Raw genomic sequence first — 175,426 nt, 5'->3', positions numbered from 1 at the left:
CCCCGCACCCCCCACCACAAACACGCCCCGTCTCGCTAAACCCCCCCCCCCGCCGCGCGCTACGCGCGATCGACCCTCCCCCTCCAGGGGAGGGTGAAAGCGGAGAGATCAAAACATCAGATTATCCTTCACCAGCACCCAGGGGCCGTTCTTCACCTGCTGCACCTGGGTGACGGTGGTGGCGAGATGGTTGGTCTTCGAGAACACCGTCGGCGGCGAATTAAAGATATCCTGGAACTTGTCGCCGGACTCCAGCGCGTCGAGCATCTTCTGGCCAGTGAGATCCTTGCCAACCTTGTTGGCATAATGCGCGAACGTCATCACCGCATTGTAGCCGATGATCGCCTGGGTGTTGGCGTCGGCGTTGAACATCTTCTTGTAATTGACGAGCCAGTCCTTCACCTTTCCCTTCGCGGTGTCTTCGTAGGGAATTTCGAAGTTCGAGGCGGAGTACAAGCCTTCCACCACTTCCTTGCCGAGCGCCGGCACTTCGAGCACGTTAACGGGCGTGGCACCGAGGAAGGTGACGTCCCATCCGAGCTTCTTCGCTTCACCCATCGTGCCGATCGGCTCACGGAGGACCGCGCCGAGCACGACGAGGTCGCAGCCGTCAGACTTCATCTTGGCGACCTGCGCGCTGAAATCGGAGGCGCCGCGCTTGTAGCTCGTGATCGAGGCCGGCTGCAGCTTCATGGCGGTGAGCTGCTGGTTGAAGCCGTCGAGCACGTTTTTGCCGTACTCGTCGTCCTGATGCAGGATGCACGGCTTCTTGAAATTCTTTGCCTCTATCATGTATTTGAGCGCTGCGCGCGTGCTCTCGACATAGGGCAGGAGGTTGTTGAACTTCAGCCGCTCCTGCGGCTTGGCCGGATCGAACTTGAAGGTGAACTCGGCCGCCGTCAGCGGGAAGAGCTGAAGCACGCCGGCGTCGAGCAAGATATCCTGCGCAGCGAGCACGGTCGGCGATCCCATTGGTCCCACCATCGCGAAAATCTTGTCGCGCTCGATCAGCTTTTGCGAAGCCAGCACCGCTTTCTTCGGATCGTAGCCCGAGTCCTCGACGACCAGCTTGATCTTGCGACCCTGGACACCGCCCGCCGCGTTGATCTCCTCGACCGCCATCTTCATGCCGTTCGAGACCGGCACGCCCCAGCCCTTGATCGGCCCCGACAGGTCCTGATGGGTGCCGATGACGATCTCGGATGCCGAGATGCCATCGTTGGTGACCTTGGTTTGCGCCGCGGCCGGCAGACAGGTGAGCACCACGGCGCTCACAGCAAGGCCGAGCGTGCTGAACGATTTCGACATTGACGTCTCCTTTCCTTTGGGCCCGTATGGTGCGAAGGGCGGGGGCCACAGCTCCTTCGCTTTCTCGAACTGGCAGGCTCGTCACGCCACCGCGCGCTGGCGATACATCGCCTCGATCTCGGCAGCGTAACGCTTGTTCACGAAGCCGCGCTTCAGCTTCATGGTCGGCGTCAGCTCCTCGTCCTCCGGGGTCAGCTGGCGCTCGATCAGGTAAAATCTCTTGATGGTCTCGACGCGGGCGAAATTGCCGTTGACGCATTCGATCTCGCGCCAGATCAGGTCCTGGATCTCCGCTGCGCGGCACAGGCTCGCATAATTGGTGAAGGGGATGTCGTGGTCCTGGGCGAATTTCTCGACATTCTCCTGGTCGATCATCACGAGGCAGGTGAGATAAGGCCGCTTGTCGCCGATCACCACGGCATCCGAGATGTAGGGCGAGAATTTGAGCTGGTTCTCGATCTCGGACGGCGTGACGTTCTTTCCGCCGGAGGTGATGATGATGTCCTTCATCCGGTCGGTGACGCGGACAAAGCCTTCGTTATCGATGGTGCCGACGTCGCCGGTGTGCAGCCAGCCGCGATGGTCGATGGTCTCGGCGGTCTTCTCGGGCTGATTCAGATAGCCCATGAACAGGAAGTCGCCCTTGATCAGGATCTCGCCATCGGGCGACAGCGCGACCTCGCCCCAGGACACGGCGGTGCCGACCGAGCCGAACTTGATGCGCTCCGCCGGCATCATGGTCGCGACGCCGCAATTCTCGGTCTGGCCATAGACCTCGTGCATGTCGATGCCGAGCGCGAGATACCAGCGGATCAACTCCGGTGCGATCGGCGCAGCGCCGGTGAACGCGATGCGGCAGCGGTCGAGCCCGATCATGCGGCGGATGTTGCGGAACGCGAGCCGGTAGGCGATGCTGTTGGCGATGCGCAGCGAGAGCGGCGGCGCCCTGCCCTCGATCCGGCAATCGACCATGCGATGGCCGACCTTGATGGCGCGGCGATAGACCCATTGCTGCAGCGGCGTCGCGTCCTTCAGCGCGATGGTGATCGCGGAATAGAACTTCTCCCAGATGCGAGGCACCGCAAAGAAGACGGTCGGCTGCACCTCGCGCAGATTGTCCGGCACCGTCTCCGGGCTCTCGGCGAAATTCATCACCGAGCCGAGTGCGACCGAGATGTAGTAGCCGGCGACCCGCTCGGCGACGTGGCAGAGCGGAAGGAAGATCAGCCGGTCTTCGTCCTCCCGCGCCGAGATGAAATCGTTGGCATGCCGCATCTGGTGCGTGACGCTGCGGTTCGCGTGCATCGCGCCCTTGGGCGGGCCGGTGGTGCCCGAGGTGTAGACGAGGATGACAAGGTCGTCCGCGCTGCGGCTGTCGATCATCTCCTGCCACAGCGCCTCGCGGCCGACCATGTGGTTGCGGCCGAGCGCACGGAACTCGTCGAGCGACATCACCATGTCGTCGGAGAAGCCGCTGAGGCCCTCCATGTCGAACACGATGATCTTTTGCAGGGACGGACAGCGCGCGCGGCAGGCGAGCACCTTGTCGAGTTGCTCCTCGTCCTCGGCGAAGATCACCTTGGTCCGGGAATCGTTGACCAGGTATTCGACCTGGGAGGATGCATCGGTCGGATAGATTCCAGAGGAAACACCGCCGGCGCACAGAATGCCCATGTCGGCATGAACCCATTCCGGCACGGCATTGGCGATGACGGAGGCGACGTCGCCGGGCAGAAAGCCGGAGGCGCGAAGCGCGTAGGCGATCTCCTTCGAGATCTCCAGCCACTCGCGCCAGCTGGTCGGCTGCCAGATGCCGAATTTCTTCTCGCGAATAGCCGGCCTGTCGCCCCGCGTCTCGGCGGCGCGCAAGAAGCTCTTCGCGATCGTATCAGCGACCGTCAGCAGCGCCGGTCGGGCCATGCGCGTCTCCTCCTTGTCGCTCTCCCCTCCGCTGCCTGCCTTGCCGGCGGTCTGTCGTTGCGGATGGGCCAATCCATTTAACGCCTTCCCCTAGCGCCAAGTCTTCGGCGCCAAATCTTCAGCGCCAGGTCTTCTTCTTTTTCCAGCGCCGCTCGCCTCGCGCGCCCGCCTCCTTGGCGCCAAGGTAGAATTCCTGGATGTCCTGGGAATGCATCAAGCGGTCGCAGGTGTCGTTCATCACGACGCGGCCGATCTCCAGCACGTAGCCGTAATGCGCCGTCTCCAGCGCCACCTTGGCGTTCTGCTCGACCAGCAGGATCGACATGCCCTGCTCCTCGTTGACGCGGCGGATGATGGTGAAAATCTCCTTCACCAGCAGCGGCGACAGGCCGAGCGAGGGCTCGTCGAGCAACAGCAAGGTCGGCCGGTTCATCAGCGCGCGCCCGATCGCGAGCATCTGCTGCTCACCGCCGGAAAGCTGGCCGGCCGGCTGGTTGATGCGCTCCTTCAGACGCGGGAAATAGCCGTAGACGCGCTCCAGATCCTCCGCGACGCCATCACGATCCCGGCGCGGATACGCCCCCATCATCAGGTTCTCGCGCACCGAGAGGAACGGGAACACCTCGCGCCCCTCCGGCACATGACTGAGGCCGAGCCGCACGATCCGGTCCGCCTCCATGCGCTGGATCGACCTGCCCATGAATTCGATCGTGCCCTTCTGCGGATCCAGAATGCCCGAGATCGTCTTCAGCACCGTGGTCTTGCCGGCGCCGTTGGCGCCGAGCAGGGTGACGATGCGGCCGCGCGGCACCTCCAGCGAGATGCCGCGGATCGCCATGATCGGCCCGTAATAGCTCTCGATGTTGGAGAGTTTCAGGATAATGTCGGGCGTGACGGCGGCGTCCATGCGTCAGGCTCCCAGATACGCGGCGACGACATCGGGATGCTGCTGCACCTCGGCGGGCGAGCCCATCGCCAGCACCCGGCCGTAGTTCAGCGCGATGACGCGATCGGAGACGCGGTTGACCAGCGACATGTCGTGTTCGACCATCAGCACGGTGACGCCGAGCTCGTTCTTCATGTCGCGGATCCAGAAAGACATGTCGCCGGTCTCCTCGACATTCAGGCCGGAGGACGGCTCGTCGAGCAGGATCAGTTTCGGCTCCGAGCACAGCGCGCGCGCCAGCTCGATCACCTTGCGCACGCCGTAGGGCAGGCCGGAGATCAGCTTGTCGCGATAGGGTTCGAGATCGAGGAACTCGATCACCTGCTCGACCCTGCGGCGATGCACCTTCTCGTTCGCCCGCACGCTCGGCAGGAACAGCAGCTCCTGCCAGAGCTGGGTGGTCGAGTGACGGTGGCGGCCGACCAGGAGGTTGGAGAGCACGGTCGCGTTCTCGAACAGCTCGATGTTCTGGAAGGTGCGGGCGATGCCGAGCCTGGCGATGTCGTAGGGCGGCTGCTCCGTGATGTCCTGGTCTTCAAAGAAGATGCGGCCCGTGGTCGGCCGGTAGATCCGCGAGATCAGGTTGAAGATCGAGCTCTTGCCGGCACCGTTCGGCCCGATGATCGAGAGGATCTCGCCCTTCTCGACCGCGAAGGATACCGCATCGACCGCCTTCAGCCCCCCGAAATGCAGCGACAGGTTCTCCGCGCGAAAATAGCTCATCGGTTGCGCTCCGACTTCACGTAGATCTTCTGCCGCTTGAAGGTGGCGCGCTTGTAGAGCGGAAACAGCTGGAAGAAGAGCTTGATCTTGAGCCAGCGGCCGTAGAGCCCGAGCGGCTCGAACAGCACGAACAGCACGATGATGATGCCGTAGATCGCGCCCTTCAGCCCGTTGAGCGAGGCGAACGCCGCGACTTTCGACTGGATATTGCCCGCAGTCGCCGGGCCCGCCCCGAACGTCGCGGCAATGCCGGCGATGATGCCGGGCAAATCGTCCTTCAGATAGGTCAGGAACGGGTCGATCATCACGATGAAGATCGCGCCCAGCACCGCGCCGTGCAGGCTGAAGGTGCCGCCGATCAGGATCACGATGATGAACTCGATCGAGAGCTGGAGCGTGAACATCTCCGGCGAGATGAAGGAGAGCTTGTGCGCGAACAGCACGCCGGCAAAGCCGGTGATCGCCGCCGAGATCGCAAAGGACTTCACCTTGTACAGCGCGACGTTAACGCCCATGCTGCGCGCCGCGGTCTCGCTGTCGCGGATCGCGACGAAGGCGCGCCCTGTCGGCGAGCGCAGCAGATTGAGCGTGCCGACGATGGTCAAGACCAGCACGGCGAGGCAGAGGAAATAGAAGGTCGGGCTGTCGCGCGGGACCGTGACGCCGAGCAGCGACAGGGTCTTGACCCGCATGCCCTCGTTGCCGTTGGTGACGCTCTCCCAGCGCGCCAGGATCTCCTCGACGATCAGGGCAAAGGAGATGGTGGCGATGACGAGGTAGATGCCGGTCAGGCGCAGGGCGGGAAAGCCGACCATCGCGCCGATCAACCCGGTCAGGGCACCGGCAGCGAGGAAATAGACTGGGAACGGCACGTTGTATTTCTGCAAGTATGCCGCCGTGTAAGCGCCGATCGCGAGGAACGCGGCGTGGCCGAGCGAGGCTTGCCCGGTAAAACCGGTCAGGATCAGAAGGCCGACGCCGACCGTCGCGTAGATGCAGACGAAGACGAGCTGGCTCATCAGATAGCTGGAGAGCACATAGGGCGCGATCAGCAGCAGCGCGAGCAGGATGCCGTAGGAGACGACGTAGCCTGAATGCGGGAACAGCTTGATGTCGTCCTCATAGTCGGTCTTGAACAGGAAGCGCATGGTGTTCAGACCTTCTTGCGGACGTGGAGGCCGAACAGGCCTTCAGGCTTCAAGAGTAGTACGGCAAGCAGCACGAGGTAGGGCGCGACGTCCTTCCAGCCCTCCGCCAGATAGAAGCCGGCCATGCTCTCGATCACGCCGATCAGCACGCCGCCGACGACCGCGCCCGGGATCGAGCCGAAGCCGCCGAGGACTGCGGCGGGGAACGCATTGAGGCCGAGCACGAGGCCGACATTGGAATGGATGAAGGTGATCGGCGCCAGCAGCACGCCGGCGCAGGTCGCGACCGCCGCGCTGATCGCCCAGACCACCGACACCACGCGCTTGACCGGGATGCCCATGTAATAGGCCGCCAGCATGTTCTCGGAACTGGCGCGCATCGCGGTGCCGAGCGTGGTCTTGTTGAAGAACAGCCAGAGCAGCGCGCACAGGATCATTGTCGCGGCGATCACCGAGAGCTTGTCATAGGCCAGCACCAGCGAGCCGACGCGCAGCACGCCGTGGCTGAACGGCGTCTCGATCTTCAAATCGTCGGTGCCCCAGATCATCCCGGCGACCGAGCGTAGGAAGTAGCCGAGGCCAATGGTGGCCATGATGATGGAGAATTGCGGATAGCCGAGGATCGGCCGCACCACCACGCGCTCGGCCAGCATGCCGAACAGCGCCATGGCAGCCACCGCACCGGCAAAGCCGATCCAGTAGTTCAGTCCCATCATGCCGATGAAGGTGAAGGCGAAGAAGCCGCCCAGCATCATCAAATCGCCCTGGGCGAAATTGACGACCTCGGTGGCCTTGTAGACGAGCACGAAGCCGAGCGCGATCAGGCCGTAGACGCAGCCGAGCGCAACACCGCTGACCAGCTGCTGAACGAAATCCAGCATCGCCGCGCTTCCTCCCGATACAACCAGCGGCTCTTCGTGACCGCCTTGCTGCATCTTGTGTCCAGTCGCTACGCGGTCGTTTCGCCGCGTTAGCGCCATTTGTCCCGGCGGCAATTCAGCCTGAACCGTCCAGCGCTGTCAACAAACGGTGACTTGCCATTAGTAGCAACCGGATGGCGGAATTTGTGGGCCGTAGATTCACGGTGCCGAAACATCTTGGGATCATGGTCGCGAGCGATGCAAAACCGGATGGTATGGCCGTCATGAAGCCGGACAGATCGGCGCTGGAAGTCCTGGGGTTAACGAAGCGTTTTGACCGTCTGGCAGTCGACAGCCTCGATCTCACCATTCACGCCGGCGAATTCTATGCGCTGGTCGGCCCCAACGGCGCCGGCAAGACCACCACTTTGCGCATGGTCGCGGGCCTGTTGCGGCCCGACGCCGGCGCGGTCTCGATCTTCGGCATCGATGCGCTCGCAAATCCCGTCGCCGCCAAGCAGGTGATGGCGTGGGTCTCCGACGAGCCCATGATCTACGACAAGCTGACGCCGCTTGAGTACCTCGAATTCGTCGCCGGGCTCTGGGGCATCGCGCCGTCGGTCTCGGAACCGGTCGCGCAGGACCTCCTGACCTCGCTCGGGCTCGAGCCGCACCGGCACGAACGCTGCGAAGGCTTTTCCAAGGGCATGCGCCAGAAGGTCGCTCTCGCCGGCGCGCTGGTGCACGATCCCCGCCTCATCATCCTCGACGAACCGCTGACCGGCCTCGATGCGGTTTCCGCCCGCCATGTGAAGGGTCTGCTGAGCGAGCGCGTCCGCGCCGGCTGCACCGTCATCATGACCACGCATATTCTCGAGGTTGCCGAACGGATGGCCGATCGCATCGGTGTGATCGCCTCGGGCCGTCTGGTCGCCGAGGGCACGCTGACCGAGCTGCGCCAGCAGAACGGCCATGCCGACACCAGCCTGGAAGATCTCTTCATCGCGCTGGTGACGCTTCCGGAAGCCGCATGAGCTCGGCAACCGCACTGTCCTGGTTTGCCCGCCACGAGCTCCGGCTCGCCTGGCGCGAATGGTTCGCGATGATGACCGGCGGCCGGCGCAAGCGGACGCGCGCCGCGGTCATCGGCCTGCTGTTCTTCGCGGCGCTGCTGCACGTGCCGGCCTGGGCGGTGATCGGCCGCTTCGCCGACCTGCAGCTGCCGCTCGACAAATCCTCGCTGATCGTGATCTCGGCGACGATCTTTCTGGCCTGGACGCTGATGCTGTCGCAGGCGATCGAATCGGTGACGCGGGTGTTTTACGCCCGCGCCGATCTCGACCTGATCATGTCCTCGCCCGCGATGCTGGCCAATCTGTTCTCGGTGCGCATCGCCGCGATCGCACTGGCCGTCACCGTGATGGCGCTGCTGTTCTCGACGCCGTTCATCGACGTGCTGGTGATCGGCGGCGGCGCGCGCTGGCTTGCGGCGTTCGGCGTCGTCGTCGCCATGGGCCTCTCGGCCGCGGCGATCGCGATCGCCATCACCATCCTGCTGTTCCGCCTGATCGGCCCGGCGCGCACGCGCTTCGTCGCCCAGGTCCTCGCCGCGATGATCGGCGCCGGTTTCGTGATCGCGCTCCAGGTCGCCGCGATCATGTCCTATGGCACGCTGTCGCGCTTCACCATCCTGACCTCGGGCAGCTTCGCCGCTTACGCGCCCGACGCCGACAGCATCTGGTGGTGGCCGGCGCGGGCGGCCATGGGCGACAGCGAGGCGCTGCTGCTGCTCCTCGCGCTCGGGCTCGTGCTGCTCGGCAGCGTGATGGCGGTCTTCTCGCACCGCTTTGCCGATACCGCGATCGATGCCGCCGCTTTCGGCGCCTCCGGCAGCAAGGCCGCGAAGCAGCGCCCGTTCCGCGGCGGATCGCGGCAACAGGCGCTGCGGCGCAAGGAATTTTCGCTGCTCTGGCGCGATCCCTGGCTGATCTCGCAGACGCTGATGCAGCTGCTCTATTTGGTGCCGCCGGCGCTGCTGCTCTGGCGCAACTTTGCCGACAGCTCCGCAGCGCTGACGCTGATCACACCGGTCATCGTGATGGCGGCGGGACAGCTCGCGGGCGGGCTCGCCTGGCTGACGATCTCGGGCGAGGACGCCCCCGACCTGGTCGCGACCGCGCCGTTGACGCCGTCCAGCGTCACCCGCGCCAAGATCGAGGTGGTGCTGATCGCCATCGCCGCCATCTTCTGCCCGCTGGTCGCAGCACTCGCCTTCGCCTCGCCGTTCCAGGCCGCGGTCAGTGCCGGTGCTGTGATCATCAGCGCGGCATCCGCGACTGCGATCCAGCTCTGGTTCCGGGTGCAGGCCCGGCGCAGCCAATTCCGCCGCCGCCAGACCTCGTCGCGGCTCGCGACCTTCGCCGAAGCCTTCTCCTCGATCGGCTGGGCCGCCAGCGCAGCGCTGCTGCTCGCCCTTCCCATCGCCGGCCTCATCAGCGGCCTGATCACCGCGGGCCTCATCGCCATCACCTGGAAGTTCAGCCCAAGGCGCAACTAAAAGCCGGGAGTAAGGCTGCGACACTGACGCGCTGTTGATCGCGGCCTATTGGCCACGCGCTGCATGGCACGCTAGACTTCTTCCGAAGTCATCGGGGACGGATCCATGCGGCGACTGGTTTCAGCGGCTCTGGCGCTGTTCGGCGCATTCCTCTCTCCTGCTCTCGCTCAGCAGCCACCTCAGCGGAGCGAATGCCTGGCGATGGCAAACGCCATGCCCCGCGCAATGCCGGCCGCATTCCGGCAGGCCGCAGGCTCGGCTGAAGTCCAGATCACCTATGCCGGCCATTCCACCTATTTCATCGACACGCCCGGCGGCTTGCGCATCGCGACCGACTACAGCGGCGCCTACCAGGTCGGACGCCTGCCCGATGTCGTCACCATGAACCGGGCGCACAGCACCCACTACTCTTTATTTCCCGACAAGCGCATTCCCCATGTGCTGCACGGCTGGGGCGAGGACGGCAAGCCGGCCGTCGTGTCGGAGCGCATCGGCGACACCTTCATCCGCAACGTCACGACCGATATCCGCCGCTATTTCGGTGACGATTCCGGCACCGACATGATCCGCGACGGCAATTCGATCTTCATCTTCGAGGTCGCCGGCCTCTGCATCGGCCATCTCGGCCATCTCCACCACAAGCTCGACGAAACCCATTTCGCCCAGATCGGGCGGCTCGACATCGTAATGGTGCCGATCGACGGCACCTACACCATGTCGCTCGACGGCGTCTCCGAGATCACCAAGCGGCTGCGCGCCTCTGTGGTGCTGCCGATGCACCGCTTCGCCACCCCGCTCGACGAGTTCATGCACCTCATCGGCCGGCAGTTCGAGATCGACCGGCGCAGCGAGCGCTCCTTCCGGATGTCGCGGGACGCGCTGCCGACGACGCCGACGGTCATCATCCTCGACGGCGTCTGACGCGCAATTTTCTCCAAGTCGATTGCCGGTCGGTCGTGCTGATCTCCTCACGACAGGAGATCGACATGACCGACTTTGCCAGACTTTTGCACGCGGACGGACCGAACCCCGAGCACGCGGCGGCGCTCCAGCTCTACGGCCGCTTCGTCGGCGACTGGGATGCCGGGATCACCGCACATGGACCCGACGAAACCAAGCACACCGCGCCCGGCGAAATCCATTTCGGCTGGGTGCTGGAAGGCCGCGCCGTCCAGGATGTCTGGATCATCCCTCGCCCAGCGGACAGCCCGGCCTTTCCGATCGCGGGCAATTGGTACGGCACGACATTGCGCGTTTACGACCCCTCCATTTCCGCGTGGCGGATTTCCTGGTTCGATCCCGGTCGTAGCGTATTCCGCCGGCAGATCGGCCGCCCGCGCGGCGCGGACATCGTGCAGGAAGGCACGACCGATGCGGGCGACCTGACACGCTGGAGTTTCACAGAGATTACCGATGATTCCTTCCATTGGCTCGGCGAAGTGAAGCCGGCAGCAGCAGCCGATTGGCGGCTTGTGGTCGATGTGAGGGCGAAGCGGCGCAAGGGCTAACGACGGCGCCGCTGTGCTCGCGATGACGGGTGCGGTTGCGCAGCACGCGCAGCTGGATGCGAAGACGAGGTGCTAGGCTCCCCCCACAAAAAACAAAGGGAGCGAATGCCGATGGCTGCAAGCGGTGTGCCTGCCAACACGAGCGGGCTATTCGTCGAGCCGCGCGAGGACTGGCTCGCGCAATATCAGGAGGAGATCATCGATCCCTTGCGGCCGATCGTCGATCCTCATCACCATCTCTGGAATCGCGGACATCGCTATCTGATCGAGGAGATGGCGGCCGATATTGCCTCCGGGCACAACATCATCGCCACCGTCTATGTCGACTGCCGTTCGATGTATCGCGCGCACGGGCCCGAGGCATTCCGGCCGGTCGGCGAAGTCGAGTTCGCCAACGGCGTCGCCGCCATGAGCGCAAGCGGCGGCTACGGCACGGCCGCGATCTGCGCCGGCATCGTCAGCCACGTGAACCTGCTGCTGGGCGATGCCGCCAAGCCGGTGCTGGAGGCCGAGATCGCGGCGGGCAACGGCCGCTTCCGCGGCATCAGGCATTCCTCGGCCTGGGACGAAGACCCTGTCGTCGCCGGCATGTATGCCAACCGGCCGAAGGGGTTGTTGCGGGATCAGACTTTCCGCAAAGGCTTTGCCTGCCTCGCACCGCTGAACCTGAGCTTCGATGCCTGGCTGTTTCACCCGCAGATCGGCGAGCTGACCGAGCTCGCGCGCGCCTTTCCCGACACCAAAATCGTGCTCGACCATTGCGGCGGCCCGGCCGGCGTCGGTCGCTTTGCCGGGCGGCGCGAAGAGGTGTTTCCGCAATGGCGCGCCTCGATCCAGGAGATCGCGAAGTGCGGGAACGTCTCGGTGAAGCTCGGCGGGCTCGCGATGTGCCTGCTCGGCTATGACTTCCATCTGCGCGCGAAGCCCCCGTCATCGGAGGAGCTTGCCGCGGCCTGGCGGCCCTATGTCGAGACCTGCATCGAGGCGTTCGGCCCCAAGCGCGCGATGTTCGAGAGCAATTTCCCGCCGGACAAGGGCCAGTGCAGCTACCAGGTGATCTTCAACGCGTTCAAGCGTATCGCCGCGCCCCTGAGCGAGGCCGAGAAGACGGCGCTGTTCTCGCAGACGGCGACCGATGTCTACCGGCTCGAACTGCCGTCATAACGAGAAGAAGGGCCGGGATGTTGGTCCCGGCCCCTCTTCCGTCGTGGCCGCTGGGAAGCGTCCCTGGATATGCTTGAACTCTAGCCAGCCCCCAACAGCGAGGCAGGGCGGCGCTCGCCGGCGGAGACGAACATCCGCTTGAGCTTGTTGACGACGCGGATCAGGAATCCGATCATCACGGGATTGGTCTTGCGGCAGAAGGCGATCTTCTTGACGTGGCCTTCGACATGCCATTTGGCATGCGCGCCGTCGCGGAAGAAGATGACGTCGCCGGGCCCATAGCGCTTCGGCGGCATGCCGTCGCTTTCGAGCACGATCGATCCTTCCATGATCATGATCGTCTCGTCGATGTCGTAGTACCAGTTGAAGCGGCCTTCGGTGCACTGCCAGATGATGGTCGAGGCGGTACCGTCGGCGCTGGTGGACAGGATGTGCGAGCGCGACACCGGATTGCCTTCGATAATCCAGGATGGCTCGATCGGTCGCAGCTCGAGATCCACGTTGCAACTACTGATTTCAATCAATGACGGCGACATCTGCTTCCCCAGGGAATAAAATATGTATGGCCGGGTCTGGGCCCGGATTGTTTCCAAAGATGTTGGAACGCTAGTAGCCGGTTTTTAATTCTTTCTTACGCAGGCGCCGACAATCAGCCGCAAGTTGCAGTGCGAAGAGGTTAACGTCGGGATTTGCCTGCAAATTCGCGCACATGAACCCATTTTTTCCGGGGTGCGACAAAGTGCGCGAAAGTGACCAGCGAAGGAGCCCACACCGATGCCCCTCACCCCGGAGGTTCTGACAGCCCAAGGCGAGGTCGTCGCCTGGCTTGGCAGCCTCGATGTTTCCTTCGCAGCCGAAGAAGAGCCCTGGTTCACCATCGATGGCGTCGAAAACCCCCGGCAGATCGGCAGCGACGGCTCCGGCGGCACCTTCGTCCTGCTGCCATCGCGGAATGTGCTCTACGTCTCATCGGAGGGCCGCGCAGGAATCATCGCCGGCACGTTCGAAGCCTTCATCCAGCTCGTTGTCGCCCACCCCTACTGGCTGGACATCCTCAAATTCTCCGCCGGCGGCGATCTCGCAGAGATGCGGCGCGCGGCGGATGCGCTTGAGGCGACACTCGACCAGGACGATGACGTCAACGCGGCCCGCGAGGAAATTCGCGGCGGCCTCGACCTGCCCGAGGCGGACGATCCCATCGGTGCGCTTTACGAGGCGGTCGCCACGTCCGACGCCATCGTGCGGGCCACCGACGGCAGCCCGTTCACGACGCTGTTCAACCGCTTCAGCATCGACAACAACCGGATGCTGCGCAACGCGGCGGCGTGAAAGAACGTGACGCCAGCGCTGGGGCTTGAACCTTCCACCATCATCGTCATGGCCGGGCTTGTCCCGGCCATCCACGCCTAGCGGCACAAAGAACGTGGATGCCCGGGACAAGCCCGGGCATGACGAGCCGCAGCGGACTACTTCGCCCACTCACCCTTGCGGAACACCGGCACCTTGCTGCCGTCGGCGAGAATGCCGTCGATGTCGGTCTCGGCAGAGCCGATCATCCAGTCGATATGGATCAGGCTCTGGTTGCCGCCTTGCGCGGCGATCTGCTGCGGCGTCAGCTGCGCGCCGTTGACGAAGCATTTCGAATAGCACTGGCCGAGCGCGATGTGCGAGGCCGCGTTCTCGTCGAACAGCGTGTTGTAGAACAACAGCCCGCTCTGTGAGATCGGCGAGGAATGCGGCACCAGCGCCACCTCGCCGAGACGCCGCGCGCCTTCGTCGGTGTCGAGCACCTTGTTCAGCACCTCCGCGCCGCGCGAGGCCTTTGCGTCGACGATCCTGCCGTCCTCGAAGCGCACCGCGATGTTGTCGATCAGCGTGCCCTGGTAGGACAGCGGCTTCGAGCTCACGACATGGCCAAAGACGCGCCGGCAATGCGGCGTGGTGAAAACCTCTTCGGTCGGGATATTGGCGTTGCAACTGATGCCGTTCTTGGACAGCGAGGCGCCGCCCTCCCACTCATGTCCGTCGGCCAGCCCGATGGAGAGGTCGATGCCGGGACCTGAATATTGCAGCGCGCGAAAACGCTGGCCGTTGAGCCAGTTGGTACGCTCGCGCAGCACCGCATTGTGGCTCGCCCAATTGCCCATCGCATCCTCGCGGTCGACGCGGGAGGCCGCGAAGATCGCGTCTGCCAGCTTGCCGATCGCAACGTCCTCGGGATCATCAGGGAAGACCTGTTTGGCCCATGACGGGCTCGGATAGGCGATGATGTTCCAGTTGGTGTCGAAATTGACGATTTTTTCCAGCGCCGGCTGATAGGCTATCGAATTGGCCTTGCTGGCGCGCGCCACCTTGGAAGGATCTTCGCCGGACAGCAGCATCGGATTGTCGCCGACGATGGCGAGCCGCGCGGTGTTGTCGGAGAACGCCTTGGCCATACCCTCATAGAGCCAGTTGGCGGCACGATCGAAGCTGTTGTCCTGGCCGTGGCGGTAGCGCGCCAGCGTCATCTCCTCATCCGACAGGATCGGCGTCACGATACCGGCGCCGGCCTTGTAGGCGTGCACGGCGATCCGCCGCACCAGCGGCAGCGCGATCGCGGGCGCCGTCAAGAGCAGATCCTGTCCCGGCCGCAAGCCCAGGCCCACCTTCACCGCCACCTCGGCCAGCCGGTCGAGTTTCACGGGATCGATGGGAACGGCGGAATTGCGGTGATCAATCATGCGGGGTCCTCTGCCGAAGCTCTCTCGTTCAATCTAAGTCTAGCATCGCAAGGCGCAAGTGCGCGAGCGCCTTGCGACACGGAGAGATACGGAGTTTCGCGCATTTTGGTTTTCAACGCGTTGCCGATTTCAGCACCCGGTCGACCATGGCAGGCGCAAGGCCGAGGTAATTTTTCGGTGAAGTCAGCGCTTCGATCGTGGCACGGTCGATCCTGACGGAGACGCGGGCGTCGGACGAGAGCGCGTCCGCCAATGTCAGACCCTTCTCATTGGCGAGCCGGCAGGCATCATAGACCACGTCATGCGCCTCCTGCCGCCCGATCTGCGGCGCCAGCCCCATCATGACCGCTTCGGCCACGATCAGGCCGCGGCTGATGGCGAGATTGTCGTTCATCTTCCTTTCATCGACGATGAGGCCTGCTAGCGCAAACTTCGCCTGGTGCAGCGCGCCGGCGGTCAGCACGAAGCTTTCCGGGATCGCCATCCATTCGGCATGCCAGGGCCCGGTGGCGCGCTCGAAATCCTGCACCATCGCATCCAGCATCAGACCGGCATGCTGGCGCACCGCCTTGGACGCCGCGAGCATCAGCTCCGAGGAAATCGGGTTGCGCTTCTGCGGCATGGTCGAGGAGGCGCCGCGGCCCTTGACGAAGGGCTCGTAGACCTCGGCGAACTCGGTCGAGGCCATGATCATGATGTCGAGTGCGATCTTGCCGAGCGAGCCTGTGACGAGCGCGAGGAAATTCACGGCCTCGGCAAAGCCGTCGCGCGCGACGTGCCAGGTCGAGGCGGGAACGCCGAGCTCGAGCTCGGCGCAGAGCGCCTCCTGCACCTCGAACCCCTTGCCGCCGAGCGAGGCCAGCGTTCCGGCGGCGCCGGCGAACTGTCCGACCAGCACGCGCGGCTTCAATTGCACGAGCCGCTCGGCGTGGCGGTCGAACATCGCGAGCCAGATCGCGGTCTTGTAGCCGAACGTCACCGGCAGCGCCTGCTGGAGATGGGTGCGGCCGGCCATCGGCGTGTCGCGGTAGCGCTTCGAGAGGTCCGCGAGGATGTTTCGCAGCTCGGCGATGTCGCGCTCGACGATCCCGAGCGCGGCGCGCAATTGCAGCACCACCGCGGTATCCATGATGTCCTGCGTGGTCGCGCCCCAATGCACATAGCGGCCGGCCTCGCCGCACTGCTTCACCATCTGATGCACCAGCGGCAGGATCGGATAGCCGACGATGTCGGTCTCCTGTCGCAGCAGATCGAAATCGAATGCGGCGACGTCGGTCCGCGCCGCGATCTGGTCGGCGGCTTCCTGCGGGATCACGCCGCACTTCGCCTCCGCCTTCGCCAGCGCCACCTCGACCTCGGCATAGCGTCCGACCAGCGCGACATCGGAAAACACCTCGCGCATCTCGGGCGTGCCGAAGGCGTCGCGGAACAGCATGGAATCGAGCACGGTCGTCGAGGCGGGAAAAGCGGGCATGGGCGTTTCTTTATGGTTTGCGTTTGTGTGAGAGCAGCTTACGCGGGCCGCGCTGTTCGGCAATGGACATTCATGGCTCGCCACACATTCGATGCCGTACGACGACATTACGACGGCGCATCGCTCCATCACCCCGTCATCCTGAGATGCGAAGCGTGCGACGCGCAGCGGCGCACGAAGCGCCTCGAAGTGATGAGCGGCCGCGATGCAGCCGGGCCGTCGCCCTTCGAGGGCCGTGACAAGGCGGCCACTTCAGGGGGACGGGATAAATTGTGCGCGCGGCAAGATCGGGCTATGTGCGCAGCCCGCGACAGTCCACCAGACCCGCCACATTCTCATTCAAGTTGCATTCCTATCCGAAAACGGCATAGCAGCCATCACGCGATCGTGGTGAACCCGGCAGGCCGCTCAGCGGACTCACAGTCTTAGAGTCGAAATCCATTCTGATTTCATCATTGCCTGATGTCATTGCGAGGGTTGAGTTTTCGACGTGCAGTTTATGTTCCGGGACCACCTTCTCGACACCGACCGGCGCGAGCTGAGCCGCGAGCAGGTTCCCGTGGCCGTGGAGCCGCAGGTCTTCGACCTCGTCGTCCACCTCATGGAGAACCGCGACCGGGTGGTCAGCAAGGATGAGCTGATCGACAAGATCTGGCACGGGCGCAGCGTCTCCGAATCCACCCTGACCAGCCGGATCAACGCGGCGCGCAAGGCGATCGGCGACAGCGGAGCCAACCAGGCGCTGATCCGCACCATCGCGCGCAAGGGCTTTCGTTTCGTCGGCGCTGTCCAGACGCAGCGCGGCGCGGCCTTGCCGGAGCCGGGCCGTGTCGCCCAGGCGCCGCAGGCGGCGCTCGCGCTGCCCGACCGTCCCGCGATCGCCGTGCTGCCCTTCACCAATATGAGCGGCGACCGCGAGCAGGACTATTTCTCCGACGGCATCAGCGAGGACATCATCACGGCGCTGTCGAAGCTGCGCTGGTTCTTCGTCGTCGCCCGCAACTCTTCCTTCGTCTACAAGGGCCGCGCCGTTCACATGCACGAAGTCGCGCGCGAGCTCGGCGTACGCTATGTGCTCGAAGGCAGCGTGCGGCGCAGCGGCGATCGCCTGCGCATCTCGGCGCAGCTCAACGACGTCTCGACCGGCAGCCATCTCTGGGCCGAGCGTTACGACCGCGAGCTTGCCGACATCTTCGCCGTGCAGGACGAGATCACCGAGGCGATCGTCGCCGCGATCGAGCCGCAGCTCTATACCGCCGAAAGCTTTCGTGCCCAGCAGAAGCCACCGGGCAGCCTCGACGCCTGGGACCTCGTGATGCGTGCGCTGTCGCATTACTGGCGCATCACGCGCGAGGACAACGCCGCCGCGCAAGGACTGCTGGAACAGGCGACCGCGATCGATCCCGCCTATGGCAAGGCGCTGGGCCTGCTCGCGACCAGCCATATCTTCGGCGCGCATATGGGCTGGGCCGACATGGCCATGACCGTGCCGGTCGCCGAACGCGCGGCGCTCGCGGCGGTGGAAGCCGATCGCGAGGACGCCTGGGCCCATCACGGTCTGGCTTACACTTATTTGTTCCGCCGCCGCTTCGACGACGCGCTGGCTGAGTTCGAGCTGACGCTGCAACTCAATCCGAATTTTGCGATGGCGCACGCTTTCTACGGCGTGACGCTGTGCTACGCCGGGAGATGGCGAGACGGCGATGCCGCCGCACGCCGCGCGCTGCGGCTGAGCCCGCGCGATCCGCTCGCGGCGATCTATTGCGGCGTAGCCGCCTATGCCCAGTTCATCGGCCGCAACTATGAGGGCGCCGTGCAGATGGCGCGGGAATCGATGCGGCAGCGCGCCGATTTCGTCGGCGCCCATCGCGTGCTGACGGCCGCCGCCGGCATGTTGGGCGATCCTCAACTCGCGGCGTACGCGCTGCGGGGCCTGCAACGCACCCAGCCCGGCATCTCGCTGGCCTGGCTCACGCGCGAGCTGCCGATGCGGCGGGCAGAGGATCGCGAGCACTATCTGCAGGGGTTTCGGCGCGCGGGAATGAGGTGATGCTGTTTACCCTCCCCTGGAGCGGTCCGGGACGAGCGTAGCTCGCCCGTGGGTCGGCTCGTATCTGAGCGCAGCGAAGATGAGAGACGGGGTGGGGTGACGGTCTCTCCACAACGAAGACTGCCTGTGTGAGAGATCACCCCACCCCGCTCGCGCTTCGCGCGATCGACCCTCCCCCTCCAGGGGAGGGTAAGAGCACCTCTACTCCTGCATCATCTCGCCGCTGCCGCCGAACTCGGCCGGAAAGTCCTTCAGCTTCGGCAGGCCGTCGCGCATCGGCAGCACCGTCTCGGCGTAGTTGACGTGGACGCCGGGCGTGAATCCGAGCGTGGGGATGGTGGCGGTGAAGACGTCGATCAGGTCGAGCGGCGGGTGGTTGGTCATGAGATGACCGCCGCACTTCTTGCAATATTTGCGCTGGCTGAGCGGCGTCTTGGCGAAAGTCTCGACGTTCTGGGCGCCTTCGGTGATGCGCACGGCTTCCGGCTTCCACAGGCTGAAGGCGTTCACCGGTCCGCCCGACCACGAGCGGCAGGAGCGGCAATGACAATAGCCCATCGCCGCCGGCTCGCCCGTGACCTCGATCGTGACCGCGCCACAGAAGCAGTTTCCGACATGTTTCATTGGGTCGTCTCCGTTGGATGAAGGTTGAAATTCCTCTCCCCGCTCCGGCTCGCCGATAAACCGGCAAAGGCGGATGCGGGGAGAGGCGTCGGAGCGGAGGGAATCACCCCGAGGGACGTTGAGGGCTGGAGGCCGGCAACGTCCGTTACGCGCTTCGGTTCCGCCGCGCGTCCTCCTTTCGGTGGACGCGGCGGAAAGATGCTACGGCTATACCGATCTGCGCCAGGGAATAAGCATCGACACCCGTTGTTTGTACTGCCGGTATTCGTCGCCGAAGAGATCGACGAGGTCGTGCTCCTCCAGCGCGATGCCGACGAAGATGTAGAGCGTGGTCACGGCCGCGAACAGCAGATGGCCCGCCGTCATGACCGGCGCCGCCCAGAACGCGATGATGAAGCCGAGATAGATCGGATGACGAACGAACTTGTAGAACAACGGCGTCTTGAAGCGCGGCGGCGCCGCCTCATTGCCCACGAGATGGTTGGTCACCTGGTGCAACCCGAACAATTCGAAGTGATTGATGATGAAGGTCGAGGCGAACACCAGCACCCAGCCCGCGAGGGACAGCGTGACCAGCGTCACGGCGAGATCCGGGTTTCCGACATCCCATACGACTGCAGGCATCGGACGCCACTGCCAGAACAGGAGCAGCAATGACAGGCTCGCGAACAGCACGTAGGTCGAACGCTCGACCGGCTTGGGGACGAACTGCGTCCACCACGCCTTGAACTGCTTGCGCGCCATCACGCTGTGCTGAACGGCGAACAGCGTCATCAGCAGTAGATTGATGATGACGGCTTCGGCCGTCGGCGTGTCGGTTCCGGTGTCGATGGTCTTCGGCACCACCAGCCCCATGACGAAGCCGATGGCGTAGAGAATGGTGACGAAAAACACGAGATATGCCGCAATTCCGTACAGAAAGCCGATGAATTTGAAAATGCGTGAGCCCGCAACCTCCGGGCCGATGGAATGAAGCTGGTGATCAAGTTGGGTCATAGAACGCTCCGTTGTGCCGAGGCATCGGCACTGTTTAGTGTTCGCACCATGCCGGATCGGACACCCCCTGACTTTCACGGACGGTTGATTTTCGCCTGAGACCACTTTGATTTTTGCTTGAGACGACAGAAACGTGCGATTTCTCTTTGAAAACAACGTGCTCGACGGCGACCTGCGGGAACTGACGTGCAGCGGCGCAGCCGTGCCGCTGCAGCCGCAGGTGTTCGATCTGCTGCTCTATCTGGTCGCGCAACGCGCCCGTGTGGTCAGCAAGGATGACCTGATCAGCCAGATCTGGAGCGACCGGATCGTCTCGGATTCCGCCCTGAACAGCCGAATCAATGCCGCGCGCAAGGCGCTCGGCGACGACGGCGCGACGCAGCGGCTGATCAAGACGATCCCGCGCAAGGGCTTTCGCTTCGTCGGCGAAGTCCGGGAAGATGTGGCAGCGACGCTTGCGCCCGTGGAACCCGGCCCAGCCCCGGTGCGCGCCGTGACGGACCGCCCGGCGATCGCGGTGCTCGCCTTCGAGAACATGAGCGGCGATCCCGCGCAGGAATATTTCGGCGACGGGATCAGCGAGGACATTCTCACCGCGCTGTCGAAGCAGCGCTGGTTCATGGTGATCGCCCGCAATTCGTCCTTCACCTACAAGGGGCGCTCGGTTCATATCAGGCAGATCGCCGAGGAGCTCGGCGTCCGCTACATCGTCGAAGGCAGCGTGCGCAAGGTCGACAACCGTGTGCGCATCACCGCGCAGCTCAACGACGCCACCACCGGCAGCCATCTCTGGGCCGAGCGCTACGACCGCGAGCTTGTCGACGTCTTCGCCGTGCAGGACGACATCACTAATGCGATCGTCGCGGCGATCGAGCCGCAGATCCACGCGGCCGAGAATTTTCGCGCCGACCGCAAGCCGCCCGCGAGCCTCGATGCCTGGGACCTGCTGATGCGCGCGCTGTCGCATTACTGGCGGGTGACGCAGCAGGACCACAAGGCTGCGCAAGCGTTGCTCGAACGCGCCATTTCGATCGACTCGAACTACGGTCAGGCGCTGTCCGTGCTCGCGGCAAGCCACATGTTCGGCGTCCATCTCGGCTGGGCGGAGCTTGCCACGACGGTGCCGATCGCGGAGGCCGCCGCTCTCGCCGCGGTGCGTCATGACCACGAGGATGCCTGGGCGCATGCCGCGCTCGGCAGCGTCTTCTTCTCGACGCGCAGGCTTTCCGACGCGCTGTCCGAGTTCGAGCAGGCGCTCGCGCTCAACCCGAATTTCTCGCTGGCGCAGGGCTACTACGCCCTGGCGCTGTCCTACGCCGGCCGCTCCGGGGAATCGTTCGATGCGGCGCAGAGGGCGATCCGGCTCTCGCCGCGCGATCCGTCGCTGGCGATCTATTACGGCATTGCCGGCTATGCGCGCTTCACCGAACGGCATTACGACGAGGCGATCGCGCTGGCGCGCGAGGCGATCCGCCATCGCGGTGACCTCACCGGTGCCTACCGCGTGCTCGCGGTGTCCGCCGGCATGACCGGCGACGGCGCGCTGGCCGAGATGGCGCTGGGCGAACTCCGCCGTACCCAGCCCAACATCTCGCTGCACTGGATCGCGACGCAGCTGCCATGGGCCAGTGACGCCGATCGCGAGCACTATCTGGAGGGGTTCCGGCGCGCGGGGTTGGGGTAGAGAACTCCCTTCTCCCCGCAAATGCGCAAAGGGCGGATGCAGATACGACGCGTCGTCTCAGGCTCCTCCGCACGCGGTCAGTGGATCGTAGTCGGGCCGCATCAGCATCGCGTGGAGCTGGCGCCGCCGAATGCCCATGTTGCCACCGTCGAAGATCGGCAGCGCCAACGCGTCCTGCAACAAGCGGCCGAACGGCGCCGCGTGATCATAGCTGTCGATGCCGACCACGCGCATCAGGTCGGTGATGACCCGCACCGCGGCTTCGGAGCCGAAGATCTTGGCCTGGACCGCGAGCTCGTCGGCGCCCGGTGATTGCGTATCGAGCGCATGGCAGGCCCGCCAGCTCAGGTAGCGCGCGGCTTCGATAGTGGTCTTGGCATCGGCGAGTGCATAGCCGACCGCCTGATGCTCGATGATCGCCTGTACCCCGCCGCGTTTCTCGGTGCGGGCAAAATGCAATGCGAAGTCGAAGGCGGCCCGCATCAGGGCGACACCGAAGATGCCGACCAGCGCCGCCGTGCCGGTGAAGGCGGCGGACGCCAGCATCAAGCCGCCCCCCTCCTGCCCGAGCAGATTGCCGTGCGGCGCGGTGACGGCACGCAGGCTGAATTCCGGCACGAGGTGAGCGCGGTGGCCGATCGAATCAATGGCGCGTTCGAACACGATGCCATGCACCGGGCCTTCGACCGCAATGATGGAGACACCCTGCTCCGGTGGCGCGGCGGGATTGGTCCGGCACACCACGCACAACACGTCGGCGCCATTTCGATCCCACCCGGTGGCGGACGACACCCATTTCTTGCGGCCGTTGATGATCCAATTGCCGAGCTCGCGTTTTGCGGTGGTGCGCACGCCCTCGCCCGGCGGCGGTGCGGCAGCATTGGCGCTGCCGCCGGGTTCCGAGGAGCAGAAGCCCGCAAGCGGAGCGCCGCTCGTCTTCAGGAACGGTGCAAGCAGGCGGGCGCATTGCTCCGCGGTGCCACCAAGCAGAATTGGCAGCAGACCGAGCACCGTGCCGAGCATGGTCAGCGTCACGCTCGGATTCACGGCGTAGAATTCTTCCGCCAGGATCGCCATGTCGATGAGTCCGGCATTGTCGCCGCCCGCCGGCGCCGGAATGCATTTGCGCAGATAACCGGCAGCGATCATCGCCTCATAGGTCGGCTTCGTCGCGAGGAAGCGCTCTTCCGGCGTCGCCAGCAACTCCGCCTTGCCGGCGCCGGCCAAGACCTCCGCCGCGAATTTTCGCGATTGAAGCTGCAACGCGCGCTGCGCAGGTGAAAGCGTGAAATCAATCGCCATCGAACATCTCCCTCGCTCCGGCAGGTCACCAGGGTGAGCCGAGCGAGGGCGGAAAATCTTGGTCGGCAGCGACCTAATTCTTGGCTGGAGGTGAACTACTCGCCCTTCCCCTTCGTCCTGCGAAATTCGCGCGGGGCGAGGCCGTGGCTGCGCTTGAAGAGGCGGTTGAAGTGCGAGATGTCGGAAAAGCCGGCCTCATACGCGATCGTGGAGATGGTCTTGTGACGATGCTGCGCGTCGAGTAGGTCGCGGGCGCAGATCAGGATCCGCCGATCGCTGACATGCTCGCCGACGGAGCGGCCGGTCGCGACGAACAACCGGTGCACATAGCGCTCCGAGCAGCGGAACTTCCGGGCAAGCAATTCGGCATCGAGACCGGGATCGCCGCTGTGGCGGTCGATATGGTCGAGCATCATCGACAGCAGCACGGGCGCATTCACGCGTGCAACCGGCATTTCACCCAGCATCTCCGGTGCATGCGCGATCAGCTCGACCACATGCGTGCCGCTGCTTGCCGCAACGGCGGGTGCTGCCAGGCAAAGCTCGGCATAGCCCGCGAGCGTGCGCGACAACGCGCGGCCATTTTCCGTCCTCGACAACGCAAGCCGCGGAAAATCCGCAAAGCTCTTTGGCAGGTGCCGCCGCGGCACGGCAAAGCAAAAGAGGCGGAAGTCGCGGCCGTTGGCAATCTCGAACGGCTCGGTCGTATCGGCGACCGCGAGGTCGCCGGGCGCACAGACCTGCTCGTGTCCCCGCTGCGTCGTGCGGCCCAGACCCTCGAGCTGGAGATTGACGAAGCAGAGATCGTCCGTGCTTCGCGCAATATGGGGCCGCAGCCGGAGAACGCAGTGCCCTGTGGCTTTCACCAGCGAAATCTGGACCGACGCAGCGTCGGTACGCGCGATCGAACCTTCGAAGGGACGGTCGGCGATTTTACGCGGCTCGAGCCGGACAAAGGCTGCAGCGAGATCGTCGGCCCAACTGCCGAAGGGCTGATCGGCACGAGAGGGCTTGGCTGACCATTCCATAGGTGCGCCCCCGGAACGAGGAATTCGCGCGTGCAAATTCAGATTGGACGAACCAGCGGGACGGAAGGATAGCTTTTGGCGAACAACCGGTCAAATCTCGAAGGCGCGCAATATGCGACCGTCATCACGTCGTCGTTGCGAGCGCAGCCGTCGGCGCACCGGAAACCAAGTGAGTGGTTAGAGGAGCAATCCGCTACCTTGCTTTGGCCTGCATCGGCCTGGGTGCCGGCACGGCGGCCCATTCCTTGTCGGCGCGGGGGCCATTGAGATCGCCGGTGAGGCCGACGAGCTGGCCGGGCAGCACGTCGAGGGTCTGCTGCCAGGTCTGGGTCTGGCACAGGAACTTGATCAGGCAACCCCTGAGCTTGAGGCGATCGGCGGAGTCGCGCCACAGCGAGACCGAATAGGATTTGCCGTCCTCGGCATTGTAGATCTCGCCAGCAAACTGTCCCTCCGGCGTCGCCTGCAAACCCATGATGAGTTGATGGCCGAGCAGCGCGCGGGCGCGCTTGTCGGGATCGGGATTCTCCTTGTCGCGATAAGGCTGGCCGCGCTTGTCGGCCGGCTCCTTCATCCAGACGATGAAGCCGCAGATGCGGTCGCGCGACGGCCCGCAGCGCTCCAGCCTGATGCGCGCGCGGCCGTCCTGGACGAGCCAGGTGCCGCTGGGATCGGGCGGCGCCGCGGCGCCGGCGCGGCCGCCAAACACCATCATCAGGATCGTGATCGCAACGCGCAGCACGAAGCGAAGGACAATGTTCATCAGCGGCACCTTTCGTTGGATGGGTCGCGGCGTCAGTTCAGTTGCGCCATCAGCGCGTCGGCGCCCTTGTCGAGGCCGGCGGTGGCGGCGGCGAGCGCGCCGGCGGTGGCCTTGATGTCGTAGGCAGCCGGGTATTGCTTGGTTACGTAGGCGGAGAGCAGGCGCGCGGTGGCGGCATCGAAGATCTCGATGCCGTAGATGACCGAGCCGGTCATGGTGCCCTCGCCGTCGCGCGCGGCCTGCACGCCGTTGTAGACGGCGCCGGCGACGTCGAAGCGGGAGAGCGTGCCGAGCACCGGCGTGTTGGCGACGGCGCCGGTGAGTGTCAGCCTGATCCGCAGCGTCTCCGGCCCACGCTCGCGCACCAGCGCGAAGCGGCCGCGCAGACCCTCGGCGAAACGGGCCTGCATGTAGGCGGCAAGCGTCGCCTTGTCCTTGTCGGACATGTCGCCGAACTGGTGATCCCTGCCGCGATACACCACGACCGGTTCGAGGATGACTCTATTGTAAGCGCGCCAGTCGACCGGCGTGGAATAGCGGTAGGGCACGCGGCCGGAGGCGTCCGACTTGTCCGGAGCCATGTAGGCTGAGGACGCCATCCCCGAATACGGCACGGGCGCGACGGTGGCGCAGCCCGCGACGGCTGCGCCGAGCAGCAGCGTTCCCAGACCGCGCAGGGCGATCGAGCGATTCATTCCAGACTCCTCTAGCGGCTTGCTGCCAAGGCAATGGCGACCGCAGCCGCGTACGGGACCAGACGCGACTGCGGCGCTCACCGGTGCCAACCCGAGGCTTCGTCCGGGGCCATCTCGGAAGCCTTGGGTCGTCTCAGTGTGTCGATTTATAAAACCGACTAGACGGTTTGTAAAGTTCAAAAACGGGGGTCTGACACATTTGGCCGCAGGCGCGGCTTTGGGCAGTGATCGGCGGGAAATTGCTGACGATGAATCAGGCGCGCTTGCGCGGCGCTGCGGCTTTCGCCGCCGAGTGCCCGCCGGATTTGGCGGTGCGCTTGGCGGCCGGCCGCTCGAGGCCGGTCCACTGCGCGTCGTCGAGCAGACGCGCGAACAGCCGCTGGTGCTCGTCCTTGCTGAGCGGTGACATGCCGAACAACGAGCTCAGCAGCAGTCCCATCGCGCCGGCCCAGCGCAGCATCGCGAGATCAGGATCAGTGGCCTCTTCCCTGATCGCCGCCATCCTCTCCATTTCGCGCTCGCGCGGCAGCGCCATCAGGCTGGGATTCTCGACCATGGCCGCAACCAGCGCCAGCGCGGCAGAATTCGGCGAGGTGGCCGCTTCGCGCACGGTCGCGAGCTGGGTCGCCAGATTGGGATTCGCGGAGGTCGCGCTCACCTTTGCCATGGTGCTGGTGGCGAACTCCTCGAAATGCGCCATCTGCCGGTCGAGCAACGCCTTCAGCACCGCTTCCTTGGTGCGGAACTGATGCATCACGCCGCCCTTGCTGAGTCCGCTCTCGCGCGCGATCGCATCCAGCGTCAGCCGGCCCGGCCCGTCGCGCGCGATGATCGCGATGGCCGCTTCGAGTGCGGCGTTACGGGATCGTTCGGAGCGGCTGGCATTGTCCATGGCCGACTTGTCTCCGTGACAAGACAATGAATCAAGTGAAAACAGGACGCGCTGTACATTTTTTGTGCGAACACTGTCGAGACTTTCATCTTGCGGCCCCGAATGAGACTGTGTGAGCCTCGATATCGGATGGGGACTGGGACGGGCCGGCCGGAGCTTCGCGCGCCATGACGTGCGAAGCGTTTTCGGCCGGTCTCGCTTGAGAAAGATACGACATGCCAAAACGAGTGTTGCTTGGTGCCCTCCTGGCTTGCGGCCTCACGGCCTCGGCGCTGGCGCAAGAGCCGAGGACGGGGGGCGTGATCAACGCCGTGATCCAGCCCGAGCCGCCCGGCCTGATGCTTGCGCAGGTCCAGAACGGCCCGACTCAAATGGTCTCGGGCAACATCTTCGAGGGCCTGCTGCGCTACAGCCCCAAGCTCGAGCCGCTGCCGGAGCTTGCCGAAAGCTGGAGCGTCAGCGAGGACGCCAAGACCTACACCTTCAAGCTCAAGAAGGGCGTGACCTGGCATGACGGCAAGCCCTTCACCGCCGCCGACGTCCTGTTCTCGATGGAGATGCTGAAGCAGACGCATGCGCGTGCCCGCACCAATCTGGCGCAGGTCGACAAGATCGAGACGCCGGACGACTATACGGTGGTGTTCACGCTGAGGCAGCCGTTCGGACCGTTCCTCGGCATCTTCGAGGTCGGCTCGATGCCGATGGTGCCGAAGCATCTCTATGAAGGCACCGACTGGAAGACCAACCCCTACAACAACGCGCCGGTCGGCACCGGCCCCTTCATGTTCAAGGAGTGGCAGAAGGGCTCGTTCATCCGCCTGGTCAAGAACCCGAACTACCACGAAAAGGGCAAGCCCTATCTCGACGAGATCTACTGGCAGATCATTCCCGACGCCGCCGCGCGCTCGGTGGCGTACGAGACCGGCAAGGTCGACGTGCTGCCCGGCGGCTCGGTCGAGAATTTCGACGTGCCGCGGCTGTCCAAGCTGAAGGACACCTGCGTCACCGGCGCCGGCTGGGAGTTCTTCTCGCCGCTGGCCTGGCTGTGGCTCAACAACCGCCAGGGTCCGCTCGCCGACAAGCGGGTGCGGCAGGCGATCATGTTCGCGATCGACCGCGACTTCGCCAAGGACGTGATCTGGAACGGGCTCGGCAAGGTCGCGACCGGCCCGTCCGCCTCGACCATCAAGTACTACACCGACGACGTGCCGAAATACCCTTACGATCCTGCCAAGGCCAAGGCGCTGCTGAGGGAAGCTGGCTACAAGGGCGAGAAGATCCGCCTGCTGCCGCTCGCCTATGGCGAGACCTGGCAGCGCTGGGGTGAAGCCGTGAAGCAGAACCTCCAGGACGTCGGCATGAACATCGAGACGATCGCCACCGACGTTGCCGGCGGCAACCAGAAGATCGGCGACTGGGACTACGACATCGCCTTCACCTATCTCTACCAGTATGGCGATCCCGCGCTCGGCGTCGGCCGCAATTATATCTCCAGCAACATCGCCAAGGGGCAGGTCTTCAACAACGTCGAGGGCTACTCCAACCCGGAGATCGACAAGCTCTTCGCCGACGGCGCGACCGCGACGCCGGACTCGAAGCGCAAGGAGATCTACGAGAAGGCGCAAAAAATCTTGGTCGAGGACGTGCCGGTGGCCTGGATGCTGGAATTGCAATTCCCGACCATCACCCGCTGCAAGGTCAAGAATCTGATCACCACGGGCATCGGGGTCAATGACGGCTTCAAGGACGCATGGCTGGACAAGTGATGGCTGCCCTCTTCACCTCTCCCCGCTCGCGGGGAGAGGTCGAATGTGAGCATAGCGCACATTCGGGTGAGGGGGAGTCTCCGCGAGCCCAACTATCACCGTCCCCGCGGAGAGTCCCCCTCACCCCAACCCTCTCCCCGCATCCGCCTTCGCCGAGGCTTCGGCGGACAAGAGCGGGGCGAGGGAGCTCACTGTCTCCGTGGCTCCAGGTCACGCTACAAGAGATGACTCTCTAATATGCTCTCCTTCGTCGCTCAGCGTGTCCTGAAGGGCGTGATCGTCCTGCTCGCGATCGTCGTCCTCAATTTCTTCCTGATCCGGCTTGCGCCCGGCGACCCCGCGGTCGTGATGGCGGGCGAGGCCGGCGCCAGTGACCAGGTCTTCGTCAAGCAGCTCCGGGAAAAGTTCGGCCTCGACAAGCCGCTGCCCGAGCAGCTCTTCATCTACGTCAAGGGCGTCGTCACGCTCGACCTCGGCTTCTCCTTCCGCCAGCAGGCGCCGGTCGTGAAGCTGATCGGCGAGCGGCTGCCGGCGACGCTGCTGCTGACACTGACCGCATTCGCGATCTCGCTCATGCTCGGCGTTCTCTTCGGCACCTTCGCCGCGCGCTTTGCCGGAACCTTCCTCGACACGGCCATCACCGTGTTCGCGCTGATCTTCTACGCCATGCCGATCTTCTGGGTGGCGCTGATGGGAATCCTCCTGTTCTCGGTCACCATGGATTGGCTGCCGAGCTTCGGTTACGAGACGGTCGGCGCCAACCTCACCGGCCTTGCCCACGCAGTCGACGTCGCAAAGCATCTGATCATGCCGGCGATGACGCTCGGCCTGTTCTTCATGGCGACCTACACCCGCATGACCCGCGCGTCGATGCTGGAGGTGAAACGCCTCGACTTCGTCAAGACGGCGCGCGCAAAGGGCCTCTCCGATGCCGTGATCCAGCGCCGCCACGTGCTGCGCAACGCGCTGCTGCCGGTCGTGACGCTGGCCGGTGTGCATTCCGGCACGCTGATCGGCGGCGCCGTCATCACCGAGACCGTGTTCGCCTGGCCCGGCATCGGGCGTCTGATGTACGACGCGCTGCTCCAGCGCGACTACAACCTTCTGCTCGGCGTCTTCGTGATCTGCTCCGCTATGGTGCTGATCTTCAACCTCATCACCGACCTCGTCTACCGCCTGGTCGACCCGCGCATCGAATTCGCCTCATGAAACAGTTCTGGAAATCGATGCTGAAGAGCCCGAGCGGCGTCGTCGGGCTCGTCATCCTTGTCCTTGCGATCTCGATCGCGGTGTTCGGGCCGATGCTGTTCCCGAATTCACCCTGGCGCATGGTGCAGCGGCCGTTCCTGCCGCCCTTCACGCTCTCGACCGTGCCGCTCGGCACCGACGCGCTCGGCCGCGACGTGTTCGCCGGCATGATCTTTGGCGCTCGCGTCTCGCTGCTGGTGGGTCTCGTCTCCACGCTGGTCGCGCTGGTCGTCGGCGTTCCCATCGGCGCCATGGCCGGCTATTTCGGCGGCAAGGTCGACGACGCCCTGATGCGCTTCACCGAGTTCTTCCAGACCATTCCGAGCTTCGCGCTCGCGATCGTGCTGGTCGCGATCCTCCAGCCCTCGATCTACTCGATCGTGGCCTCGATCGCGGTGGTGAGCTGGCCGCCGGTCGCCCGCCTCGTGCGCGGCGAGGTGCTGTCGCTGCGCACGCGCGAATATGTCCAGGCCGCCGTCGTCACCGGCCAGAGCAACACCTGGATCATCCTGCGCGAGATCCTGCCGAACGCGCTGTCGCCGGTGATCGTGCTGGCCTCGCTGATGGTGGCGACCGCGATCCTGCTGGAATCCTCGCTGGCGTTCCTTGGACTCGGCGATCCCAATCTGATCTCCTGGGGCTACATGGTCGGCGCCGGCCGCACCGTGATCCGCCAGGCCTGGTGGATCACCGTGTTTCCCGGCGTCGCCATCCTGATCTCGGTGCTGGGGCTGAACCTGATCGGCGAAGGCCTCAACGACGCGCTCAATCCGCGCCTGTCGCGGGAGGGCCGCTGATGATGACCGCCCCGCCCGCCGTCTCCATCAAGAATCTGCGGATCGCGCTGCCCAAGGGCGCCGAGCGTCCGTTCGCGGTCGACGGCATCTCGCTGGATCTTCGGCCCGGCAAGATCGTCTGCGTCGTCGGCGAATCCGGTTCCGGCAAGTCGATGTGCGCACATGCGCTGATGGGCCTGTTGCCTGATACGGTCACCGTCACCTCCGGCGAGATCCAGTTCGAAGGCCGCGACCTGCTCAAGCTCGATGACGACGGCTGGCGCGATTTGCGCGGCCGCCGGCTCGCGATGATTTTTCAGGAGCCGATGACCGCGCTCAATCCGCTGATGCGGATCGGCGACCAAATGGCGGAGATGTTCGAGGCCCACGGCCTGCTGACGCCAAAGGAGCGGCGCGCGAAGGCGCTGTCGCTGGCGCGCGAGGTCGGCCTGCCCGACCCCGAGCGCATCGTCCGCGCCTATCCGCACCAGCTCTCCGGCGGCCAGCGCCAGCGCGCCATGATCGCGATGGCGCTCGCGCTCGAGCCTGCGGTGCTGGTCGCGGACGAGCCCACCACCGCGCTCGACGTCACCACGCAGGCGCAGATCCTAAAGCTGATCCGCAACCTCCAGCGCAACCGCAACATGGCGGTGATGTTCATCACCCATGATTTCGGCGTGGTCGCCGACATCGCCGACCAGGTCGTGGTGCTCAGGCATGGCAACGTCGTCGAGGAAGGCCCCGCTAGCTCGGTCTTCAACAATCCGCAGCATGACTACACCAAGGCGCTGCTCGCCGCCGTGCCGTCGATGGACCCGCCGGCGCGCGAGCCGCTCGATGACCAGGCCAGGGCCGTCGAGGTGATCGGGCTGGACAAGACCTACGTCACATCAGGCGGCTGGTTTCGCGACGACCGCCGCGTCGATGCCGCGCGCGAAGTCAACTTCAACATTCTCAAGGGCGAGACGCTCGGCCTCGTCGGCGAATCCGGCTCCGGCAAATCGTCGGTAGCGCGTCTGGTGATGCGACTGATCGAAGCCGACCGCGGCACGGTGCGGATCGGCGAGACCGATCTCACCTCGCTGTCGGGCAAGGCGCTCCGCGCTGAGCGCCATCGCATCCAGATGATCTTTCAGGATCCGTTCGCCTCGCTCAATCCGCGCCGCAAGGTCGGGCACATCATCGCCGACGGTCCGATCGCAGCCGGCATCGATCCGAAAGTGGCGTTCGACCGCGCCCGCGATCTCCTTAGGATGGTCGGACTGGACGCCGGCGCGCTCGACCGCTACCCGCATGAATTCTCCGGCGGCCAGCGTCAGCGCATCGGCATCGCGCGCGCGCTCGCGCTCGAGCCGGAGATCATCGTCGCCGACGAAGCCGTCTCCGCGCTCGACGTTTCCGTGCAAGCGCAGGTGCTGCGACTGCTCGAAGACCTCAAGGCGCGCCTTGGGCTCTCGATGCTGTTCATCACCCACGATTTGCGCGTCGCAGCGCAAATCTGCGACCGCATCGCGGTGATGCAGCGCGGCGCCATCGTCGAGTTGAAGCCGACCGCGCAACTGTTCGCCGCGCCGGAGCACGCCTATACGCGCGAGCTGCTGGCGGCGGTGCCTGGCCGCAAGGAGCGCGCGCCGGCGGCGTGAGCCAACCGATCGCAGCTTCTACCTGGCCGGAGGATTAGTATTCTTCCAGGTCGGGACTGAGTTGGTCACGCCGACCGATGGTTGATTAGACGTTCCGACCGACGGCGCCGTGACGGTCCCGACGGTCTGTCCGGAGCTTCCATAAGTTGTGCCTTGCGTTGCTGGCGCTCCGGAAAGACCGCCCGTGTTGCTTTGGGTGCCCGCCGCAGACGTCTGCGCGCCTGCAGCGAATGGCGATGCCGCAAATCCGACCGCGATAAGTACCGCAATCGAGCGTCTGGTTCTTGTCATGGCTAATCCTTTCGGGCGCGGTGTCTCAGTCGCGTCGGCCGTTCGCTCGTCGAACCACTCGTGCACTGAGCAATCTTACAACTCCACGCGCGCGAAAATGTGCCGCAACACGATCACACTGCAGGGCCTGACGCTCCATCACGATGGCGCGACGAGCAGCTCCAACCGAACCGGGGCGCACTCCCAGCCCCTTGGCTCGCCGCCGCACCGGAGGATGCTCGCATGTTGTGCCTTGCTTGCGGCGATCCCGGGACACGAGGAGCGCGCGCCGGCAACGTCAGGCCAGCTCATGGCTAAGGTATTCCGCTCCTCTTCGGGCGACGGAACAGTCACGGGCTTTTTATCCCTCGTGACCGTCCGCACAGATGCGAAACAGAGGCCGGCACCCCAGATTCGCATGGAATGATTTCCATCATCTGATGATGGATTTCCGATCCATTGGAGCCGACATGGGCCAGGTTATTCAGTTTATCTCGAAATCCGAGCGCGAGCGCGTTCGCCTCATTCAGGAGGCACGCGCGATCTACGACAGCATTTTTCCGCCGGCTGATCCGAGCGGCGAGCCGCAGGGCAAGGCGACGATCGGCCGCGCGGCCAACGGCGACGCAGGAAATCTGGCGTGATCAAGATCATCGCGGTGCTGTGCAGCCTCTCCTCTCCGGCAAATTGTCACGAGCAGATCGTCACCACCTCGGACTTCGCCAACGTCTCGATGCAGTCCTGCCTGATGGGCGCGCCGCAGCTCGCCGAATGGATGAACCAGCATCCGGCCGAACGCCTGGCTGGATGGCGCTGCGTGTTCGGTCAACAGACCGGCAGGGGCGCCTGAGGCCACAGGCCGTCTGGTCAAGGACGGCGCCATCCAGTTGAACCGTGACGAGCATGCATCGCCAGGCTAGAATGGCGACGCTGTTTGGCAGAGGGGGACGCCGGATGGAGGTCGCCAGCCTCGTTCTTCCCGTGTTCGCAATCATCGTCACCGGCTGGTTTGCCGGTGTATCAGGTTATCTCTCCCGCTCGCTTGCGGACGCGCTGGTGCATTTTGCCTACAATGTGGCAATGCCCGCGCTGCTGATCGTCACGATCGCCCAAGAGCCGGCGCGCAACCTGCTGGAATGGCGCTTCCTGCTCGCGTTCGGGGGCGGCTCCCTCCTCTGCTTCGCGCTGGTGTTCCTGGCCGTCCGCGCGGGTGGCAAGCACGACCTCGCCAGCAGCACGATCCATGGCATGGCGGCGGCCATGACCAATACCGGCTTCGTGGCGCTCCCGATCCTGCACGCGATCTACGGCCAGCCCGCCGTCTTGCCCGCCGCGGTGGCGACGGTGTTCGTCGCCGGCGTGATGTTTCCGCTCACGGTCATCCTGCTGGAAAGGGACGTGCGCGGCCCTGCGCATTCCACCGGGCTGGTGAAGCAGATCCTGCTCAATCCGATGGTGCTGTCGACGCTGATCGGTCTCGTCTGGGCGATCACGGGCTTGCCGATTCCGGCGCCCGTCGCGGCCTATCTGAACATCATTGCCGCCGCGCTCACGCCCTGCGCACTGTTTGCCATCGGGCTTGGCCTGTCGGTCGACGGCCTGCGATCCAACCTGAAAGCATCGTTCGCGCTCGCGACCGTGAAGCTGGTGGTGATGCCGCTGATCGTCTACGGACTTTGCGTGGTCACCGGCCTCAATCCGCTCTACACGGTCGCCGCCGTCATATGCGCGGCCGTGCCGACGGCGAAGACCGTCTATGTGCTGGCACACGAGCACAAGGTCGAGGAGAAACTGGTCGCGGCCACCGTCTCGGTCACGACGATGCTGTCGGTCGCGACATTGCTGGTCGCGCTCTACCTGCTCTCCGGCCTCGCGCCCGGCATGCGTTGACGGTCACCGGCGCGCCCTGGCGACGTGCCCTTTATCTCGTGGTGTTGCTCCAGGTCGGCACCGAATTGGTCACGCCGACCGACGGCCAATTGTACGAGCCGATCGAGGGCGCCGTGACCGTCCCGACCGTCTGTCCGGACGACCCGTAGGACGTCCTGGGCTGCGCGACCGGCAATGCGGCGGCGCCATAGGTCGGGGCCACCACGCCCGTACTGTAGTGATGCCGGCTCGGCCGGGCCTTCTTCGCTTCGGCTGCGAAGGGCGCGGCAAGCAGTCCGACAGTGATGAGTGCGGCAATGGCGGGTTTGATGCTTGTCATGGCGGTTCCCTTCATTGGCTGCGAGCCCAGTGTGCCATGTGTTCATTCAACGCAAGATTTCCATAGGCATCCGTTCATAACTTCGTGCACGCCCGAATGTGCCTGACCCAGACACCGCTGCCGTGGTCATCGTCGCTTCGGGCGACACGCGTTGCGGCCGTGTCGCTCCTTGACTGTCGCGACAGAGTGCATCAGCGCCTTGAAGGCGGCGATCGCCGGATCGTCAGCGAGCGTGTGGTCGGGCCGCGACTCCAGATGCTCGACCACGGCCAGCAGCGCGTCCGCGATCTGTCCGATCTGCTTGCCGTAACCGGCGACATCAGACAGCACGTCCTTCTCGACATCTGGCGCCGAGGATTGCCCCACCGTGATGTTGACGAGACCGAACTGGCCGCCGGTGGGACTGAAGAACGACGGATAAATGGACTGGACGACATCCCCCGACAGGGGCAGCTTGAACACAGGCATGCGATTTCGCCTCGCTGATGCTCGACCGGCACGGACACACTATCACGACCACCCGCCTTCGGATGGACCCGAATCAGCGCTAGTGCATTGCCTTCAGTGACTTCCCTGGACGCAAGCAGCATGACCGGCCCCGAACTGAAGCAGCTCCGCAACGACCTTTCCGATGCCCTCGAGCGCAAGCTCACCGCGGCCGACATGGCCAAGCTTTGCGGACTGCCGGAGAAGGGCGGCGCCGATACCATCCGGCGCTGGGAGGTCCGTGGCCCGACGCCGTCCGCGACCAAGGTGCTGCGCGTGCTCGCGATGGCGAGCGAGCGCTATCCGATCATGGAGAAGTTCGACGTCTTCGATCGCCACGACGTACGCGAGGAAGACCGGCCCGCAAGGCGCGCGGCCTTCCGCCAGCAGATGCGCGATGAGGTGCGGCGGCGGCTTGGTTAACGAGAGACGTGCGCAAGTTACCCGAGACGGGCGACGTTAAGCCTTCCTTCACCACTTCTTAAGCCGGCATTAAGCACGAAAATCATTTACAGCCCAATAAGTTAGGTTGGCTGTCGCTGTGCCACGGATGTGACAGCATTTTCGTCAAAAGCGAGCTATCTGCAAAACCAACGACGGCGCGGACAGCGCGCCTGCCGGGGACCAAAGTGCTGGAGTTCAAGACGATGAAGAAGATTTTGTTTGCGACCGTTGCGCTGCTCGTGGTGGGCGCTGCCGCGCCGGCCGTCGGCGCCGATCTCGGCAACCGCAACTACTACAAGGCGCCCGCGCCGGCCTATGCCGCGCCGATCTACAACTGGACGGGCTTCTATGTCGGCGGCCATGTCGGCGGCGCGTTCTCCAGCGACAACAATTTCAACGGCCTCTCCACCGGCAACAACGGCAACGGCCGTTTCCTCGGCGGCGTGCAGGTCGGTGCTGACTGGCAGTTCAACCCGAACTTCTTGGTCGGCGTCGAAGGCCAGTACTCCTGGCTCTCCGGCAGCGTCGGCGCGGCGTTCCCGGGCGGCGTCGCCTACAGCAACGACCAGCGTGGCCTCGGCTCCATCACCGGCCGCGTCGGCTACACCTGGGGTCCCGGCCTGCTCTACGTGAAGGGCGGCTACGCCTATTCGGACAACAACGAGAAGGTGACGATTGCCGGCGTGCCGACCGGCTTCATCATCGATGGCGATCACCGCAACGGCTACACCGTCGGCGCCGGCCTCGAATACATGTTCGCCCCGAACTGGTCGGCCAAGGCCGAGTACCAGTACTACAATTTCGGCGACGCCCACTTCACCGCGGGCCCGCTGGTGGGCACCGGCAACTTCACGACCGACGACCACACCTTCAAGGCGGGCGTCAACTACCGCTTCAACTGGGCCAACTCGACGGTCGCGCGCTACTGATCGCGCCTCAAAAATCTCCTCGCCAACAGGGGCCGGCAAATCTGCCGGCCCCTTCTTTTTTCGCTGTGCGGAACGAACGCAACCGATTGTGCAACTTGCGATTTTTTAACCCGACCCAGGGATACTCCGCGGCGAAAATATAAAGATCACGCGTGGGGGAATTTCGATGGCGATCCGTCTGGGTGCAGGCCGTGTCCTTGGCCGTCTCAAGCCTCGTTTCAAGATGCCAAGGTGGGGCGTGCGCGGCAGCCTGTTCGCCGCCTTCGCATTGATCGCGGGCATGGGCCTCGTGATCGCGGCCGGCGCCGGCTTCGTCTTCAATCACCTCGGCGCGACCATGATGGATCTGAGCGGCCGCGACATCCCGCGCCTCTCCGCCAGCCTGCAGCTTGCCTCGCAAAGCGCGACGCTCGCGGCGCAAGGCCCGGGCCTGCTGGCATCGCCCTCCGACGAGGCGCTGAAGGAACGCACCAAGAGCGTGAAGGACATCCAGCAGCTCGCCATGGCCAAACTCGGCGAGATCATCGAGCTCGGCGCCGACAAGCAGATCGCAACCGCGCTGCGCGACACCGCCAAGAGCATCGACGAGGCGACCCAGAGCCTGGTGTCGGCCGCGCGCGAGCGGCTCGAGACCGGCGCGCTGCATGACAAGCAGTATGAGGCGTTGCGCAAGGCCCAGCTCACCTTCGTCGGCGCGGCCGGTCCTGCGATGCTGGACGCACAGACGCGCTTGAACGCGATCCTCGGCGCGGCGGAAGTTTCCGCCGATGATGCGACTGAGGCTGCCCGCACCGTCTCCCAGGTCGCGACAATCTCCGCCAACGGCAATCTGATGGCCGCCGACATGATGGCGGCGCTGTCGGCCAACAACAGCGACACGCTGGAAGCGATCGAGAAGGAGTTCAAGGCGACGCGCGACCGCGTCAAGTCGAACCTCGAGGATCTCCCGAACATGCCCTCGATGCAGACGGTGCGCGACGCCGTGCAGAAGCTGTTCGCCTTCGGCGAGGGCAAGACCGGCGTGTTCAAGATCCGCCAGAAGGAGCTCGACGCCATCGACTACGGCCAGACCATTCTGGACGAGACCCGCAAGCTCAATGTCGGTCTCGGCATCAGCGTGCAGCAGCTCGTCGACGGCGTGCAGAAGGAGACCAACGCGTCGACCTTCCAGGCGCGCCAGGAGATCTCGCTCGCCACCACCGCGATGCTGGCGCTGGGCGCGCTGATGCTGGTCGGCTCGGCGCTGTTCGTCTGGCTCTATGTCGGCCGCAACATCCTGCGCCGGATCGGCGCGCTGCACCAGTCGATGCAGCTGCTCGCGAACGGCGACCTCGAGACCGAGATCTATCGCTCGAAGCACCACAATGACGAGATCTCGGTGATGGCGAACACGCTGCAGGTATTTCGCGAGAGCATGATCGATGCCCGCGCGATGTCGAGCGAGCAGGACAAGGACCGTGCCGCCAAGGCCGAGCGTGCCGCGCGCATGGAAGCGAAGATCGCCGAGTTCGAGGGCGCGGTACGCAACGCGCTCGACAATCTCGCGCAATCGGCCAATTCGATGCAGTCCACCGCGCAGAGCATGTCGAACACCGCCGACCAGTCCAACGCGCTGGTGAACGCGGTTGCCTCCGCCGCGGAGGAGACCTCGGTCAACGTGCAGACCGTGTCATCAGGCACCGAGCAGCTGTCGTCCTCGATCGAGGAGATCAGCAAGCAGGTCGTCACCTCGGCCGCGATCGCCAGGAAGGCGGTCGACGAGGCCGGCGCCACCGACACCACGGTGCAGAGCCTTGCCGACAGCGCGAGCCGCATCAGCGTCGTGGTCGATCTGATCCAGACGATTGCGTCTCAGACCAACCTGCTTGCGCTCAACGCCACCATCGAGGCGGCGCGCGCGGGCGAAGCCGGCCGCGGCTTCGCAGTGGTCGCCTCCGAGGTGAAGAGCCTCGCGAGCCAGACCGCCAAGGCGACGGAAGAGATCCGCACCCAGATCGCCAGCATGCAACAAGTCACCACCTCGGCGGTGGGCGCCATCCAGGGCATCGGCCGGATCATCGGCGAGATCAACGACGTGACGACGACGATCGCGGCCGCGGTCGAGGAACAGGGCGCGGCCACCCGCGAAATCGCCCGCAACATCCAGCATGCCGCCGGCGGCACCAGCGAGGTCTCCAGCAACATCATCGGCGTCTCCACGGCGTCCGCGGAAGCCGGCGCGGCGGCGAGCGAAGTGCTGGGCGCCTCCGACGCGCTCCGCCGCGAAGCCGACATGCTGCGCGGAGAGATCGACGCATTCCTCAACAACATGCGGGCGGCGTAAGCCGCCGGCCCGTAGCCCGGATGGAGCGCCGCGTAATCCGGGCTGCGGAAAACTGCAGGTATGACCGCCATGCGGAGACCACGGCCCGGCCTTTTTCGGCTGGCGCCCCGCGCCCGGCGGGTTTAAGCCGGTAGCATGAACCCGAAAACCGACACCGTGCAGTCCTCGGCCGAGGCCCTGCGCTATCCCTGGGAACAGCATCCCGGCCCCGAAGAGATCGTCGAGGTGCGTCCCGGCGTGTTGTGGGCGCGGCTGAAACTGCCGTTCCGCCTCAACCACGTGAACATCTACCTGCTCGCCGACGGCGACGGCTATGCCATGATCGATGCCGGCTTCGGCAACGAGGAGACGATCGAGGCCTGGACCAGACTGTTCGAGGGGCCGCTGAAGGGCGTCAACATCACGCGCCTGATCGTCACGCATTCGCACCCCGATCACGTCGGCCTCGCGGGCTGGATCGTCGAGCGGTTCAACTGCCCGCTGGTGATGACGCAGGTCGAATATCTGCAATCGGTCTACCACCAGAACCGCGGCACCGAGGAGCGACGCGAAGCCCAGCGGCTGTTCTTCCGCCGCCACGGCATGGACGAGTCGCTCACCGAAAAGCTGCTCGGCCGCGGCCAGGATTATCTCAAGCGCGTCTCGGTGCTGCCGCCGTCCTACCGCCGCATCTCGCATGGCGACGAGGTCGTGATCGGCACCCGCCGCTTCAAGGTGATCACCGGCGGCGGGCACGCGCTCGACCAGGTGATGCTGTATTGCGCCGACGACAAGCTGTTCCTCTCCGCCGACCAGGTGCTGAGCAAGATCTCGCCCAATGTCAGCGTCTGGGCGGTCGAACCCGACCAGAACTCGCTCGGCGAATATCTGGCCTCGCTCGCGAGCCTCACCACCACCCTGCCCTACGATCTGCTGGTGCTGCCCGGCCACGGCGTGCCGTTCTATGGTCTGAAGACCCGCATCAAGCAGCTCGCCGATCACCACGAGGAGCGCTGCCGCCTGATTGCGGAAGCCTGCAGCGAGGTGCCGCAGACCTCGCGCGCCCTGGTCCCCGTCGTGTTCAACAAGCACGTGCTGGACGAGCACCAGATGGGCTTTGCCGCCGGCGAACTCGTTGCCCACGTCAATTACATGATCGTCGAGGGCCGTCTGACGGCGGAGACGAAAGACGGCGTACTCCAGTTCCGGACGACGTGAGCCACGGCGTCATGGCCGGGCTTGTCCCGGCCATCCACGTTCTTTCAGGTCGAAACGAGTTCGTGGATGCCCGGGACAAGCCCGGGCATGACGAGTTTGTGGAAGCAGCTCACTTCATATTCGCGATCGCGTGCAGCGCCGCGACGTAGCCGAACGGGCCCAGCCCGCAGATCACACCGGTGGCCACGAACGAGATCTTGGAGTGGCGGTGATATTCGTCGCGGGCGTGGATGTTGGAGATGTGGACCTCCAGCACCGGGCCTTCGAATGTCTTGATCGCGTCCATGATCGAGACCGAGGTGAAGGAAAGACCGGCCGGATTGATGACGATCGCATCGGCATCCTGCCGCGCCGACTGGATCAGATCGACCAGCACGCCTTCATGGTTGGACTGGTGGAAGGCAAGCTTGAGCCCGAGCTTGGCGGCCGCTTCCTCGCAGCTCGCATTGACCTGATCGAGCGTCGTGGTGCCGTAGATGTGCGGCTCGCGGATGCCGAGCATGTTGAGGTTGGGACCGTTGAGGATCATCACGCGCTTCATGGACAGGTCCTTCCAAAAGTTAGCCACCGAACCATTTGGCCGGGCCGGTGACGAGAACGGGAAACAGCGTCAGCAAGGCTAGCACGACGAGCTGCGCGATCATGAAGGGCCAGACGCCGCGGATCAGATCATCCATCGAGACGCGGGCAACGCCACAGACGACGTTGAGCACGACGCCGACCGGCGGCGTGATCAGGCCGATCGCATTGTTGATGATGAAGAGCACGCCGAAATAGACGGGGTCGATGCCGGCCTGCTTGACGATCGGCATCAGGATCGGCGTCAGGATCAGGATCGTCGGCGTCATGTCCAGCGCGGTGCCGACGATGACGACGATGATCATCAGCACGAAGGTGAGGAGGGTCTTGTTGCCCGCGAACGGTTGCACGAGCGCCACGATCTGGTCGGAGATCTCGGCAACCGTGATCAGCCAGGACGATACCAGCGCCGCGGCGACGAGGAACATCACGACAGCCGTGGTCTGCGCGGTCGAGACCAGCAGTGCCGGCAGTTGTGCCGGCCTGAGCTCGCGATAGACGCCCATCGCCACCACCAGCGAGTAGACGGCGACGACGACGGCCGCTTCCGTGGGCGTGAAGATGCCGAAGCGCAGGCCGAAAATGATGATCATCGGCAGCATCAGGGCCCAGAAGCCGTCGATCAGCGCACGCCAGATCTCGGCGATGCTCTTGCGTGGCAGGCGCGCCGGGTTCTCCTTGCGCACCACCCACCACCAGGCAAAGCACAGGCCGACGCCGAGCAGCAGGCCCGGCACGATGCCGGCCAGAAACAGCTTCGAGATCGAGACATTGGCGGCGACGCCGAAGATGACGAAACCGATCGACGGAGGAATGACGGGCGCGATGATCCCGCCGGCAGCGACGAGGCCAGCCGCACTGGCGCGATTGTGGCCGGCGGCGGCCATCATCGGCACCAGGAGCGCACCGAGCGCCGCGGCGTCCGCGACCGCCGAGCCCGAGAGTGAGGCCAGAATGCATGACGTCAGGATCGCGACGTAGCCGAGCCCGCCGCGGAAATGGCCGACCAGCGCGATCGCGAAGTTGAGGATGCGGCGCGCCAGCCCGCCGGTGTTCATGACTTCGCCGGCGAGGATGAAGAACGGCACCGCCATCAGCGGGAAGGAATCGACGCCGTTGATAACGTTCTGCGCGATGATCTGGGAATCGAACATCGCCAGATAGGTCATCAGCGCGATGCCGCAGATGATCAGCGCAAACGCAATCGGCATCCCGATCGCCATGGCGCCGAGCAGCGAGAAGGTGAAGACGGCGACAGTCATGCCTGCTGCTTTCCGCTCGCGGCGCCAGGAGAATGCGGGAGCTCCTCGGACTCGCTGATGGCGATCAGATCGGCATCGGCGACCTGCCCGGTCACGAGCCGATAGAGCTCGTGCACGATGATCACGCAGGAGGAGGCGCCGAACACGATCCCGGCAGCGTAGAACAGGCCGACCGAGAGCCCCGAGGCGGGCGCCACCGTATCCCAGTTCAGCACCGTCTGCTTCCAGGAGCCCTCCGTCAGCAGCACGGAGGCATAGAGCATCAGCGCGTGGCTGAGGCCGTAGCAGACCTTGCGGCCGAACGGCGACAGCACCTTGACGAGGCTATCGACGCCGAGATGGGCATGCTCCTTCAGGCCGATGATCGCACCCAGAAACACCATCCACACGAACAGCCAGCGCGACAGCTCTTCCGAGATCGCAATCCCGGAATTGAAGCCGTAGCGCAGCACGACGTTGCCGAACACCAGCACCACCATGGCGGCGAGCAGCACCGCGATCACCGCGCGGAGCAGCCAGAAATAGGCGTCGACCATCGTTTTCATCATGTCCGTCCTGCTGCGCGTCGGCTTACGGCTTCAGCGCGTGCACGCGGTCGAGTTCACTGTTGAACAGCTTGACGATGGCGGGGTCGTAGTCGGCCGAGAATTTTTCCGCGATCGGCTTGGTCTTCTCGCGCATGCGATCGAGCTCGGCGGGTGCGATCTCGTTGACGGCCATGCCCTTGGCCTTGAGCTCGTCGATCGCGGCAGCGGCCTGCTCGCGGCTGACCTTGCGCTGGTAGTCGCGTGCCTCGATCGCCGCGTCCTGCAAAATCTTCTGCTCGTCGGGCGAAAGACCGTCCCAGAATTTCTTGCTGATCAGGATGATGTTGGTCGAGTAGGTATGATTGGTGACGCTGAGATATTTCTGCACCTCGAAGAACTTGTTCGACAGGATCACGGAGAACGGGTTCTCCTGGCCGTCGACGGTGCCCGTCTCCAGCGCGCTGTAGAGCTCCGAGAAACTCATCGGCACCGGGTTGGCGTTGAAGGCCTTGAAGGTCTCCAGATAGACCGGGTTCGGGATCACACGGATCTTGATGCCGCCGAGGTCCTCGCCCTTGGTGATGGCACGCTTGCTGTTGGTGACGTTGCGGAAGCCGAGATCCCAATAAGCGAGACCAACCAGCCCCTTCTCGGGCAGCTTTGCCAGCAGCGCTGCGCCGAGCGGACCATCGAGCAGGGCGTCGGCCTGCTGCGGCGTCGAGACGATGAAGGGGAAATCGATCAGGCCGTAATCCTTGACGATGCCGACCAGCGACGTCGTCGCCGGCGACTGCATCTCCTGGGTGCCGGCGCGCAGCGCCGATTGCTGCTGCATCTCGCTCCCCAGCTGGTTGGCCGGATATTCGCGCACCCTGAGCTTGCCGCCGCTCTTGGCCGCGACGATCTCGGCGAATTTCTGCACGCCTTTGCTGACGGGATGGTCGGTGTTGTTGAGGTGTCCCCAGCGGATGGTGCGCTCCTGAATGGCCTGCGCCGAGGCCGGCCCCATCGTGCCCAAGGCGACCGCGCCGATCGCCGCCACCAAAGCCAGACCTTTGAACCGAACGGGCATCGCCCCCTCCCCTGTTGATCTCGTTCTTAGGGGCGGGAACGTCTTATATGACGAATTATAAATCAACCTATATTTTTGATTTTGTCTGATATTATATGAAACGCTTGATAAAGTTACGAAATTTGGCAAAACGCACGTCCAAAGCGCTAGGATGAGGCATGGACACCCTTCCCGACACGACAGCCGAGACGGTGGGCGACAGCGCCTATCGCCGCATCCGCACCGACCTGATCTTCGGCAAGCTGACGCCGGGGCAGAAGCTGAAGCTCGAGCGGATGAGCGGCGCCTACGGCACCAGCATCTCGACGCTGCGCGAGACGCTGAACCGGCTGTGCTCGGAAGGTTTTGTCGTCGCCGAAGGCCAGCGCGGCTTCGAGGTCGCGCCGATCTCGGCGACCGAATTCCAGGAGATCGCGGAGCTGCGCGAGCTGCTCGAGAGCCACATGATCGAGAAGTCGTTCGCGGCCGGCGATCTCGACTGGGAAGCGCACATCGTCTCGGCGCATCACAAGCTCGCGGCGATGGAGCGCATGCTGCTGTCAGGCGAGCGATCCGATGCGGAAAGCTGGAAGCAGTGCGATTTCCAGTTTCACCGCGCGCTCGTCGCGGCCTGCGGCTCCAAGGTGCTGCTCGATGCGCATGCCGCGGTCTATGACCGCTATCTGCGCTACCAGATGATCGCCGTGGTGTTCCGCGGCGAGATGGCGGCGGCCGAGCATCGCGAGCTGAAAGAGCTGGCGCTGAAGCGCGACGCCAAGGGCGCGAACAAGGTGCTGCACACCCACATCCATGATTGCGTGGCGCATGCCTTGCGCAATTCGGATTGGTTAAAGCCGGTGGCCGCCGTCAAGGACGCGCGGAGCGAGCCGCGCAAGAAGGCCAAGGCCGGGTAGACGCGCACCGCCGCCAATGGTGCAAAGCAACATTGCCTCTCGCGCGAACTTGATCGGGATCAAGTTTCAAATCGCACGATAGGGCATTTTGCCCAAATGCTCCCCATGCCCAAATGTGGGATAGCGCATAGACTCTAGAGCTGGAAAAGCTCTAAGAAGATGCGCCCTTTTTGGTCAGTTCCGTCTTAGGTTTTGCCGATGGATTACGCCCAGTTCTTCAATACCGCCCTCGATCGTCTCCACACTGAGCGGCGCTACCGCGTGTTCGCCGATCTCGAACGCATCGCCGGCCGGTTCCCGCATGCGCTCTGGCACTCGCCCAAGGGCAAACGCGACGTCGTGATCTGGTGCTCCAACGATTATCTCGGCATGGGCCAGCACCCGAAGGTGGTCGGCGCCATGGTCGAAACCGCGACCCGCGTCGGCACCGGCGCGGGCGGTACCCGCAACATCGCCGGCACGCATCATCCGCTGGTGCAGCTCGAGGCCGAGCTCGCCGATCTTCACGGCAAGGAAGCGTCGCTGCTGTTCACCTCGGGCTATGTCTCGAACCAGACCGGCATCGCGACCATCGCGAAGCTCATTCCGAACTGCCTGATCCTGTCGGACGAGCTCAACCACAATTCGATGATCGAGGGCATCCGCCAGTCCGCCTGCGAGCGCGTCGTGTTCCGCCACAACGACCTCGCCGACCTCGAAGAGAAGTTGAAGGCCGCAGGTCCGAACCGGCCGAAGCTGATCGCCTGCGAGAGCCTCTATTCGATGGACGGCGACGTTGCTCCGCTCGCCAAGATCTGCGATCTCGCCGAGAAATATGGCGCGATGACCTATGTCGACGAGGTCCATGCCGTCGGCATGTACGGCCCGCGCGGCGGCGGCATCGCCGAGCGTGACGGTGTCATGCATCGCATCGACATTCTCGAGGGTACGCTGGCCAAGGCGTTCGGCTGTCTCGGCGGCTACATCGCCGCCAACGGCCAGATCATCGACGCCGTGCGCTCCTACGCGCCGGGCTTCATCTTCACCACTGCGCTGCCGCCGGCGATCTGCTCGGCCGCGACCGCCGCGATCAAGCACCTGAAGACCTCGAACTGGGAGCGCGAGCGCCACCAGGACCGCGCCGCCCGCGTCAAGGCGATCCTCAATGCTGCCGGCCTGCCTGTGATGTCGAGCGACACCCATATCGTGCCGCTGTTCATCGGCGATGCCGAGAAGTGCAAGCAGGCGTCCGACCTGCTGCTGGAACAGCACGGCATCTACATTCAGCCGATCAACTATCCGACGGTGGCCAAGGGCACCGAACGCCTGCGCATCACGCCCTCGCCCTATCACGACGACGGCTTGATCGATCAGCTCGCCGAAGCGCTCTTGCAGGTATGGGACCGCCTAGGTCTGCCGCTCAAGCAAAAGTCGCTGGCGGCGGAGTAGGCTTGCTTCCACCCTCCCCTGGAGGGGGAGGGTCGGCTCACATTGAGCGCAGCGAAAATGGGAGACGGGGTGGGGTGACAGTCTCTCCACCTCTGACGCTGCTCGTGTGGAAAGATCACCCCACCCCGCGCGCGCTTCGCGCGATCGACCCTCCCCCTCCAGGGGAGGGTAAGCGGGATCCGCGTCCGCCCGCACCTTAACGACAACCCCAATTCCCGCCCCGGTAGGGCATTTCGCTGTCGCTTGCGCCCGCCCAACGCGCTAGATTTGCAGGGAAAATGAGTTCGGGCGCCCTCGCGCCCAGGGAGAAGCGCGCTCGCCATGCTGCACGACTGGGGCGTGATCGCTGCCGCCTTCGGCTATATCGGCTTTCTGTTCCTGGTGGCGAGCCATGGCGACCGCCGCTCGCCGGCCGGGCGCGGCCGCGCGTCCGGGCTGATCTATCCGCTGTCGCTCGCGATCTATTGCACCTCCTGGACCTTCTTCGGCTCGGTCGGCTTCGCCACCCGCGCCTCGACCGACTTCCTCGCCATCTATGTCGGCCCGATCCTGATGATCGGACTCGGCGCCGGCGTCCTGCGCCGCGTGATCCAGCTCGCGAAAGCGCACAACATCACTTCGATCGCCGACTTCATCGGCGCGCGCTACGGCAAGAGCCAGGCGGTGGCGGCAACGGTGGCGCTGATCGCGATCATCGGCTCGGTGCCCTACATCGCGCTTCAGCTCAAGGCGGTCGCCTCCTCGCTCGAAACGATCCTGAGCGAGGACCAGGCGTTCTCCCACATCCCGATCCTCGGCGACATGGCGCTGATGGTGACGCTGGCGATGGCCGCTTTCGCCGTGCTGTTCGGCACGCGGCAGACCGACGCCACCGAGCACCAGCACGGCCTGATGCTGGCGGTCGCAACCGAATCCATCATCAAGCTGATCGCCTTCCTCGCCGCCGGCATCTTCGTCACCTTCTGGATGTTCTCGCCACACGAATTGATCGAGCGCGCGATGAGGACGCCGGAGGCGGTGCGCGCCATCAACTATTCGCCGTCGATCGGCAACTTCCTCACCATGACGCTGCTGTCGCTCTGCGCGATCATGCTGCTGCCCCGCCAGTTCCACGTCAGCGTGGTCGAAAACTCCTCGGATGCCGAGGTCAGCCGCGCGCGCTGGCTGTTCCCGTTCTATCTCGTCGCCATCAATTTGTTCGTGATCCCGATCGCGCTCGCCGGCCTCGTCACCTTTCCGTTCGGCGCGGTCGAACCGGACATGTATGTGCTGGCGCTGCCGATGGAGGGCGGCGCGGGACTTCTCAGCGTCGCCGTCTTCGTCGGGGGGCTGTCGGCGGCGACCGCGATGGTGATCGTCGAATGCGTCGCGCTCTCCATCATGGTCTCGAACGACCTCGTGGTGCCATTGGTGCTGCAGCGGCGGCCGGAGGGGCGCACCGGCGGCGCCGATTTCAGCGACTTCCTGCTGCGCTCGCGGCGGCTTGCGATCTTCGCCATCATGGTGATGGCCTATTTCTACTACCGCGCGCTCGGCAACACCCAGCTTGCGGCGATCGGCCTGCTCTCCTTTGCCGCCATCGCCCAGCTCGCGCCAAGCTTCTTCGGCGGGCTGCTGTGGCGGCGCGCCACCGCGCGCGGCGCCATCGGCGGCATGCTGGTCGGCTTCGCGGTGTGGCTCTACACGCTGTTCATCCCGAGCTTCATGGATTCCTCGACGGCGGGCATCCTGCTGCTCCAGCACGGCCCGTTCGGGATCGAGGCGCTGCGGCCGCAAGCGCTGTTTGGCGCCGACCTGCCGCCGCTGATGCACGGCGTGATCTGGTCGCTGTCGCTCAACATCCTGACCTATGTGCTGCTGTCGCTGGCGCGGCGGCCGTCCTCGATCGAGCTGGTGCAAGCCGATCTGTTCGTGCCCAACACGCTCGCGCCGATCTCCCCGAACTTCCGCCGCTGGCGCACCACCGTCACGGTGCAGGACATCCAGACCACGGTCGCGCAATATCTCGGGCCCGACCGCGCCCGGCATTCGTTCGAGGCATTTTCGGTGCGGCGCAATGTACGCCTGGAATCCGGGGCGCCCGCCGATTTCGAGCTGCTGCAGCACGCCGAGCACCTGATCGCCTCTTCGATCGGCGCGGCCTCGTCGCGGCTCGTGATGTCGCTGCTGCTGCGCAAGCGGACGGTCTCGGCGAAAGCGGCGCTGAAACTGCTCGACGATTCCCACGCGGCGCTGCATTTCAATCGCGAGATCCTCCAGACCGCGCTCAACCATGTCCGCCAGGGCATCGCCGTGTTCGACGCCGACCTGCAGCTGATCTGCTCCAACCGGCAGTTCGGCGATCTCCTGAACGTGCCGCCGCATTTCATCCAGTTCGGCACGCCATTGCGTGAAATCCTGGAATTCATGGGCGTGAGCGAGCCGGACAATCCGGTCGAGCGCGAAGCCATGCTGGAGCGGCGGCTCGCGGCTTACACCACCGACAGCGAGCCTTATCTCGAGCGCCTGCCCGACCGCCACATGGTGATCGAGATCTTGACCAACCGCATGCCCGGCGGCGGCTTCGTCATCACCTTCACCGATGTCACCCCCACGTTCGAGGCCGCCGAAGCGCTGGAGCGCGCCAATGCGACGCTGGAAAAGCGGGTGCGCGACCGCACCGAGGAGCTGACCCGGCTGAATTCGGAGCTGGCGCTGGCCAAGAGCGCGGCCGAGGACGCCAGCATCTCCAAGACGCGCTTCCTGGCAGCAGCCAGCCACGACATCCTTCAGCCGCTGAACGCGGCGCGGCTCTACGTCACCAGCCTGGTCGAGCGCCAGCACAGCGGCGAGGAGACGCGGCTGGTCGAGAACATCGACGAATCGCTCCAGGCGATCGAGGAGATCCTCGGTGCACTGCTCGACATATCGCGGCTGGATGCCGGCGCGATGACGACCTCGATCTCGAGCTTCAAGATGGCCGATTTGATGCGCTCGCTGGAGATCGAGTTTGCACCGATCGCACGCGCCAAGAACCTCGAGCTCGCCTTCGTGCCCTGCTCGCTGCCGGTCGAGTCCGATCGGCTCTTGCTGCGGCGCCTGCTCCAGAACCTGATCTCCAACGCGATCAAATACACCCCGCGCGGACGCGTGCTGGTCGGCTGCCGCCGCCAGGGGCCTTCGCTGAAAATCTGCGTCTACGACACCGGCGTCGGCATCCCGCCGGTCAAGCGCGGCGAGATCTTCAAGGAGTTCCACCGCCTCGAACAGGGCGCGCGGATCGCCCGCGGCCTTGGACTCGGCCTCTCGATCGTCGAGCGTCTTGCACGCGTGCTCAAGCACGGCATCGCCATCGACGGCAACAAGAGCGGCGGCTCGGTCTTCTCCGTGACAGTGCCGACAGCCAAGGCGATCACCCACACCGCGGCCGTGACCAGCGCGACGCCGCTGGCGCGTAGGCCGATCTCGGGCGCCCTCATCGTCTGCATCGAGAACGACGCGGCGATCCTCGACGGCATGCGCACGCTGCTGAAGGCCTGGGACGCCGAGGTCATCGCGGTCGCCGATCCCGAGGGCGCGATCGCCGCGATCGAAGGCGCGGGACGCCGCGTCACCGGCCTGCTGGTCGATTATCACCTCGACCGCGGCAATGGCATTGCCGCCATCCGCGACATCCGCCGCCGCTTCGGCGACGGCATCCCTGCGATCCTGATCACCGCCGACCGTAGCCCCGCAGTGCAGGTCGCCGCGCGCGAGGAAAATGTCGCGGTGCTCAACAAGCCGGTGAAGCCGGCCTCGCTCCGCGCCCTGCTGGGACAGTGGCGCACGCAGCAGATGGTCGCGGCGGAGTGAGACGCGGTCAGTAGTCAGTCGAGACGCTGAGCGCGCGCCACTTCTCCAGCTCGTCGAGGCGTTGCCGGTCCGTCGCCGCGATGGCGTTCACGGCGTCGCTGCCGAGCGCGATCCGTAGCGGCGGGCTGTCCATGTCGACGAGCTCCAGCACGACGGCGGCCGCCTTCGCCGGATCGCCCGGCTGGCGGCCATCGTAATCGCGCTGCATCCTGACCGCCGCTCCAACGACGGCATCGTACTCCGCCCGCCCTTCGCCGGTCGCATGCGCTGACTGCGCAAAGCCCGTACGGAAGCCGCCGGGTTCGACGATCGTCACGTGCACGCCGATCAACGCCATCTCGCGTGCCAGCGATTCCGAAAAGCCCTCGATGCCCCATTTCGCGGCCGAATAGGCCGCGCGTGCAGGGGCTCCGATCCGTCCGCCGACGGACGAGAACTGCACGATATGCCCGCGGCGCTGCCGGCGCAGCACGGGGATCGCCGCCTTGGTGACGATGATGGTGCCGAGCAGATTGACCTCGATCTGCTGACGGAACGAGGCCAGGCTCGTATCCTCGACCGATCCGAGATCGCCATAGCCGGCATTGTTCACGACCACATCGACGCCGCCGAACGCCTCCACGGCGAGGCCGATGGCCACTTGCGCGGCCGCCTCGTCAGTCACGTCGAGCGTTGCGAGCCGCAGTCTTTCCCCAAAGCGTTCCCGCAGCGATTCGAGCGGACCGAGATTCCGGGCAGTGGCAACCACCCGGTGGCCCGCCGCAAGCGCGGCTTCCGTGATGGCGCGTCCGAGCCCGCGCGAGCTGCCGCTGATGAACCAGATCTTTGACACGGTGGGCTCCTGACCGCTCAAGGCGCAAGCCGGGTGAAGACGTAGTCGTGGCTCTTGGCGCGGGCGTCGTGACAGGCGAAGCAGGTGCGGTGCTGGGCCTCGTCGACCGGCTTGCCATTGATGAAGCGCCCGAAGCCCCAGCCGCCGGTGGACGCATATTTCCTGGAATCCTTGACCATCACCTGAACCGTGGTGGCCGCGCCGGGGATCGTTGCGGATGCGAATTCCGGCGACTGTTTCCGTTTCCAGGCGCGCTTGACCAGAATGGTGCCATCGGGGAACGGAAGTTTTCCGGCCTGATAAGCGTCGATCGCGGTTTGGTTGCCGACGACGGCGCGAAGCTCATCGAGCGGCGCCGCCTCTTCGGCGGGCGCGATCAGCTCCCACTGCTTGTAACCCGCAGGAATCGTGACGCCGAAGATCGGCGAGGCGTCTGCCGTGTTGCCTTGTGCCGGTCCCTCGGCAAGAGCAATCGAGACCAAATAGGGCACGCAAGTCAGGAGAACGACGAGAAGGAGCGCGGCAAGCGTGATAGCCGTCGCATAAGAGCGCGTCTTCTTTTCAGGTTCGATGGACGTCATGACGTTCCTTCATGCTGGGATCGCGGCATAGCCTCGGTCCAGCCGCGCTGGACCGAGGCATCGAATGAACGCTCAGGCGCCGTCGGCGTCGATGACGGCCTTGGCGAAGGCTTGCGGCGCTTCCTGCGGCAGATTGTGGCCGATGCCGCCGGTGATAAGGCGGAAGTCGTACCGGCCCGAGAACCTCTTGGCATAGGCGCTGGGGTCGGGATGCGGCGCACCGTTGGCGTCGCCTTCCATCGTGATCGTCGGGACGCTGATCACCGGAGCTACGGCGAGCTTCTTTTCGAGCTCCTCGTATTTCGCTTCGCCCTGGGCGAGCCCGAGCCGCCAGCGGTAATTGTGGATCGTGATGGCGACATGATCCCTGTTATCTAGCGCCGCCGCGCTCCGGTTAAAGGTCGCGTCGTCGAATTTCCATTGCGGCGAGGCGAGCTTCCAGATCAGTTTTGCGAAATCATGCGTGTACTTCTCGTATCCGGCGCGGCCGCGCTCGGTCGCGAAATAGAACTGATACCACCATTGCAGCTCGGCCGACGGCGGCAGCGGCGCGTTGCCCGCGGCCTGGCTGGAGATCAGATAGCCGCTGACCGACACCAGCGCGCGGCAGCGATCCGGCCACAACGCAGCGATGATATCGGCGGTGCGCGCCCCCCAGTCGAAGCCGGCGATGACAGCCTTCTTGATGTCGAGCTTGTCCATCAGCGCGATGATGTCGACGGCCATGGCGGCGGGCTCGCCGTTGCGCGGCGTCTCGCTGGAGAGGAAATGCGTCGAGCCGTAGCCGCGCAGATAGGGGATGATGACGCGATAGCCGGCCTTTGCCAGGATCGGCGCGACATCGACGAAGGCGTGAATGTCGTAAGGCCAGCCGTGCAGCAGGATCGCCACGGGACCGTTCGAGGGACCTGCCTCCGCATAGCCGACATTGAGGACGCCGGCGTCGATCTGCTTGATCGGACCGAACGACGCATTCGATGCGGACGACTTCGGCACGTCCGTTTCGGCACGGGCGAGGTCGATCACGCCGAGACCGACGGCGACGGTTCCCGCGGCGACGCCGAAGAATTTGCGGCGGTGCTGGTCGATGATCTGTTTCATGGTGGTGCTACCTTGTTGATGGTTGGTGATGTCCGTCAGATCAGCGCGACCGTGACGTCGATATTGCCGCGGACGGCCTTGGAATAGGGGCAGGTCTGGTGCGCCTCTTCGACGATGCCGCGCGCGATCTCGCGATCGAGACCCGGCAGGCTGACGTTGAGGCGCGCGCTGAGCGAATAGGCACCCTCGTCGAGCACGAGATCGATCTCCGCATCGATCGCGCATTTCCGGGGAAGCTCGATCTTGCGCTTGCGGGCCGCGATCTCCATCGCGCCTTCGAAGCAGGCCGACCAGCCGGCCGCGAACAATTGCTCGGGATTGGTGCCGATGCCGGTGCCGCCCGGCGGCGACAATTTGACATCGAGGCGGCCGTCGGAGCTGCGCGATATGCCGTCGTGCCGTCCGCCGCCGGTATGGGTCCTGGCCGTGTAGAGCAGTTTTGCCGCTTGCGTCATGAAGGTCTCCTTGCCGTCGCGCAACTGACTAGCAGCGGCGTCCGCAGGACACCCGTTTGGACTTGTGAGAAGTTGTGAGGCCCCGGCGCGCAGCCCCGCCACGAGGCCTGCATCAGCGGTCTGATGCCGATGCAGGTGCGGCCTTGCCGGATTGCGATCATCTGGCTATCCGGTCCGTTTGAAAGGACCAAGATTTCGCCATGACCGAGCCGGCCGGCACCGCAACGGGAACCCTATCGTTCGGGCCATTCACCGTGACATCGCATGAAAGGCTCGTGATGCGCGACGGCGTCGCGCTGCCGCTCGGCGCGAAGGCCTTCGACACGCTGATCGCGCTGATGTCGCGGCCGAACGAGGTCGTCAGCAAATGGGACCTGATGGCGCTGGTGTGGCCCGGCCTGACCGTCGAAGAAGCCAATCTGCGCTTTCACGTCGCAGCCCTGCGCAAGGCGCTCGGCGACGGCAAGGACGGCGCCCGCTACATCACCACGCTCTCCGGCCGCGGCTATTGCTTCGTGGCGCCGATCTCGAAGGCGGAAATCGCGGCAGAGCGGCGTCCCGCCCAACGGACGGAATTACCGCCCGTCAAGCTGCCGAACCGGCTGCAACGGATGGTCGGGCGCGACGATGCGGTCGCCGCCGTCTCCGACAAGCTCATCGGCTCGCGCTTCGTCACGATTGTCGGCCCGGGCGGCGTCGGCAAGACCGCCGTTGCGGTGGCGATCGCGCACGACCTGCTCGAGACTTTCTCCGACGCCGCGCATTTCGTCGACCTCGCCGCGCTCAGCGATCCCGATCTCGTGATCACCTCGATCCTGCTGATGCTGGGCTTGCCGGCGCAGACCGATGATCCCCTGCCGGCACTGCTCGCGCATCTCGGGGACAAGCGGATGCTGCTGATCCTCGACAATTGCGAGCACGTCGTCGCCGCCGCGGCGCCGCTGGCAGCCGAAATCTTTCACGCCGCACCGCATGTCCATATCCTCGCCACGAGCCGCGAGGCCCTGCGCGTCGAGGGCGAGCAGGTCTACCGATTGGCGCCGCTCGCCGTTCCGCCTGACAATCCCGGGCTGACCGCGGCTGCCGCGCAGACCTATCCTGCGCTTCAGCTCTTCCTCGAACGTGCCATGGCCGGCGGCGCGCAGATCGCGCTCGACGATGCCAATGCCGCGATCGCCGCCGGGATCTGCCGCAAGCTCGACGGCATGGCGCTGGCGATCGAGCTCGCCGCTGGCCGGGTCGAGGCCTACGGCCTGGAGCAGACGGCCGCACTGCTCGACGAACGCCTCAATCTGCTCTGGCAGGGCCAGCGCACCGCGCCGCCGCGGCAGAAGACGTTGCAAGCGACGCTGGACTGGAGCTACGGGCTCCTGTCCGACACCGAGCGCCTCGTGCTGCGCCGGCTTGCCGTCTTCGCCGGTCACTTCACCATCGACGCCGCGCTCGAAATCGTGCCGGACGAGCGCGTCGACCGCTCGCGCCTGTTCGACGCCATCGACAGCCTGGTCGCCAAGTCGATGGTCGCGCCGCGACCGGTCGGTGCCATGATGCGCTACCGTCTGCTCGACACGACGCGCGCCTATCTGCTCGAGATCGAGCCGAACGAGACCGCGCTTGCCGCCCGCCACGCAACCTACTACCGGCGATGGCTGGAGCAGGCCGGCACGACATGGGCGACGGTGCCGAGCGCCGATGAACGCGCGATCCATTTCTCCGCGCTTCACAACGTGCGCGCCGCGCTGGACTGGTGTTTTAGCGCGAACGGCGACGCGAGCATCGGCATTGCGCTCGCCGCCGCGGCGGCTCCGATCTTTCTCGCGATGTCGCTGCTGATCGAATGCCGACGCTGGTCGGAACGGGCGCTGCTTGCGATCGATCCGCCCTCGCGCGGCAGCGCCGAGGAAATGCACATCCAGGCCGCCCTCGGATTGACCTTGATGTTCACGCGTGGCGGCAGCGAAGCTGCGCGTGCCGCCCTGAGCCGGAGCCTGGCGATCGCCGAGGCGCGCGGCGACGCGCCGAACCAGCTCCAGCTGCTCGGCCGCATGCACATCTTCCACGAGCGGATGGGACAGTTCGACGCCGCGCTCGGTTATGCGCAGCAGAGCCTCACGGTCGCCGAGACGCTCGGCGATGCCGCTGCCATCGCCCTCGCCCATTCGCTGCTGGGTGTCTCCTTGCATCTGGCCGGCGAGCATCGCGACGCCCTGAGCATGCTGGAGGCCGCCTGGCACGGGCCGGGCACGGAGCGGATCAGCACGGTCCACGGCTTCGATCACCGCAACCGGGCCGGCATCTCGCTCGCGCGCGAGCTTTGGTTGCAGGGCCGGCCGGCGGCTGCGCGGCAACTGGCGCGGCAGACGGTCACCGAGGCCGCGCAGATGGACCATCCGATCACGCTCTGCATCGCGCTGATCTGGGCGGTCTCGATCGATCTCTGGAGCGGGGATCTCGACGGCGCGGAAGAGAACCTCGACCGCTTCATCGCACACGCCGAAACACGCTCGATGGGCCCTTATCTCGCGGTCGGCCGCGGCGTCAAAGGCGAGCTGGCGATCCGGCGGGGCGACGCCGCTGGCGGCGTCGAGACGATACGGGCCTGTCTGCGCGAGCTCCACGACGCCGGCTACGAGCTGCTCACCACGACTTTCAACATCGCACTCGTGCATGGCTTGCTGGCGCTCGGGCAGATCGAGCGGAGCGCGCGCTTGATCGACGACGCGATCGGCCTCGTCGAGCAAGGCGGCGATCATCTCTACATGCCCGAGCTGCTGCGCATGAAGGGCAAGGTGTTGCTGTCACTGCCGCAGCCGAACCGTGGAGATGCCGAAAGCCACCTAATGCAGTCGTTGGAGCTGGGCCGTCGCAACGGCGCAAAAGCCTGGGAGCTGCGGGCTGCGATCGATCTCGCCGAGTTCCTTGCTGAACGTGGCCGGTGTGAGGAAGCGAAGCGGTTGCTGCAGTCGGCGCTCGAGGGCTTTGCCGAGGGCTCCGAGACTGCGGATATCAAGGCCGCCGAGAGGCTCCTGGGGTGACCCAGGTCGGCAGTGCGCACCGGAACGACGGGCTTATCCCGTCGGGGTGCCCTGCTTCCACTGGCCGCCGGCGATCTTCGCCGCGGCAATCACCGCCTGCGTGCGGCTCTCGACGCCGAGCTTTTGCAGGATCGCCGAGACATGCGCCTTGATGGTGGCTTCGGAGACGCCGAGCTCATAGGCGATCTGCTTGTTGAGCAGCCCTTCCGACAACATCATCAAGACCCGGACCTGCTGCGGCGTCAGCGTCACCAGGCGGTCGCGCAGGCGCGTCATGTCGGGATCGGCGGCGGCCGATAGATCGGTGTCGGTGGGAACCCAGACGTCCCCCTCCATCACCTTGAGGATCGCGTCGCGCAAGGTCTCGACGCCGAATCGCTTCGGGATGAAGCCGGAGGCGCCGAAATCGAGCGAGCGGCGTATCGTGGCGCTGTCGTCGGAGGCCGAGACGATCACCACCGGGATGGCCGGGTACTGCGCGCGCAGATAGATCAGCCCGGAAAAGCCGGAGATCCCGGGCATCGAGAGGTCGAGCAGGACCAGATCGACGTCGGATGTCTGTTCCAGCAGCTTGGTGAGATCCTCGAACGATCCGGCCTCGTCGATCCTGGCCGAGGTCAGGACGCCCGCCACCGCTTGCCGCAACGCGTCGCGGAACAGGGGATGGTCATCGGCAATGACGAGATGGGTCGAAGGAGCGCTCATCGTTCTCTTGCTGGCATTCACACCGGGCCAGTAGGCCGGCCCGGGGCCTTGGTCAATTCTTTCCCGACCGGCCGTGGCATGCAAGTGGGCATTATCCCTTTGCGGGAACGGGGTTAACCCATGGTCGAGCGCGATCGTGCCGGATTGAAAGGTCCGCGGCGTCAGGTGCGCGTCAGTGCGCAAGGCCGAAAGTCGTATTGGGGCGGGTTTCACGCCGATGTTACCTTGGAGCCAAGACCTGGGTTGATCCGGTATGACCGGATATCCGGGGCGCGAGGAAACGCATTTCGGGGAGCGACTCAACATGTCGACAATGGCTGTGTCTCAAGCGGGCGCGGGAGGAATGACGAAGGACGAACGGTTCGTCATTCTCGCCTCCTCGCTCGGTACCGTCTTCGAGTGGTACGATTTCTACCTCTACGGTTCGCTGGCCGGCATCATCGGCGCGCAGTTCTTTTCGGCCTATCCGCCGGCAACCCGCGACATCTTCGCGCTGCTGGCCTTCGCCGCGGGCTTCCTCGTCCGTCCGTTCGGCGCCATCGTGTTCGGGCGCGTCGGCGACATCGTCGGCCGCAAATACACCTTCCTCGTCACCATCCTGATCATGGGTCTGTCGACCTTCATCGTCGGCCTGCTGCCCAATGCGGCGACCATCGGCATCGCGGCCCCGATCATCCTGATCGCGCTGCGCCTCGCCCAGGGCCTGGCGCTCGGCGGTGAATATGGCGGTGCGGCGACCTATGTCGCGGAGCACGCGCCGAACGGCAAGCGCGGCTATTACACCTCGTTCATTCAGACGACCGCCACGCTCGGCCTGTTCCTGTCGCTGCTGGTGATCCTGTTCACCCGTTCCGCGATCGGCGAAGCCGATTTCGCGGCCTGGGGCTGGCGCATCCCGTTCCTGGTCTCGGTGCTGCTGCTCGGCATCTCGGTCTGGATCCGGCTCCGCCTCAGCGAATCCCCGATCTTCCAGAAGATGAAGGACGAGGGGAAGAGCTCGAAGGCGCCGCTGACGGAAGCCTTCGGCAACTGGCAGAACGGCAAGCTCGTTCTGCTCGCGCTGCTCGGCGGCGTGATGGGCCAGGGCGTGGTCTGGTACACCGGCCAGTTCTACGCGCTGTTCTTCCTGCAATCGATCCTGAAGGTCGACGGCTATACCGCCAACCTGCTGATCGCCTGGTCGCTGCTGCTCGGCACCGGCTTCTTCATCGTGTTCGGCGTGCTCTCCGACAAGATCGGCCGCAAGCCGATTATCCTCGGCGGCTGTCTGATCGCGGCGCTGACCTTCTTCCCGATCTTCAAGATGATCACCACCAACGCCAACCCGGCGCTGGAAAAGGCGATCGAGTCGGTCAAGGTCGACGTGGTGGCGGATCCCGCGGGTTGCGGCGACCTGTTCAACCCGGTCGGCACCCGCGTCTTCAGCGCGCCCTGCGACACCGCACGCGCCTACCTGTCGGGCGCGTCGGTCAAGTACTCGACCTCTTCCGGCCCGGCCGGCTCCGGCGTGAAGGTGGTGGTCAACGGCAAGGACATCGCCTACGCCAACGCCAAGGACGGCAATCCCGCGCTGCTCGCCGCAGTGCAGGCAGCCGGCTATCCGAAGCCGGGCGATGCGGGCATCGTGAAGATGTCGCATCCGTTCGACATCTTCCGTCCGCAGGTGGCCGCGACCGTCGGGCTGCTGTTCATCCTGGTGATCTTCGTCACCATGGTGTACGGCCCGATCGCCGCGATGCTGGTCGAGCTGTTCCCGACCCGCATCCGCTACACCTCGATGTCGCTGCCCTACCACATCGGTAACGGCTGGTTCGGCGGCCTGCTGCCCGCGACCGCGTTCGCGATCGTGGCCTCGACCGGCGATATCTATGCCGGTCTCTGGTATCCGGTCATCTTCGCATCGATTACCGTCGTGATCGGCTTCTTCTTCCTGCCCGAGACCAAGGACGTCGACATCAAGGCGACCTGATCGACAGCAGCGATCGACAATACGAACCGGCCGCGGTCTCCGCGGCCGGTTTTGTTTTGGGATCAGTGATTGCTGCCGATGAATTGCAGCACCACCTCGCGCCGGTGCGGGCGCCTGCGGTGCTCGATCAGGTAGATCGCCTGCCACGTACCGAGCGCGAGCTTGCCGTTCAGGATCGGGACCTGAAGCGAGGCCCCGGTTAGCATCGTCTTGATATGCGCCGGCATGTCGTCCGGTCCCTCGGTGTCGTGCGTCCAGCCGCCGTTTTCGGGCGCGAGCCTGGACAGCGACGTGGTGAGATCGACGAGCACGGACGGATCGGCGTTCTCCTGGATCGTCAGCGAAGCCGAGGTGTGCCGGATGAACAGCGTCAGCGCGCCATCGCGCGCCTGAACCTCATTGATGAACTTCGCGGCTTCGCTGGTGAGATCCGTGAAGCCGCGGCCGGGCGTCTGCACGGTCAGCAGTGACGATGCGACGGTGGTGGCTTGCACCGACGATGGCGCCGAGCGCGTGACGGATTTGCCTGATGTCATGAAAGATCTCTCAACTCGGAATGCCGCCGTAGGTTGGGCAAAGGCGCGTAGCGACGTGCCCACGTCTTCTAACGTCACGGTGGAAACATGGTGGGCACGGCGTAAGAACGCCTTTGCTCACCCTACGGCAGCTCAACGCATGGATAGCGCGAAGAGGTCCTCAAATCCTCCCCGAGACGTCCTTCTGCACGCGGTTGGCCATGTCGATCAGCCGGCGCCAGGCCTTTTCCAGGAACGACATCACCCGATCGACATCCTGGTCGCTGGGCAGCGGAATCTCGATCTTGCGGTCCCCCTCGGCGACCTTCGGGTCCTTCTTGAGCGGATCGGATTTCGGCAGCGCCTCGTCGATCTTGCCGGACACGGTCGGCCCCGCCGCGATCTGCCCCTTCAGCTTCTCGACTTCGGCCTGGAGCCGGCCGATCTCGGCGTCGAGCGCGGTGCGTTCGTCGGGCACCGCGTAACAGGCCCAGCCGGCGCCATTCCTGCTGCAGGTCGATACCGTGCCGGTGCGGGTGTCGAGCCGCAGCACGCCTTCGGGGATGGGCGTCATGCTGTAGCGGCCGTTTTCGCTGTCGGGCGCGGACTGTGCGGTAACCAGGCCGCCGCCGATGGTCATCACCGCGGCGAATACCGCCGCTGCAAGCCATGATGCTGTGGATGAATTTGCTGGTCTCATCGCGCTCTCCGCCATGGCGCTTCTGTGGCTCTCTTCAATTCTACACCCCGGCGAGGCGATCTGCCGCCCAAAACGCGCCACCGATATCAACGATCGCGGCAATCCCTTTGATCCCGCCGGCAGGACGAAATGGTGGTCGCATTCGCCGATCATGAAGAGAGCTGCTGCGGTGCGGCGTCACGCTGTGTGCAGCGTTGCCGTGCGTGCCAATATCATCAAGTAAATCAGATACATAATAGAACGCGACGCAATCGTGACTTGGCTTGACTTGATTATGGGCCATCAGTATGGTCCGCGCGGCTTTTGAGGGTGGCGGGCGTAATTTCCATTCAGCCGCGGCGTTTCGGGTCTTCGTTGCATGACACAGGGCACGGGACACGGCGAGAATGGGGATCGCGATAGATCGTCCGAGGAAGCTGCGCTTTCCGAACGGCTCGGAAATCTTGATCAGCGGTTGTCCGAATTCCGGGACCGACGAATCAAGACCGAGCAACCCGCAGGTGACGGTGAAGACAGAGCGGCCAGAGCTTCGGCGATGGCGCTTGGTTTCCGGTTATCCTCCGAGTTGGTCGCCGGGGTCGTTGTCGGAGCGGGGATTGGCTGGGGTTTCGACCGCTTGCTGTCGACGTCGCCTTTCGGATTTATCGTGTTCCTGCTGCTGGGCTTCGTGGCCGGCGTGGTGAATGTGGTGAGAACGGCAGGCGCGGGTCAAAACAGGCGCGGTGATTCTTAAGCGATCCGCACCAACAGAGGAATGATCGTGCCGGCCATGCCGGTACGGGCCGGCCCGGCCGGCAGACCGAGACCCGCCGGCATTGCCCGGCAGACCAAGAGATGCCGCGCTGATGAAAATCGACCCGATCCACCAGTTCAACATCGAGCCTCTCTTCACCCTGGGCCATATCGGCAATCACACGATCGCCTTCACCAATTCGTCGCTCTACATGCTGGTGGCGGTGGCGATCATCTCGTTCCTGATGCTTGCCAGTGGCACGCAGCTGGTTCCCGGGCGCCTCCAGTCGGTCGCCGAGATCTCCTACGAATTCGTCGCCTCGACCATCCGTTCGACGGCCGGCGCGGAAGGCATGAAGTTCTTCCCGCTGATCTTCTCGCTGTTCATGTTCATCTGCGTCTCGAACCTGGTCGGCATCATCCCCTATACCTTCACGATCTCGAGCCATCTGATCGTGACGGCCGCGCTCGCGCTTTTGGTCTTCTTCACCGTGTTGATCTACGGCGTTGCCAAGAACGGCCTGAAATTCTTCTCGATCTTCGTGCCTCACGGCGTCCCCGGCTACATCCTGCCGCTGGTGATGTTCATCGAGATCCTGTCGTTCTTCCTGCGGCCGGTCTCCCACAGCGTCCGTCTGTTCGCCAACATGCTGGCCGGCCACATCGCGCTCAAGGTTTTCGCGGGCTTCGTCGCCATGCTCGGCTTCTCGCTCGGCGCGCTCGGCTGGGTCGGCGGCGTGCTGCCGCTGGCGCTCACGGTCGCGCTGTACGCTCTCGAGATTCTGGTCGCGTTCCTGCAGGCCTATGTGTTTGCGATCCTGACCTGCATCTACCTGAACGACGCCATTCATCCGGGACACTGAGCGGTCCGGGGAATTTCCACCCACAACCCAATCTTTCTTCCAAGGAGTCTAAAATGGATCCGGCAGCAGCAAAACTTATCGGCGCGGGCATCGCATGCATCGGCATGGGCGGCGCGGGCGTCGGCGTGGGCGTGATCTTCGGCAACTACCTTGCCGCAGCCGTTCGCAATCCGTCGGCCGCTCAGGGCCAGTTCGGCAACCTGATCTTCGGCTTCGCCGTGACCGAAGCGCTTGGCATTTTCTCGCTGCTGATCGCGCTGCTGCTGCTGTTCGTTCCGCTCTGAGGACGATGTTTCGCGCCGCTTCGACCGAAGCGGCGCGCATGACGGCAACAGGAGTAATCCATGGCTGAGAGTCATGGCGGGGCGAAAAGTCCGGCGGCGGGCGCCCACACCGAGTCCGAAGGCGGTCACGGTGGCGGTTTTCCGCCTTTCGAGAGCGGCACCTATGCTTCACAGCTGGTGTCACTCGCGATCTTCTTCGTCGCGCTTTACGTGATCGTGTCCAAGCTCGCTCTGCCGCGCGTCGGCGGTGCGATCGAGGCACGTCAAAACAAGATCGAGGGTGACCTCGCCGAAGCGCAGAAGCTGAAGGACCAGTCCGACGCGGCGCTGAAGGCCTATGAGGGTGAGCTTGCTTCGGCACGTTCGCGCGCGCAGGCGATCGGCAACGAATCCCGCGACAAGGCGAATGCGCAGGCGGAAGCCGAGCGCAAGGCGCTTGAAGAGCAACTGGCGGTCAAGCTCGCCGAGGCGGAAAAGACCATCGCCTCGACCCGCACGACGGCCATGAGCAACGTCCGCGGCATCGCGGCCGATGCGGCAGGCCAGATCGTGCAGCAGCTCACCGGTATCGTTCCGGACGCAGCCTCGGTCAGCACTGCCGTTGACGCGTCCTTGAAGGGTTAGTCGATATGTTCTTCGATCCTGAAACCTGGGTCGCCATCGCCTTCGTGATCCTGATGGTCCTGTTCGGCTATCTCGGGGTCTTCAAGAAGGTGACGACTGCGCTCGACCATCGCGCCGACCGCATCAAGGCCGAGCTCGACGACGCGACGCGCCTCAAGCAGGAAGCGGCCAAGGTGCTCGCCGACTACAAGGCGCGCAGTGCCACGGCCGAGCGCGAGGCTGCCGACATCATCGCCAACGCCAAGTCCGAAGCCGAGCGCATCGCGACCGAGGCCAAGGCGAAGATGGAAGACTTCGTCGCCCGCCGCACCAAGACCGCGGAGAGCAAGATCGCGCTCGCCGAGGCCCAGGCGGTGGCCGATGTCCGCGCCGCAGCCGCGGAAGCCGCCGTCCAGGCCGCCTCCACGATCCTGTCGCAGTCGGTCAAGGGCCAGGTCGCCGACGACCTGCTCGCCAAGGGCATCAACGAGGTTCGGCAGAAGCTGAACTGAGGGGTTTTGCCTTCATCAATCAAAAAGCCGGCGCGCGAGCGCCGGCTTTTTTGTTGACGGTGTCTGTAGCAACACATCGGATGTCATCACCCGCGAAGGCGGGTGATCCAGTACGCGGCGGCATCTCGATTCTGGCCTTGCTGTCTCGGGATACTGGATTGCCCGCCTTCGCGGGCAATGACAGTTGAGATTGCCGCGAGATCTTGCCCTATTTCTTCTTCGGCCTTGCCTTCGGCTCGGGCGAGAGCGCCTGCGGGTCGAAGCCGACATAGAAGATGTAGGAATCGGCGATCTTGGCCGAGGGCACCGGATAGGCCAGATCCTCGGCGATGAAGGTGAAGGGCACGCTGCCGCCCTCCGACATCTCGACCGTGGTCCGGTACGCCTTCGAGGCGATCACCTTCTCGCCGACGCCGCCCTGCACCACGGCAATGCGCAAGGGCACCTCGACGGTCGCAGGCGCACCGGCGGGACCGGCGATGACACGGCCCTGGATGCCGATCCGGGCCGTGATATCGCCGCCATTCCGGGTACATTCACGCGCCATCTTGGTGATCGTGGCCTGGAAGCGGATCTCATTGCCGACGGCCGGCTTGCCGGCGGCGCCGACCGCGTAGGTCGAGGCCCCGGCGCGCACCGTGACCTGCGGACAATCGACGTCGTCGGCCGCCGGCTGGCCGGGTGCCGGCGCCGGCGCGGGCTGGGCCGGCTCGTCGGACTTGCCGCCGAACAGGCTCTTGAAGCGGTCGGTGAGCGACTGGGCCGCCACCGGCGAGACGGCGGCGAGCGCAACCGACAACGCCAGCGCGATCCCCGTACCCCGCCGCAACGCATTCCGCGATGACCGAAGCTTCTTCACCATCAACGCCCATACTCCATGACCATCCTCCAGCCGATCGCCGGCCGGCCAGCGGTTTATATCGCCAAAATCGGCGAACCCAAGGCAGCAAACAAGGAGACTTTGGCAGCACGAGCGGCAGCTCAGCCGCGGAAATCCTCGTGCAGCAGGCCGAACAGCAGGTGGTCCTGCCAGACCCCGTTGATGCAGAGATAGCGGCGCGCCAGGCCCTCGCGGGAGAAGCCGCACTTCTCCAGCACCCGGATCGACGGCGCATTGGTCGGGATGCAGGCGGCCTCGACCCGGTGCAGATTGAGCTCCCCGAACAGCGTCGGCAGCAACACCCGCAGCGCCGCCGTCATGTAGCCGCGATGGGCATGAGGCTTGCCGACCCAGTAGCCGATGGTGCCGGCCTGGACGATGCCACGGCGGACATTGGCGAGCGTGATACCGCCAACCATGGCGCCATCGAGCTCACGGAAGATCAGGAAGGGATAGGAGCGGTCCGCGGCGATGTCCTCGGAATAGCGCCGCAGGCGGCGGCGGAAGCCGGACCGGGTCAGGTCGTCCGACGGCCAGATCGGCTCCCAGGGCGTGAGATAGTCGCGGCTGGACTCGCGCAAATGCGCCCACTGTATGAAGTCCGACATCTGCGGTGCGCGCAGCAATAGCCCGTTGCCGCGCGGCGCGAGGGCGGCGGGTCCACTGGATGGCAGGCGAAACAGGGCCATGGTGATGCTTCCCGGGGCAGATCAGCCCGTGCGCGGCTCCTAATGCAGCCGCGCCTTGGCACGTGCCCGGGTCAATCCTTCCGCAAAAGATACCGCCGTGTCCAGACCCCTGCCACTGCCCAATGCGACAACTGCAGGGCGGCTCCGCGAAAGCAGCGCACGCGCCGCATCCCGGGTCGATTCGACGCTGACGGCGTCGATCCGGGCCACCAGTTCCTCGACCGTCTGCGGCCGGCCATAGGCCAGCACATGCCGGGCGAGCTGCTCGGCGCGGGACGAGCAGCTCTCCAGCGCCATCAGGAGGCCCGCCTTCATCTGCGCCTTGGCCCGCGCGATCTCGGCCTCGGTCAGCGTCTCCACCGAATCATTCATGATATCGACCACGACCTCCATCATCTCCGGCGCGTCGGCCGGATCGGTGCCGGTGTAGAGGCCGAAGAAGCCCGTGTCGGTGTAGGGCGCGTGGAACGAATAGATGGAGTAGCAGAGGCCGCGCTTCTCACGCACCTCCTGGAACAGCCGCGACGACATCCCGCCGCCGAGGATGTTGGTGAAGACCTGGAGCGAGAACAACGACAGATCGCTCTGCGGCACGCCTTCCAGCGCCAGCGTCAGATGCGCCTGCTCGAGCTCGCGATGCACCACCTTGGCGCCGCCTTTGCCGAACTGAGCGGCTTGCGGCTTCGGACCCGGCGTCCCTTCGAAGCTCGCAAAGCGCTTCTCGACCTCGGCGACGACCTGCTTGTGATTGACCGCGCCGGCTGCCGCCACCACCATGTCGGGGCCGCGATAATGCGTCGACAGATAACCGCGCAGCATGTCGCGGTTGAAGGCGCGCAGGGTCTTGGCGGTGCCGAGCAGCGAGCGGCCCATCGGCTGGTCGGGATAGCAGAGCTCGTTGAGATGCTCGAACACGACGTCGTCGGGCGTGTCCTGCGCGGCACCGATTTCCTGCACGATGACGTTCTTCTCGCGCTCGAGCTCGTCGGGCTCGAAAGCGGGATTGGCGAGGATGTCGGCGAGCACGTCGAGCGCGAGCGGCACGTCGGCCTTCAGCACCCGCGCATAATAGGACGTCGTCTCGGTCGAGGTGCCGGCATTGAGGTCGCCGCCGACCGCCTCGATCTCCTCGACGATCTCGCGCGAGGAGCGCTTGGTCGTGCCCTTGAACGCCATGTGCTCGAGCAGATGCGAGATGCCGTGCTCGTTCGGCTTCTCGTCGCGCCCGCCGACGCCGGCCCAGACGCCGAGCGCCGCGGTCTCGAGATGGGGCATCTCGTCGGTGACGACGGTCAGGCCGGAGGCAAGCTTGGACATCTCGACACTCATCCGGCAACTCCCTGTTTTGCGGCCCGGCTGACCGACAGCACGAACCGCTCGACCTCGGCCTGATCGTTCTTCATCACCTTCATGTGTTCGGATTTGGTCATGAGACCGTCGAGCCAGGCGGGCAATTGCGGCCGCTGGCCGCAGGCTGCCTCGACCGCATCGGGGAATTTGGCCGGATGGGCGGTGGAGAGCACGATGCTCGGCACCGTCGTGTCGGTGGTGTCGCGGTCGGCGACAGCAAGCGCGACCGCGGTATGGGGATCGACCAGCTCGCCCGCCTCGCGCCAGGCGGCGCGGATCGCGGCCGCGGTTTCGGTCTCGTCAGCCCGGCCGGCGTCGAATTCTTCACGGATTGCGGCCAGCATCGCGTCAGGCAACACGAAGCGCCCCGACTGCTTCAGCGAGTCCATCAGACGGCGCACGCCGGCCGCATCGCGCCGGCCGGCCTCGAACAGCAGCCGCTCGAAATTCGAGGAGATCTGGATGTCCATCGATGGCGACGCCGTGGCGTGCACCTCGCGCACCTCGTAGATCCCGGTCTTGAGCGTGCGCGCCAGGATGTCGTTGACGTTGGCGGCGATGCGCAGCGTGCGCACCGGCAGCCCCATCCGCTTGGCGACATAACCGGCAAAGATGTCGCCGAAATTTCCGGTCGGCACGACGAAATCCACTGTGCGTGCCGGCGCGCCGGCGGCGACGGCGGAGGTGAAGTAGTAGACCACCTGGGCGACGATGCGCGCCCAGTTGATGGAGTTGACGCCGGAGAGCGAGGTCGCATCGCGGAAGCGATGGTTGTTGAACATCCCCTTCACGAGCGCCTGGCAGTCGTCGAAATTGCCCTCGATGGCGAGTGCATGGACGTTGGCCGCGCCCGAGGTCGTCATCATCCGCTGCTGCACTTCGGAGATGCGGCCGTGCGGGAACAGCACGATGAGATCGACATTCTCCAGGCCCGCGAACGCGTCGACCGCGGCGCCACCGGTGTCGCCGGAGGTCGCGACCACGATGGTGGTGCGCTGGCCGCGCTTGGCGAGCACGTGGTCCATCAGCCGCGAGATCAGCTGCATCGCCACGTCCTTGAAGGCGAGCGTCGGGCCGTGGAACAGCTCCAGCACGAATTGATGCGGCGTCATCTGGCGCAGCGGCACCACCGCCGGATGGCGGAAGGTGGCATAGGCCTCGTTCGCCATGCGGCCGAGTTCGGCATCCGAAATCTCGCCGCCGGCGAACGGACGGATCACGTCGACTGCGACCTCCCAATAGGGGCGGCCGAAGAAGCCGGCGATGGCCTCGGTCGAGAGCTGCGGCCAGGTCACCGGCACATACAGGCCGCCGTCACGGGCAAGCCCAGTCAGCATCACGTCGCAGAAGCCGAGTTCTGGGGCCTCGCCCCGGGTCGAGATATAGCGAGTCAAACTGCCCTCCAAAGGCCGGCCGGCCTTGAGCCAGATCCATAAGCCTTTGATTTCATGAAACTACTTGTTAACGGCCAGAGGCGTTGGGCCACCATAAAGTGTTTTGCGGCATCGGGAAACCGCTTCCCGCCTGTGCCCCGCTCAACGAAAAAGGGCTGCGGCAATGCCGCAGCCCTCTCTTGGAAGGTCTGTCGTTGATATGTGCAGACCCGGTTTGCCTCTTGCGGGTTGCCGGCCCGCCAAAACTGTCGGCCAAGTTCTCGGCGCCCGTCACGAAATCGTCAAGAGCCAAAACGGCGGGGGCAAGAAAATGTTCCTATTTTTCCCGGCGCGGTTCGCGTTTCGCAAAGGCATTCCTGCGAGTGCCCGCGCGCCATTGCTTCTTTTTCCCGTAATTTCGGGTGGTTCAGGAACGAATATCACGCCGGCCCATTGTGTCGGCGGATGGTGTCGGCGCTGTCCATGCATTGCCCGGCTACGCGCCGAGACCCTATCCGCCCCGGCCGGACCGGCTGCATCCTGGAGCAGCCGGTTCGGTGCCGGGCGCCAGTGCGCGGGCCGCCGGTGCCCCCGGGCCGCCAGTGCCCCGGGCGTCAGCTCATCCCGATTTCGACCGCGATCCTGATCAAATCGGAATGGTTCTTGGCGCCGAGCTTCTGCTTGAGCAGGGACGTGGTGTTGGCGACCGTCTTGTAGGAGATGCCGAGCGCCTCGGCGACCTCGACGATCTTGTCGCCACGGCCGAGCAGGCGGAGAATTTCGAGCTCCCGCGGCGTCATCTGCGAGGCCGGATTGGCCTTGATCGCCGCACCGGAGAACGTGACCGCCTCCGCGAGCTGCGGCGAGATGAAATTGTCGCCGGCGACCACCTTGCGCACCGCCTTGAGCAGAATCCGGGGATCGTCGCCCTTGGAGACATACCCCTGCGCGCCAAGCTCGACCGCCCGCACCACGAAGGCCGGATCGTCGTTCATGCTGAACATGATGATCTTGGCATCAGGGTCGTCCTTGCGGATTCGCCGCATCAGCTCGAAGCCGGAGACGTCGGGCAGGCTGATGTCGATGACGGTGACGTCGGGCCGCTTGCTGATATAGGCGCGATGCCCGGATTTGGCGTCGGTCGCCTCGTCGATACGGATCGAGTGGTCGGACGCGAAAAGGGTGCGGCATCCTGACAGCACCACGGGATGGTCGTCGACGATCAGAACTCGGGTCGCCGGTTTGGCGGTATCTTGCATCGCGCGCTCTCTTGTTTTTCGACTCATAGACCGACGGGAACAAATGGAAAGAGCAAATCCCGTCAATGCGCGTTAGAATTGACCTAATGTGGCAGCGGCTCTCATTCAGAACACAATTGTTTCTTCCGCTCGGCTTGAGCTTCCTCGCCGCACTGGTCATGGGCGGCGTGCTGCTCCAGAGCTTCGCGACGGGGCAGCTTGCCGACGAGAATGAGCCGGGCCGACGCTCGACCCGGACGGTCGCCGAGGCCCTCAACAACAGCCTGAAGGCCTCGGACGACCCGCGGAAGATACTCGATGCATTTGTCCATTCTTTGGACAGCTCCTCGGATATTCAATTCCGTTCAGTGGAAGCAGGTCCCGCCCCCTCTCCAAAGGACAGCCTGCGTGATCTGCATGGCGTGCCGCATTGGTTCGTGGACCTGATCGCCATCCCGGAGATGGACGCCGCATCTCCCGTCATCATCGACGGCAGGCGCGTCGGCGACATCGTGTTCATGCCGGACCTGTCAGCCGATCTGTTCGAGAAATGGATCGGCTTCCTGGCGCTGACGAGCCTCATCGCCGTGCTGATGATGCTGACTGGGACCATTGCCTATCTCTTTGCGGGATCGGTGCTGCGTCCCCTGCAAGATCTCGGCGCAGGCCTCACGCGAATCCGGCGCGGCGATTATGCAACGCCTATCCCGGTCGCAGGACCGCAGGAGATCCGGCAGAGCTGCGAGGAAGCCAATGCGCTGGCGATGACGCTCGCGCAATTGAGTCAGGATAATCGCGACCTGCTGCACCGCCTGGTGTCGCTCCAGGACGACGAGCGGCGCGATCTCGCGCGCGAGCTGCACGACGAGCTCGGACCGCTATTGTTCGGCATCCGCGCCAGCACGATCGCGCTGAGCGAGACCTCGGGAAATCTCGGCAACCCGGCGCAGGAGGTGATGCGCTCTGTCGAGGCCCTCCAGCAGACCAACCGCCGCATCCTCGACCGGCTGCGGCCGCTCTACATCGAGGAATTGGGGCTCGAGACCAGCGTGCAGACGCTGCTCCAGAACTTTCGCAGACAGGCGCCGCATATCAGCCTGACGGCCACGATCGATCCTGGTCTGAACGAGATCGACCGACCGCTGGCTCAGACCGTCTATCGCCTGATCCAGGAGGCGCTGACCAACGTGCTGCGCCACGCCGGGGCGAACAATGCCCATGTGCTGGCGACCATTGCCGGCGAGGTGCTCACGATTGAGATCTCCGACGACGGCGGCGGTTTTCCCGCCGACAACGTCTTCGGCCGCGGCCTGACGGGCATGCACGAGCGCGTGCGCGCGCTCAGCGGATCGCTGTCACTGCTGCGCGCGGACGAGCGAACCTATGTGCGCTGCCGCCTGCCGGTCGAGACGGCGCGGGACGCGCCGGCGGCCGGCTAGCACACACCATCGGCATGCGGGGACTGCCGCGCCGGCTCGCACAGGGTGCTGTAGATCTTGCCTTCGGGACTGAAGCGAAACGAGGCGTGGATACGCAGCGAGCCCGCGACGGAATATTCGAGATCGATGCCATGCGGCACCGGATTGATCTCCTCAAGACCGAAGCCTGCCGACGAGAAGGTGCTGAGCCGCGGTCCCCAATAGGTTTCGAGCTCGCGCCGCCCGCGATAATGTCGCTTGCCGTTGCACATGCATTCGACCCGGGCGTCGTCCGCATAGAGATCGAGGAGCGTCGCGAGGTCGCCCTTCCGGCAGGCGTCCACCCAGTCGACGACAATTCCCATCTGGTCGAAATCGCTCACACCAAAATCCTGTCTGCCGCGAAAAATTTGCGTGCGGCTTAGGACCACCCTCGTGAATATGTCCTGAATAATAAACCCCGGGCGATACCGGGTTCCCTCCGGGAGCCTACCGAAATTTTCAGGCCGGACGCCGTCCCCTCGCCCAGACCCCGAATGCGATCAGCACCGCGCCGGCGAGCGCGAACCAGGTGATGGCGTATTGCAGATGATCGTCCTTCAGATGCACGTCGAGCGGGCCGGGACGCGGAATGCCGTTCTCCGGCACCGGCCGCTCCAGGTCGATGTAGAACGGCGCGACCGTGCCCCAGCCGAGCGCCCGGGACATGGCGAGATGATCGCGGGTGAACCACAGCCGTTTGTCACGCTCAGCGTCAGGCATCAGCACGCTGGCTGTTTCGGGGAAACGGACGTAGCCGGTCAACATCGCCGGCTTGTTGGTAATGAGTCGCGCGACCGCCCGATCCTGCAGGGCGCGGTCCTGTTGGGTGTTCGGCACGAAGCCCGCGTTGACCGCGACCATATCGCCGCCAGGCAGCCGTGCGGGAAGGAAAGCCCAGGTGCCGGGGCCGGAAATGTCGGAGCGGATGGCGGAGCCGGAACTGTAGACCATCGCATCCAGACGGGACTCGTAGGTCGCCGTAAATGTGACCCGACGGAATTCGTCCCGCTCCGGCGTCAGCGTGCTCCATTGCGACGGCGGCGGCAACGCAACAGGTGCCGCCGCGAGACGCTCGGTCAATGCGGCGATCAACTGATGTTTCGCGACGCGGCGCTGCAATTGCCAGACGCCGAGCGCGACCAAGACGGCGGCCAGGAAAAGCGTGAACAGCGCGAAGCCGGCCACGCGGGGCTTGCGCGCGGTCTCGTTCATTTCGCGCGGTCGACCAGCCGGCCCGGCGCCGCCTTGTGGTGGAATTGCAGCGCGATCAGCAGCGACTTCATCGCGCGCAGCGGCAAGAGCGTGGTCGCGAGGATCAGCGGCAGCCACAGCGCGGCATGCAGCCAGTACGGCGGCTGGTATTTGACCTCGACGATCAGCGCGCACGCAACGACGATCCCGCCGGCCAGCATGATGATGAAGATCGCAGGACCGTCGCCGGTGTCGATGAAGGCATAGTCGAGGCCGCAGCGGTCGCAGCTGGGCGCGAGCGTCAGGAAGCCCGCATAGAGCTTGCCCTTGCCGCAGCGCGGGCACTTGCAGGTAAGCCCGCGCAGCGCGCTTTGCAGGACGGTCGTCTCGGGCTCGGATGGGCCGACGGTATCGTTCATGATGACGGACTCTAGAGCATTATCGGTTCTGATTGAATCAGAACCGAAGCTCTAGATTCTTGTTTGACGCGTTTTCTTCACGCGAACCGGTATCCGCTTCGCTCGAAAACGCTCTATCACAGTTTCCGCCAAGGCTTCCGGCGGCCCAAAAGCGAAAGGGCGGCCCTGCGGCCGCCCTTTCTGATCGATCCAATGCGGCTCAGTGCGCGCCGTGGGCCATGGTCTCGGCGCCGTGTCCCCACACATAGATGCAGAGGAACAGGAACAGCCAGACCACGTCGACGAAGTGCCAGTACCAGGCGGCGAACTCGAAGCCGAGGTGCTGTGTCGGGGTGAAGTGGCCGGCATAGGCGCGGAACAGGCAGACCAGCAGGAAGATGGTGCCGACCAGCACATGGAAACCGTGGAAGCCGGTCGCCATGAAGAAGGTCGCGCCATAGACGTTGCCGCCGAACGAGAACGCCGCGTGGCTGTACTCATAGGCCTGCACGCAGGTGAAGAGCGCGCCCAGGATGACCGTGAGGATCAGCCCGTACTTCAGACCCTTGCGGTCGCCTTCCAGCAGCGCGTGGTGCGCCCAGGTCACCGTGGTGCCGGAGGTGAGCAGTATCAGCGTGTTCAGGAGCGGCAGATGCCAGGGATCGAAGGTCTCGATGCCATGCGGCGGCCAGGTGCCGGGGACGGCGCAGGCGCCGGCCGCGGTGCCGAGACCGCAGCCGAACACGGCGTCGCGCGTGGCGTGGACGGCGTCGGCCGGGAACAGCGCCGCGTTGAAATAGGCCCAGAACCAGGCGACGAAGAACATCACCTCGGAGGCGATGAACAGGATCATGCCGTAGCGGTGATGCAGCTGCACGACGCGGGTGTGATCGCCCTTGTACTGGGCTTCCCTGATCACATCGCCCCACCAGCTCGCCATAGTGTAGATCACGCCGATGGTGCCGGCACCGAAGATGATCGGCGCGGCCGAGAACATGTGGTGCATCCAGGTGATCGCACCGACCGCCATGATGAAGGCCGAGATGGAGCCGACGACGGGCCACGGGGAGGGATCCACCAGGTGGTAGTCGTGATGCTTGGTGTGCGCCGTTGCCATTTGCGGTCTCTCTCCTCAATCCCGTGCCTGTCCGGCACTTATCCCCTTGTGTCCGACCCCCGCGGCATGAGCCCGGCGGTCAGAGATTTCCCTTGCGTTTGTCGTCCTCGCCCGACGCCAGCGGCTTCACCACGGGATCGCGCACCGGATAGAACGTGTAGGACAACGTGATCGTGTTCAGCCCGTCGTTCTCGTGATCGTCGGCGATCGACGGATCGACGTAGAACACGACCGGCATCTCGCGCTTCTCGCCGGGCGCCATGGTCTGTTCGGTGAAGCAGAAGCAGTTGATCTTCTGGAAGTAGGAGCCGACCGTCAGCGGCGCGACATTGTAGGCCGCCTGGCCCGCGGTGGTGCGCGCGGCCTGGTTGGTCACGGTGTAAAAGACCGTCACGACCTGGCCGATATTGACCTCGATCTCGCTCTGCTCCGGCTCGAACTTCCAGGGCAGGCCGGGCGCGACGTTGGAATCGAAGCGCACCGCGATCTTCCGTGCGATCGGGCCGGTGGCGGGCGCGGACGTCGCGACCTGCGTCGTGCCGTTGAAGCCGGTGGCGCGGCAGAACCAGTTGTAGAACGGCACCGCCGCGTAGGAGGCACCGACCATCAGCGCCACCACGCCGCCGCAGATCGAGGCGACCAGCACGTCGCGGCCAAGACCCTTGGAAGGCCCCCGCCCCTGCTTGGCCGTCCGGCTCTGATCCCGCGATATGGTGGGCTCTCGATCCATGTTTCCTACATCGGCCGGACGAGTACTGCCGGTCCCTTGACGATGGTGACGGCGAAGAACAGCACCACGAGCACGCCGAGCGCGAGCGCGATCGCGATCGAGCGCTGGCGGCGGCTCTTCTTCTGCGCCTCCGTGAGGACGATTCCATTCATCTCAGGTTTGTCGGCCATTCCAGCGATCATGCGCCCCCTACCATCGGAGCAAGCGCCCGGAACACGACTTCGGCCAGCAGGGTCGCAAACAGTGCGAACAGATAAAGGATGGAGAAGGCGAACAGCTTGCGGGTCGCGCGCAGCGATTGGCTGCGCTCGCGGCGCACATAGACGTTGATCGCGAGCACAAGCATGCCGGCGCCGAGGATCAGCGAGACGATGCCGTAGATGGCGTCGAAATAGCCGAGCGCCCACGGGGCGGCGGCGACCGCGATCAGCACGATGGTGTAGAGCAGGATCTGAAGCCGCGTCGCGTCGGGACCGGCGACGTTCGGCAGCATCGGAATGCCGGCACGCGCGTAGTCGTCGGAGCGGAACAGCGCCAGCGCCCAGAAGTGCGGCGGCGTCCAGAAGAAGATGATGGCGAACAGCAGCAGCGGCTCGACGTCGACGGTGCCCGTGACCGCGGCCCACGCCACCACCGGCGGCAGCGCACCAGCGGCGCCTCCGATTACGATGTTCTGTGCGGTCCGGCGCTTCAGGATCATCGTGTAGATCACGACGTAGAAGAAGATGGTGAAGGCGAGCAGCGCGCCCGCGATCCAGTTGACGAGGATGCCGAGCGTCATCACCGAGAAGAAGGCGAGCGTCATGCCGAACGCCATCGCCTCGGGACGGGTGATGCGGCCGCGCGGAATCGGCCGGTTTGCCGTGCGCGACATCTTGGCGTCGATATCGCCCTCGAGCGCCATGTTGAGCGCCCCGGAAGCGCCGGCACCGACCGCGATGCAGAGCAGCGAGGTGATGGCCAGCACCGGGTGGAAATGCCCGGGCGCCATCGCCAGTCCGACCAGCGCGGTGAAGATCACCAGCGACATCACCCGCGGCTTGAGCAGCGCAATGTAGTCGCCCACCTCCGCTTCGGAGATGCGGGGATCGATGTCGATGGCGTTGTGGTCGAGGACGGACACTAGTTTTGACTCGCTTCGTTATAGAGCCGCGGCGCCCGTCACGGGCGCCGCGAGCGTTGGTTTACTGCACGCGGGGCAGCACTTCGAACTGATGGAAGGGCGGCGGCGAAGGCAGCGTCCATTCCAGCGTGGTCGCGCCCGCACCCCACGGATTGTCGCCGGCCGGCACCTTCTTCGCGAAGGCGTCGAACACGCAGTAGAGGAAGATCAGCACGCCGAAGCCGGAGATGTAGGAGCCGACCGAGGAGACCAGGTTCCAGCCGGCGAACGCGTCGGGATAGTCGACGTAGCGGCGCGGCATGCCCGACAGGCCGAGGAAGTGCTGCGGGAAGAACACAAGGTTCACGCCGATGAAGGTGACCCAGAAATGCGCCTTGGCCAGTGTCTCATTGTACATGTAGCCCGACATCTTCGGGAACCAGTAGTACCAGCCGGCAAAAATCCCGAACACCGCACCGAGCGACAGCACGTAATGGAAGTGCGCGACGACGTAGTAGGTCTCCTGGAGCACGCGGTCGACGCCGGCATTCGCCAGCACGACGCCGGTGACACCGCCGACAGTGAACAGGAAGATGAAGCCGACCGCCCAGATCATCGGGGCACGGAACTCGATCGAGCCGCCCCACATCGTGGCGATCCACGAGAAGATCTTCACGCCGGTCGGAACCGCGATGACCATGGTCGCGGCGACGAAATAGGCCTGCGTCGCCGAGGACATGCCGACCGTGTACATGTGGTGCGCCCACACCACGAAGCCGATGCCGCCGATCGCCACCATGGCGTAGGCCATGCCGAGATAGCCGAACACGGGCTTGCGCGAGAAGGTCGATACGATCTGGCTGACCATGCCGAAGGCGGGCAGGATCAGGATGTACACCTCGGGGTGACCGAAGAACCAGAACAGATGCTGGAACAGCACGGGGTCGCCGCCGCCGTCGGGCGCGAAGAACGTCGTGCCGAAATTGCGGTCGGTGAGCAGCATGGTGATCGCACCGGCGAGCACCGGCAGCGACAACAGCAGCAGGAACACCGTCACCAGGATCGACCACACGAACAGCGGCATCTTGTGCAGGGTCATGCCCGGCGCGCGCATGTTGAAGATCGTGGTGATGAAGTTGATGGCGCCGAGGATCGACGAGGCGCCCGCCAGATGCAGCGACAGGATCGCGAAGTCGACGGCCGGGCCCGGATGGCCGGAGCTCGACAGCGGCACATACATGGTCCAGCCGGCGCCGACGCCGTTGGCACCCGGCTCGCCCTCGACGAAGGTCGACATCAGCAGCAGCGCGAAGGAGGCCGGCAGCAGCCAGAACGAGATGTTGTTCATGCGCGGGAACGCCATGTCGGGCGCGCCGATCATCAGCGGCACGAACCAGTTGCCGAAGCCGCCGATCATCGCGGGCATGACCATGAAGAAGATCATGATCAGGCCGTGAGAGGTCACGAACACGTTATAGGTGTGCGTTTCGTGGAAGATCTGCACGCCCGGATACATCAGCTCGGCACGGATCGCGATCGACATCGCGGCACCGATGACGCCGGCGATGACCGCGAAGATCAGGTACATCGTACCGATGTCCTTGTGGTTGGTCGAATAGACGTAGCGCCGCCATCCGGTCGGATGGGCGTGCTCGTCATGTCCGTGGTCTTGCGCGTGATCGCCGTGTGCCGCTGCGCTCGTTGCCATTTTCAAATCCTGCCTTGCGTCCCGTTCGGACCTTCTGCGGTCCCGCCCTTTATGTCGCTTTCTGTCCCTCGAGCCTTCGCCCGGCGCTTACTGCGTCGGGCCGGCCGCGGAGGCGAAAGTGCTGGTGCCGCCGCTCGCATATTTCTTCTTTGCCGTTTCGACCCAGGAGGCGAAGTCCTTGTCCTCCACGACGCGAATCGCGATCGGCATGAAGGCGTGGTCCTTGCCGCAGAGCTCCGAGCACTGGCCGTAGAACATGCCGGTCTTGGTGGCCTTGAACCAGGTCTCGTTCAGCCGCCCCGGAATGGCGTCGATCTTGACGCCGAAAGCCGGCAGCGCGAAGGCGTGGATGACGTCCGCGCCGGTGACCTGGACACGAATCACCTTGTTGACCGGCACCACCATCTCGTTGTCGACGCCGAGCAGGCGGGGCTGCTTGTCCTGGGCCATCAGCGAGTCGAACTCGAACTTGCCGTTATCAGGATAGGCATAAGACCAGTACCACTGCTTGCCGGTGGCCTTGATGGTCAAATCCGCCTTCGGCACGTCGAGCTCGAGGAACAGCAGGCGGAACGACGGCACCGAGATACCGACCAGGATCAGCACCGGAACGAGCGTCCAGGCCACCTCGATCAGCGTGTTGTGCGTGGTCCGCGACGGCACCGGATTGGCCTTCGCGTTGAACTTCATGACCACGATCACCAGCAACGCCAGAACGAACAGCGTGATCAGCGTGATCAGCACGAACAGAAAGTTGTGGAACCAGACGATATTGTCCATCACCGGCGAGGCGGATTGCTGGAGCGTCCATTCCCACGGCGCCGGCTGCCCGAGTTCGGCGTATGCCGCACCGCCCGTCGCCAGCGTCAGACCCGCCACGGCCAATCCCAGCAAGTGCCGGCCCACATGGCCCATCGACATCCTCATGCCGTTCGCGCTCCCCTAACGAAATCACCCCAAGTGCATCCCCCTATTTCCGGGAAACGCTTATTCGATCCGCCCGTCTGACAAACCGCCGCGCAAGAATACCTCTAAGAGGAATTGGGGCCAGATCGCTAGAACGCCGAAATCAAGCCTCTCAAACCATAATTCTTGATCTATCGCAATGCAGTCTTGAGCCCCGTCTGTCAGCCATCACCCGCAAGATATTTCCTAGTAACATCAGAGAAAAATACCGTTTCCCGGGATGCCGCGGCTTGACAGCGGCATTGCCCGCGGTAGGCACTGGCAGACAGCCGCGCAGGAACCTGATTCGTGCGGGCGATGGCGGTGTTGGCGGCGCGGAATTTGCTTGCGAATTGCCTTCAAGACGCCGTCATTCCCGTATCAGTCCGCCAGGCGCGAGCGACCCAGGCGAGCAGAGGGACCGACCCGATGGGGTTTTCGAGAACCATGGCGAGGCAGGCGAGCGGCCTCACGATGCTGGCGACCCTGCTGGCGGTGGTCGTCGTCATAGCGCTGCCGGGCCTCGCCCATGCGCAGGGCGCGGTGCGCTCCGTCCATGGCGACTGGCAGATTCGCTGCGACACCCCGCCCGGCGCCCAGACCGAGCAATGCGCCCTGATCCAGAGCGTGGTGGCCGAAGACCGCTCCAATGCCGGCCTCACCGTGATCGTGCTCAAGACCGCCGACCAGAAGAGCCGGCTGATGCGCGTGGTGGCCCCGCTCGGCGTGCTGCTGCCCTCCGGCCTCGGGCTGAAGCTCGACAACCAGGACGTCGGCCGCGCCGGCTTCGTCCGCTGCCTGCCCAATGGCTGCGTTGCCGAGGTCGTCATGGACGACAAGCTGCTCGGCCAGCTCCGCACCGCCAAGACCGCGACCTTCATCATCTTCGAGACCCCGGAAGAAGGCATCGGCTTCCCGCTCAGCCTGAACGGGCTCGGCGAGGGCTATGACAAGCTGCCGTAGGGCGGCAGGCGCGTCCGCGCGCGGCGAATCCTATCGTTTCGTAATGTGGCACCTGGCACCCTCGCGGAACCGCCGGGAAACCATTATCTTGCCCTACATCTTTCGATAATGGACGGACGCATGACCAATCCAGCCACAACCTCCCTGCTCGACCGCGCCAATCTCGACCGCGACCAGGTCCGCAACGAGGTCGCACGCGGGCTTGCCGGTGCCGACGACGGCGAACTGTTCCTGGAATACAGCCAGACCGAAGCGCTGATGTTCGACAATGGGCGGCTGAAGCAGGCGACCTATGACACCTCGCAGGGCTTTGGCCTGCGCGCCGTCAAGGACGACGCGGTCGGCTATGCCCATTCCTCCGACGTGTCGCTGCCGGCGCTGATTCGCGCCGCCGACGCGGTCGCGGCCGTGCGCGGCGGCTATTCGGGCAGCTTCGCGGCCCCGCCGGCGCATACCAACGTGCGGCTTTATAGCGATGACAATCCGCTGGATGCGCCGGGCTTCGAGACCAAGGTGAAGCTGCTCGCCGAGATCGACGCTTACTTACGCGACAAGGATCCGCGGGTGCGGCAGGTCAGCGTCAGCTTGGGGGCGACCTGGCAGGTCGTCGAGATCCTGCGGCCCGACGGCGAGAGCTATCGCGACATCCGCCCGCTGGTGCGCGTCAACGTCTCCGTCGTCGCCGGTCAGGGCGACCGCCAGGAGAGCGGCAGCAAGGGCTATGGCGGCCGTGCCGGCTATGCCGAATTCATCGAGACGAAGTCCTGGCGCGACGCTGCCGACGGCGCGCTGCGCGAAGCCCTGGTCAATCTGGAATCGATCCCCGCCCCCGCCGGCGAAATGGACGTCGTGCTTGGGGCCGGCTGGCCCGGCGTGATGCTGCATGAGGCGGTCGGCCATGGCCTCGAAGGCGATTTCAACCGCAAGAAGACGTCCGCGTTCGCCGGCCTGATGGGCCAGCAGGTTGCGGCCAAGGGCGTCACCGTGATCGACGACGGCACCATTGCCTCGCGCCGCGGCTCGCTGTCGATCGACGACGAGGGCACGCCGACCAACCGCACCGTGCTGATCGAGGACGGCATTCTGGTCGGCTACATGCAGGACCGCCAGAACGCGCGCCTGATGAACATGAAGCCGACCGGCAACGGCCGCCGCCAGGGCTATGCCCATGTGCCGATGCCGCGCATGACCAACACCTACATGCTCGCAGGCGACCGCGATCCGGCCGAGATCCTGGCGTCCGTGAAGAACGGCGTGTTCGCCGCGAATTTCGGCGGCGGCCAGGTCGACATCACCTCGGGCAAATACGTGTTCCAGTGCACCGAGGCCTACAAGATCGAGAACGGCAAGATCGGCGCGCCGCTGAAGGGCGCCATGCTGATCGGCAACGGGCCGACCGATTTGCATCGCATCCGCATGATCGGCAACGATCTCGCGCTGGATACCGGCATCGGCACCTGCGGCAAGAACGGTCAGGGCGTGCCCGTCGGCGTCGGCCAGCCGTCGCTTCTGATGGAACGTATTACAGTAGGTGGAACGGGCGCATGAGCGTTGAGAAGGTAACTGTCACCGCCAAGCGGAAGAGCAGCGGCTGGGCTGGTCAGCTGATGCAGCTCGCCGGCATCGTCGCCGCCGTGTTCATCGCCAAGGGCGCGCTCGCCGAGCCGTTCTACGTGCCGTCGGGTTCGATGGAGCCGACGCTCCTGATCGGCGATGCGCTGCTCGCCTCGAAATTCCCCTATGGCTACGGCACCTCGTCGCTGCCGATCCAGATCAACCTGCCCGAAAGCGGCCGCGTCTTCGCGGAGACGCCGAAGCAGGGTGACGTCGTCGTGTTCCGCTGGCCCGGCGATCGCTCGCAGGCCTGGGTCAAGCGCGTCGTGGGTCTGCCCGGCGACCGCATCCAGATGCGGCAGGGCCAGCTCTTCATCAACGACCGTCCCGCCGAGCTGAAGCCGGATGGTGTTGGAGCAGCCGAAGACGACAATGGCGGCAGCGAGCCTGCCTACCGCTATATCGAGACGCTGCCGAACGGCGTCTCGCATCTGATCTTCAAGATGCGCGACAACGGTCCGCTCGACAACACGCCTGAAGTGACGGTGCCCCCCGGCCACCTCTTCGTGCTCGGCGATAACCGCGACAATTCCGCGGACAGCCGCGTGCCCTTGCGCTCCGGCGGCGTCGGCCTGTTGCCGATCGACAATCTGGTCGGACGCGCCGATGCCGTGCTCGGCTCCTGGGATCTCGGCATGCGCGGCCAGCCGGTGTGGACCTGGCTCTCCGGCTTCCGGCTCGCGCGGTTCTTCACCGCCGTGCACTGAGCTGATCCCAAGGTCTTGATCAAATGACCTTCGACGACGTCAGAAAATTTGCGCTGACGTGGCCGGAGGTCGAGGACGGCACCTCCTACGGCACGCCGGCGCTGAAAGTGCGCAAGAAGATGCTGGCGCGGCTGAAGGAGGACGGCGACAGTCTCGTCATGCCCGACGTTCCCATCGACGAGCGCGCCATGCTGGTCGAGAGCCAGCCAAAAATCTTCTATTTCACCGATCACTACGCCGACTATCCGATCGTGCTGATCCGCCTGTCCAAGGCCAAGCGCGCGATCGTCGAGCCGTTCCTGCGGCGGCGCTGGCGCGGCCTCGCCTCGAAGACGGCACGCGCCGCGTTCGATGCCAGCGCGTGAATGATGGCCGCGATGGATCGCGACCGCTTCCTCACGCTGGCGCTGAAGAACCCGGTCAATGTTGCAATCATCGGCGAGCTCGCCTCGCTCGCGCTTCCCGATGCGTGGCTGGTGTCGGGGTGCCTGGTGCAGACGGCGTGGAACGTACTCACGGACCGCGCGGTCGATCATGGCATCGCCGATTACGACGTGTTCTATTTCGATCCTGACATCTCATGGGAGGCGGAGGACACGGTGATCCGCACGCTGCACGCACGGCTCTCGCATCTCGGCGTCAAGATCGAGACCCGCAACCAGGCGCGCGTGCACCTTTGGTATCCCGGCAAGCACGGCCTGCCCTATCCGCCCCTAACCTGCTCGACCGACGGCATCGACCGTTTCCTCACCCAGAACACGCAAGTCGGTGTGAGGCACGGAGGCGACGGCTTTGAGGTCTACGCGCCGCGCGGCTTCGACGACATAGCCGGATTGATCGCGCGGCCCAATCCGGGCCCGAACTTCTCTGCGGCGAGTTACGCGGTGAAGGCCGCGCGATGGAAGGCGTTGTGGCCGGAACTCACAGTGATTGCCGCGGAGTGATCACGCCGCCTTGGCCTGGACGTTGTCGCAGAACTCCGCGAGCCGATCCGCAAGCCGCAGCGTTGCGGGGCTGGCACCGGGCGAGGCCATCAGCGCCACTTCGGTCCGGTTGATCGGCTCAAATCCGTCCTTGGCCGTCAGCACGCGGTGGTCGGACTGGATCGACATCTCCGACAGGATGCTTAAGCCCATGCCGGCGGCGACCGCAGCCTGGATGCCCGCGAGACTCGATGACGAGTAAGACATGTGCCAGGCGCGGCCCGCGCTTTCCAGCGCGTGGATGGCGCCGGCGCGATAGAGACAGCCGAGCGGAAATCCAATCAGCGGCACGGACGAGGCGTTGACGTCGACCGGATGGCTCTTGCTGGTGACCCAGTGCACCCGCTCCGGCCAAACCGCGATGGCGCCCTTCGCCCCGGCCTCGCGCTTGAATAGCGCGAGGTCGAGCTCGCCGCGTTCGAGGTCGCGGGACAGGTTCTTGCTCTGGTCGGCGCGCACATCCATTCGCAGACCCGGATGTGAGCGCGAGAAGGCGCCGAGCAGTTTTGCCAGCCGGTACGCCGCAAAATCCTCGGGGATGCCGAGCCGGATCGCGCCCTCGCTGTCGGGCTCGCGCAGCACGTCGCGCGCCTCCTCGGCGAGCGTGAGCAGCCGCCGCGCATAGGACAGCAACCGCTCGCCGGCCTCGGTGGGGCGCACGTCCTTGCCGTCACGGTGCAAGAGCACCTGTCCGACGTCCTCCTCCAGCCGCTTGATCTGCTGGCTGACGGTCGATTGCGTGCGGTGGACGCGCTCGCCGGCGCGGGTGAAGCCGCCGGCCTCGACCACCGAGACGAAGCTGCGCAGGAGCTCCAGGTCGAGCATGGCCGCCTCCATTCGAAAATCCACTGATTGGAAGTTAATCATTTAATTTCCAAATGACAAGCCGTCTCCCTAGATCGAGGGCTCAGGAGAATGCCCTCATGTCGCTCGCCACCTCGCTTCCCGCAGCCCCCAGCCGGTTCAACGCGCTGCCGCTCGCCATCGGACTGTTTTGCCTGCTCTGGAGCTATGCCTTCGTCGCCGGCAAGATCGGCGTCACCCATTGCCCGCCGCTGATCCTGCTCGCCGCGCGCTTCTCGCTCGCCGGCATTTTGATCCTCGGCGCGACGCTGATCCGCGGTGATGGCTGGTCATTGTCCTGGCGCGATGCCGCGATCTTCGCCGTGCTCGGCATCGCCAACAACGCGCTCTATCTCGGGCTCGGCTACACCGGCCTGCAATCAGTCTCCGCAGGCCTCGGCGGCCTGATCGTCTCGGCAAATCCGGTCTTCACGGCGGCGCTCGCCGCGTTGCTGCTTGGCGAAGGCATGACCTGGCGCAAGGCGGGCGGTCTCCTGCTCGGCATCATCGGCGTGACCCTGATCGTCTGGCATCGCCTGTCGGTCGGCACCGACTCCCTGCACGGCATCGTCTTCACCCTGGCCTCGCTCGCCTCCATCGTCGCCGGCACGATTCTGTTCAAGCTGCTCGCGCCGAAGGGAAGCCTGTGGATCGGCAACGGCGTGCAGAACCTCGCCGCCGGCATCGTGCTGACGCCGGTCGCGTTCACCTTCGCCGACGTCCACGCGATCGATTTCACCCCGGGCCTGGTCGGCGCCTTCGCCTTCCTCGTGCTCGGCGGCTCGATCCTCGCCTACTGGCTCTGGTTTCATCTCCTGAAAGTGTGTGGCGCAACGGCTGCGAGCGCCTATCATTTCCTGATGCCGCCGCTCGGCATGCTGTTCGCCTACATCGTGCTCGGCGAGCATGTCGAGGCCCGCGACCTGCTCGGCATCATCCCGGTCGCGCTCGGAATTTACCTGGTGACGCGCCCCGCAAAGCCCGTCGCGTAAGAGGAGTTTTCTGATGCCCATTTCCATCACCCTGATCGGCGGCCCCACCGCGCTGATCGAGATCGACGGCTTCCGCCTGCTCACCGATCCGACCTTCGATGCGCCCGGCGCCTACCAGCTGCCGCATGTGACGCTGGAGAAGACCATCGGTCCCGCGATGAAGGCCGATGCGATCGGCCCGGTCGATGCGGTCCTGCTCAGCCACGACCAGCACTCCGACAATCTCGACAATTCCGGCCGCGCGTTTCTCAAACACGCAAAGCGCGTGCTGACCACCGAGGCCGGCGCCAAACGCCTTGGCGGCCATGTCGAGGGTCTCGCGCCCTGGGCGACCTCGCATCTGAAGGACCGTGACGGCAACACGCTGACGATCACCGCGACGCCGGCGCGCCACGGCCCGGCCGGCATCGAGCCGCTGTCGGGCGACGTCATCGGCTTCGTGGTGTCCTCGAGCCGGACGGACACGAGCGACGTCTACATCAGCGGCGACACCACCTGGTTCGACGGCGTCGCCGAGGTCGCGCGCCGCTTCAAATGCGGCGTGGTGCTGCCGTTCGCGGGCGCGGCGCAAACGCGTGGGCCGTTCCATCTCACCATGGACACCAACGACACCATCGAGACGGCGCGCGCCTTTCCGGATGCGATGATCGTGCCCTTGCATACCGAGGGCTGGGCGCATTTCCGCCAGGACGGCGAGGATCTGCGCAAGACCTTTGATGTGCTCGGCTTCGGGACCCGGTTGCGATTGCTGGAGCCGGGCGTGCCGACGGTGGTTGAGGCGCCGTGAGTTAAGCTGTCGCGCGCTCCCTCCTCCTCCTCGTCATGGCCGGACTTGACCCGGCCATCCACGTCTTTGTCGCCACACGTTAATTAAGAACGTGGATGCCCGGGACAAGCCCGGGCATGACGGCGAGTGAGTGCCTTGTGTGACGAGCTTCAATCCTTCCGAAACACGATCGACGCCATCCAGCCCGTCATCAGCGCCATCGCGGCCGTCGCGAGGCCGTAGATCAGCCCGTGCTGCCGCGCACTGGTCGCGACGAACTGCTCGAAGCCGACCTTGACGATCTCGAACGCGGTCTCGGTCTTGGTGACCAACGCGCCGTTGGCGAACAATTTGATTTCCACCTCATAGGTGCCGATCGGCACCTCCTCCGGCAGTGGAATGCCGGTACGGAACAGCGTCGGTGTCAGGAACGTCACCGCGCTCGGGTCCTCGCGATAGAGACCTTTCTGGGTTCGCAGGCGGATGAAGGCCGAGCGGAACGCATCGTTCGGCACCACGTCGGCATAGTCGCCGCTGACCCGTTGGGTCAGCAGCACGTTGTTGAGCCCGATCTGCTGCCGCCGCGCGATCTCGGGTGAGGTGATGACATCGAAGGGGCGGTTGGCGAACAGCGCGAGATAGCTCGGCACCGCCAGGAACTGCCGGTAGTCGGTGTTGATCCAGATCCCGAAGGTGCGCTCCTTGCGCCGCGTCACCATGTCGGCGCGCGGGCCCATCACGGTGACGACGAGATCGTAGCTCTTGCGGTCCGCGGGCGTGGAGGCGTCCTTCTCGACCGAGCCGAACAGCACCAGTTCCTCGCCGGAATAGTTCGGCGTCACCGTGACGCGGTGGTTGGAGACCGACACGATCAGTCGCTCGGCACGCGCGGCTGAGCCCAGCAGCAGGACGAGAAGGATTGCGAGAGCTGCGCGCATCATCCGCTCACCCCCAGTTCACGGATGGTGAAGAGATCCTCGGGCCGGATCACCAGCTCGATGGCGAAGCGGACGCCGACCGAAAGGATCAGCAGGCCCAGCAGCAGCCGCAACTGCTCGCCGCGGATCTTCTGGCCGGCGCGGGCGCCGAACTGTGCACCGGTGACGCCGCCGACCATCAGGATCAACGCCAGCACCGCGTCGACGAGGTGATTGGTCACCGCGTGCAGCAAGGTCGCGAACAGCATCGTGACCAGCGTCAGGACCATCGAGGTCCCGATCACGGTCGAAGTCGGCACCCGCAGCAGATAGATCATGATCGGCACCAGGATGAAGCCGCCGCCGATGCCCATGATGGCGCCGATGAAGCCGATCACGATGCCGACGATCACGACCGGAATGATCGAGAGGTAGATCTTCGAGCGCTTGAACCGCATTTTCAGCGGCAGGCCGTGGATCCAGCTGTGCGTGCGCCGTGGCGGCACCGCGCCGCGACGGGTCCGCATCAGGGCGCGCAGGCCCTCGGAGAACATCAGGCTGCCGACCGTGGTGAGCAGCACCACGTAGGACAACGCGATCATCAGATCGAGTTGGCCGAGCGCGCGAAGCTGCGTGAAGGTCCACACCCCGAGCGCCGTGCCGGTGACACCGCCGCATAACAGCACACTCGCCAGCGCCGGGTCGATCGCACGCCGCCGCCAGTAGGACAGCGCGCCGGAAAAGGAGGAAGCCGCGATGTGGCTCGCAACGGAGGCGACCGCGACCGCCGGCGTGATCCCGATGAAAATCAGGAGCGGGGTCATCAGGAAGCCGCCGCCGATCCCGAACATGCCGGAGACGAAGCCAACCGCCGCACCCATCGCCAGCACCAGGAAGATGTTGACCGGCAGATCGGCGATCGGGAGATAGAGCTGCATCGAAGGACCACACTCCGGCGAAATGGATCGATTGCGCGGGAATGCTCGCCGGACGGTCGGAACGATTGCCGCGCCCCTCAATAGCGGAATTCGTTGTCGGGCGGGACCATGAATTTAGGGCGTGGTGAACGTGGCGCGCGAGCTGTCTCCCCTCACCCTGAGGAGCCTGCGCAGCAGGCGTCTCGAAGGGCGAGGCCCGGATCTCGAACTGGGCCTGCATGGTTCGAGACGCGCGCCAGGGCGCGCTCCTCACCATGAGGAGTGAGAGTGCGCTTTAGTGCGCCGCTGACGCCGAGCGCTTGGTCGCGACCGGCTTCGGCGCGGGCTTTGCGTTTGCCTGCGGCGCGCTGTCCCAGCCGCCGTTCGGGGCGGGAACATTGACCGCGTCGTCGGGCTGCGGCTCGGCGCTGAACGTCTGGATCGCGAGCTTGGCGGCGGCGAGCGACTGCGGATCGAGCCGCTTGGCGACGTCGTCGCGCTTGCCGGACGCATCCGCGTCACCCTGGGCGGCTGCGAGAGTGAACCATTTGTAGGATTCGGCGAGGTTCTGCTCCACGCCGATGCCGCGGGCATAGAGGATGCCGAGGTTGAACTGGCTGTCGGCGACGCCGCGATCGGCGGCCTTGCGGAACCACTGCGCCGCGCTCTTGTAATTGGCGCCGCGTCCGCCGCCGTCGGCGTCGAGCACGGCGAGATTGTGCATCGCCTTGGCGTTGCCGCGCTCGGCGGCCTGCGTGTAGTAGCGGCGGGCGATGTCGGCGTCCTTCTTCACCCCGAGGCCCTTCTCGTAGAGCGTGCCGAGGCGGAAGGTCGCGGGCACCACGCCGGCCTGCGCTGCACGGTCATACCATTTGGCGGCTTCATCGTAATTCGCAGCGACGCCCTTGCCCTCGGCAAAGCGCACGCCGATCTCGTAGGCCGCGGTCGCATCGCCCTTCATCGCGGCGGTGCGCAGCACCGGACCGCCGATGCCGTCAGGGAGCTTCTCGCTCGGCGGCACCTGGATCATGCCGAGCCTCGCGCGGCTCGCGCCCGACAGCGCGCCGGTGACGTCGTTGCTCGCCGCAGGCGGTGGTGGCGTCGCGGGGACCGGCGGGATTTCGACCGAAGCCGAGCTGCCCGACCCTGCCATGGGAGCCGGCGCGGGATTATTCAGCGACTGCTTCCCGATCGGCGTCGGCGAGGTCATCGACGGCGTGACCTGCTCGGGCGTGGCGGGCCTGGTCTCGACCGGCGGCGGAGGAGCCTGCGGCGCGGGCGCGCTCGACGAATTCTCCATCGCCTGCGGTGACGGCGGCGGGCTGCCGCCATCGAGCAGGTTCATCGCCATCTTGAAGGTGCCGAGCACGATCACGACCACGCTGGCGCCGACTAGCAGCGAGCGGATCTTCGAGGTGATGGTCGAGCCGCCTTCCTGGCCCGTGTCCTTGGCGCGGCCTGCGATGGCCGCCTTGGCAGCTGCCTTTGCACTTGCCTTGGCACCGCGGGCCGGTTTTTCCGGCTGCGCGGCGGCGGCCTGCGCGGCGCGGCGTGCGGCCGCGATAAAGCTCGACGACGACACCGGCTCTTTCGGCGCGGCGGGGATTTCGCTGATCGCGCTTTCGGACGCGGCAATGCGCTCCGAGGGCGTGGCGACGCGGCCGCCCGGCCGTGTGCCCGGCTCGAGCGGATGGTCCGGCGGCAATTCCGGTGCGAGCGCGGCGCGCGCGGGCGCCGTGTGCGGCTCGAGGATCTCGCTGATCGCACGCGGCGGAACGGGCGGTGCCGTTGGCACCGGCGGCGGCGCGGCCAGTGCGGCGGCATGGAATTCGCGCGGCGCGGCGACGAAGGCGCCCTGTGGCGGCTGTTGCGCGGCGGCCGGGTTCTGCAGCTCCGGCTTCGGATCGTATTTCGGCTGCTGCTGCAGCTGCTGCCACGGCTCGCGCGCGACAGGCGGGGGCTCCATGGGCGCGGCCATCGGCATCGACATGGACGTCGATCTGGGCATCGGCTGCGGTGCGGGTGCCGGCGGCGCCGTGCGCACCGCGCGCAGATCACCCTCGATCATCGAGAGGCGATCGACGACATGGCCGAGCGCGCTGTGCACGGCCTCGAGCGAATCCTGGGTGCTGCGGTTGGTCTCGGCCTGGCTGAAGCGGATGTCGGAGAGCTCGCGCTTGACCAGATCGACCATGCCGGAATCGGCAGACGGCGCCGAATTGCGGCTCTCGGCGAGGGCGGAATAGGTCGCCTGCTGCCGCTCCAGATGCCGCAGGATGTCGTGCAGCCCGTCCTCGACGCGGCTCAGATTGCCGTTGCGCGGATCGGAGGCGGCTTCGATCCGCTCCAGCAGATACGAGACCCGCTGTTCGAGATGCGCAAACGTCGACGCGGAATCGTTGCCGACCTGCATGCGGTCGAAACGGTCCGACAGCGCGCGGATCGCGGCTTCGAGATGCTCGCTGCTCTCGGTGGGCTGCGGCCGCTCGCGCGTTTCCAGCGCGGCGGTGAGCGCCGCGATGCGCTGCTCCAGCACCGCAAAGCTGTCGCTGGGGCCGGACGAGCGGGTGACCTGGTCGACCTTGGACGACAGCAGCTGCACGTCTTCGGAAAGACGCGCCAGCGCTTCGTTGGAGGCGACGTTGGAGACGATGCTGCGCAGCGCCGAGATCGCGCCTTCGAGCTGGCGCACCGTAGACGGGTCGTCATTGGCGCGCAGGATCAGATCGAGCTTGGCGCCGAGGTTGCGGATCGCCTCGTCATAGCCGGTGAGCTGCTCGGCCGGCGTCAGCGTGCGCAGCACCTGCTTGATCTCGGACAGCGCGTGCTCGATGCCCGACAGGACCTGGCCATCCGTCCCGGACGAGCGGGTCTCGTCGATACGACGGTGCAGCGAGCGGATCTCGTTCTCGATCGATTCGATCGCGCGGCGCGGCATCGCCTCGGTGATGGCGTGGCGGATCTCGGCAAGCTCGCTGCGGAAAGCGTTGATCGCCTGCTCGGTGTTGTCAGGGCGCTGGAGCGACTCGATCTGGCTCGTGATCTTGAGCAAATGGCGCTCGAGCGACGAGAAATCCGGCCCCGGCTGCGGGGGCGGCGGTGCATAGGCAGGCGCGGGTGGCGCCATCGGGGGCGCGAAAGGAGCTGCCGTCGGTGCAATCGAGGGCGCTGCGCGTGGCGGTATCTGCCGCGGCGTAAAGCCGTCGAGCTCGCTCTGCCGGGCCGTGATCTCGGCGACGGCAACGTCGAACGACGCGGGGCTCAAGGGAGGTGAATTGCGATAGACCTGTGCGGCCGCGCGCTCGACCATATCGGCCTGGCGCTGGCGCGTCTCGACGGGTGCCGGAGCCGGTGCCGGCCGCTGAGACTGCTGCGGCTTTGAGATTTGCGACAGCCGCGCATCGAGCCGCGAGATCGCGTCGTTGAGCTGGCGCGCGACGCCCTGCTCGCGCGAGACGTCTGGTCGCGACGCGTCCTGTCGTGAAGCATCTTGGCGCGGCGCGGGCTTTGAAATCCGTTCGATCTGCTGGGTGATCGCGTCGAGCCGCTGGTGGATATCGGCGACGTCGCGGCTCTCCTGGCTCGGCATCTGTTGCAGGCGCTGATCCTGGCGCTGATCCTGGCGCTGCTCTTGACGCTGGTCTTGACGTTGGTCTTGGCGTTGATCGTAAGGTCCGCGAAAATTCGGCGGGGCCGTCTCGCCGAGCGTGGAGTTCAGCCAATCGTTGAGTGACATGCCGGCACGACGCGCAGCAGCTTCGGCCCGCTCCCTGACGGATGGATCGATGCCGTCAACACTCCACGATACGCGCGAATTCATGACTCTGTCCGGTTCCGACTCCGGCGCCCCACCCGGCGCCTCCAGCCTCCCCACGCGTGCCGGTTGTGAAGACAATCGGATTTGGCGCGGGTCGTCTGCCTCGAAAACCGACTTTTTCCTGTTACGGTAAATAACGGGTTAAGGAACGCGTTGCCGGTGTCTTAAAGTTGGGCGCCGGGAACCCGATTGCCGCCGCTGGCCCCGCCCCAAAGCTGCGTCCCGACAAAGATTTCGCCACGCGCCCGATCCGCACGTCTCAATGGATAGAGAGCGGCCCGATCCACGGGCGGGTTCTTGCCTGACTGGATTGTTGGCTGACATGAAAAGGTTGTTCGTGGCCGCGATGGCGGCCGGACTGGCATCGCATGCTGTTGCCACCGATGCCCCGGCGGCAACGCCTGCGGTGAAGGCACCGGCGCCCGCGGGATACAATTGGACCAGCTGCTATGTCGGCATCCAGGGCGGCGGCAACTGGGGCAAGAGCGAGCATGTCCGGCGCGCCGGCGACGACTCCGGGCCAACGATCACAGGGACTTTCAATCTCAGCGGTGCTGCCGTCGCGGGCGGCGTCTTCGGCTGCGATTTCCAGATCGAAAAGACCGTGCTCGGCTTCGAGAACGACGCGTCATGGACCAACCAGCACGGCAAGGTGCAGGATCTGCCGCCCTTCAACGTCGGGGTGACGAGCGGCACGCGGGAAAAATGGATCGATATGTTCCGCGGCCGTGTCGGTTACGCGCTCGATCAGTTTCTGATCTATGGCACGGCCGGTATCGCCTTCGCCGGTACCGAGGTCACCGTGTCCAACCAGGTGGTGCAGGTCACCAGCTCCCATACCCGCACCGGCCTGGCGGCCGGGCTCGGTGGTGAATGGGCGGCCTATGTCGATACCTGGGGCGCCGTGACCCTCAAGCTCGAATATGTGCACGTCGATTTTGGCAGCAAACGATATGTCGATCCGCCGATCAGCGGCGCCGTCACGCGCGACGTCCGGCTGACGGACGACATCGTCCGCGCCGGCGTCAATGTCCGGTTCAACTGGGATAAGCCGGTCGTCACGAAGTACTAGGGCTGCGCAGGCTCAGCCCTTCCCCTCGCGCTTGCCGTCCTCCAGCGGCACGACCGTGCCCTTGCCGCTCATCGCCGATAGCGCCTGGAGCGCCTCTTCGCAGAAATCGGCCACCATCTGCTCGTGGCGGGCACCGAGCTGAAGCAGCAGCAGATTGCCGAGGTCGAGCACGCCCGACGCCGAGCCCTCCGGAAATCGCTTCTTGAGGATCCGCTCGTAATTCTCGTGCCGGTCGCGGTGGTGCTCCAGCCGGGCCATCAGATCGGTGCGCATGGGCTCGATGTCGATGCTGTCGAGCGCGTGCAGCCGCACCAGCAGGTCGTCCTTGATCGAGGGCGGTGTGCTCGGCCGCGCGGCCCAGTGCCGCAGCGCTGTTCGGCCCTCGGGAGTCAGCGTATAAATCAGTTTGTTGGGCTTGCCCGATTGCACGACCTCGCGGCCCTGGATGTAGCCGCGGTCGCGCAGCTTCGAGAGCTCGCGGTAGATTTGCTGGTGGTCGGCTTTCCAGAAGAAGCCGATCGAGGAATCGAATGTCTTGGCGAGCTCGTAGCCCGTCATCGGACGTTCCGTCAGGCATGCGAGGATTGCGTCGCCGAGCGCCATGGCACCAGCTCCCTTTCGAGGTCCCGACCAATTGACTTGACTTTATGCGCATCGGTGCATATGCGTCAATGTGCATATGAAGTGGGCTCCAGACCCGCTGTACCAGCCCTTCGCTCTACTGTGCATGGGGTTGTTTTCGAGTTTTTTGCCAAGGCCTTTATCTAGGGAGCACCCTGACAATGACCGGCCTCGACTCCTGGTACGCCTTTATGAAGTCCCACGACCGCGCCGCGCTCTGGGACCTGCTGCATCCTGACGCCGTGTTCGAAAGCCCCGTGGTGCATTCGCCGCAGCGCGGCCGCGACATCACCTTCAAATATCTCGCCAGTGCCGAGAAGGTGCTCGGCGGTCCCGGCTTCACCTATGTCGGCGAGTGGAAAAGCGCCAACGGCGCCGTGCTCGAATTCAAGAATGTCATCGACGGCATCGAGATCAACGGTGTCGACATCATCACCTTCGATGCCGAGGGACGCATCACCAATTTCAAGGTGATGGTGCGTCCGCTCAAGGCGATCAACATGCTGCACCGCCTGATGGCGGAGCAGTTGGCCGCCGCTCAATCATAAGCCAACATCATCACTTCAGACCGCCTGCCGGGAGACCATCATGCCGATCTATAAAGCCCCCGTCGAAGACGTGAACTTCCTGCTCAACGACGTCTTCCAGATCGATCGCTACGACAATCTGGCCGGCTTCTCCGATGCGTCGAGCGACGTGCGCGAAGCCATTCTTGGCGAAGCCGCGAAGCTTGCAGAAGAAGTGCTGCAGCCGCTCAACCGCGTCGGCGACCTCGAAGGCTGCAAGCGCGCCGATGACGGCAGCGTCACCACGCCGAAGGGTTTTAAGGACGCTTTCAAGCAAGTGGCAGAGGGCGGCTGGCTTGGCCTGTCGGCGCCGACCGAGTTCGGCGGCCAGGGCCTGCCGGTGACGCTGAGCCAGGCGGTCAACGAATTCCAGATCTCCGCCAACATGGCGTTCTCGATGTATGGCGGCCTCACCATGGGCGCGACCGCGGCGCTGATCGTGCACGGCTCGCCCGAGCAGAAGCAGACCTACGTGCCGAAGATGGTGGCGGGTGAGTGGACCGGCACCATGAACCTGACCGAGCCGCATTGCGGCACCGATCTCGGCATGCTCCGCACCAAGGCGATCCGCCAGGCCGACGGCAGCTTCAAGATCACGGGCACGAAGATCTTCATCTCGGCCGGTGAGCACGACCTCGCCCCCAACATCATCCACCTCGTGCTCGCCCGCATCGAGGGCGCACCGGCCGGCATCAAGGGCGTGTCGCTGTTCGTGGTGCCGAAATTCCTGGTCAATGCCGATGGTTCGGTCGGCGCACGCAACGGCGTCGTGTGCGGTTCGATCGAGCACAAGATGGGCATTCACGGCAATTCCACCTGCGTGATGAACTACGACAGCGCCACCGGCTGGCTGATCGGCGAAGAGAACAAGGGCATGCAGGGCATGTTCGTGATGATGAACGAGGCCCGCCTCGGCGTCGCCGTTCAGGGTCTCGCGCAGTCCGAGGTCGCCTATCAGAACGCGGTCGCCTATGCCCGCGAGCGCATCCAGGGCCGCTCGCTGACCGGCGTCAAGGCGCCGGACAAGCAGGCCGACCCGATCATCGTGCATCCCGACGTGCGCCGCACGCTGCTCTCGATCCGTGCCTTCAACGAGGCCGCGCGTGCCTTCGTGATGTGGACCGCGCTGAAGAGCGACGTGGCCCATCGCTCGGAGGATCCCAAGGACCGTCAGGCCGCCGACGACCACATGGGCCTGATGACGCCCGTGCTGAAGGGCTTCCTCACCGAGTACGGCTTTGCCAACGCGGTGCAGGCGCAGCAGATGTATGGCGGCCACGGCTACATCGCCGAGCAGGGCATGGAGCAGTTCGTGCGCGATGCCCGCATCGCCATGATCTACGAAGGCGCCAACGGCATCCAGGCACTCGACCTCGTCGGCCGCAAGCTGCCGCGCGACGGCGGCCGCGCCATCATGGCCTTCTTCGGCGAGGTCATGGCCTTCGCCAAGGAGAACGGCGGCGACGAGGCGCTCAAGCCGTTCATCACCCCGCTCTCGGCCTCGCTCGGCCATCTCCAGCAGGCCACGACTTGGCTGATGCAGAACGCCATGGCGAAGCCGGACAATGCGGGCGCTGCCGCAACCGATTACCTGCATCTCTTCGGCTTCGTCGCGCTCGGCTACATGTGGGTGAAGATGGCCAAGGTGACGCAGGCGAAGATTGCCGCGAGCGGAGCGACGCCCTATCTCTCGACCAAGCTCGTCACCGGCCGCTTCTTCATGGAGCGCATGCTGCCGGAGACCGCCGCCAATCTCGCCCGCATCCAGGCCGGCTGCGCCACCATCATGGAACTGCCGGCGGAAGCTTTCTGAGGCTTCCCGCTTCGCCAATGATCCGACCGCGCCGCGGTCGTAACCGATAACTGCAATCAGGAGGCTCCCATGGCAGATGCCTATATTTACGACCACGTCCGAACCCCGCGCGGCCGCGGCAAGGCGGACGGCGCGCTGCACGAGGTGACCGCGCTCGCGCTCGCCACCGTGCCGCTGAAGGCGCTGAAGGACCGCAACAATTTGCCGGAAGATTCCGTCGACGACGTCGTGCTCGGCGTGGTCGATCCCGTCGGCGAAGCCGGCAGCGACATCGCGCGCTTCGCCGCGCTCAAGGCCGGCCTCGGCGAAGCCGTGCCCGGCGTGCAGATCAGCCGCTTCTGCGCTTCCGGCCTCGACGCCGTGAATTTTGCCGCAGCCCAGGTGATGAGCGGCCAGCATGAGCTGGTGATCGGCGGCGGCGCCGAATCCATGAGCCGCGTCGGCATTGGCGCCTCCGGTGGCGCCTGGCCGATGGACCCGTCGATGGCGGTGCCGGCCTACTTCATGCCGCAGGGCGTCTCGGCCGATCTGATCGCCACGAAATACGGCTTCTCGCGCGACGACGTCGACGCCTATGCCGTGCAGAGCCAGCAGCGCGCCGCCAAGGCCTGGGACGAGGGCCGCTTCAACAGGTCCGTCGTGCCGGTGAAGGACATCAACGGCCTCACCATCCTCGCCAAGGACGAGCACATGCGTCCCTCGACGACGATGCAGTCGCTGGCGCAGCTGCAGCCGTCGTTCACGATGATGGCGCAGATGGGTGGCTTCGACGGCGTCGCCGTGCAGTCGCACCCCGAAATCGAGCGCGTCAATTACGTGCACCATGCCGGCAATTCGTCGGGCATCGTCGACGGTGCCGGCGCCGTGCTGCTCGGCAGCAAGGAAGCGGCCAGCAAATACGGCCTGAAGCCGCGCGCAAAGATCCGTGCGTTTGCCAATGTCGGCTCGGAGCCGGCGATGATGCTGACCGGTCCGGTCGACGTCACTGAAAAGCTGTTCGCACGTTCCGGCATGAAGAAGTCGGATATCGATTTGTTCGAGCTCAACGAGGCCTTCGCCTCCGTCGTGCTGCGCTACATCCAGGCCTTCGACATCGACAACGCCAAGATCAACGTCAATGGCGGCGCGATCGCGCTCGGCCATCCGCTTGGCGCGACCGGCGCGATGATCCTCGGCACCGTGCTCGACGAGCTCGAACGCACCAACAAGGCGACCGCGCTGGTGACGCTGTGCATCGGCGGCGGCATGGGCACCGCGACCATCATCGAGCGGGTCTAACGAGCTGCCGTCGGGTGGGCGTGCCCACCATTGCTGTCTCCGCGAAGGATGGTGGGCACGGCGCAAGAGCGCCTTTGCCCACCCTACGAGATCTTAAGTCAACCGCCGCGCCTGAGATTGGCTGCGGCACCGAGGAGCAACCAACATGGCTTACAAGAATTTCAAGGTTGAGACCGATTCTGACGGCATCGCGCTCGTCACCTGGGACATCCCGGGCCGTTCGATGAACGTGCTCGACGAGACCTCGACCAGCGAGCTCGATGCGATCGTCAAGGAAACCACGGCCGACGCCGCCGTGAAGGGCGTCGTCATCACCTCCGCCAAGGAGGCGTTCTGCGCCGGCGCCGACCTGTCGATGCTCGAGGGCATGAACCAGGCCTACGCCAAGGTCTTGAAGGAGCAGGACGAGACCGCCGCAAACCAGATGCTGTTCGACCAGAGCCGGCGCTTCTCGCAGGTGCTGCGTTCGATCGAGACCTCCGGCAAGCCGTGGGCGGCCGCGATCAACGGCCTCGCGCTCGGCGGCGGTTTCGAGATCACGCTGTGCTGCCACTATCGCGTCGCGGCGGAAAATCCCAAGACGCGCCTCGGCCTGCCCGAGGTCAAGGTCGGCCTGTTCCCCGGCGCCGGCGGCACGCAGCGCGTGCCGCGCCTGGTGCCGCCGCAGGACGCGATGACCATTTTGCTCAAGGGCGATCCGGTCACGGTCGAGAAGGCCAAGGCGCTTAATCTGATTCACGCCATCGTTCCGGCCGCCGACCTCATCAAGGCAGCGAAGGACTGGATCAAGGGCGGCGGCAAGGCCGTTGCGCCCTGGGACGAGAAGGGCTTCAAGCTGCCCGGCGGTCCGGTGTTCTCTAAGGCCGGCATGATGATGTTCCCGGCCGGCAACGCGATCTATCGCCGCGAGACCTACGACAATTATCCGGCCGCGCGCGCGATCATGAGCTGCGTCTATGAAGGCCTGCAGCTGCCGATCGACGCGGCGCTGCGCGTGGAGTCGCGCTACTTCACCTCGGTTCTGCGCTCGAAGGAAGCGGCCGCGATGATCCGCAGCCTGTTCCTGTCGATGCAGGAGCTGAACAAGGGCGCGCGCCGCCCGAAGGACGTAGCCCCGACCAAGGTGAAGAAGATCGCGGTGATCGGCGCCGGCTTCATGGGTGCGAGCGTCGGCTACGTCTCGGCCCGTGCCGGCCTCGACGTCGTCCTGATCGACCGCGACCAGGAGAGTGCCGACAAGGGCAAGGCGCATGCTCAGAAGGTGATCGAGGAGCAGATCAAGAAGGGCCGCGCCAAGCCCGGTGACGCCGACGCGCTGCTCGCGCGCATTACGCCGACTGCTGATTATGCTGCACTCAAGGACGTCGACCTCGTCATCGAGGCCGTGTTCGAGGATCGCAAGGTCAAGGCTGATACCTTCGCGAAGGCGCAGGAGCATATGAAGCCGGACGTGATCTTCGCATCGAACACCTCGACGCTGCCGATCACCTCGCTGGCCGAGGGCTTCAAGGACCAGGGCAAGTTCGTCGGCATCCACTTCTTCTCGCCGGTCGAGAAGATGATGCTGGTCGAGATCATCAAGGGCAAGAACACCGGCGATCTCGCTCTGGCGACCGCGCTCGACTACGTCCGGCAGATCGGCAAGACGCCGATCGTCGTCAACGACAGCCGCGGCTTCTTCGCCAATCGCTGCGTTGGCCGCTATGTCGCCGAAGGCAACGAGATGTTCCTCGAAGGCGTGCCGCCGGCGATGATCGAGAACTGCGCCAAGATGGCCGGCATGCCGGTCGGTCCGCTCTCGCTCTCGGACGAAGTCGCACTCGACCTCGGGCTCAAGATCATGAAGGCGACGGAAGCCGATCTCGGCCCCAACGCCATCAACCCCGATCAGAAGAAGTTGATGGTGGAGATGGTCGAGAAGCAGGGCCGTCTCGGCCGCAAGAACAGCAAGGGCTTCTACGACTACCCCGAGAAGGGCAAGGGTCAGAAGAGCCTGTGGCCGGGCCTCTCGGCGCTGCAGCCGAAGCAGCTCGACCCTGACACGCTCGACATCGAGGAGCTGAAGCAGCGTTTCCTGGTGGTGCAGGCGGTGGAAGCCGCGCGCACGGTCGAGGACCACGTCATCACCGACCCGCGCGAGGCGGATGTCGGCTCGATCCTCGGCTTCGGCTTCGCGCCGTTCACCGGCGGCACGCTGTCCTACATCGACTTCATGGGAACGAAGAAATTCGTCGAGCTCTGCCACAAGCTGGAGGCGAAGTACGGCTCGCGCTTCACCCCGCCGAAGCTTCTCGAGGAGATGGCCGCGAAGGGAGAAACCTTCTACGGCCGCTTCGCGCCGAAGAAGGCCGCGGCCTGATCACCCAAGATCATTTGAGAAAGAAGGCCGGATCGTCGATCCGGCCTTTTTGTTTGGGGAGACGTCATCACGGTTGCGTCAGATTTGTTCCCGGCTTGTGGAACCAGTCACAGAATTCGCGTAGGACCCGTGTCAGAGTCCCCCGCTGCCGCGGTGTCGCGCAATTGTCATAGGCGTGTCGAAGCGGCGCCGTTCTTTTGCTCGGCCCTGGCACTAGTCTTGCTCCGGGTCAGGGTTCCGAATCCGGTTGGGACATTTGCCGAGCCATCGGCAGGTTGAAGACAAAATAAGAAAGTATCCTTGATGAACTCTTTGGTGCTGCGGAAGACCGCGCTCGGTCGCGATCTCACCGCGAAATATGCTGTTGGACCCGCCACTCGCCGCCTCTCGCCGCAACAGAAGCCGGCGCGCCTGCGCCGCAAGGGGCCGATGCTTTGGGCCGCTTTGGCGTTACTTGTGCTGGCGGCGGATTTTATGCTGGCTTCCCTCGCCTGGCTCGCCGTCGACTTCGTCATGGGCTGAGACCGCCCGCGCGTGCAGCAGGTAGGCCGCCGCGAAGTAGGCGAGTTGGCAGGCGGCAAGACAGATGGCGATGACGGTCACACCCGCCATCATGCCGAATCCGTAAGCGCGAAGAATGATTGCCGAGAAAACTGCGATCGCCGGCGCAATCAATATCAGCGCCCAGATCCTGAAAGCATAACCTGTCGCTATTCCCACCAATGCACTTGCGACGATCAGGACCAAGGCAATCGTCAAGTTCAACTCCGATGAAATAATCCTCTAACAATTCCGCCAAGCTCGCGCGCTTTACGGGTACTGACAAGACAGCACTACTTACATTCGGCGAACAGTAGTTCATAAGTCTAATGATAGGTACGATGATCCGGCGAGATGGGTTCGTGCCACCCCGCTCGGGGCAGAATAAAAACGGGCCGGATCGACAATCCGGCCGTTCTTATTTGCGGTCTCCGAGCGGCGAGAACGCCCGGCCCGAGACCGCATCGTCGGCAAGACTCGCTCTCCAGCTGCCTTCATCGCCGCGGCCAATGCGAACCTCGAAGCGCCAGCCATTCTGGTTGGTGAGGGCGATGTCCGTTCCGCCCTTCTTCCTGGCGTAGCTGCACGGATATTCGGTCGGCCGATCGGGAAAGACGATCTTTCCTTCCTTGCTCTCGAACACGGCCGAGGTGACCTGCGGATGGATCATGAGGATGCAATTGCGCTGCGGCAGGTCCGGCGTCGACAAGCCAAGCATCGCGAGCGGCGCGCCCGCGGCGGTCATAAGGACGATCATGTTCATGGCGGCGGCTGTCTCGTGGAGGTGCTCCGCGATTTCGACGTGGCCGCCGATCGAATGGTTCACAAAGAAAAAGGCCGGATCGTCGATCCGGCCTTTCGATTGTTGCATCTTGCGATGCGCTTACTTCGCCTGCGCAAGGCCTTCCTTCTTCAGCGCCTCCTGGACCTGCGGCCGCGCTGCGACGCGAGCCTTGTAGGCGGTCAGGTTCGGCATGGCCGAGAGGTCGAACTTCATCCGGTCGCCCCAGGTTAGCATCGTGAAGAGATAGCCGTCGGCCACCGTGAACTGCTTGCCCATGAGGTAGTCGCGGCCGGCGAGCTGGCTGTCGATGTATGTCAGCTTGCCCATGACGCGGTCCTTGAAGAAGGCCTTGGCCTCGTCGTTCAGCGCCGGCGCGAATAGCGGTCCGAAGCTCTTGTGCACCTCCGAGGTGAGGAAGTTCAGCCATTCGAGCAGCTTGTAGCGCTCGGAGCTGCCGTGAGCTGGCGCCAGCGCCTTGGCCGAAGCCTGGTCGGCGATCATCTGGACAATGACCGGGCCTTCGGTCACGATCTCGCCGCTGTCGAGGCCCAGCGCAGGGACCTGGCCCTTCGGGTTCAGCTTCAGATAATCCTCACCATTTTCGAGCTTCTTGGCCCGGATATCGACCTTGACCAGCTCATAGGGCAGGCCGGCTTCCAGGAGCGCGATGTGGGGGGACAGGGAGCAGGCGCCGGGCGAGTAATAGAGTTTCATGGAATTTCTTTCTCTTGACGCTTGGTTGGGGCGAACGAACGCCTACATGCATTTGCATCCAATAGTCAAGATTGATGCAGGTGCATTGAGTGAGGTAAGAGACGGGACGACGAGCTTGAGTGGGACCATGAAACGCAAACCATCGACCGAGGCAACTTCGGCCTGGATCCGCCTGATGCGGGTGCAGAGCCGCGTGCTCGATTGCGTCGAGCAGGACTTGAAGAAGGCGGGGTTCCCGCCGCTGGCCTGGTACGACGCGCTGCTCGAATTGTCGCGAGCGCCCTCGGGTGAGCTGCGGCCGGTGGAACTCGAGCGGCAAATGCTGATCCCGCAATACTCCACTTCGCGCCTGATCGATCGCCTGGTCGACGAGGGGCTCGCCTCCCGGCGCGAATGCAAGATCGACAAGCGCGGCCAGTTCGTGGAGATCACGGAAGCCGGCCGCGAGTTGCAGAAGCGGATGTGGGGCGCCTATTCGGCCGCGATCGAAAAGTATGTCGGCTCGAAACTGTCCGATGCGGATGCCGTGAAGCTCAGCGGTCTGCTCGACCGTCTCGGCTGCTCGTGCGGCGAGATGAAACTGCCGCCCATCCACGTCAACGAAACCACGCCGTCGCGATGATCGTGCGGCACACCAGCTCGTCCGTGCACCCCCTGGGTTCGCGGACCACCCCGTCACCCGCGCGCCTTCGATCGAAGCGCCCTTTTTGATTAGAGTTTGATATGGCGCGAGACCAGATCGATATGACGCCGCTGCAGTCGCGCGACGAGCTCGTCGCGTGGTTCGAGGCCGGCTGCAAGGACCCGTCCGAATTCCGCATGGGCACCGAGCACGAGAAGACGCCGTTCACGCTCGAAGGCCACCGTCCGGTGCCTTACGAGGGTGCGCGGGGCATCGGCGCGCTGCTCGAAGGCATGAAGCTCCTGCTCGGCTGGGAGCCGATCATGGAGAAGGGCAACATCATCGGCCTCTACGACGTCACCGGCGGCGGCGCCATCTCGCTCGAGCCCGGCGGACAGTTCGAGCTCTCCGGCGCGCCGGTCGAGAACGTGCACCAGACCCAGAGCGAGCTGATGGCGCATCTGGCGCAGGTGCGCGAGATCGCGACCCCGCTCGGCATCGGCTTCCTCGGGCTCGGCATGACGCCGTCCTGGTCGCGCGCCGACATCCCGGTGATGCCCAAGGGCCGCTACAAGATCATGACCAATTACATGCCGAAGGTCGGCCAATACGGCCTCGACATGATGTACCGGACCTGCACGGTGCAGACCAATCTCGACTTCTCCTCCGAAGCCGACATGGTCAAGAAGCTGCGCGTCTCGCTCGCGCTGCAGCCGGTCGCGACCGCGCTGTTTGCCAATTCGCCGTTCACCGAGGGCAAGCCGAACGGCTTCCTGTCGTTCCGCTCCGAGATCTGGCGCGACACCGACAATGCGCGTTCGGGCATGATGCCGTGGGCATTCGAGGACGGCATGGGTTTCGAGCGCTATGTCGACTACGCGCTCGACGTGCCCATGTATTTCGTCAAGCGCGACGAGGATTACATCGACGTCTCGGGCTCCTCGTTCCGCGCCTTCTTCGACGGCCGCAACAACAATCTGCCCGGTGAACGTCCGACGCTGTCGGACTGGGCCAATCATCTTTCGACGATCTTCCCGGAGGTGCGCCTCAAGCGCTATCTCGAGATGCGCGGCTCCGATGGTGGCCCGTGGGGCCGCCTGCCGGCGCTGTCGGCTTTCTGGGCCGGGCTGCTCTACGACGATGTGTCGCTCGATGCCGCCTGGGACCTCGTGAAGCACTGGACCGCGCATGAGCGCCAGGCCCTGCGCGACGACGTGCCGCGGTTCGGCTTCAAGGCGCGGATCAAGGACCGCTATCTGTTCGAGATCGCCAAGGAATGCCTCGTTCTGGCCCATGCCGGCCTGCGCCGCCGCGGCCAGATCGACCAGCTCGGCCGCGACGAAACCCGGCATCTGGAGCCGCTCGATCGCATCATCGATTCCGGCCGGACCCCGGCCGAGGAGATGCTGGAGAAGTTCAACGGCGCCTGGAACGGCTCCGTGGAACCGGCCTACGCGGAATACGCGTTCTAGGCCAGAGGCCGACGACCAGGACCTGAGCCGTTCATCGCCCATACAGGTTTGCGGCGATCAAATGACCGGCTGAAAAAACCTGAGCGCCGTCAATAACTCGAAAGCTGTTCCGATGGGGAAGGGCCGCCTGCGCGGGGCCGTCATGGCAAACGTCGTGGCCTGCGCCACGTTGCTTGCGCTCGTGTTTGCGAGCGCGCCTGCGCGCGCCCAGACGGCGTTCGACCGGCCCGGCGGCGACTATTTCAGCTCGCCGGTGACGTCAGGTGACCCCGAGGATTGCGCGCTGCAGTGTGAGCGTGATCGCCGCTGCCGCTCCTGGAGCTTCAACTATCCCGACGTCGAAGGCGGCTCGGCAGTGTGCTGGCTCAAGAACACGGTGCCGCCGCGTGTCCCGGGCAGCTGCTGCATCTCCGGTGTGCGTGGCGCCGGCGTGATCGAGCCGCGGATCGAAGGCGTTGAAACGTCGATCGACCGCCCCGGCGGCGACTTGCGCAATTTCGAGATCAAGGACGGCGAAGGCGAAGAGGCCTGCAAGGCCGCCTGCATCGCGGACAACAAGTGCCGCGCCTTCACCTATTCCCGTCCCGGCTACACCGGGCGTGAAGCGCGCTGCTTCCTGAAAAAGGAAATCAAGCCGCCGCGCCGCAAGGCGGGCTTCACGTCGGGCGTGGTCAGATAGCGCGCAGCGAATCCAGCGACCCGCTCCTCAATTCGCCGCCGACACCAGCCTGTCCCCGCACGCATTCGCGTAGAACTTGCCGCCGCATTGGCGCTTGATGGCGGCGCAGCGCACCGCGGGAGACGCATTTTCCGGAACGCTGAAGCCGCAGCTCAGGCCTTCGGCACTGCGGCCCGTCTTGCCGGCGGCAAAGGCGGCACTGGAGGCTGTGATGCAGACGACGAGGAAGGCCGCGGCGGCGATTTCGATCAGCAGTCTCATGGACGTTTCCTCCACACTGATGGCTGAATCTGCCCTCAATCTAGCACCGAATCCGCATCTCTCCGTACGCTTCCGGGTTCCCAAATCGGCCCGTTCCTTGCATAAATTTACGCCAGCGCAGTGCACGGCCGCGCCAGCGATGGTTCCGGTGCAGGGGCAAGACGCGTAGAGTTAGTGGTGTTCTCGCGACCAGGAAGTGACGGCCTTGCAAGATCAATCGTTCCAGCCAAGTTTGCCGGCCTCCGGCCAGCCCATCGACGAGCTCGCGCTGGCTGACGTCAAGGGCGCGATCCTGGCGAAGCTGCGCCTTGCCATCGGCAAGGATGCGGGCATGGCCACCAAGCACGACTGGTACCAGGCCGCAGCGCTCGCGCTGCGCGACCGCATCGTGCATCGCTGGCTCACGGCCGAGAAGCACAGCTACGATGCGGGACGCAAGCGCGTCTATTATCTCTCGCTCGAATTCCTGATCGGCCGTCTCTTCACCGACGCGCTGAACAACATGGGGCTGCTCAAGATCTTCGAGGTCGCGCTCGGCGATCTCGGCGTGTCGCTGCCTGAGCTCCGCAAATGCGAGCCGGATGCCGCGCTCGGCAATGGCGGCCTGGGGCGGCTCGCCGCCTGCTTCATGGAGAGCATGGCCACGCTCTCGATCCCCGCGATCGGCTACGGCATCCGCTACGATTACGGCCTGTTCCGCCAGATCATCAATCAGGGCTGGCAGCAGGAATATCCGGACGAATGGCTGAGCTTCGGCAATCCCTGGGAATTGCAGCGGCCCGAGGTGATCTATCACGTCCATTTCGGCGGTGGCGTCGAGCATGTCGACGACAAGGGCCGCGACCGCGCGATCTGGCATCCGGCCGAGACCGTGCAGGCGATCGCCTATGACACGCCGATCGTCGGCTGGCGCGGCCAGCACGTCAACGCGCTCCGCCTGTGGTCGGCACGCTCGCCCGATCCGTTGAAGCTCGACGCCTTCAACAAGGGCGACTATGTCAGCGCCAGCGCCGAGCAGTCGCGCGCGGAAGCCATCTGCAAATTCCTCTATCCGAACGACGAGAGCCCGGCGGGACGCGAGCTGCGGCTGCGCCAGGAGTATTTCTTCGTCTCCGCCTCGCTGCAGGACCTGGTCAATCGCCACCTGACCTCCGACGGCCAGCTTCGCAGCCTCGCGATGAAGGTCGCGGTCCAGCTCAACGACACGCATCCGAGCCTCGCCGTCACCGAGCTGATGCGCATCCTGGTCGACCTGCACAATTTCCGCTGGGACGAGGCCTGGAAGATCACGGTCGCGACGCTGTCCTACACCAACCACACGCTGTTGCCCGAGGCGCTGGAGACCTGGCCGGTCGAACTGTTCGAGCAGCTGTTGCCGCGCCATCTCGAGATCATCTACCGCATCAACGTGCAGCATCTCGCGCTGGCCGAAGCGCGCGCGCCGGGCGACATCGACTTCCGTGCCTCGGTTTCGCTGATCGACGAGAGGAGCGGACGCCGCGTGCGCATGGGCCAGCTCGCCTTCGTCGGCTCGCACCGCATCAACGGCGTCTCGGCGATGCATTCGGACCTGATGCGCGAGACCGTGTTCCACGATCTCAACCATCTCTATCCCGGCCGCATCACCAACAAGACCAACGGCATCACCTTCCGCCGCTGGCTGATGCTGGCGAATCCGAAGCTGACCGACCTGCTGCGCGAGACCTGCGGCGAAGCCGTGCTCGACGATCCGACCCAGCTCAGCCTGATCGAAGCCCGCGCCAGCGACGTCGAATTCCAGAAGAAGTTCCGCAGCGTCAAGCTTCACAACAAAACCGCGCTGGCGCGCCTGATCGGCGAGCGGCTCGGCATCAAGGTCGATCCGACCTCGCTGTTCGACGTGCAGATCAAGCGCATTCACGAATACAAGCGCCAGCTCCTCAACATCATCGAGACGGTGGCGCTGTACCAGGCGATGAAGGACGATCCCAACGGCAACTGGGTGCCGCGGGTGAAAATCTTCGCCGGCAAGGCGGCGGCGAGCTACCGCTACGCAAAATTGATCATCAAGCTGGTCAACGACGTCGCGGACGTCGTCAACAACGATCCCGCGATCGGCGGCAAGCTCAAGGTCGTCTTCCTGCCCGACTACAATGTCAGCCTTGCGGAGGTGATCATTCCCGCGGCCGATTTGTCCGAGCAGATCTCGACCGCCGGCATGGAGGCCTCCGGCACCGGCAACATGAAGCTGTCGCTGAACGGCGCCCTCACCATCGGCACGCTCGACGGCGCCAACATCGAGATCCGCGACCATGTCGGCGCGGAGAACATCGCGATCTTCGGCATGGAGGCCGGCGACGTGATGATCCGCCGCAAGCAGGGGCTGGATGCCTCCGACGTGATCCGCAATTCGCCAAAGCTCCAGCGCGCCATCAATGCGATCGGCACCGGCGAGTTCTCGCCCGGTGATCCCGGCCGCTTCGAATCCATCGCGCACGCGCTGCGCTATCTCGACCACTACATGGTCAGCGCCGATTTCGATTCGTATTACGAGGCGCAACGCAGTGTCGACGCACGCTGGCAGGTGGCGCCGGCCTGGACGCGCGCCTCCATCCTCAATGTCGCGCGCATGGCCTGGTTCTCCTCGGACCGCACCATACGCGAATATGCCGAGGAGATCTGGAACGTGCCGGTCAATCCGACCACGCCGCTGCTGCCAGATCTGCGCGACGTCGCAGGCTGATTTTCCGCAACGTGAAATCGGCGTTACCTGCGAGGTTATTGATTTGGCAGGATAGGCATCATATTACGGCTTGAGCTTTTTCTGGCCGGAGTCGATCGTGCCTGTCGGCGAGTATACGAGCCCGGATGGGCAGCTTCGATTGCTGGTCATATGTCCGGACGGGGACTGGACGCTGGGGTTCGACGGATTCTCCTGGCACACGCACGGCAGCATCCTTGCCAGTCTTTCAGGCAAGGACGAGGAAGCTGCCATCGGCGACTTCGTCGCCGATCTGATCAGCGGCAAGAGTATCATTGCGCTGAAGCGCATAGGAGGCTCCGTCGCGGATGCCTGGGTCACAGATGATCCGGCAGACGATGTTTTGAGTTCGCAGCAATATGGGCCTGGTGATGAGACGATGGAGTTTCGTCGTTGGGACGGAAGCTCAGTAGAGGTCTAATCCCATGCACGCCAAGCTCCCGCACCCGTTCGACGACGCCACCCGCATCACCGCCGGTGACAGCAGCTGGCAGGGACACACCAGCGACGACTACTGGGCCTTTGTCGGCCCTTTCGGCGGCGCCACGGCCGCGACGATCCTGCGTGCGCTGATCGACCATCCGCAGCGCGCCGGCGATCCGCTGGCGCTGACCGTCAATTATTGCGCGCCGATCGCCAAGGGGCCGTTCGATCTGGACGTGCGGCTGGTGAAGGCCAATCGCTCCAGCCAGCATTGGAGCGTCGAACTGTCGCAGGGCGGCGGCGAGGTCGCAACGCTCGCCACCGCCGTGTTCGCCGAGCGCCGGCCGTCCTGGGAGCACAGGGTGGCGCAATATCCGGACGCCACGGCGTTCGAGGCAACGCTGCCATTCCCGAAGATCTCGGCGTCCTGGGCCAACCAGTATGAATTCCGCTTCGTCGAGGGCGAGATGCGGATCGGCCCGCCGCAGGCCGAGCTCGCTGGCACCTATTCCAAGCTCTGGATCGGCGATCGCACGCCGCGCAAACTCGACATGCTGTCGCTGATGTCGATGTCGGACGCCTTCTTCGGCCGCATCTTCCACGCCAGGCGCGAGCTGGTGCCGTTCGGCACGGTGTCGCTGACGACATATTTTCACACCGACAGCGAAGAGCTCGCCGCCGAGGACATCACACGCGTGCTCGCGACGGCCGATTCGAAGATCATGCACAAGAACTATGCCGATCAGAACGCCGAGCTGTGGTCGCCGAACGGCAGGCTGCTCGCGACCACGACGCAGATCGCGTATTTTAAGGCGTGACTACTTCCGCAAGCTCGTCATTGCGAGGAGCGTAGCGACGAAGCAATCCAGACTGTCTCCGCGGAGGGATTCTGGATTGCTTCGCTGCGCTCGCAATGACGGCGGAGAGATCTCGCGAGAACAAAAAGGGCGGCCTCGCGGCCGCCCTTTTGCATTGAAGACAGAGCGAGAGATTACTCCGCCGCGAGCTTCACGTCCGGCGCGGCCGCGCGCACTTCGGCGTCGACCTGGGCTTCGAACTTGGCAAAGTTCTTCTGGAACATGCCGACCAGCGCGCGGGCGGTCTTGTCGAACTCGTCCTTGTCCTTCCAGGTGTTCACCGGGTTCAGGATCTCGGCCGGCACGCCCGGCAGCGCGGTCGGGACCGCGAAGCCGAAATATTTGTCGGTGCGGAATTCGACGTTGCGAAGCGAGCCGTCGAGCGCGGCGGTGAGCAGCGCGCGCGTCACCTTGATCGGCATGCGCGAGCCGGTGCCATACTTGCCGCCGGTCCAGCCGGTGTTGACCAGCCAGCAATCGACATTGTGCTGGGCGATGAGGTCGCGCAGCATGTTGCCATAGACGCTGGGGTCGAGCGGCAGGAAGGGCGATCCGAAGCAGGTCGAGAATTCCGGCTGCGGCTCGTTGCCGAGACCGCGCTCGGTGCCGGCGACCTTGGCGGTGTAGCCGGACAGGAAGTGATACATCGCCTGCGCCGGCGAAAGCTTTGCGATCGGCGGCAGCACGCCGAAGGCGTCGGCGGCGAGCATCACCACGTTCTTCGGCTGCGGCGCGCGGCCGGTGCGCGAAGCGTTCGGGATGAAGTCGAGCGGGTACGCGGAGCGCGTGTTCTCGGTCTTGGAGCCGTCGTCGAAATCGACGATTCGGGTGTCCTCGTCGAGCACGCAGTTCTCGAGCACCGCGCCGAAGCGCGTCGACGCCGCATAGATCTCGGGCTCGGCTTCCTGCGAGAGCTTGATGCACTTGGCGTAGCAGCCGCCCTCGAAGTTGAAGACGCCGTTCGGGCCCCAGCCATGCTCGTCGTCACCGATCAGCGTGCGGTTCGGATCGGCCGACAGCGTGGTCTTGCCGGTGCCTGATAGCCCGAAGAAGATCGCGGTGTCGCCATTGGCGCCGACATTGGCCGAGCAGTGCATCGGCATCACGCCGCGCTCGGGCAAATAGTAGTTCAGCGTGGTGAAGACGGACTTCTTCATCTCGCCGGCATAATAGGAGCCGCCGATCAGGACGATCTTGCGGGCGAAATCGATCGCAACGACGTTCTCCGACTTGCAGCCGTGGCGTTTCGGATCGGCGCGGAAGCTCGGCATGTCGATGATGGTGAGCTCCGGGGTGAAGCTCGGCAGCTCGACGGCCTCGGGGCGGATCAGCAACGTACGGATGAACAGCGAGTGCCAGGCGAGCTCGGTGAAGACGCGGGTCTTGATCCGGTACGCCGGATCGGCGCCGCCATAGAGGTCCTGCGCGAACAGGCTCTTGCCTTCGGCGTGCTTGAGGAAGTCCTGGTAGAGCGTCTCGAACTGCTCTGCGGTGATCGACTGGTTACCGGCCCACCACATCTTCTTGTCGGTGGTGGCGTCACGCACCGTGAACTTGTCCTTCGGGCTGCGGCCGGTGAACTCACCGGTGTCGGCGCAAAGCGAACCGTCTGCCGACAGCACCGCCTCGCCCGCGGAAAGTGAGTATTGATAGAGTTGCGGCGCGCCGAGGTTCCAGTGAACCCGTTTGAGATTCTTTAAGCCGAATTTGTCGGCACCGAAGGCACCGTTGCGCACGCCCGTCTCTTGCACGAAAAATCCTCCTAGAACCCGCGACACTCAGCGCGACCAAGCTTTGGCGCCATCGCAGTCACCGTGAATTATAGGCCGTCCGGCCTCGGTTGAACGACGTAATAATGGTGAACGCTGGCGTTGCCAAGCCGATCTCGCAGGATTTGGTTTATTCAAGGACCGCGCCAAATGCCGCGCATGTCAGCTCTGAGCGAGCGTATCAAAAAAATACGAATGATCGCGCAACCAAATGCGCAATTCCGCGTTTCCTGTGGTTATTGCGACGCACAATCGCAGGACCGTCCTATCGTACCTCGCCTTCGCCGATCAGCGCGAACGGCCCCCACATCGCGGGATAGGCGTTGCGCGGTGACGAGGTGTCATCGACATACGTCAACATCGCGCGGCGCAAAGCTTCGGCACGGCCGATTTTTGGTTCGTTCTTGAGCAGTTCGAAAGTCGACGTGGTCAAGCGGGTGGCAGCTTCCGAATCCACTGCCCAATGCGAGACCAGCAGCGCACGTGCACCCGCGTAGAAGAACGAGCGCGCCAGCCCCGACAGGGCCTCGGCGCCGGGCTTGTCGCCGGCGATGGTGTTGCAGGCCGATAGCACAACCCAATCGGCGTTGAGCTTGAGCTGAGCGACTTCACTTGCCGTGAGCAAGCCGTCATCCAGCTCTGTCGGCCGATCGGGAATGGAGAGCGCAAGCGAGGGCTCGCCCAATCCCTTGATATCGCCGGCAACGAGACCGTGGGTGGCAAAGTAGATGATGCTGTATTGAGCAAGCGCTGCACGCTTCAGCGTCGTTTCGCTGGCATCGCGGCCGAGATGGATGTCGGCCTCGGCCGCGCCGACATCCTTGGCCACAGCGTTCAACTCATCCGCGGTATCCGGCAGTTGCGGTAGCGCCTGCGCAAGCCGCGCGCGATCGACGCCGGCACCGCGCCAAAAATCGCTATAGGCAATTGTTGCAATGTTGCGTGCGGCGACCTTGCCGCTTGCCGCGCGACGATCGGCCGGCCCTTCGAGCGCGGGATTGAACACGGGATCGCCAAAGCCGGTCATCGGCTTCACGCCCTGCTCCCGACGCGCGACGGCACGCAGCGATTTCAGGCTGACCACCGAGGGCAGTACCGACACCGCCTGACGCCGCAACAGCCAGGAGGCGCTGCGATAGCCTTCGAGCGTGTCCGGGATCGCAGCTTGCGGCGTCTCCGTGACGAGCAGATGAAACGGCAACGCCGTCAGCGCGGCCGACGGCACCACCAGCAGGTTGCGCTTGTCCTTCGTCAGCGCTTCGATCGGGCCGAGCAGCGCGACATAAAGCTCGTTGGCGAGCCCGAGGTCGAACAGTCCTGATTTGCCGGAGGCATCGCGCGCCTTGCCGACATCGAGCCCCTTGCGGAAGGCAGTCACCTTCTGCGTCAGCGCGTTCGCGCCGAGCGGAATCTCCTTCCAGTCGACGCCTTCGCGCGTGATCGCGACGACATAGCTCTGCCTGTCGACGACGGAGTAGAGCACCATCGCCTCGTCGGGCGACAGCAAGGGCTGGATATCCTTGACCGCCAGCGGCAGGGGGTTGGAGAGCGACGCATAATCGGGAAACTCGACCGCGAGCGTCTTCTGCAAGCCCGTGCGCTCGTTCGCTATCGCCGCGATCCGCGCCCGGCTGCGCTGCTCGGCCGCGACGTCGCGCTGGGCCGGTTGCTTCGACACCGCGGCGATGATCGCCTTGTCGAGCGCCTCGGACTCGGCCGCAAGATCCTGGTCCCGGCGCACGAGCTCGGCGAGCCGGTCGCTGCCGGCAGCAAGGCGCACGGCCAGCTTGTTCACGGCGGACGCGGCGGAGGATTGCGTGCCACGCTGGATCGCGGCGAGCGCCTCGTCCAGCGCCTTGTCGTCAGGCAGCAGATATTGCTGTCGCGCGGCGAACAGGACCGGCAGCACGACGCGCAGCTGCGCGCGATTGGTCGCAAGCGTCTTTTCCGCGAGCGGCAGCGCATCGGCGTTCCGCCCCGAGACGTGGAGGAAATAAGCGAGATTGCTGGTCGAGGTCGCAACGTCCGGATGATCGGGACCGAGCGCACGTTCGCGGATCGACAGCGCACGGCGATAGAGCGGCTCCGCATCGGCATAGCGCCGCTGATGCTCGTAGAGACCGGCGAGATTGTTCAGCGAGCGCGCGACGTCGGGATGGTCCGGTCCCAGCACCTTTTCGCGGATCGCGAGCGAGCGCCGGATCGGCGCCTCGGCATCCGCATCGCGGTTGAGGTCGCGATCGAGCTGGCCGAGATTGTTCAGGAGCGTCGCGACCGCCGGATGCTCGGGGCCACCGGCCTTCTGGTAGATCGTGAGCGCGCGCTGAAACAACGGCTCGGCTTCGGCCTGACGCTGCTGCTTCACATAGTATGTGGCGAGATTGTTGAGGGACTGACCGACGTCGGGATGCTCGCGCGACAGCGCCTTCTCGCGAACGGCGAGCGCACGCTTGAACAGCGGCTCGGCCTCTGCAAAGCGGCTCTGCCTCTGATAGAGCGCGGCGAGGTTGTTCAGCACCGGTGCGATCTCGACACTGTCGAGACCGGTCCCCTTCTCCATCAGTGCAATGGCGCGCTTGTAGAGCGGCTCGGCCAGGTCGTCGTGACCCTGGTCGGCGTAGATCTGCGCAAGGTTGTTGAGCGCGCCCGCGAGATCACGATTGTTGGTGGTCTTCTCGAGAGACGCCACCATGGCCTGCGCCAGCGGCAGCGCCTCCGAATATCTGCCGGCGCTTCGGAGTGCGTTGATCCGCGCGCTCTCGGCGGCGAGACCTTTCTGGGCAAAGCCGGGCGTGGCAAGCGATGCGGTGATCGCGAGCGCCAAACCCGCAACCAGCGTCAAACGACGGCGTATCATGAACCCTCTCGCTGCCGACTTCGAACCATTACGGTCTTGGGTCGCAGCGATGGGGGGCAGCGTTCAAATTGTTGCGCGCTAGTCCACCTTCGCGCGCGCTTCGCCAGCAAGGCGGACCAGCATCTTGCGCAGCGCCGTGCCGTCAGTCACCCGCTCCGGGAAGTCCAGCCGCAGCGCAGTCTGGCCATCCTGCATGTCGAGACCTTCGGGGTCGCAGCCGGTGCAGCGCCAGTCGCCCTCCGCCGCGCCGAGGAGTTTTGTTGCATAGAGGCCCATGGCGTCGCGGTGGTCGGCATTCATGTGCGCGACCGCCCCCTCCTCCGCCGCCAGCAGATCCTCGGCGCCGGTAAGGTCCGTCAGGAACTGCTCGGGCTTGAGATCCACGATGCGGCCGAAGCCGGCGACCAGATGGGTTCCCGTGGGCCGAATTCTGAAGAAAGAGAAATCCTTAAACGAAACAAACGCTTCGGCCGATGGATGGGCATTGAGATACCGCCGCTGGAGCAGATCCTTGTCGGCATCGGCCTGTTCCGCCCGGCCGGACAGCATGATTCGGGCGCCCTCCAGCGGATCGCCGGCCGCGCGTTCGTCCAGCATCAGGGAGACCCGGTTATCCGCCAGGATGTTCCTGGTGTGCACGGCCAGGCCCGAGATCAGCAGGATCGGCGAGCCGTCGGGGTGGCTCGCCAGATTGACCAGGGAGCAATAGGGATCGCCGCTGCCGGCCATCAGCGTTGCCAGCGCCCCCTGGCGCGAGCGCCTGAGCAGCGATTTGGCGAGCTTTCCGGGGTCGAAATCAGGGGTCGGGTGCATCGGCTTTCTCGGGTCAGGTGGTTGCAAGGGAGGTCTTTTTTCGGGTAAACGGGGGTCAGGTTAAGGGTCGAAACGCGGCGAATCTGCTGCGCTTCGTGGAACTTGGTCACACTTCAGCCCAGCTTGCATTGCTCGGTGACAAGGTTCGACCGCCGAATTCGGCACCCGTGTATGCGGCGCATCAGTGAATTGCTCGCCGTTTCAAGCCACGACCCAAACGGAAAGCAGAAAGCAGAGGCTCATGCCCACAATCGCTTTGGTCGACGACGACCGCAACATTCTCACATCCGTCTCGATCGCGCTGGAGGCCGAAGGCTACCGCATCATGACTTACACCGACGGCGCCTCCGCGCTCGACGGCTTTCGCACCACCCAGCCCGATCTTGCCATTCTCGACATCAAGATGCCGCGCATGGACGGCATGGAAACGCTGCGCCGGCTGCGGCAGAAATCCGACCTGCCGGTGATCTTCCTGACCTCCAAGGACGAAGAGATCGACGAGCTGTTCGGCCTCAAGATGGGCGCCGACGACTTCATCCGCAAACCGTTCTCGCAGCGCCTGCTGGTCGAGCGCGTCAAGGCCGTGCTGCGCCGCTCTGCGCCGAAGGACCCGACCGTCGCGCCGAAGGAGAACGATGCCAAGGCGCTCGACCGCGGCCTGCTGCGCATGGACCCCGAACGGCACACCTGCACCTGGAAGAACGAGCCGGTGACGCTGACCGTCACCGAATTCCTGATCCTCCAGGCGCTGGCAACCCGGCCGGGCGTGGTGAAGAGCCGCAACGCGCTGATGGACGCCGCCTATGACGACCAGGTCTATGTCGACGACCGCACCATCGACAGCCACATCAAGCGGCTGCGCAAGAAGTTCAAGGTGACCGACAACGAGTTCGAGATGATCGAGACGCTCTACGGCGTCGGCTACCGCTTCAAGGAAGCCTGAGGCTCACGCGCCTTCACGAAAGACTGAGAGCATCGCCGGTTCTCGTTCCATCGGGACCGGGATGGCTCTAGGATGCGGGGACCCTTCGCACGAGATGTCCTAACGCGGGCGTAAGCATTGCTTGACCGAACGCAGCCTGACGAGAACCAGAATGCCGGGGATATCGCATCCGACGGCGTACCGGAGCACGTCGCCGACGACAAGCCGGCCGCGCAAGGTTGGCGGCCGCTGTCCTGGCTGACGCGCGCCGGTCAGTATTTCTTCGCGCTCTCCTTCTCGAGCCTGACCCGCCGCATCGTCTCGCTCAACCTCGCCGGCCTCGTCGCGCTGGTCGCGAGCATTCTCTATCTCTCGCAGTTCCGCGCCGGCCTGATCGACGCGCGTGCGCAGAGCCTGCTGGTGCAGGCCGAGATCATCGCCGGTGCCATCGGAGCGTCGGCGACCGTGCAGACCAACGCGATCACGGTCGATCCTGACCGCCTGCTCGATCTGAAGCTCGGCGACAGCTACGGCGAATCCGACGATTATTCGGCGCTGAACTTCCCGATCAGCCCGGAGCGCGTGGCACCCGTGCTGCGCACACTGATCTCGCCGACCAAGACCCGCGCGCGGATATTCGATCCCAACGGGACGGTGCTGCTCGACAGCCGCGACCTCGAGAACGTGCTGATCTTCCCGTTGCCGCCGCCATCGCAGAAGCCCGGCGTGATCGAGCGCGGCCTGACTTCGGTGCGCCTCTGGATCAACCGCGGTGACCTGCCGCTGTATCGCGAGCTCGGGCGCGAGAACGGCAATGGCTATTCGGAAGTGAGCGACGCGCTCCAGGGCCAGAAGCGTTCGATGGTGCGGGTCAATTCGCGCGGCGAGGTGATCGTCTCGGTCGCAGTCCCCGTGCTGCGCTCGCGCGCCATCCACGGCGCCCTGATGCTGTCGACGCAGGGCGACGACATCGACCAGATGGTCACCGCCGAGCGCCTGGCGATCCTGAAGGTCGGCGGCGTCGCTGCCGCGGTCATGATCATGCTGTCGCTGCTGCTCGCCAGCACGATCGCAGGCCCGGTGCGCCGGCTCGCCGACAGCGCCGAGCGCGTCCGCCGCCGCATCAAGGCGCGCATCGAGATTCCCGACTTCACCCGGCGCCGCGACGAAATCGGTCACCTTTCCGGCGCGCTGCGCGACATGACCAGCGCGCTCTACAGCCGCATCGAGGCGATCGAGATGTTCGCCGCCGATGTCGCGCATGAACTGAAGAACCCGCTGACCTCGCTGCGCTCCGCGGTCGAGACGCTGCCGCTGGCGCGCAACGAGACCAGCCGCGCGCGCCTGCTCGAGGTGATCGAGCATGACGTCAAACGGCTCGACCGCCTCATCTCCGACATCTCCGACGCCAGCCGCCTCGACGCCGAATTGCAGCGCCAGGATGCGGTCCGGGTCGACCTGCGCCGCCTGCTGACGACGCTCGTATCCGTCGCCAATGAAACCAAGCTCGGCCATGACGTCGCGGTCGAAACGCGCTTCGAGGGCCGCGGCGCGACCGACGCGTTCTCCGTGACGGGCCACGATTCACGGCTCGGGCAGGTGGTCTCCAACCTGCTCTCCAACGCGCAATCGTTCTCCGAGCCCGGCAGCAAGGTGCGCCTCACCTGCCGCCGCGTCCGTTCCGAGATCGAGATCGTGGTCGACGACGACGGTCCCGGCATCCGCGACGACGCGCTGGAGCGCATCTTCGAGCGCTTCTACACCGACCGTCCGCACCAGGGCTTTGGCCAGAACTCCGGCCTCGGCCTGTCGATCTCCAAGCAGATCGTCGATGCCCATGGCGGACGCATCTGGGCCGAGAACCGCCCGGGCCCTGTGGACGAGGACGGAGCGCCTACGGTTGTCGGCGCGCGTTTCGTGGTGAGGCTGCCGGCGCTATGAGCGGCGGTGGCCCCAGCGTTCACGCCTCCGCAGTCAAGGTCGGGACTCTGGCGGTGCTGATCCGCGGGCCCTCAGGCTCCGGCAAGTCGCGCCTTGCCTTCGATTTGATCATGGCGGGACGCGCCGGCGTGGTCGAAAGGGCCGTTCTGGTCGGCGATGACCGTGTCCATCTGGCGACAGTCGGCGATGAAATTGAAGTCCGCCCCGCGCCGCTGCTGGCCGGCCTGATCGAGATTCGGGGACTGGGAATCCGCCGCTGCGACTTCGTGGAGCATGCGACCGTCGGCCTCGTGGTCGATCTGGACGCCGCCGACGCAGAACGGCTGCCTGCGGCGGAATCGCTGAAAACAAGCATTTTCGGTGTCGAAATACCGCGAATCCCCGTCGGGCGCGACTATTCGCCCCTCCCTTTGGTTGTTGCGGCCTTGACCACTACCAAGAGTTCATCTTCCGTTAACCCTTCAGGCGATTGTTTGAAGGGAAATGGTAACCATATGAACCCCACTATCGCGACCGAATAGACCGGCGCAGCTCCCCTCATCCATCCGTCTAGTTTCAGGGAGATACGCAACATCCCCTCTTGCGCGGGGGCTCTGGATGGTCAAAGTGGCGCGTTCGTGCGGTGCACCAAAAGCGCCCGCGAGGAGTTTTCCGATGATTGGTCTAGTACTTGTGACCCACGGGCGCCTTGCCGACGAATTCAAGGCAGCGCTTGAGCATGTCATGGGCCCACAAAAGCAAATCGAAGCGATCACGATCGGTGCCGAAGATGATTCCGATCTCTGCCGAAGCGACATCATCGAGGCGGTCAACCGCGTCGATTCCGGCGACGGCGTCGCGATCCTCACCGACATGTTCGGCGGCACGCCGTCGAACCTTGCAATATCCTGCATGAGCCGGCCGAAGGTCGAAGTGCTCGCCGGCATCAACCTTCCCATGCTGGTGAAGCTTGCCAAGGTGCGCGAGGAGCGTCCGCTGCCCGACGCGATCGCGATGGCCCAGGAAGCGGGTCGCAAATACGTCACCATTGCCAGCCGCGTGCTCGCCGGCAAATGAGCGACGACGCGCCGCTCGGAAACCAGGCCGGGACAGGCGTGCCGGCGGGAGCCATTTCCAAAGACCTCCTGATCATCAACAAGCGCGGCCTGCACGCCCGCGCCTCGGCGAAATTCGTCCAGGCGGTGGAGCGCTTCAACGCGCAGGTGTGGGTGACGCGCGGCGGCGAGACCGTCGGCGGCACCTCGATCATGGGCCTGATGATGCTGGCCGCAGGACCGGGCACGACGATCACGGTCGCCGCCGCCGGTGACGATGCCCAGGCTGCGCTTGCGGCGATTACCGAGCTCGTTGAAAGCAAGTTCAACGAGGAAGGGATCTGAGCCACGCGCTCAGTGCCGTAGGGTGGGCAAAGGCGCGAAGCGCCGTGCCCACCATCTCGCGACAATCGCCATAGAAGTGGTGGGCACGCTTCCGCCGTCGCTCTTCGAGCTATGGCGGACAAGTCGCTTTGCCCACCCTACGAGATCTACAACGCCGCAATCACTTCGCCGGCGGGGCGATGTAGATATTCCAGCTCATCGCCGGGCCGGCCTTGCCGTGGGTGAAGCGGCGCGTCGTCATCACGATGCGCTCGGCGTTCGGCGCGATCTCCGAGACCCATTTCTCGAACGCCGGCAGGCGGCCATCGGTCGGATCGAACACACCGATGAAGCCATACTTCCTGGCATCCTCGCGCGACGTCAGCCCGGAATCCCAGGCTTCGAGCGGCATCAGCGCGGCCGGATGATCGGGGCTGTAGAACACCATCGGCTGGATCGACTCCATGGTGCCGGCGACGACCGCCCAGCGCGAGCCGAAACGCGTGTGCCAGGCCTGCGTCAATTCATGCGCCAGCTCCGAGCGCGCGCCGTAGGTTGCCGTGTTGCCGGCATTGGCGGCCATCTCGCGCGCGGCGATCCAGGGCGAGGCGGCGAGCGTGGCGACGCTGAGCAGGAGCCAGATCACGGCGATGTTGAACAGGGCCGCACTCTGCACCCGCAGCGCCGGGATCGCGACCAGCGCCAAGGGCACCAGGAAGAACAGCGAGATGCCCCAATCGGTCTTCATGTAGATGCTGAAGGCCAGCGCGCCGAGCGGCGGGCCGACCGCGACGATGATCTGGATGATCCAGACGTTCAGCGCCTGCGCAACATTGACGCCGGGATTGGCGCCGCGCCCCCAGGCACGCGTGACGATGCGTAACGGCGCGCGCAGCAGCAGCGTGAACCAATGCGGCACCAGCGCCATTGCGAGCGCGGCCAGCGCCACCGGCAACGCCAGCAGCGCCAAATTATGCAGGGCGTAGCCCGCCACGAGCTGATGGACCTGGCGGCTGTCATCGAGGCTGTAGGTATCGCCGGCATAGGTCAGCGGCACGAAATGCACGCCCGCAAGCCAGACGATGTGCGGGATCATCGCCACGACCATTGTCGCGATCGCCACCCACGGCGCCGGCGACAGCAGGAATCGCAGCCGGTCGGGATGTATCAGCGCAGCAAGGCCAATGGCGCCGATCATGGTCAGCACCCAGTATTTGGTCATCAGCGCCAGCGCGCCGGCGAGCCCGAACCAGATGCCGGACTGCCAGGTCCGCTTCTCGAAGGCGTTGAGATAGGCGAGCACGAGCAGCGGCAGCGTGACGAGCTGGAGCAGGTCGGGGTTGTACTTGAAACCCTTGAAATTGAAGATCGGGTAGAGCGCGACCATCACCACGACCAGGAACGCACGCCGCGCGTCCACGACGCGCAAGCTCAGCAGCCAGCAGATCACCATGCCGACGCCGACGGTCGCCATCGCCAGCGCATAGGTCGCCCAGTCCGCCGCCGGGAACACCTTGAACCAGAGGCCGGCGACCCAGCCCGACAGCGGCGGGTGCTTGCCGTAGCCCCACAGGAACTCCTGGCCCCAGCCATAGGCTTCTGCGACGTCCATGTGAACGTCCTGCGCTGCCTTGAGATTGATCAGGATGAAGGTCCAGATCACCGCATGCAGGATGGCGAGCTGGATCACCAGCCAGAGCCGCGCTTCGGGCCGGATCGCGCAGGCGACCAGCCAGGCCCGGAAGCGGTTAAAGCTCACCCGGGCTTTTACGCGTGTTCGGGCAGACGGGATCGAGGTCGTGGACATGAGCCTGGACATGGGCCGTTGCGTAGCGCGTTTTGGGCCCTCGTGGAATCAGCTTGGCGTGAAGAAAGGCCCTGAAAATACAGCAATATGGTTGCCGCACGGGGATGTGAGTGGTATCCCGCGCCCATGACGACCGTCCCCATTTCCAACATCCGCAACTTCTCCATCGTCGCCCATATCGACCATGGCAAGTCGACGCTGGCCGACCGCCTGATCCAGATGACCGGCGGCCTCACCGACCGCGAAATGGCGGGCAAGGAGCAGGTGCTCGATTCCATGGACATCGAGCGCGAGCGCGGCATCACCATCAAGGCGCAGACGGTCCGCCTCGCCTACCACGCCAAGGACGGCAAGGACTACATCTTCAACCTGATGGACACGCCCGGCCACGTCGACTTCGCCTACGAAGTCTCGCGGTCGCTGGCGGCCTGCGAGGGTTCCCTGCTGGTGGTCGACGCCAGCCAGGGCGTCGAAGCGCAGACGCTCGCCAACGTCTACCAGGCGCTCGACAACAATCACGAGATCGTCCCGGTCCTGAACAAGGTCGACCTTCCCGCGGCCGAACCCGAGAAGATCAAGCAGCAGATCGAGGACGTCATCGGCATCGATGCCTCCGACGCCGTGATGATCTCGGCCAAGACCGGCCTCGGCGTCCCCGACGTGCTGGAAGCCATCGTCACCCGCCTGCCGCCGCCGAAGGGCGACCGCGACGCGACCTTGAAGGCGCTCTTGGTCGACAGCTGGTACGACGTCTATCTCGGCGTGGTCGTGCTGATCCGCGTGGTCGACGGCGTCATGAAGAAGAACCAGCGCATCCGCATGATGGGCACAGGCGCGGCCTATGATGTCGAGCGCGTCGGCTTCTTCACCCCGAAGATGGAGCAGGTCGACGAGCTCGGCCCCGGCGAGATCGGCTTCATCACCGCGGCGATCAAGGAAGTCGCCGACACCCGCGTCGGCGACACCATCACCGACGACCGGAAGCCGGTCACCGAAATGCTGCCGGGCTTCAAGCCGGCGATCCCGGTGGTATTCTGCGGCCTGTTCCCGGCCGACGCCAATGACTTCGAAACGCTGCGCGGGGCGATGGGCAAGCTGCGCCTCAACGACGCGAGCTTCTCCTACGAGATGGAAACCTCGGCTGCGCTGGGCTTCGGCTTCCGCTGCGGCTTCCTCGGGCTATTGCACCTCGAGATCATCCAGGAGCGGCTGTCGCGCGAGTTCGACCTCAACCTGATCGCGACCGCGCCAAGCGTGATCTACAAGATGCACCTGACCGACGGCCAGGAGATCTCGATCCACAATCCCGTCGACATGCCCGACGTGGTCAAGATCGCCGACATCGAGGAGCCCTGGATCGAGGCCACCATCCTCACTCCCGACGAATATCTCGGCAGCGTGTTGAAGCTGTGCCAGGACCGCCGCGGCGCGCAGAAGGAGCTGACCTATGTCGGCTCCCGCGCCATGGTGAAGTACGATCTGCCGCTCAACGAAGTCGTGTTCGATTTCTACGACCGCCTGAAATCGGTCTCGAAAGGCTACGCCTCGTTCGACTATCACCTGACCGACTACAAGGTGGCCGATCTCGTCAAGATGCAGATCCTGGTCAACAACGAGCCGGTCGACGCGCTGTCGATGCTGGTGCATCGCACCCGCGCGGAGGGGCGCGGCCGCGCCATGGTCGAGAAGATGAAGGAGCTGATCCCGCCGCACATGTTCCAGATCCCGATCCAGGCGGCGATCGGCGGCAAGGTGATCGCGCGCGAGACGGTGCGTGCGCTGCGCAAGGACGTCACCGCGAAGTGCTACGGCGGCGACATCACGCGTAAGCGGAAACTTCTGGAGAAGCAGAAGGAAGGCAAGAAGAAGATGCGGCAGTTCGGCAAGGTCGACATCCCGCAGGAAGCCTTCATTGCCGCGTTGAAGGTGGATAGCTGAGGGGAACGCTCAGGCCACTCCGGGCCCAACGAGATTGGGGCCGGCCCGGCCTATCGGGGGCCGACATGCAAAATTCGCGAAAACAACCCCATGCACAGTAGCCGCGCCCTTGTCGGCATTGGGTTTTTTCGATTTTACGAAATCGATTTGACCCGTCGGGCAAAACAGGGGCATGATGGCATCATGGCAGCGGGTGTCCAGCAGGCGTCCATCAGAACGCACCATCTCCGCCGCCGACCGATTGGCAACCTCTGAATTCGATATCCAGGCGCCACGTCGGTGACGGCCTGCTTCGGCTTCTGGCTCGTCAACCGACCTGCCAGGCGTTTGTCCTCGAAGACTGCTTTTGACCCTAAGCGGAGTTCGATCGGCGCTCTTGTCGACTCAGCAGTCAACTGGCCGCCGACATCATCCCTCCGGTACTCCGGCAATGTGCATTCCCTTAACAAAGCGCTTGATGCCTGCGACGAACGTCGCCTCGCCGCTCACTGAAACGCCTTTGACGCGACGGATGGTAAACCCTGGATCGAGCGCAAGTCCCGCTTTCGCCGCGACTTGCGCCTCGTCCAGCCTTCCAAGAAGCGCGAGCGCTGCAGCGTATCCGAAATGCAAGAGCGGATAGTTTCGATTGGCTTCGATTCCTCGAGCAAACCAGACCGCTGCTTCAGCGTCGGCAGCGATCAGCAGCTTGGCAAAGGCCGCCGTATTCATCCATCGAAAGGCGGAGATATCGCGAGGGGACAGCCGCAGCGCTTCATTGATGTGGGACTCCGTATCCGCAGCGCAACCCATATAATTTTTGGCGACGCCCAGCATCTCGTGAGCGTCAGCCAAATTGCGGTCCAGGGCCAAGGCTCGCTCGCACTCAGCCATGCCTCGGGCCACGCGATTCGTACAGATGAGTACGACGGCTAAGGTGAAATGAGCCCACGCATGGTCGGGCGCAAGGCACAGCGCCCTCAGCACTTTTGTCTCTGCTGCTGTCAGATGTTCGTGGGGGTGGTCGGTTAGGAACAAAACTCCAAGTGCGGACTCGACCGTCGCCGTCCAGCTCAAGGCGTCGATATTGTTGGGATCAATCGCCAAGGCTTGTTCAAAAAAAAGGCGAGCTTCTGCCAAATATTCGGGTGTCAATCCTTTGTTCCAGGAATAGCGGCCCTGGAAATAGAGATCGGCAGCATCGGGATTCAGCGTTCTTGCCGCGCGCCGCGACTCTGCGACAACGAGTTGGACGTCTAAGGTCCGCGCAATCCTGGCTACGATTTCGTCCTGCATATCGAGCAGATCGGCGAAGGACTTGTCGAAGCGGTCGGCCCACAAATGATTGCCCGTCGTCGCGTCGATCAATTGAACATTCACCCGGAGACGATCGTCGCAACGCTGCACCGAGCCTTCGAGCGCGTAGCGAACATTCAACTCGCGACCTATCTGCCTGACATCGACCGATTTGCCTTTGTAGGTGAACGCGGTGTGTTGGCCGATGACGAATGAGCCACTGATACGTGATAAATCCGTGGTGAGGCTCCCGGTCACGCCATCGACAAAGTAGTCCTGCTCTGGGGCGCTGCTGAGATTGACGAAGGGCAACACAACGATGGAAAGGCGAGGTGGTGAAAGCGACCTCTGCGCTGCATCATCGTTCTGCGCCACATGGCCAAGGGGGACGGTTGTGGGCCTTTGCGCCTCCTGCACTGTGCCAACAAAGCGGAAACCCTTGCGGGGCATCGTCCTTATCAGACGCTGTCTCTCGCCCGTGTCGCCAATTGCGCCGCGAGCAGCATTCATGCGCGTCGTGAGCGCGGCATCCGAGACGATGCGACCACTCCAAACAGCACCGAGGAGGTCGTCCTTGCTAACAACCCGCTCCCTGTTGCGAATGAGGTAAAGGAGCAAGTCAAACGTTTGTGGCGCAGTAGCGATCAGCACGGCTCCGCAGCGCAGCTCGCGCTGGTCCGTGTCCAATACGTAGTCTTCGAAGAGATAGCGCAAGGCCGTCTTCTCCGCCCGATAGACCTCATTTCTTCCCAAACGCGCTCATCGCAGAAGGACACCAAGAATAGGCCGGAGACGAGAGAAAAGTAAGCTGTTCGTTCAGGGATGACCGACGGCGGCCGATATGGAGCGGCTAGGCACTTCCGCTCGTGCCCCATCGCTTCCGTTGACGCGGTGCAGCTGTGTCGGGTGATGGCGGCAGAGCGGAAGTTTGCCCCTGAGCGCCAAACCGACGCTTTTGACCCAACCCGGACATCGCAGAGCCACCTTTGATTTTCAGTATCGCCTTTTAGACGCTAAGATGCGTTGACCTAGACTCTAGCTAGGGGGCGAACATGAGGCGGCGTGCTTTTCTCGGTGCCGTTTGTGGTGCGGTAGCATTGCCGCGGCTGGCTGCGGCGGCGGAGAGCGCCAAGAAGAAACGTCTTGCTATTTTCGTCCCGTCAGAGCCGAGCGCGGACTGGCACGAGCTTAGCGGGAAAAAATATCCTCGAGCCCTCTTCGCCGAGCTGCGACGGTTGGGACAGATCGAGGGACAAAACCTCAAAGTCGAAAGTTATGGACGAGAGCAAAACACGTCCGGCCTCGAGGCCTTGGCGACGGAAATCGTTAGCAGCAACCCGGACGTCATTCTCCTCGGTGGTCCTGGCGCACTCATCTTCAAAAAACTGACATCGCGTATTCCAATCGTAACGATAACTGCCGACCCCGTTCGACTGGGGATTGCCGAAAGTCTGGCTCGCCCGGGCGGAAATTTTACGGGAGCCAGCATCGACGCCGGTCCATCAATTCATGGAAAGCGGATTGCACTGCTGCGCGAAATCTTTCCTTCAATATCAAAACTTGGCTTGCTCGCCCTTCACATCCAATACAGCGGGCTCGTCAAGGATTCGCCTATCCCCGCAGCGGCCCAGGAGGCTGGCCTACCTATCGCGGTGTCGCTACTGGATGTTGGTGCTCAAGAAAATGACTGGCGGGCAGCGGTAGAGAGCCTTTCCGGCGAAGGCGCAAATGCAGTCATGGTGGTCGACTCCCCTGAAACTTTTCAAAACAGCGCTTTGATCGCCAAGTTGCTGACCGACGCGAGACTTCCGGCGATTTTCGCGTTCACCGAATCCGTCGAAGCCGGGGGCCTAATGGCCTACTCCTTTGATCTAGTCGAATTGTATAAGCGCGCGGCCAACAACATCGACGCAATTTTCCGCGGAGCAAAAGCTGGCGATATTCCATTCTACCAAGTGACCAAATTCGATCTGTCCATCAACTTGAAGACGGCCAGGCAGCTGGGCCTTTCCGTCTCTCCTGCACTCTCGGCCAGTGCCGACAAGGTCATCGAGTGAACAGGTCCGGTTATGGCCCGCGGGTGACATGCCCGCGCAGTCTGACGATTTCCGTTCACAGGGGCAGACCGGAAGGGAGCGGCACGCGGCCATAGTGACGCGATTGATCCGAAGGCGACACGGCGAGCTTCAACTTCGGGACGTCAACCCTATTGGCCAATCATAGTTCGAGATTACTGAGCCTGCTTCAAGTAGGCTTCAACCTCGCGCAGGTCGTTCTGCGGAGGAAATGACAGGAGAGCCTGAGACGGACTGCACCACGGATAGGGAAGCGAAGATAGCCAGCGCATCACGCCATCGAGTTCGGCGCCCGATAAGACTTTCATGACTTCAATGGTGATCACCAGCCTCACCACTTTTCCGTGCTCATTGAAATGCCAGTCGTAACGTCCGCATCCAACTCGCAGCGGCTGCCCGCTGGCCTTAGCGGACATCCCCACCAACCAATGGCACTGAAAGCGCGCTCGGTCAGTCTCGGAAGGCTGGGATAGGCAGAAGGTGTAGATGTTCTCGTATTCGACACCAAAACGACGCACCAAAATTTCTTCCACGGCGTTCAAGCCGGAAGCCGTGTTGGGGAATGAAATGGCGTCGGTCTTGACCACCATTTCGAGTGCAATGTCTTCAGAGAACGCCTGCCTCATCAAGAACGGTCGGTTGCCGTCCTTGGCCAAAATGTAGGTTCTTACTGTTTCGGCAGGTGTGGGCATGGTGCCTCAGGCTAGCACACTCGGGCTCCAAACGGGAATGTCCGCTTCTCGCCCATCAGCGAAGTGGCGACACCTTTCATTGAGGCCCGCTTGGTGGGGTAGAGCGGACTGACTTTGCTCACTCTGCGTTCTTCGCATTTTGACCCAATTGAGACATCGGTCGCGTTCCAGCGTACCTAAAATGAAGGGCTACAACCCGCCGATTCAGGCACCGACCAAATTTGACTGGTGATCAACTTCACGACCGCCAAAAAGCGCTCGACCTCGACGTGTCGTTGCATCTCCAGCGGCCCACCGACGAGGTGATCAAACTAAATGAGAGATGCCGTTTGCCGCCGGTTCCAGCCAGCCGATGATCTCTTTGTTGACGTGGTGAATTGCGAGTGCGAGGTGCGTGTCGGTGGACTTAACGCCGCCGAAGCAGATGACTCCGCAATCGTTGAAGCGGTGGGGATTGGTGCTGTCATCCGCCCAGGGAACTGGTTACGCGCCAGTTGTCACGATGCAGTTGATCACAGACGGGTAATCACTTTGCTCCTGCAAGCGAATGAATTCTTTGATTGCGCGATAACACGTCGGCATCGACGCACTTCCACCCATGCTTTGGTTCGCCCAACGATCCAACATGACATGCGTCTTGACAATTTCTGCGTTCGCCGCGCGCAGTATGCCGATGGAAGGCGAAGCCGTTTCAAACAGATACTTGTGGAAGCTGATCACGAAAGTATCGCTTCTCGGTAACCCGTTGCCATACGGAAGAAGGTCCACATCCCGCACAGTCTTTATATTTTTATAGAGCCACTGCGAATCGATCAACGCTTTCCCAATCCCTCTTCCCTCAACGCCAAGCGGAGCAACCCACTCGGGGCCCGGGGCTATGGTGGACCAAAAGATCACGCGATCATCACGGCGGTTCTCCATCGCCTTGAGCATGCAGAGGAATCGTTCCTTCTGTGGATCGTTCGAATGCTCCACCTCGTACTGGAGCTTCTTGAGTTTATCGGGCCAGGGTATGGGTGCAGGTGGGGGCGGAGGCGGCACAGCGGGAAGATAGATTTTGCGCAGCTTCGGGTCAGCCCCGATAAACGCGTAATTGCGCCCCCCGTCACGGCTGTGGCGGCAACCCACGAGCTCTCGCAAATACCAATTCACCTCCTCAGGAACGTGCGTTTGGAAATTGAACTCGATTAACGCCCACGCATCTATGTGCTCGCGCGCCGCAATTTTCCACCAGTCGTCCGTATCTAAGACCGGATATTCGCGCCCGCCTTTGGGCGGCCACAAGCCGCGTTTCTGCACTGGATTAAGAGGAACTTTGATATTGACCATTCAACGCCTCCCGCACAGTCCGAACCGTAGCGCGATACGCACCGGCCACGGTGGCGAAAGAAATGAAGTTTCGCCGGAAACATCGGAATGGCAACACGTCGGCGACGCGCCCGATATGAACTATCTCACATTTGTTCTGGCGCCAGCCGCTCGCGGACAATGTCGCCCCTTGGCTCTTCGCGCCGCGAGAGAACTTCCGAAGCTGGCGCTAGACCGGAAGTCGTCGGCCAAGGTCCAGGCTGGTGCTTCTGACCCAAAGCGGAAAATCAATGCGCTATCACCTTACCTCGTCAGCGCGGGGCGGGAACAATACGGGACTTTTCTCTGGCATGTCTCCTCTTCGATTTGTGGCGCAATCGAACAGCCACCGCGGTGGCAAATCCGTGAGTAGCGCCACCAAGTGACATGCAGCCTGTTCCTTTGAGACGCCCGGCGGGTAGTAGATTGAGGAGTCGCGATCGATTCCGGCATAGAACTGAGCCCGTTTGGCGATGATTTCGCGCGTCTTCTCGTCCGCGAGCTTGAAGCACAAATCTATCAGCCCCCCGTCCGCCGTGCCTCGCGACAAATCGGTTGAGAACGCCTTTTGAACGGCCTCGATGGCCAAGGATCTCTTTTCCTCATCGACCGCTTTCTTCTTACGCTTGATCCACGTCCTCGCGCACCAGGTCGCAATGACTGCGAGCCCAAAAGCAGCCAGCGTAGCCAATACCGAGGCCTCCGGAGCCAGCCAAGCCGACAACGACGCCAAGACCAGGAAAAGCCAAACAGCGATAGACGCAAGGTAAATCGTGCCGACACCTATTCGATGGTCGACTTTCCATGGGATGCCGAAAAGACGAAACTTGAGCGACGCGCGCGGGCGGTTGGCAAATGCTCCATCCGCGAGACCAAGGCTTCGTTCAATGTATGCGGCACGTCTCACGAGTTCATCATACAGCTCGTCATTTCTCGTATTGTACGTCACGAGCCCGATCGTTGCGATCAGGCCAAACAACGAGAACACAAAGCTCCGGCCATCAATGTGGTCGACTTTGAGCGCAATGGCTACGGCGGTCGCGATCGGCAGTAGACCCAGCAACTTGAACCGGATGTCGGTCAGCGTCCGAAAGTTGCTGCAGACCTCGCCGTATTCCGTGGAAAGTGCGTTTCGACGATTTTCGTCCATGGCCTACTCCGCGAAACGTCCAGTTCTTGTCGAACCGAAGTTAGTTGGTGCGCACAGCGCAGTTTAGCACGCGCGCGGGTCTACCCAATGTGGGCTAGTTCACGCTTGCGCTCCGGCATACTGAAATCCGCCCCCCAACGACGTTGGTGAAGTTGGGTTTTCGTCTCTGATCAATGTCTGCTGCTGGCCGATCAGCGAAGTGGCGACACCTTTCATTGAGGTCCGCTTGGTGGGGTGGAGCGGACTGACTTTGCTCGCTCTGCGTTCTTCGCATTTTGACCCAAGTCGGACATCAGCACTCGGGCACCCCGGCCAACCGCATGCCCTCATAGACGCGCTCACGCCTGGCGAGGTAACTCGGATTGTCGCTGTATGGGTTAGCGCGGAAGCGACGAATGGTGAAATTTGGTTGGAGCGTCAATCCGGCGTGCGCTACAGCGCGCGCCTCATCCAGCTGCCCGACAAGCGCTAGGGCCGCAGCGAGAAAAAAATGCGTGAAGGGAAAATTCCGGTTGGCCTCAATGCTGCGCCGCAACCATGCGACCGCATCGGCATCGGCACCGAGCCAGAACTTGGCGAGGCCCATGACCATCATCCACCGGTAAGCAAAGGTGTCGCGAGGTGAGAGGCGGAGCGCGTCATGGATGTGGGCCTCGGTTTCCTCAGCGCGACCAAGATGAAACTTGCCACGACCGATCCAGCCATGAGCGTTAGCCAAATTTCGATCCAGCGCCAACGCCCGCTCGCATTCGGCAATCCCTTGGGCTGCGCGGAATGTGAAAATATACACCACGCCCAGATACATATGAGCCTGCGCGTGCTGTGGAGCCATTGACAGAGCCTTGTTTAGGGCCGTCTCGGCCGCCGCGAGGGACGCGGCTCGGTCTTCGGTAAAGAAGTTAACGCCCATAGAGTAGTCAACTATGGCCGTGCCAACCAGTGCTTCGATACTGCCGGGATCAAGCGCCAAGACGCGTTCGAAGAAGCCACGCGCTTGCGTCAGGTGCTCGAGGGTCACTCCCTTGTTTAAGTGAGCGATGCCCTGGAAATACAAATCCATCGCGTCGGGACGTACAGAGTGTTCTGCCCGTCGGGCCTCAATTTCAACAAGCTGGGCATCCAGCGTGTTGGCTAACCGCGACACAATTTCGTCCTGCATGTCGAACAGATCAGCGATGGGCTTGTCGAAACGCTCGGCCCATAGGTGGCTGCCACTTTCGGCATCGACAAGCTGCACGTTCACCCGAAGCCAGTTCCCACTGCGCTGCACGGAGCCTTCGAGCACGTAGCGGACGTTCAACTCGCGCCCGATCTTCCTGAGGTCGACTGCTTTATCCTTGTACGTGAAGGCGGTGTGTCGGCCGATCACGAATGAACCGGAGATGCGCGACAAATCCGTGGTCAAACTCTCGGTCACGCCATCAACGAAATAGCCTTGCTCGGGATCTCCGCTGAGATTAGCGAACGGCAGCACAACAATGGAAAGGCGATGTGCTGAAGACGACGTCTCTGCAGTCACGCCACCACACGTCGCCGAACCAGCCTGCTCGGCCGGGTTCCCCTGTGTTTCTTCCTGCACGGCCCCAACGAAACGGAAGCCTTTGCGCGGCAGCGTCTTGATCAGAAGCTGCTTCTCACCGGTGTCGCCGATCGCGCCGCGGACGGCATTGAGACGGGTCGTCAATGCAGCATCAGAGACGGAGCGGTTGTCCCAGATGGCGCGGATCAGGTCGTCTTTGCTGACGACGCGCTCCCTGTTGCGGATCAGGTAGTCGAGCAGGTCGAAGACCTGTGGCGCGAGAGGGATCATCTTGGCGCCGCGACACAGCTCACGCCGGTCTGTGTCAAATGTGTAGTTCTCGAAGAGATAGCGCACAGCCGTTCCCCTCGTGGCCTTGCTCGCTGAGGGACGTCAACCACGCATAAGCTATGCCGCCGGTAAGCAAAATGTAAGCCGCTCAACGGTGGTGATTGTCTGCTTCTGGCCCATCGCGACAATTGTGGGAGGCTTGCCGAGGTCCCCTGTCAGAGGCGGAGCCGACTTGATTTGCTCACTGCAAGTATTGCTGCTCGTGACCCGAAGGCGACAAATCCCCATTGCGGCCTGCTCGTGTACAGCTCGCCAATTGTGGGTTAGGTTCCGGCGCTGTCGTATGCCGCACGTAGCTGATCCTCCAGCCGGCCTGGGAGTTGGTCATGCAACCGATGAACGAGGTCCCCTTCGAGACGTCCCTGGCTGAATATGCCGAAGACATGCTCGACGCCTGTACACGATGCGGGAAATGCGTCGAGGCCTGTCCGAGTGTCGAGCCGGCCGGCATCTCGCGGACGACAAAGTCCGAAGACATCATCGGCGGCATTCTCGAGCTGGTCCGTACCGGCAACGGCCCGGAAGCGTCGCGCAAATGGGCGCAGTCTTGCATGCGGAGCGGGGCATGCATCAAGGCGTGCAGCTATGGCGTCAATCCGCGTTTCCTGCTGAGCATGGCGCGGCTTGGCATCGCGAAGTCGGACAATGAGCTTGCCGAACGGCGCCGGCGGGGTGTCGAGAGGTACCGCGACGGCAGTCGTGGCGTGAACATGCTTTCGCGCCTGCAACTCGATGCGGACGTGCTCGAACGACTGGGTCAGAGATCGGCGTCGGTCGCCACGCCCGTTGAGGCGCCGGATTTCGTGTTTTACACCGGCTGCAATGTGCTCAAGACGCCGCACATCGCCTTGCTTGCCCTCGATATCATGGACGCGCTCGGCGTCAGTTACCAGGTGATGGGCGGACCGAGCCATTGTTGCGGCATTCTCCAACTCAAGTCCGGCGACGCAGAGATGGCCGGTCGTATGGGATCGAGTACGATGGAAAAGCTGTCGCATTCGAACTCGGGGCAGGTGATCTCCTGGTGCCCGTCGTGCTACGTCCAGTACACGGAGACCATCCTGCCAACGGTGGAGCGACAGCACGGGTCGCGCCCGTTCGAGATGAACCCGTTCATGCGCTTTCTCGGCGACCGGCTGGCGCAGCTCAAGCCGCACCTTCAGCGCAGGGTCGAAATGCGGGTCGCGCTGCACAGGCATCCCGGCGTGGCCGGCGTCGTGGAAGCCGCCGCTGAGATCTTGACGGCGGTACCCGGTATCGAACTCGTCGATCTGAACCAGCCGGCGGTGGGTTTGCAAAGCGTGGATGTCGGCGCGCTTCCAAAGTACAAGCGCGAATTGCAACTCATGGAGCTTGAGGCGGCGCGCGATGCAGGTGTCGATGCACTGGTCGCAGTCTATCATTCCGATCATCGCGAACTGTGCGCGCACGAGCGCGACTGGCCATTCCGTATCGTAAATATCCTTGAAGTGGTTGGCGAAAGCATGGGCCTGCATCGGCACGATCGCTACAAGGAGCTCAAGATCATGCAGGACGCCGACCAGATCGTCGCCGACTGTAGCGACCTGATCGCAAAGCACTCGCTTGATCCCGACAATGCGCGTGACGTGGTGGTGAAGGTGTTGCTTGGCGACCAGCCGCTTCCCCTGAGGCGTGGCGCGCCCCCGGAGACGCGCGCGGGGGGCGTGGAGCCGTCGTAGCAGCTTGACGTCACCTGTTGGCCCACCGCGCCGGTGAGCCCGGTGCAAACCGGAGGTCGCCGGCTGAGGGGTCAACCGACGCGACTGACCCCCAAGCCGGCTATTCCTCGACTGTTCAATTCTCGTCAGGTGCTCTGCGCGAAAAGCCGACGACGCCCGTCAGGGACATCTCCCGCCCCCCGCACGGCTTCACGACGTCTTCTGCTTCGCCTGCACGTGTCGTGCGAAGTTGTCGAGGATGGCCTGCCAGCCGCCCTGCTGCTGCTCAACCGAGTGTGTCGGTTCGCTATCGAAGACAACGCGGACGACGACGCCCTTCGCCCCGGGCACGAACTCGACTTCGGCCTTGCGATCGCCGAAAGAATATTCGATCAGCTTGTGTTCGACGATCGTCGTGTAAGTCCCGGCGAAGTCAAAGCCCATGCCGCCGTCCTTGGCTTCCATGCGCGACGAGAAGGCCCCACCTTCCCGCAGGTCGACCGTAGCCTTGGTCGTATGCCAGTCGTCGGACGCGGCGTTCCACTCCATGATGTCAGCAGGCGTCGTATAGGCACGCCAGACCTGATCGATGGGGGCTGCCACGGTGGTTTCGACGGTGATCCTCATGAACATAAGCTCCTGGTTCGATTTTCTAGGTGACGGCATCACTGACGTGTGCGGGGTCCATCCAAGGACGATCGAGACTGGTCCATGCCGACAGGGTCGAGCCGTCAAAGCGTTGAAAACACAAAAATGTCAAAACGTCTGTTGGCCACCCACCAGCGGCGGCGAACAAATTGGGGATGAGGGGCACATTTGTTCGATGCGGCCCGTGGCCATTGAACCCGACCCGGGCTCGACGACACTATCTCCCTGCGTCCTAAACCGCCCCGCCCATCCGTGGGCGATACGGGGGAGTGTCTGTCATGCGAAAGCGAAACTGGCGATTGATTGCCGTCGGCTCGGTGCTGCTGGTGCTCGCCGTCCTGTTCTTCCTCTCGATGCGGGACATGACGCCGTGGTCCAATGATCCTGCCGCCCTGATGCGCACGGTCGGAGAGGTCTCGGGCGCTGTCGGCGGCATCAGCCTCGTCATGATCGTCTTCGGTCTGATCGGCAGGAAAGCGCCGGCCTGACAAACGTCGTTCCGGAAGGCCGGACCACGGCGGTATCACGCCTACGCGATGACAGGGAATAGCGGGTCTTCGATGCAAATCTAAATGTCTGAACCGCACATGCAGGGCGGGATGCATTTGGAGACACCTATGATTCCCTCAAAGATGCTGATTGTGGTCACGATCGTATCGACGATGGGCGCAGCTTCGGCGCAACCTTTCCACCCGTCGCTGCCCGGAAAGGAAACGACCACCAGGCCGTGGACGGCCCCGGTCGGTCACCGCCAGCCCCACGCCTCCGACGTGCCCTCGGCAAGTTCGGGATCGCTGGATTTCCTCAACCAAGAGGATGCCAACGTCGATCGCAAGATCTCCGGCGTCTGCCGGGGCTGCTGATCGATCCTGCGCCAAGGCCTGATGGAATGAGACTCGACTGCCGCCCCAACGGACGGCAGTCAGTGTCCGACCTTTCGGAATTGGACCAGGCTGAACGAGCCGACACCGCTGATGCCGACGAAGGCGAAGCCGGCCAGGACGCCAAGCCTGCGGTACTCGGCTTCCGTCCGCTCGCGGCCGCCAGGTCCCCGCAGCATATTGAGGTCGCTCATGGCGCAGGAGCGGTCCTGGGTCTCGGTCGTCGCAGGCTCCGGCATGATCCGTTCGATCACGATCAACGTTCCGCTGGCCGGGAGCGCGTCCCGGCAGTTGCGTAGAATGACCTCGCAACGATCGTCTCTCCAATTGTGCAGGATGCTCTTCATCAGGATCGTGTCGGCGCCGCCGAGGACCTTCTCGAAGAAACTGCCGGCGACGAACCGGCAGCGATTGGCGATGCCAAGCCGGTCAAAATGCGCCCGCGCTCCCGCCTCGCAGCGCGCGAGATCGAAGGCGATGCCCTCAAGATACGGGTTGTGCTGGAGCACGCCGCCGATCAATTCGCCGGTGCCGCCGCCGAGATCCATGACAACGCGCGCGGTCGTGAAGTCGTGGGCCGCAACGATCCTTGGAACGATGCTCCGCGTCAGACTGACCATCGCGGCGTTGAAGCGGCGGGTGAATTCCGGCGCATTGCTCGTCGCGGCATAGCGATCGTCGCCATCGCCGCGCAGCTCGCCCGCGCTCTTGCCGGAGCGAACCGAATCGACCAGTCCGATCCAGGATTGCGCGAGCATCTCGCCCTCGAAGAGAACCCAGTCCTTGAAGGAGGGATCGGCGGTCTCGTCGAGCTGCCGGCCGATCTCGGTCATGGCAAATCGGTCCCGGCCTGCCTGCCTGCACAGGCCAAGTGTCGTCAGGCCAACGAGCAATCGGCGCAGCGCACTTTCATCGGCGGACACCAGCCGGGCGAGCTCGGCCACCGATTTCGCCTCATCGCCGATGGCCTCGGCGAGATTGAGCTTCGCCGCCGCATAGATCACCGCGGTGATGCGATGCGACTGCACGAGATCATGCACGGATGCCGGCCCGCTCATGTGTTGCCTCCTGTCAATGCCGGTTCAATCGGTCGGGACGAACCCCGTTGCCTGCACGATCGCCTTCCACCGGTCGGATTCGGATGCGATCAGCCGGGCGAAGTCTTCCATGGCGATCGCGTCGGGCTCGACGGCCAGCTTTGCCATGCCGGCCTTGACCTCGTCGATGCGCAAGGCCGCCTGGATCGCGGTGTTGAGCTTATCGACGATCGGCGCCGGCGTCTTGGCCGGAACGAAGAACGCAAACCATGTGAGGTCCTCGAGCGACGGATATCCGGCCTCCCGCATCGTCGGTACCGCCGGAACAAACAGGCTGCGGCGCGGTCCGGTGGTCGCCAGCGCGCGAAGATCGCCGGACTGGACGAGTCCGAGCGAGCTGCCGATCGGCATGACGGTCGCGGAAATCACGCCCTTGACCAGATCCTGAATCGCGCCACCGCCCTGATAGGGCACGTGAAGAAAATCGAAGCCGGCGGTGCGGCCCAGCATCGCACCGAGAAAATGCAGCGAGGTTCCGGCGCCCGGCGAACCAAAGGTGGCGTGCTTCGGATTGGCGCGGCACCAGGCCACGAAGTCCGCCAGCGTCTTGACGTCGGCCGGTACGCTGGGACCGACCGTCAGCAATGTCGGGGTCGAGGCGACGGTCGACACCGGCGTGAAATCCCGCGGATGGTATCTCAGCGTCTTGTAGACGTGCGGAAAGAACATCATGAAGCCGAGCGGCGCGAACAGCATGACCGATCCGTCGGCGTCGGCGCTCTTCACCGCCTCCACCGCGATGCGACCTGCCGCGCCGGGACGGGTCTCAACCACAATGGTTTCCGCATAGCCGCTCATCTGGCCGGCCACGAGCCGCGCCAACCCATCCTGCAGCCCGGGCGTGAAGCCCGTCAGGATATGCACGGTTTTCGCGATCGGCTGTGCGAGCGCCCGCGGTGAAATATGCGTAGCGGCGAACGCGGCGGCGGCCGCCGACAACACATCACGACGCGTGATCATCACCCGTTTCCCTGATCGAGCCCAGACCAAATGAGATCGCCGCATGCTACCTGGCCATCGCTGCGGCCTCGGGAGCCACGGATGAACCGGGCCGCACGAACACGAAACGGGATATCGCAGATATCTGCGCGTCCTCTCGGCCATCCTGGCCGATCAGGATGAGGCCTGCTCCGCCATTCGCCACCGTCAGGACGACCGCTTCACCCGCCCACGTCCCGATAGGCTCCATCCCGATGGTGAGAAACTCACCGATCGGCTGGTCCAAATACTGGAGTCGCAGCTGGGGCGCGATTTCGGCGGGCGCCAGAGCAAGACCGAGCTGTTGTGCACGCGCATAGATTTCCCGCAACGAAGCCTCGCCTTGAAAGCCGAGCTCGGCAACCGACACGGCGACAAGCTCAACCTCCGCCTTCTTGCGACTTAGGGTAGAGGCCGGTCGAGCGAGTATCTCATCGGCCGCGTTTCCGACGCCGCAGCTGCTTTCGTGGATCGAGCTTTGGCTGACAACCCTAACTTCGCGCAAGCCTGGGCCACCAGTGCCTGGCTGAGAGTTTGGAGGGGAGAGCCGGATCTCGCTCTCGAGCACTCCGCACATGCCGTGAGACTTAGCCCGCTCGATCCGCCCATGTACTACGACGCGCAGGGAGCCATGGCATATGCGCATTTTCTGGCGGGCCGCTATGACGCGGCAGTATCATGCGCCGAGACCGCATTGCGTGGTCAGACGAGTTTCCTGCTCGTGACCTGCATTGCCGCAGCCAGCAACGCATTCGCCGGGCGGCGTGAACGAGCGCAACGATCCCTCCTGCGAGCCCTTGAATGCAATCCAGATCTTCGTGCCAATCTCGAGAATCTGGCACCGTTTCGCCGGGCAGATGACTTCGCGATCTTCGAGAAGGGTCTCTGCGAAGCGGGCCTTCCGGAAAAGCACGACGTTGGCCCCCCCTGACGGGGTGGACCAATGTTCGCGGCTTACATTTTCGCTAGCGAAGGCCTATTCTCCATGGATTATTGCTCCCGCGCCCTCGGAGAATAGAGGGCAGGCTTGGAGAATGGTGCCATGCGCTATTTCTTCGAGGACTGTGCGTTGGACACCGAGCGGCGCGAATTGCGGCGCGGGCTCGATCTGGTGCCCACGACACCCCAGGTTCTCGATCTGCTCGAACATCTGATCCGCAGCAGGGATCGCGTCGTCAGCAAGGACGATCTCGTCAACGCGATTTGGAATGGCCGGATCGTATCCGATGCGGCGCTCACGACCCGGCTGAACGCCGTCCGGCGCGCGATCGGTGACTCCGGTCAGCAACAACGTCTTATAAAGACATTTCCACGCAAGGGCTTTCGTTTCGTGGGCGCCGTGCACGATGAGGATCGGCAACCAGGAACCACGGCAGCAGTTACGGTCCCGGTTACCTCTTCAAACGCTGTTGGCGAACGGCGATCCGCAGGCTGGCTGGAGGACCTCAGAGGCCGTCTGAAGCTCGTCGGCAGCGTGCTGGCGTCGGTCGCTGCCATCGGCGCAATTGCCGGTGGCGTTGCCGGATACTGGAATGCCTGGAAGACGGTCCGTACCGACGCACAACGGGAAGCTCAAAATATCCAGGTACGGCCGACAGTCAGGCCCGAGATCGCGCCTCGCCTCTCTCTCGTCGTGTTGCCCTTCGCCAGCCTCAACGACGGTCCGGCGCAGGACTCCTTTGCCGACTCGATCTCGACAGGCTTGACCACCGATCTCGCGCGAACGCCCGCCACTCTCGTTGTTGGACGCGACACCGCCTTGACCTACAAGAAGAAGGTGATCGATTTGCAGCAGCTCGGGACGGATCTCCGCGTCCGCTGGGCCGTGCGGGGCGCGGTGAGACGCAACGGAGACCAGGTGCGGGTCAACGTATCTCTGACCGACCTTCAGACCGCCCGTGACATCTGGTCGGATCGGTTCGACGGCGACCTCGCAAACCTGGCCGTCTTGCAGGATACCATCGCAGCGCGGCTTCTCTGCGTCGCACACTTGCACCTCCGTCAATATGAAGAAGCCCTTCAACAGTGCAGTCGCTCCCTCAATATGACCGGCACGGATTTTGAGGCCTATATGAGCCTGATCTCGGCTTACGGGTGGCCGGGGCAAATGGAACGGGCACGCGGGGGCAGCGAAACTGCGGCACAAGACATATCCTAAGTCGACGTTACGGCGGCCCATCGCGCGCGCCGATGCTCAAGGCAGCTGCAAGGTAACGCGCTCTGTACCCGCGCATTGCGCGTAACCTTGCCCTCCGCCGACAGATGGGCCACCATCCCCGCGCGCACCATCAACAAGAGCAAAAGCGCAGAGGAAACGCATGAGCAAGCCGTCAGGGTTCGACTATGGCTGGGTCGTGGTCGCCGCGGGAGCGCTGATGACCTGTGTCGGCTTCGGCACGATGCTGTCGCTTGCGGTCTTCCTGCAGCCGATCTCCGAAGCGATGGGCTGGTCGCGCGCGGGCGTGTCGGCGGCGGCGACGCTGGATTTCCTCTGCATGGGCGTTGCCGCGTTCTTCTGGGGCACACTGTCGGACCGGTTCGGCACCCGCATCGTGGTGCTCGCCGGAAGCCTGCTGCTCGGCCTCGGTCTCGTGACTGCGAGCCAGGCAACCAGCCTGTGGCAATTCCAGCTGTTCTTCGGTGTGCTGATCGGCGTCGCTGCCGGCAGCTTCTACGCGCCGATGATGGCGCTCGCGAGCGCCTGGATCGAAAAGAACCGCAGCCTCGCGGTGGCGCTGGTCTCCGCCGGCATGGGCGTGTCGCCGGTGACGATCGCGCCGACCGCAAGCTGGCTGATCACGGCCTATGACTGGCGCACCGCGATGCTGGTGATCGGCTGTGCGGCGTGGGCGCTGCTGATCCCGGCCTGCTTCCTGGTGCGGCCGGCGCCGCAGGCGGCTGGCCCGGCAAGCACCGACGCCGCACCGGAGATCGAGCTGACCGCAGCACAAGCGCTGCGCACGCCGCAATTCATCGCGCTCGCAGCCGCGCATTTCGCCTGCTGCGCGGCGCATTCCGGTCCGATCTTTCACATGGTGTCCTATGCGATGGTGTGCGGCATCGCCCCGCTCACGGCGGTGACGGTCTACGGCGTCGCCGGCGTCTCCGGGCTCGGCGGACGCCTGCTGCTCGGCGCGGCAGCCGATCGCATCGGCGCCAAGCCCGTGCTGGTCGGCGGCCTGTTCGTGCAGGCGATGTGCATCGCGACCTATCTTGCGGTGGCGCAGCTCGGCGAATTCTACGCGCTCTCGGTCGTGTTCGGCCTCGCCTATGGCGGGGTGATGCCGCTCTATGCGGTGCTGGTCCGCGAGTACTTCGGCGCGCGCATCATGGGCACCGTGTTCGGCGCGGTGTCGGCCTTTGCCAGCCTCGGCATGGCGCTCGGTCCGTGGGCCGGCGGGCTCGTGTTCGACAATTTCCAGCGCTACACATGGCTGCACGCCGGCTCCTTCGCGATCGGGCTTGCCGCCGTAGCAGTGGCGCTGAGCTTTCCGACAAGACGCAAGCAATCGCTCGACCTTGGCCGCGCCGCGGCCTGACGAGGTGACGCATGAACAGGCCGCAAACCTTGAATGGCTCCGCCTTTCTCCGTTACAACGTTGCACAATAGCCGCCCTGGACACCTCCGATGACCAACGCTGCCAATTGCCTGAACCTGCTCGGAGACGGCGACGACGCCGACATGCTTCGAGCTATCGAGGACGCATTTGGAGTCAAGATTTCCGCTCCGGAAGCGCTCCGCTGTGAAACGGTCGGGCAGCTCTTCGACATCATCTCGTCCAAGCTTAGTATTTCCGACGCGCGGCACCTCCGTTGCCCCACTGCTCTAGCATTCTTTCGCCTGCGGGCTGCGCTGCGCCGTTTGGGCTATTTGGAACGCATGACGCATGAAACCGACCTGCGAACCATTTTTCGCGCGCACGGCGCCAGGCGCCTACATATCAGCCTCTCAAGAGAGGCGAATCTCAGGCTTCCCGGCCTTGACCTCCACTCAGTGACCGTTGCTGTTTTCGCGCTCATCACGGCATGTGGCGTTGCATTGTCTCTCTGCTCCGACTCCTGGCTCCCGTTCCTTGGATCCGCGGTCCTTGCTGTCATTCTTGGCTCTGTGCTGCCAAGGACGATTCCGCAACGAACCGCCAGCCTTGGTGATTTTGCCGCCGAGTGTGCCGCTTGGAACTACGGCAGACTGTCTGAACAAGCCGGAGGGGCCAGACGTCGCGATGTCTGGAAAGCTGTTACGACGATCGTTCGCGACGGCAGCGGGACCGGCTTCATGGGTGAGATAAATTACGAGACCCGCTTCTTCGGCAAACGAAGTACCTAATCACCCGATCGCGAAGTCAGCCGCCGTCTCCGCATGGATCGCCGTCGTGTCGAACGTCTCGACCGATGTGTCGTCCGCACCGACCAGCATCGTAATCTCGGTGCAGCCGAGGATGATGCATTCGGCGCCCGCGGCGACGAGTGCGGCCATCACCTCCTGATAGCGGCGGCGCGAGGGAGCGGTGACGTTGCCGAGGCACAGCTCGTCGTAGATGATGCGGTTCACGTCAGCCCGCGCTTCCGCCGGCGGAGCGAGGACGTCGAGGCCGTGGGCGCGTAGCCGGTCGATGTAGAAATCTTCCTCCATCGTGAATTTCGTGCCGAGAAGTCCGACTCGCCGGTATCCCCTTGACCGGATGCGTTCCGCCGTTGCGTCGCCGATGTGAATGAAAGGAATGGTCAGCTTCGCAACGATGTCGGGCGCCAGCTTGTGCATCGTGTTTGTGCACAGCACGATCGCGCGCGCACCGCCGCTTTCGAGCCGCCGCGCGACTTCGGCGAGGCTGGCCGCGGCCTCATCCCAGCGGCCGGCATATTGCATCTCCTTGATCTCCTGGAAGTCGTAGGAATACATCAGCAGGGGGGCGGAATGCAGCTTACCGACGCGATCGCGGACGCGCTCGTTGATGAGCTTGTAGTAGAGTGCGGTGCTCTCCCAGCTCATGCCGCCGATCAGGCCAATCGTCTGCATTCCGGCATCTCCACAAATTGCGCGGGCGGATCGTAGACGAAGACGCCGACGCCCGCCATCGCGATGCAGGACGAATGGCTCGAACAGCTTTACCCCTGGATGAATGCCCGAATCCCGTAGCCCGGATGGAGCGAAGCGCAATCCGGGTTCGTCGCCGCGGACGCGAAGGCCCCGGATTTCGCTACGCTCCATCCGGGCTACGAGGACTTGCGGGACCGGGATGCGGATCGCGCCCGCATGCGATCTTGATCCTCTCCGCCAAATGGCCCACCATCGCCTCTCTGACCGCTCACGACAGAATGGGCGAGGAAACGCGCATGGACGCAACTCCCGGAGTTGACCTCGTCGAACGTGCTCGCGCCATCGCGCCGCTCATCGCGCGCGAGGCGGATGAGATCGAGCGCACCCGTCGACTGACGCCGGCTGTCGTCGGCGCCCTGATCGAGAACGGGCTCTATCGTGCGCTACTTCCGGAAAGCCTGGGCGGTGCGGAAGCCCCCATCGAAACCTTCATGCAGATGCAGGAGGAGATCGCGAAGGCGGATGCCTCGACGGCCTGGTGTCTCGGCCAATGCAGCGTCTGCGCGATGATCGCAGCTTCGCTCGGCCACGACATTGCAAATGAGATCTTCAACACACCGCCCGGCATCCTTGCCTGGGGCGCGATCGCGCATGAGGCGCGTGCGGTCGAGGGCGGCTATCGCGTCACGGCGCGCTGGGATTTTGCCTCGGGCTCGCGGCAGGCGAGCTGGCTGGGGGCGCATGTCCGCATCGTCGGAGCCGACGGGACGCCGCGGAAAAATGCCGACGGCTCGCCAGAGGTTCGCACCATCCTGTTTCCGGTTGCGAGCGCGGTGCTGCATGACGTCTGGCAGGCGATCGGGCTCGCCGGCACGGGCACGGATTCCTATGAGGTGAGCGACCTCTTCATCCCCGAGCGCTTCACCGCGTTCCGCGACGCGCCGTCCGCACTGCGCGAGACGGGTCCGCTCTACAGGATCGGCACCGGCTCGACCTTCAGCCTCGGCTTTGCCGCGGTGTCGCTGGGCGTCGCGCGCGCGACGCTGGATGCCGCTATCACTCTGGCGCGAGGAAAGCACCAGTCGCTCGCGGCCAGCGCCATGCGCGACAACCAGGCGGTCCAGGGCCTGATCGGCCGCACCGAGGGCGATCTGCGCGCCGCGCGCGCCTATCTCTATGCGACGGCGAATGCGATGTGGCGCGACCTCTGCGCGACCGGCCAATTCAGCCCGGCGCATCGCAGCGCCGTTCGCCTCGCCGCGACCTGGACCATCCATCAATCGGCCAAGGTGGTCGACGCCGCCTATCACATGGCCGGCGCGACTGCGGTGTTCCGCAGCAATCCGTTCGAGCGGCGCTTTCGCGACATGCACGCGATCGCGCAGCAGATCCAGGCGCGGGATACGCATTACGAGGATGTGGGCAAGGCGATTTTGGCGGAGGGACGCTGAACTACAGCCGCAATGACGCTGCGCTCCCTCGCCCCGTTCTTCGCGGGGCCGCGACGAGCTTCGCTCGCGCTGAGAGGGTTGGGGTGAGGGGCATCTCTCCACACGGGCGGTCGTTGAAGGACCTGTACCCCCTCACCCGGAATCCGCGCTACGCGCGCATTCCGACCTCTCCCCGCAAGCGGGGCGAGGTAAGGGGCAGCCCGCCTTACGCCACCATCGCAGCCTTCTCGTCACCATCGATGCCGCGCTGGGCGGCGAGCAGGCTGATGATCTCGGCGTTGGGCCGGGCCTTGCTGAACAGAAAGCCCTGGCCCTCGTCGCAACCCTCGGCCCGCAGGCAGCTCAGCTCGGCTTCGGTCTCGACGCCCTCTGCGGTGATGGTGACGCCGAGGCCTTTGCCGAGGCTGACGATGGAGCGGATGATCGCCTGTGCCTCGCGGTTGGCGCCGAGATCGCGCACGAAGGACTGGTCGATCTTGATCTTGTCGAACGGGAAGCTGCGCAAATAGCTGAGGCTGGAATAGCCGGTGCCGAAATCATCCATCGAGATGCGGACGCCGAGCGCGCGCAGCGCATGCAGCGTCGCCAGCACCTGCGCGCTCTTTTCGAGCAGCAGCGTCTCGGTGATCTCGAGCTCCAGCCGCCGCGCCGGCAGGCCGGAATGTTTCAGCGCGTCCGTCACCACCGAGAGCAGATTGCCGCTGCGGAACTGGAGCGGCGACAGGTTGACGGCAACGCGGACATCGTCCGGCCATGTCGCTGCGTCCAGGCACGCCCGGCGCAGCATCAGGCCGCCGAGCGGATTGATCAGCCCGGTTTCTCCCGCGACCGGAATGAACTCGGCCGGCGAAACCATGCCGCGCTCGGCATGCGGCCAGCGCACCAGCGCCTCGAAGCCGGTGATGCGGCCGCTCTGGAGGTCGATCAGCGGCTGGTAATAAGGGCGCAGCACGTCGTTCTGGATCGCGTCGCGCAGCTCGACCTCGATCTTGCGGCGGCTCTGCGCCTTGGCGTCGAGCGCGGCCTCGAAGAACGCAAAGGTGCCGCGGGCATCGGCCTTGGCGCGCGACAGTGCCATGTCGGCGCTCTTGAGCAGTTTTTCGGAATCATCGCCGTCGCCGGGCGCCATCGCGATGCCGATGGAGGCGCCGATCACCACGGAATGGCCGTCGAGCAGATAGGGATCGGCGATGGCTTCCAGCAGGCGCTTGGCCAGCATCACCGCATCCTCGGGACGCGTCAGCCCGCTCTGCACGATCGCGAACTCGTCGGAATTGAGCCGCGCCAGCGCGTCCTCCTCGCGCAAGGTCGAGCGCAGCCGCTTGGCGACGCCGCGCAGCAGCTTGTCGCCGACCGCGTGTCCCAGCGTGTCGTTGACCGCCTTGAAATTGTCCAGCCCCAGCATCAGCAGCGCGACCTTGTCGGAGCTGCGCCGCATATGCAGCAGCATCTCGTCCACCTGCTGGCGCAGCAGATTACGGTTCGGCAGGCCGGTCAACCCGTCATGCTGGGCCATGAAGGCGAGCCGCGCCTCGGCGCGCTTGCGTTCGGTGATGTCCATCAGCGCGAGCAGCACCGCGGGCCGATCGGCATAGGTCAATTCGCGCGAATAGATCGCAAGGTCGATCAGCGCGCCGTTGGCCTTGACGTGCTTCCAGGTGCGTGCGGCCTGCTCCTCGCTGGAGCGATCGGTGGTCCAGGGCGGCTCGCTGTCGAAAGCTTGCAACGAGCGGATCTTCAGCTTCTCGAACTCGGCACGGCTATAGCCGTAATGGGAAATCGCGGCATCGTTGACGCCGAGGATGCGTTCGTCGTCGAGCGCACAGACGATCATGGGGACGGGATTGCCGTCGAACAGCAGGCGGAACGAGGCCTCGCGCTGCTTCAGCTCGGTGATGTCGACGCGCAGGCCGACCACGCCGCCGTCGTCGGTCAGCCGCTCGTCGATCAGGATGACGCGGCCGTCCGCGAGCATCTGCTCGTGGCGCGCGCCGGGCTGATAGAGTTTCTGCAGCCGCTCGGCGATCCACTCGTCCTCGTGGCCGGCAGCCTCGGGATAGTCGCCACGCGCGACGCCGATGCGCAGCGTGTCCTCGAGGCGCGCGCCTTCCTCGAACAGATCGGCGGTCTTGCTGTAGATCTCGGCGTATTTCCTGTTCCAGAGCACGTAACGGCCTTCGGCATCGAGAAACACGATGCCTTGCGGCAGGATGTCGATGGCCTGGCGCAGGCGCTCATGGGATTTGCGGGCCTCGGCAATCGCCGCCTCCGCCTCGGCGCGGCGGCGCAGGAGTTCGTCGCGTTCGGAAACGGGTTGAGGCGCGCGCGCGAAGCGCGGCTTGCGCGGCTGTCGGCGAGCCCGGGCGAGCACGCCTCCCTTTCGCTTTGCTGTTTTTCGAGACCCCAAACTCAACTCTATGCGTCCCAGTCGCGCCCAGTGGCCGCAAGTTTTGGGGCAAGTGTCTGAAAAAAAAGTAATCTTGGGTGGCTTGTCGATCGATCGCACAGTCTGGTGGCCTCAGGAAAGCAGCCGTTATTGCCGCTTTGCGCGGCGCGACAGCGCCGCCGGGCGCGCCAAGCCCATCACATCGTCGTCATCGGAGAACGCGATGGCGCAAAATTGCGCGCTGCCTTGAATCATTTCCGAGATCGCGCGCGAATGCATACAGAGGGCTGGGAGCACGCCTCCCACGCACGAATTTTGGTCAATGCACGAGAGGGTTATCGCGTCGTTAAAAATCGGCCGGCCGCGCGTAGGGAACTGCGACTTTCGGACAATATTTCGGCCGAAGGACTGTTTCTTAACCCTGACGCAGCGTTGCGTTATAAGGATGACAGCATGAGTCCCCGCCGCCTCGCCCCTCTCCTGCTTGTCATGACGTTCCTGACCGCCGGCGCCGCGCTGGCCCAGGACAAGGGCAGCGTTAACCCAAAACCGCTACCGCCGCTCGCCAACCCAAACGATCCCAGCATCGGCGCCAAGGAGCTGTTCGCGCGAAAGCTGCTGCCGTCGAAGGGAACGGCTCATGTCATCGGCTCCTACACCAAGGGCTGTATCGGCGGCGCCATGCAGATGCCGCTCAACGGCGACAATTGGCAGGTGATGCGGCTGTCGCGTAACCGCAATTACGGTCATCCCGACATGATCGCGCTGATCAAGCGGCTCGCGGCCAGGGCGCATAAGGACGCGGGATGGCCGGGCATTCTGGTCGGCGACATCGCCCAGCCGCGCGGCGGGCCGGCACTGTCAGGCCATGCCAGCCATCAAATTGGCCTGGATGCCGACATCTGGCTGACACCGATGCCGGACCGTCGTTTGTCACGCGAGGAGCGCGAGGACATATCGGCGGTGATGATGGTGCGCCCGGACCGGCTCGACATCGACCCCAAGGTGTTCACGCCTGCCCACGTGCTGGTGCTGCGCGACGCGGCGCAGGAGCCGGCGGTGCAGCGCATCTTCGTCAATCCCGCGATCAAGAAGGCACTGTGCCGCGAGGCCAAGGGCGACCGCTCCTGGCTGTCGAAAATCCGGCCGTGGTGGGGCCACGACTATCACTTCCACATCCGCATGCGCTGCCCGGCGGGCTCGAGCGAATGCGAAGGCCAGTCGTCGCAATCCGAGGACGAAGGCTGCAAGCCGTCCGACCTCGCCTACTGGTTCAGCGACGCCGTGCTGCACCCGAAGCCTCCGCCGGAGCCGCCGAAGCCAAAGCCGCCGATGACGCTGGCGCAGATGCCGGCGGCCTGCAAAGCGGTGCTGCACGCAGGCGATGCGAAGCAATAGGCGGCTGGCTGGGCAAGCTGCCGCCTCACCCACCGCTGTCGTCCCGGGGCGCGCGAAGCGCGAGCCCGGGATCCATAACCACAGGGAGCGGTGGTTGAGCGAAGCGGTAACTCCGAGTCTTCGTCAAATTCCTCCCTGGGGCTATGGATCCCGGATCTGCGCTCCGCTTCGCTGCGCTTGTCCGGGATGACAGAGTCATTACTGGCTCCCATCCTCTGAAATGCGCTAGGATGGCCTTGCCGCTCTGCCGTAAGCCGAGCGGCCCTGTCGGGACGCGCATCCCGCCTTTCAGCAATGACCGCAAGCCCCGCATCGTTCGTGTGGCCAACGATGAGATTTGACATGCGCGTCCTCACCGTCCTCGCTGCGCTTTCGCTCAGTGCGACCTCCGCTCTGGCTGCCGAAGAGCCCAGCGGCTGCGACAAGTTCAAATGGCCGATCGAGCGTGAGCGCGCCGCGCTCACCGCGCCGGACCGTGCCAGGCTCGCCACGGGAAGCGAACAGGCGGCGCTGCCGTCGTCGGCCATCACGCTGGGGCTGGTTGCCCCCGCGGACGCGAAGCTGCCGACGCCGCCGGAAAGGGCGCCGAAGGACGGCACCTTCGCGGGCTTCACCAGCATCAAGGCGCCGAAGGCCGGGCTCTACACCGTCAGCCTGTCCTCCGGGGCCTGGGTGGACGTGGTCCAGGACGGGCACTTCCTCAAGCCCGTGGCCTTCAGCGGCGCGACCGATTGCGACGGCATCCGCAAGACCATGAAATACGAGCTGTCGGCGCAGCCTTTCGTGCTCCAGGTCAGCGGCGCCAAGGACAATTCGCTGTCGATCGCGATCCTGCCGGCACAATAAGTCGCTTGGTTGGACAAACGGCCGCCTTTGACCTGAAGGCTTAGCCTGCTATCTTCGCACCTGCGATATCCCCGCCGGCCGTAAGCCGTTGCGGGGACACGTGGAACAGCGCTTCCGCCCGTCGCACGCCAACCCACCCAACGCCAGATTTGCGCGTGCATTCGCGCGCGCGAACTCGCACGGAGCGCACTCCATGATTCGTATTGCCGGACTTTTCACCGCTTTCGTCCTCTTCGCGAGCGCGAGCCTTTCGCCTGCCGCCGCCGAGGACAAGACCATCACCGTATTCGCCGCCGCCTCGATGAAGAACGCGCTCGACGAGATCGACGCCGCCTACACCGCCAAGACCGGCGTCAAGTTCAGCGTCAGCTATGCCGCAAGCTCGGTGCTCGCCAAGCAGATCGAGCAGGGCGCGCCGGCCGACGTGTTCGTCTCCGCCGACACCGACTGGATGGACTACGCCATCTCGAAGAAGACCATCAACGAGCCGACCCGCGTCAATCTGCTCGGCAACAGCATCGTGCTGATCGCGCCGAAGGACTCCAAGATCGACAACGTCACGATCGCGCAAGGCTTTGACCTCGCCAAGCTCGCGGGCGACGGCAAGATCGCGACCGGCGACGTCAAGTCGGTGCCGGTCGGCAAATACGCCAAGGCGGCGCTGGAGAAGCTGGGCGCCTGGCAGGCGGGGGAGCCGAAATTCGCCATGGCCGAGAGCGTGCGCGCCGCGCTGACGCTGGTGGCACGTGGTGAGGCCAATCTCGGCATCGTCTATTCGACCGATGCCAAGGTCGAGCCCGGCGTGAAGGTCGTCGGCACCTTCCCGGCGGACTCCCATCCCGCGATCATCTATCCGGTTGCAGCAACGACCACCGCAAAGGCCGAGACCAACGACTATCTCGCCTTCCTGCGCTCGACCACTGCCAAGACCATCTTGGAAAAATACGGCTTCAAGTTCCTGGTCAGTCCCACGACTTAATTTTGCAACCTGATTTTTCGTGATCGAGATCTCTCCCGCCGAATGGACGGCGATCCTGCTCTCGCTCAGGGTCGCCGTCATCGCTACGCTGGTCGCAACCCCGTTCGGCATTGCGCTGGCATGGCTGCTTGCCCGCCATGACTTCTGGGGCAAATCGGTGCTCGATGCGCTCGTGCATCTGCCGCTGGTGCTGCCGCCTGTCGTTACGGGCTATCTCCTGCTCCTCACCTTTGGTCGCAAGGGACTCGTCGGCGGATTTCTGGCCGACTATCTCGGTATCGTCTTCGCGTTTCGCTGGACCGGGGCGGCGCTCGCCTGCGGCCTGATGTCGTTTCCGCTGCTGGTGCGCCCAATGCGGCTGTCGATCGAGGCGATCGATCGCCGGCTCGAGCAGGCGGCTGAGACGCTGGGAGCGGCGCCCTGGAAAGTGTTCTTCACGGTGACGCTACCCCTGGCGCTGCCCGGCGTGCTCGCCGGCATGGTGCTGGGCTTTGCCAAGGCGATCGGCGAGTTCGGCGCGACCATCACCTTCGTCTCCAACATTCCCGGCGAAACCCAGACGATTTCCTCGGCGATCTACTCGCTGATCCAGACGCCCGATGGCGACGCGGCCGCAGGACGACTCGTGATCATCTCGATCGTGCTCGCGCTCGGCGCGCTGATCGCCGCCGAATGGTTCGCCCGCCGCGCCACACAGCGCTTGCACGGGAACTGACCATGCTGCGCGTCGACATCGAAAAACAACTCGGCGAATTCTCGCTCTCCGCAACCTTCACCAGCGAAGGTCGCGTCATCGGCCTGTTCGGCGCGTCGGGCGCCGGCAAGAGCTCGCTGGTCAACATGATCGCGGGCTTGCTGCGGCCCGACCGCGGCACCATCGTGATCGACGGCGAGACCGTGGACGACACTGCGGCCGGGATCCATGTCCCGACCTGGCGCCGCCGCATCGGCTATGTGTTCCAGGACGCGCGGTTGTTTCCGCATCTCAACGTCGCGCAAAATCTCGACTATGGAAGGCGGATGAACGGCCTCACGCCCGATCCTGCCCAGCACAAGCGCATCATCGAGCTACTCGACATCGGCGCGCTCCTTGATCGCCGTCCAGGAAAGCTCTCCGGCGGCGAACGCCAGCGCGTCGCGCTCGGGCGCGCGCTGCTGTCGAGGCCGCGCCTGCTGCTGCTCGACGAACCGCTCGGCGCGCTCGACGAGGGCCGCAAGCTGGAGATCCTGCCGTATCTGGTACGGCTGCGCGACGAGGCCAATGTCCCCATGGTCTATGTCAGCCACGACGCCGCCGAGCTGCGCCAGCTCGCGACGCAGATCGTGATGCTGAAGCAGGGGCGGGTGACGTCGTTCGGCGGGGTGAAGGTGTTGACGTGAGGGGTTGAGGCCCCTCCCCGTCATTGCGAGCGTAGCGAAGCAATCCAGAGTCTTTTCGCGGAGGCAGGCTGGATTGCTTCGCTGCGCTCGCAATGACGAGCTTGCGGCCGCTCCGTCCCGCCAAACTGAAAACGGAGAGCGCGGCGCTACACCCCCGCCACCGACGTCCACAAATCCGCGAGCTTGCGCCGCAGCGCTTGCCGGCGCGTCAGCGGCGCGGGCGTTTCCTCGTCCTCCGGCAGACGCAGGCCGACGACGTTGACGCGGCCGCCGGAGATGCTGCGCGCGACCAGCACGATCTCGTCCAGCGGCAGCTCGGCGCCCTCCTTCGGCGCGCGGTCGAGATGGACGTCGAAATAGTCGGCGAGGGTCAGCTTGCCGTCATCCTCGCCGACCTTCACGCCGTAGATCTCGGCAAGCTCGGCCAGCGTGTGCTCGCCGGAGACCATGAAGTCGCCGAGCAGATGCGGATCCGGCGCCGAGCTCGGCTGCATGTCGACGAAGAAGCGGTCGAGCGACTCGGCCTTTTCCGGCGGGGCCAGCAGGTAGATGTAGTCGCCGGGCGCGATCGGCTCGGCTTCCGTCGGGGTCAAGATGTTCTCATTGCGGATGACCAGCGTCGGCTTGGACCAGGACGGGATCAGACCGCGGCGGAAATACAGGCTCTTGGGCCGCACCGGATAGCCGACGAGCTGCTGCTCGAGCTGGCCGGGCAGATCCAGCTCGACACGGCGCGGACCACGCTCGGCGCGCGGCAGCGCCACGTGCAGCTTGCGCGCGGCGGGCGCCAGCGTCCAGCCTTGCAGCAGGAGCGAGATGATGACGACGACGAAGGCGACGTCGAAATAGAGATAGGCCTTCGACAGGCCGACCAGCATCGGGATCGACGCCAGGAAGATCGCGACCGCGCCGCGCAGGCCGGTCCAGGCGATGAAGATCTTCTCGCGCCAGTTGAAGCGGAACGGCGCCAGGCACACGAACACCGCGATCGGCCGCGCGACCAGCATCAGGACGAACGCAACCCCGACCGCCGGCAGCACGCTCGTGCCGAGCCGGCTCGGCGAAACCAGCAGGCCCAGCAGCACGAACATCACGATCTGCGCCAGCCACGTCGCGGCATCCAGGAATGCCACCACGGAATTATGCGCGCGGGTCGGGCGGTTGCCGATGATGATGCCGGCGAGATAGACCGCGAGGAATCCGGAGGCGTGCATGATCTGCGAGCCGCCGAAGATCACGAGCGCCGCGGTCGTGACAAACGGCGCATGCAGGCCCTGCGGCAGCGCAACCCGGTTGAGCGCGACGACGACGAGACGTCCCCCGAGGAAGCCGACGACGGCGCCCAGCACCGCCTCCTGGATGAACTCCATCGCCACATGGCCCGCCGAGCTCGATCCCAGCGAGATGTATTCGACCAGCATCAGGGTGAGGAAGATCGCGAAGGGATCGTTGGTGCCGGATTCGGCCTCCAGCGTCGCACCGACGCGCGGGCGCAGGCGCAGGCCCTGGGTGTGCACCAGCAGGAACACCGCGGCCGCGTCGGTCGAGGCCACGACGGCACCGACCAGCAGCGATTCCGTCCAGTTGAGGTCGAGCGCGTATTTGGCGAACGGCGCCGTGATCAGCGCGGTCAGAAGCACCCCGACGGTCGCGAGCACGACGGACGGCGCGAGCACCGTGCGGATGCTGGCAAAGCGCGTCTTCAGGCCGCCGTCGAACAGGATCAGGGCGAGCGCCACCGAGCCGACCAGATAGGTGGTGCGGACATCGTCGAACTGAAGCTGCCCGGGGCCGGAATCGCCTGCGAGCATGCCGATGGCGAGGAAGACGAGCAGCAGGGGCGCGCCGAAGCGCAGAGCAAGCAGGCTCGACAGGATACCGGCCATGACGAGGACGGCGCCGAGCAATATGGCGAGGCTGACAGAGTCGAGGGAAGCCATCCACCTTCCGGGTACAAATCGCTGGAATTGCATCCTTATCGTCGGCAGACTCCCACGCCAACCCATTTTCTCCCACTCGCGGCAATCTGCCCGTATTTTGCGGCCTTAACGCGCTTCACTTAGCGGTGTATCGATGGCCCGGCGGCGCCCTTTGTGGAATTCTGCGCCGCCCTCGAATCAAATCCTCCCGCCTGCTTGCCGACGAGACCGATGGACATGGACCTCAAAGACTTCATGGAGTTCGTGCAGACCACCGCGCGCAGCGTCGGGGCGGAAATCTCCTCGCCCTGGTTCTACCTGCAATTCGGCCTGATCCTGGCCGCGGCCGGCATCGCCTATGCCGCGGAAGCCGGGGTTCGCAACCGCATCGACATGACATCGCTGGCGATACACTGGCCGCTGCCGCTCCGGCACTTCGCCCGGGTGATGGTCTCGAGCGCCTCGACGGCGGTGTTCACCCTGATGGTGATCCTCTCCCGCGTGGTGATGTATCACGCGACCTGGCCGAGCCGCAGCTATCTCCTGATGGTCGCCGCCAAGCTGGGACTGGCCTGGCTTGCGATCCGGCTCGTGACCTCGGTGCTGCGCAACGCCTTCATCGTCAAGCTGGTGTCGATCTCGGCGTGGTTCGTCGCGGCGCTGTCCATCATCGGACAGCTCGACACGACGGTCGATCTGCTCGATTCCTTTGCGATCGTGCTCGGCGGCCTGCGGCTGACGCCGCTGCTGGTGATCAAGGCCGGCGCGCTCCTGCTCATCGCGCTCTGGGCCACCAACATCGCCAGCAATTTCGCCGAGAGCCGGATCAACTCGACCACCGATCTGACCCCGTCGGTGCAGGTGCTGCTGGTCAAGATCATCCGGATCGGGCTGCTGGCCATCGCAATCGTCATCGCGCTCGGCGCGGTCGGTATCGATCTCTCGGCGCTCGCGGTGTTCTCCGGCGCGGTCGGCGTCGGCATCGGTATCGGCCTACAGAAGATCGTCGCCAACTTCATCTCGGGCATCATCCTGCTTGCGGACAAGTCGGTGAAGCCGGGCGACCTCGTCACCATCGGCGACAATACCGGGCGCATCAGCGCGATGAAGACGCGCTATATTTCCGTCGCCGCCGGCGATGGCCGCGAATTCCTGGTGCCGAACGAGGACCTGGTGACGCAGAAGGTCGTCAACTGGACCTATACCGACAAGAACACGCTGGTGAAGATCGCCTTCGGCACCAATTACGACGCCGACCCGCGGCTGGTTTGCAAGCTCGCCGCGGAGACCGCGGCCGCCCATCCCCGCGCGCAGAAGGGCAAGCCGCCGAACAGCATCCTGACCGAGTTCGCGGAAGCCGGGATGAAGTTCTCGCTGACCTTCTGGATCGCGGACCCCGACGGCATGGATGGCGTCAAGAGCGACGTGATGCTGGCGCTCTGGGAGGCCTTCAAGCGCGAGGGCATCCGGGTTCCCTATCCCGTCCGCGAGATTCGCGTCCGGGGCGGCGCTCTGCCGGTGGAAACCACCGTAGAAGTCCCGAATTAGGCCCTGTTTCGGGCGCAAGAGCCACGCCTGACTTGCATGAGGGCCCGTGATCATTAGATTATGGCCCTGAAATCAAGCCCTTCCGCCGACACCGAGACCAGCCCCGCATGAGCTACGTCGAAGCCTCCGATACCTCCCTGCGCAAGACCGGACAGATCAAGCTGCACGGGCCGAGCGCTTTTGCCGGCATGCACAAGGCGGGCGCGCTGGTGGCGAAGTGCCTCGACGAGCTCACCGACATCGTCGGGCCCGGCGTGCCGACCGAGCGCATCGACCAGTTCGTCCGCGACTTCGCTTTCAGCCACGGCGCCTATCCGGCGACGCTGATGTATCGCGGCTACCGCTACTCGACCTGCACCTCGCTCAACCACGTGGTCTGCCACGGCATGCCCGGCGACCGTCCGTTGAAGGAAGGCGACATCGTCAACATCGACGTCACCTTCATCGTCGACGGCTGGTACGGCGATTCCAGCCGGATGTATGCGGTCGGCCCGATCGCCCGCAAGGCCGAGCGGCTGATCGAGGTGACGTATGAGGCGATGATGCGCGGCATCGCCGCGGTCAAGCCGGGCGCCACCACCGGCGACATCGGCCACGCCATCCAGAGCTTCGTCGAGCCGCAGGGCATGAGCGTGGTGCGCGATTTCTGCGGCCACGGCCTGGGGCGCATGTTCCACGACGAGCCGAACATCATCCATATCGGCCGGCCCGGCGAAGGCGTTCAGCTCAAGCCCGGCATGTTCTTCACCATCGAGCCGATGATCAATCTCGGCAAGCCGCACGTGAAGATCCTCTCCGACGGCTGGACCGCGGTGACCCGCGACCGCTCGCTGTCGGCACAGTTCGAGCACTCCGTCGGGGTGACCGCGACGGGCGTCGAGATCTTCACGCTGTCGAAGCGGCACGGCGAGACGCAGATCGGGTGATGGCCCGGCAGGACCGCGATGCGATCCTGCCATCCTGTTCGCCGGCGACGATCCGTCGTCAGAGGCGGACCTCTTACAGCACGTAGCCACCATCGATGGTGAGGCTGGCGCCGGTCATATAGCCGGATTCCGGGCCCGCCAGATATGACACCAGCGCGGCGATCTCGCCGGGCTCACCGACGCGCTTCAACGGAACGATCTCTTTCAGCCGCGACACCATCGTGGCCGTCATGTCGGTCTCGGTCGGGCCCGGCTGGACGTTGTTGACCGTGATCCGGCGAGGCGCCAGGTCGAGCGCAACGCCGCGGACCAAGGAGGCAACGGCGGCCTTGGTCATGGCATAGACGCTGCCTCCCGGCGTCCCTGTCCGGATCGCCGTGTTGCTCCCGATCGTGATGATGCGGCCGCCGTCACGCATCTGCCCGGCTGCCGCCTGGATGGCCAGAAAGACGCCGCGGATATTCACATCGAGAATGAGGTCGAGGTCTTCCAGGCTGAACTGCTCGACGGGACCGAGGCGGAGAATGCCCGCGTTGACGACGACCGCATCAAGCACCCCAAGCCGGCTCACGGTCTCGGCGACGGCCGCGCGGATCGCGGCGGGATCGGCGCTATCGGCCTTGATCGCGACGGCCTTGCGGCCAGCGCTCTCGATCGCGGCCACGATTTCGGCGGCACTGTCCGGTCGCGACACGTAGGTCAGCGCGATATCGAACCCGTCCCGTGCGAGACGGACCGCGATCGCGGCGCCAATGCCGCGCGCTCCACCAAACACCAACGCGACTTTGCTGCTCATTTGCTCTCTCCTTATTTTGAACGATCGTTCCAGATTTAACCAAAAAAATTACCCAAGGGCGCGCAATGCGATGGCGCCGAGCGCCCGTAATTGGCGCGGCCTGGCGCCACCGCGCGCGGCGATTCGAATACCGGCAACATTCGCCAGCAGAAACTCGGCTGCGTCGTCGGCGTCGAGATCCCGCGCCACGTCGCCGTCGGCCTGCGCTTCGCGCAAGCGTTTCGAAACGGCGCCCTGGAGCGCGCGGCCTGACGCCGCATGGATGCTGGTGAGGTCATCCCGCGAGCGGCCGAACTCGCTGATCGAGCCGATGCCCAGGCAAGCCTCGTTCGCGTCGCGAACGACGCGGTCGATCATCGCCCTGAGGCCGTCAATCGCGCGCGGCGGCGCCCGCAGCGCGGCAAGATGGGCTTCGACCTCGCTGGCCGCGTAGCGGCGCACCGCGGCGCAATAGAGTTGCCATTTGTCGCCAAACGTATCGTAGATGCTCTGGCGGCCGATCCCCATGGCGTCAACAAGCATCGGCGTCGAGGTTCCCTCGAAACCGTGCTCGCGAAACGCACCGATCGCGGCATCGAGCGCCTCGTCCTGATCGAATTCCTTGGTCCTTGCCATGACACGACAATAGTTATTCTGGAACGAATAGTCAATTATAAAATGCGGCGGCATTGCGCGCGACATGGCGGGAAGCAGATCGGGTGATGCCTGGCTCGGCGGCCTAGTGGCGACGCCGGAATGACGACGGCGGCCGCTTGTAGGTCGCGACAAATGCATCGTTGAATCTGCGAACGCTGCCGAAACCGGCGGCGAAGGCGATCTCCGCCAATGTCATGCTGGTCTGGTCGATCAGACGCTTGGCTTCCTGCACACGGCGGGTCGTGGCGATCTCGCTCGGGCTCGCACCGGCGTGGCGCATGAACAGGCGGAGCAGATGGCGCGGCCCGACTCCCAGGACTTCCGCAAGGTCCATCATCGACGCGCGATCCAGGAATCCGTCATTGATCAGGCGCATCCCGCGCGCGACGGTGGTAGCCGTTCCCATCCAGGCCGGCGATCCCGGCGCGGTTTCCGGCCGGCAGCGCAGGCACGGGCGAAAGCCGGCGCGCTCGGCGGCAGCGGCGGTCGCATAAAAGGTGACGTTCTCGGAGCGCGCCGGGCGAACCGGGCAGACCGGCCGGCAGTAGATCCTCGTCGAGCGAACGCCGGAGAAGAACAGCCCGTCGAACGCGCGTGCCCGCGCCAGCCGCGCCCGATCGCAGGTGTCCCAGTCGAGATGCGGCGGCAGCGTTTGCCGATGTGCCGAGCCTGTTGCCATGGCGGAAGAATAGTTTCATCGCAGCCCGCCGAGTAGCTGGAATCGGACTCGATCGGGCGATGAGGTCCGAATCCAGCCAGCCTGCGCCACCACGCCGGATCATGGTCCCGGTCCATCCCGGAGCAGATTCGCAATGCACACGCAGGCGCAACAAACGACGTCAGGACAAACCACGCTCACGTTCGAGATCGGGCTCCTGCTCCTCCTCTCACTGATCTGGGGCAGCTCGTTCACGCTGATCAAGGTCGCAATCCCGACGATCCCGCCATTCACGATGGTCGCCGCGCGCGTGACGATCGCGGCCATTCTCCTGATCGCGATCGCTCGCGCTCGGGGACACGCTTTTCCCGGTCGAGGACCGATGTGGGGGGCGTTCTTCGTGCAGGGGCTGCTGCAAAGCGCGCTGCCGTTTACCCTGATCAGCTGGGGCGAGCTGCATATCGCAAGCGGTCTCGCTGGCGTGCTCAATGCGACCCCGCCGATGTTCGTGCTCGCGATCGCGATGATGACCGGACGCGGGCGGCAGGCGATCAGCAGCCGGAAGATCATCGGCGTCGCGCTCGGTCTTGCGGGTGTCGCGGTCACGATCGGCATCGATGCGCTGTCCTCCTTGGGTACGACGGCCCCGCTGGCGCAGGCCGCAGTGCTCGGCGCAAGCCTCTGCTATGCGCTCGCACCGATATGGGGGCAGCGGTTCTCCGGCTTTCCCGCCACCGTCACGGCGGCCGGCGCCATGAGCTGTGCCGCGATCCTCATGATCCCTGCCGCACTCGTCCTCGAGCGACCCTGGACGCTGGCACCGACTTCGCAGGCGGTCGCGGCCGTCGTCGGCCTCGCGGAGGTCTGCACGGCGCTCGCGATGGTGATCTATTTCCGCTTGATCCGCACGCTCGGCCCACTCGGCACGACCAGCGGCAGCTATCTGCGCGCCGGCTTCGCGGTGGCGCTCGGCACGGCATGGCTCGGCGAACGCTTCACCTGGTCGGCCCTTGCAGGCATGACGCTCATTCTCGCCGGGGTCATCGCCATCACGATGCCCCTGCCGGCGCGGCAGCGTGGTCTCGAACAGTGAGAGCGTCAGCGGGGCGGTCTCTTGGACCGCCCCCGAGCCGCCGTTACAGATCAGGCATGATTGACCTCGACGACCTCGCACAGGATCGTCTCGGCCTTCGACAGCGCCGCAAGGCGCTGGATGTACGGCGCAAATCGCGGATCCCGGCGAAAATTCTCGATGTCCCCCGCGCTTGCCCATTGCGAGTAGTTGATCGCGCGCCGGCCCTCCTTGCTGGCGTGGATGCTGGACGAGATGAACCCGGGCTGCTTGCTGAAGAAGGTCTCGGTGCCCTCCTTCAGCAGCTGAACCAGCTTTTGATGGTTGTCCGGCTCGACCGTGAAGACGTTGACGAGGGTCGTGACGTCGCTGCCGGTGCGAATGGTCGCTTCCATTTTCGAACTCCTGTTCTGGCTGCGGGACGGCGCCGATTGCGCGGCGAGCAAGACACCGGCTCCGAGGCCGGTGGCAACGAAGGCACGACGCGACGGCTCAGGTCTGGTCCGGGACATTGATATTCTCCTGTTGCGGAAGATCGGCTGGCCACTCGACCGGCCAACAGCGCTGAGACGAACGAGGCAGGAGAGCGAAGACAGCTGGTGTGAAATTTTTTTCCGACGGCTCAGTCGCCCCGAGCGTAGACGGCGCCGGGAATCCGGGCCGGCAACATCCTGACCGGCTCCCCGCGTTGCCGATGTGCGCGAACTCTGCTACCCGGAGCGCGCCGAAAAAGGCATGGCCGGATTGGTAAGCCCGGCCTGTTCCTGACTTGCCAGGAATTCTGCCACCGTCTCCACGGTAGGACCCACGGCCGGACAGAGTGACGCGATCGTCACGCTGCTCGGCGGGTCATGTCGTCGTGTCAACTCGGCCGCCGCTCAGTGTGGAATCTCGTTCCGTCCGTTCCTTCACCTGAACGGAGAGCACCTATGCGACTGCAACATCTCAACCTCGCGACCTCGGACGTCACCGCGCTTGCCGCCTTCTTCGAGCGCTTCTTCGGCTTTGCACCCTATGCCTCGCGCGGCGAGGCCCTCGTCGTCCTGCGCAACAAGGAGGATTTCATCCTGACCGTGATGCGCGGCAGGACGGGCGAGCCGGCCGACTATCCCGCCAATTTCCATATCGGCTTCTACTACGACGAGGCAGCCGAGGTGGAAGCCAAGCACGCCGAGCTAAAGGCCGCGGGCCTGAACCCGAGCAGGATCGCCTTCATGGACCGTGGCGGCGGCGCGCGCGTCCCGCACTTCTATGTCACCGCGCCGGGCCATGTCCTGGTCGAGGTCTGCACCCCGCCGGGAGGCCTTTCGCCCTAGGCGGACGACGAGCCCCCGGTGGCCGCGCCAATGAGCGAGCCGCCGGGGCCGGACACTTCCCGGTTGCAAAACGCGCGCCATACGGCATGGTTAGGCCTGATGCCCGCCAAGACCGACCACGACAAGAGCAAGCCCGAGGACACGCCGCACTATCACGGCCATCGCGAACGGCTGCGCGAGCGCTTCTACAGCGTGGGCGCAGATGCGCTCAGCGACTACGAGCTGCTGGAGATGGCGCTGTTTCCGGCGCTGCCGCGGCGCGACACCAAACCGCTGGCAAAGACGCTGATCAAGACCTTCGGCTCGTTCGCCGAGGTCGTCCATGCCCCGGTGGCGCGTCTGCGCGAGGTCGACGGCATCGGCGAAGCCGCGATCCACCAGCTCAAGCTGATCGCGGCGGCAACGCATCGCGTCGCCAAGGGCGAGGTCAACAGCCGCAACGCGCTGTCGTCCTGGAACGAAGTGATCGATTATTGCCGCTCCAGCATGGCCTTTGCCGACAAGGAGCAATTCCGCCTGCTCTTCCTCGACAAGCGCAACCAGCTGATCGCCGACGAGGTGCAGCAGACCGGCACCGTCGACCACACCCCGGTCTATCCACGCGAGGTGATCAAGCGCGCACTGGAGCTGTCGGCGACCGCACTGATCCTGGTGCACAACCACCCCTCGGGCGATCCCTCGCCTTCGCAGGCCGACATCCAGATGACCAAGGCCATCATCGACATCGCAAAACCGCTCGGTATCGCCGTGCACGACCACATCATCGTCGGCAAACAAGGTCACGCCAGTCTGAAGGGACTGAAGCTGATCTAAACGACGTCGCCTCTTGGGGGCTAAAGCGGACCTTACCGCGAACCTCGCAAAACGACGCGATTGCCCCAGAGCAGTCATTAATCCCGCTGGCAACTCGAGGTTGTCCAGAGAGCAGGGCGTGGATCCGTTGGATCAGCATTGTTGTCCCATGCGTGACTCGTAAGCGACAGCGGTCGGGATAATGGATTGCTGCCGCGATCGCCACAGATGCGGCGTCTTCGCACAACAATTCTGGTGCTCGTTGCCTTTCGCGATCGCGTGTGATCGGGCGCAACAAAATGGAACTGCGCAAGCCTTTGCGATTACTTGCCGGTCAGGCGCCGCGTCGGCACCCTCTGCGAGCACGGGTGCTTTCCGTTGTTCTGCCTTGCGTGATTATCATCGCCGCACCGCAAGCGGCCCGCGCTCAATGTACAACTGATCCCGTCAACGGCGGCATCCTTCAGAACGGCGGAACCTGCGTAGCCAATAATCCGGTGAGCGCCGGTTTCAACATCGCGGTCAGCGCGTTGAACGGCGCAAACGTGACGACCAATGGCACGGTGACGGCCAATGGTGGTGGAACAGGAATCCAGGCCACCACCAACGCCACGGTCACCGCAAACGCAAATGTAACCGCCGCCAGCACTGGCCTGATTGCGAACACCGGCGGCACGATCATCATTAATGCGATCACCCTGGCGAATTCTGGCGGCGGCGGCGCGGCCATGATCGCCACCACCGGAACGATCATCGCGAATAGCACGACCGTGAATTGGAACGGCGGCGCCGCGGTCGGGGTGGGCGGGGTAGTGCAGGCCACGGCGGGAGGTCTGATTCAATTCACACCTGGCTCGTCGATCAATCTCAGCGGTGGCTTCGGCAAGTTGATGACCGCCGACGGTGCGACAAGCCAAATCATCGCCAATGGTCTTTCCGTGAACATGGGTGCTTCGGGCGGCATGACCGCGGCTACGGCGCAGAACGGGGGGAGTATCCAGCTTGCGAGCGGCAGCAGCATCACGTTCGCCGGAGGCGGCGGGAATACCGGCTTATCGGCAACAGGGACCAACAGTTCGATCACGGCGACCGATCTGAGCTTGTCGGTAGGTAATGGCGGTGGTGATGTCGGTGTGAACGCCGCGTCCGGGGGCCAGGTGACGTTGACGCGCGGCTCCGTTACCGTTCCGGGCATTGGCGGCGGGGAGATAGGACTTCGGGCGACCGGGGCGAACAGCCTGGTTACCGCAAACGATGTGGTCGTCAGCGTGACGGGAGGCGGTGGAAACGCTGGAGTGAATGCGACGACTGGCGGCACCGTTACGACGAGTGGTGGCTCGGTGTCCGTCGTCAACGGCGCGGGCGGGCTGCTGCAGAACGGCGGCAACGTAACCATGACCGGAACCGACGTGACCGCGTCAGGAAATGGCGGCTTCGGCTTTCTGTTCAACGGTAGCGGAAACACGTTGCAGTACAGCAACGCCACCGTCGTGGCCAGCGCCGCCTCCTTCTCGGTGCAGGGCGGCGCGGCCAACATCAGTCTTAGTAATGCCGTCGCAGTAACAAATAACAACACCCTGCTCGAAACGGTGTCTGGAGCCAGCACGACGTTCAACGCACAGGCATCGACCTTGCGAGGGCTGATCACGACGGCGGCCGGCGGCATCAGCACAGTCACCCTTGCGCAGAATACCGTCTGGACGATGACGGGCAATTCGAACGCAACCAACCTGACCAACAACAGCAGTGAGATCATCTTCACCCCGCCGACCGCGGACCCCACACAACTGTCGAGCTACAAGACGCTGATTGCGAATAACTATGGGGGCGCAGGCGGCTCGATCACGCTCAATACTTTTCTCGGCAACGACACTTCGCCATCCGACAGGTTGGTCATTAACGGCGGCGCAGCGACGGGCTCGACAGCGCTCAGAGTATTGAACACGACCGGTCCCGGCGATCAGACCGTTGCGAACGGCATCCTTTTGGTGCAGACCGTCAATAACGCCACCACGGCGCCCGGCGCTTTCTCGCTCGCCGGCGAGGTGCGCGGCGGCGCTTATGATTACTTCCTGTTTCGCGGCGGCATTAACGGCAATGCGCCCCAGGATTGGTTTCTGCGCTCGACTTTCGATTCGGGGCCGACACCCCCGGACCCGCCGATTATCCCGCCGCCGATCCTGCCGCCCGATCCGCCTCCGGACGGGCTGCCGCCCGGCTCCTACCCAATCATCGGGCCTGGACTTGCAACCTACGGGTCCGTTCAACCTATGGCCCGGCAAATCGGCCTCGCCACGCTTGGTACGCTCAACCAGCGAGTAGGCGACACGATGACATTGTTGAATGCGGGTGCCGACCCCAATGGCTGGGGCCGGTCAGACTGGGCGCGCGTTTTCGGTCAGCAGATCAATGGCCACTACCAGGCCTTCGCCGACCCGCGCACCGATGGCTGGCTGGCGGGCTTCCAAGGCGGAATCGATCTCTGGCGCGGCAGCACCATCCCCGGTCACCGCGACTCTGCTGGACTTTACTTCGCCTATACCCAGGCGCGGGCCGACGTGACCGGGCTGGTCACAAACCCGGCCGCCACTGGCTACATGCTCACCCACACCGGGACCAACGACATCCAGGCTTACTCGGCCGGCGGCTACTGGACGCACTACGGTCCGACCGGCTGGTACCTCGACGCGATCCTGCAGGGGACGCTCTATCGCGGCAACGCGACGACGCAATTCACGCAATTGCCGCTCAAGGGCGCCGGCTTCGTTGCCTCGCTGGAGACGGGCTATCCAATCCCGCTACCGCTTGGCCCAGGCTTCGTGCTCGAGCCGCAGGCCCAGATTATCTGGCAACGGGTATCGTTCGACGAAGCCAATGACGGTCTGGGCCCGGTCGGGCTGGGCACGACCACGGGTCCGATCGGACGGCTCGGCCTGCGCGGGCAGTGGAACATTGCCAGCAGCAACGGGATGCTCTTGCAGCCTTATGCAGGCGTCAATTACTGGCGCAGCTGGGGCGCGGGAGCGGACACCACTTTTGGCATCGATCAAGTGCTGCTGCTGCAGAAGATGCAGACGGTCGAAACCTTCGTCGGCTTCACCGGCAAGCTCGACAAGAGCTACAGCGTCTATGCTCAATTCGGTTATCAATTCGAGGTCGGCAGCACGGTCAACGCGGGCCCGCAAGGCGCCAAAGGCACCGCGGGCATACGCTACAGCTGGTGAATAGGGTTCCATCAAGCTGCTTGCGATCTCTACGCGCAGCGAGGCCCGCATTCCGCGGCCTGCCGTATACACTATGTGCATGTCCGGATGCGGCCCTGTTTGAGACATGCCGACCGACCTTGAGAATGTCCGCGAACCGAGGAAGACCGGAAGTGGCCAGCGCACAAGGCAGGCCGCTTCCATGCGGCCGTCTTCGCTTGGTCACGAATGACCCGGATTGGCAGCCTACAACGCGCCGATCGCCTCGGCTAAAGCATGATCCGGAAAAGTGCGCAGCGGTTTTCCCTCGCGACAAACGCGGAGCGCGTTTGCGCGGAGATCATGCTCAAACAACGCCTAAAGCGCGATGACGATTCATCCCAATCTCATCGCGCTTTAGGCAAGATGACTGGCCAGCCGGAAGGTCTCTCAGCGAGCTCGGCAGGGCGGGCCGATGATCACTTCCTTACGGCAGCGACCCTCTAAGGTCCGCGACACCAAAATCTACCGTGGCTCCGCCACCGTTCTCAGAAGTCGTCTGGGTGCGGGCCTCGCTGTGCGCTGACACAGCGATGACCCGGTCGCCTTTCTTCTCCGCCAGTCCGACATTTCGAGCGAGGATCGCGCCAAGCAAAAGCATCGTGACCATCAGCCCGCTCACGGACGCAGTCACATAAACATTGGACCAATTGCGCATCACTACACCACCCATGCGCATCGCCCCGGCCCGATGCAACATGCGTCGTTGAGTCGTTAGGCGATTTGGTGGCGCGGCAGTGGCGTTCTGGAGTTCACCTCACTTGTTACGCGGTGGCGGCCACTCGTTGCAGGTTCGTGGCGAGCGGATTGCTTTGAGCAGCCTTTCCTGTGGACCGCCGCACTTCCATCACAGGAGGCAGCATGGACTCAGGCATACTCCGAAATTGCGCGGCTTGCTCTCCCGGCCGCGCGGATCTCGCCTGGAGCCCCGGCTGGTACGGTCGGGGCTCTCTTTGGAGCGGCTCTCTGAGACCGTTCAGCTTGGCCTCGGGCGGCGGTCTTGGTGCTGCCAGTCGCCTAAGCCACTAACCCGATCACTAGCTCCGTCAGAACTGCTGACGTTGCTATCCGCTTCCGGGATTTCAGCGCTGTTCGTCTGGATCAGACATAGCTGTTTCTGCATCTCGACGAGGCGCGCGCGGCCATATTGCCACCGGATAAAGCCGCAGCCGCGCCGTGCTAATTGTTGCGCGCAGCTCAAATGACGACAATTCCGGGCTGCATCGTGCGCGTCGGACTGAAGCATCACTTGCGCTGATCTGTTTACGGCGACTTCCGCTTCTGGCCCGTCTCGGACCTCACGACGCCGAAGCAGAATGTCCGCCACTGAGGTGAGAGCTGAAGTCCGCTGATGATCCCTGGTGAGTGAAATGGCTTAAAAAGGCGCTTCCACGTGTTAACGTGATCATCACGAACGATCACTGCTTACAGTCCCCCTGTCTACGTCCCCTGCTACTACCCCACCTAAAAAATCTATTGTGTGTTCAACGTATTACGTGAAGCGATAGATTCATCCACAACCACCCCTCGGGCGATCCCTCGCCCTCGCAGGCGGACATCCAGATGACCAAGGCCATCATCGACATCGCAAAGCCGCTCGGCATCGCCGTGCACGACCACATCATCGTCGGCAAGAGCAGGCATGCCAGGCTGCGCGGGATGCGGTTGATCTAGAGCCTCAAATCAGATGACAAGGACACAATGAGCGACTGGCTGCACAATCTGCCGGTGCCCGCAATGGCGCTGGTGATCTTTGGATTCACGTACCTGCTCGCCGCGGCCATCTTCGCAGGCATCGCGAGGGCTGCGACGGAGGAGCGCGCGAAGTCGCTGAAGGCGATCTCGCCGGGCATGCTGCCGGTGCTCGGCATCATCTTCGGCCTGTTCGTCGCCTTCATCGCCGCGCAGGTCTGGGGCGACAGCGACCGCGCCAGCGCCGCGGTGAGCCGCGAGGCCAGTGCGCTAGGCAGCGCCGTGCTGCTGGCCGCCGGCCTGCCGGCGGAGCAGGAGACGAAGCTCCGCGGCCTGGTGCGCGACTATGTCGGCCAGGCCGTCGCGGTGGAATGGCCGATGATGGCGCATCAGGAAGTGTCGCTGAAGGTCACGCCGCCGGCACTTGCCGAAGCCCTGCAGTTCGTCGTCGCGATGACGCCGCAAGGCCCGGGGCAGGCGAATGTGCAGCGCGAGCTCATCGCCGCGCTGGAGCAAGCGCTGGACGCGCGGCGGCAGCGGATCATCGTCAGCCTCGCCGCGGTGAACCCGGTCAAATGGTGGTGCCTGTATCTCCAGGCGGCCTGCGCCCTATTGGTGATCGGCCTTGTTCATTGCGACAACCGGCTGGGATCGGCGATCGCGATGGGCCTGTTCGCCACCGGCGTCGCCACCTCCGTGCTGCTCATCGCTGCGCACGACCGGCCGTTCGCCGGCCAGATCTCGATCCAGCCGGAGCCGCTGCTCCAGATCATGCCGGCAGACCCCGGCAAGAGTTGAGCAGAGCGGCTTGCCCCGCGAGAGAGCATCTCACCGGACGAGCTGCCACCCCTTCGGCGTCCAGCGCAGCAGCGTGCCGGACAGCGGCTTTGGTGCGCGCGCCATCATGTTCCTGGCCAGCGTCCGCAGCGCGTCGATCGCGACACTGCTGTCTTCGCTTGCATAGAGCACGAGATCGGCCGACGGCGCCGCGACGATCAGGACACCGCCCTTAGCCTGCGCGAGCGGCGCCCAGCTGTCGACCAGCGCGAGCCGGCTGGTCTGATAATAGTCCCCCGTCAGCGTGCCGAATTGTCCTGATGGGACCGCTTTTGCGACGGTCGTGAGTGGCTTCACGCTGCTGCGCAGATTGGCGATGGCGATGTCGAAGACCTGGTCCTGCGTCAAGCCGAGCGCAGCACGATCCTTGTCGTTGAACACCCTGACCGCCCGCGGCGAATCCAGCACCGGGACGATCACCAGCCCCTCTGCCAGGGGCCGCGTCTGCGCCGGGCCGCGCGCATCGACCTCCCGAAGGGCCTGCCGCATGTAGTCAGCCGAGCGCACGACCACGCGAAGGGCTGCTCGGGTCGGCGGATCGTTCCGGCTGCTCGCCGTTGCCTTGACGCCGCTGACATAGGCGCCGATCTCCCTGGCGCAGCCGCCCGTATTGGCCTTGCAGAAGGCGTAGATGCGGTCGATGTTGGTTTGCAGTGGACCGACCGACAGCGTCAGCGGTCCCTTGATCACGACCGGGGTGTCACGAATCTCGGCGCGGATACGCTCGGCCACGAAAGCCGTAAACGCGGGTTCGTCGGCTGGAATCTGTTGCGCCCGGGCAGCCCCGGCTCCGACGAGATCGCCGGCCACGATCGCGGCGATCAGCCACCGGCATATGCGAGATCGGATGCTCATGCGAACCACCAGCTCGGGAGAGCGGCTCGCCGGCCGATACTCACCCCTCCGCGTCCAATCTACTGCCGGGCGCCGTCAATCCTGTGGGCGCCGGCGGTTGATCGATCAATAGCAATAGCGTTGGCTGACCCGGACGTAATAGCCGTCGGGACGCTGCACATAACAGCCGCGCTGATAGGCGTAGTAACCGGAGCGGCGGCGCTCGCCCTCGGAAGCGATCGCAGCGCCCGTGCCGGCACCGACGACGGCGCCGATTGCGGCGCCGCGGCCTCCGCCGAGCGCACCACCGAGGATCGCCCCGCCGACACCGCCGATGATCGCACCGCCGATGGCATCCTGGGCTGCAGCCTCATGCGCCGGCATCGCCATCGCGACCGTCAGACATGCCGCGATTCCAAAACTTCCAATGCGAAGACCTCGAAGCATGCTCGCCCTCCCTGTGATGAGCCAGTCATAGCGCCGGAAGCGGATTCGGACCAGACAAATAGCCGGCAGCGCGGCTCGCGACGCCTACGCGATGGCGCCGGAGGCGCAGCGCGAAGACGGCTCAAACCATGCCGCGAGCGACGCACAGGCCGGCCAATCGGACGTCAGGGATAGATCCAGCGCTGCACGGCCTCGGCGGTGTCGGCCGGCGTGAAGTTGAAGCAGATCGCGGCGTCAGGCGCCAGTTGATGGACGAGGTTGAGCACCTTCTCGAACAGCAGCGGGCGCTCTTTCGGCTCGCGCAGCCCCGCGCCGATCACGATGCAGTCGAAGCGCTCGTCGCGCAGTGCGGCCGTGACGCCGGCTTCGGCGGTCGCGTCGAGATCGATCAGGCAGCTCGTGACCTCGTAGCCGAGATCACGCAGGCGCAGCAATTGCGCTTCGATGTAATGGCGCACGAGCTCCGGCGTGAGCTGCGGAATGCGCTGTAATCCGCACTGCCGGGTTCGATGCCGATCGCGAGGACGCGCTTGGCCATGCAGGGCTCCCTACCGCATCATCTAAAATGCTAACGGACGAACGACCTTGCCGGTTCCCCCACTGGCGGGTCGCGCCGCCGGCGAAGGCGCGGGTCCCGTCCTGCGGCACATTTTCCCGCCCAGGCTGTAAGCCATTTCACATGCGCCGGGCCGGCAACCTGCCACATTTGCCGGAGATCCCGTTGGAGTCACACCCCTATCACGGCGCCTCGTCCATATCTGACTTGCACGAAATTTCGATAATTCATCAATTTTCGGGAGCGGAAGATGGTCTCATTCGAGAATCTGAAAAGCGAGTACGAGCGGAATTGGTCCAATCTCGAGATCCGGCCTTCCCGCCTCGCCGACGCGAATGGAGTCGCGCGCAAGGCGATCAACGGCAAGGCGACCTATCAGCAGATCGAGCGGCTGACCGGAGTCCCCTGGTATTTTGCCGCGCTGTGCCACTACCGCGAATCCAACTTCGATTTCGACACCTATCTCGGCAACGGCGAAACGCTTCATCGCGTGACGAGCATCGTTCCGAAGGGGCGCGGCCCCTTTACCACGTTCGTGGACGGCGCCGTGGACGCGTTCAGAATCGAGAACTTCATCGGCGCCCACGACTGGGGCATCGCGCGGATGCTGTTCCGGCTCGAGGCGTTCAACGGCTTCGGCTATCACTCGAAGGGCTGCAATTCGCCCTACCTCTATGGCGGTTCGACGCTGTACGGCCCGCCCGAGGCGAGGGCCGGCAAATTCGTCCGCGACCACGTGTTCGACTCGAACCACGTCGATTCCCAGCTCGGCACGGCGGTGATCTTGCATGCGATGATGTCGCTCGATTCCTCGATCACCCTCGACGGTAGCCCGCAATTCGCCGGCCGCACCGAGCCCGAGGACGATGCCGCGTCGACGATTGTTCTGATGCAGCAGGCGCTCAACAAGCTCGGCGCCAATCCGCCGCTCGTCGAGGACGGCATCAGTGGACCGAAGACCGGGGCCGCGGTCTCGCAATTTCAGCAGCAGAACGGCCTGAGGGATACCGGGCTTCTCGACGGGGCCACGGTCGCGGCGCTCACGCGTGCAACGCAGGCGGGAGGCTCCCTGCCGAGTGGCGATATTTCCAAGGTCCTGAAGCGGCTGGAAGACCTCGCACAGTTGCTGCGACCGGCAGCCGGCGGCGTAACACCGGGAACGACGACACCGGGCAATACGCTGCCCGCCACCAACGATCCGATCAGCCTGTTCGAACGGCTCTTCTCCCTCATCAACAAGACGGCGCCCGTGCCAGGACCGGTCAGTCCGACCAACCCGGCCCCCGTCGATCAGTTGAAGCAGGTCGTCGACCTGCTCAGCACCTTGCTCAACAAGGACGGCAAGCCCATGCTCGGCCAGGTCAACGGCGCGCTCGGCGAGACCATCGGCAAGCTGCTCGACGGCAAGAAGACGGCACTTGGCATCGGCGGCTCGGTGCTCACTGCGCTGCTCTCTTCGGTGACGGCGAGCCCGAATGCAGGCGGTATTGCCGGACTGCTCGGAACGATCGTATCGGCGGTGCCGGGCCTCGGCCAGTTCGCGATGCCGATCTCGCTGGCGCTCACGGCCTGGGGCGTGCTCGGCAAGTTCGAGAAGTGGGCGCAAGGCACCGCGCCGCCGCCGAAGCCGACGACGTAAAGCCGTTTGCGTCTTCAGCCGTCGGCATTGGCAATAGCTGCCGCACGCCGCTCCATCAACACGCGCTCGCGCGCATTGTTCGCGAGACGTGCGGCGGTCTCGAACGATAATCGCGCCTCGGCGAAGCGGCCGAGCTTCTCCAGGAGGTCGCCGCGGACGGAATGGAGATGGTGGTAGGCCCCGAGCGCCGGTTCGTCAGCGATCATGTCCACGAGATCGAGACCGGCCTGCGGCCCTTCGGCCATGCCAAGCGCGACCGCCCGGTTGAGCTCGATCACCGGCGAGCGCACCAGCGCCGCAAGCTGGCCATAGAGTTCCGCAATGCGGCGCCAGTCGGTGGCAGCGGCCGTCTCCGCCGTCGCGTGACACGCGACGATCGTGGCCTGCAGCGTGTAGAACCGGCCGGCACCACCGAGCTCGCGCGCGCGATCGAGCGCGCGAAGGCCGCCACCAATCTGGCGCCGGTCCCAGAGCCTGCGGTCCTGGTCCATGAGCAGGATGGGCTCGCCATCGATGCCGGTGCGCGCCTGCTTCCGCGCGGCATTCAGCTCCATCAGCGCCATCAGACCGTGGACCTCGGGCTCGAGGGGCGCGAGCCCGACCAGCACCCGCCCCATGCGCAGAGCCTCGTCGCAGAGCTGCGGCCGCAGCCACTCCTCGCCGCCTGAGGCCGAATAGCCCTCGTTGAATATGAGATAGACGACCTCGAGCACCGAGGCGAGACGCTCCGAAAGCGCCTCGCCGCCCGGGATCTCGTAGCTCAGGCCCGACCGCGACAGCGTGCGCTTGGCGCGGACGATGCGCTGGGCGATGGTTGCCTCCGTGACCAGGAAGGCGCGCGCGATCTCGTCGGTGGTCAGGCCGCAGATCATGCGCAATGCCAGCGCCGCGCGGACCTGCCGCGGCAGCAGCGGGTGACAGGCCGTGAAGATCAGCCGCAACCATTCGTCACCGATATCGTCGTCGAGGGCGGCGTCGAAATCCGGCATCGCGTCCTGCTCCTGCATCAGCTCGTGCGTCAGCAGGTCCTGCTTGCGGGTGAGCATCTTTGCCCGGCGCAGATGATCGAGCCCGCGGCGCTTGGCCGTCGCAACCAGCCAGGCGCCGGGATTGTCCGGCACCCCGCTGTGCGGCCACGCTTCCAGCGCTGCGACCAGAGCGTCCTGGGTCAATTCCTCCGCCAGCGGCACGTCGCGCAGCATGCGCGACAGCGTGGCGATCAGCCGTGGCTGCGCGACGCGCCAGGTTGCGTGAATCGCGGCGCGGATCGCGTGATCGATGTCGGCGGTCGTCATCGCCGCCGACCAGAGCCCTTTCCGTTCCGATGGAATCGGAACGGGGCTCTAGATTCTTGTTTTGACGCGTTTTCTTGACGCGAAACGGTATTCACTTCGCGAGAAAACGCTCCAGGACGAGCGGTGGTGTCCATCAGGCGTGGGCAGCCACCCTGGACTGCGCGTCGACCTGGCAGGCGATCTCCACGCCCGGCGTGGCGAATGCCCGTAATTCGCAGGTCCCCTCCCAGCCCGGCATGTGATCGAGGTGCAGCTGCATGAATTCCTTCGCCATGGCCACGGCTTCCGCCTTGTCGCGCAGCTCGAAAATGGCATAGCCGCCGATCACTTCCTTGGCCTCGACGAAGGGGCCGTCGATGACGCTGAGCTCACCGTCGACGATTCGCACCCGTGCGCCGGTCGCAAGCGGCATCAGGCCGCCATTGTCGATCATTCGACCGGCCTTGATCTCCCGCTCGGATATGTCCTGCATGGCCTCCATCAGCGCCGGGCTCGGGGCAGCCATCGGCTGGCTGGAGGTGACGATGTACATGAAGCGCATGAAAAACTCCCTTGGCGAGCAGCAGCCGCTCCGGCTGCAAACCGGCTCGCTATGGATGTGACGATTGAGCCTTGGCTAAATCGACATCGACCGGAAGATTTATTGCCGCAGCATGATCAGGGGATCGGCGGTATCGGGGACGCGCCGCCATTGCGCGTTGTCATCGGCCTCGAACTGCCAGGCCTCGCCTGATTTCGACATCAGGACGATCTGGCCGCGCTCGAGCCGCCATTGCGCCGGATTGAACTGAGCGATCGCCGGATCGCATTTCGGCTTGACGAAGACCTGGAAATTGTCCGGGCCGGCTTCCGTGTTGGTCAGCGTCAGCCCGCACACCGGCTGGCCGTTGCCGCGCACCATCGACCAGTCGCCGATCATCTGGTCCATCGACTTGGCCATCGAGCGGGCGGCGGCGAGATCCTGGAGGATGTAGACGCCCTCGCCCTGCCGCAGGCCTTCGAAGATGCCGGCCTCGACCTCGGTGAAGTCGATCACGGCTTCACCGGTCGCGTCCTGCAAACGAACGATGTCGAGGCCCCTGACGCTCCAGGCAACGATATCCTTCGTAAAGGGCAGCGTGGTCTTGCAGGCCGGCTCCAGCTCCAGCTTGAAACCCTGCGCCGCGGCATCGCCCTTCATCGTGACGACGCAGGTCTTGCTGCGCTCGGTGGTCGAGAGCTCCCACTGCCCGGGCATCGTCTTCTTCAGGGTCGTCGCATCCTGCGCATGCGCGATGCCGATCGCGGCCACGCAGGCCGCGACGGCGAATGCAACGACCCGAAGACCTCTCATCAGCGCCCCTTGAACGGCGTTTCCGCAACCGGCGTCAACGGCGCCTTGCCGGCGAACCAGGACTTGAGGTTGTCGACCACGAGCTGATCCATCGCGTTGCGCGTCACCACCGACGCCGAGCCGATATGCGGCAGCAGCACGACGTTCTGCATGGTCTTGAGCTCGTCCGGTACGCTCGGCTCGGCCGCGAACACGTCGAGACCGGCGGCGAGGATGGTGCCTGATTTCAGCGCCTGGACCAGCGCCGCCTCGTCGACCACCGAGCCGCGCGCCACGTTGACCAGCACGCCGCGCGGACCGAGCGCCTTCAGCACCTCGGCATTGATCATCTTGTTGGTCGAGGCGCCGCCGGGCACGATCACCATCAGCGTGTCCACCGCCTTCGCCATCTCGATCAGATCGGGATAGTGCTTGTAGGAGACGTCCTTCGACGGATTGCGGGAGTGGTAGACCACCGGCACCAGCGAGGCATCGAGCCGGCGCGCGATGGCCTGGCCGATCCGGCCCATGCCGACGATGCCGACCTTGCGGTCGCGCAGCGAGCCGACGCTGAGCGGATAGTTCTGCGTCTGCCAGAGGCCGGAGCGGACGTAGCGGTCGGCCTTGATGAACTCACGCACGGTGGAGATCAGAAGACCCATCGCGACGTCGGCGACCTCCTCGGTCAGCACGTCGGGCGTGTTGGTGACGATGATGTTGTGCTCGGCCGCGTATTTGGCGTCGACGTGGTCGTAGCCGACGCCGAAGCTCGCCACCATCTCGATCTTGGGCAATTGCGACAGCGAGTCCCTGTCGGCACGCACGGTGTGATAGGTCACCGCCACGCCGCGGATTTTTTCGCGGATCGCCGGTGTCAGCCGCTCGAGATCGCCCCGGGTCTCCGCCTTGTGCACGACGAAATGATCGGAAAAGCCGTTGTCGAGAATTGGCCGCACCGGCCCATAGATCAGAAGGTCGATCTTTTCGGACGAAATCGAACCGGTAGTCATCAGTTTTCCTTTCCAAGCGCGCTCTCGTGCCAGCGCCGTAAAACGAGGTGGGAAACTAGCGCCAGCACCCCATAGATGACAATCCCGGCCAGCGACAACAGCAGCAGCGCTGCGAACATGCGGGGTATGTTCAATCGATAGCCGGATTCGGCGATCCTGTAGGCGAGTCCGGAGCCTGCGCCGGCCGTTCCGGCCGCAATCTCAGCCACGACCGCGCCAATCAGCGACAGGCCGCCGGCAATGCGCAGGCCCCCGAGGATATAGGGCAGCGCCGCCGGCAGCTTCAGGAAGCGCAGGGTTTGCGGCGGCGAGGCGCCATAGAGCTGGAACAGGCCGGCAAGGTTGCGATCGACCGAATTCAGCCCGAGCGTGGTGTTGGACAGCACCGGGAAAAAGGCAACGATGAAGGCGCAGACGACGACCGCGGTCTGCTGCTCCAGATAGATCAGGAGCAGCGGTGCAATCGCGATGACAGGAGTCACCTGGAGGACGATTGCATAGGGGAATAGCGAATATTCCACCCATTTCGACTGGTTGAACAGCAGCGCCAGCGCGATGCCGCCGATGCTGGCGGCGACAAAACCTTCGAGCGTGGTCAGCAGCGTGGTCGCGAGCGATTGTGACAGCACCGCCCAGTCCTTGATCAACGTCAGGAAGATGACGGAGGGTGCTGGCAGAACGTAAGGCGGGATGTCCTTGATGCGGACGACCAGTTCCCAGGCCGCGAGTCCGGCTGCGAACACGATGACGGGAAGCACGAAGCGCATCGCGCGTTGCGCGCCGGATGGTTTTGCGGTGACGGTAGCTTGCGCGTTCATAGCATCGATTTTCCCGAATAGGACGGCGCCAGCGCGGCCGACACTTTCCGGCAATAATTGGAATAGGCGGCCGAGGTCCGAAACTCCTCACCGCGCGGCTCGACCGTCTCGATGCGGATATCGGCCTGGATGCGGCCGGGCCGCGCGGTCATGACCACGACCCGCTGCGACAGGTAGACGGATTCGAACACCGAATGGGTGACGAAGATGACGGTCTTGCCCAGGGCTCGCCACAGCGCGAGCAGGTCGTTGTTGAGGCGAAAGCGCGTGATCTCGTCGAGTGCGGCGAACGGCTCATCCATCAGGAGGATATCAGGGTCGGTGACGAGCGCACGCGCCAGCGACACCCGCATCTTCATGCCGCCGGAGAGCTCGCGCGGGAAAGCATCGGCGAAATCGGCAAGACCCACGCTGGCCAACGCCTCATCGGCCCGCGCGCGCGCCTCCGCCTTCGGAACGCCTGCGAGCCTCAAGGGCAGCCGCACATTCTCGCGCACGCTGGTCCAGGGCATCAGCGTCGGCTCCTGGAACACGAAGCCGATGCCATGACCCGGCAGCACATCGCCCTCGTGGCGCGCCACCCGCACGATGCCGGACGATGGCGCGCTGAGCTCTGCGATCAGGCGCAGCGCAGTGGACTTGCCGCAACCGGACGGGCCCAACAGCGAGATGAACTCGCCCTTGCGAACGGCAAGGTCGAGCGGGCCGAGCGCCATGACGCCATTGTCATACGCCTTCGTCACGCCGCGCAGGCTGACGGCGAGAGCCGTCAGGCCGGCCTCGACCCCGGACGAGCTTTTGACGGATGACATGGACCTTGCGCTACGGCTTGCTCGGGCGCAGCTCGACGCCGACGCCCTTGTTGACGAAGCGCAGCGTATAGGACTTGCGGAAGTCGAGATCCGCCTTCACGACGCCGGCCTTCACCATCTTGTTGAAGAAGGACGTGTAGCGATCGTCGCTCATCGCGCCGATGCCGTTCTTCAAGGACTCGCCGGAATCGACGATGCCGTATTCCTTCATCTTGGCGACGGAATAAGCGAGCAGCTCGTCGGTCATCTCCGGGTTGAGCTTCTTGATCATGGCATTGCCCGCGGAATTGTCGCGGTAGATGTAATTGTACCAGCCGACGATGGAGGCATCGACGAAGCGCTGCACCAGGTCCGGCTTCTTCTCGACCATGTCGCGGCGGGTCTCGATCAGGGTCGAATAGGTGTTGAAGCCGTAATCGGCGAGCAGCAGCACATTCGGCTTGAAGCCGGCGGCCTTCTCGACCGCGAAGGGCTCGGAGGTGACGTAGCCCTGCATCGCGCTCTTGGGATTGGCGATGAAGGGCTGCGGATTGAAATTGTAGGGACGGACGTTCTTCTCGTTGAAGCCGTATTCGGACTTCAGCCACTGGAAGTAGCTGGTCATGCCCTCCTTGGAGACGAACAAGGTCAGCGGCTTGAGATCCTCGATCTTGGCGACCTTGGCGTCCGGCTGCGTCAGCATCACCTGCGGATCCTTCTGGAAGACCGCTGCGATGGTGACGACGGGGACGTTATTCGCCACCGCGTCGAACGACATCAGCGTGTTCGCGGCCATGAAGAAATCGATCTTGCCGGCGATCAGCAGCATCCGGTTGTTCTCGTTCGGTCCGCCGGGAACGATGGTGACGTCGAGCCCATATTTCTTGTAGGTGCCGTCGGCGACCGCCTGGAAGAAACCGCCATGCTCGGCCTCGGCGACCCAGTTGGTGCCGAAGGTGACCTTGTCCAGCGTCTCGGCGCGCGCCGGAGCCAAAGAGACGAAGGCGGCCATCAAGCTCGCCGTTAACGCTCGCCGCAGATGAGAGGGGGTCATGATGGCACTCCGTCGATCGTGGCTGGCCGATGTGAAGGCAACGCGATAGAACCGCATGAAGTTCGGGGACGCGAGCCGGCCAGGCCCGCGTCCCCTGATAACCCCAAAATACGCGACAAATTCGGGCAAAGAAACCACGATGACGCCGTCCCGCGACTGGATCGACATCAACTGGGCCGATGGGAGCCTTGCAGACGTGTCGCGCTGGATCGCGGTGCTGCCGCTGGCGGCGACCGAGCAGCACGGCCCGCATCTGCCGCTCGAGACCGACGTGCTGATCGCGGACGCGTATCTCGCGCGCGTGCGCGAGCTGTTGCCCGCAAATGTTCCGGCGACGTTCCTGCCCGTTGAACCGGTCGGGATTTCCACCGAGCATATCGACTATCCGGGCACGCAGACGCTGCCGACCGAGGTGGCGCTGAAGCGATGGACCGCAATCGGCGAGGACATCGCGCAGCGCGGCGTGAAGAAGCTCGTCATCATCACCAGCCATGGCGGCAACAGCGCGGCAATGATGCTGGTCGCGCAGGATCTTCGCGCGCATCGCAAGCTCTTTGTGGTGACGACGTCGTGGTCGCGGCTGTCAGGCGCGGAGAAACTGTTCCCGGCGGATGAAGTGCGCCACGGCATCCATGGCGGCGCGGTGGAGACGTCGATCATGCTGGCACGCTATCTCGATCAGGTGCGGGTTGATGCGATCGCGGATTTTCCCGCGAGCAGCATCGCCATGGAAAAGCAGTATCGCTGGCTGTCGACGCAGCGGCCGGCACCGTTCGCCTGGCAGGCGCAGGATCTCCACACGAGCGGCGCGATCGGCAATGCGACGCTGGCCGTCCCCGAGAAGGGCGAGCAGCTCATCGATCAGGGGGCGCGCGCATTTTGCGAGCTGCTGGCCGAGGTCGATAACTTCGACGTGAACAGGCTCGCCAAAGGGCCTCTCGGCTAGCTCGCATCCGACTGGAATCATTCAAGAAACATCCTGGCTGCACGCCCGCTTTTGCGGGATTCGAACCGGACGCGACAAGCCTCCGTCCAACTGGGCACGCGGGCCACAACGGACCGCCTCAACCCGGATGGAGTTTCACATGTCGATCAAGACCAGGATTGCCGCCGTCGCGCTCGCTGCCCTCGCCGTCACCGGCAGCATCGTGTCCACCACCTCCTCGGCCGAAGCCAAGCAGCCCGGCTGGGTCTGGGGTGTGGGTGCCGGCATCGCCACCGCCGCCGTCGTCGGCTCCGCGATCACCGCCAGCAACGACCCCTATTACAACGGCTATCACCGCTGCGGCTGGGTCGCCCAGTACAACGCCTTCGGCCAGTACGTCGGCCGCGTTCGTACTTGCTACTGATTTGAGTACCTGAGGCCGATCTCACGTGGATCCCGCGTTCGACACGGGCGCCTCATCCACCCCGTGTCGTGCCCCCGACCCGCCCGGCTGTCCCCCCGGGCGGGTCATTCATTTTGGACCTGAGAATTTGTTGCAGCTCCGTCACACAAGAGTGCGAACCATCCGCTGCGGCAATCCGTGCCAGTTGCTATTGCGAATTAATCGCAATAAGGTTCGCAGCAGGCACAGGGGCTTGGGAAGAAATCGCGTCGAATCGGGATCGTCTGGTCCGATCGCGTGAACAACCAAGACTTCGTGACAGGGTCGCCGCGAATCTGCAGGGATATCGCGGCGAATGGGACACATTCGCGTTTGGGGGCGTGCGTTTTGAAGTTGAGAGGTCACCGACACCGGTATTTGCGAACGGCCGCGGCGATTGCCTCGGGCGTGCTGGCTTTTCCCGCCGCCGTACACGCGGCCGATCTGCCGCTGAAGGCGCCGGCGCTGAAAGCGGTCTATGACTGGACCGGCCTCTATATCGGCGCGCATGCCGGCTACAGCCGTGGCTTGTCCAGCTTCGCGCTGAACGACGGCACCGCGATCAACGGCAGCGGCGTCTTCAGCGGCATGATCGGCGGCGTGCAGGCCGGCTACAACTACCGGCTCAACTCCGGCTGGCTCGTCGGCGTCGAAGGCGATTTTTCGTTTCCCAATTACATCACCTCCAACTCGATCGTTTCCTTCCTCGCGACACCTGCCAACACGGTCATCCAGCAGTGGGACTACACCGCCAGCCTGCGCGGCCGCGTCGGCTACACCAGCGGTCCATGGCTCGTCTATGCCACCGGCGGCTTTGCGTGGATGGGCGAGCGCTATTTCGACACGCCGGCCGCGGGCGACGTCCCGAAAATCCTGAACACGCGGCCCGGCTGGATCGCGGGTGCCGGCATCGAATACGGCTTCGCGCCGCATTGGAGCGCACGGCTCGAATATCTCTATAGCCGCTTCGACGGCGCCAACGTCGCCTTCTCCACGGGGGCCCAATACACCTCCTCGTCGCTCGACTTCCAGTCGATCAGGCTCGGGCTCAACCGCAAGGTCGATTGGCCGGGCATGCCGAGCTACAATCCGAAGAGCTCCCTGATCGACACGGAATCGGATCGCTGGGAGATTCACGGTCAGAGCACTTATCTGCCGCAAGGCTATCCGTCGTTCCCCGCTCTCTACAGCGGAACAAACTCGCTCTCGCCTTCAACCCAGGCCAAGGCGACCTGGAGCAACAGCCTGTTCCTGAACGCGCGGCTGTGGGACGGCGGCGAGGTCTACTACAATCCCGAACTGCTCCAGGGATTTGGACTGAACGACACGGTGGGCGCGGCAGGCTTCCCCAACGGCGAAGCGCAGAAATCGAACTTCCCCTATCCGCATTACAACACCTCGCGGCTGTTCGTGCGCCAGACGTTCGGCTTTGGCGGCGAGCAGGAAGAGCTCGCGAGCGGCCAGTTGCAGCTTGGGCAAAAGGTCGACGTGTCCAGGCTCACGGTGCAGGCCGGCAAGTTCGCGGTGATCGACGTGTTCGATGGCAACGCCTATGCCAAGGATACCCGCAAGGACTTCATGAACTGGTCGCTGTGGGCGCCGGGCGCCTTCGACTATTCCGCCGACAAGGTCGGTCTCACCTATGGCGTCACCGCCGAGCTCAACCAGAAGCAATGGGCGTTGCGCGGCGGCTATTTCCTGATGGTCGCGGAGTCCAATTCGAATCATTTCGACACCAGGGTCGGGGAACGCGGTCAGTACGCGATCGAGCTGGAGACGCGGTTCTCGCTGCTCGGCCAACCTGGCAAGCTCAGGACCATGGGCTGGGTCGACAGCGCCAACATGGGCAGCTTCCGCGAGACGCTGGACAATCCTGCGCTCAATCTCGACATCGCGCAGACCCGCCGCGGCCGCCTCAAGGTCGGCTACGTCGTCAACCTCGAGCAGGCGATCACAGAAGATATCGGGCTGTTCGGCCGCTGGAGCTGGAACGACGGCAAGACCGAAACACTCGCCTTCACCGACATCAACAGCAGCCTGGCCGGCGGACTGTCGATCAAGGGCACGAAATGGGGCCGGCCTGACGACGTCGTCGGCATCGGCGGCGCGGTCAATGCCATCTCGCAGGATTATCGCGACTTCCTGGCCGCCGGCGGCCTCGGTGTTCTCATCGGCGACGGCGCTCTCAACTACCGCAAGGAGCGCATCCTTGAGGCCTACTATGCCTATTCGGTGAACAAGAACGTCACGCTCACCGCGGACTATCAATTGATCACAAACCCGGCCTATAACGCCGACCGCGGGCCGGTCTCGATCTTCTCGGGCCGCCTGCACGCAGAGTTCTAGCCCAAAATTCCAGCCCAAGGGCGGGCCTATGAAGCCGAGAGATATCCGCACGGCCGCGATCGGCCGGGCGCTACTCCCCAATGTCTGGGACGTCGCGGCGCTGATCCTCGTGATCGGCGCCATGGTCCTGATCGTCTATGGCGGCGAGCAGACCACGGCGCCGCTGTCCGAGCTCGAGCGCGCACCGGTCACGCTCGATCCGGCAAACCTTCCGCTTTACGCCTTGCGCACCGTCTTACGGATGCTGCTCGCCATCGTCTGTTCGACGGTCTTCACCTTCATCTACGCGGCGATCGCAGCCAAGAGCCGGCG

The 175,426-nt window shown here is 64.4% G+C and carries 162 protein-coding genes and 4 pseudogenes; 82 read left to right on the top strand and 84 right to left on the bottom strand.

Going from position 1 to position 175,426, the window contains the following annotated elements:
* Nucleotides 1-108 precede the first annotated feature (108 nt).
* From ABIB95_RS33365 to ABIB95_RS33340, 6 genes are all read right to left on the bottom strand, one after another.
* Complete coding sequence (locus tag ABIB95_RS33365) at nt 109-1,308, bottom strand: ABC transporter substrate-binding protein (protein ID WP_354245753.1); 1,200 nt, start codon at nt 1,306-1,308, stop codon at nt 109-111.
* An 81-nt stretch (nt 1,309-1,389) separates the two neighbouring features.
* On the bottom strand, nt 1,390-3,228 hold the full coding sequence (locus ABIB95_RS33360; protein WP_354245751.1) for an AMP-dependent synthetase/ligase: 1,839 nt from the start codon (nt 3,226-3,228) through the stop codon (nt 1,390-1,392).
* Nucleotides 3,229-3,346: 118 nt separating this feature from the next.
* Entirely contained in the window at nt 3,347-4,135 is a 789-nt protein-coding gene (locus tag ABIB95_RS33355; protein WP_063980811.1) for an ABC transporter ATP-binding protein, read from the bottom strand.
* Nucleotides 4,136-4,138: 3 nt separating this feature from the next.
* Nucleotides 4,139-4,897 carry an ABC transporter ATP-binding protein gene (locus tag ABIB95_RS33350; RefSeq protein WP_071916857.1) on the bottom strand — a complete coding sequence of 253 codons (759 nt, stop codon included), beginning with the start codon at nt 4,895-4,897 and terminating at the stop codon, nt 4,139-4,141.
* The gene (locus ABIB95_RS33345; protein WP_028148665.1) at nt 4,894-6,045 is read right to left on the bottom strand and encodes a branched-chain amino acid ABC transporter permease; all 1,152 of its coding nucleotides are present in this window, start codon (nt 6,043-6,045) and stop codon (nt 4,894-4,896) included. Before ABIB95_RS33345 ends, ABIB95_RS33350 begins: the two co-directional genes overlap by 4 nt.
* Nucleotides 6,046-6,050: 5 nt before the next feature.
* A complete protein-coding gene (locus tag ABIB95_RS33340; protein WP_354245748.1) occupies nt 6,051-6,926 on the bottom strand; it encodes a branched-chain amino acid ABC transporter permease in 876 nt (291 codons plus the stop codon).
* 263 nt (nt 6,927-7,189) lie between these two features.
* Here ABIB95_RS33340 and ABIB95_RS33335 point away from each other — a divergent pair, with 263 nt between their 5' ends.
* The 5 genes from ABIB95_RS33335 (at nt 7,190) to ABIB95_RS33315 (ending at nt 12,134) form a co-directional block, all read left to right on the top strand.
* The gene (locus ABIB95_RS33335) at nt 7,190-7,939 is read left to right on the top strand and encodes an ABC transporter ATP-binding protein (RefSeq protein ID WP_166353442.1); all 750 of its coding nucleotides are present in this window, start codon (nt 7,190-7,192) and stop codon (nt 7,937-7,939) included.
* A complete protein-coding gene (locus ABIB95_RS33330) occupies nt 7,936-9,462 on the top strand; it encodes a permease (RefSeq protein ID WP_354245745.1) in 1,527 nt (508 codons plus the stop codon). Before ABIB95_RS33335 ends, ABIB95_RS33330 begins: the two co-directional genes overlap by 4 nt.
* Before the next feature lie 105 nt (nt 9,463-9,567).
* A complete protein-coding gene (locus ABIB95_RS33325; protein ID WP_071916860.1) occupies nt 9,568-10,383 on the top strand; it encodes an MBL fold metallo-hydrolase in 816 nt (271 codons plus the stop codon).
* A 65-nt stretch (nt 10,384-10,448) separates the two neighbouring features.
* Nucleotides 10,449-10,970, top strand: a complete 522-nt coding sequence (locus ABIB95_RS33320; protein WP_354245742.1) for a hypothetical protein — start codon at nt 10,449-10,451, stop codon at nt 10,968-10,970.
* Between the two features lie 111 nt (nt 10,971-11,081).
* The gene (locus ABIB95_RS33315) at nt 11,082-12,134 is read left to right on the top strand and encodes an amidohydrolase family protein (RefSeq protein WP_354245740.1); all 1,053 of its coding nucleotides are present in this window, start codon (nt 11,082-11,084) and stop codon (nt 12,132-12,134) included.
* Nucleotides 12,135-12,214: 80 nt separating this feature from the next.
* On the opposite strand, the gene ABIB95_RS33310 is transcribed toward ABIB95_RS33315, so the two are convergent.
* Nucleotides 12,215-12,670, bottom strand: a complete 456-nt coding sequence (locus ABIB95_RS33310; protein WP_028157215.1) for a cupin domain-containing protein — start codon at nt 12,668-12,670, stop codon at nt 12,215-12,217.
* A gap of 238 nt (nt 12,671-12,908) precedes the next feature.
* On the opposite strand from ABIB95_RS33310, the gene ABIB95_RS33305 reads away from it, so the two are divergent.
* Nucleotides 12,909-13,463 (top strand): hypothetical protein, encoded by a 555-nt coding sequence (locus tag ABIB95_RS33305; protein WP_354176125.1) that lies wholly within the window; start codon nt 12,909-12,911, stop codon nt 13,461-13,463.
* Nucleotides 13,464-13,600: 137 nt separating this feature from the next.
* Here the strand turns inward: ABIB95_RS33305 and ABIB95_RS33300 are convergent, their stop codons facing one another.
* Entirely contained in the window at nt 13,601-14,857 is a 1,257-nt protein-coding gene (locus ABIB95_RS33300) for an aminopeptidase (RefSeq protein WP_166077245.1), read from the bottom strand.
* A 112-nt stretch (nt 14,858-14,969) separates the two neighbouring features.
* Complete coding sequence (gene pcaB / locus ABIB95_RS33295; protein WP_354176126.1) at nt 14,970-16,331, bottom strand: 3-carboxy-cis,cis-muconate cycloisomerase; 1,362 nt, start codon at nt 16,329-16,331, stop codon at nt 14,970-14,972.
* A gap of 490 nt (nt 16,332-16,821) precedes the next feature.
* Here pcaB and ABIB95_RS33290 point away from each other — a divergent pair, with 490 nt between their 5' ends.
* On the top strand, nt 16,822-18,381 hold the full coding sequence (locus ABIB95_RS33290) for a winged helix-turn-helix domain-containing protein (protein WP_063980802.1): 1,560 nt from the start codon (nt 16,822-16,824) through the stop codon (nt 18,379-18,381).
* A 201-nt stretch (nt 18,382-18,582) separates the two neighbouring features.
* Here ABIB95_RS33290 and ABIB95_RS33285 read toward each other — a convergent pair whose 3' ends face one another.
* A complete protein-coding gene (locus ABIB95_RS33285; RefSeq protein WP_354113410.1) occupies nt 18,583-19,005 on the bottom strand; it encodes a GFA family protein in 423 nt (140 codons plus the stop codon).
* Nucleotides 19,006-19,212: 207 nt separating this feature from the next.
* Complete coding sequence (mddA, locus tag ABIB95_RS33280; RefSeq protein ID WP_063980801.1) at nt 19,213-20,001, bottom strand: methanethiol S-methyltransferase; 789 nt, start codon at nt 19,999-20,001, stop codon at nt 19,213-19,215.
* A 133-nt stretch (nt 20,002-20,134) separates the two neighbouring features.
* On the opposite strand from mddA, the gene ABIB95_RS33275 reads away from it, so the two are divergent.
* The gene (locus ABIB95_RS33275) at nt 20,135-21,685 is read left to right on the top strand and encodes a winged helix-turn-helix domain-containing tetratricopeptide repeat protein (protein ID WP_208089065.1); all 1,551 of its coding nucleotides are present in this window, start codon (nt 20,135-20,137) and stop codon (nt 21,683-21,685) included.
* Nucleotides 21,686-21,742: 57 nt separating this feature from the next.
* Here ABIB95_RS33275 and ABIB95_RS33270 read toward each other — a convergent pair whose 3' ends face one another.
* The 5 genes from ABIB95_RS33270 to ABIB95_RS33250 all read right to left on the bottom strand — a co-directional run bounded on the left by ABIB95_RS33270 (nt 21,743) and on the right by ABIB95_RS33250 (nt 26,365).
* A complete protein-coding gene (locus ABIB95_RS33270; RefSeq protein ID WP_354245736.1) occupies nt 21,743-22,987 on the bottom strand; it encodes an acyl-CoA dehydrogenase family protein in 1,245 nt (414 codons plus the stop codon).
* 95 nt (nt 22,988-23,082) lie between these two features.
* Nucleotides 23,083-24,015, bottom strand: a complete 933-nt coding sequence (locus tag ABIB95_RS33265; protein WP_354245734.1) for a helix-turn-helix domain-containing protein — start codon at nt 24,013-24,015, stop codon at nt 23,083-23,085.
* Between the two features lie 193 nt (nt 24,016-24,208).
* The gene (locus tag ABIB95_RS33260) at nt 24,209-24,778 is read right to left on the bottom strand and encodes a DUF2147 domain-containing protein (RefSeq protein ID WP_354245732.1); all 570 of its coding nucleotides are present in this window, start codon (nt 24,776-24,778) and stop codon (nt 24,209-24,211) included.
* Nucleotides 24,779-24,810: 32 nt separating this feature from the next.
* Nucleotides 24,811-25,473, bottom strand: a complete 663-nt coding sequence (locus ABIB95_RS33255) for a DUF3313 domain-containing protein (protein ID WP_354245729.1) — start codon at nt 25,471-25,473, stop codon at nt 24,811-24,813.
* A gap of 253 nt (nt 25,474-25,726) precedes the next feature.
* Complete coding sequence (locus tag ABIB95_RS33250) at nt 25,727-26,365, bottom strand: TetR/AcrR family transcriptional regulator (RefSeq protein ID WP_354245728.1); 639 nt, start codon at nt 26,363-26,365, stop codon at nt 25,727-25,729.
* Between the two features lie 215 nt (nt 26,366-26,580).
* Between ABIB95_RS33250 and ABIB95_RS33245 the strand changes: the two genes are divergently transcribed.
* The 4 genes from ABIB95_RS33245 (at nt 26,581) to ABIB95_RS33230 (ending at nt 31,798) form a co-directional block, all read left to right on the top strand.
* The gene (locus ABIB95_RS33245) at nt 26,581-28,131 is read left to right on the top strand and encodes an ABC transporter substrate-binding protein (RefSeq protein ID WP_354245725.1); all 1,551 of its coding nucleotides are present in this window, start codon (nt 26,581-26,583) and stop codon (nt 28,129-28,131) included.
* A 237-nt stretch (nt 28,132-28,368) separates the two neighbouring features.
* Nucleotides 28,369-29,340: an ABC transporter permease gene (locus tag ABIB95_RS33240; protein WP_085402596.1), complete on the top strand. Its 972-nt coding sequence runs from the start codon at nt 28,369-28,371 to the stop codon at nt 29,338-29,340.
* Nucleotides 29,337-30,176: an ABC transporter permease gene (locus tag ABIB95_RS33235; protein WP_028148686.1), complete on the top strand. Its 840-nt coding sequence runs from the start codon at nt 29,337-29,339 to the stop codon at nt 30,174-30,176. The genes ABIB95_RS33240 and ABIB95_RS33235 overlap by 4 nt, the downstream gene beginning before the upstream one ends.
* Before the next feature lie 2 nt (nt 30,177-30,178).
* Nucleotides 30,179-31,798, top strand: coding sequence for an ABC transporter ATP-binding protein (locus ABIB95_RS33230; RefSeq protein WP_354245759.1), 1,620 nt, complete (start codon nt 30,179-30,181; stop codon nt 31,796-31,798).
* 18 nt (nt 31,799-31,816) lie between these two features.
* On the opposite strand, the gene ABIB95_RS33225 is transcribed toward ABIB95_RS33230, so the two are convergent.
* Nucleotides 31,817-32,089: a hypothetical protein gene (locus tag ABIB95_RS33225; protein ID WP_354118723.1), complete on the bottom strand. Its 273-nt coding sequence runs from the start codon at nt 32,087-32,089 to the stop codon at nt 31,817-31,819.
* Between the two features lie 449 nt (nt 32,090-32,538).
* Here ABIB95_RS33225 and ABIB95_RS33220 point away from each other — a divergent pair, with 449 nt between their 5' ends.
* The 3 genes from ABIB95_RS33220 (at nt 32,539) to ABIB95_RS33210 (ending at nt 33,958) form a co-directional block, all read left to right on the top strand.
* Nucleotides 32,539-32,712, top strand: a complete 174-nt coding sequence (locus tag ABIB95_RS33220) for a hypothetical protein (protein ID WP_187387912.1) — start codon at nt 32,539-32,541, stop codon at nt 32,710-32,712.
* Nucleotides 32,709-32,918, top strand: coding sequence for a hypothetical protein (locus ABIB95_RS33215; RefSeq protein WP_028148688.1), 210 nt, complete (start codon nt 32,709-32,711; stop codon nt 32,916-32,918). The genes ABIB95_RS33220 and ABIB95_RS33215 overlap by 4 nt, the downstream gene beginning before the upstream one ends.
* A 104-nt stretch (nt 32,919-33,022) precedes the next feature.
* Nucleotides 33,023-33,958: an AEC family transporter gene (locus ABIB95_RS33210; protein ID WP_354245722.1), complete on the top strand. Its 936-nt coding sequence runs from the start codon at nt 33,023-33,025 to the stop codon at nt 33,956-33,958.
* A gap of 31 nt (nt 33,959-33,989) precedes the next feature.
* On the opposite strand, the gene ABIB95_RS33205 is transcribed toward ABIB95_RS33210, so the two are convergent.
* Both ABIB95_RS33205 and ABIB95_RS33200 read right to left on the bottom strand, forming a co-directional pair.
* A complete protein-coding gene (locus tag ABIB95_RS33205) occupies nt 33,990-34,277 on the bottom strand; it encodes a hypothetical protein (RefSeq protein ID WP_071917770.1) in 288 nt (95 codons plus the stop codon).
* A 126-nt stretch (nt 34,278-34,403) separates the two neighbouring features.
* On the bottom strand, nt 34,404-34,745 hold the full coding sequence (locus ABIB95_RS33200) for a hypothetical protein (protein WP_354245719.1): 342 nt from the start codon (nt 34,743-34,745) through the stop codon (nt 34,404-34,406).
* Between the two features lie 120 nt (nt 34,746-34,865).
* Here ABIB95_RS33200 and ABIB95_RS33195 point away from each other — a divergent pair, with 120 nt between their 5' ends.
* From ABIB95_RS33195 to ABIB95_RS33180, 4 genes are all read left to right on the top strand, one after another.
* Entirely contained in the window at nt 34,866-35,186 is a 321-nt protein-coding gene (locus ABIB95_RS33195) for a hypothetical protein (protein ID WP_071916874.1), read from the top strand.
* 224 nt (nt 35,187-35,410) lie between these two features.
* Nucleotides 35,411-36,136 carry an outer membrane protein gene (locus ABIB95_RS33190; RefSeq protein WP_354245715.1) on the top strand — a complete coding sequence of 242 codons (726 nt, stop codon included), beginning with the start codon at nt 35,411-35,413 and terminating at the stop codon, nt 36,134-36,136.
* Between the two features lie 166 nt (nt 36,137-36,302).
* Nucleotides 36,303-38,459 (top strand): methyl-accepting chemotaxis protein, encoded by a 2,157-nt coding sequence (locus tag ABIB95_RS33185; protein ID WP_354245712.1) that lies wholly within the window; start codon nt 36,303-36,305, stop codon nt 38,457-38,459.
* 135 nt (nt 38,460-38,594) lie between these two features.
* Complete coding sequence (locus tag ABIB95_RS33180; RefSeq protein ID WP_085402602.1) at nt 38,595-39,656, top strand: MBL fold metallo-hydrolase; 1,062 nt, start codon at nt 38,595-38,597, stop codon at nt 39,654-39,656.
* Nucleotides 39,657-39,765: 109 nt separating this feature from the next.
* Here ABIB95_RS33180 and aroQ read toward each other — a convergent pair whose 3' ends face one another.
* Genes aroQ through ABIB95_RS33160 form a run of 4 tightly spaced genes read right to left on the bottom strand, consistent with a single transcriptional unit; the run spans nt 39,766 to nt 43,096 of the window.
* Nucleotides 39,766-40,197, bottom strand: a complete 432-nt coding sequence (aroQ, locus tag ABIB95_RS33175; RefSeq protein ID WP_354245708.1) for a type II 3-dehydroquinate dehydratase — start codon at nt 40,195-40,197, stop codon at nt 39,766-39,768.
* A gap of 19 nt (nt 40,198-40,216) precedes the next feature.
* Nucleotides 40,217-41,497 carry a TRAP transporter large permease gene (locus tag ABIB95_RS33170; RefSeq protein WP_259259388.1) on the bottom strand — a complete coding sequence of 427 codons (1,281 nt, stop codon included), beginning with the start codon at nt 41,495-41,497 and terminating at the stop codon, nt 40,217-40,219.
* Nucleotides 41,494-42,042 carry a TRAP transporter small permease gene (locus ABIB95_RS33165; protein ID WP_063986054.1) on the bottom strand — a complete coding sequence of 183 codons (549 nt, stop codon included), beginning with the start codon at nt 42,040-42,042 and terminating at the stop codon, nt 41,494-41,496. Before ABIB95_RS33165 ends, ABIB95_RS33170 begins: the two co-directional genes overlap by 4 nt.
* Before the next feature lie 25 nt (nt 42,043-42,067).
* On the bottom strand, nt 42,068-43,096 hold the full coding sequence (locus tag ABIB95_RS33160) for a TRAP transporter substrate-binding protein (RefSeq protein WP_063980785.1): 1,029 nt from the start codon (nt 43,094-43,096) through the stop codon (nt 42,068-42,070).
* A gap of 158 nt (nt 43,097-43,254) precedes the next feature.
* On the opposite strand from ABIB95_RS33160, the gene ABIB95_RS33155 reads away from it, so the two are divergent.
* The 3 genes from ABIB95_RS33155 to ABIB95_RS33145 all read left to right on the top strand — a co-directional run bounded on the left by ABIB95_RS33155 (nt 43,255) and on the right by ABIB95_RS33145 (nt 49,248).
* Nucleotides 43,255-43,989 (top strand): GntR family transcriptional regulator, encoded by a 735-nt coding sequence (locus tag ABIB95_RS33155; protein WP_354176143.1) that lies wholly within the window; start codon nt 43,255-43,257, stop codon nt 43,987-43,989.
* Nucleotides 43,990-44,187: 198 nt separating this feature from the next.
* On the top strand, nt 44,188-45,417 hold the full coding sequence (hemA, locus tag ABIB95_RS33150; RefSeq protein WP_071916882.1) for a 5-aminolevulinate synthase: 1,230 nt from the start codon (nt 44,188-44,190) through the stop codon (nt 45,415-45,417).
* Nucleotides 45,418-45,738: 321 nt separating this feature from the next.
* The gene (locus ABIB95_RS33145) at nt 45,739-49,248 is read left to right on the top strand and encodes a PAS domain-containing hybrid sensor histidine kinase/response regulator (RefSeq protein WP_247316305.1); all 3,510 of its coding nucleotides are present in this window, start codon (nt 45,739-45,741) and stop codon (nt 49,246-49,248) included.
* A gap of 7 nt (nt 49,249-49,255) precedes the next feature.
* Here the strand turns inward: ABIB95_RS33145 and ABIB95_RS33140 are convergent, their stop codons facing one another.
* The 4 genes from ABIB95_RS33140 to ABIB95_RS33125 all read right to left on the bottom strand — a co-directional run bounded on the left by ABIB95_RS33140 (nt 49,256) and on the right by ABIB95_RS33125 (nt 52,217).
* Nucleotides 49,256-50,080, bottom strand: a complete 825-nt coding sequence (locus ABIB95_RS33140) for an SDR family NAD(P)-dependent oxidoreductase (protein WP_354245704.1) — start codon at nt 50,078-50,080, stop codon at nt 49,256-49,258.
* A 17-nt stretch (nt 50,081-50,097) separates the two neighbouring features.
* Entirely contained in the window at nt 50,098-50,661 is a 564-nt protein-coding gene (locus ABIB95_RS33135; protein WP_354245701.1) for a cytochrome P460 family protein, read from the bottom strand.
* Nucleotides 50,662-50,733: 72 nt separating this feature from the next.
* Complete coding sequence (locus ABIB95_RS33130; protein ID WP_354245698.1) at nt 50,734-51,762, bottom strand: alpha/beta fold hydrolase; 1,029 nt, start codon at nt 51,760-51,762, stop codon at nt 50,734-50,736.
* 35 nt (nt 51,763-51,797) lie between these two features.
* The gene (locus ABIB95_RS33125; protein WP_354245695.1) at nt 51,798-52,217 is read right to left on the bottom strand and encodes an organic hydroperoxide resistance protein; all 420 of its coding nucleotides are present in this window, start codon (nt 52,215-52,217) and stop codon (nt 51,798-51,800) included.
* A 200-nt stretch (nt 52,218-52,417) separates the two neighbouring features.
* Here ABIB95_RS33125 and ABIB95_RS33120 point away from each other — a divergent pair, with 200 nt between their 5' ends.
* Entirely contained in the window at nt 52,418-55,252 is a 2,835-nt protein-coding gene (locus ABIB95_RS33120) for an ATP-binding protein (protein WP_354245692.1), read from the top strand.
* A gap of 33 nt (nt 55,253-55,285) precedes the next feature.
* On the opposite strand, the gene ABIB95_RS33115 is transcribed toward ABIB95_RS33120, so the two are convergent.
* Nucleotides 55,286-55,957 carry a response regulator gene (locus tag ABIB95_RS33115; protein ID WP_071917775.1) on the bottom strand — a complete coding sequence of 224 codons (672 nt, stop codon included), beginning with the start codon at nt 55,955-55,957 and terminating at the stop codon, nt 55,286-55,288.
* A 343-nt stretch (nt 55,958-56,300) separates the two neighbouring features.
* Between ABIB95_RS33115 and ABIB95_RS33110 the strand changes: the two genes are divergently transcribed.
* Nucleotides 56,301-57,926 carry an MFS transporter gene (locus ABIB95_RS33110; RefSeq protein ID WP_175627402.1) on the top strand — a complete coding sequence of 542 codons (1,626 nt, stop codon included), beginning with the start codon at nt 56,301-56,303 and terminating at the stop codon, nt 57,924-57,926.
* 62 nt (nt 57,927-57,988) lie between these two features.
* Here ABIB95_RS33110 and ABIB95_RS33105 read toward each other — a convergent pair whose 3' ends face one another.
* Nucleotides 57,989-58,462 carry a secondary thiamine-phosphate synthase enzyme YjbQ gene (locus ABIB95_RS33105; protein WP_085402614.1) on the bottom strand — a complete coding sequence of 158 codons (474 nt, stop codon included), beginning with the start codon at nt 58,460-58,462 and terminating at the stop codon, nt 57,989-57,991.
* Between the two features lie 160 nt (nt 58,463-58,622).
* On the bottom strand, nt 58,623-59,141 hold the full coding sequence (locus ABIB95_RS33100; protein ID WP_502917892.1) for a hypothetical protein: 519 nt from the start codon (nt 59,139-59,141) through the stop codon (nt 58,623-58,625).
* On the opposite strand from ABIB95_RS33100, the gene ABIB95_RS33095 reads away from it, so the two are divergent.
* The 6 genes from ABIB95_RS33095 to ABIB95_RS33070 all read left to right on the top strand — a co-directional run bounded on the left by ABIB95_RS33095 (nt 59,074) and on the right by ABIB95_RS33070 (nt 62,135).
* Complete coding sequence (locus tag ABIB95_RS33095; protein WP_354245685.1) at nt 59,074-59,364, top strand: hypothetical protein; 291 nt, start codon at nt 59,074-59,076, stop codon at nt 59,362-59,364. The two genes, ABIB95_RS33100 and ABIB95_RS33095, sit on opposite strands and share 68 nt — an antisense overlap.
* A gap of 135 nt (nt 59,365-59,499) precedes the next feature.
* Nucleotides 59,500-59,874: an AtpZ/AtpI family protein gene (locus ABIB95_RS33090; protein WP_063980777.1), complete on the top strand. Its 375-nt coding sequence runs from the start codon at nt 59,500-59,502 to the stop codon at nt 59,872-59,874.
* Nucleotides 59,875-59,986: 112 nt separating this feature from the next.
* On the top strand, nt 59,987-60,736 hold the full coding sequence (locus tag ABIB95_RS33085; protein ID WP_071916889.1) for a F0F1 ATP synthase subunit A: 750 nt from the start codon (nt 59,987-59,989) through the stop codon (nt 60,734-60,736).
* A gap of 53 nt (nt 60,737-60,789) precedes the next feature.
* The gene (locus ABIB95_RS33080) at nt 60,790-61,020 is read left to right on the top strand and encodes a F0F1 ATP synthase subunit C (protein WP_007599451.1); all 231 of its coding nucleotides are present in this window, start codon (nt 60,790-60,792) and stop codon (nt 61,018-61,020) included.
* 60 nt (nt 61,021-61,080) lie between these two features.
* Nucleotides 61,081-61,644: a F0F1 ATP synthase subunit B family protein gene (locus ABIB95_RS33075; protein WP_085402616.1), complete on the top strand. Its 564-nt coding sequence runs from the start codon at nt 61,081-61,083 to the stop codon at nt 61,642-61,644.
* 5 nt (nt 61,645-61,649) lie between these two features.
* On the top strand, nt 61,650-62,135 hold the full coding sequence (locus ABIB95_RS33070; RefSeq protein ID WP_085402617.1) for a F0F1 ATP synthase subunit B family protein: 486 nt from the start codon (nt 61,650-61,652) through the stop codon (nt 62,133-62,135).
* Between the two features lie 208 nt (nt 62,136-62,343).
* Here the strand turns inward: ABIB95_RS33070 and ABIB95_RS33065 are convergent, their stop codons facing one another.
* The 5 genes from ABIB95_RS33065 to ABIB95_RS33045 all read right to left on the bottom strand — a co-directional run bounded on the left by ABIB95_RS33065 (nt 62,344) and on the right by ABIB95_RS33045 (nt 67,686).
* Nucleotides 62,344-62,997: a hypothetical protein gene (locus ABIB95_RS33065; RefSeq protein ID WP_085402618.1), complete on the bottom strand. Its 654-nt coding sequence runs from the start codon at nt 62,995-62,997 to the stop codon at nt 62,344-62,346.
* 119 nt (nt 62,998-63,116) lie between these two features.
* Entirely contained in the window at nt 63,117-63,704 is a 588-nt protein-coding gene (locus ABIB95_RS33060; RefSeq protein WP_014498500.1) for a GNAT family N-acetyltransferase, read from the bottom strand.
* 39 nt (nt 63,705-63,743) lie between these two features.
* The gene (locus tag ABIB95_RS33055; RefSeq protein ID WP_028148714.1) at nt 63,744-65,033 is read right to left on the bottom strand and encodes a M16 family metallopeptidase; all 1,290 of its coding nucleotides are present in this window, start codon (nt 65,031-65,033) and stop codon (nt 63,744-63,746) included.
* Nucleotides 65,030-66,448 (bottom strand): threonine synthase, encoded by a 1,419-nt coding sequence (thrC, locus tag ABIB95_RS33050; RefSeq protein WP_354245679.1) that lies wholly within the window; start codon nt 66,446-66,448, stop codon nt 65,030-65,032. The genes ABIB95_RS33055 and thrC overlap by 4 nt, the downstream gene beginning before the upstream one ends.
* Before the next feature lie 593 nt (nt 66,449-67,041).
* Nucleotides 67,042-67,686: a response regulator transcription factor gene (locus ABIB95_RS33045; RefSeq protein WP_014498503.1), complete on the bottom strand. Its 645-nt coding sequence runs from the start codon at nt 67,684-67,686 to the stop codon at nt 67,042-67,044.
* Nucleotides 67,687-67,772: 86 nt separating this feature from the next.
* Here ABIB95_RS33045 and ABIB95_RS33040 point away from each other — a divergent pair, with 86 nt between their 5' ends.
* On the top strand, nt 67,773-69,104 hold the full coding sequence (locus ABIB95_RS33040) for a histidine kinase (protein WP_354245676.1): 1,332 nt from the start codon (nt 67,773-67,775) through the stop codon (nt 69,102-69,104).
* Here ABIB95_RS33040 and ABIB95_RS33035 read toward each other — a convergent pair.
* The 9 genes from ABIB95_RS33035 to coxB all read right to left on the bottom strand — a co-directional run bounded on the left by ABIB95_RS33035 (nt 69,101) and on the right by coxB (nt 76,298).
* Nucleotides 69,101-69,466, bottom strand: a complete 366-nt coding sequence (locus ABIB95_RS33035; RefSeq protein WP_063980769.1) for a nuclear transport factor 2 family protein — start codon at nt 69,464-69,466, stop codon at nt 69,101-69,103. The genes ABIB95_RS33040 and ABIB95_RS33035 overlap by 4 nt on opposite strands.
* A 118-nt stretch (nt 69,467-69,584) precedes the next feature.
* The gene (locus ABIB95_RS33030) at nt 69,585-70,337 is read right to left on the bottom strand and encodes an SURF1 family protein (protein ID WP_028151623.1); all 753 of its coding nucleotides are present in this window, start codon (nt 70,335-70,337) and stop codon (nt 69,585-69,587) included.
* Nucleotides 70,334-70,735 carry a DUF983 domain-containing protein gene (locus tag ABIB95_RS33025; RefSeq protein WP_354245671.1) on the bottom strand — a complete coding sequence of 134 codons (402 nt, stop codon included), beginning with the start codon at nt 70,733-70,735 and terminating at the stop codon, nt 70,334-70,336. Before ABIB95_RS33025 ends, ABIB95_RS33030 begins: the two co-directional genes overlap by 4 nt.
* 199 nt (nt 70,736-70,934) lie before the next feature.
* The gene (locus ABIB95_RS33020) at nt 70,935-71,831 is read right to left on the bottom strand and encodes a cytochrome c oxidase subunit 3 (protein WP_354245668.1); all 897 of its coding nucleotides are present in this window, start codon (nt 71,829-71,831) and stop codon (nt 70,935-70,937) included.
* A gap of 79 nt (nt 71,832-71,910) precedes the next feature.
* Nucleotides 71,911-72,561: a cytochrome c oxidase assembly protein gene (locus ABIB95_RS33015; RefSeq protein WP_063980766.1), complete on the bottom strand. Its 651-nt coding sequence runs from the start codon at nt 72,559-72,561 to the stop codon at nt 71,911-71,913.
* A 5-nt stretch (nt 72,562-72,566) separates the two neighbouring features.
* The gene (locus ABIB95_RS33010; protein WP_014498510.1) at nt 72,567-72,743 is read right to left on the bottom strand and encodes a cytochrome c oxidase system small membrane protein; all 177 of its coding nucleotides are present in this window, start codon (nt 72,741-72,743) and stop codon (nt 72,567-72,569) included.
* Nucleotides 72,740-73,684, bottom strand: coding sequence for a heme o synthase (locus ABIB95_RS33005; RefSeq protein ID WP_166076593.1), 945 nt, complete (start codon nt 73,682-73,684; stop codon nt 72,740-72,742). The genes ABIB95_RS33010 and ABIB95_RS33005 overlap by 4 nt, the downstream gene beginning before the upstream one ends.
* Nucleotides 73,685-73,745: 61 nt before the next feature.
* Nucleotides 73,746-75,371, bottom strand: a complete 1,626-nt coding sequence (gene ctaD, locus ABIB95_RS33000) for a cytochrome c oxidase subunit I (protein ID WP_063980765.1) — start codon at nt 75,369-75,371, stop codon at nt 73,746-73,748.
* An 87-nt stretch (nt 75,372-75,458) separates the two neighbouring features.
* A complete protein-coding gene (gene coxB, locus ABIB95_RS32995; protein WP_063980764.1) occupies nt 75,459-76,298 on the bottom strand; it encodes a cytochrome c oxidase subunit II in 840 nt (279 codons plus the stop codon).
* 447 nt (nt 76,299-76,745) lie between these two features.
* Here coxB and ABIB95_RS32990 point away from each other — a divergent pair, with 447 nt between their 5' ends.
* From ABIB95_RS32990 to ABIB95_RS32970, 5 genes are all read left to right on the top strand, one after another.
* Nucleotides 76,746-77,279, top strand: coding sequence for an invasion associated locus B family protein (locus ABIB95_RS32990; RefSeq protein ID WP_354245666.1), 534 nt, complete (start codon nt 76,746-76,748; stop codon nt 77,277-77,279).
* A gap of 120 nt (nt 77,280-77,399) precedes the next feature.
* Nucleotides 77,400-78,827: a metalloprotease TldD gene (gene tldD / locus ABIB95_RS32985; protein WP_354245663.1), complete on the top strand. Its 1,428-nt coding sequence runs from the start codon at nt 77,400-77,402 to the stop codon at nt 78,825-78,827.
* Nucleotides 78,824-79,600, top strand: coding sequence for a signal peptidase I (gene lepB / locus ABIB95_RS32980; RefSeq protein WP_063980763.1), 777 nt, complete (start codon nt 78,824-78,826; stop codon nt 79,598-79,600). The genes tldD and lepB overlap by 4 nt, the downstream gene beginning before the upstream one ends.
* A gap of 23 nt (nt 79,601-79,623) precedes the next feature.
* Nucleotides 79,624-79,965 (top strand): MmcQ/YjbR family DNA-binding protein, encoded by a 342-nt coding sequence (locus ABIB95_RS32975; RefSeq protein ID WP_354245661.1) that lies wholly within the window; start codon nt 79,624-79,626, stop codon nt 79,963-79,965.
* A 12-nt stretch (nt 79,966-79,977) separates the two neighbouring features.
* Complete coding sequence (locus ABIB95_RS32970; RefSeq protein ID WP_354245659.1) at nt 79,978-80,544, top strand: nucleotidyltransferase family protein; 567 nt, start codon at nt 79,978-79,980, stop codon at nt 80,542-80,544.
* Here ABIB95_RS32970 and ABIB95_RS32965 read toward each other — a convergent pair whose 3' ends face one another.
* Entirely contained in the window at nt 80,545-81,408 is an 864-nt protein-coding gene (locus tag ABIB95_RS32965) for a LysR family transcriptional regulator (protein WP_063986047.1), read from the bottom strand.
* A 98-nt stretch (nt 81,409-81,506) separates the two neighbouring features.
* Between ABIB95_RS32965 and ABIB95_RS32960 the strand changes: the two genes are divergently transcribed.
* The gene (locus ABIB95_RS32960; protein ID WP_354245656.1) at nt 81,507-82,418 is read left to right on the top strand and encodes a DMT family transporter; all 912 of its coding nucleotides are present in this window, start codon (nt 81,507-81,509) and stop codon (nt 82,416-82,418) included.
* A 13-nt stretch (nt 82,419-82,431) separates the two neighbouring features.
* On the top strand, nt 82,432-83,205 hold the full coding sequence (locus ABIB95_RS32955; RefSeq protein WP_354245653.1) for an MBL fold metallo-hydrolase: 774 nt from the start codon (nt 82,432-82,434) through the stop codon (nt 83,203-83,205).
* A gap of 149 nt (nt 83,206-83,354) precedes the next feature.
* Here the strand turns inward: ABIB95_RS32955 and ABIB95_RS32950 are convergent, their stop codons facing one another.
* The 3 genes from ABIB95_RS32950 to ABIB95_RS32940 all read right to left on the bottom strand — a co-directional run bounded on the left by ABIB95_RS32950 (nt 83,355) and on the right by ABIB95_RS32940 (nt 88,838).
* On the bottom strand, nt 83,355-84,125 hold the full coding sequence (locus tag ABIB95_RS32950) for a TIGR02186 family protein (RefSeq protein WP_071916903.1): 771 nt from the start codon (nt 84,123-84,125) through the stop codon (nt 83,355-83,357).
* A complete protein-coding gene (locus ABIB95_RS32945; protein ID WP_354245650.1) occupies nt 84,122-85,039 on the bottom strand; it encodes a sulfite exporter TauE/SafE family protein in 918 nt (305 codons plus the stop codon). Before ABIB95_RS32945 ends, ABIB95_RS32950 begins: the two co-directional genes overlap by 4 nt.
* 274 nt (nt 85,040-85,313) lie before the next feature.
* Nucleotides 85,314-88,838, bottom strand: coding sequence for a tetratricopeptide repeat protein (locus ABIB95_RS32940; RefSeq protein ID WP_354245647.1), 3,525 nt, complete (start codon nt 88,836-88,838; stop codon nt 85,314-85,316).
* A 319-nt stretch (nt 88,839-89,157) separates the two neighbouring features.
* Between ABIB95_RS32940 and ABIB95_RS32935 the strand changes: the two genes are divergently transcribed.
* On the top strand, nt 89,158-89,907 hold the full coding sequence (locus tag ABIB95_RS32935; protein WP_354245644.1) for an outer membrane protein: 750 nt from the start codon (nt 89,158-89,160) through the stop codon (nt 89,905-89,907).
* Between the two features lie 12 nt (nt 89,908-89,919).
* On the opposite strand, the gene ABIB95_RS32930 is transcribed toward ABIB95_RS32935, so the two are convergent.
* The gene (locus ABIB95_RS32930; RefSeq protein ID WP_028159994.1) at nt 89,920-90,510 is read right to left on the bottom strand and encodes a PadR family transcriptional regulator; all 591 of its coding nucleotides are present in this window, start codon (nt 90,508-90,510) and stop codon (nt 89,920-89,922) included.
* 179 nt (nt 90,511-90,689) lie between these two features.
* Here ABIB95_RS32930 and ABIB95_RS32925 point away from each other — a divergent pair, with 179 nt between their 5' ends.
* From ABIB95_RS32925 to ABIB95_RS32910, 4 genes are all read left to right on the top strand, one after another.
* Complete coding sequence (locus ABIB95_RS32925; RefSeq protein ID WP_063980754.1) at nt 90,690-91,076, top strand: nuclear transport factor 2 family protein; 387 nt, start codon at nt 90,690-90,692, stop codon at nt 91,074-91,076.
* A 40-nt stretch (nt 91,077-91,116) separates the two neighbouring features.
* Nucleotides 91,117-92,907 (top strand): acyl-CoA dehydrogenase C-terminal domain-containing protein, encoded by a 1,791-nt coding sequence (locus tag ABIB95_RS32920; protein ID WP_354245641.1) that lies wholly within the window; start codon nt 91,117-91,119, stop codon nt 92,905-92,907.
* 69 nt (nt 92,908-92,976) lie between these two features.
* Nucleotides 92,977-94,185, top strand: a complete 1,209-nt coding sequence (locus tag ABIB95_RS32915) for an acetyl-CoA C-acetyltransferase (RefSeq protein ID WP_208089105.1) — start codon at nt 92,977-92,979, stop codon at nt 94,183-94,185.
* Between the two features lie 145 nt (nt 94,186-94,330).
* Nucleotides 94,331-96,544 carry an FAD-dependent oxidoreductase gene (locus ABIB95_RS32910; protein ID WP_354113375.1) on the top strand — a complete coding sequence of 738 codons (2,214 nt, stop codon included), beginning with the start codon at nt 94,331-94,333 and terminating at the stop codon, nt 96,542-96,544.
* Nucleotides 96,545-96,994: 450 nt separating this feature from the next.
* On the opposite strand, the gene ABIB95_RS32905 is transcribed toward ABIB95_RS32910, so the two are convergent.
* The 3 genes from ABIB95_RS32905 to gstA all read right to left on the bottom strand — a co-directional run bounded on the left by ABIB95_RS32905 (nt 96,995) and on the right by gstA (nt 98,582).
* Nucleotides 96,995-97,303: a hypothetical protein gene (locus ABIB95_RS32905; protein WP_354245637.1), complete on the bottom strand. Its 309-nt coding sequence runs from the start codon at nt 97,301-97,303 to the stop codon at nt 96,995-96,997.
* 199 nt (nt 97,304-97,502) lie between these two features.
* Nucleotides 97,503-97,955 carry a hypothetical protein gene (locus tag ABIB95_RS32900; protein WP_354245634.1) on the bottom strand — a complete coding sequence of 151 codons (453 nt, stop codon included), beginning with the start codon at nt 97,953-97,955 and terminating at the stop codon, nt 97,503-97,505.
* Nucleotides 97,956-97,967: 12 nt separating this feature from the next.
* Nucleotides 97,968-98,582 carry a glutathione transferase GstA gene (gene gstA / locus ABIB95_RS32895; RefSeq protein ID WP_028151648.1) on the bottom strand — a complete coding sequence of 205 codons (615 nt, stop codon included), beginning with the start codon at nt 98,580-98,582 and terminating at the stop codon, nt 97,968-97,970.
* 127 nt (nt 98,583-98,709) lie between these two features.
* On the opposite strand from gstA, the gene ABIB95_RS32890 reads away from it, so the two are divergent.
* The 3 genes from ABIB95_RS32890 to ABIB95_RS32880 all read left to right on the top strand — a co-directional run bounded on the left by ABIB95_RS32890 (nt 98,710) and on the right by ABIB95_RS32880 (nt 101,355).
* Complete coding sequence (locus ABIB95_RS32890; RefSeq protein WP_038960026.1) at nt 98,710-99,204, top strand: MarR family winged helix-turn-helix transcriptional regulator; 495 nt, start codon at nt 98,710-98,712, stop codon at nt 99,202-99,204.
* A 101-nt stretch (nt 99,205-99,305) separates the two neighbouring features.
* Nucleotides 99,306-100,676, top strand: coding sequence for a glutamate--cysteine ligase (locus ABIB95_RS32885; RefSeq protein ID WP_028159989.1), 1,371 nt, complete (start codon nt 99,306-99,308; stop codon nt 100,674-100,676).
* A 112-nt stretch (nt 100,677-100,788) separates the two neighbouring features.
* Nucleotides 100,789-101,355: a PAN domain-containing protein gene (locus ABIB95_RS32880; protein ID WP_354245630.1), complete on the top strand. Its 567-nt coding sequence runs from the start codon at nt 100,789-100,791 to the stop codon at nt 101,353-101,355.
* Between the two features lie 27 nt (nt 101,356-101,382).
* Here ABIB95_RS32880 and ABIB95_RS32875 read toward each other — a convergent pair whose 3' ends face one another.
* Nucleotides 101,383-101,616: a hypothetical protein gene (locus ABIB95_RS32875; protein WP_354245627.1), complete on the bottom strand. Its 234-nt coding sequence runs from the start codon at nt 101,614-101,616 to the stop codon at nt 101,383-101,385.
* Between the two features lie 205 nt (nt 101,617-101,821).
* Here ABIB95_RS32875 and ABIB95_RS32870 point away from each other — a divergent pair, with 205 nt between their 5' ends.
* The 3 genes from ABIB95_RS32870 (at nt 101,822) to ABIB95_RS32860 (ending at nt 105,597) form a co-directional block, all read left to right on the top strand.
* Nucleotides 101,822-104,338: a glycogen/starch/alpha-glucan phosphorylase gene (locus ABIB95_RS32870; RefSeq protein WP_354245625.1), complete on the top strand. Its 2,517-nt coding sequence runs from the start codon at nt 101,822-101,824 to the stop codon at nt 104,336-104,338.
* A gap of 97 nt (nt 104,339-104,435) precedes the next feature.
* Nucleotides 104,436-104,777, top strand: coding sequence for a hypothetical protein (locus tag ABIB95_RS32865; RefSeq protein ID WP_063986045.1), 342 nt, complete (start codon nt 104,436-104,438; stop codon nt 104,775-104,777).
* Between the two features lie 4 nt (nt 104,778-104,781).
* Nucleotides 104,782-105,597 carry an acyl-CoA thioesterase gene (locus ABIB95_RS32860; RefSeq protein ID WP_354245622.1) on the top strand — a complete coding sequence of 272 codons (816 nt, stop codon included), beginning with the start codon at nt 104,782-104,784 and terminating at the stop codon, nt 105,595-105,597.
* Between the two features lie 173 nt (nt 105,598-105,770).
* On the opposite strand, the gene ABIB95_RS32855 is transcribed toward ABIB95_RS32860, so the two are convergent.
* The 3 genes from ABIB95_RS32855 to ABIB95_RS32845 all read right to left on the bottom strand — a co-directional run bounded on the left by ABIB95_RS32855 (nt 105,771) and on the right by ABIB95_RS32845 (nt 111,075).
* Nucleotides 105,771-107,387 (bottom strand): phosphoenolpyruvate carboxykinase, encoded by a 1,617-nt coding sequence (locus ABIB95_RS32855; protein WP_071916914.1) that lies wholly within the window; start codon nt 107,385-107,387, stop codon nt 105,771-105,773.
* Between the two features lie 283 nt (nt 107,388-107,670).
* Nucleotides 107,671-110,262, bottom strand: coding sequence for a tetratricopeptide repeat protein (locus ABIB95_RS32850; RefSeq protein WP_354245619.1), 2,592 nt, complete (start codon nt 110,260-110,262; stop codon nt 107,671-107,673).
* Between the two features lie 78 nt (nt 110,263-110,340).
* Nucleotides 110,341-111,075 carry a HugZ family pyridoxamine 5'-phosphate oxidase gene (locus ABIB95_RS32845; RefSeq protein WP_354245616.1) on the bottom strand — a complete coding sequence of 245 codons (735 nt, stop codon included), beginning with the start codon at nt 111,073-111,075 and terminating at the stop codon, nt 110,341-110,343.
* 241 nt (nt 111,076-111,316) lie between these two features.
* Here ABIB95_RS32845 and ABIB95_RS32840 point away from each other — a divergent pair, with 241 nt between their 5' ends.
* The 5 genes from ABIB95_RS32840 to ABIB95_RS32820 all read left to right on the top strand — a co-directional run bounded on the left by ABIB95_RS32840 (nt 111,317) and on the right by ABIB95_RS32820 (nt 115,317).
* Nucleotides 111,317-112,018 carry a response regulator transcription factor gene (locus ABIB95_RS32840; protein WP_038952081.1) on the top strand — a complete coding sequence of 234 codons (702 nt, stop codon included), beginning with the start codon at nt 111,317-111,319 and terminating at the stop codon, nt 112,016-112,018.
* 117 nt (nt 112,019-112,135) lie between these two features.
* Nucleotides 112,136-113,938 (top strand): sensor histidine kinase, encoded by a 1,803-nt coding sequence (locus tag ABIB95_RS32835; protein WP_276010589.1) that lies wholly within the window; start codon nt 112,136-112,138, stop codon nt 113,936-113,938.
* On the top strand, nt 113,935-114,459 hold the full coding sequence (locus ABIB95_RS32830; protein WP_071916918.1) for an HPr kinase/phosphorylase: 525 nt from the start codon (nt 113,935-113,937) through the stop codon (nt 114,457-114,459). Before ABIB95_RS32835 ends, ABIB95_RS32830 begins: the two co-directional genes overlap by 4 nt.
* Nucleotides 114,460-114,592: 133 nt before the next feature.
* Nucleotides 114,593-114,994: a PTS sugar transporter subunit IIA gene (locus ABIB95_RS32825; protein WP_007597752.1), complete on the top strand. Its 402-nt coding sequence runs from the start codon at nt 114,593-114,595 to the stop codon at nt 114,992-114,994.
* A complete protein-coding gene (locus ABIB95_RS32820) occupies nt 114,991-115,317 on the top strand; it encodes an HPr family phosphocarrier protein (protein ID WP_063980739.1) in 327 nt (108 codons plus the stop codon). Before ABIB95_RS32825 ends, ABIB95_RS32820 begins: the two co-directional genes overlap by 4 nt.
* 160 nt (nt 115,318-115,477) lie before the next feature.
* On the opposite strand, the gene ABIB95_RS32815 is transcribed toward ABIB95_RS32820, so the two are convergent.
* Nucleotides 115,478-117,103 (bottom strand): glycosyltransferase family 39 protein, encoded by a 1,626-nt coding sequence (locus ABIB95_RS32815; protein ID WP_354245756.1) that lies wholly within the window; start codon nt 117,101-117,103, stop codon nt 115,478-115,480.
* 126 nt (nt 117,104-117,229) lie between these two features.
* Between ABIB95_RS32815 and lepA the strand changes: the two genes are divergently transcribed.
* Nucleotides 117,230-119,041 carry a translation elongation factor 4 gene (gene lepA / locus ABIB95_RS32810; RefSeq protein ID WP_071916919.1) on the top strand — a complete coding sequence of 604 codons (1,812 nt, stop codon included), beginning with the start codon at nt 117,230-117,232 and terminating at the stop codon, nt 119,039-119,041.
* Between the two features lie 408 nt (nt 119,042-119,449).
* Here the strand turns inward: lepA and ABIB95_RS32805 are convergent, their stop codons facing one another.
* Nucleotides 119,450-121,030 (bottom strand): winged helix-turn-helix domain-containing protein, encoded by a 1,581-nt coding sequence (locus ABIB95_RS32805; protein ID WP_354245611.1) that lies wholly within the window; start codon nt 121,028-121,030, stop codon nt 119,450-119,452.
* Between the two features lie 338 nt (nt 121,031-121,368).
* Here ABIB95_RS32805 and ABIB95_RS32800 point away from each other — a divergent pair, with 338 nt between their 5' ends.
* Complete coding sequence (locus tag ABIB95_RS32800; protein ID WP_354245609.1) at nt 121,369-122,373, top strand: ABC transporter substrate-binding protein; 1,005 nt, start codon at nt 121,369-121,371, stop codon at nt 122,371-122,373.
* A 173-nt stretch (nt 122,374-122,546) separates the two neighbouring features.
* Here ABIB95_RS32800 and ABIB95_RS32795 read toward each other — a convergent pair whose 3' ends face one another.
* The 4 genes from ABIB95_RS32795 to ABIB95_RS32780 all read right to left on the bottom strand — a co-directional run bounded on the left by ABIB95_RS32795 (nt 122,547) and on the right by ABIB95_RS32780 (nt 127,456).
* Complete coding sequence (locus ABIB95_RS32795; protein ID WP_354245607.1) at nt 122,547-123,083, bottom strand: hypothetical protein; 537 nt, start codon at nt 123,081-123,083, stop codon at nt 122,547-122,549.
* Nucleotides 123,084-123,566: 483 nt separating this feature from the next.
* Nucleotides 123,567-124,412 (bottom strand): hypothetical protein, encoded by an 846-nt coding sequence (locus ABIB95_RS32790; protein WP_155795503.1) that lies wholly within the window; start codon nt 124,410-124,412, stop codon nt 123,567-123,569.
* A 277-nt stretch (nt 124,413-124,689) separates the two neighbouring features.
* Nucleotides 124,690-125,580, bottom strand: coding sequence for a hypothetical protein (locus ABIB95_RS32785; protein WP_354245604.1), 891 nt, complete (start codon nt 125,578-125,580; stop codon nt 124,690-124,692).
* A gap of 292 nt (nt 125,581-125,872) precedes the next feature.
* The gene (locus ABIB95_RS32780; protein ID WP_354245601.1) at nt 125,873-127,456 is read right to left on the bottom strand and encodes a winged helix-turn-helix domain-containing protein; all 1,584 of its coding nucleotides are present in this window, start codon (nt 127,454-127,456) and stop codon (nt 125,873-125,875) included.
* A 320-nt stretch (nt 127,457-127,776) separates the two neighbouring features.
* Here ABIB95_RS32780 and ABIB95_RS32775 point away from each other — a divergent pair, with 320 nt between their 5' ends.
* A complete protein-coding gene (locus ABIB95_RS32775; RefSeq protein ID WP_354245599.1) occupies nt 127,777-129,150 on the top strand; it encodes a 4Fe-4S dicluster domain-containing protein in 1,374 nt (457 codons plus the stop codon).
* 189 nt (nt 129,151-129,339) lie between these two features.
* Here the strand turns inward: ABIB95_RS32775 and ABIB95_RS32770 are convergent, their stop codons facing one another.
* Complete coding sequence (locus ABIB95_RS32770) at nt 129,340-129,756, bottom strand: SRPBCC family protein (RefSeq protein WP_354245596.1); 417 nt, start codon at nt 129,754-129,756, stop codon at nt 129,340-129,342.
* 299 nt (nt 129,757-130,055) lie between these two features.
* Between ABIB95_RS32770 and ABIB95_RS32765 the strand changes: the two genes are divergently transcribed.
* Complete coding sequence (locus tag ABIB95_RS32765; RefSeq protein WP_014498566.1) at nt 130,056-130,265, top strand: hypothetical protein; 210 nt, start codon at nt 130,056-130,058, stop codon at nt 130,263-130,265.
* Nucleotides 130,266-130,349: 84 nt separating this feature from the next.
* Entirely contained in the window at nt 130,350-130,640 is a 291-nt protein-coding gene (locus ABIB95_RS32760; RefSeq protein WP_354245593.1) for a hypothetical protein, read from the top strand.
* Between the two features lie 59 nt (nt 130,641-130,699).
* On the opposite strand, the gene ABIB95_RS32755 is transcribed toward ABIB95_RS32760, so the two are convergent.
* The 3 genes and pseudogenes from ABIB95_RS32755 to ABIB95_RS32745 form a co-directional block, all read right to left on the bottom strand.
* Nucleotides 130,700-131,716 (bottom strand): methyltransferase, encoded by a 1,017-nt coding sequence (locus tag ABIB95_RS32755; protein ID WP_354245591.1) that lies wholly within the window; start codon nt 131,714-131,716, stop codon nt 130,700-130,702.
* 24 nt (nt 131,717-131,740) lie between these two features.
* Nucleotides 131,741-132,715 carry a Bug family tripartite tricarboxylate transporter substrate binding protein gene (locus ABIB95_RS32750; RefSeq protein ID WP_354245588.1) on the bottom strand — a complete coding sequence of 325 codons (975 nt, stop codon included), beginning with the start codon at nt 132,713-132,715 and terminating at the stop codon, nt 131,741-131,743.
* A gap of 46 nt (nt 132,716-132,761) precedes the next feature.
* Nucleotides 132,762-133,193, bottom strand: a pseudogene (locus tag ABIB95_RS32745) (DUF1127 domain-containing protein); the annotation flags it as partial.
* A 147-nt stretch (nt 133,194-133,340) separates the two neighbouring features.
* Here ABIB95_RS32745 and ABIB95_RS32740 point away from each other — a divergent pair.
* The 4 genes from ABIB95_RS32740 (at nt 133,341) to ABIB95_RS32725 (ending at nt 137,060) form a co-directional block, all read left to right on the top strand.
* Nucleotides 133,341-133,664, top strand: a complete 324-nt coding sequence (locus tag ABIB95_RS32740) for a hypothetical protein (protein ID WP_354245585.1) — start codon at nt 133,341-133,343, stop codon at nt 133,662-133,664.
* A gap of 111 nt (nt 133,665-133,775) precedes the next feature.
* Entirely contained in the window at nt 133,776-134,891 is a 1,116-nt protein-coding gene (locus ABIB95_RS32735; RefSeq protein ID WP_354245582.1) for a winged helix-turn-helix domain-containing protein, read from the top strand.
* Nucleotides 134,892-135,051: 160 nt separating this feature from the next.
* Nucleotides 135,052-136,272, top strand: coding sequence for an MFS transporter (locus ABIB95_RS32730; RefSeq protein ID WP_354245580.1), 1,221 nt, complete (start codon nt 135,052-135,054; stop codon nt 136,270-136,272).
* Between the two features lie 89 nt (nt 136,273-136,361).
* Nucleotides 136,362-137,060: an acyl carrier protein gene (locus ABIB95_RS32725; RefSeq protein WP_354245578.1), complete on the top strand. Its 699-nt coding sequence runs from the start codon at nt 136,362-136,364 to the stop codon at nt 137,058-137,060.
* On the opposite strand, the gene ABIB95_RS32720 is transcribed toward ABIB95_RS32725, so the two are convergent.
* A complete protein-coding gene (locus ABIB95_RS32720) occupies nt 137,061-137,750 on the bottom strand; it encodes an aspartate/glutamate racemase family protein (protein WP_354245576.1) in 690 nt (229 codons plus the stop codon).
* Between the two features lie 317 nt (nt 137,751-138,067).
* On the opposite strand from ABIB95_RS32720, the gene ABIB95_RS32715 reads away from it, so the two are divergent.
* Complete coding sequence (locus ABIB95_RS32715; protein WP_354245573.1) at nt 138,068-139,222, top strand: acyl-CoA dehydrogenase family protein; 1,155 nt, start codon at nt 138,068-138,070, stop codon at nt 139,220-139,222.
* 205 nt (nt 139,223-139,427) lie between these two features.
* On the opposite strand, the gene ABIB95_RS32710 is transcribed toward ABIB95_RS32715, so the two are convergent.
* Nucleotides 139,428-141,593 (bottom strand): putative bifunctional diguanylate cyclase/phosphodiesterase, encoded by a 2,166-nt coding sequence (locus ABIB95_RS32710; RefSeq protein ID WP_354245571.1) that lies wholly within the window; start codon nt 141,591-141,593, stop codon nt 139,428-139,430.
* A gap of 468 nt (nt 141,594-142,061) precedes the next feature.
* On the opposite strand from ABIB95_RS32710, the gene mepA reads away from it, so the two are divergent.
* The 5 genes from mepA (at nt 142,062) to modC (ending at nt 146,211) form a co-directional block, all read left to right on the top strand.
* Nucleotides 142,062-143,006: a penicillin-insensitive murein endopeptidase gene (gene mepA, locus ABIB95_RS32705; protein WP_354245569.1), complete on the top strand. Its 945-nt coding sequence runs from the start codon at nt 142,062-142,064 to the stop codon at nt 143,004-143,006.
* Between the two features lie 342 nt (nt 143,007-143,348).
* A complete protein-coding gene (locus ABIB95_RS32700) occupies nt 143,349-143,852 on the top strand; it encodes a hypothetical protein (protein ID WP_354245567.1) in 504 nt (167 codons plus the stop codon).
* A gap of 193 nt (nt 143,853-144,045) precedes the next feature.
* On the top strand, nt 144,046-144,831 hold the full coding sequence (modA, locus tag ABIB95_RS32695) for a molybdate ABC transporter substrate-binding protein (protein WP_354245565.1): 786 nt from the start codon (nt 144,046-144,048) through the stop codon (nt 144,829-144,831).
* Nucleotides 144,832-144,850: 19 nt separating this feature from the next.
* On the top strand, nt 144,851-145,546 hold the full coding sequence (gene modB / locus ABIB95_RS32690; protein WP_354245563.1) for a molybdate ABC transporter permease subunit: 696 nt from the start codon (nt 144,851-144,853) through the stop codon (nt 145,544-145,546).
* Nucleotides 145,547-145,548: 2 nt separating this feature from the next.
* Nucleotides 145,549-146,211, top strand: a complete 663-nt coding sequence (gene modC / locus ABIB95_RS32685) for a molybdenum ABC transporter ATP-binding protein (RefSeq protein ID WP_166075700.1) — start codon at nt 145,549-145,551, stop codon at nt 146,209-146,211.
* Between the two features lie 146 nt (nt 146,212-146,357).
* Here modC and ABIB95_RS32680 read toward each other — a convergent pair whose 3' ends face one another.
* On the bottom strand, nt 146,358-148,151 hold the full coding sequence (locus ABIB95_RS32680) for a potassium/proton antiporter (protein ID WP_166075672.1): 1,794 nt from the start codon (nt 148,149-148,151) through the stop codon (nt 146,358-146,360).
* A 210-nt stretch (nt 148,152-148,361) separates the two neighbouring features.
* On the opposite strand from ABIB95_RS32680, the gene ABIB95_RS32675 reads away from it, so the two are divergent.
* Both ABIB95_RS32675 and map read left to right on the top strand, forming a co-directional pair.
* On the top strand, nt 148,362-149,678 hold the full coding sequence (locus tag ABIB95_RS32675; RefSeq protein ID WP_071916939.1) for a mechanosensitive ion channel family protein: 1,317 nt from the start codon (nt 148,362-148,364) through the stop codon (nt 149,676-149,678).
* A gap of 107 nt (nt 149,679-149,785) precedes the next feature.
* On the top strand, nt 149,786-150,604 hold the full coding sequence (gene map / locus ABIB95_RS32670; protein ID WP_063980716.1) for a type I methionyl aminopeptidase: 819 nt from the start codon (nt 149,786-149,788) through the stop codon (nt 150,602-150,604).
* A gap of 73 nt (nt 150,605-150,677) precedes the next feature.
* Here the strand turns inward: map and ABIB95_RS32665 are convergent, their stop codons facing one another.
* From ABIB95_RS32665 to ABIB95_RS32655, 3 genes are all read right to left on the bottom strand, one after another.
* Nucleotides 150,678-151,400, bottom strand: a complete 723-nt coding sequence (locus ABIB95_RS32665; RefSeq protein ID WP_354245558.1) for a 3-oxoacyl-ACP reductase family protein — start codon at nt 151,398-151,400, stop codon at nt 150,678-150,680.
* 48 nt (nt 151,401-151,448) lie between these two features.
* The gene (locus ABIB95_RS32660) at nt 151,449-152,015 is read right to left on the bottom strand and encodes a TetR/AcrR family transcriptional regulator (RefSeq protein WP_085402664.1); all 567 of its coding nucleotides are present in this window, start codon (nt 152,013-152,015) and stop codon (nt 151,449-151,451) included.
* A gap of 103 nt (nt 152,016-152,118) precedes the next feature.
* A complete protein-coding gene (locus ABIB95_RS32655) occupies nt 152,119-152,715 on the bottom strand; it encodes a bifunctional transcriptional activator/DNA repair enzyme AdaA (RefSeq protein WP_354245556.1) in 597 nt (198 codons plus the stop codon).
* Nucleotides 152,716-152,848: 133 nt separating this feature from the next.
* On the opposite strand from ABIB95_RS32655, the gene ABIB95_RS32650 reads away from it, so the two are divergent.
* Nucleotides 152,849-153,787, top strand: a complete 939-nt coding sequence (locus tag ABIB95_RS32650; protein WP_354245554.1) for a DMT family transporter — start codon at nt 152,849-152,851, stop codon at nt 153,785-153,787.
* Between the two features lie 50 nt (nt 153,788-153,837).
* On the opposite strand, the gene ABIB95_RS32645 is transcribed toward ABIB95_RS32650, so the two are convergent.
* Nucleotides 153,838-154,278: an antibiotic biosynthesis monooxygenase family protein gene (locus ABIB95_RS32645; RefSeq protein ID WP_354245551.1), complete on the bottom strand. Its 441-nt coding sequence runs from the start codon at nt 154,276-154,278 to the stop codon at nt 153,838-153,840.
* 417 nt (nt 154,279-154,695) lie between these two features.
* On the opposite strand from ABIB95_RS32645, the gene ABIB95_RS32640 reads away from it, so the two are divergent.
* From ABIB95_RS32640 to ABIB95_RS32630, 3 genes are all read left to right on the top strand, one after another.
* Complete coding sequence (locus ABIB95_RS32640) at nt 154,696-155,082, top strand: VOC family protein (RefSeq protein ID WP_354245548.1); 387 nt, start codon at nt 154,696-154,698, stop codon at nt 155,080-155,082.
* A gap of 99 nt (nt 155,083-155,181) precedes the next feature.
* Nucleotides 155,182-155,895 carry a RadC family protein gene (gene radC / locus ABIB95_RS32635; RefSeq protein WP_354245546.1) on the top strand — a complete coding sequence of 238 codons (714 nt, stop codon included), beginning with the start codon at nt 155,182-155,184 and terminating at the stop codon, nt 155,893-155,895.
* Nucleotides 155,896-156,173: 278 nt separating this feature from the next.
* Nucleotides 156,174-159,098, top strand: coding sequence for an autotransporter family protein (locus ABIB95_RS32630; RefSeq protein ID WP_354245544.1), 2,925 nt, complete (start codon nt 156,174-156,176; stop codon nt 159,096-159,098).
* A gap of 445 nt (nt 159,099-159,543) precedes the next feature.
* Here ABIB95_RS32630 and ABIB95_RS32625 read toward each other — a convergent pair whose 3' ends face one another.
* Nucleotides 159,544-159,789: a hypothetical protein gene (locus ABIB95_RS32625; protein WP_135215889.1), complete on the bottom strand. Its 246-nt coding sequence runs from the start codon at nt 159,787-159,789 to the stop codon at nt 159,544-159,546.
* A gap of 839 nt (nt 159,790-160,628) precedes the next feature.
* Here ABIB95_RS32625 and ABIB95_RS32620 point away from each other — a divergent pair.
* Nucleotides 160,629-160,790, top strand: a pseudogene (locus ABIB95_RS32620) (JAB domain-containing protein); the annotation flags it as partial.
* A 27-nt stretch (nt 160,791-160,817) separates the two neighbouring features.
* The gene (locus tag ABIB95_RS32615) at nt 160,818-161,606 is read left to right on the top strand and encodes a bestrophin-like domain (protein ID WP_354245541.1); all 789 of its coding nucleotides are present in this window, start codon (nt 160,818-160,820) and stop codon (nt 161,604-161,606) included.
* Between the two features lie 30 nt (nt 161,607-161,636).
* Here ABIB95_RS32615 and ABIB95_RS32610 read toward each other — a convergent pair whose 3' ends face one another.
* The 3 genes and pseudogenes from ABIB95_RS32610 to ABIB95_RS32600 form a co-directional block, all read right to left on the bottom strand.
* A complete protein-coding gene (locus ABIB95_RS32610) occupies nt 161,637-162,500 on the bottom strand; it encodes a DUF1444 domain-containing protein (RefSeq protein WP_354245538.1) in 864 nt (287 codons plus the stop codon).
* 105 nt (nt 162,501-162,605) lie between these two features.
* On the bottom strand, nt 162,606-162,926 hold the full coding sequence (locus ABIB95_RS32605) for a YMGG-like glycine zipper-containing protein (protein ID WP_063980706.1): 321 nt from the start codon (nt 162,924-162,926) through the stop codon (nt 162,606-162,608).
* A 164-nt stretch (nt 162,927-163,090) separates the two neighbouring features.
* Nucleotides 163,091-163,464 (bottom strand): annotated as a pseudogene (locus ABIB95_RS32600) (hypothetical protein).
* A 268-nt stretch (nt 163,465-163,732) separates the two neighbouring features.
* On the opposite strand from ABIB95_RS32600, the gene ABIB95_RS32595 reads away from it, so the two are divergent.
* Complete coding sequence (locus ABIB95_RS32595; RefSeq protein ID WP_085402672.1) at nt 163,733-165,121, top strand: peptidoglycan-binding protein; 1,389 nt, start codon at nt 163,733-163,735, stop codon at nt 165,119-165,121.
* A 14-nt stretch (nt 165,122-165,135) separates the two neighbouring features.
* Here the strand turns inward: ABIB95_RS32595 and ABIB95_RS32590 are convergent, their stop codons facing one another.
* The 7 genes from ABIB95_RS32590 to ABIB95_RS32560 form a co-directional block, all read right to left on the bottom strand.
* The gene (locus ABIB95_RS32590) at nt 165,136-166,416 is read right to left on the bottom strand and encodes an RNA polymerase sigma factor (protein ID WP_354245534.1); all 1,281 of its coding nucleotides are present in this window, start codon (nt 166,414-166,416) and stop codon (nt 165,136-165,138) included.
* 133 nt (nt 166,417-166,549) lie between these two features.
* Nucleotides 166,550-166,957, bottom strand: a complete 408-nt coding sequence (locus tag ABIB95_RS32585) for a YciI family protein (protein WP_085402674.1) — start codon at nt 166,955-166,957, stop codon at nt 166,550-166,552.
* 99 nt (nt 166,958-167,056) lie between these two features.
* Entirely contained in the window at nt 167,057-167,749 is a 693-nt protein-coding gene (locus tag ABIB95_RS32580) for an AprI/Inh family metalloprotease inhibitor (protein ID WP_085402675.1), read from the bottom strand.
* Complete coding sequence (locus ABIB95_RS32575) at nt 167,749-168,738, bottom strand: 2-hydroxyacid dehydrogenase (RefSeq protein WP_085402676.1); 990 nt, start codon at nt 168,736-168,738, stop codon at nt 167,749-167,751. The genes ABIB95_RS32580 and ABIB95_RS32575 overlap by 1 nt, the downstream gene beginning before the upstream one ends.
* Complete coding sequence (locus ABIB95_RS32570) at nt 168,738-169,556, bottom strand: ABC transporter permease (RefSeq protein ID WP_085402677.1); 819 nt, start codon at nt 169,554-169,556, stop codon at nt 168,738-168,740. The genes ABIB95_RS32575 and ABIB95_RS32570 overlap by 1 nt, the downstream gene beginning before the upstream one ends.
* The gene (locus ABIB95_RS32565) at nt 169,553-170,368 is read right to left on the bottom strand and encodes an ABC transporter ATP-binding protein (RefSeq protein ID WP_085402678.1); all 816 of its coding nucleotides are present in this window, start codon (nt 170,366-170,368) and stop codon (nt 169,553-169,555) included. Before ABIB95_RS32565 ends, ABIB95_RS32570 begins: the two co-directional genes overlap by 4 nt.
* Before the next feature lie 10 nt (nt 170,369-170,378).
* On the bottom strand, nt 170,379-171,401 hold the full coding sequence (locus ABIB95_RS32560; RefSeq protein WP_354245529.1) for an ABC transporter substrate-binding protein: 1,023 nt from the start codon (nt 171,399-171,401) through the stop codon (nt 170,379-170,381).
* Between the two features lie 139 nt (nt 171,402-171,540).
* Here ABIB95_RS32560 and ABIB95_RS32555 point away from each other — a divergent pair, with 139 nt between their 5' ends.
* From ABIB95_RS32555 to ABIB95_RS32540, 4 genes and pseudogenes are all read left to right on the top strand, one after another.
* The gene (locus ABIB95_RS32555; RefSeq protein WP_354245526.1) at nt 171,541-172,347 is read left to right on the top strand and encodes a creatininase family protein; all 807 of its coding nucleotides are present in this window, start codon (nt 171,541-171,543) and stop codon (nt 172,345-172,347) included.
* 139 nt (nt 172,348-172,486) lie between these two features.
* Complete coding sequence (locus tag ABIB95_RS32550; protein ID WP_354245523.1) at nt 172,487-172,750, top strand: hypothetical protein; 264 nt, start codon at nt 172,487-172,489, stop codon at nt 172,748-172,750.
* Nucleotides 172,751-173,146: 396 nt separating this feature from the next.
* A complete protein-coding gene (locus ABIB95_RS32545; protein ID WP_354245520.1) occupies nt 173,147-175,114 on the top strand; it encodes a carbohydrate porin in 1,968 nt (655 codons plus the stop codon).
* Nucleotides 175,115-175,142: 28 nt separating this feature from the next.
* Nucleotides 175,143-175,426 (top strand): annotated as a pseudogene (locus ABIB95_RS32540) (sulfonate ABC transporter permease); the annotation flags it as partial.

It is taken from the genome of Bradyrhizobium sp. LA2.1 (assembly GCF_040547725.1).
In the GTDB taxonomy this organism is placed as follows: domain Bacteria; phylum Pseudomonadota; class Alphaproteobacteria; order Rhizobiales; family Xanthobacteraceae; genus Bradyrhizobium; species Bradyrhizobium barranii.
This window is presented reverse-complemented; position numbering and strand designations above follow the sequence as displayed.

Coding starts and splice junctions, on each gene's coding strand:
- ABIB95_RS33365 (WP_354245753.1), bottom strand. CDS start 1,308: ATGTCGAAATCGTTCAGCACGCTCGGCCTTGCTGTGAGCGCCGTGGTG.
- ABIB95_RS33360 (WP_354245751.1), bottom strand. CDS start 3,228: ATGGCCCGACCGGCGCTGCTGACGGTCGCTGATACGATCGCGAAGAGC.
- ABIB95_RS33355 (WP_063980811.1), bottom strand. CDS start 4,135: ATGGACGCCGCCGTCACGCCCGACATTATCCTGAAACTCTCCAACATC.
- ABIB95_RS33350 (WP_071916857.1), bottom strand. CDS start 4,897: ATGAGCTATTTTCGCGCGGAGAACCTGTCGCTGCATTTCGGGGGGCTG.
- ABIB95_RS33345 (WP_028148665.1), bottom strand. CDS start 6,045: ATGCGCTTCCTGTTCAAGACCGACTATGAGGACGACATCAAGCTGTTC.
- ABIB95_RS33340 (WP_354245748.1), bottom strand. CDS start 6,926: ATGCTGGATTTCGTTCAGCAGCTGGTCAGCGGTGTTGCGCTCGGCTGC.
- ABIB95_RS33335 (WP_166353442.1), top strand. CDS start 7,190: ATGAAGCCGGACAGATCGGCGCTGGAAGTCCTGGGGTTAACGAAGCGT.
- ABIB95_RS33330 (WP_354245745.1), top strand. CDS start 7,936: ATGAGCTCGGCAACCGCACTGTCCTGGTTTGCCCGCCACGAGCTCCGG.
- ABIB95_RS33325 (WP_071916860.1), top strand. CDS start 9,568: ATGCGGCGACTGGTTTCAGCGGCTCTGGCGCTGTTCGGCGCATTCCTC.
- ABIB95_RS33320 (WP_354245742.1), top strand. CDS start 10,449: ATGACCGACTTTGCCAGACTTTTGCACGCGGACGGACCGAACCCCGAG.
- ABIB95_RS33315 (WP_354245740.1), top strand. CDS start 11,082: ATGGCTGCAAGCGGTGTGCCTGCCAACACGAGCGGGCTATTCGTCGAG.
- ABIB95_RS33310 (WP_028157215.1), bottom strand. CDS start 12,670: ATGTCGCCGTCATTGATTGAAATCAGTAGTTGCAACGTGGATCTCGAG.
- ABIB95_RS33305 (WP_354176125.1), top strand. CDS start 12,909: ATGCCCCTCACCCCGGAGGTTCTGACAGCCCAAGGCGAGGTCGTCGCC.
- ABIB95_RS33300 (WP_166077245.1), bottom strand. CDS start 14,857: ATGATTGATCACCGCAATTCCGCCGTTCCCATCGATCCCGTGAAACTC.
- pcaB (WP_354176126.1), bottom strand. CDS start 16,331: ATGCCCGCTTTTCCCGCCTCGACGACCGTGCTCGATTCCATGCTGTTC.
- ABIB95_RS33285 (WP_354113410.1), bottom strand. CDS start 19,005: ATGAAACATGTCGGAAACTGCTTCTGTGGCGCGGTCACGATCGAGGTC.
- mddA (WP_063980801.1), bottom strand. CDS start 20,001: ATGACCCAACTTGATCACCAGCTTCATTCCATCGGCCCGGAGGTTGCG.
- ABIB95_RS33270 (WP_354245736.1), bottom strand. CDS start 22,987: ATGGCGATTGATTTCACGCTTTCACCTGCGCAGCGCGCGTTGCAGCTT.
- ABIB95_RS33265 (WP_354245734.1), bottom strand. CDS start 24,015: ATGGAATGGTCAGCCAAGCCCTCTCGTGCCGATCAGCCCTTCGGCAGT.
- ABIB95_RS33260 (WP_354245732.1), bottom strand. CDS start 24,778: ATGAACATTGTCCTTCGCTTCGTGCTGCGCGTTGCGATCACGATCCTG.
- ABIB95_RS33255 (WP_354245729.1), bottom strand. CDS start 25,473: ATGAATCGCTCGATCGCCCTGCGCGGTCTGGGAACGCTGCTGCTCGGC.
- ABIB95_RS33250 (WP_354245728.1), bottom strand. CDS start 26,365: ATGGACAATGCCAGCCGCTCCGAACGATCCCGTAACGCCGCACTCGAA.
- ABIB95_RS33245 (WP_354245725.1), top strand. CDS start 26,581: ATGCCAAAACGAGTGTTGCTTGGTGCCCTCCTGGCTTGCGGCCTCACG.
- ABIB95_RS33240 (WP_085402596.1), top strand. CDS start 28,369: ATGCTCTCCTTCGTCGCTCAGCGTGTCCTGAAGGGCGTGATCGTCCTG.
- ABIB95_RS33235 (WP_028148686.1), top strand. CDS start 29,337: ATGAAACAGTTCTGGAAATCGATGCTGAAGAGCCCGAGCGGCGTCGTC.
- ABIB95_RS33230 (WP_354245759.1), top strand. CDS start 30,179: ATGACCGCCCCGCCCGCCGTCTCCATCAAGAATCTGCGGATCGCGCTG.
- ABIB95_RS33225 (WP_354118723.1), bottom strand. CDS start 32,089: ATGACAAGAACCAGACGCTCGATTGCGGTACTTATCGCGGTCGGATTT.
- ABIB95_RS33220 (WP_187387912.1), top strand. CDS start 32,539: ATGGGCCAGGTTATTCAGTTTATCTCGAAATCCGAGCGCGAGCGCGTT.
- ABIB95_RS33210 (WP_354245722.1), top strand. CDS start 33,023: ATGGAGGTCGCCAGCCTCGTTCTTCCCGTGTTCGCAATCATCGTCACC.
- ABIB95_RS33205 (WP_071917770.1), bottom strand. CDS start 34,277: ATGACAAGCATCAAACCCGCCATTGCCGCACTCATCACTGTCGGACTG.
- ABIB95_RS33200 (WP_354245719.1), bottom strand. CDS start 34,745: ATGCCTGTGTTCAAGCTGCCCCTGTCGGGGGATGTCGTCCAGTCCATT.
- ABIB95_RS33195 (WP_071916874.1), top strand. CDS start 34,866: ATGACCGGCCCCGAACTGAAGCAGCTCCGCAACGACCTTTCCGATGCC.
- ABIB95_RS33190 (WP_354245715.1), top strand. CDS start 35,411: ATGAAGAAGATTTTGTTTGCGACCGTTGCGCTGCTCGTGGTGGGCGCT.
- ABIB95_RS33185 (WP_354245712.1), top strand. CDS start 36,303: ATGGCGATCCGTCTGGGTGCAGGCCGTGTCCTTGGCCGTCTCAAGCCT.
- ABIB95_RS33180 (WP_085402602.1), top strand. CDS start 38,595: ATGAACCCGAAAACCGACACCGTGCAGTCCTCGGCCGAGGCCCTGCGC.
- aroQ (WP_354245708.1), bottom strand. CDS start 40,197: ATGAAGCGCGTGATGATCCTCAACGGTCCCAACCTCAACATGCTCGGC.
- ABIB95_RS33170 (WP_259259388.1), bottom strand. CDS start 41,497: ATGACTGTCGCCGTCTTCACCTTCTCGCTGCTCGGCGCCATGGCGATC.
- ABIB95_RS33165 (WP_063986054.1), bottom strand. CDS start 42,042: ATGAAAACGATGGTCGACGCCTATTTCTGGCTGCTCCGCGCGGTGATC.
- ABIB95_RS33160 (WP_063980785.1), bottom strand. CDS start 43,096: ATGCCCGTTCGGTTCAAAGGTCTGGCTTTGGTGGCGGCGATCGGCGCG.
- ABIB95_RS33155 (WP_354176143.1), top strand. CDS start 43,255: ATGGACACCCTTCCCGACACGACAGCCGAGACGGTGGGCGACAGCGCC.
- hemA (WP_071916882.1), top strand. CDS start 44,188: ATGGATTACGCCCAGTTCTTCAATACCGCCCTCGATCGTCTCCACACT.
- ABIB95_RS33145 (WP_247316305.1), top strand. CDS start 45,739: ATGCTGCACGACTGGGGCGTGATCGCTGCCGCCTTCGGCTATATCGGC.
- ABIB95_RS33135 (WP_354245701.1), bottom strand. CDS start 50,661: ATGACGTCCATCGAACCTGAAAAGAAGACGCGCTCTTATGCGACGGCT.
- ABIB95_RS33130 (WP_354245698.1), bottom strand. CDS start 51,762: ATGAAACAGATCATCGACCAGCACCGCCGCAAATTCTTCGGCGTCGCC.
- ABIB95_RS33125 (WP_354245695.1), bottom strand. CDS start 52,217: ATGACGCAAGCGGCAAAACTGCTCTACACGGCCAGGACCCATACCGGC.
- ABIB95_RS33120 (WP_354245692.1), top strand. CDS start 52,418: ATGACCGAGCCGGCCGGCACCGCAACGGGAACCCTATCGTTCGGGCCA.
- ABIB95_RS33115 (WP_071917775.1), bottom strand. CDS start 55,957: ATGAGCGCTCCTTCGACCCATCTCGTCATTGCCGATGACCATCCCCTG.
- ABIB95_RS33110 (WP_175627402.1), top strand. CDS start 56,301: ATGACGAAGGACGAACGGTTCGTCATTCTCGCCTCCTCGCTCGGTACC.
- ABIB95_RS33105 (WP_085402614.1), bottom strand. CDS start 58,462: ATGACATCAGGCAAATCCGTCACGCGCTCGGCGCCATCGTCGGTGCAA.
- ABIB95_RS33095 (WP_354245685.1), top strand. CDS start 59,074: ATGGTCATCACCGCGGCGAATACCGCCGCTGCAAGCCATGATGCTGTG.
- ABIB95_RS33100 (WP_502917892.1), bottom strand. CDS start 59,141: ATGAGACCAGCAAATTCATCCACAGCATCATGGCTTGCAGCGGCGGTA.
- ABIB95_RS33090 (WP_063980777.1), top strand. CDS start 59,500: ATGACACAGGGCACGGGACACGGCGAGAATGGGGATCGCGATAGATCG.
- ABIB95_RS33085 (WP_071916889.1), top strand. CDS start 59,987: ATGAAAATCGACCCGATCCACCAGTTCAACATCGAGCCTCTCTTCACC.
- ABIB95_RS33080 (WP_007599451.1), top strand. CDS start 60,790: ATGGATCCGGCAGCAGCAAAACTTATCGGCGCGGGCATCGCATGCATC.
- ABIB95_RS33075 (WP_085402616.1), top strand. CDS start 61,081: ATGGCTGAGAGTCATGGCGGGGCGAAAAGTCCGGCGGCGGGCGCCCAC.
- ABIB95_RS33070 (WP_085402617.1), top strand. CDS start 61,650: ATGTTCTTCGATCCTGAAACCTGGGTCGCCATCGCCTTCGTGATCCTG.
- ABIB95_RS33065 (WP_085402618.1), bottom strand. CDS start 62,997: ATGGTGAAGAAGCTTCGGTCATCGCGGAATGCGTTGCGGCGGGGTACG.
- ABIB95_RS33060 (WP_014498500.1), bottom strand. CDS start 63,704: ATGGCCCTGTTTCGCCTGCCATCCAGTGGACCCGCCGCCCTCGCGCCG.
- ABIB95_RS33055 (WP_028148714.1), bottom strand. CDS start 65,033: ATGAGTGTCGAGATGTCCAAGCTTGCCTCCGGCCTGACCGTCGTCACC.
- ABIB95_RS33045 (WP_014498503.1), bottom strand. CDS start 67,686: ATGCAAGATACCGCCAAACCGGCGACCCGAGTTCTGATCGTCGACGAC.
- ABIB95_RS33040 (WP_354245676.1), top strand. CDS start 67,773: ATGTGGCAGCGGCTCTCATTCAGAACACAATTGTTTCTTCCGCTCGGC.
- ABIB95_RS33030 (WP_028151623.1), bottom strand. CDS start 70,337: ATGAACGAGACCGCGCGCAAGCCCCGCGTGGCCGGCTTCGCGCTGTTC.
- ABIB95_RS33025 (WP_354245671.1), bottom strand. CDS start 70,735: ATGAACGATACCGTCGGCCCATCCGAGCCCGAGACGACCGTCCTGCAA.
- ABIB95_RS33020 (WP_354245668.1), bottom strand. CDS start 71,831: ATGGCAACGGCGCACACCAAGCATCACGACTACCACCTGGTGGATCCC.
- ABIB95_RS33015 (WP_063980766.1), bottom strand. CDS start 72,561: ATGGATCGAGAGCCCACCATATCGCGGGATCAGAGCCGGACGGCCAAG.
- ABIB95_RS33010 (WP_014498510.1), bottom strand. CDS start 72,743: ATGATCGCTGGAATGGCCGACAAACCTGAGATGAATGGAATCGTCCTC.
- ctaD (WP_063980765.1), bottom strand. CDS start 75,371: ATGGCAACGAGCGCAGCGGCACACGGCGATCACGCGCAAGACCACGGA.
- coxB (WP_063980764.1), bottom strand. CDS start 76,298: ATGAGGATGTCGATGGGCCATGTGGGCCGGCACTTGCTGGGATTGGCC.
- ABIB95_RS32990 (WP_354245666.1), top strand. CDS start 76,746: ATGGGGTTTTCGAGAACCATGGCGAGGCAGGCGAGCGGCCTCACGATG.
- tldD (WP_354245663.1), top strand. CDS start 77,400: ATGACCAATCCAGCCACAACCTCCCTGCTCGACCGCGCCAATCTCGAC.
- lepB (WP_063980763.1), top strand. CDS start 78,824: ATGAGCGTTGAGAAGGTAACTGTCACCGCCAAGCGGAAGAGCAGCGGC.
- ABIB95_RS32975 (WP_354245661.1), top strand. CDS start 79,624: ATGACCTTCGACGACGTCAGAAAATTTGCGCTGACGTGGCCGGAGGTC.
- ABIB95_RS32970 (WP_354245659.1), top strand. CDS start 79,978: ATGGATCGCGACCGCTTCCTCACGCTGGCGCTGAAGAACCCGGTCAAT.
- ABIB95_RS32965 (WP_063986047.1), bottom strand. CDS start 81,408: ATGCTCGACCTGGAGCTCCTGCGCAGCTTCGTCTCGGTGGTCGAGGCC.
- ABIB95_RS32960 (WP_354245656.1), top strand. CDS start 81,507: ATGTCGCTCGCCACCTCGCTTCCCGCAGCCCCCAGCCGGTTCAACGCG.
- ABIB95_RS32955 (WP_354245653.1), top strand. CDS start 82,432: ATGCCCATTTCCATCACCCTGATCGGCGGCCCCACCGCGCTGATCGAG.
- ABIB95_RS32950 (WP_071916903.1), bottom strand. CDS start 84,125: ATGATGCGCGCAGCTCTCGCAATCCTTCTCGTCCTGCTGCTGGGCTCA.
- ABIB95_RS32945 (WP_354245650.1), bottom strand. CDS start 85,039: ATGCAGCTCTATCTCCCGATCGCCGATCTGCCGGTCAACATCTTCCTG.
- ABIB95_RS32940 (WP_354245647.1), bottom strand. CDS start 88,838: ATGAATTCGCGCGTATCGTGGAGTGTTGACGGCATCGATCCATCCGTC.
- ABIB95_RS32935 (WP_354245644.1), top strand. CDS start 89,158: ATGAAAAGGTTGTTCGTGGCCGCGATGGCGGCCGGACTGGCATCGCAT.
- ABIB95_RS32930 (WP_028159994.1), bottom strand. CDS start 90,510: ATGGCGCTCGGCGACGCAATCCTCGCATGCCTGACGGAACGTCCGATG.
- ABIB95_RS32925 (WP_063980754.1), top strand. CDS start 90,690: ATGACCGGCCTCGACTCCTGGTACGCCTTTATGAAGTCCCACGACCGC.
- ABIB95_RS32920 (WP_354245641.1), top strand. CDS start 91,117: ATGCCGATCTATAAAGCCCCCGTCGAAGACGTGAACTTCCTGCTCAAC.
- ABIB95_RS32915 (WP_208089105.1), top strand. CDS start 92,977: ATGGCAGATGCCTATATTTACGACCACGTCCGAACCCCGCGCGGCCGC.
- ABIB95_RS32910 (WP_354113375.1), top strand. CDS start 94,331: ATGGCTTACAAGAATTTCAAGGTTGAGACCGATTCTGACGGCATCGCG.
- ABIB95_RS32900 (WP_354245634.1), bottom strand. CDS start 97,955: ATGCAACAATCGAAAGGCCGGATCGACGATCCGGCCTTTTTCTTTGTG.
- gstA (WP_028151648.1), bottom strand. CDS start 98,582: ATGAAACTCTATTACTCGCCCGGCGCCTGCTCCCTGTCCCCCCACATC.
- ABIB95_RS32890 (WP_038960026.1), top strand. CDS start 98,710: ATGAAACGCAAACCATCGACCGAGGCAACTTCGGCCTGGATCCGCCTG.
- ABIB95_RS32885 (WP_028159989.1), top strand. CDS start 99,306: ATGGCGCGAGACCAGATCGATATGACGCCGCTGCAGTCGCGCGACGAG.
- ABIB95_RS32880 (WP_354245630.1), top strand. CDS start 100,789: ATGGGGAAGGGCCGCCTGCGCGGGGCCGTCATGGCAAACGTCGTGGCC.
- ABIB95_RS32875 (WP_354245627.1), bottom strand. CDS start 101,616: ATGAGACTGCTGATCGAAATCGCCGCCGCGGCCTTCCTCGTCGTCTGC.
- ABIB95_RS32860 (WP_354245622.1), top strand. CDS start 104,782: ATGCACGCCAAGCTCCCGCACCCGTTCGACGACGCCACCCGCATCACC.
- ABIB95_RS32850 (WP_354245619.1), bottom strand. CDS start 110,262: ATGATACGCCGTCGTTTGACGCTGGTTGCGGGTTTGGCGCTCGCGATC.
- ABIB95_RS32845 (WP_354245616.1), bottom strand. CDS start 111,075: ATGCACCCGACCCCTGATTTCGACCCCGGAAAGCTCGCCAAATCGCTG.
- ABIB95_RS32840 (WP_038952081.1), top strand. CDS start 111,317: ATGCCCACAATCGCTTTGGTCGACGACGACCGCAACATTCTCACATCC.
- ABIB95_RS32830 (WP_071916918.1), top strand. CDS start 113,935: ATGAGCGGCGGTGGCCCCAGCGTTCACGCCTCCGCAGTCAAGGTCGGG.
- ABIB95_RS32825 (WP_007597752.1), top strand. CDS start 114,593: ATGATTGGTCTAGTACTTGTGACCCACGGGCGCCTTGCCGACGAATTC.
- ABIB95_RS32820 (WP_063980739.1), top strand. CDS start 114,991: ATGAGCGACGACGCGCCGCTCGGAAACCAGGCCGGGACAGGCGTGCCG.
- ABIB95_RS32815 (WP_354245756.1), bottom strand. CDS start 117,103: ATGTCCACGACCTCGATCCCGTCTGCCCGAACACGCGTAAAAGCCCGG.
- lepA (WP_071916919.1), top strand. CDS start 117,230: ATGACGACCGTCCCCATTTCCAACATCCGCAACTTCTCCATCGTCGCC.
- ABIB95_RS32800 (WP_354245609.1), top strand. CDS start 121,369: ATGAGGCGGCGTGCTTTTCTCGGTGCCGTTTGTGGTGCGGTAGCATTG.
- ABIB95_RS32795 (WP_354245607.1), bottom strand. CDS start 123,083: ATGCCCACACCTGCCGAAACAGTAAGAACCTACATTTTGGCCAAGGAC.
- ABIB95_RS32790 (WP_155795503.1), bottom strand. CDS start 124,412: ATGGTCAATATCAAAGTTCCTCTTAATCCAGTGCAGAAACGCGGCTTG.
- ABIB95_RS32785 (WP_354245604.1), bottom strand. CDS start 125,580: ATGGACGAAAATCGTCGAAACGCACTTTCCACGGAATACGGCGAGGTC.
- ABIB95_RS32775 (WP_354245599.1), top strand. CDS start 127,777: ATGCAACCGATGAACGAGGTCCCCTTCGAGACGTCCCTGGCTGAATAT.
- ABIB95_RS32770 (WP_354245596.1), bottom strand. CDS start 129,756: ATGAGGATCACCGTCGAAACCACCGTGGCAGCCCCCATCGATCAGGTC.
- ABIB95_RS32765 (WP_014498566.1), top strand. CDS start 130,056: ATGCGAAAGCGAAACTGGCGATTGATTGCCGTCGGCTCGGTGCTGCTG.
- ABIB95_RS32760 (WP_354245593.1), top strand. CDS start 130,350: ATGTCTGAACCGCACATGCAGGGCGGGATGCATTTGGAGACACCTATG.
- ABIB95_RS32755 (WP_354245591.1), bottom strand. CDS start 131,716: ATGAGCGGGCCGGCATCCGTGCATGATCTCGTGCAGTCGCATCGCATC.
- ABIB95_RS32750 (WP_354245588.1), bottom strand. CDS start 132,715: ATGATCACGCGTCGTGATGTGTTGTCGGCGGCCGCCGCCGCGTTCGCC.
- ABIB95_RS32740 (WP_354245585.1), top strand. CDS start 133,341: ATGTACTACGACGCGCAGGGAGCCATGGCATATGCGCATTTTCTGGCG.
- ABIB95_RS32735 (WP_354245582.1), top strand. CDS start 133,776: ATGCGCTATTTCTTCGAGGACTGTGCGTTGGACACCGAGCGGCGCGAA.
- ABIB95_RS32730 (WP_354245580.1), top strand. CDS start 135,052: ATGAGCAAGCCGTCAGGGTTCGACTATGGCTGGGTCGTGGTCGCCGCG.
- ABIB95_RS32725 (WP_354245578.1), top strand. CDS start 136,362: ATGACCAACGCTGCCAATTGCCTGAACCTGCTCGGAGACGGCGACGAC.
- ABIB95_RS32720 (WP_354245576.1), bottom strand. CDS start 137,750: ATGCAGACGATTGGCCTGATCGGCGGCATGAGCTGGGAGAGCACCGCA.
- ABIB95_RS32715 (WP_354245573.1), top strand. CDS start 138,068: ATGGACGCAACTCCCGGAGTTGACCTCGTCGAACGTGCTCGCGCCATC.
- mepA (WP_354245569.1), top strand. CDS start 142,062: ATGAGTCCCCGCCGCCTCGCCCCTCTCCTGCTTGTCATGACGTTCCTG.
- ABIB95_RS32700 (WP_354245567.1), top strand. CDS start 143,349: ATGCGCGTCCTCACCGTCCTCGCTGCGCTTTCGCTCAGTGCGACCTCC.
- modA (WP_354245565.1), top strand. CDS start 144,046: ATGATTCGTATTGCCGGACTTTTCACCGCTTTCGTCCTCTTCGCGAGC.
- modC (WP_166075700.1), top strand. CDS start 145,549: ATGCTGCGCGTCGACATCGAAAAACAACTCGGCGAATTCTCGCTCTCC.
- ABIB95_RS32680 (WP_166075672.1), bottom strand. CDS start 148,151: ATGGCTTCCCTCGACTCTGTCAGCCTCGCCATATTGCTCGGCGCCGTC.
- ABIB95_RS32675 (WP_071916939.1), top strand. CDS start 148,362: ATGGACATGGACCTCAAAGACTTCATGGAGTTCGTGCAGACCACCGCG.
- map (WP_063980716.1), top strand. CDS start 149,786: ATGAGCTACGTCGAAGCCTCCGATACCTCCCTGCGCAAGACCGGACAG.
- ABIB95_RS32665 (WP_354245558.1), bottom strand. CDS start 151,400: ATGAGCAGCAAAGTCGCGTTGGTGTTTGGTGGAGCGCGCGGCATTGGC.
- ABIB95_RS32660 (WP_085402664.1), bottom strand. CDS start 152,015: ATGGCAAGGACCAAGGAATTCGATCAGGACGAGGCGCTCGATGCCGCG.
- ABIB95_RS32655 (WP_354245556.1), bottom strand. CDS start 152,715: ATGGCAACAGGCTCGGCACATCGGCAAACGCTGCCGCCGCATCTCGAC.
- ABIB95_RS32650 (WP_354245554.1), top strand. CDS start 152,849: ATGCACACGCAGGCGCAACAAACGACGTCAGGACAAACCACGCTCACG.
- ABIB95_RS32645 (WP_354245551.1), bottom strand. CDS start 154,278: ATGTCCCGGACCAGACCTGAGCCGTCGCGTCGTGCCTTCGTTGCCACC.
- ABIB95_RS32640 (WP_354245548.1), top strand. CDS start 154,696: ATGCGACTGCAACATCTCAACCTCGCGACCTCGGACGTCACCGCGCTT.
- radC (WP_354245546.1), top strand. CDS start 155,182: ATGCCCGCCAAGACCGACCACGACAAGAGCAAGCCCGAGGACACGCCG.
- ABIB95_RS32630 (WP_354245544.1), top strand. CDS start 156,174: ATGGAACTGCGCAAGCCTTTGCGATTACTTGCCGGTCAGGCGCCGCGT.
- ABIB95_RS32625 (WP_135215889.1), bottom strand. CDS start 159,789: ATGGGTGGTGTAGTGATGCGCAATTGGTCCAATGTTTATGTGACTGCG.
- ABIB95_RS32615 (WP_354245541.1), top strand. CDS start 160,818: ATGAGCGACTGGCTGCACAATCTGCCGGTGCCCGCAATGGCGCTGGTG.
- ABIB95_RS32610 (WP_354245538.1), bottom strand. CDS start 162,500: ATGAGCATCCGATCTCGCATATGCCGGTGGCTGATCGCCGCGATCGTG.
- ABIB95_RS32605 (WP_063980706.1), bottom strand. CDS start 162,926: ATGCTTCGAGGTCTTCGCATTGGAAGTTTTGGAATCGCGGCATGTCTG.
- ABIB95_RS32595 (WP_085402672.1), top strand. CDS start 163,733: ATGGTCTCATTCGAGAATCTGAAAAGCGAGTACGAGCGGAATTGGTCC.
- ABIB95_RS32590 (WP_354245534.1), bottom strand. CDS start 166,416: ATGACGACCGCCGACATCGATCACGCGATCCGCGCCGCGATTCACGCA.
- ABIB95_RS32585 (WP_085402674.1), bottom strand. CDS start 166,957: ATGCGCTTCATGTACATCGTCACCTCCAGCCAGCCGATGGCTGCCCCG.
- ABIB95_RS32580 (WP_085402675.1), bottom strand. CDS start 167,749: ATGAGAGGTCTTCGGGTCGTTGCATTCGCCGTCGCGGCCTGCGTGGCC.
- ABIB95_RS32575 (WP_085402676.1), bottom strand. CDS start 168,738: ATGACTACCGGTTCGATTTCGTCCGAAAAGATCGACCTTCTGATCTAT.
- ABIB95_RS32570 (WP_085402677.1), bottom strand. CDS start 169,556: ATGAACGCGCAAGCTACCGTCACCGCAAAACCATCCGGCGCGCAACGC.
- ABIB95_RS32565 (WP_085402678.1), bottom strand. CDS start 170,368: ATGTCATCCGTCAAAAGCTCGTCCGGGGTCGAGGCCGGCCTGACGGCT.
- ABIB95_RS32560 (WP_354245529.1), bottom strand. CDS start 171,401: ATGACCCCCTCTCATCTGCGGCGAGCGTTAACGGCGAGCTTGATGGCC.
- ABIB95_RS32555 (WP_354245526.1), top strand. CDS start 171,541: ATGACGCCGTCCCGCGACTGGATCGACATCAACTGGGCCGATGGGAGC.
- ABIB95_RS32550 (WP_354245523.1), top strand. CDS start 172,487: ATGTCGATCAAGACCAGGATTGCCGCCGTCGCGCTCGCTGCCCTCGCC.